Source organism: Micromonospora sp. WMMD980 (assembly GCF_029626035.1).
Taxonomy (GTDB): domain Bacteria; phylum Actinomycetota; class Actinomycetes; order Mycobacteriales; family Micromonosporaceae; genus Micromonospora.
Map to the genome: position 1 here is coordinate 3,195,589 of NZ_JARUBE010000003.1, position 228,685 is coordinate 3,424,273.

The window sequence follows — 228,685 nt, forward strand, 5'->3', positions numbered from 1 at the left end:
GGCTGGCCGTGGTCGTGGTGGGCCTGCTGGCGCTGGGGTCGGAGCGGGTGGTCCGCGACCAGCTCACCGTGGTCGGCGGCCGGCCCGAGGTCAAGCCCGCGGTGCTGGCGCTGCTGCTGATCGCGGTCGCGCTCGGCGAGCGGCGGGTCCGGCACCGCTGGGTCGCCACCGGCGCGTTCGGGCTGCTCGCCGGCTTGGCGCTCTGGTCGGACTGGTTGATCGCGCCTTACCTGTTGGTGGCCGTGGTGGCGCTGGTGCTGGCCGCCCCGCGGGACCTGGTCGGCTGGCCGGGCGTGCTGCTGGTGGCCGGTTTCGCGGTCGGGATCGCGCCGATGGTAAAGGACAACGTCGTGGCGCCGCCCGGGCAGGACTCGCTGTCCGTGTTCCGGGAGATCAGCACGAAGGACGGGGTGACCCCGTCGGTGGCCGAGCGGCTGCACGGCGGGCTGCTGGAGGGGGTGCCGCTGGCCTCCGGGCTGTGCCCGATGGATGGCTGCGCGAGTTGGGCGCGGTGGTTCGGGGTGCTCTACCCGGTGCTGCTGGTGGCCGCCGCCGGGCTCGGCGTGGTCGCGTACCGCCGGGCCGTGGATCCGGCCGCGCGGGTCCGGGCCGTCGCGATCCTCGCCCTGGTCGCCGGCGCGGCGGTGACGCTGCTGGCGTACGTGCGCAGCCCGCTCGCCGCGACCGACCCGCTGGGGGACGCCCGCTACCTGTCGGTGTTGCAGATCTCGCTGCCGGCGGTGCTCTGGCCGCTCTGGCTGGCCGCCGCGCACGCGCTGCGGGCGACCGCGTCCCGGGCGGCCCGGCTGGGCGGCGCCGCGGCCGGCGCGGTGCTGGCCGGGCTCACCGTCGCCGCGCTGGCCGGCACGCTTCTGTTCCTGGCCGGCGTGCCGGGGGTACGGGCCGAGGAACGGTCCGCCCGCCGGCTCGCCGACGCGGTGCGGCAGGCCGGCCTGCACGAGGTGTACGGGGACTACTGGACCTGCAACCGGCTGACCTTCAACACCGGTGAGGCGGTGGCCTGCGGGGTGCTGGACGGCAACCTCACACCGGGGCAGAACCGGTACCCGGCGTACTGGCGGCGGGTGGGGCAGGCGGTGCGACCCGGCTACGTGGTGGCGGTCGGGTCGCCGGCGGAACGCGTGCTGCGCCGGCTGCTGGGCGACCGGGCGGACGCGGCGGTGGTGGCCGAGGTCGCCGGGAGTCGCGTGTACCACCCGGAACGTGCCGTGCGTCCGTGGCGCTGAACCCGGCCCGTACGCTGTGCCGGTGCTCATCCTGCTGCCCCCGTCCGAGGGCAAGGCCGAGGCCGGCGCCGGCCGACGGCTGGACCTGTCCCGGCTGTCGCTGTCGGAGCTGAACCCGGCCCGGGAGGCGGTGCTGGCCGCGCTCGTGGATTTCTGCGCCGGCCCGGACGAGGCGGCGGCCCGCGAGGCGCTGGGTCTGAGCGAGGGGCAGCGCGGCGAGCTGCGACGCAACGCGCGGCTGCGGGCGGCGGCCACCACGCCGGCCGGGCGGCTCTACACCGGGGTGCTCTACGAGGCGCTCGACCTGGGCAGCCTGCCGGCCGCGGCGGAGCGGGCCGCCCGGCGGTCGGTGCTGATCAGCTCCGGCCTGTGGGGCGCGGTGCGGCTCGCCGACCGGGTCCCGCCCTACCGCTGCCCGGTCGGTGCGCGGCTGCCGGGCGTCGGCGCGCTGTCGGCGTACTGGCGGGCGGCGCTCGGGGCGGCGATGACCACGGCGGCCGGCCGCGGGCCGGTGCTGGACCTGCGCTCCGGCGCGTACGCGGCCACCTGGACGCCGCGGGGGGCGCTCGCCGAGCGCACCGTGACCGTGCGGGTGCTGCACGAGCGGACGGTCGACGGGGCGCCGGTGCGGTCGGTGGTGAGTCACTTCAACAAGGCCACCAAGGGCCGGCTGGTGCGCGACCTGCTCCTCGCCGGCGCCCGGCCGCGCACCGCCGACGCGCTCGTCGGGGCGCTGCGCGAGTTGAAGTACACGGTCGAGGAGGCGCCCCGGGCGGCCGGCCGGCCCCGGCAGGTCGACGTGGTGGTCGCCGACCTCTGAGCGCAAGTTTTGCTCAAGGCTCGGGCGCAGCGGTTCCCCGGCCCGGCGTGGCAGGCCACGGTAGAGGCACCACCACGCCGACCAAGGAGCTGTGCCGATGCTCTCCGAGCCCACCACGCTGCTCGACCGGCCCCGCCCGTCGTCGCCGCCCCCGCCGCCACTGGACTGGTTGACCCTGGCCGACGCGTTCGAGGTCGCCTGCCTGGTGCGCTGCACGCCGCCACCGGCCGCCGATCTCCGCCGGATCGACGTGGGTCCCTACCGGGGCGGCATCGCCGAGTTCAACCGGGAGGACGCGGCGCGCCGGATGCGGCAGCTGCTGCGCCGGCTCGACGTGCCGGTGGAGCACGAGCTGACCACGGGTGGCCTGCGCCGCCGCTACGAGCTGCACCGGCTGTCGGTGCCCCGGGAACACCGCTCGGCGTACGCGAATCTGCTGGCGGCCGGCTGGCGGCAGGGCCGCCGGGAGCTGCTCGGCGGTCCGGTGCCGGGCGCCTCGACGGCCCGCCGGCTGTGGCGTCCCCGGCTGGCGGCCTCGGCCTGGCGGGCGGCGCTGCTCGCCGGCGGCCGGCACGTACGCCGGCACTGCCTCGGCATCCGGCTGGCCGACCGCGACCTGGCGGCGGTGCTGGTGCGCGGCGCGGCGCTGCTGGAGGTGCCGGCGGTGCTGCGGCCGGGGTCGGGCTGTTTCCTGGTGAGCGTCCCCAACGGTGAGCACCGGGCCCGGATCACCGAGAGCGCCACGCTGGGCTGACCGCCGCCGGGCGGGCGGGCTTGCGCGGTGGCGGGTGCACGGCGCAGAGTGCCTCCCGTGAGCCGACCCTGGTCTGCCCGCGGCCGGTGCCGGGCCGCGGCCCCGCTGGCATTGCTGCTGCTCGTCGCCGGCCTGGTCGGCTGCCGCGACGAACCCGCCGAGCCGGTGCGGATCCGGATCGCCACGGGCAGCCCGACCGCCGTCTACCACGCGTTCGGCCAGTCGCTGGCCGCCCTGCTCAACCGGGAGCTGCCCGGAGTCCGGGCCGAGGTGCTGGTCACCGCGGCCTCCGCGCAGAACGTCCGGCTGGTCGGCGCCGGCGACGCGGAGCTGGGGTTCACCCAGGCCGACGTGCTTCCGCCCCGCGAGCCGGAGCATCCGAGGGTGCTCGCCGTGGCCCGGGTCTACGACGACCTGCTGCACCTGGTGACCACCGCCGGTGGCCCGGTGCGGACGCTCGCCGACCTGCGCGGCCGGCGGGTCTCGGTGGGCGCCGACGGATCCGGCACCGAGGTCACCGCCACCCGGCTGCTCGCGGTGGCGCAGCTCGGCGGCGACCGGGTACGCCAGGAGCACCTGGGGTTGGACGACTCGGTGACCGCCCTGCGCGAGGGGCGGATCGACGCGTTCTTCTTCTCCGGCGGCCTGCCGGTACGCGGCGTCGCCGACCTGGCCCAGCGGACCTCGCTGCGGATGGTCGAGCTGGGCGACTGGACCGAGCCGTTGCGCCGCGCGTACGGGCAGGTCTACGTGACCCGCGACATTCCCCGTTCGGTCTACCGGGCGGAGCCGGTCAGCACGGTGGCGAACCCGAACTACCTGATCGTCAACGCGGGCCTGCCCACCGCGCTGGTGCGAGACCTGACGCGGCTGCTGATGGACCGGCGCGAGGAGCTGGCCGCGGCGCATCCGGCGGCCGGTCGGATGAGCCCCCGGTCGGCGATCGTGACCACCCCGCTGCCGCTGCACCCGGGCGCGGGACAGTGGTACCGCGACACCAAGCCGTGAGCGCGCTCAGCGGCCGACCGGCTCGCCGTGGCGCTCCGGCGTGTCCGTGCGGTCGTCCGGATCGGCCGGATCCTCGGGCGGCGCCGGGAAACACAGCTCGGCGACCAGCCCCCGCGACTCGCCCTGGCGCATGGTGAGCCGGCCGTCCGACGCGTCGACGAGCACCGCGGCGATGGTCAGCCCCAACCCCGCCCCGTCCACGTTCTGCGCGTCCGGGGCCCGCCAGAACCGCTCGGTGGCCTGGTCGAGTTGGCTGGCCGTCATGCCGGGGCCGGTGTCCCGCACGGTCAGCTCCGTCCCGCCGGCGGTGGGGCGGACGGTCACCGTCACCTCTCCCCCGGCGCCGCTGAACTTGACCGCGTTGTCGATGAGCGCGTCGAGGGCCTGGTCGATGGCGGTCGGCACGGTCCGCGCGTACGTCGGCGCGTCGCCCGGGTCGAGCCGCAGGGCGACCTCCCGGTGCCGGGCCAGCGGCAGCCAGGCCGCGACCCGGGACGCGGCCACCGCACCGGCGTCCACGGTGACCCGCTGGTTCTCCTCCCGTTCGGCCCGGGCCAGGGTGAGCAGCGCGTCGAGCACGGTGGCCAGCCGGTCGGTCTCCTCCAGCGCCAGCCGGTGCTCGGCCCGGCCGTCCGGGTCGGTGAGGCTGGGCCCCAGTTCCTCCACCCGCAGCCGCAACGCGGTCAACGGGTTGCGGAGCTGGTGGCTGGCGTGCGCGACGAAGGCCCGCTGCCGGTCCATCACGTCGGAGACCGCGTCGACCATGTCGTTGAAGCTGGTCGCCAACCGGCGCAGCTCGGGCGGGCCGAGCCGGGGCCGGACCCGGGCGGTGCGGCGCCCCTCGGCGATCTCGTGGGTCGCGGTGTCCAGCTCGGTGACCGGGCGCAGCACCCAACCGGCCAACCCGAACGCGGTGGAGACACAGGCCAGCACCGCGAGCAGGCCGATGCCGGCGAGCATCAGCCACCACATGGTGACGGTGCGCCGCACCGGACCGGCCGGGGTGGTGGTGACCACCGCGCCGAGCACCTCGCCGCCGTCGTTGATCGGCACGGCGGTCACCAGCGGCCCGGCCGCCCAGGGCCAGACCGACTCGGGGCCGCTGAACTGCTGCCCGGACAGCGCGGTGTCGACCGCCGGCCCGGTGCCCCCGCCCGGATCCCACCGGGCCGAGGCGGCCACGGTGCGACGGTCGCGGTCCACCACGGCCGCGCCGATGCGGTAGAGGTCGTCGTAGGCGGCCAACTCGCCGCCCAGCGGGCCGGGGCTGCCACCGCGCAGCGCCGGGCCGGCGAGCGAGGCGAAGCGGGTGGCGTCGGCGAGCCGGTCCGCGCGCACCCGGTCGGTCTCCCGGGAGGCGAGCGTGACCGCCAGTGGGGTCTCCAACGCGAACAGCACCAGCACCATCAGCAGCAGGTAGCTGATCACCAGCCGGCGGCGCACCCGGGCCCCCTCACGCGGCGCGGAGCCGGTAGCCGACCCCGCGGACGGTCTCCACCAGCGTCGAGTCGCCGAGCTTGCCGCGCAGCGAGCCGACGTGCACCTCGACGGTGTGCCGGTCGGCCCAGACGGTGCCCCAGACGTCGAGCAGGATCCGGTCCCGCGGCACGGCCACCCCGGGCTGGCGGGCCAGCGACAGCAGGATGTCGAACTCCTTACGGGTCAGCGTCACCGCCCGCCCGGCCACGCTCACCGTCCGGCCGCCCACGTCGATGCGGACCGGGCCCGCCTCGATCAGGTTGCGTTCCGGCACGGTGTGCGACGCCCGGCGCAGCACCGCCTCGATCCGGGCCTGCAACTCCACCATCGAGAACGGCTTCACCACGTAGTCGTCGGCGCCCAGCCGCAGGCCCAGGACGCGGTCGCGTTCCTCGCCCCGGGCGGTCACCGCGATGATGCCGAGTTGGCTGCTGCGCCGGCGCAGCTCCCGGCACAGGTCGGTGCCGTCGCCGTCGGGCAGGGTCAGATCGAGCAGCACCAGGTCGCAGGGGGCGGCGGAGAGCGCGGCGGCCACGGTGGCGGCGTGCTCCACCTGGTAGCCACGGCGGGTCAGCGCGGAGGACAGCGCGGCGGCGACCCGACGGTCGTCCTCGACCAGGAGGATCCGCACCCGTGCCTCCGTTCGCCGGCGGTGTTGCCCTGGGAATGGTGGCAGACGCGCCGCCGCCACGCGAGACCGCTCTACGCTGCGGTGGTGATCTACAAGATTCTGGCCGACGACGAGTGGCGGCAGGCACGGGCGGACGGACGGTTCGCCGGCTCCGCGCTGGACCGGCAGGACGGCTACCTGCACCTCTCCGCTGCCGACCAGGTGGTGGAGACCGCGCGTCGACACTTCGGCGGGGTCACCGGGCTCACCCTGCTCGCCGTGGACGAGGCGCGGCTCGGCGACGCGCTGCGCTGGGAGGCGTCCCGCGGCGGGGCGCTCTTCCCGCACCTGTACGGCGCGCTGCCGGTGGACGCGGTGGTCGCGGCGCATCCGCTGCCGGCGGACCGGCCGCCCGCCGACGCGGTGGCCGAACTGCTCGGCCGAGGTGCTCGTTATGCTGCGTCGAGCCCCGCCCGACGGCGCGACGCGCCCCGCCACGATGCGAGTTGAGATGACTGACAGCAACGACCGGTCCGCCTCCGTCTTCGTCCACCCGACGGCCGACGTGGAGTCCGGTGCCCGGGTCGGCGACGGCACCAAGGTCTGGCACCTGGCGCACATCCGGTCGAGCGCCCAGGTCGGTGCCGGCTGTGTGATCGGCCGCAACGTCTACGTCGACGCGAGCGTCACCGTCGGCGACCGCGTGAAGATCCAGAACAACGTCTCGGTCTACCAGGGCGTGACCATCGAGGACGAGGTCTTCGTCGGCCCGTGCGCGGTGTTCACCAACGACTTCCGACCGCGCGCCCAGAATCCGGACTGGACGATCACCCCGACGCTGGTCCGCCGGGGCGCCTCGATCGGCGCCAACGCCACGCTGGTCTGCGGCATCGAGGTCGGCGAGTACGCGATGATCGCCGCCGGCTCGGTGGTCACCCGGGACGTCCGGCCCTACCAGTTGGTGGCCGGCAACCCGGCCCGGCCGAAGGGCTGGGTCGACGAGAAGGGCGAGGTCGTCTCCCGCGACGTCGACAACCCGCCGCACCAGGGCTGAGCACACGCAAGGGGGCGACGACCGGTCCGGTCGTCGCCCCCTGGCGTCGGTGGGCCGGTCAGCCGCAGAGCCGGCCGATCTCGTCGCGGAACCGGTCCATCGGGTTGGACCCGACCGGGCCGAGCAGGTATTCCTTCAACTCCCGCCGCGCCTCGGCCATCGGGTCGTCCCCGCCCCGGGTCACCGCGAGGATCTTGGCCAGCTCGCCGCCGTCCGCCGAGAGCAGGTACGCCGCCCGCGCGGTCGGGAACTGCCGGCGGAACTCGTCCTCGGGCAGCCCGGCCGGATTGGCCACCACGTACGGGCGCTCGCTCTGCACGAAGTCGGAGACCACGCTCGAGACGTCGCTGACCAGCAGATCGGTGACGTTGAAGCAGTCGAACAACGACGGCGTGCGGCCGGTCACCACCAGGTGCGCGGTGCCGTCGAGCGACGCGGGGTCGGTCTCGCCGCCGGCCGCGCGGATCCGGGCCACGACGCGCTCGTGGGCCGCCCTGGCCTTCGGCGAGCGGGTGCCGGTCAGCGGGTGCGGCTTGTAGATCACCCGCAGGTTGCCGGCGGCCAGCAGCCCGGACACGATCCGCTCCCCCATCAGCACCAGCGAGGTGTGGTAGGGGTCGTCGTCCAGCCAGCCCTCCCAGGTGGGCGCGTAGAGCACGGTGAACAGGTGGTCGGCGGCGCCCGAGCCGAACGTGTGCACGCCGGCGAGCTGCGGGCGGCCCACCTCCACGATGTCGCGGTCCAACACGCCGACCCCGGCCCGGGCGTACCGCTCCCGGCCGGCCGGACCGGCGACCCACACCTCGTCGTACACCTTGCTGTAGGGGTTGACGCTCGCGGCCTTGTCGCTGTCGCCGTGGCCGACGAAGACGTGCTTCACGCCCGGCTCGCGCAGCAGGTGGATGTTGGCGCCGACGTTCGCCGCGTAGAGCGCGACCCGCAGCGAGCCGAGGTCGAGGTTCATGAAGTCGACGCCGGCCGGCACGCAGATCACCGGCAGCCGGGTGTCGGCCAACTGGTGGAACGCCTCCGCGGCCCGCACCAGCACCACCGCCCGCCGGCCGGTCGCCTCCATCGGCGCGAGCCACATGTTGGCCTGGTAGACGTCCTTGGCGGGGCCGGCGAAGTAGAGGGCCACCTCGGGCTTCTCCCGGGCCAGCCAGTCGTGCACGGCGGGCAGCACGCCCGGGGTCGCGCCTCGACCGCGCAGCGCGGCCAGCGCCAGCACGGCGGCGGTGACCAGGCCGGCGACGAGCGTCAGAGCGCCGGTGACCACCGCCGGGGCGACCCGGTCCACCGCCGCGGCGACCACGGCCGCCGGCACCAGCAGCACGTTGAGCAGCGGCAACCGCAGCCCGGCCAGCCGCCGCGTCCAGGCCGGCGGTGTCGGCACCCGGCGCAGCGCGCCGAGGTCGATGTTGCGGGTGTACGCCGGCGGGTCGACCCGTCCCTCGATCGACTTGGTGACGGCGGTGGTGCCGACCGCCACGGTCCAGAGCGCGGCGGGCAGCAGCAGCACCGCGACCGTGCCGAGCACGCCGGGCCGGACCGCGGCGATCACCAGCAGCGCCACCGACAGGTCCCGGACCAGCCGCCGGAAGGTCAGGCCGACACCTGCCTTGGCGATCAGCTCCGCGGTCGCCGCGAACCGGGTGGCCAGCACCAGCTCACCACCGAGGGCGACCACCGCCGCGATCGCGTACGGGATGACCAGGCCGAGGGCCCCGGCGAGGATCATGACGCCGTACCCGAGGAACATCGCGGCGACCGCGGCGAGGCCCTGCTGGCTGCGTACTCTGCTGAACAACGACACGCTCCCTGTCTGCCCGCCGGTGTCGGAGAGGCCCGATCCGGACGGCTGCGACCCTAAACGGGCCAAGTGACGCAAGTATTACCGGGGTGTCCGGTGGGTGAACAACGGACGACGGCTTCCGCGACCGCGCCCCACGCACGGTGGGCCCCGGCCGACACGGCCGGGGCCCACCGGGCACACCAGGGTCAGCCGCCGATGACCACGCGGCGCACGCCCGCCCACCGGGCCGGGTCGGTGACCCGCCGGCCGTCCACCAGCACCGTCACGCCCGGCAGGTCCGCCGGGGTGAGGTTGCGGTATTCCGCGTGGTCGGCTTGGATCACCGCGGCGCCGATCGGCTCGCCGGCGTACCCCGGCAGGCCGTGCGCGGCCAGCTCCTCGTCGGAGTACATCGGGTCGGAGACGTGGGGCGTGGCGCCCCGCCGACGCAGCGCCTCGACGGTCGGGAAGACACCCGAGAAGGCGGTCTCCTTCACCCCGCCCCGGTAGGCGGCGCCCAGCACCAGCACGCCCACCCCGGTCAGGTCGCCGTACGCGGCGGCGAGCAGGTCGACCGCGTAGTCCGGCATCGCGGCGTTGGCCTCACGGGCCGAGCGGACCACGGTGGCCGCCGGGTCGTTCCACAGGTACATCCGCGGGTAGATCGGGATGCAGTGCCCGCCGACCGCGATGCCCGGCGAGTGGATGTGGCTGTACGGCTGGGTGTTGCACGCCTCGATCACCTTGGTGACGTCGACGCCGACCGTGTCGGCGAAGCGGGCGAACTGGTTCGCCAGGCCGATGTTGACGTCCCGGTAGGTCGTCTCGGCGAGCTTGGCCAGCTCGGACGCCTCGGCCGAGCCGAGGTCCCACACGCCGTTGGGCCGGTCCAGGTCGGGCCGCTCGTCGAAGTCGAGCACCGCCTCGTAGAACCGCACGCCGTGCGCGGCGGACGCCTCGTCGATGCCGCCGACCAGCTTCGGGTAGCGACGCAGGTCGGCGAAGACCCGGCCGGTGAGCACCCGCTCGGGGCTGAACACCAGGTGGAAGTCGGTGCCCGCGGTGAGACCGGAGCCCTCGGCCAGCATCGACGCCCAGCGGCTGCGGGTGGTGCCGACCGGCAGCGTGGTCTCGTAGCTGACCAGGGTGCCCGGCTTGAGGCCACGGGCGATGGCCCGGGTGGCGTCGTCCATCCAGCCGAAGTCCGGCACGCCCTCGGCGTCCACGAACAGCGGCACGACCACGACGACGGCCTCCGACTCGGCCACCGCGGCGGCGGTGTCGGTGGTGGCCGACAGCAGCCCGGCGGCCACCGCCTCCTTCAGCTTGACGTCCAGGTCGGCCTCGCCCGGGAAGGGCACGGCACCGTCGTTGACCAGCTGGACGACCCGCTCGGAGACGTCGGCACCGAGCACCCGGTGCCCCTTCGAGGCGAACTGCACGGCGAGCGGCAGGCCGATCTTTCCGAGCGCGACGACGCAGATGTTCATGAACTACTTTCCTCCAGAGGGCCAGATTCGGCGCAGGCGGGCAAGGAACCGACCGGGGGTCACCGGCGTGATCGCGACGATCACCTGGCCCTTGTGGTTCGTGGTGGGCGTGACGAGGTGCAGCCGGACGCCGCGCCGGGCCAGCCGCCGGGGCGCGGCGACGGGACGGTCGGCGCGCAGCGGCGCCGCACCGATCCCGCCCAGGGTCGACACCTCGGCACGCACGGTACGCCGCTCCCCGTTCGGCGCCACGATCGCCAGCAGCCGGTCCACCGCGAAGTCCGTTCGTACGACGGTACCGGGACCGCCCGGCGTCGCCGACGTGACTCCCGTCAGGTCGCCCACGCTGACCCGCAGCGCGTCGGCGCTCAGCTCGGCCAGCTCGGCCCGGCGGCTCTGCGCGGTGAGCACCAGGGCGCGGGCGCCGGCGTCGTCCCGCCCCCAGGCCAGCCCGGTCGCGGTCAGCTTGGCCAGCAGCGTGGCGGCGCGGTCGGTCACGTCGTACCAGTCGTCGGGGTAGCCGAAGGCGGGATCGCGGAAGCCGACGTGCCGGGCGTACCAGCGCCCGTCGGCGATCGTGACCTCGGGCAGCGTCCTGTCCGCCTGCTGCGCGATCAGCTCGCGCAGCGCGTCGAGGTCGCCGTCGCGTGCCACCGCCAGCCGCAGCCGCTCCGCCGGCGCCATCCGGGTCAGCACGCCCTCGGTCAGGTATGCCTCCGCCAGCTTGCGGACCCGATCGTGGACGTGCTGCTGCACGTCCGGCGTGAGGTCGAGGAACTCCGCCCGGAGCAGCTTCGCCACCTCCCAGGTGAAGTGGCGGACCAGCACCGCGTCCCGGCGGGGTCCCGGCTCGATCAGGCCGGCGACGAACCCGACGAGCTCCTCGGCGCAGCGCAGCCGCTCCTCGAAGCGACTGGCGTAGGTGATGTTCTGGGCGTTCTCCCGCTTGACCGCGAAGTAGTAGTCGTAGTCCCCGAGAACCGAAATCTTCTTCGCCCGGAAGCAGGCCTCCAGCGTGAACGGCTGGTCGCTGCCCATCGGCATGTCGGTGCGGAAGCGCAGGCCGTGCCGCTCGATCAGGTCCCGCCGGAACAGCTTCGTGTTCGACAGCGACCACGGCAGCGCGCTGTCGAACAGGTCGAGCCGCTCCTGGGTGCTGGCGTAGACGGCCTGGTGCACGTAGCGCTTGTTGGTGCCGACCATCCGGCCCAGCACCACGTCGGAGTCCCACCGGTCGGCCGCGTCGACCAGCCGCTCCAGGGCCTCCGGCCCGAGGTGGTCGTCGGAGCCGACGAAGAAGACGTAGCGGCCGCGGGCGTGGTCCAGCGCCACGTTGCTCGGCGCGGCCGGGCCGCCGGAGTTGGCCTGGTGCAGCACCCGGACGGTGCCCGGGTGGCGCTCGGCATAGCGGTCCAGCTCCGCGCCGCTGCCGTCGGTGGAGCCGTCGTCGACGGCGACCACCTCCAGCCGGTCCCGGCCGATGGTCTGGCCGACCAGCGAGTCCAGACAGGCGGTGAGGTAGGGCATCGTGTTGTAGACGGCGACGATGACGCTGACGTCCGGCGTGCTCATCTGATCCTTCTCCATCGCCGTGTTCGCTGGGGGGCGGGGATCCGCCGCCGGCAACGGGCGCACGCGTCGACGATCCTCGACGCGCTGAGAGCGACCTCGCCTGCGCCGTCCGCGCCGCACGGCCGCGGCACCGGACGGAACCTCCGCGAGTGTACGGCACGGCGATGGCCGCCCGGTGGCATCCGGCGGGTGCCCCGGCGAGCCGGAAATGGCCGGTCGGCGCGGGCGCGTGGACGCGGGCGCGACCGGCCTGCTTGCTAGGGTCACCCGGGGCTGAAACAGCTGCGAGGGGCGCACGTTGGTGACGGAATCGGCAATCGGCAGGGACGGGGCCACCGACGGGGCCGGATCGGACGAACGCGACGAGCGGGCCACCGGCTCGCCGGGCGACCACACCCGGGCGCGGCGGCTCCGCCGGGCGCTGCGCGCGGCCTGGCCGGCGCTCGTGGGCTACGCCGCCGTCCGCGCCGTCGGGCTGGTCACGCTGGCGATCTGGGGACACGCCCGGGACGCGTCGTTCGCCAAGCAGATCGGCAACCGGGCCGACGCCAGCTGGTATCTCGCCATCGCCGAGCACGGGTACGACCGGGCCGAGACCCTCCAGAGCAACCTGGCGTTCTTCCCCTTCTATCCGCTGCTGATCCGGCTCGCCGACCCGTTGTCGCCGTTCCAGTTCCGCGGCACGGCGATCGCGCTGGCCTGGCTGGCCTCCCTGGCCGCCGCCTGGGGGCTGTTCGCGGTCGGCAACCACCTGCACGACCGGCGCACCGGGGTGCTGTTGGCGGTGGTCTGGGGCCTGCTGCCGCACGCGATCGTCGAGTCGATGGCGTACACCGAGGCGCTCTTCACGGCGCTGGCCGCCTGGTCGCTGTACGCCGCGCTGACCGGCCGGTGGCTCACCGCCGGGGTGCTCTGCCTCGTCGCCGGGGCCACCCGGCCCACCGCGACCGCGCTCATCCCGGTGGTGATGCTGGCCGGCCTGATCGCGCTGGCCCGCCGGCAGGGCACCTGGCGCCCGGCGGCGGCCCTGCTGCTGGCGCCGCTGGGCTGGCTCGGCTACGTCGGCTGGGTGGGCTGGCGCACGGGGCGGGTGGACGGCTGGTTCCAGATCCAGACCGAGGGCTGGCACTCGACCTTCGACGGCGGCGCGGGGACCCTGGAGTTCACCGGGACGACGCTGGACCAGCCGGCGAAGCTCCAGTTCTATCTGATCGTCGCGGTGCTGGCGACCAGCCTCGTCCTGCTGGCGCTGAGCGTCGTCGACCGGCAGCCCTGGCCGCTGCTGGCGTACAGCGCGCTGCTGCTGGCCACCACGATCGGCGCCTCCGGCTACTTCAACTCCAAGGCCCGCTTCCTGGTGCCGGCGTTCGCGCTGCTGCTTCCGGTGGCCCGAGGTCTCGCCACCGCCCGCACCGCACGGGCGGTGATCATCCTGGTGGGGATGACCGCCGCCTCCGCCTACCTCGGCGGCTACCTGCTGCTGGTCTGGCCGTCCTCGCCCTGACCGGCGCCGCCGGTCACCGGGTTACCGGCCGCACGTCCCACAGCCAGACGTCACGCACCCGCTGCCCCGGCCCGAAGCAGGCGTCCAGGAACGTCTTCAGCTCGGCCTCGTGCGCGTGCCGGGGCAGCACCACCGCGTCCGCCCGCCACCATCGCGCGTCCGCCAGCGCCTGGTCGCGCTCCGCCGCGCTGACCGTCGGCGGCCGGGTGCCGGCGCCGATCGCGGTGAGCAGCAGTGCGGTCGGGCGCGGCGGAGTGCCCCAGCGACCGGTGTCGTCGGCGGGCGAGGTCGGGCCGAGGAAGTAGCCCTGCGGCACGGCGAAGCCGGTCAGCGCCGCGGAACCCCAGTTGATCGAGGTCATGTTGTGCACCGGGACGGGCACCAGCGTCCGCCCGTCGGCGACGTGCTCACGCCACTCGCCGGACGTGACGAACTCGGGCACCGGCACCCGGCCCTTCGCCGGCAGCGGCGTCGGCAGCATCGGCAGCAGCGCGCCGACGAGCGCCGCCGCGGTCAGCAGCCGCAGCGGCGCGGCCACCCGCGGGGTCCGCGTCGCCAGGCCGTCGAGCCGGGCCACGGCGAGGGCCAGCAGCAGCCCGAACGCGACGGTGGTGATCAGCGCGAACCGGGCGATCACCATGGCGTCCACGATCGGCAGGTCGTGCAGGAGCGCGAACGGCGCGGGCACGTCGCTCTTCGCCGGCCCCCAGCTCAGCGTCGAGCCGAGCGAGAACACCCCGGCGACGAGCGCCACCACGGCCAGCACCCGGACGGCCAGCTCCCGGCGGAGCCCGAGGACCGCCGCCGCCACCAGCACGACCACCGGCCAGCCGAAGAAGCTGGCCTGCTCGGTGGTGTTCGGCGCCAGTCCCTGCGCGCTGTCCGGCCCGCCGCCGATCGACTCCGTCGCGTAGGCCACGAACGAGCGCACCCGCAGCGTGTAGACGTCCGGGTCACCGGGGTGCCCGATCCGGTGCTGCGGTCCGGCGAACTGCATCCACAGCGGGTAGGCGGTGACCAGCAGCACCAGCCCGCCGGCGACCGCCAGCGCGCCGAGCGCCCGGGGTGCCAGCCGGACGGTCTCCCGGGGCCGCAGCGCCAGGTGCGCCACCGTGGCCATCAGCGCGCCGATGGCGACCAGGAAGAGGACCTCGACGGAGATGAAGAACTGCGCCGCGACCAGCGCCCCCAGGACCAGGCCGTCCCGTACCGGGGCGACCGACCGGGTCATCCGGACGATCCGCCACACCAGGAACGGCACCAGCCACTGCGCGGTGATGTGCGGATGCCCGTTGGAGTGGGTCACCATCGCCGGGGCGAACCCGCAGAACAGGCCACCGACCACGGCGGCGGCCCGGTTGCCGGTCAGGTGCCGGTCGAGCACCCAGTACCAGGCGAAGGCGGTGCCGGCCAGGTTCAGCGTGATCAGCAGGAGGTAGGACAGCGGCGCGCCGCCGAGCAGGGTGACCGGCGTCAACAGGATGCCCGGCAGCTGCATCCCCACGTTCGACATGAGGTTCACGCCGTCCGGGGCGTTCTGCAGCGTGGTGAAGAACGGGTTCTCCAGGTTGGTCACCGCGTGCGCGGCGTACGCCAGCATCCACTCGTTGAACCCCTGGTCGTCCGGGCGGCTGCCGAGCAGCCGCCCGTCGATGTCGAGCCAGCCGCGCCCGGTTACCCAGAGCGCGCCCGCCACGAACGCCAGGCCGACGACCAGGTCCACCAGGCGACGCCCGGACCACCGGCGGCGGTGCGGGACGGTGGTGACCTCCGGGCCCGCCGTGACCTCCGGGTCCGCCGTGACCGTCGGGGTCTGCGGGGCCGCCGGGGCCGGCGGTACGCTCGGTGCGCGCGCACCCTCGGCCACAGCCTCCGGCGGGTCGGCGGGCGGGCTGCTCGTGGGCTTGCCGGTGGGATGTGCCGTCGTCACACCGGCGAATCCTACGGGTCGGCCCGTCCCGGGCGGCGCGACACCGGGCGGACGGCGCGAAGGTGACGGCCAGGCGACATGTGGTTGACGCTTGTCTCGCGCACGGTGCGGGAATTTGGCGGTCACGTCCGACTGAGGCAGAATTCGTCTCTGACTCAAGGGACAGCGCCTGCCGACGCGCAGCTGCCTTTCACGAGATCACACGAGGAGTTCTACAGGTGAAGGTCATCAGCGTCGTCGGGGCACGCCCTCAGCTGATCAAGCTCGCTCCCATCGCCGCCGCGTTCGCCGCCACCGAGCACGAACACCGGATCGTGCACACCGGCCAGCACTACGACGCGGACCTCTCCGACGTGTTCTTCTCCGGTCTCGGCATCCCCGACCCGGACATCCACCTCGGGATCGGCTCCGGCTCGCACGGCGTGCAGACGGGCAAGGCCCTCGCCGCACTGGACCCGGTCTTCGAGGCCGAGAAGCCCGACTGGGTGCTCGTCTACGGCGACACCAACTCGACCCTCGCCGGCGCCGTCTCCGCGGTCAAGATGCACCTGCCGGTCGCCCACCTCGAGGCGGGCCTGCGCTCCTTCAACCGGATGATGCCGGAGGAGCACAACCGCATCCTCACCGACCACGCGGCGGACCTGCTGCTCGCGCCCTCCGACGAGGCGATGCGACACCTGTCCGCGGAGGGGCTCGCCGCCCGGTCCGTCCTGGTCGGCGACGTGATGGTCGACGTGTGCCTCGGTGTCCGGGACGCCGTCCTGGCCGGCCGGCACCCCGCTCCGGCGCTGCCGGAGGGGATCCGCGCCGACGAGCCCTACCTGCTGGCCACGCTGCACCGGGCGGAGAACACCGACTCACGCACCCGGCTGGCCGCGCTGCTCGACGGCCTGGCCGACCTGCCGGTGCCGGTGGCGCTGCTGGCGCACCCGCGGCTGGTGGCCAAGGCCGAGGAGCACGGTCTGAAGCTGGGCCGGGGCGCCGTGCACGTCGGCCGGCCGCTGCCCTACGCCGGCATGGTGGCCGCGGTGCTCGGCTCGGCCGGTGTGGTGACCGACTCGGGTGGCCTGCAGAAGGAGGCCTACCTCCTCTCCCGGCCGTGCACCACGCTGCGACCGGAGACCGAATGGGTCGAGACCCTGGCCGACGACTGGAACCGCCTGGTCCCGGACCCGTCCGCCCGCTCCCGCGCCGAGTGGATCGACATCGCCACCCGACCGGCGCCCACCGCCGCCCAGGGCACGCCGTACGGCGACGGCCGGGCGGCCCAGCGGGTCGTCGAGACCCTCGCCGCGAAGTGACAGTGCCCGCCGACCGAGAGACTCGGGGTGTTCGCCCGACCATGACGCCATCCCTCGACACGTCGCACTCCACCGCGAACGGCCGCCCCACGGCCGGCCGTGGTCGTCGTCCGCATCTCATCTACCTGGCCATCGGGTTCCCGCCGGCGGCCAAGAGCTGCGCCTACCGGATGCGGGAGACGGCCAACCAGTTCCGCCGGATCGGCTGGGACGTCACCGTGGTGACGATCACCGCCGCCTCCTGGGAGCGGGACTCGGGCCTCGACTACAGCCTCCTCGACCAGGTCGATCCCGAGATCAAGGTCGTGGAGCTGCCGCTGGCCCGGGAAGACCTCGAGACGGACCTCCGCCAGTTCAGCGAGGAGCGCGCGCTGCGCCCGGCCAAGTGGCTGACCAACCTGCGCAAGCGGGAGAAGCGGATCTTCCCGGAGCCGGTGTTCGGCAGCTGGCGCGGCGCGCTGGAGCGGGCGGTCCTCGACGTCCACCGCCAGCACCCGGCCGACCTGCTGCTGGCCAGTTGCGTGCCCTACGTCAACCTGGCCGCGGCCTGGAAGCTGTGGGAGCTGCACGGCGTGCCCTACGCGGTGGACTTCCGCGACGGCTGGTCGATCGACGTGGTCAACGGCGGTCAGGCCTTCACCCCCGACTCCGAGGCGGGGCTCTGGGAGCGCCGGATCCTGGACCACTGCCAGTCGCTCTGGGTGGTCAACGACCCGATCGCCGACCACTACCGGGCGCGTTACCCGCACGTGGCGGACCGGGTGCACGTGGTGCGCAACGGCTACGACCGGGACAGCGTCCCGGCGATCCGCCCGCGCCAGCCCGACCCGGAGGCCGGTCTGACCTTCGGCTACCTGGGCACCGTCAACTACACCACCCACCAGCTCGGCGTGGTGCTCGACGCGTGGCGCGAGGCCCGCAAGCAGGAGCCGCTGCTGCGCAACGCCCGGTTCGAGATCCGCGGGCACATCGGCGCCGGCGCGAACCGGGAGGCGAACGGCCTGACCGAGCTGATCCGCGAGGCCGCGGCCGACGGCGTCTCCTTCGGCGGCCCGGTGCGCAAGGCGGAGGTCGCCGAGACGTACGGCGGCTGGGACGCCCTGGTGCTGATCCTGATCGGCGGCCGGTACGTCACCTCCGGCAAGGTCTACGAGTACATGGCGACCGGCCTGCCGATCGTCTCGGTGCACGAGGTCGACCACGACGCCTCCCGGGTCCTCGACGGACACCCGCTGTGGACGGGTGCCTGCGGCCTGGACGAGCTGCGCCTGGTGGAGAGCTTCCGCGCGGCCGCCCGGATGGTCGTGGAGGCCACCGACGAGCAGCGGGCCGGGGTCCGGCACCACGCCGACCCGTTCACCCGGGAGATCCTGATGCGCAACGCGGTCGCGCAACTGGCGGCGCACGCCCTGGCGGCACCGCACGACCTGCCGGTCAACGGCGCGGTGGTGCATCCGTCGGCGGCGGGCGTGACGATGGAGCAGGACGAGCGATCCGGTGGGGTGCGCGCATGAGCAACGTGTTGCTGGTGACGGGGGTCGCCCCGCAGGCCGGAATTCTCAGCACGGCGGTGCAGCGGCTGCGTGAGGCAGGCGCCCGCGTCCACCTGGTCGGCGCGCTCAACCAGGACGAGATGGCGGAGGATCTGCACCTCGACGGGGTGTGTGCGCTTCCGGCGGACATCGCGAAGGACTCGCCGACGCGCACCCTGGCCCGGCAGGTCCCCGGGGAGCGGGTGTGGAGCCGGATCCGGCGGGAGCCCTGGGCCCGGGAGCAGGCCCGCACCGCCGACGTCCTGGTCGCCCTCGACGCGCACGCGGTCTACACGGTGTGGCGGTTCGCCCAGCGCAACCGGTCCGCCGACGCCCGCTACGGCATCCAGGCCGCGGTGCAGGCGCTCGCCGACCGCAAGGACCGCAACGGCACCGGGCCGCTCCAGCGTCTGGCCAACGGCATCCCGTCCACCGCGCTGGTGCGGCAGAGCGTGAACCGGTTGATCAGTGGCGCGCCACGGGCCGCGGTGAACGCGGTGACCGCCCGCCCGATCATGCGCAGCAAGGCCGGCACCCAGCTCTGGCTGACCGCGCTGAAGGCGCCGAAGATGCCCGACTCGATGCGTACCAAGGTCGCCCGGCAGGTTGCCAAGGGCATGGCCTGGGCGGACCGGCCCGAGGGTGAGGCGATGGTCCTCACCGCCACGGCGAGCAAGCTCCGCACGCCGGCCGCGCGGGCCCGGATGCTCGGTGAGGCGGCGAGTCGCGAGCTCAAGGCGGGCATGCCGCCGCGTGACCTGGACGGCGCGGTGGAGGCCCTGCTGAAGGTGGCCGACCAGCGGCACCGGGCGGACGAGAACGTGGCCGCGGCGGACCTGCTGAACCGGGCCATGACGCTGGCCTTCGACCGGGTGTTGCACATCGACCAGCTCACCTCGCCCCTGGCCGAGGACCCGGAGGGCTTCGTCGCGCCGTTCCGCCGCTCGCTGGCGGCGACCACGGTGGCGAGCCCACGGGGCCGGCTCCAGCCGGCGGCGCCGCCGCCGACCGACCGGCCGCTGCGTCTGTTGATCGCCACCAGCGCCAACGACAACTTCCTGAAGCTGATCCGGTCCTACTACGACGCGCACCCGCAGGTCGAGGTCCGCTTCGTCGACCTGGCGGCGAACGCCGCGCTGAAGAGCGTCACCTGGGCGTCGAAGCCGATGCTGGAGCACCGCCTGTCGGCCGACTCCACGGCCTACGGCGACAAGGCCGAGGAGCGGCTGCGCCCCTACCTCGACTGGGCGGACACGGTCTTCGTGGACTGGTGCGTGGCGCCGGCGGCGCTGTTCACCATGGTGGACCCGGGCACCACCCGGATCATCGTCCGCCTGCACAGCTATGAGGCGCTGTCGCGCTGGCCCTACATGGTGGACTTCTCCCGGATCGACGACCTGGTCTTCGTGGCCGATCACATCCGGGATCTCACCACCACCCTGGTGCCCTACCTGAAGGGCCCCGACGGGCCGCGCATGCACGTGCTGGACAACGCGATGGACCTGCGCGGGTTCCAGATCGACAAGCCGTCGGAGGCCCGCTTCCAGCTCGGCATGGTGGGCATCAGCCAGGTCGCCAAGGACCCGCGCTGGGCGATCGAGGTGCTGCGGCTGCTGCGCAAGCGCGACGAGCGGTACCGACTGCTGCTGGTGGGCGGCGACATGAACCCCAACGTGAGCGTGGCCAGCCGGGACTACCTGGAGGCGTTCAACCGCGACGTGCGGGAGTTCGAGGCGGACGGCGCGGTGCGCCGGCTCGGGCCCACCAGCGAGGTGCCGAAGATGCTCAGCGACATCGGCGTCATCATCAGCTCGTCGGTGCGTGAGGGCTGCCACTGCGGTCTGATGGAGGGCGCGGCCAGCGGCGCCGTCCCGGTGGTGCGCGACTGGCCGTTCTTCGCCGGGCGGCCGAACAGCGCCCGCACGCTCTATCCGAACGGCTGGGTGATCGGCAGTCCGGAGGAGGCGGTGGAGCGGATCCTGGCGACCACCGCCACCGAGGAGACCTGGCGCGCCGCCGGTCGCGACGCGTCGGCGTACGCGCTGCGGGAGTGGGACTGGTCGGTGGTGCAGCACCACTTCGACCGGCTGCTGCTCGAGTCCTGACCGCTCGACGACGAGAGGGCCCCACCGGCTGACCGGTGGGGCCCTCTCTCGTGCGGGTGGCTCAGCGCGGAGCGGGCACGCGCGCCGCCCCGACCGCGTCGTCCGCCGGGCCGAGCAGTTCGTCCCGCAGCTCGGCCCACTGGAGCGAGTGCTGGATGCCCTCGGCGAGGGTGAGCGTCGGCGCCCAGCCGAGATGGTGGCGGGCCCGGTCGCTGCGGGTGTAGGTGCCGGCCGAGTCACCGGGCCGGCGCGGCGCCACCACCGTCGGGATGGGCCGGCCGAGCACTGTGGTGAAGGCGTCCAGCAACTCCCGCACCGTCGTGCCGTCACCGGTGCCGAGGTTGAACACCTCGTACCGGCGGTCGCCGGCGAGCACGGTGTCGAACCGGCGCAGCGCCTCGACGTGGGCCTGCGCGAGGTCCCACACGTGCACGTAGTCGCGGATGCCCGAGCCGTCCCGGGTCGGCCAGTCGACGCCGGTGACCTGGAACGTGGTGCCGGTGCGGGCCGACTCGATCATCTTGCCGAGCACGTGCGACGGGCGCGGCAGTTGCAGGCCGGTGCGCATCTTCGGGTCGGCGCCGACCGGGTTGAAGTAGCGCAGCGAGATCACCCGCAGGGGGTACGCGCGGGCGCTGTCCGCCAGCACCCGCTCGACCATCGCCTTGCTCTCCCCGTACGGGCTGGTGGCCGCGACCGGGGAGGTCTCGTCGACCGCGAAGTCGTCCCCCGGCTGGTAGATCGCCGCCGAGGAGCTGAACAGGAACCGCCCGCACCCGTTGGCCACCAGCGCGTCGAGGAAGTCGACGGTCTTGCCGACGTTCTCCCGGTAGTAGCGCAGCGGGTGCTGGACCGAGTCCGGCACCACGATGAGCGCGGCGCAGTGCACCGCGGCCTCGATGTCCGGGTGCTCGGCGAAGATCCGGTCGACCAGCGCCGAGTCGGCGATGTCGCCGCGGTAGAAGATGCGGTTCTCGACGAACTCCGCCCGCCCGGTGCTGAGATTGTCCAGGATCACCGGGGTGATGCCGGCATCCAGGCAGGCCGAGGCGATGGTGCTGCCGATGAAGCCGGCGCCGCCAGCGATCAGAACCTTCACGGTCAGCTCCGCGCCGCCGGCGGGATGGCCACCGTGACGCGCTCGGTCGCGGACCGCAGCACCGCGCCGGCCACGTCGACGGTCCGCAGGCCCTGCCGCAGGGTGACGATGTCGCTCTCCTTGCCCTCGACCGCGTCGCGGAACCGCTCGTGCTCCACCAGCAGCGGCTCCCGCTTGGGAATGGCGAAGCGGACCATGTCGCCCTCGGCCACGCCCCGGAACGCGCGCAGCGCCTCCCACTCGGTGTCGATGGCGGCGTTGGCGTAGAAGGTGAGGTCCGCGGTGAGCGTGTCGGCGACGAAGCAGCCCTTGTCGCCGGTGACCACGGTGGACCGCTCCTTGAGCGGGCTCAGCCAGTTGACCAGGTGGTTGACCATCGTGCCGTCGCTGAGCTGGCCGACCACGGCCACCATGTCCTCGTGCAGCCGGCCGCTGCGCGAGACGGTGTGCGCGGACACGGAGGTGTATTCCCGGCCGGTGACCCAGGCGGTCAGGTCGATGTCGTGGGTGGCCAGGTCCATCACCACGCCGACGTCGGCGATCCGGTGCGGGAACGGGCCCTGGCGCCGGGTGACGACCTGGAACACCTCGCCCAGCTCGCCGGCCTCCAGCCGGGTCCGCAGGCTCTGCAGGGCGGGGTTGTAGCGCTCGATGTGCCCCACCCCGGCCACCAGGCCGGCGGCCTCGAACGCCTCGACCAGCTTCGTGGCGGCCTCGACGGACTGGGCCAGCGGCTTCTCGATCAGCGCGCAGACGCCGTTGGCGGCCAACTCCAGGCCGACCTTCTCGTGCAGCGCGGTCGGGCAGGCGACCACCGCGTAGTCGACGCCCAGGGCGATGAGGTCGCTCACCTCGGGTACGACCGGCGCGCGCAGCGTGCCGGTCACGTCGCCGGCCGGGTCGACCACGCCGACCAGCTCGACACCGTCCAGGTTCGACAGCACCCGGGCGTGGTTGCGCCCCATGGCGCCGAGGCCGATCAGGCCGGCCCGCAGCTTGCGTCCCTCGCTCATCGGGCGCCCCCGGCCAGGTTCGCGCCCTCGGCGATCCGCTCCAGCTCGGACTGGGTCAGCGACGGGTGCACCGGCAGCGAGACCACCTCGGCGGCGGCCCGCTCGGTCTCCGGCAGGTCCCACGGGCCCGGCGTGCCGGCCTCGGTCAGGTAGGGCTTGAGCCGGTGGATCGGGGTCGGGTAGTAGACCGCGTTGCCGATGCCCAGCTCGGTGAGGCGGGCCTGAGCGGCGTCGCGGTCGCCGGTCACCCGCACCGTGTACTGGTGGTAGACGTGCTTCGCGCCGTCGGCGACCGGCGGGGTGACCATGCCGGTGATGGCGGAGTCGAGGAACTTGGCGTTGGCGCGGCGCTGCTCGGTCCAGTCGGCGAGCTGGGTGAGCTGCACCCGGCCGATCGCGGCGGCGACGTCGGTCATCCGCATGTTGGCGCCGACGATCTCGTTGGCGTACCGCTGCTCCATGCCCTGGTTGCGCAGCAGCCGCAGGGTGCGGGCCAGCTCGGCGTCGGCGGTGGTGATCATGCCGCCTTCGAGCGAGTGCATGTTCTTGGTCGGGTAGAAGCTGAAGCAGCCGGCGGTGCCGAACGCGCCGACCGGGGTGCCGTTCAGCTCGGCGCCGTGGGCCTGGGCGGCGTCCTCGACGACGGCCAGGCCGTGCCGCTGCGCGATCTCCATGATCCGGTCCATCGCGGCGGGGTGGCCGTAGAGGTGCACCGGCATGATGCCCACGGTCTTCGGCGTGATCGCGGCGGCGACCGCCTCCGGGTCGACGCAGAAGCTGCCCGGCTCGATGTCCACGAAGACGGGCTCGGCGCCGACCAGCCGGACCGCGTTGCCGCTGGCCGCGAACGAGAACGACGGGACGATGACCTCGTCGCCGGGGCCGAACCCGAGCGCCATCAGGGTGAGCTGGAGAGCCGAGGTGCCGGAGTTGACGGCGACGCAGTGCCGCCCGGCGACCAGGTCACCGAACTCCTCCTCGAACGCCGCGACCTCGGGGCCCTGCACGACCCGGCCGCTCCGCAGCACCCGGACAGCCGCCTCGATCTCGGCCTCGCCGATGATCGGTCGTGCTGGGGGAATGAACTCTGGATGCGGCCCGACCATGGGGCTTCCTCCTGTCGACGTGACTGTGGGGGGATGTTTCGGGGGGATGGTAACGGTCTGGGGGACAGGCGCTGACTTCGCGCTCAGTGTCCGACCCGATGTCGCGCACTGTTCATGATCGGCGACCGGGCGTCGGTGGCCTCGTCGTGCCTCACACTTCCACCTCGTCGCGGACGGGCTCCACGCATGCTACCCGCAGCGCCGCGACGATCGCGGCGGCCATCCGAGGCACCTCCGCGGTCTTGAGCGAAGCCCGGGAGATGGCCATCCGCCAGTAGATCGGCCCGACGATCAGGTCGACCGCCGCACGCCGGTCGGTGTCCGGCGACAGCTCGCCGCGCTCGACCGCGCGGCCGATCAGGATCCGGCCGACGGCCTGCTGGTAGTCGTCCAGCGCGGCCTGGAGCTTCTCCCCGATCTGCGGGTTGCGGGCCGCCTCGGCGAGCAGGTCCGGGATGATCTGCGCGGCCAGCCGGTGACGCAGCGCACGCGCCATCACGTGCAGCAGGATCTCCAGGTCCCCGAGCAGGCTTCCGGTGTCCAGCAGGGGCAGGTTGCGCCCGGCCACCGCGGAGACCATGTCCAGGACCAGGTCGAGCTTGGAACGCCAGCGGCGGTAGATGGCGGTCTTGCTCACCCCGGCCCGCCGGGCCACCGCCTCGATCGACAGGCGTCCGTAGCCCACCTCGGCCAGCTCCTGCATCACGGCGGCGCGGATGGCACTGGTGATCTCCCCGCGCAGCACCGCCGCGCCGGCCGGGGCACGCCTCTTCTCGGTCGTCACGTGGAACAATGTAGCGCAACGACGGTACGGTTGCGTCCCGACGTTCGGTGGACTACCTTCCATGCAGCAGCGAGGCGGCTCCTCCCCGCCCGGCCACGCTGGATGTCTTCACCGCACTGCTCCCCATCAGCACGAAAGATCGGAGCGCCTGATCATGGCCAACACCGCGGTGGCCGATCCCGAATCCGGACTGACCCGGGCCCAACTGGCCCAGCGGTACGGGCTTCGGGTCGCCGGCGAGCGCCCGCCACTGGCCGAGTACGCCCGCCGGTTGTGGGCGTACCGGCACTTCATGACCGCGTACTCGCGGGCGAAGGTCGCCTCCTCGCTGAGCAACACCCAACTCGGCCAGCTCTGGCAGGTGCTGACGCCGCTGACCAACGCGGCGGTCTACTACCTGATCTTCGGCGTGATCCTGTCCCAGCACCGGAACGTGTCGAACTTCATCGCGTACCTCTGCACCGGTGTGTTCATCTTCATGTTCACCCAGACCGCGGTGTCGAACGGGACCAGCGCGATCACCAGCAACCTGGGCCTGATCCGGGCGCTCCAGTTCCCCCGGGCCGCGCTGCCGATCACGGTCACCCTGGTCCAGCTCCAGCAGTTGCTCATGTCCATGGTGGTGCTGGCCGCCATCGTGCTGCTCACCGGCGAGCCGCTCACCTTCCGGTGGCTGTTCATCGCGCCGACGCTGGTGCTCCAGACGATCTTCAACATCGGGTTGTCCATGGTGATGGCCCGGATCGGCTCGAAGGTCACCGACCTGCGGCAGATCATGCCGTTCGTGATGCGGACCTGGCTGTACGCCTCCGGCGTCCTCTACCCGGTCAGGTTGTTCCGGCAGCACCTGCCCGAGTGGGCGGCGAACCTGCTGGAGTGCAACCCGCCGCTGGTCTTCATCGAGCTGGCCCGGCACGCGCTGCTCGACTCCCACCAGCAGAACCTGGTCTCCTCCCCCACCAAGCTCTGGCTGCTCGCGGCGGGCTGGGCCGTGGTGGTGGGCATCGGCGGTTTCGTCTACTTCTGGCGCGGAGAGAAGGAGTACGGCCGTGGCTGAGCAGACCCTGCCGGTGAACGCCGGCCCGGTGACCGACTCGGGCCGCGTCCCCACCGTGGTGGTGGACGACGTGCACGTGATCTACCGGATCCACAAGGGCGCGACCGGCGGCACCAGCCCGGTCTCCGCGCTCAAGCGGATCACCTCCCGGACCAAGGCGCCGAACATCCGCGAGGTGCACGCGGTCAAGGGCGTGAGCTTCACCGCCTACCAGGGCGAGGCGATCGGCCTGATCGGCAGCAACGGCTCCGGCAAGTCGACCCTGCTGCGGGCCATCGCCGGGCTGCTCCCGCCGGCCCGCGGCGCGGTCTACACCCAGGGCCAGCCGTCCCTGCTCGGCGTGAACGCCGCGCTGCTCAACGACCTCTCCGGCGAGCGCAACGTGGTGCTCGGCTGCCTGGCCATGGGCATGGCCCCGGAGGAGGTCAAGCGGCTCGCCCCGGAGATCATCGAGTTCTCCGGCATCAACGAGCGCGGCGACTTCGCCTCGCTGCCGATGCGCACCTACTCGTCCGGTATGGGCGCCCGGCTGCGGTTCGCCATCGCCGCCGCGAAGAAGCACGACGTGCTGCTCATCGACGAGGCGCTGGCCACCGGTGACCGGAAGTTCCGGGCCCGCAGCGAGGAGCGGGTGCGCGAGCTGCGCGCCAGCGCCGGCACGGTCTTCCTGGTCAGCCACGGCATCGGCACGATCCGGGACACCTGCGAGCGGACCATCTGGCTGGAGAGCGGCGTGCTGAAGATGGACGGCCCGACCGACGAGGTCTGCGACGCGTACGAGAACCAGAAGTAGCCCGGCGGAGCGCACCGCCCGGGCTTGCGCCCGAAGCGGTGCGCTCCGCCGTACGCGTTAAGGTTCACTGGCCCGTCGGTCAAAGTTCACCAACCGGTCACCCTTCCCCCACAGTGAGGTACGGCAATGACGCAGGAGCACCCCACCGCACCGGACGCCGTGCCGGCGAGCCCGGCACCCTGGCGACCCGCACGCACGGTGGCCGTGATCCTCGCCGGAGGCACCGGGACCCGACTGGGCCTGGGCATCCCGAAGCAACTGCTGAAGATCGCCGGCAAGCCGATCATCGAGCACACGCTTGCCGTCTTCGAGGCCGCGCCGGAGATCGACGAGATCATCGTGCTGATGGCCACCGGCCACGTGCCCGACGCCGAGCGGATCGTCGCCGGCGCCGGCTTCCGCAAGGTCACCAAGGTGATCGAGGGCGGCGACACCCGCAACGACACCACCCGCATCGCGCTCGACGCGGTCGGCGAGGGTGACGTCAACATCCTCTTCCACGACGCGGTCCGCCCGCTGGTCAGCGCGCGGATCGTGCGCGAGTGCGTGAACGCGCTCTGGAGCTACTCGGCGGTCGACGTCGCCATCGGATCGGCCGACACGATCATCCAGGTCGACGCGGACGAGTGCATCACCGACATCCCGGTCCGGGCCCGCCTGCGCCGCGGCCAGACCCCGCAGGCGTTCCGCTCCGGCACCATCCGGGAGGCCTATCGGCGGGCCGAGGGCGACAGCGACTTCGCCGCCACCGACGACTGCGGCGTGGTGCTGCGCTACCTGCCCGGCACGCCGATCAAGGTGATCGACGGCTCGGACGAGAACATCAAGGTCACCCACCCGGTCGACGTGCACCTGGCCGACAAGCTCTTCCAGCTCGCCGCCGCCCAGGCGCCCCGGCTCACCCACCGCGGCTACGCCGAGGAGCTGACCGGCCGGACCATCGTGGTGTTCGGCGGCAGCTACGGCATCGGCCACGACCTCACCGAGCTGGCCCGCCGCTACGGCGCCCAGGTCTTCCCGTTCAGCCGCTCCACCACCGGCACCCACGTCGAGCGCGCCGAGGACGTGGCCGCCGCGCTGAAGACCGCCTTCGAGGCGACCGGCCGGATCGACCACGTGGTGGTCACCGCCGGGATCCTGGAGAAGGGCGCGCTCGCCGAGATGGACGACGAGACGATGGACCGGCTCCTGCACGTCAACTTCGTCGGGCCGGTCACCATCGCCCGGCAGTCGCTGCCCTACCTCCAGCAGACCAAGGGCCAGCTGCTGCTCTACACGTCCAGCTCCTACACCCGGGGCCGGGCACGCTACGCGCTCTACTCGGCCACCAAGGCCGCGCTGGTCAACCTGACCCAGGCGCTCGCGGACGAGTGGGCGGAGTTCGGCGTACGGGTCAACTGCGTCAACCCGGAGCGCACCGCCACCCCGATGCGCACCAAGGCGTTCGGCGAGGAGCCGGAGCACACGCTGCTCGCCTCCGAGGCGGTCGCCCAGGCCTCCCTGGACGTGCTCATCTCCGAGCTGACCGGCCAGGTGGTCGACGTCCGCCGGGCGCCCGGGGAGCCGGTCGCCGCGGTGCCCGCCCAGCCCGGCGCGCACCGCTCCGATGTCGGCGTCGGCGCCTGACGGACGGGACGACCGAGATGCGTGGTGACCTGGTCCGGAAGCTGATCGCCCGGGTGCTGACCAGCGGGTCGGCCGTGCTGGCGTTCCTCGTCGTGGCGCTCACCGGCGCCACCGGCACCGGGCTCGCCCTGGCGGTCGCCGCGCTGGCCGCCACCGCGTGGGAGCGTCGGGTCCGACCCTCCGCCGACGGGCTCGTCGAGACGGTGCTGGTGGCCGCCGGCATCCTGGTCGGCTACGCCCGCCGGGCCGACGACGGCTTCGACCCGGCGCTGGCCGCCACCGCGCTGGTCCTGCTCGGCCTGGTCCTGCTGGTCGGCCCGCTGCGCCAGGCCGGCGCGCTGGAGATCCGGGCGGCCAACCTGCCGGTCCGGTCCTGGGCACCGCCGGTCGCCGCCCGGCTCGGCGACGCCGTGCTGGTGCTGCTCGCCCTGGTGGCGCTCGCCGCCGCGCTGGCCCTGCCGGCCTGGTTGCCGCTGGCCGCCACGCTGCTGCTCGGCGCCGGCTGCGCCGCGGTCGCGTTCGACCTGGCCCGACGCCGGTTCCGCCCGCCGGCCGGCGGCGGTCCGATCGGCCGCGCGCTGCGCCGGCACCAGCCGGAGTTCGTGCTGCACTTCTCCGCCCCGCCCGGCTCGGAATACCAGCTCACCATGTGGCTGCCCTACCTGGAGCGGATCGGCCGGCCTTTCCTGGTGGTGCTGCGCGAGCCGGAGTTCCTCGCCACCGTGGCCGCCGCGACCCGCGCGCCGGTGGTCCTCTGCCCGACGCTGAAAGCCCTGGACGAGGCCCTGGTGCCCAGCCTCCGGGCCGCCTTCTACGTCAACCACGGCGCGAAGAACGCCCACTGCATCCGGTTCCACCAGCTCACCCACGTGCAGTTGCACCACGGCGACAGCGACAAGGCGCCCAGCGCCAACCCGGTGTCCGCCATCTTCGACAAGATCTTCGTGGCCGGGCCGGCGGCGATCGACCGCTACGCCCGCGCTGGCGTGGAGATCCCCGCCGAGAAGTTCGTCGTGGTCGGCCGCCCCCAGGTCGAGGCCATCGAGGTACGCCGGGAGCCGGCGCCCGCGTCGGCGCACCCGACCGTCCTCTACACCCCGACCTGGACCGGGCACCACGCCGACGCCAACTACTGCTCGCTGCCGGTGGCGGAGACGCTGATCCGCCGGCTGATCGACCGCGGCGCGGCGGTGATCCTGCGCGCCCACCCCTACACCGACCGGAACCCCGCCTCGGCCCGGCAGCTCGCCCGGCTCACCGAACTGCTCGCGGCCGACCGGGCGAAGACCGGCCGGCCGCACCTGTGGGGCGCGGCGGCGGCGGGGGAGCTGACGCTCACCGAGTGCGTCAACCGCGCCGACGCGCTGGTCTCCGACGTCTCCGGCGTCATCTCCGACTGGCTCTACTCCGGCAAGCCGTACGCGGTCACCGACACCGGCGTGGACGGCGAGCACTTCGTCGCCCGGTTCCCGCTGGCGTCCTGCGGCTACGTGCTGCGCCGGGACATGTCCAACGTGGACGAGGTGCTCACCGCGCTGCTCGACAGCGACCCGAAGGCCGCCGAGCGCTGGGCGGCCCGCAGCCGCTACCTCGGCGACTTCCCCGCCGACCGCTACGCCGAGGCGTTCCTCGACGCCGCCCGCCGGGAGCTGGAGCCGGACTTCGCCGTCCCGTCGCCGCGCGCCGCCGTCTGACCCCTCACAGGTACGCGTCGAGCAGCGCGAGCACCGCCGCCGGGTCCTCGACGTGCGCGTTGTGGCCCAGCCCCGGCAGCGTGGCCGCCGGAACGCCCAGCTCCTTGAGCTGCGCGTCGGTCACCATCGGATCCAGCTCGCCCCGCGCCAGCAGCACCGGCACGTCGACGGCGGCCAGCAGGGCGGGCAGGCGCGGCGCCCCCACCGCGAAGGCGGCCGGATCCATCGCCAGCCGCCAGCGACCGTCACCGCGCTGGGCGTGGCCGTCCTCGCGGCGCAGACCCGCGTCGACCACCGGATGGTCGGGGGCGAACAGCCCGGCCAGCCCGGAGACCCGCAGATAGCGTCGGGCCGCCTCGTCGCGGGTGGCGAACCAGGTCACCGGCCGGGCGGCCAACTCCTCCGCCTTCGCCAGCTCCGCCGGTGACCAGGCCACCTTGATGCCGAGCCCCACCACGGCGTCGACCGGCAGCCCGCGCTGCCGGGCGGCCAACGCCAGCGCCACCACGCCACCGAGCGAGTGCCCGAGCAGCACGAGCCGGTCGTTCGGACCGAGCCGAACCGACCCGAGGCCGTCCGCCGCACGCTGCGCCAGGGCCGCGAACGAATACTCCGGCAGCGGCGGTGACCAGCCGTGGCCGGCCAGGTCGGGGGCGAGTCAGCGGCCGGGCCAGCGACGCTCCAGCAGTGGCGCCCACGGCAACCACACCTCGCCGGTGGCGCCCATGCCGTGCAGGAGCACCAGGTGACGGGTCGCCGTCGCCGCCGTATCGCCCATACGGCGCAGTCTGCCACCGGACGGACACGCAAGGCGAGACCGAACCCGCCCCGGTCGAGCTTGCACTGCGGCCCGCGCCACGCCGGCGGTGGACGGGGCGTGGCGAGGTTCCCGGCCGGTGGGCGTTCCGGACCGGGTCGGCGGCGTCCGCGCACCCGCAGGGTTCGCGGGGCTAGTGAGGGGCGGGTGGAACGCTACGGATGTCTGCGCGGCCCCGAGACGCCCATAACGTTCCACTCACGGGGCGCGCGGGGCTTGGGTGGAACGCTATGGGCGTCTGCGGGGCGTTGCGGCGCCCATGGCGTTAGTCGTGTGGCGAATTGTGGTGGGGTGGCACGGGGGTGCCGCCGGGTGGGGTCGGTGTCCGGTTCGGGGGTGGTGGGCGGCACCCTGGCGGTGGAATCGGGGCGGGGTGCGGGGCGTTGTAGACGGGTGAACGACCGAGGAAGGCGCCCGCGCCGCGAGCCCCGAGGCCGGCCGGCAGGAGTCCGCCGGCTGCGTGCGCCGGCCCGACGTGCTGGTGCTCGACGAGCCGGCCAACGGCCTCGGCCCGGCTGAGCCCCGAGCCGGTCGACTCGCATCCCGTGCGGTGACGGCCCCGGGAATGGCGGTGGCCGCCCGGTCGTTGCACACACTCCCGGCGCCGCACCGCGAGCAGCCGAACCCCCCTGATCTTTTGAGCGCCTGACGGTGCCCGCACCCCGCCCCCGCGGGTGTGTTGACCCCCGAATGGAGCCCCCACCATGAACACGATCCTGCGTAAGAGCATCCTGGGTGTCGCTGGTCTGGCTTTCACCGGTGGTGTGTTCGCCGGTCCGATCGCCGCGCACGCCGACACCCCCGCCCACGCCGCCACGCCGGTCACGGCCGCCGCGAGCGTGCAGGGTGAGCAGTCGAGCATCAGCCTGAACGACGAGCAGACCGCGAACGTGAAGGCGATCGTCGCGGCGACGAAGAAGGCCGGCCTGCCCGAGCGCGCCGCGGTCGTCTCGATCGCCACCGCCCTGCAGGAGTCGAAGCTGGAGAACCTCGGCCACCTCGGCGACCGCAACGACCACGACTCGCTGGGCCTGTTCCAGCAGCGCCCCTCCAGTGGTTGGGGCACGCCCGAGGAGATCACCGACCCCGAGCACGCCACCCTGGCGTTCCTGAAGGGCCTGAAGCAGGTCGACGGCTGGCAGGACATGCCGCTGACCGAGGCCGCCCAGACCGTGCAGGTCAGCGCCTACCCGGACGCCTACGCCCAGTGGGAGAAGCAGGCCACCGACCTGGTCGCCCAGCACTGGACCAAGTAAGACATGCGAAGGCCGGCACCCGAGAACGGGTGCCGGCCTTCACGCGTGCCGGAAGGAGGTCAGGCGGAGTAACCGCGCGTGGCCATCCAGTTCGCCAGGTCGATGGTGGTGACCCAGTAGGAGGGCAGCGACGGGTCGGCCGAGTCGGCGATCCGCACGGTGCGACCGTCGTTCTGGTAGCCGACCACGGCGATGTAGTGGCCGCCCGGGAACGAGTGCCAGCGGCCGTCGGTGTCGGTGGCGTCGCCGGCGATGTTCGAGACGACGGCCCGACCGTTGCCGACCGCCCGGACGACGTCGGCCTGGAGCTGGTCGATCTGCGCCCGGGTGGCCGCCCCGGGGATCATGCGGGTCCGGTACGGGTCGCCCTTGACCTGCTGGTTGAGCACCCGGGTGGTGTCCTCGGCGGAGTTGGTGCCCATCTCGGTGGTGCCGAGCGCGACGGCCAGGGTGTCCTGGCTGCGCTCGATGCCGGTGGCGCTGAGCGCGTTGCGCACCGCGGCCGGCCCACAGTAGTAGTAGGTGGTCTGCGCCTGGTAGTCGTAGTCGAGCACCTTGCGCGACGGCGGCTTCGGCGCGGCCTTGCGGGTGGTGGTGTCCGGGTCGGCGGCCTTCGTCGAGGGTGAGGCGCTGGCGCTGGGCCGGGGTGACGCGCTCGGTGACGCGCTCGGCGACGGGACGGCGATCCGGGCCTCGCTGCGGCTGGCGGTGTCGCCGAGCCGGGAACCGAGGTCGGCCACCGAGGCGGTGTTCTCCGTCCGGGCCGGGGCGCCGTCGGTGGTGAGTGCGGTGCCGGCGCCGGCGGCCAGCACGAGGGCGGCGGCCGAGCCGGCCATGATCTGGTATGGGCGCTCGGTCGCGAGCCGCCGCAGCTGACGCTTCAGGTGGTGCTTCACGGTGTTCCTCCACGGGGGTGAGCGGCACGCGCCGGCCCGGCGCGCGGAGGAACTCACACGCGCTGGCGGGCGGCAGGGCCGCGGGAAGCGACGCCCGGACGACCGGGCGGGCAAGGGGTCGGGTGCGGGTCGCCGGTCAGGCGAGCGTCGGCACCCGGTGGCCGTGGAGGCGGGGGGACGATCGGGGGGTGGTGGGCACGGGCGCGATCTCCTTCCGTGGCCGCCGACCGGGTTAGCTGACGGATTCGGGCGGGAAGTACGCCCTACCGCGGCCGTGGCTCGCGGATTCACCCCGGTGTTGCTGTGGGTCCCCGGTTCGTGTGTGCACGATTAGGCGGGTCGGCGCGGCGTCGCCATCGGCGATCGAGAACCGCACCGGACGCGCCGACACTACCGGTGGGTACACGCCGTGCCAAGCGGCCTCACCTGCGGAAACGCCAGTGTCGACTACAGATTCGGAACAGCCGGTCACCCACTTCCCTCAATGGGACAAGGGGCGACGACGGCACCGGCAGGCGGAAAGCGGGACATCCGGACGGCGGGAAAACGGGCATCGGGCGCGGCACCGGCCATCGGCCCCGGCGACCGGCGGCCGAGGCACGCTGGTGACCGGCCTCACCACACTCGGTAACGATTCGGCCGACGCCGGCCGCTCAGCCCACCCGGGCCGGCCGCCAGCGGGCGCCCGGCACGGCCGCCGGGACCGCGACGCGGGTCGCGGCCGGCGCCCGGGACGTCGGGACGGGCCGCAGCGCCACGGCCGCCGCGTACGCCTCGGCGGCGAGCGCCCGGGCCGACTCGGCGGCCAACTCGGCGTCCCGCCAGGCCAGGCGCTCCCGCTCGGCGGTCGCCTCCCAGCCGGCCCGCCGCCCGTCGCGGATCGTGCGGGCCAGCACGATCTCCTGCTCCGCCGGGTGGCGGCGCGGATCCCACCCGTTGCGGTGGGCCAGCACGTCGGCGAGCTGGCGGGCCGTCAGGTCACCCCGCCAGTGCGCCGTCATGGCGGCGTGGTGCAACCAGCGTTCCCGCGCCGCGTACTCGTGCGGGGTGTGCGGGGTGTGCGGGGCGGGCAGCGCGCCGGCGCCGGCCAGGCGGCGGGCGGCGGCGTCCGCCTCGTCGTAGGCGGTCCAGGCCCCGGCCGCCTCGCTCTGCGCGGCCAACCACTGCTCGCGGCGGCGGCGGGCGGTCTGCGCGGCGCCGGCGGCGGCCACCGTCACCTCGTCGGCGTAGCGGGCGAGATCGGCGCGGTGGGCGGCTTCGACGTCGACCGGATCGGGATCGACCTCGGCGGCGCCGTCGCGTTCGGGACGGGCGACCAGCACGGCGAGCAGGACGAGGGCGAGCACGGTCAGGGCCGACCAGATGGCGGCGGCCTCGGGGACGTCGGTGAGGAAGTTGAGCAGAACGGTCTGCGACATGGTGGGCACCTGACGGAAGACGAGGGCGGGAGGATTCGCACGGGCCGGTCGGGGCGGGGCGCGGCCGGGATACGGACGCCGCCCACCGCCGACGGGCGGGCGCGGGTGAGGTTCGGCGAACGGCGGCACCGGCGGGCCCGTGGCGGGTCAGCGGGCGGGCGGCGCTCGTGGCGGGTCAGCGGGCGGGCGGGGCCCGTGGTCCGGCGAGGGCCGGCGGCTGGCGGCCCGGGAGCGAGAGCCGGCCCACCGGTGCCGGGGCGGCGCCCGCCAGCGGCGGCTCCGGAGCGCCGGCGGGTGCCGCCTGCCGTGCGGCGGCGGAATCACGCCGCCGCTCGGCGGCGAGATCGCCGCGCTCCGCCCGGGGGTCGGCGGCACCGCGCACCGTCAGGCCGGTGATGGGACCGGACGGGACCGGCGCGGTCGCGGGGGCGCCGGCCGGCAAGGTGGCCGCGCCGAGTGAGAAGGCGACCACCACGGCCAGGCTGGCCAGCATCCGTGCGGCCCAGCGCGCCACCCACCACACGGGGCAGGTGAGCGCGATCGGAAGCACGGGTACAAATTACCCCCGATCCCACCACCGCGCACCGCCGCTCGGCGTGTCGCGACGCACGACCGTCGACGCCGTCACCCCGCCCGGGACGCCCGCCACGCCCGGACGGCTCAGTCCGGCCGGCGCCGCCCGGCGTACTCGATCGAGCGGGCGTCGTCGTCGGCGGCCGGCCTCGGCGCGGGCACGCCCGGCGCGGCGGCGGCCGACTCCGGGTGGGCGCGCCGCGGCGGGCCGAGGCGGCGCATCATCGGCACCTCCACCCAGCGGTGCAGGGCGGCGGCGAGCGCCAGGGTGAGCGCCAGGAAGCCGAGCACCGCGAGCGGGCCCCGCCACCCGGGCAGGCCGGTTCCCCAGTCGCCGGTGAGCCGCAGGACGGTCACCATGACCAGCACGTGGACCAGGTAGAACGCGAACGAGACCTCGCCGAGCCAGAGCATCGGACGCGACCGCCACGGGGTCCGCCGGCCCCGCACGTCGGCGTCCGCCGCGGCGGCGATGACCAGCAGGTACGCCACGGCGAGCAGCGCCGCCCAGAACTCCGCCGGGATCCACAGCGCGGCGACCACCCAGGTGGCGACGAAGATCAGGCTGGCCACGGTGAGGTCGGGGCCGCGCCAGCGTCGGCGGCGCATCAGCTCGGCGGCGGCCGCGCCCATCCAGAACTCGAAGGACCGGGTGACCGGGAAGATCTGGGTGAACCACCAGCGCTGGTCCTCCGGCACCAACTGCTGCGCGGGCCAGAGCGCCAGGATCAGCAGCGGCGCGGCGGCCAGCACCACCCGCAGCCAGCCGGTGCCGGACCGGCGCAGCCACGGCACCACCAGCGGCAGGCACAGGTAGAAGGCCAGCTCGCAGGAGAGCGACCAGCTCACGTTGTTGACGCTGTAGAAGTAGCCGTTGAGCGGGATCCACGCCTGGACCAGGAACAGGTTGCCGATCGCGGCCCACGGCAGGACCGGGTCGGCGAACCAGGCCGCCACGGCCAGGGCCGCCACGAACGTCACCAGGTGGTTCGGGTAGATCTTGGCGAACCGGCGGCGCAGAAACGTCCTCGCGCGCTCGCCGTCGCGGTACGACCAGACCAGCACGAATCCACTGAGGATGAAGAAGAACTCGACGCCGGAGAGCCCGAGACTGAAGGTCTTGTCCATCACCGCCTTCCACTGCGGCTCGGCGATGATCCGCATGGTGCCCGCGTGGAAGCCGAAGACCAGCAGGGCGGCGATCCACCGCAGCCCGGTCAGCGACGGCAGCCGCGGCGCACGGGTGGTGGTCGGGGCACTGGTCATCCCGGGCACCCTACCGGGTGGTGAACCGTGGGCTCCCGCGCGGCGACGTCCGGACGGTCACCGGCGGGCGGCGGATAGGATTTCCGTTCCCGCACCTGTGGGCACCCGCCGGCGTCCGCCGGCCCGTATCGGAAGGTGAGCAGCCGGATGCACCAGAGGATCCTCCTCCGCGCCCGCAAGGGCCCGTTCGACGTCCTGACGCCGGAGGAGACCTTCAGCCGCAACTGGATCAGCGACAACACCGGCAACCTGGTGTTCAGCCACGCCGCGCACAAGCTGCTCGCCACCTCCACGGCGGAGATCACCGCGACCCGCAAGCCCGCCGACCCGCGCGACGCCGACGAGATCAACGAGCGACACGACGTCTTCGTCGTCCCGCTCGCCAACGCCTTCCGCCGCAGCTTCGCGCACCGCCTCGAACCGCTCACCCGGCTGATCGAACGGCTCAAGATCCCGGTGGTGGTCCTCGGCGTCGGCGTGCAGACGAACGTCGACGGCGACCGGGAGTACCTGCGCCCGATCGACGACGCGGTCAGCGCGTTCTGCCGGGCGGTGCTCGACCGCTCGCACAGCATCGGGGTACGCGGCGAGATCACCGAGAGCTACCTGCGCACCCTCGGCTTCTCCGCGGTGGAGCAGATCGGCTGTCCGTCGATGTTCCTGCACGGCGACAACTTCCGGCTGGAGAAGGGCCGGCCCGAGTTGACCACCGACGCCCGGATCGCGCTGACCATCTCCCCCTACGTCGCCTCGATGACCGAGGTGGTCCGCCACCACCGGGAGCGCTACCCGAACCTGTGCTACATCCCGCAGGACCTGCGGACCCTCGGCACGCTGCTCTACGGTGACGCGCCCGAGCACCGGGGCAAGAGCAGCGAGATGCCGTTGCACACCTCGCACCCGCTGTTCGTCGAGGACAAGGTGCGGATGTTCGTCGACCCGTGGACCTGGATGACGCACCTGTCCGGCTTCGACTTCAACTTCGGCACCCGGATCCACGGCACCATCACGGCGCTGATCGCCGGCACCCCCGGCTACCTCTTCGCGCACGACTCGCGCACCCTGGAACTGGCCCGCTACTTCGACATCCCGCACCGGATCATGCGGGATGTGCCGGCCGACGTCGACGCCGCCGACCTCTACGCGGAGGCCGACTACACCGCGCTCAACGCCGGCCACAAGGACCGCTTCGACACGATCACCAGGTTCCTGGCCAAGCACGACCTCGGCACCTCGTTCGCCGACGGCGACAGCGCGGCGGCGTTCGACAGGCGGGTCCGCGAGACGGAGTTCCCGCCCGCCGTCCGGCCCGCCGCCGCCACCCCACCCGCCGAGCTGGTGACCCGCATCCAGCGGCTCCGCGACGAGAATCTCAAACTCACCGACACCCTCCGCACGCTGCGCACGCAGGGGCTGCGCGAGCGGATCAAGCAGGCCGTCCCGGACCCGGTCCGCCGGCTACTGCGGCGCTGACGGGTAGTACGCCTGTACGATCACGGACGTGTCCGAGATCGCGTACCAGCCCTCGATGCTCGACCTGGCCGAGCACGGCCCGACCCTGGGCCCGCTCGTCGGTCGGCTGCGCCGGCACCACCTGAGCCGGGGCGCCTGGGTCGACCATCTGAGCGGCTGGGTGCGGGGCTCCGACGCGGTGCTCGACACGCTGCGCCGCGACGTGCCGTGGCGGGCCGAGCGCCGCACCATGTACGACACCGAGGTCGACGTGCCGCGCCTGCTCTGCTGGTATGCCGGCGGCCGTCCGTTGCCGCACCCGGCGCTGACCGCCGCCCGAGACGCGCTCACCGCGCACTACGCGCCGGAGCTGGGCGAGCCGTTCGTCACCGCGGGTCTGTGCCTCTACCGCGACGGGCGGGACAGCGTGGCCTGGCACGGCGACACCCAGGGCCGGTCCGCGCACACCGACACCATGGTCGCGATCGTCTCGTTCGGCTCGCCGCGCGCGTTGCTGCTGCGCCCGCGCGGCGGTGGCGGCGCCAGCCTGCGCTTCCCGCTCGGCCACGGCGACCTGGTGGTGATGGGCGGTTCCTGCCAGCGCACCTGGGAACACGCCGTGCCGAAGACCACCCGGCCGGTCGGCCCCCGGGTCAGCGTGCAGTTCCGCCCCGCCGGGGTGGCCTGACCTCCCGTTCTCCGCCCGTGCTAGAAACAACTCCCAGGGTCGATCACACCCCTCACACGGATGTGCAGGGCAAGGCGATGACGTTCCGCTGATCACCGGCTTCCCGCCGGCCACCACGCTCTTCTTCTCCGGGTTGGGCACCCTGCTGTTCCTGCTGGTCACCGGCAATCGGCTGCCGTCGTACCTCGGGTCGTCGTTCGCGTTCATCGCCCCGGTGATCGCCGCCAAGACCGACGGCGGCATCGGCGCGGCGCTCGGCGGCATCGTGGTCGCCGGCGCCGTGTTGGCGCTGGTCGGCGTGGTGGTGCACCTGGCCGGGGCGCGGTGGATCGACGCCCTGATGCCCCCGGTGGTGACCGGCGCGATCGTCGCGCTGATCGGGCTCAACCTGGCGCCGGTGGCCTGGGACGGCGGCGGCGCCGGCACCGGCGTCAGGGCCCAGCCGCTGATCGCCGTGCTCACCCTGCTCGCGATCCTGGTCACCACCGTGGTGTTCCGCGGCTTCCTGGCCCGGCTGTCGATCCTGCTCGGCGTGGTGGTCGGCTGGCTGGTCGCCGCGGTGACCGGTCAGCTCGACCAGGAGGCGCTCACCGGGTTGCGGCAGGCGGCCTGGCTCGGGCTGCCGGAGTTCCACACGCCCAGCTTCAGCCTCCGCGCCGTGGTCCTGGTCATCCCGGTGATCCTGGTGCTGTCGGCGGGGGGCGGCGGGGCAGGGGCGGCGTGAGCCGCGCCCGACCCGGGGTCAGTCGCGGTCGATGTGGTGGCCGACGACGGTGGGGCCGAGCATGACGGCGAAGCCGGATCCGTCGCGGCGCGGGTCGGCCGGGGGCAGGTCCACCGGGTCGCCGGTCGCCGTCGCGCCCACCGGCCGCGGGCCGATCCACGCCACGGACAGGTCCGTCTCACCCTTGAGGAGCCGCTGGGCGCGCACGCCGCCGGTCGCCCGGCCCTTCGCCGGGTACGCCTTGAACGGCGTCACCTTGACCGTGGCGCCCGTCGACGTGACCACCATCGGCTCACCGTGCTGCGCGTCGTCGGCGCGCACCGCGCCGAAGAACACCACCCGCGCCCCGGCGGGCAGGCTGATGCCGGCCATCCCGCCGCCCTTGACGCCCTGCGGCCGAACCAGCGACGCGGCGAAGCGCAGCAGCGACGCCTCCGAGGAGACGAACGACAGTGTCTCGGCGCCGTCGGTCAGCCAGGACGCGCCGACCACCTCGTCGCCGTCGCGCAACGAGATCACCTCGAACTCGTCCGAGCGGACCGGCCAGTCCGGCGCGCACACCTTCACCACGCCCTGCCGCGTGCCCAGCGCCAGCCCGGGCGACCCGGCGGCGGACGGGCCCAGCGGCGCCAGCCCCACGACCGTCTCCCCCGGCGCCAACGGCGCCAACTCGGCGGCCGACATGCCACCGCGCAACGACACCGTGCCGGACTGCTCCGGCAGCACCGGCAACGGCAACACGTCGATCTTGATCGCGCGGCCGGCGCTGGTCACCAGCAGCACCCGTCCCCGCGCGGTGGAGTGCACCACGGCGCGTACCGCGTCGTGCTTGACCCGGCCGCTGCGCCGCCGCGCCTCGGCCGCCTCCTCCGACTCGGCCGCGGTGCGCGCCACCAGGCCGGTCGCGGAGAGGATCACCTGGCACGGGTCGTCCGCCACCTCCAACGGGCCGGCCGGCACCGACGCCGCGAGGACCTCCTTGAGGTCACCGTCGACGAGCGTGGTGCGCCGCTCGGTGGGGAACTGCTTCACCACCGCGGCCAGCTCGTCGGAGACCAGTTTCCGCAGCACCTTCGGGTCGTCGAGGATCGTCGACAGCTCGGCGATCTCGCCGCGCAGCTTCTCCTGCTCGGCCTCCAGCTCCAGCCGGTCGTACCTGGTCAGCCGGCGCAGCGGCGTGTCCAGGATGTAGGTCGCCTGGATCTCGGAGAGCCGGAACTTCTGCATCAGGCCGTCCTTGGCCGCCTGGGCGTCCTCGCTGGCCCGGATCAGCCTGACCACCCGGTCGATGTCGAGCAGGGCGACCAGCAGGCCGTCGACCAGGTGCAGCCGTTCCTCCCGCTTGCGCTTACGGTAGGCGCTGCGTCGGGTCACCACCTCGTAGCGGTGCGACAGGAACACCTCGAGCAGTTCCTTGAGCCCGAGCGTGCGCGGCTGGCCGTCCACCAGCACCAGGTTGTTCACGCCGAACGACTGCTCCAGCGGGGTGAGCCGGTAGAGGTCGGCAAGCAGCGCCTGCGGGTTGACGCCGACCTTGCACTCGACGACCAGGCGGGTGCCGTTCTCCCGGTCGGTGAGGTCCTTCACGTCGGCGATGCCGGTCAACCGCTTGGTCTTGTTGACCTCGTTGGTGATGGCGGCGATGACCTTCTCGGCGCCGACGCCGTAGGGCAGCTCGGTGACCGTGATGGCCTGCCGGCCCCGGCTGCCCTCCAGCGGGCCGATCTGCACCCGGCCGCGCATCCGCACCACACCACGCCCGGTCTCGTAGGCCCGGCGCACCTCGTCCAGACCGAGCAGCAGCCCGCCGGTGGGCAGGTCGGGGCCGGGCACGAACTCCATCAGCCGGTCCAGCGTGGCGTCCGGGTGGTTGATCAGCCACCGGGCGGCCTGCACGACCTCACCGAGGTTGTGCGGGATCATGTTGGTCGCCATCCCGACCGCGATGCCCGACGCGCCGTTGACCAGCAGGTTCGGGAAGGCCGCCGGCAGCACGGTGGGCTGGGTCAGCGAGCCGTCGTAGTTGGGCTCGACGTCGACGGTGTCCTCACCCAGCTCACCGACGAGCAGCATCGCCTCCCGCGACATCCGGGCCTCGGTGTAGCGCGCGGCGGCCGGGCCGTCGTCGGGTGACCCGAAGTTGCCGTGCCCGTCGATGAGTGGGGCGTTGAGCGAGAAGTCCTGTGCCAGCCGCACCATGGCGTCGTAGATCGCCGTATCGCCGTGCGGGTGGTACTTACCCATCACGTCACCGACGATCCGGGCGCTCTTCACGTGCCCCCGGTCCGGGCGGTGGCCCTGCTCGTACATCGACCAGAGGATGCGCCGGTGCACCGGCTTGAGCCCGTCCCGGGCGTCCGGCAGGGCGCGGGAGTGGATGACCGAGAACGCGTACTCCAGGTAGGAGTCGGAGACCTCGGTGACCAGCGGGTTGTCGAAGACCCGGGCGCCGGCCCGGTCGAAGGCGGAGAGATCCGCCTTGGCGCGGTCGTCCTTGCGGCGTGCCATGGTGCAGCTTCCTTCCGAAACGAACGCGGTGGTCAGGCGTCGATGGCGTCGCGGTCGACGCGGTCGGCGGAGTCGATCAGCCAGTTGCGGCGGGGCTCGACCTTCTCGCCCATGAGCAGCTCCAGGACGCGCTCGGCGGCCTCGATGTCGTCGAGCGTGATCCGCCGGACCGCCCGGGTGGCCGGGTTCATGGTGGTCTCCCACAGCTCGTCGGCGTCCATCTCACCGAGGCCCTTGAAGCGCGGGATCGGGGTGACGATCTGCTTGCCGGCCTTCTCCAGCTTGCGGACCGCCGCCTCCATCTCGGCCTGGGTGTAGGTGTAGGTGGTCTGCGGGTTGCGCCCCTTCGTGGTGATCTTGTGCAGGGGTGGCATCGCGGCGTAGAGCCGGCCGGCCTCGATCAGCGGCCGCATGTAGCGGGCGAAGAGCGTGATCAGCAGCGTCCGGATGTGCGCGCCGTCGACGTCCGCGTCGGCCATGATGAGCACCCGGCCGTAGCGCAGCGTGGACAGGTCGAACGTGCGCCCGGAGCCGGCGCCGAGCACCTGCACGATCGCGGCGCACTCGGCATTGTCCAGCACCTGCTGGAGGTTGGCCTTCTGCACGTTGAGGATCTTGCCGCGGATCGGCAGCAGCGCCTGGTATTCCGACGAACGGGCCATGCGACTCGTGCCCAACGCGCTGTCGCCCTCCACGATGAACAGCTCGCTGCGCTCGACGCCGGTGGCCCGGCAGTCGACGAGTTTCGCCGGCATGGCCGCGCCCTCCAACGCGGTCTTGCGGCGGGCGGCGTCCTTCTGCTGCTTCTGGGTGAGCCGGACCCGGGCCGCGTCGACGATCTTCTGGAGCACCGTCCGGGCCTCGGCCTTGGTGCGGCGGTCGTCCAGCCAGCTCTTGAGGTGTGCCTCGACCAGCCCCTGGAGCACCTTGGTGATGCCGGCGGTGGACAACTCGTCCTTGGTCTGCGAGGTGAACTGCGGCTCCGGGATGCGCACGTGCACCACCGCGGTCATGCCCTCCAGGACGTCGTCCAGGGTGGGCGCGTCCTCCTTGGGCTTGAGCAGGCCGCGGGCGGTGCGGGCGGCCTCGGCGAGGGTGCGGGCCAGGGCGCGTTCGAAGCCCTTACGGTGGGTGCCGCCGTGGGCGTTGCGGATGGTGTTGGTGAAGCACTCCACGGTGCGGTCGTAGCCGGTGCCCCAGCGGAACGCGATCTCGACCTCGGCGCGCCGCTGCACGTTCGACTGCATGACGCCGTTGGCGTCGGCGGCGTTCTCGCGGTAGGTGCCCTCGCCGGTGACCAGCAGCGTGCCGGACACCGGCCGGTCGCCGGCCGGGGCGAGGAACTCCACCATGTCGGTCAGCCCGTCGGGGAAGTGGAATCGCTCCTCGGCGACCTGCTCGCCGGTCTCGTCGCGCAGCCGGTAGGCCACGCCGGGCACGAGGAAGGCGGTGTTGCGCAGCTTGAGCCGGACCGCCTCGACGTCGAGCGCGGCGCCGGTCTCGAAGTAACGGGGGTCGTGCCACCAGCGGATCGAGGTGCCGGTGCGCTGGCCTCGCTTCATGGCGCCGACGATCTGGAGACCGGGCCCGGGGGTGAACGGCGCGTCGGGGCCGTCGCCGTCGAAGATCCCGGGCACGCCGTGCCGGAACGACATGGCGTGGACCTTGCCGCCGCGTCGGACGGTGACGTCGAAGCGGCGGGACAGCGCGTTGACCGCGGAGGCGCCCACGCCGTGCAGACCGCCGGAGGTCTTGTAGCCCGAGCCGCCGAACTTGCCGCCCGCGTGCAGGCGGGTGAGCACCAGCTCGACACCGGAGATGCCGGACTTGGCGTGCACGTCGGTGGGGATGCCCCGGCCGTCGTCGTCGACCTGCACCGAGCCGTCGGCGCGCAGGATGACGTCGACGGTGGTGGCGTGACCCGCGACACCCTCGTCGGTGGAGTTGTCGAGGATCTCGTTGACGAGGTGACCCACGCCACGGCTGTCGGTCGAGCCGATGTACATGCCGGGGCGCTTGCGGACGGCGTCGAGGCCCTCCAGATGGGTCAGGTCGTCGGCCCCGTAGAGCGTCTCAGGCTGTGCGGTCAACTGGTCGTACTCCCAGGTCTCGGCGGCGTGGTGCCGTTCACCGTGTGATGCCCCACGGCGATCGCCGGGCGCGGCGCGCCGCAGCGAGCCTAGCCCGGCGCTCCGACAGCTCCGTGTCACCGGGTGCGGTGCGTTGTCCGGTTACCCTGCGGGCCGGGTTCGTGCCGCCGCCGTCGTGGCAGCGCCCGCAGCAGGAGGTGTCCGTGGGTGACAACGACGTGACCGGCCTGTCATCTTCCCGGCCGGCGGCCGGGGACGACCCGGTCGGCCGGTTCGAGCGGCTCTACGCGGAGGCCGAGCGCGGCGCGGCGGAGGCGCCCTGGGACCTGGCGGCGCCGCACTCGCTGGTCGCGGAGTGGACCGCGCGGGTCCGGCCGGACGGCTCCGGCCGCCGCGCCGTGGTGGTCGGGTGCGGCTTCGGCCGGGACGCGGAGCACCTGGCCGGGCTGGGCTTCGACACCGTCGCCTTCGACGTGGCACCGAGCGCGGTGCGGGAGGCGCGGCGCCGACACGCGGGCTCGACGGTCCGGTACGAGGTGGCGGACCTGTTCGCGCCGCCGGCCGCCTGGTCGGACGGGTTCGACCTGGTGCTGGAGAGCATGAACGTGCAGGCGTTGCCGGTCGACAGGCGCGCGGCCGCCACGGCTGCGGTGGGACGGCTGGTCGCGCCGGGCGGGCTGCTGCTGGTGATCGCGGCGGGCCGGCGGCCGGACGAGACGGTGGCGGGCCCGCCGTGGCCGCTGACCCGGGCCGAGGTCGAGTCGTTCGGCGTGGGCGGGCTGGCGGCGACGCGGATCGAGGAGATCACCGCCCCGGACGGCGGACTGCGCTGGCGCGCGGAGTTCCGCCGGGGCTGAGCCCGATGTCCGGCCATTGACGCCCGTCACACGCCCGTGATCTGATCGCCCACCAAAGAATCTTTCACGTTTCGATGGATGAGGGTGAGGTGGGGCATGTCCGTGTTCCGTCGTTCCGTGCTCGCGGCGGCGCTGGCGCTCGCCACGGTGGCGCTGCCCGCCGCCGCGGCGCCGGCGCGGCCCGCCGCCGCGGCGCTGCCCACCGCCGCGGTGGCGTTGGGTGACAGCTTCATCAGCGGCGAGGGCGCCGGCGCGTACGCCCCGGTGGTCGACGTCAACGGCGTCGCGCAGGGCTTCCCCGGCTGGTCGGCCGCGAACGCCAACGCCTACTTCTGCCACCGCTCGCCGAACGCCTCGCTGTTCCGGGCCGACCTGCCCGGCATCTCCGCGCGGTTCAACCTGGCCTGCTCGGGCGGGCAGCCGTACGACATCGCCAACGCGTCGGCCACCCGCGCCAAGGGGCGACAGGTGGCCGCCCAGCTCGACCAGCTCCGGTCGGTCGCCCGCACCCACGACATCGACCTGGTGCTGGTCGGGCTCGGCTCGAACAACAGCTCGTTCACCTTCGGCAGCGTGGCGGAGAAGTGCGCCAACCGGTTCATCGCCGACGCGTGGACCGGGTGGTGGGAATTCTGGGCCTACCTGGGCGGGCCGGTGGAGCAGAAGCCGTGCACCGACGCCGACCTGGGGACCTCCGCGCAGTTCGCCTCGGCCACCGCGGAGACCACGGCGGCGCTGCGGCAGCTGCTCACCACGCTCGACGAGGTGGACGCGGACGGCCAGCACCGGGTGGTGTTCCAGGACTACACCAACCCGCTGCCGTACGAGTTGGAGCAGAGCTACTGGAGTGAGGACAGCCGCGACGACACCCGGGACAAGTTCCGCGCCCTGGGCGCCGAGCGGTACGCGGCCGGCTGCCCGATCCACCGGGCCAGCCTGGCGCCCGGGCAGCGCTTCTCCCAGGGGCTCGGCTCCCTGGTCGGCTCGGTGCGCACCACGCTCGCGGCCGAGTTCCCGAACGACGACCTGGTCTATCTGAACGTGCAGCGGGCGTTCGACGGCGCGCGGCTCTGCGAGTCGGCGGGCAGCCCGGCCAACGCCCTCGCCACCCCGATCCGGCTGATGGACGGCCCGAGCGGCGTCTTCGTCACCAGCCTCTCCGGCTACGACAAACTCGACATCCAGCGGATCGCGAACGCCTGCGGCACCTACTTCCAGACCTGCCAGGAGTCGTGGCACCCGAGCGCGGCCGGCCACCAGGTGCTCGGCCGGTGCCTGAGCGGCGCGGCGGTGACCGCCGCCCGCACGGTCTCCTGCGTGCGCGCCCCGGACGGCACGATCGCGGTCGGCTGAGCGGCGGGGCCGGCGTTCCCCGCCCGGGGGACGCCGGCCCCGCCGTAGTCGGTCAGGGTCGGATCGCGACGCCGAGCACGTGCGGCGAGGCGGGGACCGGGATGCCGGTCCGGGGGAAGCGGAACCGGTCGACCTCGGTCACCGTGAAACCGGCGGCCCGGATCGCGGCCAGGGTGTCGCGCGCGGTGTGACAGCCGGCGCAGAACAGCGGCCAGAGCGTCGCGTCGGCGACCCGCTGGGCCCGGCGCAGGCCCGGTGTCTGCGCCACCACGTGCTCATAGAAGCGCAGCTCACCGCCGGGGCGGAGGATCCGCCGCGCCTCGGCCAACGCCGCCGCCTGATCCGGCACCGAGCAGAGCACGAGCGAGAACACCACCGCGTCGGCGGCGCCGTCGGCGACCGGCAGCGCCTCGCCGGTGCCGGCGGCCACGGTCACCGGCACCGGTGCCGCGGGCGCGGCGGCACGGGCGAGGGCGCGCAGCCGCGGCTCGGGCTCGACGGCGAGCACCCCGGTCACGGCCGGCGGGTAGTGCGGCAGGTTGCGCCCGTTGCCGGCGCCGACCTCGACCACCCGGCCGCGCAGCCCGGCGACCAGGCGACGCCGGTGCGCGGCCATCCCGGCCGCGTCCAGGGCGACGCTGGCGCGGGCGAACTGCCGGGCGAAGATCGGGTGGGAGACGCCCATCAGCGGGCCGCCGGGGCCGCGCCGAGGCCGAGCAGGAGCGGGCCGGCCGCGCCGTCGACCAGGTCGCCGAGGCGTACGCCGTCGAGCACGGCGAGGAAGGCGGCCCGGGCGCGGCGCAGTTCGCCGCGCAGCCGGCAGCCGGCCACGAGCGGGCAGGCCGGCTCGGCGCAGTTGACCACCTCGCCGTCGCCCTCGAACGCGCGGACCACCTGCCCGACGGTCAGCTCGCCGGCGTGCTCGGCGAAGGCCACGCCGCCGGAGCGGCCCCGGATGGTCACCAGGACGCCGAGCCGCTGGAGCCGCTGGACCACCTTGGCGACGTGACTGCGGGGCAGCGCGAGCCGGGCGGCCAGCTCGTCCACCGTGGCGCGGCGCGGGGCAGCGGCGGTCGACATGGCGATCCGCAGGGCCATGTCGGTCGACCGGTTGAGCCTCACGACCCGACCCTAACGAGTCGACGCCGATCGCGACACGGGTGGCTTCCGGTGCCCGAGTCACCTGCGCCGCGCGCCCGTCGGCGGCGAGGACCGTCCGACCACCGCTTGCTACTCGCCGGTAGCTAAGCTGGGCCGGTGAGTGACGAGTACACGCAGGAGTACGTGGACGTCGACGGCGCGCGGATCGGCGTGCAGGTCCACCCGGAACCGGACGGGCCGCCCGGCGCGCCGGTGGTGGTGATCTGGCCGGCGATGGGGGTCCGCGCCCGCTACTACCGGCCGTTCGCCGCCGCGCTGCGCGACGCCGGGCTCGCGGTGGTCGTGGCGGACCTGCGCGGCACCGGAGAGAGCACCCCCGCCCCGGCCCGCACCTGCCGGTACGGCTACGGCGAGTTGGCCACCGACGTCGGCGCGGTGCTCGACGCGCTCAAGCCCCGCCTGGACGGGCGGGTGCGGGTGCTGCTCGGGCACTCCCTCGGCGGCCAGGTCGCCGTGCTGCACCAGGCGCTGCACGACGCCGGCCGGGTCGACGGGCTGGCCCTGGTGGCCGTGGGCCTGCCCTGGTGGCGGCGGTATCCGGGGCGGCGCGGCTGGGGTGTGCTGCCGTACACGCAGGGCATCGCGGCCCTGACCCGGCTGGTCGGTGTCTGGCCCGGGTGGGGCTTCGGGGGCCGGCAGGCCCGGGGCGTGATCCTGGACTGGGCGCACACCGCCCGCACCGGGCGGTTCCCGACGCTCGACGGGGTGGACACCGAGGCCGCCGTGCGGCGGATCCGGACACCCGTGCTCGCGGTCAGCGTCGACGACGACCAGTACACGCCGCACGAGACACTCGACCACCTCTGCGACAAGCTGACCGCCGCGCCGCTGACCCGGCACCGCTACACCGCCGCCGAGGCGGGCGCCGCGCTGGACCACTTCACCTGGGTCCGCGCCGCCGCGCCGCTGGCCGCCCGGGTGGCCGCGTTCGCGGGCTCGCTGCCGTCCCGCGTTCCGGGGGCGTGAGCGCGCCGAGGACGGGTATGCCGCACCGCCCGAACACGGCGGAGGGGGATCCAGATGTCCGAACGGCACACCGCGTTGCGCTCGATGCACGACCTGGGCCTGGCGGCCTGGTTCGGCGGCTCACTGATGGGGGCGCTCGGCGTCAACGGCGCGGCGGCACGAATCGACGACACGACTCAGCGGCTGCCGGTCGCCTCGGCCGGGTGGGCCCGGTGGACCCCGGTGAACGCCGCGGCGATCGGGGCGCACCTGGCCGGCGCGGTCGGCGAACTGGTCACCGAGAGCCCGCGGGTGGCCCGGCAGTCCGGCGTGGGCACGGCGAGCGCGGTGAAGACCGCGCTGACCGTCGGTGCGCTGGCGGTGACCGGCTACAGCCGGCTGGTCGGCATGCGGTTGGAGAAGGCGGGCGGGCCGCCCGTCGAGGGCACCACGGAACCCCACCACCACACGCCGGCGAACGTCGCCGCCAGCCAGCGGCAGATGAAGCTGCTCCAGTGGGCGGTGCCGGCGTTGACCGGGGCGCTCGTCGTGATGACCGCGTACATGAGCGAGCAGCAGAAGCCGACCCAGGTGTTGCGCGGGATGCTGGACCGCGCCGGCGGGCTGGTGTCCACGCCGAGGAACCTCGGCAAGATGGCCGCCGTGGGCGCGGTGGGCCGGCATCTGGTCACCTCCGGCCGCTGAGACCACCGCGCGGCGGGTGACCCACATCGGGGTGGGCCACCCGCCGCGCGGTGCCCGCTCAGGAGCCGGTGCCGTCCTCACCCGGGCGGCCCGGCGCGGCCTGCTCGTTCGCCGGCGCCGGCGACCCGGCCACCGGGTGCCCGGTGTCGTCCACCACGCCCGGCGCCATGCTGCCGCCGTGCGCCTCCTCGGCGTCCCGGGTCGCCCGGGGATCCCGGTCGTCCGGGGCCGTCTCGTCCCACCGCTCGTCCACGTGTCCCCCCTCGCTCTCGTCCCCGGCCGGTACCCGCGAGGTCGGCCGGAAAACCTTCAGGCCCGCGCGCCGGCGGGCACCACGCCGAGCAGGTCGGCGAGGTGGGCGGCGTCGCGCTGCGCCTGGTCCCCGCAGCAGTTGTTCATCAGCACGTGCAGCTCGGCGCACTGGTCGGCCAGGTCGCGCAGCAGCCCGGACCAGTGCCGCAGCTCCCGGTCGCCGTAGGCGTAGCGGAACCGCTCCTGCTTGTCGCCGCTCTCCCAGGCCGCGCTGTGGCCGTGGAACCGCACCACGGCAAGGTCGGTGGTGGCGACCAGGATCGGCGGCACCGAGGAGGCGTGCCCCTGCGGCATGTCCACGCAGCCGTAGCCGAGCCCGTGCTCGCGCAGGAACGTCACGGTGTCGGCCATCGCGTCCTCGGCGAACCAGGAGGAGTGGCGCAGCTCGACGGTGACCGGATGGGGCCGGCACCGCTGCGCGGCGGCCACGATCCGCCGCCGGGCCGCGTCGCCGCGGGCCAGCCAGGGCGGGAACTGCAACAGCACGGCGCCGAGCCGGTCGGCCGCCGCGAGCGGCGCCAGCGCCGCGTGGAACCGGTCCCACAACTCGTCGTACGCCCCGGCGGTCAGGTCGCGCCAGCGGATCCGGCTCGGCCCGCCGGCCGGTCGCAGGTCCTTCGGCAGCGCGTCGACCGGGGTGTGGTGGCCGGTGAACAGCCGGAACACCTTGACGTCGAAGGTGAAGCCGGGCGGGGTGGCGTCCGCCCAGGCGGTGGTGGTCTCCACCGCCGGCACCGCGTAGTACGAGGTGTCCACCTCGACCAGTCCGAAGTGCTCGGCGTACCAGCCGAGCCGGCCGGCCGGGGTGTTGGTCCCGCGCGGATACCAGCCGGAGCGGACCAGCATCGCATCGGCCCACGAGGACGTACCGACCTTGATGACACCCATGTCGTCCAGTTCACCGCGAGCCGGACCGGCCGGCAACCGGAGGCTGCGGTGTGGAGCGCGGGCGATGTCGGTGCGGGGTCGTACCGTGACGTCGGGTCGTCGATCGGAAGGAACGGGTGGATGGACGTCAGCGATCAGGTTCTCACCGGCGAGCGGGCCGATCTGCTCGACTCGTTGCGCCGGCACCGCGACTTCCTGCGGCAGACCGTGGCGGGGCTCGACGACGAGCAGGCGGCACGCCGCAGCACGGTCAGCGAGCTGTGTCTCGGCGGGCTGGTCAAGCACGTCGCGAGCACGGAGCGGAGTTGGGCGCGGTTCGCGACCGGCGGCGCCGAGGCGATGCGCGGCGAGGCGGTCGACTGGGCCGGCCAGTTCCGGATGGTCGAGGGCGAGACGCTGGCCGGGCTGCTCACCGAGTTCGACCGGGTGGCCGCCGAGACGGACGCGCTCGTCGCCACGCTCGACCTGGACGCCGCGCACCCGTTGCCCGACGAGCCGTGGTTCGCCCCGGGCGCCGCCTGGACGGTCCGCCGGGTGCTGCTGCACCTGATCGCCGAGATCGCCCAGCACGCCGGCCACGCCGACATCATCCGGGAGTCGATCGACGGGGCGAAGACGATGGGCTGACCGGCCGGAGGTGACCGGTCTCACCCGGTGCGCCGGCTCCGGCGTGTGACACCGGGGCAGGGGGCGGCGCTGAGGGTCACGAGATGGACGCACCCCGCCTGGACCAGGAAACCGTCGAGCGCCTGCTCGACGGTTCCTCGGGCGACGCCCCCGCCGCCCCGGGAGGGCTCGTCCGGTGTCTCGACGCCGTGCGTGCCGGGCCCCGGCCCGGGGAACTCGACGGCGAGGCGGCCGCCGTCGCGGAGTTCCGCGCGGCCCGGGCGACGGCCGCCCTCGGCGGCCGGCAAACGTTTGCCGACTCCGCCCGCCGACCGCCCGTGGGCGCCGGCGATCACGCGGACGACCGACCCGCCCGACGGTTCGCCACCCTGCTCGGCGCCAAGGTCGCCCTCGCCACCGCGGCCGCGACGTTGACCGGGGGCGTAGCGCTGGCCACGGTGACCGGAAACCTCCCCGGGGCCGGTCGGGGCGAGGCCCCGCCGCCCCACCGCGACGCCTCGGCCGCCCCGTCCACGACCGGCTCGACGCCCACCATCCGCCCGACCCGCCCGGCCACCGGCCCGACCGCCGGGCTCCCCGACCCCACGTCGCCGGCCGGGCTCTGCGCCGCCTACCGGGCCGTCGGCGAGGTCGAACGGGGCCGCGCCCTCCAGGCCCCGCCCTTCGCCGGCCTGGTCGCCGCCGCGGGCGGTCCGGAGCGGGTGCCCGGCTACTGCGCCGGGCTGCTCGACGCCGCCGGCTCGCCGGGCCCGACCGGACCGCCGTCGGGAACGGGGCCGACCGGCCCGCCCGGCGCGACACCGACCCGGGACGTGCCGGACCCGGACACCGGCCGACCCCCGGCCGGCACCGCCGCCCCCACGTCCGGCGCAGCCGCCCCCACGCCCGGCGCCGCCCGGACGCCGGGAGACCCCGCGTCCGGCGTCCGGCGGACCCCGGCCGGCCGGGGATCCGGCACGGTCCGGCCCCCGTCCGGCGACGAGCCCGACCCGGACCGGTCGGCGACCGGACGGCACGACGACTGACAACCGGCTGGTAACTTGCGCCGATGACCCCCCGGCGTCGCCGACCGGCGATCCTCCTCCGCGTGGCCGTGGTGCTCGGTGTGGTGGCCGGCATCGTGCTCACCGCGCTCGGCCCGGCCACGGTGACCGGCCTGCTGCCCTACTTCACCATCCAGAGCAACCTGGCCGTCGGCGTGCTCGCCGGCTACGCCGCCTGGTGCGCGGCGCGGGACCGGCCGGAGCCACCGAGCGTGCTCAAGGGCGCGGTGACCCTCTACATCACCATCACCGGCACGGTCTACCACCTGGTGCTGGCGAACCCCGCCAGCCCGTTCGCGATGGCCCAGCCGGACCGGCAGCCGGGCGAGTGGTGGGGCAACCAGCTCCTGCACACCGTGGTGCCGCTGCTGGCGGTCGCCGACTGGGCGCTGTTCGACAGGCGCGGCCGGCTCCGCCCCCGATACGCCGCCTGGTGGTTGGCGTTCCCGCTGGCCTACCTCGGCTTCGCGCTGGTACGCGGGCTCGTCGTGCACAGCTACCCGTACCCGTTCCTCGACGCCGGGCAGCTCGGCTACGACGGCGTCGGCCTCAGCGCGGTCGCCTTCGCCGTCGTGTTCTGGCTGCTTGGCCTGCTCTTCGTGGGCGTAGACCGGCTGCTCGCCCGCGCCGCCCCCGCTCCCGCTCCGGTCGCCCGTGAGGAGGGGCACCCGGTCAACGCCTCCGGCGGAGAAGCGGTCCCCTCCTGACCGGGTGAGCGGACCGGTCAGGCGGCGCGGCGGACATCGCCCGCCTGGCCGACGCGCATCCGCCGGCCGCCGTCCCGGTCCCGGCCGTACGCGTCGGTGCGCCCCCACCGGCCCGGCACGTCGAGCAGCTCGATCCGGCCGTAACCGGCGGGGATCGCGGGGTCGACCAGCAGGTTGTCGGCGCACGGGCGCAGCCCCAGCATGGTCGCGAGCAGCATCAGCAGGCCGCCGGAGGCCCACGACTGCGGCCGGCCCGCCGCCGGCAGCTGCACCGGGTACTTCGTGAGCCGGCGCGGGTAGCCGGCGATCACCTCCGGCACCGACCCGCCGAGCGTCTCCGCCACGGCGAGCACGCCGGCGGCGACCCGGGCCGCCTCGTCGTCGTAACCGTAGCGACGCAGGCCGGCGGCGACGAGCGCGTTGTCCGACGGCCAGACCGCGCCGAGGTGCGCGCCGACCGGGTTGTACGGCCGTTGCCCGTCGGCGTACGTGCGGACCCCCAGCCGGTGAACAGGGCCGGCCCACAGAGGTGCGCGGCCAGCGAGTCGGCCCGCTCCGGTTCGACGATGCCGCTCCAGAGCAGATGCCCGAGGCCCGAGGTGAGCGCGTCGACCGGTGTGCCGTCGGGGGTGATGGCCAGCGCGTAGTAGCCCCGCTGCGGCAGCCAGAAGTCCTGGTTGAACCGTTCCCGCAGGCGCGCCGCGTCGGCCTCCAGCCGCGCGGCGTACTCCGGGTCGCCCCAGAACTCGCGGGCCAGCCGGGCGCCCCGGATCCGCGCGTCGTACGCGTACCCCTGGAGTTCGCAGGTGGCCCGCGGGTAGGGCGGCACCACGCCGTGCCGGTCGACGATCGCCTCCGGCGAGTTGCGCCAGGTCTGGTTGGCCACCCCGTTGGTGGTGTTGCGGGGCTGGTAGCGCAGGTAGCCGTCGCCGTACGGGTCGCCGTACCCGGTCAGCCAGTCCAACGCCATCCGGGCCGGGTGACGCAACTCCCGGACCAGGTCGGCGTCGCCGGTCCAGCGTTCGTACTCGTCGAGCAGGACCACGAACAGCGGGGTGGTGTCGGCCGCACCGTAGTAGAGCGCGGTGGGCTCGTCGTCGAACGCCGCCGCCTCGCCGTACCGCAGCTCGCTGAGGATCTTGCCGGGTTCCTCGTCGTGGTAGTCGTCGAGCTGGCCGCCCTGTGCCAGCGCGAGCATCCGCAGCGTCGCCGGGGCAGCGACTGCAACCGCTCGCCGTCGACCGTGAGCACCCAGTGGGACAGGAACCGGGTGTCGAAGGAGAACAGGCCGATCGGGGCGCACGGGTGCGCCTCCAGGTCACCCTGCGCGTCGCCCATCGCGAACGCGTTGCCGGCGAGGACGGAGACCAGTTCCTGTCTCATCGGGCCACCGGCCGGTAGGGGAAGCCGGCCACGTCCCGGGGGTGCCGGGCGCCGGGCGGGCCGGGGAAGAGCCGGCGCAGCGTCATCAGCAGCCGCAGGTTGCCCTGCCCGGAGAGGTCGTTGCGCAGCAGCGCCGCGGCCAGGTGCAGGCGTCCGGCGGCGATCCGGTCGAACACCTCCCGGTCGGCGCGCACCACCAGGTCCGCCTCCTCGGCCGAGCGCTCGACCCGGACGTCCTGGCGGTCGATGGTCAGGTACCAGTGCTCGGTCCGGCCTCCTTCCCGCATGTCCAGGCGGACCGTGCCGGACGTGGTCTCCGGCAGCTCGGGGTGCCGGCCGGCCGCCGCCCGGGCCAGGTGCTCCGCGGCCGAGGTGCTCATCGTGCCTCCCGTGTCCGGTGGTGGCGGCCCGGCGTGCGCGGCGTCGCCCGTGCCGCAGCGTTCCCGCCGCCCGGGTGAGACCAACTCACCCGCTCCGGGTGAGACGGGCCGGGGCGCCGGGTACTGCGACGGGCATGTCGACGGACGGGGACGCCACCGCGGAACGGGTGCTGCTGGCGCTGCTGACCATGCAGCGGGAGTCCTGGGAGCAGGGCCTCACCGGGCAGGCGTTGCTGGATCTCGGCCGGCCGGACGCGGCGCTGCTGGTCGCCGACGCCGCGGTGACCCGGCAACGGCCCGACGGCCGCCTCGGCGAGCTGGCCGGCTCGATCGGCGCGGTCAACGGCGCCGCCTGCGGCGAGGTGGTCCGGCACGCGGCGACCACCACCGGCGAGCCGAGGTACGCCGCCGCGCTCGCCGCGCAGCTCGACTGGCTGACCCGCCGGGCGCCCCGGGCCACCGACGGCACCCTGTTCCACCTGCTCGACAGCCGTCAGGTGTGGGCCGACACGGTCTACATGGTGGTGCCGCTGCTCGCGTTGACCGGCCGGACGGAGCTGGCCGCCGCCCAGGTGGCCGGGCACCGCCGCCGGCTGCACGACCGGGCCACCGGCCTGTACGCGGCGCGTTGGGACGAGGACCGGGGCGAGCTGGACCGGCCGGAGCCCTGGGGCACCGGCAACGGCTGGGTGGTCGCCGGGATCGCCCGGGCGCTGCGCCTGGCGCCCGAGTGGCCGGCGGGGTGGCGCGCCGAGCTGGCCGGGCACGCCGAGGAAGTGCTGACCGCCTGCCTGCGGCACCGCACCGAGGACGGGCTCTTCCCCGACGTGCTCGACGACCCCGGATCGTTCCGCGAGGCCAACACCGCCCAACTGCTCGGCTACGCGGCGTCGACCGGGGTGGCGGACGGCTGGCTGCCACCGTCGTGGCTCGACACCGCGGCGGAGCTGCTGGCCGCCGCCGGCCGGCGGATCGACGGGTACGGGCGGGTCACCGGCGTCAGCGGCGCGCCGGACTTCGCCGGCCCGGGCACCTCCCCCGAGGCGCAGGCCGGCCACCTGCTGGGGCGGGCCGCGCTGCGTCGCGCCCGGACGACGGTCAGTCCCGGGTGACCAGCCCGCGCACGTAGGCGGCCTGCCCGACGTGCTGGAGGTCGTCGTCGAGCACGCTGACCAGTCGCACGCCGAGCGTGACCGGCGGGTCCCAGCTGTCGTCCACCACCCGGTCCAGGTCGGCCGGGCCCAGCCCGCGCAGGTACGCCAGGCTGCGCTCGACGACCGCCCGGTGGTAGCCGAGCAGCACGCCGCCGTCCTCCGGTCGCACGGCGGCGATCTGCTCCGGCCCGTGCCCGTAGCCGGTGTCGTCGGGGTCGGGGCGCAGGCCGCACCGCCCCGCCCAGTCGCCGGTCACCCAGAGCTGTTCGACGCCGAGCAGGTCGGCGACGTGGTGGTCCTGGATCCGGGTCAGATGCCAGATCAGCCAGCCCACCGGGTTGGCTCCCTCGGCCGGGGCCTGCCGCAACCGCTCCGGGTCGAGCCCGTCGAGCGCCCCGGCGACGAGGTCCGGCAACCGTCCGTACGCCTCGGTCAACAGGTCGTGCACGTCCATGTGCGCCTCGCTTCCCACCGTGTCGTGCCGTCGGACGGGCAGTACCGCCCATCGTGCCCGGCAAACCTGCACCCCTCCGCTGACCACCGGCCGCCGCCGGCCGTGGTCGGCCACCCGGCCGAGCGTAGATTGGCCTGATGAGGCGGAGCCGGTGACCGGCGGGAACGCGGCGGACCGGGGCTACGGCCACGCCTGTCTCGTCTACGACGACCCGGCGGCGCTGCACGCCCGGACGGTCGAGCAGGTCGGCCTCGGGCTCGCGGCGGGTGAGCAGGTCTGGCTGTTCGGCCCGGAGCAGCCGGACGCGGTGGCCCGCCGGCTGGCGTCGGTGCCCGGGTTCGCCGACGCGTGGCGGCGGGGCACGGTGCGGCTGTTCCGCGTCGGCGAGGCCTACCGGCACGACGAGGCCGTCGACCCTCGGTCGCAGGTCCGGGCCTACGCGCGGGCCACCACCGAGGCGCTGGCCGCCGGGCACACCGGCCTGCGGGTGCTGGCCGAGGCGACCGACCTGGTCCGCACCGCCGCGCAGCGCGAGGCGTTCGCCCGCTACGAGCACCGCGTCGACCACTGGATCCGGCACCGGCCGATGTCAGCGGTCTGCGCCTACGACCGCCGGGTGCTCGGTGACGCGGCGATCGCCGAGCTGGCCTGCCTGCACCCGGAGACCAACGCCGAGGTGCCGTTCCGGTTGCACTCCGGCGGCGACGGCGCGGCGGCCGCGCTCGCCGGCGAGCTGGACGCCGCCGGCGAGCACCTCTTCGCCGTCGCGCTGGAGCGGGCCGACCCGCAGCCGGTGGCGGGGCGGCTCGTCCTCGACGCGACGAACCTGCGGTTCGTTGACCACCGCGCGTTGCTGCTCCTGCGCGACCACGCCCGCCGCCGGGGCGCGGTCGCGGTGTTGCGCACCCGCCGTCCGGCGCCGGCCCGGCTGATCGAGCTGCTGGGGCTGACCGACGTCCGGGTGGAGGTGGTCCGGTGAGGACGGGCCCGGCGGCCGGTCACCGCGGCTACCACCACGAGGCGTTGCTCTACGACTCCGACGACGAGTTGCTGGCCGTGGTGCTGCCGTTCCTCCTCGGCGCAATCGAGGCCGGCGAGCGCGTCGCGGTGAGTTTCGGCGAGCACAACGGCGCGCTCCTCCGCCGGGCGCTGCCCGCCGGCGCCGACGTCACCTTCCTGCCCGGCGGCGACGTCTACGCCGGCCCGCCGCCGCGATCCGCTCCTACCGCGAGTGCCTCGGGTCGTTCCTGGCCGACGGTCCGTCGCAGATCCGGATGGCCGGTGAGCTGCCGCCGCTCCTGCTCGGCGCGACCTGGGACGCCTGGGCCCGCTACGAGTCGGCGATCAACCACGTCTACGACGACTTCCCGCTCTGGGGCATCTGCGCCTACGACAGGCGGGTGGCGTCGCCGCACGTGCTGGCCGACGTGGCGCGCACCCATCCCCGGCTGATCCGGCCGGACGGCGTGCGCGAGTCGACGGGCGTCTACACCGACCCGGCGAGCTATCTGGCCGAGTGCCGGCCGACGGCGTCGACGACCTGGTGATGGCCGTCAGTGAGGTGGTGGGCAACGCGCTGCGGCACGGGACGCCACCGGTGCGCCTGCGCCTGTGGTCCGCGCCGGACCGGATCGTGGTGGCCGTGCACGACCGGGGCCCCGGCCCCAAGGACCCGTACGCCGGCTTGCTGCCGGCGGGCGACGGGACCGAGGGCGGCCTGGGGTTGTGGATCACCCACCAGAGCTGCGACCACGTGACCCACCACCGGGACGCCGACGGTTTCACCATCCGACTGACGGCGGGTGATGCGCACTTCCCGGTCTGACCGGCCGTCCGACCGGCGGGCCGGGGGCGGGGCGGGCTCGACGGCGCGCGCGGACACGGTACCGTTGCGCCTCATCGTGCCCCGCGGCCCGGCGCTGGCGAACCCACGGAGGATGGCGCAATGTCCAACGGTGAGGAACCGTTCGCACCCCACGACGACGTGTCCGCGCGACCGCGGTTCGACCCGGCGTTGCGCGGCTACGACAAACGCCAGGTGGACCGCTACGTCGAGCAGATGGACGGCGAGGTCGGCGCGCTGACCGTCGCGCGCGACCGGGCGTACGCCCAGGTCCGTGAGCTGACCGCGCAGGTGCAGCGGGCGCAGGCGGAGGCGGGCGAGCTGCGCGACCGCCCGACGGCGGTGGACCGGGCGTCCTTCCGGGACCTCGGGCCGATGGTCGACCAGATCCTCGACCTGGCCGAGAAGCAGGCCGGCCAGATCACCGAGATGGCCACCAAGCGCGCCGACGACTTCCAGGCGCAGGCGGAGAAGGTGCTGGTCGCGGCGCAGGAGCAGGCCGCCCGGGAACGGCGCGAGCTGGAGGAGGAGCTGTCCACCCGCCGGGCTGAGCAGGAGCGGGCGGACGAGGAGCGGCGGGCCGTCGCACAGGCGGAGCTGACCGCCGCGCGGGAGCTGGCGGAGAAGCTGCGCGCCGAGGGCCAGGCGGTGCACGACCGCGCCCAGCAGGAGGCGAAGCGGATCACCGAGCAGAGCACCCAGCAGGTCGAGCAGGCCCGGTCCGCGTCCGAGGCGCTGGTGAAGGCCGCGCGCACCCAGATCCAGCAGGAGGTGCAGGCCAACCGCAGCAAGGCCCAGCAGGAGCTGGCCCAGTGGCAGGCCACCATGGCCCGGGAGCTGGACGAGCGGCGGGCCGCGGCCGAGCAGGAGCTGGCCGACCGGGCGGTGGCCGCCGAGCGGGACATCGCCGCGCTGGTCGCCGAGGCCCAGCAGTACGCCACCGAGGTACGCGAGCGGGCCGACGAGGAGAACGCCGCGCACCAGGAGCAGCTCGCCGGCGTGCAGCGCGACGTCCAGCAGCGGCAGGAGGCGCTGGCCCAGCTCAAGACCGAGCTGGAGACCGTCGGGCGGGAGCTGGCGGAGACCCGCGGTGAGATCGCCACGATCGAGCAGGCGGGCGCCGAACTGGAGGAACGGCTGGTCGGCGTACGCCGGGACCTGGCCACCGAGACCAAGCGGCTGGACGAGGCCCGGCGCGCGGCGGAGTTGGCCGAGCAGCACGCCAAGGAGACCCGGGCCCGGGTGCAGCGGGAGGCCAAGCGGGTGGCGGATCTCGCCGCGGCGGCGGTGATGGCGGCGGCCGCGGGTGGCGGCGCGACCGCCGAGTATCCGCAGGTGGCGGCGCGCCTGCTCGGGCCGGCGGCGGCCGCCGAGGCGGTGCCCGCCGGGCCGCCCGAGAACGGGCGCGCCGAGGTCGAGCGCCCGGAGAACGGGTGGCCCGAGAACGGCCGGGCCGAGCGGGCCGACAGCGAACGGCCCGAGGCGGAGCGGTCCGACGCCGAGCGGGGTGAGACGGAGCGGCCGAGCGCCGAGCCGTTCATCGAACGGCTGGACGGGCCGAGCTTCGACGCGTTCGCGGTGCGTACGCCGGCTCCTCGCCCGGCGCCCGAGGCGGAGAGCACCGGGCCGGACTCCGACGTCCGCACTCCCGCCTGAGCACCTGCGGCCGCCCACCGCCCTTGCCAAGCTTCTTTGCCATATGCAAATATGTGGATCAATTTGCACGCACGGATCCGGGAGTTGATGGGCATGCGCAGAGCTTCCTCGATCGGCGCGGCGATCGTCCTGACCGTCGCCGCGGCCGGTGTCGCGGTGGTGACCGGGGCCGCGCCGGCCAGCGCGAGCTGCAGCCACTCGCACTCCAACGTGGACAACAAGTTCGGCCAGCTCTTCAACGCCACGAACGTCAACATCCGCACCGGTCCGCACACCACCTGCGGGTCGCTGGGCTACGGCCAACTGTCCCACAACGTCGACTTCCACTGCTTCGCCAGCGGCGACCGGGTCAGCGCGAACGGGCACACCACCTACACCTGGACCTACCTCCGGGACACCACCACGGGCGTCTCCGGCTGGGTAGCCGACGCCCTGCTCGACAACCTGGGCGGCAACGTCGCCTGCTGACCGGGCCACGCCGGGCCCGCCGGGCCGGCACAATCGGCGGGCATGACCGGAACCGACCTCCACCCACCCGTCGAGCCCTACGCCACCCATCGCGTCCCGGTCGGTGACGGCCACGTCCTGCACGTGGAGGAGGTGGGGCGGCCGGACGGCGTACCCGTGGTCTTCCTGCACGGCGGGCCCGGCGGTGGCCTGGTGCCGGCGGCGCGGCGGTTCTTCGACCCCCGGCGCTACCGCGCGGTGCTGTTCGACCAGCGCGGCGCCGGGCGCAGCACGCCGTTCGGCGAGGTGCGCGCCAACACCACGTGGCACCTGGTGACCGACCTGGAGACGATCCGGCGGCGCCTGGGCATCGACTCGTGGCTGGTCTTCGGCGGGTCGTGGGGGGTCACGCTCGGCCTGGCCTACGCACAGGCCCACCCGCAGCGGGTCACCGGCCTGGTGCTGCGCGGCGTGCTGCTGCTGCGCCGCGGTGAGCGGGACTGGTTCTACCAGGGCGGCCTGCGCCACCTCCAACCCGAGGAGTGGGACCGGTTCGTCGCCCCGATCCCGCCGGCCGGACGTGACGACGTGCTGGCCGCCTACCACCGGCGGCTGCACGGCCCGGACGCCGACGAGGCGCGCGCCTGCGCGCGGGCCTGGGGCCGCTGGGAGGCGGTGAACTCGTCGCTGCGACCCGACCCGGCGGCGCTCGCCCACTTCACCGCCGACGATCAGGCGCTGCCGATCGCCCGGATCCTGTCGCACTACGCGGTGCACGGCGGCTTCCTCACGGAGGGCCAACTCCTCGACGGCGTGGACCGGATCCGCCACCTGCCCGCCGTGATCGTCAACGGCCGCTACGACCTGTGCTGCCCGCCGGCGTCCGCCTACGACCTGGCCCGCCGGTGGCCGGAGGCGGAGCTGCGGATCGTGCCGGAGGCCGGACACTCGGCGGCCGAGCCGGGCGTCACCCGGGAGTTGCTGCGCGCCGTCGACCGGATCGCCGACCGGATCGGCTGAGCCGTCGGGTGCCCTGGCCTTCCGGGAGCGCCGCTGGCAAGATCGGCCGGGTGACGGGTGCGCTGTACGCGGTCAGTGACCTCCACGTGTCGTACGCGGAGAACCGTGCGGTGGTGGACGGCCTGCGGCCGGAGAGTGCGGACGACTGGCTGATCGTGGCCGGCGACGTCGGCGAGGCGTTCGCCGACATCGAGCGCACGCTGCGGCTGCTGCGCGACAGGTTCGCCCGGGTGGTCTGGGCGCCGGGCAACCACGAGCTGTGGACCCACCCCACCGATCCGGTGACGCTGCGTGGGGTGGCGCGCTACGACGCGCTCGTCGCGATGTGCCGCGAGCTGGGTGTGCTCACCCCGGAGGACGACTACCCGGTGTGGCACGGCGACGGCGGCCCGGTCACCGTGGCACCGCTGTTCCTGCTCTACGACTACACCTTCCGTGCCCCGGGCACGACGACGAAGGAGGAGTCGTTGCGCGCCGCCTACGCGTCCGGCGTGGTGTGCACCGACGAGATGCTGCTGCACCCCGACCCGTACCCGGATCGGGAGTCGTGGTGCCGGGCGCGGCTGGCCGCGACCGCGAGGCGCCTGGACGCGACCGACCCGGCGTTGCCGACGGTGCTGGTCAACCACTGGCCGCTGGTCCGTCAGCCCACCGAGGTGCTCTGGTATCCGGAGTTCGCCCAGTGGTGCGGCACCGAGCACACCGCCGACTGGCACGTCCGGCACCGGGCGGCCGTCGCGGTCTACGGCCACCTGCACATCCCCCGCACCACCCACTACGACGGGGTGCGATTCGAGGAGGTCTCGCTGGGCTACCCGCGCGAATGGGGCCGCCGGGGCGGCGCCCCCCGGCCGATGCGCCGGGTCCTCGGCGGCGCCGCGTGATCGAGACCCTGTTGCCGACGGCGGCGGTGGCCGTCGAGGCGTTCGCCGACGAGCCGGACGAGCCGCCGTACCCCGGTGAGGAGGACCTGCTCACGCGCGCGGCCCCGAGCCGCCGCCGCGAGTTCGTCACCGCCCGGCGCTGCGCGCGCGAGGCGCTGGCCCGGCTCGGGTACGCGCCGGCGCCGATCCGCCCCGGCCCCCGGCGGGAGCCGCTCTGGCCGGCCGGGGTGGTGGGCAGCATCACCCACTGCGACGGTTACCGGGCGGCGGCGGTGGCCCCGGCCACCGCGCTGGCGTCGCTGGGCGTCGACGCCGAGCCGCACGAGCCACTGCCCGACGAGGTGCTCGGCGTCGTCACCACGGCCGGCGAGCCGGCACGGCTGGCCGGGCTGCGTGCCGTCGACGCGGGGGTGCACTGGGAGCGGTTGCTGTTCAGCGCGAAGGAGTCCGTCTACAAGGCGTGGTACCCGTTGACCGGTCGGTGGCTCGGGTTCGAGGAGGCGGAGGTGACGTTCGATCCAGCGGGCCGGTTCACCGCCCGGCTGCTCGTCGACGGGGCACGCAGCGACGGCGGGCCGCCGTTGCGCGCGCTCGACGGTCGCTGGCGGGTGGCCGGTGGGCTGGTGGTGACCGCCGTCGCGGTGCCCAGCGATTCGTCCTTGTTTGCCCGGCCCGACCCAGGGTAGGGGGCTGAGGGCCTGGTCATTTCACCGCAACGGAGGACAGGTCCTGATGGATTCCAGCAAGTCCGCCCAGGTCGTCAAGGGCGCCGTCGAGGCCGCCGTCGAGAAGGTCGGCGAGGCACTGACCCCGGACGTGCCGGGCGCGCCGGGCAGCGCGCCACCATCGCTCGAGGAGCCCACCGCGCCACACGGCCCGCTGCCGCCCAAGGACGAGCAGGGCGCGCCGGACACCCGTACCCCGACCGGCGCCGAGACCGGCGTGCCGCAGATCGCCGAGGGTCAGCAGGGCGCGTACCTCACCACCGCCAACGGTGCGCGGCTGCGCGACACCGACCACTCGCTGAAGGCCGGCCCCCGCGGCCCGGTGCTGCTCCAGGACCACCACCTGCGCGAGAAGATCATGCACTTCGACCACGAGCGCATCCCGGAGCGGGTGGTGCACGCCCGGGGCGCCGGGGCGCACGGCGTCTTCGTCGCGAACGGCGCCGCCGAGAAGGTCACCCGCGCCGGCTTCCTGAAGAGGGGCCGCGAGACGCCGGTCTTCGTCCGGTTCTCCACGGTGCTGGGCTCGCGCGGCTCGGCGGACACGGTCCGCGACACCCGCGGCTTCGCCACCAAGTTCTACACCGACGAGGGCACGTTCGACCTGGTCGGCAACAACATGCCGGTCTTCTTCATCCAGGACGCGATCAAGTTCCCGGACATCATCCACGCCGGCAAGCCACACCCGGACCGGGAGATCCCGCAGGCGCAGAGCGCGCACGACACGTTCTGGGACTTCGTCTCCCTGCACACCGAGGCGCAGCACCACACCATCTGGAACATGTCCGACCGGGGCATCCCGCGGTCCTACCGGACCATGGAGGGCTTCGGCGTGCACACCTTCCGCCTGGTCGACGACGCCGGGGCGACGGTGCTGGTGAAGTTCCACTGGAAGCCGAAGCTCGGGGTGCACTCGCTGGAGTGGGAGGAGGCGCAGCTGATCAACGGCATGGACCCGGACTTCCACCGCCGCGACCTCTACGACGCCATCGAGGCCGGCGCGTACCCGGAGTGGGAGCTGGGTATCCAGGTCTTCCCGGACACGCCGGAGGAGACGTTCGCCGGGATCGACCTGCTCGACCCGACGAAGATCGTGCCGGAGGAGCTGGCGCCGGTGCAGCCGATCGGCACGCTGACGCTCAACCGGACGCCGACCAACTACTTCGCCGAGGTCGAGCAGGTGGCGTTCCACGTCGGGCACCTGCCGCCGGGCATCGACGTCACCAACGACCCGCTGATGCAGGGCCGGCTCTTCTCGTACCTGGACACGCAGCTCACCCGGCTGGGCGGGCCGAACTTCCCGCAGATCCCGATCAACCGGCCGCACGCCGACGTCAACGACATGCTGCGCGACGGTTTCCACCAGCACGCGGTGCACGCCGGGGTGGCGCCGTACCGACCGAACTCGCTCGACGGCGGCAACCCGTTCCCGGCCGGCGACCGGGAGCACGCGTTCGTCGACGTCCCGGTGACGGTGGCCGAGGCGCCGAAGGTGCGGGCCGCGCCGGCCAGCTTCGACGACCACTACAGCCAGGTCCGGCTCTTCTGGGCGAGCATGTCGCCGGTGGAGCGGGAGCACATCGTCCGGGCGTACACGTTCGAGCTGGCCAAGTGCTACCACCAGGAGATCAAGGAGCGGCAGCTCCGGTGCCTGGCCAACATCGACCCGGTGCTCTGCGAGCAGGTCGCCACCGGCCTGGGCCTGCCCGCGCCGCAACCCACCGTGCCGCCGGCCGAGGTGCAGCCCAGCCCGGCGCTGTCCCAGGTCGGCCGGGAGTGGCCGGCCGACGGCCGGGTGGTCGGCGTCGTGGTCGACGCGGACGGCGACCTGGACGACGTGGCGCAGGTCCAGCGGGCGGTGTTCGACGCCGGCATGGTGCCGCTGCTGATCGCCGCGCACGGCGGCACGGTCGGCGGGCTGCCGGTGCAGCGCACGTTCGCCACCGCCCGTTCGGTCGAGTTCGACGCGGTCCTGCTGGCCGGCGCTCCGGCGCCGGCGCCGGACGCGTTGCCGGCGCGGGACGCCAAGGCCGGCGCGCCGGGCTCCCCGACCGTCGACCCGCGGGTGCTGCTGCTGGTCGAGGAGGCGTGGCGGCACGCCAAGGCGATCGGCGCGTGGGGCGGCGGGGCCGAGGTGCTCCAGCGGGCCGGGGTGACCGGCTCGCCGGGCGTGGTCGCCGGCGGCTCCGGCGCCGAGGCGCTCGACGCGGTGCGGCGGCTGATGGCGGCGCACCGGGTCTGGGAGCGGTTCCCGGCCTCGGTCGCCTGAGTTCGTCCGTGTGGGGCGGTCCCGTCCGGGACCGCCCCACTGCTTTTTTCATCGACCTGTCTAACTATTACGATGTCCCGTCGCAGACTGCCATGATGACCGTCAATTTCTTCCTCCTCCCCGAAGGAGCGGTCCCCCATGGCGCCCACCCGCCGAACCTTGATCCGGTCCCTGGTGGCCGGGTCCGCGCTCGCCGCGCTGCCCGACCTCGCGCTCACCCCCGCCCCCGCGACCGCCGCCAGCCCTGCCGGCGACGTGGTCGGCAAGGTCACCGTCGGCTACCAGGGCTGGTTCAGCTGCCCGGGTGACGGCGCCCCGATCGGCGGCTGGTGGCACTGGAGCCGGGACCGGTTCCAGTCCCCCGCACCGGCCAACACCACGATCGTGTCCTGGCCGGACATGCGGGAGTACACCCGCGGCTACCCCACCGCCTACCCGAACCTCGGCGACGGCCGGCCGGCGACGCTCTTCTCCTCCTACGACCAGCAGACCGTGGACACCCACTTCCGCTGGATGCGCGAGTACGGCTGCGACACCGCGGCGTTGCAACGGTTCAACCCGTTCGGCGACGAGGGACCGACCCGCGACGCCATGGCGGCAAAGGTCCGCTCGGCGGCCGAGCGCTTCGACCGCAAGTTCTACGTCATGTACGACGTGACCGGCTGGACGGCGATGCGGACGCAGCTCAAGGAGGACTGGACGACGAGGATGTCGGCGCACACCGCCTCACCGGCGTACGCCCGGCAGAACGGGCGGCCGGTGGTCTGCGTGTGGGGTTTCGGCTTCGCCGACGACGGCCGCCCGTTCGCGCCCGACGCCTGCCTGGACGTGGTGCGCTGGCTCAAGGCCCAGGGCTGCTACGTGATCGGCGGGGTACCGACCTACTGGCGGCAGGGGATCAACGACTCCCGCCCCGGCTTCGGCGAGGTCTACCGGGCGTTCGACATGCTCTCGCCGTGGATGGTGGGGCGCACCGGGACGCTCGACGGGCTGGACTGGTTCCACGCCAACGTCAACGTCCCCGACCTGGCCGACTGCGCGGCCCACGGCATCGACTACCAGCCCTGCGTGATGCCCGGCGACCTCTCCGCCGGCCACCGCCGGCACGGCGACTTCTACTGGCGGCACCTCTACAACATGGTGCGGCTCGGCGCGCAGGGGCTCTACGTGTCGATGTTCGACGAGTTCAACGAGGGCAACCAGATCGCGAAGACCAGCGAGACCGGGGCGTCCACCCCGGCCGGGACCGGGATCCGGGCGCTCGACGAGGACGGCACGGCCTGCTCGGCGGACTACTACCTGCGGCTCACCGCCGACGGTGGCCGGATGCTCAAGGGGCAGTTGGCGCTGACACCGGTGCGGCCCACCCCGCCGGTGGTCGGGGGCGGCCAGCCGCCGACCGGCGACCTGGCGGCCGGGCGGCCGGCGTCGGCGAGCAGCCAGCAGGGCGGACCGTACGGTCCCGGCAACGCGGTCGACGGCGACCGGGGCAGCTACTGGGAGTCGGCCAACGGCGCGTTCCCGCAGTGGTGGCAGGCCGACCTGGGGGCCACCTGGCCGGTGGCGCGCCTGGTGCTCGCGCTGCCGGCCGGGTGGGCGGCCCGGACGCAGACGCTCTCGGCGCAGGGCAGCACCGACGGGGCGACGTTCGGCACGCTCACCGGCCCGGCCGACGTCCGGTTCGACCCGGCCACCGGCAACCAGGCCACGCTCACGTTCCCGGCCACCGGAGTCCGGTACCTGCGCGTGCGGTTCACCGCCAACACCGGCTGGCCCGCCGGACAGCTCGCGACGTTGTCCGCGTACGCCTCGTGACTCATCGAAGTCCATCGTTGACGACTTAGTTAATACTCTTTAATATTTGGTCCACCTCGAGGAAGACCCCCTGTCCGCCCCCGTCCTCCGGGAAGGCCCTCGATGCACAGACCCCACCTCCGGCGACGCCTCGCCGCCGGTGCGCTCGCGCTGTCCACCGCCGTCGCGACGCTCGCCCTCACCCCCTCCGCCGCCGAAGCGGTGGTGCTGCCCAACGGCTTCAAGAGCGTCGGCTACCTGCCGTCCTGGAGCGGCAGCGTCAACAGCATCCAGTACGGCAGGCTCACCCACGTCAACTACGCCTTCGTGCTGCCCAACGGCGACGGCAGCCTGCGGGCCGTGGAGAACCCCGGCAAGCTCTCCTCGCTGGTGTCCCTCGGGCACGCCGCAAACGTCAAGGTCTCCATCGCCATCGGCGGCTGGAACGACGGCGACGACTCGGCGTTCGAGGCGCTCGCCGCCAACTCCGGCGCCCGCGGCGCGTTCGTCAACAACGTGGTCGCCTTCGTCAACCAGTACAACCTGGACGGCGTCGACATCGACTGGGAGTATCCCGACCCGGGCGCGTCGGCCAGCAACTACACGCTGCTGATGCAACAGCTCGGCAGCGCCCTGCACAGCCGGGGCAAACTGCTCACCGCCGCCGTCGTCGCCGAGGGCTACTACGTCAACGGGGTGCCACGGCCGTCTTCGGCGCGGTCGACTGGCTGAACATCATGGCGTACGACGGCGGCAGCCCGCACGCCAACTACGACTGGTCGATCGCCGCCGTCAACGGGTGGAAGGCGCGCGGCCTGCCCGCCGCCAAGGCGGTGCTCGGCGTGCCCTTCTACAGCCGGCCCGGCTACTACACCTACGCCGCGCTGGTCGGCATGGACCCGGCCAACGCCAACCGGGACTGCACCACGGCCGGCGGCGCCCAGCAGTGCTACAACGGCGTCCCGACGGTCAAGCGCAAGACGCAGTGGGCGATGGCCAACGCGGGCGGGATGATGAACTGGGAACTGTCCCAGGACACCACCGGCGCGACCTCGCTGGTCACCGCGATCTACGACACCGTCACCGGTGGCAGCACCCCGCCGCCGTCCGGACGCACCGGCCCGATCACCGGCATCGCCGGCAAGTGCGTCGACGTCGCCGCCGCCGGCACCGCGAACGGCACGGCGGTGCAACTCTACGGCTGCAACGGCACCGCCGCGCAGAGCTGGACCGTGGCCGGCGACGGCACGCTGCGGGCGCTGGGCAAGTGCCTCGACGTGACGAGCGCGGGCACCGCGAACGGCACGAAGATCCAGCTCTGGGACTGCAACGGCACCGGCGCCCAGGTCTGGCAGGCCCAGGGCAACGGGACGCTGCGCAACCCGGTGTCGAACCGGTGCCTGGACGCCACCGACAACAGCTCCGCCGACGGCACCCGACTCCAGATCTGGGACTGCTTCGGCGGCGCCAACCAGGTCTGGCGACTGCCGGCCTGACACCGGCTCGACGGGACGGCCGGGTGCGTCGTCCCGCCGAGCGGTCGGGTCAGCGGCCCCGCTTGGCCCGGCAGATCTGCACCGGGTGGGCCGGCGCGCCGTCGACCGGCGCCGGATCCTCCGGCGTGGCGGCGATCCCGCCGGCCGCGATCCGGTCCAGCGTGGCCAGCCCGGCCGCGTCCACCCGGCCGAAGACGGTGTAGTTGGGACGCAGCGCCGAGTCGCGCTGGACCAGGAAGAACTGGCTGCCGTTGGTGTCCGGCCCGGCGTTCGCCATGGCCAGCGTGCCCCGGGCGTAGAGGCGGCGGACACCGGTCGGGTCGGTCGGCGCGGGCGGCAGGTCGGTGGGCAGCTCGTCGCGGTACCGGTAACCCGGGCCACCCTCGCCGGTGCCCGACGGGTCACCGCACTGCAGCACCGTCAGCGTCGGATACGCGGTGAGCCGGTGACAGGGCGTCCGGTCGTAGAACCGGTGCCGGGTCAGGTGCAGGAAGCTCTGCACCGTGCACGGCGCCTGCTCGCGGTCCAGGATCAGCCCGATCGGCCCCTGGTTGGTGCGCAGCGTGACCCGTACCGTCCCCCGGTCCGGCGTGCGGCGCGGGTCCGGCGGCAGCGGCACCGGCCGGGCCGCCGGCTCGTCCGGCGTCGGCGTGTACGCGCACGGCCCCTTGGTCGGCGCGGGGTCGGCGGCCGGTGCCGCGGTCGCGGCGACGGCGGAGCCGGCGACCAGCGCGGCGGCGACCACCGTCACCCCGGCGAGACGGGCCAGCAGCGGCAAGGCGGCGTGCGGTCGGGTTTCGCTCGACACGTGGGTCCTCCCTGGACTCGTGGTACCAGAACGACCGGAGTCTATGGAGCCGATGAGTCGGTGTCGACGGAAAGTCGGTTGCCGGGCGTGGCGGGGTCCGGGAGGGTGTCGGTCATGACGTTCTGACGGACCGCACCCCGCCGCTTCCCGCACCCCTGCAAAGAAACGAGCGTCCGTGCCCGCCTCCGTCTCCGTCTTCTCCTCCCCCGGCAGCTGGATCGAGTCCGCCGCGCTCGACCAGTGCCACCAGATCGCCGCCCTCGACGGCATGACGCACGTCGCCGCCATGCCGGACCTGCACCCCGGCAAGGGCGCGCCGATCGGCGCCGCCATGGCGTCGACAGTTCTCTATCCATTCCTGGTCGGCTCCGACATCGGCTGCGGCATCGCGGTGTTCCCGATCGCGCTGCGCCGGGCCGTGCCGGAGCGGCTCGCCGCCCGGTTCCCCGACCTGGACCGGGCCCTGCACCCCGACCGGGACGCCGACGACCCGGCCTGGTCGGTGCTGACCGGCGACGTGCCGGCCGGGCACCTCGACGGCCTCGGCACGGTCGGGCGCGGCAACCACTTCGTCGAGCTGGCCCGGGTCGGCGCGATCGAGGCACCGGAACACGCCGGCCGGCTCGGGCTGGCCGCCGGCGACCTGGTGCTGGTGGTGCACTCCGGGTCGCGCGGGCTCGGCGAGCGGATCCTGCGCGAGCACACCGAGGCGCACGGCGCCGGCCCCGCGCCCGACCCGGCCGCCTACCTGGCCCGGCACGACGACGCGGTGCGCTGGGGCTCGCTCAACCGGCGGCTGCTGGCCGCCCGGGTGGCCCACGCGCTCGGCGCCGAGCCCACCGAGCCGGTCGTCGACCAGTGCCACAACCTGGTCGAGGTCCGCGACGGGCACTACCTGCATCGCAAGGGCACCGCCCCGGGCGACGGCCGGGACGTGCTGGTCGCCGGCACCCGGGGCACACCGTCCCACCTGGTGGCCGCGCACGCCGGCGCGGCGGCGAACCACTCGGTCGCGCACGGCGCCGGCCGGAAGATGTCCCGCGCCGACGCGCTGCGCCGGGGCAAGGCCAAGCACACCGTCGAGGAGCTGCGCCGCACCCCGCTCGGGTCGCTGGTGGTGTGCGGCGACCGCCAACTGCTGTTCGAGGAGGCGCCCACCGCCTACAAGCGCATCGAGCAGGTGGTCGGGGACCTGGTCGCGCACGACCTGGCCACCCCGGTCACCACCACGGTGCCGCTGGTCACCTACAAGACGCCGGACGTCGCGGCGGGCCGCCGGCGGGGGCGACGATGACGGACCTGTTCCTGACCGCCGGGTGCGGGCCGCAGGAGTGCGCCTGGGCGCTGGGCCGGCTGCTGCCGCGCCTGGAGGCCGACGCCGCCCGTCGCGGCCTGCGCGCCGTTCGGGTCGAGACGGTGCCCGGCGAACGTCCGGGCACCTACCGGTCGGCGCTCGTCCGGATCACCGGTACGGGCGCGGAGGAGTTCGCCGGCGGCTGGACCGGCACGCTCTGCTGGCAGGCGGCCAGCCCCTACCGGCCGGGCCACGGGCGGAAGAACTGGTACGTCACCGCCCGGCCGCACCGGACCGACGTGGTGGACACCCCGTTCCACGAGGCCGACGTCGAGATGGTGCCGTGCCGCACCGGCGGGCCGGGCGGTCAGCACCGGAACAAGGCCAGCACCGCCGTCCGAGCCACCCACCGTCCGCCCGGCCTGACCGTGGTGGTGGACACCGAACGGCACCTGCACCTCAACCGCCGGATCGCCGTCGACCTGCTGCGCCGGCGGGTCGCCGAGGGCGACGAGGCGGCCCGACGCGCCGGCACGACGGCGCGCTGGCGGATTCACGACGAGCTGGTCCGCGGCGACCCGGTCCGGGTGGAACGGCCGTGACGCGTACGTTCCTGCGGCCGGACGACGTCCGCGACCTGGTGCGCGACCGGCTCGGCACGGACCGGCGGGTCACCACGCTGGACCGACTGACCGGCGGCACCAGCAAGGGCGTCTACCGGATCACGCTCGACGACGGCACGACGGTGATCCTCTACGTCTGGTCGGCGGAGGAGAACTACTGGCCGGCGTCGGCGACGGTCCCGGACGATCCGTTCACCGAGGCGTCGGGCGCGGATGTGTTCGCCACCAACCACGCCGCGCTCACCGCCGCCGGGGTACGCGTGCCGCACCTGATCGCCCGCGAGCCCGCCGGCCGCCACCTGGACGCCGACGTCGCGCTGGTGGAGGACGCCGGCGGGGTGACGCTGGAGGCGTTGCTGACCCGCGACCCCGAGCGGGCGGCCGAGCCGCTGGCCCGGCTCGGGGACGCGCTACGGCGGATGCACACCACGGTCGGCGGGCGTTACGGCCGGCTCGCCGACGTCGCCCGGGGCACCACACCGGCCCGGCCCGCCGAGGACGTGGTCCTGGACCGCGCGCTCGGGCACCTCGCCGCCGCGGCGGCCCGGGACCCCCGACCGGCCGCCGCGCGGGACCGGATCGCCGTCCACCTGCGCGGGCTGCGCGATCGGGTGTCGCCGCGCCGGGCGTACGCGCTGGTGCACGGCGAACTGGGCCCGGACCACGTCCTCGTCACCCCGGCCGGTGAGCCGGTGATGATCGACTTCGAGGGCCTGACCTGGTTCGACGTCGAGTGGGAGCACGTCTGGCTCCGGCTGCGCTTCGGCGACGACTACCCGGCGCTGCGTCCGGTCCCGCTCGACGCCGACCGGCTGGAGTTCTACCGGTACGCCCAGGTGCTGTCGTTGATCGAGGGTCCACTGCGGATCGCCGGGACCGACTTCCCGGACCGGCGGTGGATGCTCGACCTGGCCGAGCGGAACATCGCCGAGGCGCTCGCCGTGCTCTGAGTCGCTCCGACGCTCACGCCCGGCGACTTGGATGTCACGGTGCCGTCTCATTTCGCAACAATGAACGCCCGATGAACGGTTCGCCAATTGACGGCCGGGCGGCCCGGTCATCGAATGTCGACGTGGCGCGCCGTGCCGACGCTGACCGGTTGCTCGCCGACGGCGGCGGACGCGGCTGACCGCGGACGGAGGGCGCGCCGAGCCTCCTCCCGGCCCGGCCCGATCCGGCTCGTCGACGGAAGGCGGATACGGTGGGCGCGGCGCGGGCGGTCCGGTCCCGACGCGACGAGGGAGGGAGCCGGATGCGCCTGCACGTGGGGTGCGCGATGTGGACCCACCGGTCCTGGCCGGGGCGTTTCCTGCCGCACCCGTTGCCGGCCCACGAACGGTTGCGCGCGTACGCCGGCTGGTGCGACGCGGTGGAGGGCAACACCACGTTCTACGCGACGCCGGCCCGGGAGACCGTGGCGTCCTGGGCGGAGCAGACCGACCCCGACTTCCGCTTCCTGGCGAAGCTGCCGAAGGTAATCACGCACGAGCGCCGGCTCACCGGCGGCGAGGCGGAGCTGCGGGCGTTCCTGCACGCGATGGAACCGCTCGGGCCCCGGGCGGACACCCTCTGGGTGCAGTTGCCCGGCTCGTTCGGCCCGGGTGACGTGCCCGACCTCGACCGGTTCCTCCGCGCCCTGCCCACCGACCACAGGTACGCCGTCGAGGTCCGCCACCCGGCGTTCCTCACCGACGCCGGCGCGGCCCGCACGTTGGCGCGGACCCTCGACCGGGCCGGCGCGGAGTGGGTGCCGTTCGACACCACCGTGTTCTTCCGCACGCCGCCGACCAGCGACGCGGAACGAGAGGCGTGGACGCGCAAGCCGCGCCTGCCGTCGCGTACCGAGGCGCTGACCGACCGGCCGGTGGTGCGCTACCTCGGCCGTGACGACCCGGCCGCCACGGTCGAGGGCTGGCAACCGTGGCTGGACGTGGTCACCGGCTGGCTGCGCGAGGGCCGCTCACCGACCGTGTTCGTGCACACCCCGGACAACGCGGACGCCCCCGACCTGGCCCGACGCTTCCACGACCAGGTCCGTGCCCGCCTGCCCGAGTTGGCGCCGCTGCCCGAGCCGACGCCGGTCGGCCCGGCCACGCTCTTCTGAACCGGCCACGCCGCGTCCGCCGACCTTTGGGTGCGGTTGTCGTCGCCCCAGCGACCACAACCGCACCCAAAGCCCGGCCGGGTCAGGCCGGGGTGAGCGGCAGCAGCACCACGAACCGGGTGTCGCCGGGCTCGGACCGCACCCGGATGTCGCCGTGGTGCTTGTTGACCACGATCCGGTACGAGATGTCCAGCCCGAGGCCGGTGCCCTCGCCCACCGCCTTGGTGGTGAAGAACGGCTCGAAGATGCGCGGCCGCACCTCGGGCGGGATGCCCGGACCGGTGTCGCGGATCTCGACGGTCAGGCGGTCGTCGGTGCGCCCGGTGCGGACCGTCAGCGTGCCGTCGCCGGCCATCGCGGCGAGCGCGTTGTCGATCAGGTTGGTCCAGACCTGGTTGAGTTCGGCCGCGTACGCCGGGACGGCGGGCAGGCTCCGGTCGTACTCCTTCACCACCCGGACGCCGGCCGGGATCTTCGCCTGGAGCATGACCAGCGTGGCGTCGAGCAGGTCGTGCACGTCCACCGTCTGGTAGGGCGCCCGGTCCAGTTGGGAGTACTGCTTCGCGGCGCCGACCAGCCCGGAGACCCGGGTGACCGCGTCGTCGATCTCACCCATCAGCAGCTCGGTGTCGATGGTGTAGGTGATCCAGTGCACCGCCGACTCCAGGTCGTCGCCGCCGACCGCCGCGTCGACCTGGGCGAGCCAGCCGCTGTCGAGGCCGCCGGCCACGAGCGTCGGCGCCAGCTCCCAGGCTCCCCGTACCCCGTGCTCCTCCAGCCAGTCGCCCAGCTCGTCCTCGGCGTCGCTGGCCGCCAGCGGCGAGAGCGCGGTGGCCGCGGCGGCCCGCTTCACCGCTTCCTCCTGCAACGCGACGAGGTCGTGCAGCCGCCGCCCGTCGAGCCGGCCGTCGGCGATCATGGCGAGCTTGTGCCGCATCTTCGCGACCCGCCCACGCAACGCCGAGGTGGCCCGGACGGCGGCCGCCGCCGGGTTGTTCAGCTCGTGGGTGAGCCCGGCCGAGAGCGCGCCCAGCGCCAGCAGCCGTTCCCGCTCGCCGACGATGGTCTGCGTGTTGCGCATCCCGATGAACAGGCCCTCCAGCAGGTGGGTGGCCATCGGGAACCAGCCGCGCATGGCCGCCGCGATGATCTCCGCGGGCAGGGCGAACACCGCGGCGTCGGTGACCGCGCGCAGGCTGTTGCGGTAACGCTGCTCGGCCGGGTCACCGAGGTACGCCTGCATGGCGCCGCCGTAGACGCCACGCTGAGCCGTCCGGCTCACCTCCACCTCGTCGCCCTGGACCCGCTGGTGCATCGCCACCGTGCCGTCGAGCAGCACGAAGAAGCAGCTCGCCGGCTCGCCCTCGACGTAGACCGCCTCGCCGGCGCGACGTCGCTCCACCCGGCCGTGCTCGGCCAGGTGGGCGAGCTGCTCCGGGGTGAGCGACTCGAAGAGGAAGAGCTGCCGCAGCTCGTCCGGGGTGAGCCGGTCGCCGGTCATTGGGCCTCCAGGTATCGGTGCACGAGCGAGACCGCCATCGCGCCCTCCCCCACCGCCGAGGCCACCCGCTTCACCGAGTCGGCCCGCACGTCGCCGGCCGCGAACACGCCCGGTATGCTGGACTCCAGGTGGTAGGGATCGCGGGGCAGGGACCAACCGGCCGGCCGGCGCCCGCCGCGGGTCAGGTCCGGCCCGGTCAGCACGAAACCCCGACGGTCCCGGACGACCGCGCCGTCGAGCCAGTCGGTGTGCGGCTCCGCGCCGATGAACACGAACAGCCACGAGGTGTCGACGTCGCGCGTCTCGCCGGTGCGCATGTCCCGCAGCGTCACCCGCTCCAGGTGCTCCTGCCCGGCGCCGCCGACCACCTCGGTTCGTGGTGCCGGACCCGCCCCACGCCCACCCCGCCGAGCACCAGCAGGCTGGCGTTGATCCGGCCCATCCGGGTGGCGAGATTGTCCAGCGCGTAGAGCTGGTGCAGCCGGTCCGGGTCGGTCTCGTCCCGCTCGACCTTGTCGACCTGGGCCAGCACGGCATCGACCAGGCGCTGCTCGCGCCGACTGAGGTGGATGAAGATCTCCGCGGTGTTGGCCCGCATCACCGCCTGCTCCGCGGCGGTGCGCACGGCGGTCCGGTGCACCGCGCTGAACGCCTGCCCGACCTCGCCGATCTCGTCGTCGCCGGAGACCTCCACGGCGTCGACGGCCTGCCGGCGGGCCAGCTCGTCCGGATCGACCGAGGCGCTGTCCGGCTCCTGCAACCGGGCCACCACCTGGGGCAGCCGTTCGAAGGCGACAGTGTTCGCCGCGTCCCGCAGCCGGCGCAGCCGCCTGGTGATCTGCCGGGCCACCGCCCACGTGACGAGCGCGGTCAGCAGCAGCGCCAGCAGGGCGGCCGCCGCCTCGACGACGGTGCGCCGCCGTTGCTCGGCGTGCGCGGTGCGGATGTCGTCGAGCACCGCGCCGTCGACCCGCAGCCGCAGCTCGGCCAGGCGTACCGACCATTGCTGGGTGGCGGCGAGCCAGGTGCCCAGGTCCAGTTGGAGGCGGTCCCCCGCCGCCGTGCGGGCCACCTGGTCGAGCAGGCGTTGCAGCCGCAGCGCGTTCTCGCCGCTGCCGGCCTGTTCCCACCAGCCCTGCCAGGCCGGCCGGGCGAGCGCCAGAAAGGCGAGCGTCGCCTCGGTGAAGCCGGTGCGGGCGGCGGTGATGTCCTGCTGCAACGCGGGCGTCACCTGGCCGGCGGTGACGGCGCGCAGCACCGCGACCTGTTGCTGGCCGACCGCCTCGGACACCTTGGACAGTGCGGCGGAGGCCCGGATGCCGTCGGCGATCCGCGGCTCGACCACGCCGAGGGTGACGCTCTCGCGCAGGCCGAGCAGGTCGGCGATGACGATGCGGTAGCTGAACGTCATCGCCGACACCGAGGCGCGCTCGGCGGTGCGTACCTGGGCGCGCAGCGGGGCGAGGCCGGCCAGCGCGGCGTCGATCCGGGGCAGGACGGCCCGTTCGGCGGCGGCGCCGGCGGGCACCCGGGCGCGCTGCCGGCGGAACCCGGTCACCGCGGCGTCGGTGGCGGTGGTGGCGTCGGCGAAGGCGTCCTGCTGGGCGGCGGCACCCCGGGTCAACAGGTCGGCGGCCACGATCCGTTCTTGCTGGAGGCGGTGCGCCAGTCCGCCTGCCTCGGCACCGAGCTGAGCGAGCTGGCCGAGGTCGCTGGCGCGGGAGGTCTGCCGGGCGCTCTCGGTCAGCGCCAGCCCGGCGAAGCCCATCACGGCGACGAGCGGGGCGGCCACGATGAGGCGCATCCGCCCGCCGATGCGCCAGCGACGGCGGCGGGTCGGGTAGGGTCGGGCCGCGTGGGAACTCGTGCTCGACGCCACTGCTGACTCCCCGCACTGATCGGCAAAGTTCTATCTGCATTTGCGGATTGCACGTCCCATTGCGCCGGAAGCCATGCGTCGAGGCCAGACCAGGCCGTGGTACAAACAGGCCGTACCAGCATCTGTACCCAGAGTTGGCGGCGCGGGTGACCGCCCCGACCCGCGACCGCCGGGCCCGGTCAGCGCCGGTCGGCCGCCGGCGGCGGGCCGTCGGGCTCGGGCTGCGCGAGCACCTGGCCGATCAGTTCCCGCAGCTCGTCGATCGCCGCCACCACGGCCTGCGGGTCGCGCGGGTCGCGCCGCGCGGCGGGCGCGCCGGCGGGATCCGGCCGGGCCGGCTCGCCGAATCGGGGCCCCCGGCGCCCGTCCGCCGCCAACTGCTCCGCGGCGACCCGCGGCCACAGCTCGCACAGCCGGCCGCCGGTGGCGAGCACCTCGTCGCAGCGCACGGCGAACTCCTGGCTGCCGAACCGCCGCCCGGACTCGACGGCGGCGACCGTCTCCCGGCTGAACCGCACCCGCTCGGCCAGCGCCCGCTGGGTCAGGCCACGCCGGGTCCGCCAGCGGCGCAGCTCGACACGGAACTGGTGGCTGGCGGCGGAGGGGGCGGCGTTCGACGCGGGCGTGCGATCCATGTGCTCACCTTCGCGACGCCGGACCGGCATCGGCAGGAGATCGAGGGTGGGTGACTACCGGGCGTTCGCAGGGGGTCATTCTTAACCCACCGGCGCGCGGGTGTGAAGACGCGACTGCGTAGCGTGTCCGCCCGCCCCGACCGCCCGGCACCCCCGTCGGCACGCGTCACGCCGCCGGTCCGTGGCCGGACGGCACCGCCGCGGCGACGGTGACCGGCAGCGTCCGGTGGGCGCGGAACGCCAGGTTGGGCCGGAAGGCGCGGTGCTGTCCGGGCGCCGGGCGCAGGTCCGGCAGGGCCGCGGCGAGGCGGGTCAGCGCGGTGCCGGCCTCCAGCCGAGCCAGCGCCGCCCCGATGCAGAAGTGTGGGTCCGTGGCCGAACGAGAGATGGTCGTGCGCGTCCGACCGGTCCGGGTCGAAGCGGTCCGGGTGACGGAAGGCCGCCGGGTCGCGGTTGGCGGCGCCGATCAGCAGCAGGCACCGCGCCCCGGCGGGGATGGTGACCCCGCCGAGCGTGACCGGCCGGTTGGTCACCCGCAGCCAGCCGTCGATCGCGGGCGCGAAGCGCAGCGTCTCGGTGAGGAACGCCGGCACCCGCTCCGGGCGTTCGGCGAACGACCGCCACCTCTCCGGTTCGGACAGTGCCCGCTCCAGCGCGTGGGCGAGCAGCCCGGCGGTCGTCTCGTGCCCGGCGACCAGCAGGTTGAACACGATGCTCGACACCTCGGCGACGGTCAGGACCTCGTCGTCGCCGTGCCGGTACGCGAGCAGCTCGGTGACGTAGTCGTCGCCGCCACCGTCGAGCCGGCGCCGGACGAGATGCTGGCAGTAGCGCCAGAACTCCAGCAGCCCGCCGGCCAGCCGCACCTGCTCGGCCGGGTCCGGCCGCCCCCAGATCAGCGCGATCTGCCCGTCCGCCCAGGCCCGGATCCGCGGCACGTCGCGCGCCGGCACCCCGAGGATGTCCAGCAGCACCAGCAACGGCAGCTCGGCGGTGAACTCGGTGACGAGGTCGATCTCGGCGCCGGCCCGGGCGGCCAGCCGCGCCACCAGCTCGTCCACCCGGCGGCGGACGAGCCGGCCGTAGCGCTGCTCGACGCGTTCCGGGGTGTTGGCGAAGGTGACCCGCAACGCCCGGCGGGTCCGCGGATGTGTCGGCGGATCGGCCGCGGCGGTGGTGGGCGGCGCGTCGATCTGCACGACCAGGGCCAGCGCCTCCGGGCAGACGTCGTAGACCGGGGCCAGGGTGAGGGCGTTGCCGAAGGACCGCGCGTCGGCGAGCGCGCGCCGGACGTCGGCGTGTCGAGTGATCAGCCACAGCCCGAGTTCCTCGTCGTGGTGAACCCCGCCGCCGCTCTCCAGCAGCCGGGCCCAGACGCCCGCCGGGTCGGTGAGATACGCTCCCGCGAACGGATTCAACCGCATGACCACCTCCTGCGCTACCGACCACCTTCCTTACCGTGCGCTACCGGGCAAACACGCGCCAAGATTTGTCGGCATCAATCTATTTCGGCCGCTTTCCCGCAACTTGCGCCCTGGTCCTTGCCCTTCTCACCACCGCCGGACGGCGGGTGCGGATACGGGGATGCGCGCCGCGACGGTGCGGCTGACCCGCAGGCCGCCGGGACGCGGCTGGTCCGCCCCTGACGGCCGCGGGCCGGCCCGGCGCCGGAGGAACCGACGCGGACCGGCCCGCGGGCCGACCGGCTCAGCCGGTGACGGTCACCGAAACGGTACGGGGCGGCTGCTGGTACTGCCCGTGGTTGTCCATCCCGCGGATCGTCACCGAGTAGGTGCCGGCCGGGACGGCCGGTGACGTGTACGCGAAGTTCGACCCCGGTGAGCCCGGGCTGGTGAGGAACGTCGCGATCCAGGTGCCGGCCCGGCCGAACGTGCCGGCCGCGTTCATCCCCTGTCCGGCGCTGTTGGTGATCTGCAGCTCCACCCGCTGCATCCCGACGTCGTCCACGGCACGGCCGGAGACCACGATCCGACCGCCCGTGTACGCCTCGCCCTCGGCCGGCGTGATGCCCGGCTCCAGCGTCGGGTCGAGGTCACCGGGGTAGACGAGGTACTTCGCGGTGGCGCCGGCGGTCGACCCGTCCTGCTGGCCGGCGGTGTCCACGGCCCACGCCTCGACGCTGTACGTGCCCTTCGTGGGCAGGTCGATCGCGAGCGTGAACGCCGTGGAGGTGGCGTCCGGGTCGGCGAGCGTCGCGTCGACGGTGGCGAACGCGGCGGCCATCGTGCCGCCCGGCTGCACGTACCGGCCGGTGTCCAGGTCGCGCAGCGCCACCCGGACGGCCCGGACGCCCTTGTCGTCGGTCGCGGTGCCGGCCAGGTCCAGGTGCAGCCGGTCGACGTTCTGGTCGGTGCCGGTGAAGGTGAGCAGACCGTTCGGGAAGGCGTCGCCGGGCACCTGGGCGGTGACGGTGAGCCGGCCCAGGTCGCCGGTGGCGGTGGTCAGGTCGAGCCGGTCGGTGGCGCGTACCCGGAAGTCGTAGACGCCGGGGGTGAGCGGCACTGTGGTGAACGACCAGTCGAACGTCGCGGCGTCCAGGTTGAGCGGCGAGATCCGGTGGTACGCGGCCACCGAGTCGCTCCCCCAGGTGCCGTCCGCCGCCAGCGCCTCGCGGGTGGTGTTGTTGCGCAGGTAGATCTCGACCGACTTCAGGGCGTCCTCGTCGCGGGCCGTGCCGGCGAACGTGACCCGGGTGCCCGGCGCGACCGTCAGCGGCGCGGCGGCGGTCGGCGGGGTCATCGCCACCGGGGCGGTGATGGCCACGGTCGGCGGGACGCCGTTCGCCGAGACGGTCCAGTCCCGGTCGTCGCTGCGCAGATCGCTCTGCCCGGTCGTGTCGACCGCGGTGGCGCTCATCTTCCACTGCCCCTCGGTCGGCAGCGTCACCTCGTACTGCCAGGTGGTGGACGTCGCGCCGATCACGTCCGGCTCGCCCCGGAAGGTGTGGTAGACCGCCGCGACGCTGCCGTCGTCCTGGAGGTAGCGGTTGTCCGGGGTGCGGAACGAGTAGATCATCGCGCTGACGCCGTTGTCGTCGGTGGCGGTGCCGGTGGCCACGAAACTCTTCGTGGCCAGCAGCCCGGCGGCCGGCGCGGTGATCCGGGTCGACGGCGGCAGGTCGTCGAAGCGGAACGCCTCGATCTTCTTGACCGCCTTGGTGGTGTCGCCGGCGCCGTCCCGGCCGAACGTCTTGGCCTGGATCTGGTAGACGCCGGCCGGCAGGGACACCGGCAGGGTCCAGGCGGTGGAGGTGGCGTTCGGCGCGGCGAGCGTGGCGTTGATGCCCTTGAAGTCGCCCCAGGTCTTCAGGTCGGCCTGGAGATAGCGACCGGTGTTGCGGTTCATGACCTCCACCTGCACGCGGGCCACGCCGGCCGGCGCGAGCCCTTGCCCGGCGAGGTCGAACGTCTCGCCGGCCGGCTTCACCGCGCCCTCGATCGGGGTGGTGACCGTGGTGTCCAGCGACGACGGCGCGGGCAGGGTGGACAGGTCGAAGAAGGCCACCCGGCCGGTGTTCTTCCCGCCCTTGACGTTGCCGTCGCCGCCGACGAGCAGGCCGCGCGAGGTGGCCAGCATCGCCTTCTCCCCCTCGTACGAGTCGGAGCCGGGGTTCCACTCCAGCGCGGTGCCGGTGACCGGGTCCAGCGCGCCGAGGTGGTCGCGGCGGACCACCTGGTCGCCGAGGCCGTAGCCGCTGAGCCCCTGGCCGGTGCCGTAGCCGACGTTGTCCAGGCCGGGCCAGGGCACGTTCGAGGTGGGCGACTCCTGCCAGCTGAAGTGACCGCCGACGTAGACGGCGGTGGCGGTGATGGCGACCGAGTAGATGCTGTCGAAGTGTCGGGAGATCCAGAGCGGCTCGACGTGGTCGTTCCCGGTAAGCGGGTAGGCGATCGCGGTGTCGTTGATCGGCGGGCGGTCGCCGCCCGAGCCGCTGGTGACCACGAAGTATGAGTCGTCCGGCGCGATGTCGCCGGCGAAGACGCGCTGGATGCCGCCGACGAAGGAGAGGTTGTCCTCCCACAGCCGGGTCCGCCACGGCAGCAGCGCCTTGCTGGCGGTGCCGATCAGCGCCACCCCGTAGCGGTCCTGCCCGGCGATCTGACGGCCGGTGTGCACCACCAGCAGCTTGCTGCGGTCGTGGGTGAGCTTGAGCTGCTGCACGGTGAGCAGGCCGCCGACCCCGATGCCGCCGGTGAGCGGCAGGTTGAACGCGGTGTCGACCGCGCCGGTGGTCGGGTTGAGCGCGGCCAGGCCGCTGCGGGCGACGCCGTTGACGGTGCTGAACTGACCGCCGACGTAGACCGCGGTGGGGCTCACCGCCAGCGCGGTCCCCCGCGCGCTCGCGTTCGCGGTGAACGCGGCGACCGGCGCGCCGGTGGTCGGGTTGAGCCGGGCGATCTTGCGCTTGGTGACCCCGTTGATCGTGTTGAACGAGCCCGTGATGTAGAGCGACGACCCGTCGGGCGACGCCTCGACGGCGGCCACCGCGCCGTCGATGTTGGGCCGGAAGCCGGTGTCCACCTTCCCGGTGTCCAGGTTGTACGCCGCGAGCGAACGCTGCGCGACGGCGGTGCCACCGACGTTCGTGATCGACGTGAAGGTGCCGGCGACGAAGACGCGGTTGCCGATCACCTCGATGTCGGTGATCCCGCCGTCGGTGATCCGTGGCGTGTCGGTGCGGGGCGTGGCGGGCACCAGCCGGGTGTCCCCCGGCGTGGCCAGCGCCCTGGTGGCGACCGTCCGCGCCGCGCCGAGCGCGGCGCTGCTTCCGGTGGCCCGTACGCCGGTGCGTCCGGTGGCGCCGGCATCCGCGACGGTGACGGTCGCGGCGAGCGCCGGCACCCCCGCGACGACGACCGCGCCGGCGGCGAGCACCGCGACCGCGCGACTCCAAACTCGCATCGAGACAACTCTCCCTGATCCGCCCGGACGGCCCCCTCGGGTGGCTCCCGACTCCTCCCGTCCGCGTGCCGGACGTCACCGTAGGAGGCAAGGACTTCTCGCGATACGTCGCCGCACGGGTTATCGACCGCTCGTCATCAATTTCGGCCACACGGCGGTCCCGGTCCGCCGATCGGGTGGCCCTCCTGACCGTTCATTCGCCCACCACGCCCGGATGCTGGCCGGTGGCGGCGGACGAAAGGGACATCGGCGGGCCGGAGACGCCGACCGCGGCGCGCCGAGTGGGCTTAGGAGACGTTCAGGTGACCGGTCGGGCGGAGAATGTCGACAGAAACCGGGAAACGGGGACCGGGGCGCGGCGGAGCGGATTTCCGACGCGGGGCCGACCCACCGGCGCAATTGTCGAATCAATGACGGGTCGGCATGGTCCACCCCGGACGACGGGTGCCCGCTCTCGGCCCGGTGGGCCCGCGTCAGGATTGATCGTGACGCTAATCGATCGAAGATCGCCCTGTCAACGAAACCCCTTCTGAGCACTGCGAACAGGCAGGGAAGGCGGACGCCCCGGACCGGCGGCAACACTGCGCGCACCCGTCATATCCCGCCACAGTGGGTCGACGACCGATACGAGCGACATCACCCCGGCGGTTGCCGGAACTGCGGCGCGGCACGCCGCAATCGCATTTCTTACCGGCACCCGGGAATTGGCCGAACGTGTTGCCTCAGGCACCGAACGCGTCGACCGCCGGAACGATCCGGGGATCGGCGGGCGAAGATTCCCGGTGCCATGATGGGCGAGGTTCCCCATCGAGGAATCCTGATCTTTTCCCTCACCCGGCCGATTCGGGCGCGTCCGTGCGCGCCCGGACGGAGCCCACCCGGCGGTCGGGCAGTGACGAAGGCGGAGGCGATGACCGACGTCCTGCGGACCCGGCCACCGGCACCACCGGCGCGGCCCGACCCCGGCCGTTCCGCGCCGGCGACCGCGGCCCAGCGCCAGATGTGGCAACTGGACCGGCTCGACCCGGGCTCGGCCGGTTACCTGGTGCCGTCGGCCTACCGGCTGCACGGCCCGCTCGACGTGCCGGCGCTGTCCGCGACGCTCGACGACCTGGTGACCCGGCACGCCGCGCTGCGTACCACGCTCGCGCCCGCGCCCGGCGGCGACGACACCCGCCTGGTCCAGGTGGTCCACCCGCCGCGCCCGGGTCTGCTGCGGGTGCACGATCTCAGCGGCCTGCCGAGCTGGCAGCGAGACCGGGAGGTGGTCGCCCGGCTGCGGGCCGCCGCGCGCGAGCCGCTCGACCTGGCGCGCGGGCCGGTGCTCCGGGCCGAGCTGGTGCGCTGCGCGCCGGAGGAGCACGTGCTCCTGCTGACGTTCCACCACGTCGCGATCGACGAGTGGTCGCTGGACATCCTGCACCGGGAGTGGGAACGGCTCTACCCGGCCCACCGCGCGGGGCGGCCCGCCGCGCTCGACCCGGTCGCCGGTGACTGCCGCGACCACGCGGCCCGGCAGCGGGCCTGGCTCGCCGGGGCGGAGGCGAAGGCCCAGCTCGACTACTGGCGGGAGCAGCTCGCCGGCGCGCCCGCGGCGCTCGACCTGCCCACCCGGGGGCCGCGCCCGGCGGTGCCGTCCGGCGCGGGGGCCGTTGTCGCGGTGCCGCTGGAGGTCCCCGCCGAGGAGCTGGCCGCGTTCTGCCGGCGGGCGCGGGTGTCGCCGTACATGGTGCTGCTGGCGGCGCTGCAGGTGCTGCTGGCCCGGTGGACCGGCGAGCGGGACGTGGTGGTGGGCACGCCGGTGGCCGGCCGGCGCGACCCGGAGGCACGGCAGCTCGTCGGCCTGCTGCTCAACACCGTCGCGATCCGCGCCCGCCTGGACGACGATCCGTCCTTCGACACGCTGCTGGGCCGGGTGCGCGGCGCCGTGCTCGACGCCCTGAGCCGCGCGGAGCTGCCCTTCTCGACGGTGCTGGAGACGCTGCGCCCGACCCGCCGGGCCGGCTTCGACCCGCTGTTCCAGGTGATGTTCGTGTACGGCCGCGAGGCGGAGCCGCCCCGCCTGGACGGCCTCCAGGTGAGCGCCGTCGAGGTGCCCGTCGAGACCGCCAAGTTCGACCTCACGGTCGCCGTCCGGGAGGGCGCCGGCGGGCTGCGGACCGTGCTGGAGTACCGCACCGACCTGTTCGAGGCCGAGACGATGACCCGTCTCGCCGGGCACTACCAGACGCTGCTGGCGTCGCTGCTGACCGACCCGGGCGCGCCGGTGGGCTCGGCCGCGATGCTCACCCCCGCCGAGCAGCGGCACCTGGCCGGCGAGAACCGCACCGCCACCCCGGCCGAGCCGGACGAGCTGGTCCACGCGCTGATCGAGGAGCAGGCCCGGCGTACCCCCGACGGGGTGGCGGTGACCGACGACGAGGCCGCGCTGAGTTACCGGGAGCTGCACGCGCGGGCCGACGCCCTGGCCGAGACGCTGCGCGCGCGGGGTGTCGGGGTCGGCGCGCTGGTCGGGGTGCTGCTACCCCGCGCGGTCGGCTTCACCGTGGCGGTGCTGGCGGTGCTGCGGGCCGGCGCGGCCTACGTCCCGTTGGATCCGGCGAACCCGCCGGCCCGGCTACGGCACCTGATCGACGACGCCGACGCCCGGACCGTGCTCACCTGCCCCGAGCTGGCCCACCTGGTGCCCGGGGATGCCGCGCTGCTGGTCCCGGGGCCGGACGCGCCGACGGCGGCGGCCGAACCGGCACGCGGCGGCGGCCCGCGGCGACGACCGCGCCGCCGGCCCTCGCCCACCGCGCACGACCTGGCGTACGTCATCCACACCTCCGGGTCGACCGGCCGGCCGAAGGGCGTGGCGGTCACCCACCGGGGGGTCGCGAACTACGTGCGCTGGGCCACCCAGGCCTACCGGCTGCGCGCCGGTGACGTGGTCCCGCTGCACTCGTCGGTCGGGTTCGACCTGACCGTGACGAGCCTGCTCGTGCCGCTGGCCGCCGGCGCCACGGTGCGGATGATCGGCGAGCACCTCGGCCCGGCCGCGCTGGGCGAGGCGCTACGCGACACCGCCACCCCGTTCGGCCTGGTCAAGATCACCCCGGCCCAGTTGGAGCTGGTCACCCATCAGCTCCGCACCGAGGAACTGGCCGGACGCACCCGCTGCTTCGTCATCGGCGGCGAGAACCTACGCGCCGACCAGATCGCCCCATGGCGGACGCACGCGCCGGAGACCGCGCTGGTCAACGAGTACGGCCCGACGGAGACGGTGGTCGGCTGCGCCGCCTACGAGGTGGAGCCGGACGCCCCGGCCGACGGTTCGGTGCCGATCGGCCGGCCGATCGCCAACACCGCGCTCCACCTGCTCGACGGATGGGGCAACCCGGTGCCGGTGGGTGTCGTCGGTGAGCTGTACGTCGGCGGCGCCGGGGTGGCCCGCGGCTACCTGGGGCAGCCGGACCGCACCGCCGAGCGGTTCCTGCCCGACCCGTTCGCCGGCGTGCCCGGCGCGCGCCTCTACCGCACCGGCGACCTGGCCCGCCGCCGCCCGGACGGGGTGCTCGACTACCTGGGCCGCACCGACCGGCAGGTCAAGGTGCGCGGCTACCGGATCGAGTGCGGCGAGGTCGAGACGGCGATCCGGCGGCACCGGCCGCGCGCCGACGTGACCGTCCAGGTGCGCCGCGACGACCCGACCGACCCGCGCCTGGTGGCCTACCTGGCCGGCGACGGCGCCGACCCGGCGGGGCTGTCCGCCACGCTCGCCGCCGAGCTGCCGTCCTGGCTGGTGCCGGCCGCGTTCGTCCGGCTCGACGCGCTGCCGCTGACCGGCAACGGCAAGGTCGACCCGGACGCGCTGCCCGCGCCGGGCCCGCGCGGCGTCCACCAGCCCGCAACGACCGTCCGGACCGGGTCCGAGGTCGCCGGTCGGGAGCCGGCCGGTCCCGGCGCCACCACGCCGGACAGCCGCCGGACCGTCGCCCCGGCCCGGTGGGACGCCGACCGGGTACGCCTGCAACGGCTGGTCGTCCAGGTGTGGCGCGAGGTGCTGGGTGTCGAGGAGATCGGCCCCCGGGACAGCTTCTTCGACCTGGGCGGGCACTCGATGCGGCTGCTGGCCGTGCTCGACCGGCTGCGCGCCCGGCTCGGCGACGTGCTGACCGCCACCGACCTGTTCCGCCACCCCACGCCCGAGTCGCTCGCCGCGTACCTCATCGGTGTCACGGCCACCGACGCGGACCCGCAGCCGGCCGCGCAGGCCCCACCCGCCGCGGCGACGACCGCCACCGCCGGTCCGGCCGACGGCCTGGTCGCGGTGGTCGGCATGGCCTGCCGGTTCCCCGGCGCCCGCACGGTGGACGAGTTCTGGGCGAACGTCCGCGACGGGGTGGAGTCGGTCCGGGAGTTCACCGTCGAGGAGATGCTCGCCGACGGCGCGGACCCGGCCCGGATCGACGACCCGGCCTACGTGCGGGCCGGCACCGTCCTGCCCGGCATCGACGAGTTCGACGCCGCCTTCTTCGGCGTCACCCCGCGTGAGGCCCAGACGCTGGACCCGCAGCACCGGCTGCTGCTGGAGTGCGCCTGGCACGCGCTGGAGCACGCCGGTCACGACCCGTCCCGGCACGGCGGCCGGGTCGGCCTGTTCGCCGGCTCGGGACGCAGCTCCTACCTCCTCGACCACCTCGCCGGTCACCCGGAGCTGACCGGCGGGCTCAGCGAGCACCAGATCTCGCTCGGCAACGACAAGGACTTCCTGCTCAGCCGCGTCGCCTACCAGCTCGACCTGACCGGGCCCGCGGTGACCGTGGCGACCGCCTGCTCCACCTCGCTGGTGGCCGTGCACCTCGGCCGGCAGAGCCTGCTGCGCGGCGAGTCCGACGTGGTGCTGGCCGGCGGTGTCAGCGTCTTCCCCGCCCAGCGGCGCGGCTACCTCTGGCACGACGGCGGCATCTACTCCCCCGACGGGCACTGCCGGCCGTTCAGCGCCGACGCGCGCGGCAGCATCGAGTCCAGCGGGGTGGGGGTGGTCGTGCTCAAGCGGCTGGCCGACGCGCTCGCCGACGGCGACACGGTCTACGCGGTGATCCGCGGCTCGGCGATCAACAACGACGGGGCACGCCGCACCGGCTACACCGCGCCCGGCGTCGCCGGCCAGGTCGAGGTGATCAGCCGGGCGCTCGCCGACGCCGGGGTGCGCCCCCGCTCGGTGGGCTACGTGGAGGCGCACGGCACCGGCACCAGCCTCGGCGATCCGATCGAGGTGGCCGCGCTGACCGAGGCGTTCCGGCGCGACACCGACGCACCGGGCTTCTGCGCGCTGGGCTCGGTGAAGGCGAACATCGGGCACACCGACGCGGCAGCCGGCGTGGCCGGGCTGATCAAGACCGTGATGGCGCTGTGGACGCGTACCCTGCCGCCGACCATCAACGTGGCCGAGCCGCACCCGGCGATCGACGTCACGACCGGCCCGTTCCGGCTCGACCGGGCCGCCGGGGTGTGGGCGGCGGACGGCCCGCGCCGGGCCGGGGTCAGCTCGTTCGGCATGGGCGGCACCAACGCGCACGTGGTGCTGGAGGAGCCGCCGCCGGCGCCGGCCCCACCCCCCGCCCCGGCCGGGCCACGGCTGCTGGTGGTGTCGGCGCGTACCCCGGCCGCGCTGGAGCGCGCCACCGGGCAGCTCCGCGACCACCTCGACGCCCACCCCCGGGTGGCGCTCGCGGACGTGGCGGCGGCGCTCGGCCGCCGGCAGCCGATGGCCCACCGCCGATACGTGGTGGCGGCGGACGTCGCCGACGCGGCGTCCGCGCTGGACACGCCGCAGCGCCGGTTCACCGGCACGCACCCGGGCGGCCGCCGGACGCTGGTGTTCGCCTTCCCCGGGCACGGCGCCCAGCACGTCGCGATGGGCGCCGGGCTGCACCGGTCCGAGCCGACCTACCGGGCGGTGGTGGACGAGTGCGCCGAACTGCTCGGCGCGGATCTCGGCCGGGACCTGCGCGCCGTGCTCGACCCGGCCCCGGGCGGGCACGGCGCGGCGCAGCGGCTGCTCGACCGCCCCGCCCTGGTGCAGCCCGCGCTCTTCGTCACCGAGTACGCGTTGGCCCGGACGCTGCTGGCCCGGGACGTGCGCCCGGACCTGATGGTCGGGCACAGCCTCGGCGAGTACGTGGCCGCCTGCCTGGCCGGCGTCTTCCCCCTCGCCGACGCGCTGCGCCTGGTGCGGGTGCGCGGCGAGCTGGTGGAACGGACGCCGGCCGGGGCGATGCTCGCGGTGGGCCTGAGCGAGGCGGCGGTGACCACGCGGCTCGACGACGGGCTGTCGCTGGCCGCGGTCAACGCCCCGGAGCTGTGCGTGGTGTCCGGCGACCCGACCGCGGTCGACCGGCTGCGGAACCGGCTGGCCGCCGACGGCGTCGACTGCCGGCCGCTGCGGGTGGCCCGGGGCTACCACTCCGCGCTGCTCGACGGGATCCTGGACGAGTTCGCCGCGCACGCCGCCGCCGTCGACTACGCCGAACCCGACCGCCCCTACCTGAGCAACCTGACCGGCGGCCCGGTCACGCCGGGCCTGGTCACCGACCCGGCGTACTGGGTGCGGCACCTGCGCGAGCCGATCCGGTTCGCCGAGTCGGCAGCGCTCTGCGCCGAGCAGGAGGCCGCCGTGGTGGAGGTGGGCCCCGGGCACGCGCTCGGCGGCCTGGCCCGGCTCGCCGGGGTGCGCCCGGCCCACGCGGTGGCGGCGATGCGGCACCCCCGTGCCGACGCCGACGACCGGGCGACGCTGCTCGACGCGGTGGGGCGGCTCTGGCTGGCCGGCGTCCCGGTCGACGTGGACCGGTTCCACGGCGACGGCGACCGGTGGGTCCCGCTGCCCGGCTACCCGTTCGAGCGCGGGCGCCACTGGATCGCGCCCGCGCGCCGACCGGACCCGGTCGCGCCGCCCGCCGGCCCGGATCCGGTCGCTGTCGCGGCAGCCGGGCCGGGCGACGCGTCGGCGGTGACGTCGTCCGGGGGTACCGGCACTGTCGACGCCGGCAACCGGCCGGAGCTGAGCACCGCCTACCTGGCGCCGGCCGGCGCGGCGCAGGAGTCGGTGGCCGAGGTCTGGGCCGATCTGCTCGGCATCCGGCCGATCGGCGCGCACGACGACTTCTTCGAGCTGGGCGGGCACTCGCTGCTCGCCACCCAGGTGGTGGTTCGGCTGCGCGCCCGCCTGGGCGTCGCGGTGCCGCTGGAGACCGTCTTCGCCCGGCCCACCGTCGCGGCGCTGGCGGCGGCGCTGCCCGCCACCGGCGGCCGAGCAGCGCCGCCGACGACGGACCCGCCCCTGGCCGAGGTCGGGACCGGCAGCGCCGGGACGACGCTGGTCGCGGCCGCCGCGACCGGGCGGGACCGGCGGTCCACGGCGGACCGGACCGGCGACGCGGCCGGAACCGGGGTGGGCACGTCGCGCGGGAACCCGGCCGGCGCCGGCGCCCCGGTGGTCGACCTCGACGGGCCGGCGGTCGCCGACCGCATCCCCCGCGCCGCGCCGGACGCCGGCCCGGCGCCGCTCTCCTCCGGCCAGCACCGCCTGTGGTTCCTCGACCGGGCGTACGCGCAGAACGCCTACACCGTCGGCACGACGCTGCTGCTCGACGGCACGCTCGACCTGGACGCGCTGCGCGCCGCGCTGGCCGGGCTGGTGCGCCGGCACGAGGCGCTGCGCACCGTGTTCCCGCTCGGCCCGGACGGCGACCCGGTGCAGCGGGTGCTGCCGGCCGCGCCGGTGGAGCTGCCGGTGGTGACCGCCCCGGCGGACCCGGACCCCGCCGGGCCGCGGAGCATCGTCGAGCCGGCGGTGGCCGAGGCGGTGCCCGGGTGGGTGCACGCCGCGCTCGCCGCCGACGTGCGGCACCCGTTCGACCTGGCCACCGGGCCGCTGTTCCGGGCCGTGCTGCTGCGCGTCGCCGACGACCGGCACGTCCTGTCGCTGACCATGCACCACGCCGTCTCCGACGGCTGGTCGCTGGGCGTGGTGGCCCGCGAGGTGGCCACGCTCTACGCCGCCGCGCGGCGGGGAGACGCCGACCCGCTGCCCGAGCTGGCCGTCCAGTACGCCGACTTCGCGCGCTGGCAGCGCGGTCGGCTCGCCGACCGCGACAGTCCGGACGTGGCGTACTGGCGGGCACAGCTCGCCGGGGTGCCGGCCGCGCTGGAGCTGCCCACCGACCGGCCGCGCCCGCCGGTGCAGACGTTCGACGGCGCGGTCCGCACGCTGCTCCTGCCCCGGCCGGCCGCCGACGCGGTGCGCCGGTTCGGCGCCGCGCACGGGGCGACGCTGGCGATGACGTTGCTGGCCGCGTGGCAGACGCTGCTGTTCCGGTGGACCGGCCAGCACGACGTCTGCGTCGGCACCCCGGTCGCCGGCCGGGTCCGGGCCGAACTGGAGCCCATGGTCGGCTTCTTCGTCAACATGCTGCCGATGCGGACCGTGCTCGACGGCGACTGGACCTTCGCCGAGCTGCTCGGGCGGGTCCGGCGCACCGCGCTGGACGCGTACGCGCACCAGGAGGTGCCGTTCGAGCGGCTGGTGGATCTGGTCGACGCGCCCCGCGACCTGAGCCGCAACCCGCTGTTCCAGGTGATGTTCAACCTGCTCAACGTGCCCGAGCAGCGGGACACCGACGCGGCCGGGGTGCGGATGACCCCGTTCGCGGTGGAGCCCGGCATCGCCCAGCAGGACCTGGCGCTGTACGCGTACGAGGTGGCCGAGGGACTGCGATTCCGGCTGGAATACAACACCGCGCTGTTCGACGCGTCGACCGCCGAGCGGATGGTCGGCCACCTGGAGACGCTGCTCGCCGCCGCGGTCGCCGCCCCGGACACCCGGCTGGCGGCGCTGCCGCTGCTCACCGAGGCCGAACACGCCCGGTTCGCCGGGTGGAACGACACCGACACGCCGGCCGGCTGGGACACCCCGCCCGGCCGGGTGCCGACGCTCGTCGACCTCGTCGCCCACCAGGTGGCGGCGGGTCCCGACCGGCCGGCCGTGACGTTCGGCGGCACCACGCTCGACTACGCCACGCTCGACGCGCGCGCCAACCGGCTGGCGCACCGGCTGCGCCGCGCCGGCGTCGGCCCGGACGTGCCGGTCGCGGTCTGCCTGCCCCGCTCGCCCGACCTGCCGATCGCGCTGCTCGGGGTGCTCAAGGCCGGCGGGGCGTACGTGCCGGTGGACCCGGAGTACCCGGTGGAACGACAACGGTACGTGTTGGCGCACAGCGGGGCCCCGGTGCTGGTCACCGAGGCGGGCCTGATCGACCGGTTCGGGTTCGACGGCACGGTGCTGACACCGGACGCGGCCGGGGAGCCGGACACCGTGCCCCCGCCGTCGGTCGGGCCGGACCACCTGGCGTACCTGATCTACACCTCCGGCTCGACGGGCCGGCCCAAGGGCGTCCGGGTCACCCACGGCGCGGTGGTCAACACGCTCGCCGCGATGCGCGAGCGGCCCGGCCTGACCCGCGACGGCACCATGCTGGCGATGGCCAGCTTCGCCTTCGACATGTCCGTGCCGGAGCTGTTCCTGCCGCTGGTGGTCGGCGCCCGCATGCTGCTGGTGGACCGGGACGTCGCCTACGACGCGTCCCGGCTGGCCGCGCTGCTCGCCGCCGAGCGGGTCACGCTGGCCCAGGGCACGCCGACGACCTGGCGGCTGCTGATCGAGTCCGGGTGGGCCGGAACCCCCGGGCTCACCGCGGTCTGCGGCGGCGAGGCGGTGCCCGCGCCGCTGGCCCGGCAACTGGCCGGCCGGGTCGACGCGCTGTGGAACCTGTACGGCCCGACCGAGGCCGCGGTCTGGGCCACCATGGACCGGGTCACCCCCGACGAGACCCGGCCCACGATCGGCCGGCCGATCGGCAACATGCGGGCGCACCTGCTCGACGCGGCGTCGCGTCCGGTCCCGGTCGGCGTGCCCGGCGAGATCCACCTGGGCGGGCCGGGACTGGCCCGCGACTACCACGGCGACCCGGCGCTGACCGCCGCGCGTTTCGTGCCCGACCCGGACGGCGTCGGCCGGCTCTACCGCACCGGTGACCTCGGCCGCCGGCTCGCCGACGGCCGGATCGAGTTCCTCGGGCGGGGCGACTCGCAGGTGAAGGTGCGCGGGTTCCGGATCGAGCTGGGCGAGATCGAGGCGGTGCTGCGCCGCCACGACGTGGTCCGCGACGCCGCCGTGGTGGTCCGCGAGGACGCGGGCGAGAAGGCCGTGGTGGCCTACCTGACCCTGGCCGACGGGCCCGAGCCCGACACCGGGAGCGAGCTGACCGCCGACTTCGCCGCCGACCCGGCGCCGTGGCGGGCGTTCGTGCGGGCCTGGCTGCCGGACTACATGGTGCCGTCGGCGTTCGTGCCGCTGAACCGGATGCCGCTCAACGCCAACGGCAAGGTCGACCGGGCGGCGCTGCCCGCGCCCCGCCGCGACCGCGCGGCGGCCGGCGCCGGTGAGCCGGACACCCCGCTGCGGGCGGCGCTGGCCCGCCGCTGGGCGGAGGTGCTCGGCTACGACCGGGTCGGCATCGACGACGACTTCTTCGACCTGGGCGGCGACTCGTTCCGGGCGATCAAGGCGCTGGCCGGCAGCGACCCGGCGATCAGCGTGCTCGACCTGTTCCGCCATCCGACCATCCGGGCGCTGACCGAGCACCTGGACGCCACCGGCGGCTCGGCCGGGAAGCTGCTGCACGAGCTGACGCCGGCCCGGCCGGGCACGACGACCACGTTGACGCTGCTCTGCGTACCGTTCGGCGGCGGCTCCGCGATCACCTTCCAGCCGCTCGCGGACGCCCTGCCGGCCGGGGTGTCGCTCTACGCGCTGGAACGCCCCGGGCACGACCTGAACCGCCCGGACGAGCCGATGCTCGACCTGGACGAGCTGGTGGACCGCTGCGTGGCCGAGGTGGTCGGGCAGCTCACCGGGCCGGTCGCGGTGTACGGGCACTGCGTGGGCGGCGCCGAGGCGGTCGAACTGGCCCGCCGCCTGGAGGCGGCGGGCGTCGAGGTGACCGGCGTGGTGATCGGCGCGCACTTCCCCGCCCCCCGGCTGCCCGGTCGGGTGTTCGGCTGGCTGCGCCGGTGGTTTCCGGTGGAGCGCTGGGCGTCGAAGCGGCGCACGCTGGAGTCGCTGCGCGCGATGGGCTTCTTCACCGAGGTCTTCGACGCGGCCGAGAAGGACTTCGTGATGCGGGTCGTCCTGGCCGACGCGGCCCGGGGCGAGGACTACTACACCGACGTCTACGCCGCCGGCCTGCCGGCGAAGCTGTCCGCGCCGCTGGTCTGCGTGGTCGGCGGCGGTGACCGGGCCACCGAGCTCTACCAGGAGCGCTACCTGGAGTGGGAGTTCTTCGCCGACCGGGTGTCGCTGGAGGTGATCGACGGCGCCGGGCACTACTTCGCCAAGCACCAGCCGGCCGAGCTGGCCGGAATCATCCTGGCGCACTGCGCCGCCGCGCCTGCGGAGCCGGACGGTTCCACCGCCGCACCGGAGCCGGCGGAGGCGGACCGGCGCGCCGCCGTACCCGCGTCGGCGCAGCCGGACGGGACGGCCCGGACCGCTCCGGCGGCGGCGTCTCCGGCGGACGTCGCGCCCCGGCGGACGGCGGCGCCCAGCCTGGCGGTGTTCTATCTGGTCGCGATCGGCCAACTCGTGTCGCTGATCGGCAGCGGGCTGACCGCGTTCGGCATGGGGTTGTGGGTCTACCAGCGCACCGGCTCGGTGTCGCTGTTCGCCACCGCCACCGTGCTGGCGCTGCTGCCGGCCGTGGTGCTGTCACCGATCGCCGGCGCGCTCGCCGACCGGTGGGACCGCCGCCGGATCATGGTGCTGGCCGACTGCCTGGCCGCCACCGGCACGGTGAGCCTGGCGCTGCTGCTCTGGCTCGGTCAGCTCCACCTGTGGCACATCCTCACCGCGATCACCGTCACGGCCGTGGCCACCGCGTTCCAGCAACCCGCCTACCAGGCGGCGGTCACCCAACTCGTGCCGAAGCGCTACTACGGGCGGGCCAACGGCATCGTCTCGCTCGGCACCGCCACCAGCACCGTGCTGGCCCCGCTGGTCGGCGGCGCGCTGGTGCTCGCGGTCGGGCTGCGCGGCATCGTGGTGATCGACCTGGTCACCTTCGCGGTCGCGGTCACCGTGACGCTGTCGGTCCGCTTCCCGGACACGCTCTTCGTGCGCCGGGAGGAGCCGTTCCGGCGTGAGGTGCTGGGCGGCTGGCGGTTCATCGTCCGGCGGCACGGGCTGGTCGCCCTGGTCGTCCTGGTCGCGTCGCTGAACTACTTCTTCGCCATGGTCGAGGTGCTGGTCACCCCGCTGGCGCTCTCCTTCGGCGATCCGGCGGTGCTCGGCCGGGTGCTCGCCGCCAGCGGCGTCGGCATGGTCGTCGGGTCGGTGCTGATGGGCGTCTGGGGCGGCACCGCCCGGCGGACCACGGGCATCCTGGCCAGCGTCGTGCTGCTCGGCGTCTCGCTGCTCACCGTCGGGCTCCGGCCGGACCCGCTGTTCCCGGCGCTCGGCCTGTTCGGCATGGGCCTGGCCACCGCGCTGGTGAACACGCACTGGCTGGCGATCGTGCAGGCCAAGGTGGGCCTCGAACTCCAGGGCCGGGTGCTCGCCATGGCCCAGATGCTGTCCTGGCTGATGGTGCCCGCCGGGTTCCTCAGCGCCGGGCCGCTCGCCGAGCACGTGCTCGCCCCGCTGGCCCGGCCCGGCGGCCCGCTCGCCGGGCTGGTCGGCACCGGGCCCGGCCGGGGCATGGCGCTGGCCGCGATCCTGGCCGGGCTCTGCGCGCTCGCGCTGGCCGCCGGCGGCATCGCGTACCGGCGGATCCGGCGGCTGGAGGACGAACTGCCGGACAACGACCCGGGCCGGGTCGTGCTCGCCGACAAGGACCGCATCCAGGAGGAGGCGGACCGCCGCCTCGCGGCCGTGACCGGCGGTGGTTCCCGGTGAGCGCGCCCGCCCGGCCCGCCGGCCCGACCCGCCGCGCCGCCGCCCGCCGGGCCGGCCCCGCCCCGGCGCCGGTGGACTGCCTGCACCGGATGGTCGCCGCGCAGGCCGCCCGCACCCCGGCCGCGGACGCGGTCCGGCACGGCGACACCACGCTGTCCTACCGGGACCTCGACGAGGCGGCGAACCGGCTGGCCCGGGCGCTGCTGGCGCGGGGGGTCGGGCGCGGCGACCGGGTCGGCGTCTGCCTGCCCCGTACGCCGGAGCTGGTGGTCGCGCTGCTCGCGGTGCTCAAGGCCGGAGCCGCGTACGTGCCGCTGGACCCGGCGTACCCGGCGGCCCGGGTGGCGTTCATGACCGCCGACTCGGGGGCGCGGCTGGTGCTGACCACCACCGGCCTCGCCGACCGGTTCCCCGGCCCGACCGTGCTCGTGGACCGGCTCGACCCGACCGGTGACGCCACCGACCCGGCGACGCCGGCCACCCCGGACGACCTGGCGTACGTCATCTACACCTCCGGCTCCACCGGACGCCCCAAGGGCGTGGCCATCGAGCACCGCTCGGCGTCGACGCTGCTGCACTGGGTCCGGCAGACCTTCGACGACACCGAGCTGGGTGGGATGCTCGCCGCCACCTCGGTCTGCTTCGACCTCTCCGTCTTCGAGATCTTCGGCCCGCTCGCCTGGGGCGGCCGGGTGCTGCTCGTCGACGACGTGCTGGCGCTCGCCGCGCCGGGCGCGGACCGGCTGCCGGTCACGCTCGTCAACACCGTGCCGGCCGCGATGGGCGAACTGCTCACCGCCGGGGCGCTGCCGCCCGGCGTCCGCACGGTCTGCCTGGCCGGTGAGCCACTGACCGCCGCGCTGGCCGCCCGGGTGTGGGCGCGTCCGCACGTGCGCCGGCTGTGCAACCTCTACGGCCCGTCCGAGGACACCACGTACTCCACCTGGGCCGAGGTGCCGCGCGACGGCGGTGACCCGCCGATCGGCCGTCCGCTGCCGGGCACCCGGGCGTACGTGCTCGACCCGGACGGGCGGCCGGTGCCGCCCGGCGAGGCGGGTGAGTTGTACCTGGCCGGCGCCGGGCTGGCCCGCGGCTACCTGGACCGGCCGGCGGAGACCGGGGCCCGGTTCCGGCCGGACCCGTTCCGGCCGGGCGAGCGGATGTACCGCACCGGGGACCGGGTCCGGTTGCGCCCGGACGGGCAGCTCGCCTACCTGGGCCGGCTGGACGACCAGGTGAAGCTGCGCGGCTACCGGATCGAGCTGGGCGAGGTGGCCGCCCGGCTCGCCGCCCTGCCCGGCGTGCGCGAGGCGACCGCCGCCGTCCGGCCCGGCCCGAGCGGGGACCCGCTGCTGGTCGGCTACCTGGTCGGGGACCGGCGCGACGACGTCCGGGCCCGGCTGGCCGAGGTGCTGCCGGCGCCGCTGGTGCCGGCGGCCGTGGTCTGGCTGGACCGGCTGCCGACGCTCCCCAACGGCAAGGTGGACCGGGCGGCCCTGCCCGCGCCGGACCTCGGCTCCGCCGCCGACCACGATTCGCTCGACGGCACCGCCGCCGTGGTGGCGGAGGTCTGGTGGGACCTGCTCGGGGTGCCGGTCACCGGCCCGGACGACGACTTCCTCGCGCTCGGCGGCGACTCGCTGCTGGCCGTCCGGTGCGCCACCCGGCTGACCGACGTGACCGGCCACCGGGTCGACCCCGGCGACCTGTTCGCCCACCCGACCGTCGCCGCGCTCGCCGCCCGCCTCGACGCGCTCGCCCCGCCCCGGGGTGAACCGGCGCACCGGCCCGACGGTCCGGGCGCTGCCGGCCACCCGGCGGCCCGGCTCGACCCCGGGCCGGCAGCGGCCGGATCCCCGACCGGGGACGGGCCGGCGCCGCTGTCCGCGGCGCAGCGGCGGTTCTGGTTCCTGCACCGGCTCGACCCGGCCGACACGTCCTACCTGCTGGCGTTCGCGGTCCGCTTCGCCGCGCCACTGAAGGCGGACCGGCTGACCCGGGCGCTGCACCGGGTGGTCGACAGGCATCCCGCGCTGCGCACCGTCCTCGCCGCCGGGCCGGACGGGCCGGTGCAGGTGGTCCGCCCGGACGCCCGACCGGACCTCGTCGTCGCGCCGCCCGAGCCGGGCACCGCGCTCGACGACCGGCTCGCCCGGCTGACCGCCGGGGCCACCGCCGACCCGATGGACCTGGCGACCGGGCCGCTGCTGCGCGCCTGCCTGGTGCCCGACGCCGCCGGCCGGGCGGAGGCGCTGCTGCTGGTGGCGCACCACGCGATCGCCGACGACTGGTCGTTCGGGGTGCTGGTGCGCGACCTCGCGGAGTCCTACGACGACCCGGACGCGCCCGCCGAGCCGGCGCCCGGGCCGGCCGTCCTCGCCGCCGCGCAGCACGCCTGGCTCGCCGGCCCCGCCGGCCGCCGCGCGCTCGACGAGCTGCTCCGCGAGCTGCGCGGCGCCCCCACCCTCCTGGAGATAAGGAGGGGCCCCCGCTTAACGCCTGCGGTAGAGCAGGGGCCCCCTGCTAACCACCCGGCCCGGCGCGGCGCCGCGCTGCGGACCACGGTGGACCTGACGACCGCGGCGGCGGTGCGGGAGCTGGCCCGGACGCGCCGGGTCAGTTTGCACATGGTGGGGCTGGCCGCGTTCGCCGCGCTGCTCGGCGCGGAAACCGGCCGGGACGACCTGCTGGTCGGTGTCGCCTTCGCCGGGCGCACCAGCGTGGCCGCCGAACGCGGCGTCGGGTGCCACGTCAACACGCTGCCGCTGCGCCTGCGCCCGGCCCCGGACCGGAGCTTCGCCGACCTGCTCGCCGAGGCGCGTCGGGCCACGCTGTTCGCCGCCGCCCGCCAGGACGTCCCGTTCGACAGGCTTGTCGAGCGGCTGCGCCCGGTCCGCCGGGCGGACCGCAACCCGCTGGTGCAGGTCGCGTTCGGGGTGCAGAACGCCCCACCGGCCCGGCACCGCAGCGTCGCCGGCGGCGCGTTCACCGGCGTCGAGCTGACCCCGGACACCGCCCGCCTCGACCTGACGCTCTGGCTGGACGACAGGCGCGGCGGGCTGGCGGCGCTCTGGACCTACCGCACCGACCTGTGCGACCACGACACGGTGGCGGCCTGGCACCGCCGCCTCACCGCGCTGCTGCGCACCGCCGCCGCCGACCCCCGGCGCAGTCTGGCCGACTGCGTCGACACCGCTGGGAGTGAGAGATGACCGATCAGATCCGGGTCGCGCGGCCCGTCCCCCGCCGCGGCCGGGAACGGAACCTGGTGGACGTACGACCGGACTGGCCCGGCGGCCCGCTGCCGGCGCTGGTGCGGGCCAATGTGCCCGACGTGGACCTGGCCGGCTGGCTGGCCGGGCACCGCGACGAGGTGGACGAGCTGGCCCGCCGCGCCGGCGCGGTGCTGTTCCGCGGCTTCGCGGTGGCCGGCGCGGACGACTTCCGCACCGTGATGGGCGCGCTCTCCGGCGACGTGCTGGCCTACGGCGAACGGTCCTCGCCGCGCAGCCGGGTCGCCGACGGCGTCTACACCTCCACCGAACACCCGGCCGACCAGCCGATCGTGCTGCACAACGAGCAGTCGTACACGGTCACCTGGCCGCTGCGCATCGTGTTCCACTGCGAGGTCGCGCCGGCCGCCGGTGGGCGTACGCCGCTGGCGGACAGCCGCCGGGTGTTGGCCCGGCTGCGCCCGGAGACGGTCGACGGGTTCGCGCGACGGGGCGTGCTCTACCGGCGCAACTACCTGCCCGGCATCAGCCTGTCCTGGCAGACCGCGTTCCAGACCGACTCCCGTGCCGAGGTCGAGGCGTACTGCGCGCGGGCGCTGATCGACGTGGAATGGGTGGGCGAGACGCAGTTGCGCACCCGGCAGGTGCGCCCGGCGGTGCGACGGCACCCGGTCACCGGGGAACGCACCTGGTTCAACCACGCGTTGTTCTTCCACGTCACCTCGCTGCCGGCGGACGTGAGCGCCGGGCTGCGGGCGGCGCTGGCCGATGAGGACCTGCCCTACCAGACCGCGTACGGCGACGGCACGCCCATCGGAGACGACGTGCTGGCCGAGCTGCGCGCCGCGTACGCCGCGGAGACCCGCTCGTTCGACTGGCACGAGGGGGACGTGCTGCTGGTGGAGAACATGCTCGCCGCGCACGCCCGGGAGCCGTTCACCCCGCCCCGGCGGATCCTCACCGCGATGTCCGACCCGGTCGCGGCGCCGGAGCTGCACACCGAGGACGGTGCGTCATGAGCGCCCCCGGACCCCGCCGCCGTGCCGCTGGTGGCACGGTCACCGCGCCGGTGACCCGCCGCACGCTCGGCCCGGACGACTTCGTGCTGCTTGTCGAGGCCGCCGTGCCCGACCTCGACCTGGCCGGCTGGCTCGCCGGGCGGCGGGCCGAGCTGCTGGCCGACCTGGACCGGCACGCCGCGGTCTTCTTCCGCGGCTTCGACGTGCGCAGCGCCGACGACTTCGGCCGGGCGGCCCGGGCGGTCGGCCCGGACCTGCTCGGCTACCTGGAGCGGGCCGCGCCCCGGCACGAGGTGGCCGACAAGGTGTTCACCTCCACCGAGTTCAACGCCGCCCAGTGGATCCCGCTGCACCACGAGATGTCGTACTCGCACAACTGGCCGACGCACCTCTACTTCCACTGCGCGCAGCCGGCCACCGGCAGCGGCGGCGCGACCCCGCTGGCCGCCGAGCGGGTGATCACCCCGTTGATCCCGGCGGAGGTGCGGGAACGGTTCGCCCGCGACGGCGTCCGCTACGTGCGCAACTACGGCCCGCACCTGGACCTGCCCTGGCAGGAGGCGTTCCAGACCACCGACCGGGCGGCGGTGGAGGCATACTGCGCCGCCTCGGCGACGGAGTTCACCTGGCTGGGCGCCGACGGGCTGCGGACCGTGGCGCGGCGGCAGGCGACGGCCGTCCACCCGCGTACCGGCGAGACGGTGTGGTTCAACCACGCCCACCTGTTCCACGTGTCGAACATGCCGCCCGAGGTGGCCGCCGCGCTGAGACGCGAGTACGGCCCGGAGGGGCTGCCCCGCAACGCCCACTACGGCGACGGCGAGCCGATCGAGGACGAGGTGGTCGGCGGCATCCGCGAGCTGTACCGGCAGCACGCGATCTCCGTGCCCTGGCGGCGCGGCGACGTGCTGGTGGTGGACAACTTCCTGGCCACCCACGGCCGGGAACCCTTCACCGGCGACCGGCAGATCCTGGTCGCCATGTCCGACCTCTACGTCAACCGGAGTGTGTGGTGAACGGATACCGGCTGTCCCCGGTCCAGCGGCTGGCCTGGGCCGGCAAACAGGATCTGGTCCGGGCCCGGGTGCGGCTGGACCGGCCGCTCGATGCGGCCCGGTTGCAGGCCGCCGTGGACGCGGTGGTGGCCCGGCACGAGGCGCTGCGGCTGACCCTGGTGCACCACCCGGGCCTGCGGGTGCCGTTGCAGGACGTGGACGACGACCGGACCGTCACCGTCGGCGCGCAGGGCGAGCTGTCGGTGACGCTCACCGACGACGCGCTGGAGCTGGCCGCCACCCCGCTGGTCGCCGACCCGGCCAGCCTGCGCCTGGTCCTGGCCGACCTGGCCGGGGCGTACGCGGGTGACCTGCCGCCGGCCGACGAGGAGGCGTTGCAGTTCCTCGACGTCACCGAGTGGCAGGTGGAGGAGCGGGACGCCGCGCCGGCGCCCGCGCCGGTCGCCCCGGCCGCCCGGCTGGTCGAGCCGCACGGTGACGACCCGGGCGCGGTGGTCACCGGCACGCTGCCCGCCGCCGACCTGGCCGGCATCGCCGAGGCCGCCGGTTGCCCCGCCGAGACGGTGCTGCTGGCCGCCTGGGCGGTCGCGGTCGCCCGCCGGGCCGAGGCGCCGGACGGGGCCGAGGAGTCGGACCTGGTGCTGGCCCGCTGGCACGACGGCCGCCGGGCCGAGGGCACCGCCGCCGTGGTCGGTCCGCTGGGCGGCTACGGCCCGCTGCGGCTGGCCCTGCCGCTGCCGGCCGCGCCGGCCGAGCTGCTGGCCGCCGTACGCGCCGCCGAGGCCGCCGCCGACGAGACGTTCCACCTGGTCGACCCGGTCGACGACAGCACCGGCGCGGTCGCCGGGTTCGCGGTGCAGCCGACGGTCGCACCGGACACCCTCGCCGCCCTGGGCGCGGTGACCGCCGAGGTGCCCGTCCCGCCGCCGCCGACCGGCCCCCGGCTCACCGTGCTCACCGGCGACGGCACCGGCGACGGCGAGGGCGACGGCGACGGCGAGGGCGACGGCGACGGCGAGGGCGACGGCGACGGCGAGGGCGACGGCATCGGCACCGGCGAGGGCGAGGTCACGCTCCGGGTCACCGGCGGGCAGTGGCTGCTCGACTCGCTGGTGGCGGTGCTGCGCAGCCTGCCGGCCGCGCTGGCCGGGGACGCGCCGCTGGCGGTGCTCGGCGCCGGCGAGGCGAGCTGGCTGTCCGGGGCCGGCGGAACGGCGGCCACGGCGCCGGCGCGTACCCTCGCCGACCTGCTCGACGCCGGCCTGGCCACGATGGCGGCGCAGGCCCCGGCCGTGGTGGCGGCGGACGGCGCGTACCCGGTCGAGGAGCTGGACCGGCGGGCCGCGCGGGTGGCCGCGGCGCTCGCCGCGCGCGGCCTGACCGGCGCGCCGGTGGGCGTGCTCGCGACCCGGTCCCGGGAGACCGTGGTGGCGTTCGTCGGCGTGCTGCGGGCCGGCGCGGTGTTCGTGCCGCTCGACCCGGACGCCCCGGCGCCACGCCTGGCCGCGCAGGTGCGCGCGGTCGGCGCGGAGTGCGTGATCGGCCTCGGCGGCCCGGCGACCGTGTCCGTGGACGAGCTGGTCGCGGCCGGCGGCCCGCCGCCGGCGGCGCCGGCCCCGACCGACCCGGCGTACGTCATCTTCACCTCCGGCTCGACCGGCACGCCGCGGCCGGTGCGGGTGTCGCACGCCGCCGCCGCGCACCTGACCGGCGCGCTGGAGGAGACGGTGTACGCGAGCAGCCCGCCCGGCCTGCGGGTGGCGGTGAACGCGCCGCTGACGTTCGACGCCTCGGTGAAGCAGCTCGTGCAACTCGCGCACGGGCGCGGCCTGTTCCTGGTGCCGGAGGGCGTGCGGCGCGACGGCGCGGCGCTCGCCGGCGCGCTGGCCGCGCACCGGGTGGACGTGCTCGACCTGACCCCGTCGCAACTGCGGATCCTGCTCGCCGGCGCGGGGGACGCCCGGCTGCCCGGGCTGCTGCTGCTCGGCGGCGAGGCCGTGCCCGAGGACCTGTGGGCCGAGGTGGCGGCGCTGCCGGGCGTGCGCGCGGTCAACCTCTACGGCCCGACCGAGTGCACGGTGGACAGCACCGCGGCGGAGATCCGGGCCGGCGACCCACCGACGATCGGCCGGCCGCTGCCGGGCGTCGCGGTGCGGGTGCTCGACGAGCGGCTGCGCCCGGTGCCGCCCGGCGTGGCCGGGGAGCTGTGTGTGGCCGGCCCGCAGCTCGCCGACGGCTATCTCGGCGACGAGGAGGCGACCGCCCGCCGGTTCGTGGCGCTGCCGCTGCCCGACGGCGGCGTCGAGCGGGTCTACCGCACCGGTGACCGGGTCCGCTTCGACGCCGAGCGGCGGTTGCGCTACCTGGGTCGGCTCGACGACCAGGTGAAGATCCACGGTTTCCGGGTGGAGCCGGGCGAGGTCGCCGCCGTGCTGCGCGGCCACCCGGAGGTCGCCGACGCCGCGGTGGTCGCCCGCGACGACGACGGGTACGGCGACCGGCTGGTGGCCTACGTCCGGCCCCGTGCCGGCGCCGCGCTGGACCTGACCCGGGTCACCGGGATCAACCCGCACGAGACCCGCTACCTGTACGACGAGATCTTCACCCAGCGGGTCTACCTCCGGGACGGGATCGTGCTGCGCCCCGGCGCGACGGTGCTGGACGTGGGCGCGAACATCGGCATGTTCTCGCTCTTCGTGCACCAGGTCTGTCCGGACGCGACGATCCACGCGTTCGAGCCGGTGCCGACCGTGGTGGAGGCGTTGCGCCGCAACGTCGCCGAGTTCGGCGTGCCGGCCACGGTGCACGCGCACGGGCTGTCCCGGAAGCCCGGCGAGGTCTCGTTCACCTACTACCCGGGCTATTCGATGATGTCCGGCCACGCCGCGTACGCCGACCCGGACGCCGAGATCGGCGTGATCAAGCGGTACCTGGCCAACGAACGCGACGCCGGCGCGGGTGAGCGGGACGTGCTGCTCGACCGGGCCGACGAGCTGCTCGCCGAGCGCTTCGCCGGCCGGGAGCTGACCGTGCCGGTCCGACCGCTGTCGGCCGTGCTCGACGAGCTGGCACCGGCCCGGATCGACCTGTTGAAGATCGACGTGCAGCGCGCCGAGGCGGACGTCCTGGCCGGACTGGACGACCGGCACTGGCCGCTGGTCGCGCAGGTCGCCATGGAGGTGCACGACGCGCCGGGCACCGCCACCGCCGGCCGGTTGGCCGAGCTGGTGGCGGTGCTGGAGGAGCGGGGCTTCACCGTGGTCACCCGCCAGGACGACCTACTGGCCGGCACCGACCGGCACACCCTGCACGCGGTCCGCCCGGAGTACGCCGCCACCTCGGACGCGGTGGCGGACACCGCCCCGGCGACCGGATCCGTCGCGCCGCCCCGGGAGTGGCTCGCCGAACGGCTGCCGGCGCACCTGGTGCCGGCCGCGGTGGTGGTGCTGGACGAGCTGCCGCTGACCCGCAACGGCAAGCTCGACCGGGCGGCGCTGCCCGCGCCCGCACCGGAGCGACCGGCCGGCGACCCGGCGGCGACACCCGCGAACCGGGCCGAGGAGATCCTGGTCGAGGCGTGGCGCGAGGTGCTCGGCGTGGCCACGTTCGGCGTGACGGACAGCTTCTTCGCGCTCGGCGGCGACTCCATCCGCAGCATCCAGATGCAGGTGGCGGCGCAGAAGCGCGGGCTGTCGTTCCAGCTCAACGACATCTTCACCCACCAGACCATCCGGGAGCTGGTGGCGCACGGCCGGATCACGCTGGACGGCGTCGTGCCCGAGCCGGCCGCGGACCAGGGGCGGTTCGCCCTGGTCGGCGCCGCCGACCGGGAGCGGCTGCCGGACGGGCTGGCCGACGCGTACCCGATGACCGCGCTCCAGCTCGGCATGGTCTACCACGGCGAGCTGACCGGCGACCCGGCCGTCTACCACAACGTCACCGCGCACGAGGTGGCCGCGCCGCTGGACTCCCCGGCGCTGCGCCGGGCGCTCGCCGCGCTGGTGGACGCGCACCCGGTGCTGCGCACCGGCTTCGCGCTCGGCGCGTACGCCGAGCCGTTGCAGCTCGTGCACGCGCGGGTGCCGGTCGACCTGCCGGTGACGGACCTGACCGGCCTCGACGCGCCGGCCCGCCGGGCCCGGATCGACGCGCTGGTCGCCGAGGAGCGCCGCCGCCCGTTCGACCTCACCCGGCCGCCGCTGTTGCGGCTGCACGCGGTCCGCACCGGCGGCGACGGGTTCACGCTGCTGGTCGCCGAGCACCACGCCGTCCTCGACGGCTGGAGCCTGCACCTGTTCCTGGCCGACCTGCTCGCCGGGTACGACCGGGAGCGGGCCGGCACGCCCGCGCCCATCGACGCCGGGCTGCCGTTCCGGGAGTACGTGGCGGCCGAGCGGGCGGCGCTGGCCGACCCGGCGACCCGCCGGTTCTGGCTGGACGGCGCCGGTGCCGCGGCGCCGCTGCTGGTCGGTGGCGCACGGCCGCGGACCACCACCACCCAGCGGGTGCCGCTGCGGGCCGGCACCACCGAGCGGGTCGCCGCTGGCGCCCGGGACGCCGGGGTGCCGGTCAAGTCCTGGCTCTTCGCCGTGCACCTGCGGCTGCTCGGCGAGCTGGCCGGCCGGGACGACGTGGTCAGCGGCCTGGTCGTCGGCGGCCGGCCGGAGGGCGAGGGCAGCGCCGACACGCTCGGGCTGTTCCTCAACACGCTGCCGGTGCGCATCGCGCTGGGCAGCCGGTCGGTGGCCGAGCTGGCCGCCGAGGCGTGGCGGGCCGAGCGGGAGCTGATGGGACGCCACCGCTTCCCGCTCGCCGAGATCGTCCGGGCCGGCGGCGCGGGTCCGCGCTTCGACCACTTCTTCAACTGGACGCACTTCCCGCCGCCGCGTCCGGCCGGTGACGGCAGCCGCATCGTGGACAGCCGGGGCGTCACCGTGGACGTCGCGTTCAGCCTCGCCGTCGACGCCGAGCTGGACGCCGGGCGGCTCGGGCTGATGGTCCAGTACGACCACCGGCACGTCCCGGCCGACCGGGTGGACGCGTTGGCCGACGGCTTCCGCCGGTTGCTGGCGGCCGACCCGGACGCGCCGCTGCCGTCGGTGGCCGCACCGTCGCCGGTGGCCGCCGAGGACGCGCGGCAGCGGTGGGCGGGCCGGGTGGCGGCGGCCTGGCAGGAGGTGCTGGGCACCGCGCCACGCGACCCGGAGGCCGGCTTCCTCGCCGCCGGCGGCGACTCGCTGCGCGCGCTGCGGCTGGTCACCGTGCTGCGCCAGCGCCACGGCAGCGACCTGACGCTGCCGGAGTTCACCACGCTGGGCAGCTACCGCGCGCTGGTGGACCGGGTGGCGCGCGGATGACCGGGTTCGGCACCACAGCGGTGCACGGCGACGACGGCCTGGTCCCCGGCGGGGCGGTCGCGCCGCCGATCGTGCAGAGCGCCACCTTCAGCGCCGAGTCCGACGAGCGGTTCGCCGAGATCGCCACCGAGGCGCGCGGCAGCACGTTCTACACCCGCTACGGCAACCCGAACCACGCGCAGGTGGCCGCCGTGGTCGCCGGACTGGAGGGCGCGGAGACCGGGCTGGTCACCGCGTCCGGGATGGGCGCGATCAGCACTGTCGCGCTGGCGCTGCTCGCCGCCGGCGACCACGTGGTGGTGCAGCGCAGCACGTACGGCGGCACCACCTCGCTGGCCACCGGGCTGCTGCCACGCTTCGGCGTGGACTGCACCCAGGTCGACCAGACCGACTCCGACGCGTTCGCGCGGGCGCTGCGGCCGGAGACCCGGCTGGTGCTGGTGGAGACGCCGAGCAACCCGCTGCTGGAACTGACCGACCTGGCCGCCGTCGTCGAGGTGGCGCACGCGGCCGGCGCGCTGGTGGTGGTGGACAACACGTTCGCCACCCCGGTGAACCAGCGTCCGCTGGCGGCCGGCGCGGACCTGGTCTGGCACAGCGGCACGAAGTTCCTCGGCGGGCACTCCGACGTGTCCGCCGGGGTGGTGGTCGGCGGCGCGGAGCTGGTCGAGCGGGTGTGGCGCACGTCGATCGTCACCGGCGCCACGCTCGGCCCGGTGGACGCCTGGCTGCTGCTGCGCGGCCTGCGCACCCTGTCGCTGCGGGTGGAGCGGCACAACGCCAACGCGCTCGCCCTGGCCGAGGCGTTGGCGGACCACCCGGCGGTGGCCCGGGTCCGCTACCCGGGGCTGCCCTCGCACCCCCAGCACGAGCTGGCCCGGCGGCAGATGACCGGGTTCGGCGGGGTGCTCGGCGTCGAGCTGGCCGCCGGCCGGGACGGCGCGGCGGCGCTGCTGGCCGGGTTGCGCCTGGCCAAGCGGGCGGCCAGCCTCGGCAGCGTCAGCACGCTGGTGGTGCACCCGCGCTCGATGTGGGCCGGGATCGTGGACGCCGAGCAGCTCGCCGCGGCCGGGATCGGCGCGGGCCTGGTGCGCGTCTCCACCGGCATCGAGGACACCGACGACCTGGTGGCGGACTTCCTGGCGGCGTTGGCGGACGCGCCGGCCTGACCGCTCAGGGCGCCTCGTCGCCGCGCTTCTCCTCCTGCGCCAGCACCGCGTCGCGGCGCTGCGGGTCGGCGCGCTCGGCCAGCTCGGCGGCGAGGCGCGGGTCGGCCGCGAGACGCTCCCGGTTGCGGTGCAGGAACGCCTCGAAACCACCGGTGTACGGGCACGCGTCGTCGCCGAGCGTCTCCTTCGGCACGTACCGGCAGCCGCCGCAGGGTGCGCCGATCCGGTCCAGGTGCGCGCCGTCGAACGCCCACGGGTGGGTGTCGATGCGGGCCAGGTCGGCGTACTGGCTCATGCCGATGACGGTGGCGTTCATGACCCAGTCGGCGCCGTCGACGAAGCTGCGCCGGAACCAGTCGGCCAGCTCGGTGGGGCGCCAGCCGCGTTGCAGGCCGTAGTTGCCGAGCACGGTCAGCCGCGCGGTCTGGTGCGCCCACCCGGTGTCGCGTACGCCGGCGAGCACGTCGGCGAGGCAACGCGCCTCCACCGCGTCGGCGTCGAGCCGGTCGAACCACCCGGGCAGCGGCCGGTTCGCGCCGAGCCAGCCGGCGCCCCGGTAGCGCGGCTCGAAGTACCAGTAGAGCTGCCACAGGAACTCGCGCCAGCCGAACAGTCCGCGTACGAACCGGTGCACCGCCGCCGGCGGCGCGGCGCCGGTGCGGCCGGCGCGCTCGGCGGCCCGGATCGCGGGTTCCGGGTCGAGCAGGCCGAGGTTGAAGGAGGACGACAGCACGCTCCGCGCGAGCAGGCCGTCGCCGAGCACGCCGTCGGTGTCGGCGTACGCCGGCAGCCGGTGGTCGAGGAAGTGGGTGAGCCGGGCCCGCGCCTCGGCGTGCGTGGCCGGGTAGCGGCGCGGGGCGTCCCGGCCGACGAACCGGATCCCCTCGGCCTGCCAGCGGTCGAGGTCCCGGCGCACCTGCGCGTCGATGTGGTCCTCGACGATCGGCGGCGGCGCCGGCACCTCGGCCGGGGTGCGGTGGCGCGGGCGGCGCGCCGGGACGGGCAGGTCCCGCAGCACGCCGTGCCGGCCCCGCGCGTACCGGTAGAAGTCGGCCATCCGGAGCTGGCCGCGCCGCCGGTCGGCCCAGGCCGCGAAGTCGGCCCGGTCGGTGACGAAGCCGCGCGGCGGCAGCACGGTCAGCCCGTCGACGGTACGGGCGAACGCGAGCGCCGCCCGCGACGACGGGTGCACCACCTCGACCGGCTCGCCCAGGGCGGTGAGCGCCTCGCGGAAGGTGTCGGCGCGGACCAGGCGCGCCCGGTCGCCGAGCTCCGCCGCCCGGTGTCGCAGCGCGGACAGGATCAGGTGTGCCTTCTGCCGGTGCAGCGGCCGGTGGGCGAACAGCGCCCGGGTCTCCACCAGCAGGACGCGTTGCGCGTCGTCGTCGAGGAAGTGGGGACCCACCTGGTCCGCCAGGAGCCAACGCCAGGGTGACATGTCCATCATCTTCCCCTCTCGGCCGTCAGCCGCCGCGCACGCTCGGTCGACGGTGGTCGGTCAGCCGTAGGCCGACGCCGCGCACCGCGACGACGGTGACCCCGGTGCCCAGCTCGCCGAGCTTCCGGCGCAGCCGTTTGACCAGGGACTGCACGTCGGCGCGGTGCCGGGTCGGTGCGTCGTGCCAGACCGCGCGGTGCAGCTCGGCGTAGCCCCACACCCGCACCGGCTCGGTGGTCAGGCAGGTGAGCAGGTCGCGTTCCAGCCGGGTGAGAGCGACCTCCCGGTCGCCCCAGCGGGCGGTGGACCGGGCCGCGTCGATCACCAACGCGCAGTCCGGCGGGGGCCCGGGGGTGTCAGGCGGGGGCCCTCGCCTGACATCCTCCCCCGGGGCGATCAACTCGCGCAGCTCGTCCAGGTCGGCGACCAGTAGCAGCGGGGCCACGCCGTCCAGCAGCTCGGTGAGCCGTAGCCGCTCGGCCGGGGACGGCGTCACGCCGATGACGAGCGAGAAGGGGCGCTCCGCCGGGTCGGTGCCGGCGGAGGCCGCGTTCGTGTCGTCTGCTGCCACCGCGCCCCCACCGTGACAATGACTGTCAACCAGGTCCTCGATCAGTAAACCTGTTGGTGACAAGTTGCTCACGTGCGGTCATTGATCGCCCATTGGTGTCGATCATAGTGTCCACACAGGTGACCGGCGTAGACCCGCACGGCGCCTAGGGGGCCTGGGGGTTCGTCTCAAACCGGTGTGACCAGTCGGGAGCGCATGCTCCTGGCCCTTCTGTCATGGCTCGATCATCCGCGGGTCGTCCTCAAGGAGGCAGCACCGATGCTGAGACGTCCACACAGAAGGGGTCCGGCCGGGCGGCTGGTGAGCGCGGGAGCGGCACTGCTCCTCGCCGCGACCACGCTGGCCGCGACCGGCGCTCCCGCGCAGGCCGGCACCGGCACCGGCGCGTCCGCCGGTGACAAGATCCGCCCGGAGGTCACCCACCAGCTCCAGGGCAAGAGCGAGGGCGACTTCTGGATCCACTTCGCCGACCGGGCCGACCTGGGCAAGGCCACCGCGGTCAAGGACTGGGGCCAGCGGGGCGCCGCGGTCGCCGCGATGCTGAAGAAGACCGCCGCCGACAGCCAGGCGAAGATCCGCGCCGAGCTGGACCGCTCGGGCACGAAATACCAGACGTTCTGGGCCACCAACGCCATCAAGGTCAGCGGCGGCTCGCTGACCATGGCGCAGAACTTCGCCGCGCACGCCGAGGTCGACGGCATCTACCCGCCGGTCGCCTACGAGCTGCCGAAGACCGTCCCCGGCACCAACGAGAAGTCGACGAACGCCCTGGAGTGGGGCATCGCCAACATCAACGCCGACGACGTCTGGTCGCAGTACGGCGTCAAGGGCGCCGGCATCACCGTGGCCAGCATCGACAGCGGCGTCCAGTACGACCACCCGGCGCTGGTGAACTCCTACCGGGGCAACAACGGCGACGGCACCTTCGACCACAACTACAACTGGTACGACGCGGCCGGCGAGTGCGCCAGCGCCCCCTGCGACTCCGACGGGCACGGCACCCACACCATGGGCACCATGGCCGGCTCGGACGGCGCCAACCAGATCGGCGTCGCCCCCGAGGTCAAGTGGATCGCCGCCAACGGGTGCTGCCCGACCGACGCCGCGCTGATCTCCTCCGGGCAGTGGATGCTGGAGCCCACCGACCTGAACGGGCAGAACCCGGACGCCAGCAAGCGGCCGAACATCATCAACAACTCGTGGGGCACCACGCAGCCGTCCAACGAGCCGTTCATGGAGGACGTCACCGACGCCTGGACCGCCTCCGGCATCTTCGGCGTCTGGTCCAACGGCAACAACGGCCCGTCCTGCCAGACCAGTGGCTCACCGGGCAGCCTGGCCAGCAACTACTCGGCCGGCGCGTACGACATCAACAACAACATCGCCAGCTTCTCCTCCCGGGGCACCGGGCAGAACGGCGAGATCAAGCCGAACATCTCGGCGCCCGGTGTGAACGTGCGCTCCAGCGTGCCGAACAACTCGTACGCCAGCATCAGCGGCACCTCGATGGCGGCGCCGCACCTGGCCGGCGCGATCGCGCTGCTCTGGTCGGCGGCGCCTACCCTGGTCGGTGACGTCACGGCGACCCGCGCGCTGCTCAACGACACGGCGGTGGACAAGGCCGACACGCAGTGCGGTGGCACCGCCGACGACAACAACGTCTACGGTGAGGGCCGCCTCGACGCGCTTGCGCTGGTCGCCGCCGCCCCGATCGGCGACAACGGCACCCTGGCCGGCAAGGTCACCGACGCGGCCGGCGCGCCGATCGCCGGCGCGACGGTCACCCTGACCGGCGCGGCGGACCGCACGCTCACCACCGGCGCCGACGGCACCTACTCCTCGCTGCTGCCCGCCGGCGACTACCAGGTCGTCGTCTCCGCCTTCGGGTACGCGAGCCGGACGCTGACCGCGACCGTCACCAAGAACACGACCACCACGCTCGACGTCACGCTCACCGCGGTCGCGAGCGTCACGGTCGGCGGGCAGGTCACCGACGGCTCCGGGCACGGCTGGCCGCTCTACGCGAAGGTGAGCGTCGAGGGCACGCCGATCTCCGACTACACGACGCCCGCCACCGGTCGCTACAGCCTGAGGCTGCCGGCCGGGGCGACGTACCGGCTCAAGGTCGAGCCGCAGTACCCCGGCTACCTGACCGTCACCAAGGAGGTCACGGTCGGCACCGGCAACCTGACCGCGAACGTCGCGGTGCCGGCCGACCCGGAGGCGTGCACCACCGCGCCCGGCTACACCACCAGCTCCGACGGCGTCTACGAGACGTTCGACGGCACCGGCGTGCCGGACGGCTGGTCCGTGGTGGACAACGCCGGCACCGGCCAGGTCTGGGAGTTCGACGACAAGGGCGAGCGCGGCAACCTGACCGGCGGCAGCGGCAACTTCGCCATCATCGACAGCGACAACTACGGCAGCGGGGGGCGACAGGACACCTCACTGGTCAGCCCGGTGGTCGACCTGACCGGGGTGAGCGCCCCGGTGATCCGGTTCAACCAGGACTACAACTGGCTCAACAGCGACCGGGCGGACGTCGATCTGAGCCTCGACGGCGGCACCACCTGGAGCAACGTGCTCCGACAGGCCGCCGACGTGCGCGCCAAGGTGACCGAGGTGCCGATCCCGCAGGCGGCGGACCAGTCGCAGGTGCGGGTGCGCTTCCACTACCACGACGCGAGCTGGGAGTGGTGGTGGGAGGTCGACAACGTGCTGATCGGCAGCAAGCTGGTCTGCAAGCCGGTCGACGGCGGCCTGGTCCTCGGCCACGTGCGCGACAAGAACGACAACGGCTACGTCAACGGCGCCACGGTGACCAGCAAGGACCGCCCGGCGGAGAAGGCCACCACGGTCGCCACCCCGGACGACACCGAACTGCCCGACGGCTTCTACTGGATGTTCTCGTCGCTGACCGGAAGGCACCCGTTCACCGCCAGCGCCGGCAACTACGTCAGCCAGACCAAGCAGGTGGACGTCCAGACCGACTGGGCCACCGCGGCCAACTTCCAACTGGCCGCCGGGAAGCTGTCGGTGCAGCCGACGTCGCTGACCGGCACGGCCCGGATGCCCAGCGGCAAGGTCAGCAAGTCGTTCACGGTGACCAACACCGGCGGGGCCCCGGTCGACGTCGAGTTCTCCGAGCGTGACGGCGGGTTCGTGCTGCAACGCGCGGACGGCTCGCAGCTCTCCGAGCAGGCGCTGCTCGGCTCGACCGGCGCGCCGGCGCAGCGACTGACCGCGGCGACGTCGCTCGCGGCCCGCTCGTCCGGCAAGTCGTCCACCTCGGTGGCGGCCCCCGCGCCGGCCGCGGACCCGTGGACCGCGATTCCGGGCTACCCGGCGAACGTGATGGACAACCGGGTCGTCACCGTCGACGGCAAGGTCTACTCGATCGCCGGCGGCGACGGCACCACGTCCAGCGCGAAGAACTACCGGTACGACCCGGTCGCGCAGTCCTGGTCCGGCATCGCCGACCTGCCCGGCGCCCGCAACGCCGTGACGGCCGGCGTGATCGACGGCAAGATCGTCGTCACCGGCGGCTGGGGCGCCTCCGGTCCGGACGCCGGCACCTGGTCGTACGACGCGGCGGCGAACACCTGGACGCCGAAGGCGGCCAACCCGGCGCCCCGGGCGGCGGCCGGTCAGGCGGTCGCGGGCGGCAAGCTGTACGCGATCGGCGGCTGCACCACCGCCAACTGCCTGCCGATGTCCAACACGGTGGTCCGGTACGACCCGGGCGCCGACTCCTGGGAGACGCTGCCGGCCTACCCGAAGTCGGTGGCGTTCCTGTCCTGCGGCGGGATCGACGGCGTCGTCTACTGCACCGGCGGCAACGACGGCACCAACTCGCAGAAGGCCGGCTACGCCTTCGACCCGGGCGCCAACGCCTGGACCGCCATCCCGGACGCGCCGGCCGACAACTGGGCCTCCTCGTACGCGGTGGCGAACGGCAAGCTCCTGGTCGTCGGCGGGTCGCAGGGCGGCGCCATCACCAACGCCGGGTTCGCGTTCGACCCGGCGACCAACTCCTGGGCCAACCTGCCCAACGCCAACGCCCCCCGCTACCGGGGCGGCGCGGCCTGCGGGTTCTACAAGGTCGGCGGCTCGTCGGGCGGCTTCACGGCCACCAAGGACAGTGAGGTCCTGCCCGGCTTCGGTGAGTGCGCCGAGGGCTCGGCCGACGTGAGCTGGCTGACCGTCGACAAGTCGAAGGTCACGCTGGCACCGGGTGAGAAGGTCACGGTCACGGTCGGCATGACCGCGAACGTGGACCAGCCGGGCACCTACTCGGCGTCGGTCGTCATCAAGGAGAACACCCCGTACACGGTGGCGCCGGTGGCGGTCACCATGATCGCGCTGCCGCCGACCACCTGGGGCAAGCTGTCCGGGACGGTCACCGGCCGGAGTTGCCAGGGCGGCACCGCGCCGCTGCCGGGCGCGACCGTCCAGGTCGACTCGTGGGCGAACTCCTACACGTTCACCACGAACGCCGACGGCACGTACGCCTACTGGATGGACCGGCGCAACAACCCGCTCACGTTGATCGTCGCCAAGGACGGCTGGAAGCCCCAGACCCGCCAAACGAAGATCAACTCCACCACGCCCACCGTGGAGGACTTCACCCTCTCCCCCACCCGCTGCTGACCCAGAACTCCAGCAGCGACCCAACGGCCCGCCCGGTGCCCCGCACCGGGCGGGCCGCCCCCACCCCACCCCGCCCCGCCCGATCTTGCACTTTCGGCCCCCGCAAAGAGGACATAAGCCATCTTTGGGGGCACAATCTGCAAGATCGGCGCACTTGCCCGGGGCGAGATGGGGGGGTCGGTCAGGAGGGGGCCAGGCGGAAGCCGACGCCTCGGACGGCGTGGATCGTGGCGGTGGCGTCCAGGCGGCCCAACTTGTGCCGAAGGCGGCGGACCACCGAGTGCATGTCGGAGCGCCGGCCGAGGTGGTCGTTCCCCCAGACCGCACGGTGCAGCCGGGCGTACGTCCACACCTGACCCGGAGTGCCGGTGAGACAGACCAGCAGGTCGTGCTCCAGCGGCGTCAACCCGACCTCCCGATCACGCCAGCGCAACACTCGCCGGTCGGAGTCGACGGCCAGCTCCGGTGCGGACGGACCGGCCGACCCGGCGGCGTCGTCGACCAACCGCCCGCCCCCGGCACGCGGCCGGGCGGCGTCGGCCTCCGCCGGGACCACGCCGGCAGGCGACCCCTCGGGCTCGGCGCCCGTGAGGACGGGTCCGTCGATCGTGGTCGCCGGCGCCGCGATCGGGGCCACGGGCGCCCGGGGGCCCGGCCGGCGGACCAGGTCGAGGAACCGGCGGGCCTGGTGGGCGCTGGAGACGATCAGGAACGTCTCGGTGCCGCCGAGCAACTGGGCGAGCTGCCGGCGCTCGGTGGCCGTGGTCGCGATGCCGATGACCAAGGACGGGATCGCTGTCATCCGTTCCCACCTTTCCGGCAGGCTGGCGCAGCTCACGGCAATTGCCCGCACAAGTTCCAGCGTGGAGAGATCGAACGCAGTCGTTGCGGGACGCGGCCTGAGGCGTGCTGGAGCTGCTGTTTCGTGAGGCTTCGGGATGAGCTACCGCGGATCATATAGCCGCGCACCGATGATTGGTATAGCAGTTAACGTCGATGTAACTGCGTCCGGCAAGATGACCGGAGGAAATTGCGTCGACAGGCCGGGAGGCAATCGATGACGGCAGCCACGACCGGCGTCCACCCCGAGCCGCAGACCGCGGCGGGCAAGGTGCTCTGGCACTTCACCATGTCGTTGGACGGCTTCGTGGCCGGCCCGGGACACGAGATGGACTGGATGACCGGCTTCACGATGCGCCCGGGTCTGATCGGCGAGTACGTCGCCACCACCGGCGCGGTGCTCGCCGGCCGCAGCGCCTTCGACGCCGCCCCGAACTACCACCGCCCGTACGGCGGGGCCTGGCAGGGGCGGGTCTTCGTGCTCACCCATCACCCGCAGGATGCGCCGCCCACCGACGGCGTGACGTTCCTCGACTGCGACCCGGCCGAGGCGGTGCGGATCGCGCTCGACGCCGCCGATGGCAGGAACGTCGAGGTGTTCTCGTCGAGCATCGGCCGGCAACTGCTCCAGCGCGGCCTGATCGACGAGATCGACCTGCACATCGCGCCGATCCTGCTCGGCGAGGGCATCCGCCTCTACGACAACCCCGGCGGTGTCCCGATCCGCCTGGACCGGGTCGGCGGTGACGGCCCCACGTCCGCTGTCGACGTGCGCTACCGGCCCCGGCCGGCCTGAACCCGCACCGTCCCGTCGATCCGGGCGCCGGTTGTTAACAGGGGCCCCCTCCTATGCAGAATGCGTTAAGCGGGGGCCCCTCCTTGCACCGCTGCCCAGGCGCACACGGTTCCGGCGGTGAGGTGCCGGTCGAGCAGCGTGGCCGCGTACCGGCCCCGGGTGGGTGTGGCGCGGCCCGACCTGCGGCTCCCATCGCGGCAACCCCACCCGGGCGTACGTGGTCATGGTCCTCGCCTTCGAGAGCGATGAGTACGGCGTGGCACGCCGGTCTGACCGGCGTGACCACCTTCGTGCTCCGGCTGGCCGGTCCGGCACCGAACCGCGCGGACGTCGCGGCCCTGTGCGCGGAGCTGTCCGGGGCGTTGCGGGGCCGGGACCGGGGGGTGGTGGTCTGCGACGTGTCCGCCGTGACCCGGCCGGACCTGGTCACGGTCGAGGCCCTGGCCCGACTCCGGCTGACCGCCCGGCGGTTCGGGTGGCGGCTGGAGATCCGGGGCGCGAGCGTCGACCTACGCGATCTGGCCGGCCTGTTCGGGCTGGCCGGCGCCCTCCTCGATCCGGTCCGGCAGGCCGAAGAGCGGGAACAGGCGCTCGGCGTCGAGGAAGTGGTTGAGCGACGTGATCCGGCCGCCGGCGAGCCCGACCACGATCAGCGACCAGGGCACGTGCCCTGAGTCGGGGTCGCGCCGGTACTGCCCGAACGCCGGCATGCCGTTGGCCGCCACCGGCACCAGGCGGGAGCCGCGGCAGCCGCTGCCCGTGCCGGTCATCCAGGCCACGATGTCGTCGGGGCCGCGCATCCACAGCGGCACCGGCGGCATGGACAGCGTCGCGTCCTCGTGCAGCAGCGCGGTGAGCGCCGTCAGGTCGTATTCCGCGAAGGCGCGCACGTAGCGGGCCAGCAGCGCCTGCTGCTCCTCGTCGAGCGGACGGCGCACCTCGGCGTCGGTGTCGGCGGACGCGATCGTGACGCGGGCCCGTTGCAGCGCGCTGTTCACGCTCGCCACCGACGTGTCGAGCAGGTCCGCGACCTCCTGGGCGGACCAGGCCAGCACCTCGCGCAGGATGAGCACGGCCCGCTGCTTCGGCGGAAGGTGCTGCAACGCCGCGACGAACGCCAACCGGACCGACTCCCGCCCGGCGACCACCTCGGCCGGGTCGCCGGCGGTGGGCAGCACCCGGTCGTCCGGCACCGGGCCGAGCCAGATCTGCTCCGGACGCGGCTCGCCGGGGTGGCTCGCGGTGCCGCTGCCGGCCGGCCCGAGGTCCATCGGCCGGACCCGGCGCTGCGCGCTGGCGGTCATGTTCAGGCAGACGTTCGTGGCGATCCGGTAGAGCCAGGTCCGCAGCGCGGACCGCCCCTCGAAACGGTCGAAGTTGCGCCAGGCCCGGACGAACGTGTCCTGCACCGCGTCCTCCGCCTCGAAGGCCGAGCCCAGCATCCGGTAGCAGTAGCCGGTCAGTTCCGGCCGGTACGCCTCGAGTCGCGTCTCGACGGGGACGCTCGCCACCTCGCTCACCTGGTCGAAACTAGACCACATGCTGCGCGAACGCGAGCACCCGGATGAACCCGACACCCCGCACGCCACACCCCCACTATCGCGGCTACGGCCCGTCGCGGCGGGACGGGATGCGCGGTTGGGTGGCTCCGTTCCGGGTACGGCGGCAGGGTCACCGCAACCGAGGAGGCCCCGCCGTGAGCACCGTTCGTGCCCTGGTCCTGAACTGCACGTTGAAGCCGTCACCCGCCGAGTCCAGCGCCGACCTGCTCGGTCGGGAGCTGCTGGCCGCGCTCGCCGACCACGACGTGGACGGCGAGGTGGTCCGGGTGGTGGACCACCACGTCAGGTTCGGCGTGTCGCTGGACGAGGGCGACGGCGACGAGTGGCCGGCGATCCGGGAGAAGCTCATCGCCGCGCAGATCCTGGTGATCGCCACCCCGATCTGGCTGGGTCAGCCGTCGAGCGTCTGCAAGATGGTGCTGGAGCGCCTCGACGCCGAGCTTGCCGAGACCGACGGGCAGGGACGACTGCTCACCTTCGGCAAGGTCGCGGCGGTGGCGGTGGTCGGCAACGAGGACGGCGCGCACCACGTCAGCGCCGAGGTGCTCCAGGCGCTCAACGACGTCGGCTTCTCGGCCGCCGCCACCGCCTCGACCTACTGGGTGGGAGAGGCGATGGGCAGCGTCGACTACCGGGACGCCGGGCCGAAACCGGACACCACCGGCAGCACCACGAGGACGGTCGCCGCGAACGCCGCCCACCTGGCCCACCTGCTCGCCGACAAGCCCTATCCGCCGAGCTGACCGACCGCGTCGTCGACCTGCTCGGACTGCCAGGTGCGCAGCGCGGTCTTGATCTGGTGGTTCTCGGCGGCGACCACGCTCAGTTGGCGGGATCGTTCGGCCAGTTCGTGGGCGAGGCGGCGCAGGACGGCGTCCACGTCGTCGATGCGGTAGCCGCGCCGCAGCCGCGACGTCAGCGGCAGCCTGATGGCCTCGATCCGGGCGGGGGTGAGCGGCCCGGTCAGGGCGTGGCGGCTGCGGTAGACGCCCATCACCGGTTCCCGATCACCGGCAGGTGCAGCCGGTCGGCGGGCACCCCGGCGATCGTGAGCCAGCGGCGGGCGGCGGCGAGCATGGCGGGTGGGCCGCACACGTGCACGTGCTGCCCGGGCCGGTGGTGGTAGGTGGCCAGGGCGACAGCGGTCCCCTGCTCGGCCGGTTCGGCCTCCGGGTCGTCGGAGAACGCCGGCACGATGCGCAGCCAGGCGTGCGCCTGTTGGAGCTTGTCCAGGGTGATCGCGTCGTGCAGGTCGGCGAACGTGCGCGCGCCGACGATCAGCGTGACCGGCCGCCCGGCCGGCGCGGCGGCGACCTGCTCCACCAGGGCGCGCAGCGGCGCCAGCCCGGTTCCGCCGGCCACCAGCAGCAGCTCGTCGGAACCATCGGTCAACTCCAGGCCGGTGTCGGCGGGCGCGCCGAGGTGCAGCAACTCGCCGGGGCGTACCTCGTGCACGAGGCTGCCGGAGACGGACCCGGCGGGCACGGCCCGGACGTGGAACTCCAGCGTGCCGTCCGGGCGCGGCACGCCGGCCGGGGACAGCCACCGCCAGCGCCCCGGCCGGCGCGACGTGTGCACCGGGATCGCCTGACCGGGCCGGTGGGGCAGCCGCCGCCAGGGGCGTACCGTCAGGACGGCGACGGTGTCGACGGGCCGGTCGTGGTCGACGACCTCGACCGGCCACCACGGCGGCGTGTCGGCGAGGCGGGCGGCGGTGCGCTCGACCAGCCGCCAGGCCCGCCACCAGCGCAGGCCGGGCGCGGGCAGCAGGGCGTGGCCGACCGCCGCCGCGTGCCACGGCCGCAGGCCGAAGCTTCGGTACGCGGACCCGAGCACCCGCAGCAACGCCAACCGCCCGGCGCGGTCGTCGCCGCCGTCGAGCAGCCGCAGCAGGCCGGCGTGCAACAGCGGCGCGTCGCGTTCCGGCAGCAGCCCCGGGCAGCGGTCCTGCACCGCCGCCCAGAACCGGTGCGCCTCGCCGGTCACGGAAGCTGGCCCGCGCCGAAACCGGCCGCGCGCAGCGTCGCGTGCCCCCACCGGGCCAACCGGCAGGGGCACGGGACGCGCTCGCTGCGGCACAGCGGGCTCTGCGGCCACCGCTTCGGCACGTGCACCCGCACGGCCAACTGGGCCAGGAGCAGATCCTCGTCGGGGACGGGGACGACGACGGGAAAGTCGGCGAGCAGGACGGACATCGGCGGGTGCCTCCGGGATCGGGTGTCGGGGATGCGGGGCGCGGTCATCGGTGCTCCGGGGCGTCCGGGTCACGGCAGCGGCGGTGCCGGGACTGCCACCGCCGGAGCACCTGACGCGCCCGTTCGGTCTCGGATCTCGCGGTGGTCAGCTCGCGGCTCAGGCGGTCGAGTTCGTCCGCCACCCGGTCGAGGTGGTCGCGCACCTGACCGGGGTCCAGGCCGCGCCAGCGCCGATCGAAGACCGCAGACCTGACGTGGTACGGAAGCAGCCGTCTCGCGGTCACGCGGATCATCACGCCTCCGGCTGTCGAAAGGGGACCGACACCGGGGCGGGCACCGGGATGAGGTTCGGGGAATGGTGCCCGCTCCGGGCGAACGCTGCCGGATCGCGGCAGGCACCACGAATGGTCATTTCGGTGCTGGCCTGTGGCAATGTTTTGGAGAAGAATGCGGACCAAGGGATGAGGTGCCTTACGCGACAACAGCAGAGGAGATGACGTGGACGACTCGGGCAGCACCGTCCCGCGTAGGCAGCTCGGCAGATATCTGAAGGAGATTCGCGAGGACGCGCACATCACGGTGAGCGCGGCGGCGAAGGAACTCGAATGGTCGACGCCCCGGATCTGGCGTTACGAAACGGGCCAGGTCTCCATGCATCCAAACGACGTGGAGGCGATGTGCCGGGTGTACGGCGCGTCCCGCGAAACGATCGAGACGATGCGGGCGCTGGCCCGGGAAACCAAGGCCCACGGCTGGTGGCACAGCTACGGCGAGGCGGTGAAGGACTGGTTCAAGCTCTACGTCGGACTGGAGTCCGCCGCCACCAAGATCCGCCACTACGAGGCGAATTTGGTGCCGGGACTGCTGCAAACCGTCGAGTACATGCACGAGGTTATTGCCGCCGACAATCCCCAGATGAGCGCAGCCGAACGGCAGGCAAAGGTAGACGTGCGGCTACACCGACAGCGACTGCTGGCACGCGCGGTGCCCAGAGCACCCTATCTGGACGTGGTGCTCAACGGAGCCTGTCAAGTCAACTGAGACATTTTCTTGATTTTGTTTAGCTTTGTGCTGCTGGTTGGTTGGGCACGGGCGAGGCGGTGGTCTGTTCGGGGTCGCTGTTGTCGGGTTTGTTGATCCATGCCCGGTCCGGGAGGCGGGGCGGGCGTGGACGGCGGCGGCCGAACCGTTGCGGGTGCGCTGCCCAGGCCGCGTCGAGGGTCTGTTGCCGCTGTTCACGGATCTGCCCGGCGGTGCCGTGATGCACCGATGCCGGGGTGTGCAGGCCGACCCCGGAGTGCCGGTGCTCGTGGTTGTAGTAGGTGTAGAACGCCTCGCAGTGCTGCCGGGCGTGCTGGATCGACCCGAACCGCTCGGGAAACGTCGGGTCGTACTTCAACGTCTTGAAGCTCGCCTCGATGTACGGATTGTCGTTCGATGTCTTCGGACGGCTGTGGCTACGGCCGATCTTCAGATCGGTCAGCAGCTGGGTGACGGTCTTGCTGGTCATCGCGGCGCCACGGTCGGCGTGCACGGTCAACTGATCGGCATCGACGCGTTCGCGGGCGGCCGCGTCAGCGATCAGCGCCTCGGCGAGCTGGCCGTCCTCGTGCGCGGCGACCAGGTGCCCGACGACGTAACGGGACCAGATGTCGATCACGGTGTAGAGGTGGAACCAGACGCCCTTCTGCGGGCCGCGCAGCTTGGTGATGTCCCAGGACCAGACCTGGTTCGCCGCGTCGGCCACGAGTTCGGGTTTGGTGCGGGCCGGATGGCTGGCCTGGCTGCGGCGTTCGCCGCTCTGCCCGGCAGCCCGCAAGATCCGGTACATCGTGGACTCCGAGCACCACCAGCGGCCCTCGTCGAGCTCGCGGGCCCACACCTGCGCCGGCGCCAGATCTTGGTACTCGGGCCGGTTTAGCAGTTGCAGCACCTGCTCACGTTCCGCCTCGGACAACGCCGACGGCGGTGGCCTGCGCGCGGTCCGCGGCCGTGAGATTAGCGGTGGTACGCGGTGCCGGTAGAGCGTCGCGCGGGAAACACCGGTCAGCCGGCAGGCCCCGGCGATGCCCCACGCCGGGGTCAGCGCCTGCTGTGCCTCGGCGAGGACGGGTTCGGCATCGGCGCGGAATCCGCGCTCTCGGAGAGCAGTTCCAAGAGCGCGTGCGCTTTTCCCATGATCTGCAAAGCGGTCTCAGTCTTGGCCAGCTTGGCCTGCAAGCGGGCGTTCTCCCGCTGAAGACGGGCAAGTTCGGCGCTCTCGGCCTTCTTCGCTGCCCGCGCGGCCGATTGCCGCCGGTCCGTCAAGCCGGCCGACGCTCCGGCGTCTCGGGCCTTGCGCCAGTCGAGAATGTGTGACCCGTACAACCGTTCCCGGCGCAGAATCGCCCCGCGAGCCGCCGCGTCCGGCGCCGCGTCGTACTCGTCCAGGATCCGCGCCTTGAACTCTGCGGTGAATGTCCGCCGCTGGGGCCGGGCGTCCGGATCCAGGCTCTCGTGGGGCTTCGACGTTATGCTAATGATCTCTCCTCAGGACCGTCCAGGAAGAGTATCCCCTGGTAGACGGGCTGTCTCACATCAGCGTGACAGGGAGGGCAACGAGGCCGTGCTGCGCCGACCGTTGCGCGGCTCGGGTGCGATGGCCCGGCAACTCGATGCCTTGGTGGTGTCCAGCCAGCGGCACAACATCGGCATCCGGGTGCTGCCGTTCAGCGTCGGGCTCCATCGCTGGGCGGTAGCCGGCACGTTCACCATGCTCGACTTCCCCACCGACGTGCGAGAACAGGAGCCGACCACGATCTACATGGACGGGCCGTGCGGTGCGGTCTACCTTGACAAGCCACACGAAATTCAGACCTACGAGGAAGCGTGGCGCTCGCTCGCTGAGCGGGCGCTCGATGAGGACGAGTCCCGTGAGCTGATCACGGAGATCGCGAAGGAGATGACCCATGGGACGTGACGGGATGTGGCGCAAGTCGTCCCGATCCGGCGGCGAGGGCAACTGCGTCGAGGTGGCGGGCTTCGCCGACTCGGTGGGAGTGCGGGACACCAAGGATCGGCAGGGACCGGCGCTGAGCTTCGCACCGGCGAGCTGGACCCGGTTCGTCGCGGCCACCCGCACCGGCCGCTTCGACCACCCGGCCTGAACCGGCCGACCGGTCAGCCGAGCGCGCTCGCTCGGCGAGCGGGCGCTCGACGCGGACGAGTCCCGTGAGCTGATCACGGAAATCGCGAAGGAGATGACCCATGGGACGTGACGGGATGTGGCGCAAGTCGTCCCGATCCGGCGGCAACGGCGACTGCGTGGAGGTGGCGGGCTTCGCCGACTCGGTGGCAGTGCGCGACACCAAGGACCGGCAGGGACCGGCGCTGAGCTTCGCACCGGCGAACTGGACCCGGTTCGTCGCGGCCACCCGCACCGGCCGCTTCGACAACCGGCCGTGATGCGGTGACAGTGGGTCGGGTGCCGGTGTCGCTGGCACCCGACTCGTCCGGCTGCCCTCAGACGACCGGTAGGCCGAGTTGCTGAGCGACCGCTTTCCCATCACGCCCGGCGAACGGGTCGTAGGAGCGTTGGCCGGCGGTGACCTCGGCGTTGAGCGCCATCAGCCGAGCGCTCCGTGCCGGAATAGTCCTGCCATCGCCCGACGAACGTGACCAGTGCCGACCGGATCTGCTCACCACTGCGCATGGTCAGAAGAGCTTAGGCGAATCCGCCGAGAAGTAGGCGCCCTGAAACGGGTCCTTGCGAGCGATTTCCAGGTTGCGGGCTGCCGTGTCCAGCATCCGCGCGAGGTCGTCACAGCCGACGGTCATCGAGACCGTGCGCTTTGCCCGCTGAGTTCTCTTGATCGCCTGTTCGATGTTGAGCAGCGCTTCGGAGACCTCGCGAAGCCCGGCCCCCGGCTGACGTTTCGGCGGCGGAGTCGGGCGGCCGAAGAACTGGAGGGATGGCATGAGCAGCCGGTTCGTGGTGGTCACCGGTGGCCCCGGCGCAGGTAAGACCACGCTCGTCGACGCACTGCGCCGTGCCGGTCACGCCTGCGTGGCGGAAGCGGGCCGGCAGATCATCCAGGACCAGACGGCGATCGGTGGTCGGGCGACGCACACCCGGGACTCGCGGCTGTTCGCCGAGGTCATGCTGAGTTGGGAGATCCGCTCCTACCGCCAGGCCGGCCGGCACCCCGGGGTCGTCTTCTTCGACCGGGGAATCCCGGACCTGGTCGGCTATCACCTCCTGCTCGGCCTGCCCGTGCCGGAGCATGTGACGGCCGCGGCGCGATTGTTCCGCTATCACCGGCGGGTGTTCATCGCCCCGCCCTGGCCGCAGATCTACACCGCCGACGGCGAGCGGCAGCAGGACTTCGCGGAGGCCGTGCGCACCCACGACGCGATGGTCGCCGCCTACACCGGACTCGGCTACGAACTCTGCACGCTGCCGCGCGCCGACGTCGCCGCTCGCCTCGACTTCGTCCGACGGTGGTGCCCAGCACCTGCTTGACGGGTTCGCCGTCCACCTAGCCGGATTGATGTTCCACATCATGGAGCCCGTAGAGATCTTGGAAGGGAACGGCCCCCATCGGGGCCCTGCCGTTCCAAGATCTCCCGTCCGGGCCCCGATCGGTCGGGCTGCCGCCACTACGATGCGAGCGTGGCTCGGATTCGGCGCCCGTACCAACTGGTCGCCGCCCTCGTGGTGGTGCTGCTGCTCGGTGCGGGCGTGGCCTGGGGTGTCGACGACACGTTGGGGCTCAGCCACACCCCGGCCGACGTGCCGCCCGAGCGGGCCGTCGCCGCGCCGTCCCGGGCACCCGCGCCGGTCCCGCCGCTGACCTCGATCGTGGTGCCGGACCAGCTCCGCACCGTCAAGGCCGCCGCGGCCGTGGCCGACGCGCTCGCCGCCCGGGGCCGCCCCCGTCCCACGGTCACGATGACCGCCTCCCCGAACACGAACACCGGGCCGGCAACCGCGAGCATGTCGGCGGTGACCACCCTGCGGGCGGAGCTGCGCGCCGGCGGGGCCCCGGAGGCGTACCGGATCGGCGTCCGCCGCGAGGAGCTGACCGTCACCGGCGACCTCGCGGGCGTCGCGGCCGGGCTCTACCGGCTGGCCGACCGGATCCGCTCGGGCGCCGAGGTGCTGCCGGCGGCGGAGGCCGGGCGGCCGGTCGCGCCCCGGCTGGGGTTGCGGCTGACCGACGCGGGTTCGGTGGGCCGTGAGCCGGATGCGGCGGCGTTCGCCGCCGGCGACGACTATCGCCTGAACACCGACGTGGTCACCTCGGCGCTGCTGCCCGAGGCGCCGTGGGTGGACGCCGCGGCGGTGGCCCGCGTCGACGCGCAGTTCCGACAGTTCGTCGACCACGCGGCGGCGCAGGGCTACACCGGCGTCGTGGTGCCCGGCTTCCTGGAGTACGTCACGTTCGACAAGGTCGGTGACGGGCACGCGGTCTACCCGGCCGGCGATCCGCACGTGGCACGGGCGCGGGCCATGGTGGCGGCGTTCGGGCCGGTCTTCCGGTACGCCGACGAGATGGGCCTGAAGGTCTTCCTGCTCACCGACATGCTGGCGGTGTCGCCGCCGCTGGAGGCGTACCTGCACCGCACCGTGGGCGGGCTCGACACCGGCGACCCCCGGCTCTGGGCCGTCTACCGGGCCGGGCTGGCCGAGGTGTTCGCGCGGATGCCGTTCGTCGCCGGGCTGATGGTCCGCGTCGGCGAGGGCGGCGAGGTGTACGCGGGCAGCGGCTGGGACTACACGTCCAAGCTCGCGGTCACCACCGCCGACGGGGTGCGCGCGATGCTGCGGGCGCTGCTCGACACCGCCGGACCGGCCGGCAAGGAGATCATCTTCCGCACCTGGACCGTCGGCGTGGGAGAGGTCGGCGACCTGCACACCAACCCGCAGGAGTACGCGCGGGTCCTCGGCGGGTTCGACGATCCGCACCTGATCGTGTCTACCAAGTACACGCTCGGCGACTTCTACAGCCACCTGCCGTTCAACACCACCCTGTTCGGCGGCACGCAGCGGCGGATCGTGGAGTTCCAGGCCCGGCGCGAGTTCGAGGGGTTCGGCGCGCTGCCCAACGACCTCGGCCCGCTGCACGCGGCGGCGCTGCGCGCGTTCCTCGCCGCGAACCCGCACGTCGAGGGCGTGTGGAACTGGACCCAGGACGGCGGGCCGCTGCGCGCCGGCCCGATGTCGCTCTACCTGCGCGCCGGCTTCTGGCAGCTCTACGACCTGAACACCTACGCGGTGGCGCGGCTTGCCTGGGACCCGGACACCGACCCGGCGCGGGTGACGGCGGACTGGGCCTACCGCACGTTCTCCGCCGACCCGGCCACCGTGGCGGCGATCGGGGCGGCCATGGCGCTGTCCCGCACGGCGGTCACCACCGGCCTCTACGTCGGCCCGTACGCGGACACGTCGGTGCGGGCGCTCGGGCTGGAACCACCACCGATGATGTGGATCTTCGAGTGGGACATCCCGACCGGCGACTCGGCGGCGCTGGACAGCATCTACGCGGTCACCGGCGACCGGGTCGACGAGGCGGTCGCCGAGGGCGGCGCGGCGGTCGCCACGGCCCGGCGGATGCGGGCACTGGTCGCCGGCACCGACCCGGCGACGTGGCGGGACGCCGCGCTGCGGCAACGCTTCGTCGACACGCTCGACTACCAGGTGGACCTGTTCGCGACGCTGGCCGCCTACCGCGCCATGGTGCTGCGGCACGCGCAGTGGCTGGACACCGGTTCCGCCGACGCCTACGCCGACTGGCGGTCCGCCGCCGGGGCGTACCGGGAGGCGCGCGACCGGCACCGGCAGCGCTACGGCGGCGACCTCGACCTGCCGGCGTACCGCTTCACCGCGGCCGACCTCGGCGCGCAGCGGGCCGACCGCGACCCGGCGATGGCCTGGGCGGCGCGGGCGCTGCTGGCCCTGGTCGGCGTCGTGGTGGTGCTCGGCCTTCGCGGGCGCCGACGCGACAGCGGGCGCCGGCCGGGCGGCGCTGCGGCGCGGGCGCTGCTGCTGGGCGCGCTGCGGCCGTGGCGGCTGGCCGGGCTGCCGGCCCCGGCGTACCGGGCGGACCGGGTGCTGGTGTGGCTGGTGCCGGCGGCGGTACTGGTGGCGAGCCGGCTGGTGTTCACCTGGTTCGCCGCGCCCGCGCACCTGCTTGTCACGCTCGGCGGTTGGGCGCTGTTCGCGCTCGTCGCACGCCTGGCCGTGGGCCGGCGGGACCCGTTCGCGCTGTGGGCGGTCGTCGGCGGGGTGGCGTTGCTGCGCAGCGTGCTGCTGCTGGCGGTGCTGGCCGGGCGTGGGCCGGGCGGCTACTGGATGGTGTTCTGGACCGCGCCGGCCCGCCGGGCGGTCTACCTGACGATCGCGGTGGCGGCGTTCTGCTGGCTGTTCGTGGCGACCGCTGTGGTGCTGCGCGACCGCTACGGGGTGACCCGCCGCCGCGCCGCCGGGCTGGTGCTCGCCGCCGCCGGAGTGCCGCTGGCGGTGCTCGCCGGGCTGGTCGCCTGGATCGGCGCGGAACACGCGCTGACGGTGTGGAACGACCAGATGGCGTTGCTGCCGTGGGGGCTGTCGCGCATCCTCGGCATCACCGTCTACCTGGGCATCCCGACCGGGCTGCCCGGGCACGCGGCCGGGGTCGGGGTGGCGCTGGTCGCCGCCGGGGCGCTGCTGTCGACAGGGCGTCAGGTCAACGGCGACGGCGACTCCGCGCCGGGCAGCAGCAGCCGGGGTGCGCCGGAGCCGTCCGCCGGCACCGACCAGACGTCCGGACGGCCGTCGTCGGCGCGCAGCGTGTAGGCGAGGGTGCCGCCGTCGAGCCACGCGGCCTGGTCGTCGACGCTGGCGCGCTCGGCGGTGGCGGTCACCCGCATGGTGCGCAGGTCCAGCACGGACAGTCGCCAGCCCTTCGAAGGGTCGGCGTCGACCGCCTCCTTGAACGCGATCCGGGTGCCGTCCGGCGACAGCGACGGACACTCGACGTTCTCGCGTACCGTCGCCACCGTCCGGGCGGCGGCGTCGCCGCGCACCAGCCACCGTTTCCCGGCGCTGGACATGGTGGCATAGAAGGTGTTGTCGTCGCCCGCGAACGTGACGCCCCAGAAGTTGACGTCGGCGTTGCGGTAGGGCCGGCCGTCGCGCCGGACCGCGAACGCCTCCAGCGAGGCGACGGTGACGCCGGTGCGGGCGTCGAGGAAACCGGTGCGGGTAGAGAAGCCGCCGCCACTGTAGGAGTCGCCGCCGACGAACGTGGTCCACGACACCATCCGGCCGGACGCCGAGACCCGGGCCCGGTTGGGCAGCCCCGGCACGTCCAGCCGCCGGACCGGGCGCAGCTCCGCGTCGAGCACCACCACCTGGTATGACCACGCGCTGCTCGGGGCCAGGCAGACGCCGGTGCCGGCGGCGGCGTACACCCGCAGGCACTCCAGGGCGGCGACGGCGCGCGGCCCGGCGGGGTCGGCGAGCGCGGCGGTGGAGACGTGCCGGTCGGTGACGGCGAGCAGCCGGGGGCCGGGACGGAGGGTGACCGCCCGGTCGGCGGCGGCGGCCGGCACCGGTGCGGGCCGGGCCGACACCACCGCGTAGCCGGTGGCCAGCGCGCCGAGCGCGACGGCCGAGGCGGCCAGCGTGGCGAGCTTCGCGCCTGTCGACATCATCGGGCCGTCCTTTGCCGGGGAGCGAGCAGGAACACGCTGGCCAGCAGCGTGACGGTCACGGCCACGGCGGCGGCGACGCTCGCCGGGCGCGGGCCCCACACCTGCCAGGCCAGGCCGAACAGGACCGAGGAGAGCAGGTACGCCAGCGCCTGGCCGGTCTGCACGAGCGCGATGCCGGTGGTGCGTACCCGCGCCGGCAGCACCGGACCGGCGAGCGCGATCAGCACCCCGTCGGTGGCCGCGTAGAACGCGCCGTACAGCGTCAACGTCAGCACGAGCAGCGCCCAACCGTGCACCGGCCCGGCCAGCAGCAGGTAGGTCAGGCCGAGCGCGACGTAGCCGCCGGCCACCACGGGCAGCCGGCCGACCCGGTCGGCCAGCGCGCCGAGCGGGCCGGCCAGCAGCAGGTACGCCAGGCTGGTGCCGACCGCGAGCAGCGGGAACCAGCGCAGGCCGATGTCCTCGCGTCGTTGCAGCAGCAGGTAGACGAAGCCGTCGCCGATGGTGGCGAGCCCGAGCAGCGCGGCGGCGACCACCAGGCGGCGCGTCGACGTGTCCCGGAGCAGGGCGGCGGCCTCCCGGACGGTGACCCGGCGGTCGTCCGCACCGCCGGCCGCAGCGACCGGCGCGGGCCGTTCCCGCACGAAGAGCACCAGCACGACGACGGCGAGCGCGGCCACGCAGAAGCTGGTGACGAAGACCGCGTCGTAGTTCGGCCCGACGGCGAGCAGCACCGCGAGCGCGACAAGCGGCCCGAGGAACGCCCCGACGCTGTCCATGGTCCGGTGCACCCCGAACGCCCGGCCGAGCGCCTCGGGCGGCGTGGCGAGTGTGATCAGCGCGTCGCGAGGCGCGGTGCGCACGCCCTTGCCGAGCCGGTCCACGGCGATCACCGCGCCGATCGCCGGCACCGACCGGCCGGCGAGCAGCAGCCCGAGCTTGGCCACCGCGGAGAGCGCGTAGCCGGCGCCGGCGACCAGCTTGCGCCGGCGGAACCGGTCGGCCACGAACCCGCCGACGACCCGCAGCACTGCGGTAGCCCCGGTGTGGACGCCGTCGAGGACGCCGAACGCGAGCGGGCCGAGGTTCAGCCCGAGCACCAGATAGAGCGGCAGCACCGCGGTGACCATCTCGGCGGACACGTCGGTGATCAGGCTGACCGTGCCGAGCGCCAGCACGGTGCCGCCGACCCCGGTGAGGCGGCGGCGCGGCCGGGCGGCGGCCGGCGGGTCGGCCGTCGGCCGGGACACGGTCGACAGGTACACGGGCGGTCCCCTCGCAGTCGGCGGCCTGACGGACAGCCATCGTCCGGGCGGGCGCCGCTAACCACAACGGACGCTCGGCACCGCTCGGGTGTGCGCTCGGCGAACAGCGCGCGAACATCGAGAAGTTTGCCTACCCGGACGCGGCGTTCACCTTTCCGCCGCCCGCCGGTCCATCGGCGTCCCTACATTCCGTGGGCTGTCATCACCCCCACGGAAGGGGCCCTTGGATGGGCATTCGACTCCCCCGGCCGCCGGTCACCCTGAGCGCGGCTGCCGTGCTGGTCGCCGCCAGCGCCGCCGCCGTCCTCACCGGCTCGGGCGCCGCCTCGGCGGCGAGCGCCACGTTCACCCCGGTCGCCGACACGTACGTGCAGAGCGACACGGCCGGCACCAACTACGGCACCGCCACGCAGATCGTGGTGGACACCTCCCCCACCCGCCGGATGTTCCTGCGGTTCACGGTCAGCGGCGTCAGCGGCACGGTCACCAGCGCCAAGCTGCGGCTGCGCACGATCAGCGGCAACAACGGCAGCGACGTCGGCGGCACCGTGCGGGCGATGTCCAGCACGAGCTGGTCGGAGACCGGCACCACCTGGAACAACCAGCCGGCCGTCGACGGCGCCACCCTCGGCTCGATCGGGTCGGTCGGAGCGAGCACCTGGTACGAGGTGGACGTCACCGCGGCGGTCACCGGCAACGGCACGGTCAGCTTCGGCGCGACGTCCACCAGCAGCGACGGCGCCTACTACTCCGCCCGGGAGAGCGGCGGCAACGCCCCGCAACTGGTGGTCACCACCGGCAGCACCGCGCCGTCCGGCGACCCGGTGCTGGTGGGCGCCGGTGACATCAGCGACTCCGGCTCCGGCGACAGCGCCACCGCCGCGCTGCTCGACGGCATCTCCGGCACGGTGTTCACCATCGGCGACAACGTCTACGACAGCGGCACCGCGTCGCAGTTCAGCAGCTACTACGCGCCCACCTGGGGTCGGCACAAGGCCCGCACCCGCCCGTCGCCGGGCAACCACGACTACAACACCTCCGGCGCGAGCGGCTACTACAACTACTTCGGCAGCCAGGCCGGGCCGAGCGGGCGCGGCTACTACTCCTACGACCTGGGCAACTGGCACATCGTGTCGTTGAACTCCAACGTCAGCATGTCCGCCGGGTCGACGCAGGAGCAGTGGCTGCGCTCGGACCTGGCGGCCAGCACCAAGCCGTGCACGCTTGCCTACTGGCACCACCCGCTCTACACGTCCAGCTCCAACCACGCGCCGTCGACCGGCACCCGACCGCTCTACCAGGCGCTCTACGACCACAACGCGGACGTCGTGGTCTGGGGGCACAACCACGTGTACGAGCGGTTCGCGCCGATGAACGCCAACGGCAGCCTGGACACCAGTCGGGGGCTGCGCAGCTTCGTCGCCGGGATGGGCGGGGCCGGCCACTACAGCTTCGGCACCATCCAGCCCCACAGCGAGGCGCGCAACAGCAGCGCGTACGGGGTCTTGAAGTTCACCCTGCACGCCAACACCTACGACTGGCAGTTCGTGCCGGTGGCGGGGCAGACCTACGGCGACACCGGCACCGGCACCTGCCACTGACCGCGGCACCGCCCGGCCGGGAAACCCCGGCCGGGCGGTGTGCACCGGTCCGCGGACGGGTACCGGTGGGGGCAGGAACCGGTGAGGAGGACGAGATGACCGACCCCAGGTACGCACCGATCGGGCTGGCCGCCGGGCAGTTGGTGGACAACGACAGCGAGACCGACGGTGGCGAGGTGGTCGGCGCGGACGACGCGGCGGCCGACGCCGCCCGGGCCGGCGCCGACGTGGACCTGTCCGCGGCCACCCGGGACAGCGACGGCACCCCGGTCGGCGCCGCCGACGCCGAGGCCGACCGCGAGCGCGCCGCCGACGGGTGACGTGACCAGCCGCCCCGCCGCCGGAGCACCCGGTGGCGGGGCGGTGTCACACGTCGACCGGCACCGTCACCGCACCGGCCGGCAGGTCGGGCACGTTGCGGTTCGGGGGCGGGAAACAGCCACCGGGTTCCACTCAGCGGCTGCCATGCCGACGGGTGGAACACGGTGGAGGTCTGCGAGGGGCTGAGAGGCGCGTGGTGTTCCACTCGCCGGCGTACTCGCCGGTGGGTGGAACGTGGTGGTTGTCCGGCCGGGGCAGGCAGCCCCCGAGGGGGGTACGCGAATACGAGCTGGTCGCGCACGCCGACGCCGAGCGGCTGGCGGCCCCCGCGACGTCGCCTGACCGCTATCCTCCTGCCGTGATCCGCACTCGCACCGCCGTCTCCCTGGCTCCCTACCACTCGTCTCGGTTGCTCACCCGACGATGCCCCCGCCTCCGCCCCGATGAGCACGCGGCCCGCTCCCATCGGTCCTACCTGGAGGCGTCCACGTGATCGGGGCGGTCTTCTTCGACATCGGCGGGACGATCCTCGACGAGACCCGCGAGTTCGCCGACTGGGCGGACTGGTTGGGCGTGCCCCGGCACACCTTCTCGGCGGTCTTCGGCGCGGTCATCGCCCGAGGGCAGGACTGGCAGGAGTCGTTCCGCACGTTCCGGCCCGACTTCGACCTCGCGACCGAACTGGAGCGCCGGGCCGCCGCCGGCCGGCCGGAGGCGTTCGGCGAGGAGGACCTCCATCCCGACGCCCGGGCGTGCCTGGCCGCCCTGAAGGCACAGGGCCTGCGCGTCGGCCTGGCCGGGAACCAACCGGCGCACGCCGAGGCGAGCCTGCGCGCGCTCGACCTGCCGGTCGACGTGATCGGCACCTCGCACGGGTGGGGGGTGGCGAAGCCGGCGCCGGAGTTCTTCGACCGGGTCGTCCGGCAAGGCGGCGGCGACCCGTCCACGATCCTGTACGTGGGCGACCGGCCCGACAACGACGCCCGCCCGGCCATGGCGGCGGGGATGCCGGCGTGCCTGATCCGCCGCGGCCCGTGGGGCCACATCCTCGACCTGCCCGAGGTGGCCGCGCGTTGCCTGTTCCGGATCGGGTCGCTGGACGAACTTCCGACCCTGGTCGCCGCGCACAACGCGGCCGAACGCTAGGCCGGCGGTCGCCGCCCACCCGCGCGCCCGCACCACCGGCGACGAACGCGGCCGGACGCCGACGCGGCCGTCATCCACCGGCCGCCCGCGCCACCGTCGACGACACGCCGGCCAGTTCGGACCGGGCAGGCAGGAAGACCGTGGCGACACCCAGCGACTGGTTCATCGCGGCGAGCCGGTGCTCGGCCTGGAGATCCGTGGTGTTCCGCACGCCCCGGACGATCACCGCGACGTCGTGGCGACGGCAGTAGTCGGCGGTGAGCCCCCGCCAGGCCGCGACCGTGACGGTGGTCCAGTCGGCCGGCACGACGGCGCGGACGGCGGTCGCCCGCTCCTCCTCGTCGGCAACCGGCTGCTTGTCGCCGTTCACCGCGACGAGCACGACCACCTCGTCGAACAGGCCGCGGGCCCGGTCCACCACGTCCAGGTGCCCGGGCGTGAACGGGTCGAAGCTGCCGGGATAGACCGCGCGCACCCGATCGTCGCTGCCCATGACCCGATCCTAGTGTCCTGAGTTGTCACTCAGCCGGCAGATATTGGGCTGTCGGGGTAGCTGGTCGTCCGCGTGGTGGGTGGAACTGACTGACGATGAGCGTGCGTGTCTGACCCGGTGGGCGCACCTCGTTGACGAGCTGCGGCCCGGGGCACCCCGTCGGATCACCGACGACCGGGTCGAGGAGCTGATCGTCAAGACCCTCGAACGGCAGCCGGCCAATCACGACAGTCACTGCTCGACTCGGTCGATGGCCAAAGCGATTGGACTGTCGCAGACCGCGGTGTCGCGGATCTGGCGGGCGTTCGGTCTCAAGCCCCATCTGGTGGACACCTGGAAGCTGTCGCGGCTGCCATCATCCCTCCTGGGGACGGGCCGTGTCCTCCTTGAGAGTTGGCTGGTCGATCACGGTCCCGTCCTGCCGGTACAGCGTGCAGACGGCGCGCTTGCCGTCGGGGACGTCCTTGCTCATCGGCACGCCGCGGCGCGACACCCAGAACAGGGTCACCTCCTGATCGCCGGGGTATGGCCGCAGCGCCGTACTGACCCGGGGCGCGCCGTCCTGAACGATCGTGGCGACGCCGACGCGGGTGAGAGCGTAGCCGTAGGTGAGTAGCCGACCGTCCGGAGTGACGACCTCTCTGACCTGGAAGCGCCCGGCGGTGCCGCCACCCTTCTCCGCCCGCCGGGTCTGCTCGTCCAACTCGAGCCGGCGGTCGTAGTCCTGGGTCCGGGTGTTCCACCAGCTCGTCCAGAGGTTCCGGTCCCGGTCGAGCGCCAACACGAGTTCATCCGCATCGACCCGCAGGCCGGTCCGCACCGGCTCCCCTACCACCGCGATGCTGGGGTTCGGCCATGGAGCGGGCGCACCGGTGGCGCTGGCCCCGCTCTCCCGCCCAGCGCCGCTACCAGGGCCGCCAGGCTGACCGGAGGAGCCGCTGTCACATCCCGACGCCGCCAACATCAACACGCTAACCACCAGGGCAGCCCTCCGGCCAAACACACTCACGCCATGCTCCAAATGCCCGGTGTGGCCGGCTCCGGTTGCGGAGCCGGCCACGATCCCGAATTGGTTGATCAGGAAACAGTCTTCAGCTTGAAACCGTAGTCGATACCTTCGAGGCTGATGGTCTGGTTGCGGACGTGGGACAGGATCTTGTCGATCGGCGTGTAGCGGTTCCATTCAGAGCCGGGACTGCCACAGGCGCCGCTCGCGTCCTTGCCGTACGACAGGATGCCGTACGGCTTGTTGTCGACCTCGCTGAACAGCGGACCGCCGCTGTCACCGGAGCGGGCGCAGATGTTCGCCTCGAGGCCGCCGCCGTAGTGCTGTGTGATGCTCCCGCATCGGGTGCCAGGAACGTAGCCGAGATTGGTGTGGTAACCGGAGTCCGAGCCGGCATCTCCGCTGCCTGTCTCGCATACCACCCAACCGTCGACAACCTGTGGATAGGAATAGTAGCCGGTGATCGAGTAGCTGCCGTCCTGGCAGCCCTGCCAGGTCGACTCAGTCCAGTAGCACCAGGACACTACCCGATTCTTTGGCACGCCACCCGGCCAGTAGTCGTACCAGTTGGTCCCGCCTTCGGAACGGTATGGCATGAGCGCGTAATCGTACGGATAGACCCGCGAGCCGTTGACGTTGGCGTTCTCGAAGTTGTAGACCTCGTAGCTGATGGGCGTGCCGGACTTGGACTTGGTGAAGCCGATCCCGCTCTTGTACGGGCCGACCGTGCAGTGCCCCGCCGTCATGACGTAGTGCCAGTTGCGCGAGTCGGTGACGTTGAAGCCGTTGCTGCACTGGCCCCACCAGGCGTTCATGTTCTCGCCGTTGGGGTAGACCGGGGCGGCCTGGTTCCGGCTGGTGTTAAGCCGCATGCCCCCGCGCATCGGCCAGGCACAGTCGCGCGGGTCACACCCGTCGTTCGCGGCGGGCCCGCCCTTCTCGACGCCCGGCTCCAGGAGCTGCTTGACCACGGCACGGCCCTGCTGGGCGGCGGCTGCTGCACTCACCGCCGCGTTCGGCCTAAGCACGGTCTCGCGCTGCGCGACACCCTGCGTCCGGGCGACGTTCTGCCCGCCCGAGCGCCGGGTGGTTTCTGCGGCGCCGTCTCGCTGGTAGACCATGACGGCGTTCGATCGGACATCGACGTTAATCTCCGCCGTGTGCCGGTCGAAGCTCGGGTTGAGCTTCTTGTCGATTCGCTCCTCGGTGGCACGCAGGTCCTTCATCGACCACCGGACCTTGTCGGTGCGCACGTTGGTCTTGTCACGAAGCGAGGCGATCACGGCGTTGGCGGATTCCGGCCGGGTGGTCGCGATGTGCAGCACACCCCCATTGTCCTGATCGAGCCACATGCCGGCGTACTCGTTCGGCTGATTCCTGCCCATCCATTCACCGAGCACCGCCGACGTCCGCTGCAGTTCGAGCCGGCGTAGCGCTTCCTCTTGACTGATGCCGTAGGCGCTAGTGAGATACAGATCTTGAATGGTCAGGTTGTGTCGGGTTCGAGGGTCAGGCCGGTGTGAGCGAGGAACCCGTCGAGTAGGTCGGGTCGGTACTGGATGCTCTTGAGCCGATTCTTGATGATCGCAAGGAGGTGGTCGACGCCGGTGACGGCGAGGTTGCCGATGCTGCGTTTCAGGTGAGACCAGACGCCCTCGGTCGGGTTCAGGTCGGGGGCGTAGGCGGAGAGCCGAATGACGTGGAGCCAGTCCCGGGCGTTGATCATCTGCCGCATGGCGGCGGAGACGTGGGTGTTCAGGTTGTCCCAGACGCACACGATCGGGCCGCCGAGCTGCTGGTGGGCGGCGTCGAGCAGGGCGATGTAGTCGCGTTCGCTGAAGCTGCGTCGTTCGTTCTTGCGGCCGCGGTGCACGATCGTGCGGTAGATCAACCGGGACCGTTCGCCGGGCCGGTAACAGGTCAACCCGGCGATCGACACGCGACCGGACCCCTTGCCGGACACCGGGACGACCGGGGTGCGGCCGCGTCGGCCCCAGGTGCGGGCCTTCGGGGGGCGCAGCGTCTGACCGGCCTCGTCCTCGAAGACCAGCCACGCCTGTCGCTGCGCCGCTACCGTTTTCCCGCCGGCCACGTCTCCCGCCGCCAGGTGGTAATCGCGGCCTCGTCGCGCTCGACCGCGCGGTGCTTGGGCACCTGCACCGACCAGCCCAGCCGGTACATCACATTCGCGGTGCCACGCAGCGTGTACCGGACGCGGAACATCCGGGCGATCAGGTCCGACACCCGCGCCAGGGTCCACCGCTGATCGACACCGAACCCGTGCGCCGCCGGACCCTCGTCCAGGGCGTCGGCCAGGCGCCGCAGCCGGGCCTCATCCAGGCGGCACCGAGACCCGCCAGGTCCCTTCGAGGCAAGGGCATCCTCGCCGCCGGCCTTCCACCGCTTGCGCCATCCGTACACCGCGGTCTGCGACACCCGCAGCCGGCGCGCGATTTCCGGCACCGACACGTCCTGGGCGAACCACCCGGCCGCCTGCCGCCGCACCGCCTCACGCTTTGCCCGCCCCCGCGCGGACAATCCACCTCCATCGGGATACCTCATCATCCCGGCCTACGCCTCCGCGCCACGAAGATCACGCCGACACGCCGAACCACAGTGGACAAACCTGGCCGTTCAAGATCTGTAGCTGATGGAGCCGGCCACATCAGCGGGCTCCAGCGCCGGAAGATTCGGCACCGGTACGTCGGCCGAGCCCGACGGCGCCGGATTCGGGGCCGTCGTCTCGGCCGATGGCGAGGGTGCCGGAAGGCTCGGACCCGAGGCGCCAGCCGAGGCTGTCGACATGGAGGCTGTACCCAGCCCCAGAACAGCGGCCGCCACAGCGGCGACGCGGACACTGGCCCGCGATTTGGACATAGACAATTGCCCTCCCCCGTGCACGTTCATCGATGCGATATCGACGACTGTATGAGTCTTGGCATCGGGCCCCGCGCCGAGGCAAGACACCACGGACAAGTAGAAGGGAGCGGGTTCAGGACGCGCCTCAACCTCACCCAAGTGGGCGTGCGCGACTTCGCCTGACCCGCGCTGCGCCGCGTCGCAGGTCCGCGGCCGGCTCGATCGCCGCTACGTCCCGACGGAGGAATGCCGTGATCGGGGCGGTCTTCTTCGACGTCGGCGGGACGATCCTCGACGAGACCCGCGAGTTCGCCGACTGGGCGGACTGGCTCGGCGTGCCCCGACACACCTTCTCGGCGGTCTTCGGCGCGGTGATCGCGCGCCGGGGTAGACGGCCCGTACGCGATGGTCGCTGCCCACGACCCGACCCTATGCGGCGCTGTCGTGGCCGAAGGTCGCCGCCGAGGCGCTAGCCGGCCAGGATCAGGTCCGCGACCTCGGCAGCGCAACCCCAGGACAGCGTCACCCCCGCCCCGCCGTGCCCGTAGGCGTGCACCAGCCGCCCGCCCCCGGGGTCCACCTCGACCCGGGGCCCGCCGAGCCGGGCCGGCCGCAGCCCGATCCGCTCCCCCAGCACCGGCGCGCCGGCCAACCGGGGCACCAGGGCGACGCACCGCCGCCGGATCGCCGCCGCCGTGTCCGGGTCGGGCCGGGTGTGCGCCACGCCGGGCTGGTAGGTGCCGCCGAGCACCACGTCGTGGCGGCGCGGGTGCACGTAGGTGATGCCGGCCGGGTCGTCCTCGTCGCGCACCGACACGGTCAGGCCGGGGTTCGCCACCAGCAGGACGTGCCCGCGCGCCGGGTACACGGCCGGGTCGGCGGCGAGCTGACCGGCGGCGAGGCCGGTGGCGTTGACCACGGCCGGCGCGATCTCGTACGCCTCGGAGAGCTTGCGCAGCGGACGGCGGACGACCTGCCCGCCGCCGGCCTCGACCTGGCGGTGCAGCCAGGTCAGGTAGCGGGTCATCTCCACGGTCGGGGCGGTGAACCGCAGCAGCGCCGTCCAGGGCGCGGTGGCCGGCTCGGCCACCAACCCGCCGCACGCGTCGGCCCACCACGGCGGCCCGGTGTAGGGGCGGCGCAGCCACATCCGGGTGGGCCGGTCGACCACCCCGGGCACCCCGTCGGCGGCCTGTCGGCGCAGCTCGGCGTGCGTGTCCCGGGCCCAGCGCAGCACCCGCGGGTCCGCCTCGGTGTGGCTCGGGTACCAGACCGCGGCGGCCACCGTGGACACGAGGTCCGCCGGTTCGTCGGCGGTCAGCACGGTGACCCGCGCGCCGCGCCGCTGGAGCGTGACCGCCGCCGTCAGGCCGATCACTCCCGCACCGACCACCACCACGTCCGCTGCCGCCATGGTCCGCTCCCGTCGCCCGTACCGTCGATGTGGTGCCGATGGTGACCGCCCGGTGACCGTGCCGTCCAAGACGGATCGGACAGTCGGCGATAAGCGGCGCTTATGATGGCGGGATGGTGGAGGCCACGGGCGCCTGGTCGGACCTGCGCCGGCTGCGCTCCTTCGCGGTGCTCGCCGAGGAGTTGCACTTCACCCGCGCGGCCACCCGGCTGCACATCGCCCAGCCCGCGCTGAGTCAGCAGATCCGGGCGCTGGAGCGCCAGCTCGGCGCGCCGCTCGTGCACCGCACCAGCCGGGGCTGCACGCTGACCGAGGTCGGGGCACGCGTGGCGGAGGAGGCGGCGCGGCTGCTCGCCGAGGTGGACGCGTCGACCGCCCGCATCCGGGACCTGGTGCGCGGCCGGGGCGGCCGGCTGCGGCTGGCGTACACCAGGTCGGCGCGCGGCGGCCGGGTCGACGCGCTGATCGGCCGGTTCCGGGCCGCCCACCCCGGCGTCGAGGTGGTCTCCGAGACGGCGTGGACCGCCCCGAACGTCGCCGGCCTGCTCGCCGGCCGGCTGGACGCGGCGTTCGTCCGCCCGCCGGTGGACGAACCGGCGCTCGCCTGCCGCACGGTCGACACCGAGGAGTTGCTGCTGGCGCTGCCGGCGGGCCATCCGCTCGCCGCCGGCCGCCGCCGGATCGGCCGGGCCGAGGTGGTCGACCTGCCGGCGGTGATGTGGCCCCGGGAGAACGGGCCGGGCATGTTCGACCGCACCATCGCCCAGGTGTGGCCGCACGGCGGGTTCCGGCTGGTCCGGCAGGAGCCGGACGACGAGCAGTTGCTGCGCGCGGTGGCGCAGGGCGACGTGGTCGCGGCCGTGCCCGCCGGCCGGGCCCGGGCGCTACGGCTGCCCGGCGTGCGGCTGCGCCGGTTCACCGCCCCGACGCCCACCGTGGACGTCGGACTGGCCTGGCCGGTCGACAGCACCAACCCGGCGCTGCACGCGCTGCTCGCCCTGCTCGGCTGAGCGCTATCCGGCCACCGGGACGGACACCGCCGGCGCGTCGCGGTCCACCCCTGCCAGCCCCGCGACGAGCAGCAGGTACGCGGTCAGCTCCACCGCCACGGTGAGCGCCCCCACCGGCTGCGGCATCGCCGCCGTGGGCGTGATGGCGTGCCAGGCGAACAGCGCCGTCCCGTCGCCGGCGAAGTGCGACACCGGCACCGCTTCGATGCTCGCGTCGATCAGCCGCAACGCGACGAGGGCGAGCACCGCCGCGCCGGCCGCGGCGAGTCGCCGGCCGCGCCCGGCCAGCAACGCGGCGAGCACCAGCGCGGCCACCGCGAGAGCGAGCGCCGGCAGCACCGCGAGCACCATCGCGCTCGTCACGTCCGTCACGTCGGGGCCGCTCGGGTACGGTGCGTCGTCGGCGACCAGGTGGTGCCGGATGTCGGCGACCCGGACCGCGGCGTAACCGAGGATCGGCAGCGCCGCCACCCCGGCGAACGCCGCCGGTCGACGCCGGAGCCGACCACGCCATCCGACCAGCAGGAGCACGGTCGCGGTCAGCGCCGCCCAGCCGGCGGTGAGGCCCGCCTCGACGCCGGCCGTGACGTCGACGGGGTCGCTCCCGTCGATGACCCGCCAGCCGAAGTCCCCGCCGCCCGGGGCCGCCGGCATGGTGCGGATCGCGTCGGCCAGCAGCACCGCCAGCGCCGCCGGCACCACCCAGCGTGGCGCCGGCAGCCCGCCGGCCACCGCGTACGCGAGAAGCAGGGCCAGGCACAGCACCTCGGCGCCCCGCCACACCGGGTGAGCCACCAGGACACCGGCGACGTGCAGCGCGGCGCACGCCGCGGCGGCGGCGATCAGGAGCAGGGGGCGACGAAACACGCCGGAGATCCTGTCACGACGGCGACGCCCGTCGCTGCCCCGCTCAGTTACCGGCCGGCACCTGCTCCTTGACGTCCTCGTAGCCGACCTTGCCCGGCGCCTCGGCCGGCGTGTAGATCACCCGGATGACGCCGGTGGGGAACGCCTCCGTCGCGCTGACCCGCAGATGGTACGGCGAGTCACCCTCGTCGAACAGCTTGCGGCCCTTGCGGGCGGCGACCGGGTGCACCAGCAGGCGCAGCTCGTCGACCAGCCCGGCGCCGAGCGACTGCTGCACCACCGAGATCGATCCGGGGATGAGGATGCCCTTGACACCCGGGTCGGCCTTGAGGGCCGCGACCGCGTCGACGAGGTCGCCCTGGACCAGCTCCGAGTTGCGCCAGGAGAACTCCAGCGGCTGCCGCGAGACGACCACCTTGCGCATGTCGCCGAGCTGCTTGGCGAACGGCGCGTCCTCGCCGCCGGCCGCCTCCCGGTCGGGCCACGCGCCGGCGAAGCTGTCGTAGGTCTCCCGGCCGATGAGCAGGACGTCGGCGGTGTCGTAGTCCTCGGTGACCGCGCGACCCATGTTGTCGTCGAAGTAGGGGAAGTGCCAGTCGGGGTCGATCTCGGCGACGCCGTCGGCCGAGATGAACAGCGTGGAGATGACCTTCGCCATCGCGGTGCTCCTTCAGGTCAGGTGATGTCGACGGGAAGACCGCCGCAGCATGCCAAACTCATCGGCCCGCGAACGGGTTGTCCGCCGCCTCAGAACGTGAAGTCCGACGGCGCGCCCTCGCCGACCCGCCCGTCCACCGCCTCGCGCAGCAGGTCGGCGTGCCCGGTGTGGCGCGCGTACTCCTCGATCATGTCGAGGAGCATCGCGCGGACCGTGGGTGTGCGACCGTCCGGCCAGGTGAAGGACGCCGGGCCGGACAGGCCGCGCTCCTCGATCACGGCCGCCACCAGCGTGCGGGAGCGCTCGACAGCGGCCCGCCACAACGCGTCCGCCTCGCCCGGGGCGTCCGTCGCGCCGGTCCGCCACTCCCAGTCCGGCTCGGCGTCGAAGTCGACGCCGTCCCACGGGGCGCCGTAGTCCTCGCCGGCCAGCTTCACGGCCAGCCAGTCCGTCTCGACCAGGGCCATGTGCTTGACCAGACCGCCGAGCGTCATCGAGGAGGCGGCGACGGTCGCGCCGAGGCCCTTCTCGTCGAGCCCGGACGTCTTCCAGGCGAAGGTGCGCCGGTTGCGCTCCAGGACCGCGAGCAGGGACTCCGCCTCGGTGGGAGCGAGGTTCGCTTCTTGACCCATCGCCGGAGCATGGGTCACCCCGACCTGCCCGGCTGTCCCGACGCGACGCGACCTGGTCAGGATTCGAGAAGCGGTCGGCCCAGGTGGGGACATAGCGTTCCTCCTGAGCGGGCGGCACCGGCCGACCGCCGACGACGAGGGGGAACCGGGATGAGCGAGGGCTTCAGCGCCGAGGAACGCGCCGCGATGAAGGAGCGCGCCGCCGAGCTGCGCAACGAGGGGAAGAAGGGGGCGAAGAAGGCCGACGACCTGCAGGCGGTCCTCGACCGGATCGCGCAGATGGCGCCGGACGACCGGGAGCTGGCCGAGCGCGTGCACGTCACGATCACCGCCAACGCGCCCGAGCTGTCGCCGAAGACGTGGTACGGCATGCCCGCCTACGCGAACGCCGCCGGCAAGATCGTCGTCTTCTTCCAGGACTCGGGGAAGTTCAACTACCGCTACTCGACGGTGGGTTTCCAGGACGCGGCCAATCTCGACGACGGCGACATGTGGGCGGCTTCGTTCGCCCTGCTGAGGTGGAGCCCCGAGGTGGAGAAGAAGCTCGCGGAGCTGGTCCGGGCGGCGGTCTCCTGAGGACCGGGGCGTCGCCTCACCGCTGCCAGGAGTCGAGGCCCCGGACGGCGGCCCGGGCGAAGTCGTCGGCGAAGTCGGGGTTGTTGCTGGTGCCCTCCCAGCCCTGGTCGTGCACGACGGTGACCGCGTCGGCGACCTTGACCACCGTGATCTGGCTGGTGGCCGTGCCCCCGACGGGGGTGCCGTCGAGCCCGGTCGCCGGCCGGGTCAGGGTTACCAGCAGGGCGTCGTCGCCCGTGCCGGCCAGCGGCTGCGACCGGACGGTGACGGTGTTGCCCGACTCGTCGAAGGAGCGGCAGGGCTGGAGCGCCGCGCGGACGCGACGCAGGTAGTCGGCGGCGCCGGTGCCGGCGAAGGCGAAGACGGTCTGGTGCAGGGTGCCGTAGGGGACGTTCTCCGGCGGGTCCTTCGGCGTCTTGTAGATGCTCATCATGGCGGCGGCCGCGGTGGACCGCCCGCCGGTGGCGAACTCCTCGGCGCACAGTTTCGGCAGGGCGTCGGCGACCTGCATCGGCTGCGGGGCGCTCTTGCGCAGCTCGGCGGGCAGGTCGACGAAGGCGGACTTCGGGATGGTCACGGGCCCGCCGGTCGACGGTGCGGCCGACGGTGTGCCGGCGCTCGTCGACGTCGACGCCGGTGCCGTGGTGGCGCCCTGCCCCTGGTCGGTGCCGCCGCCGTCGGTGCACGCGGCGGCCAGCAGCGCGGTGACGAGCAACGGCAGGGCGAGCACCCGCCGGTGGCGTCGATGCGGTCCGTTCACGTCGATCTCCGTCCGATGGTCCGAACCTGCAAACCAGTGCTTGTGCAAACCAATACTTTCATAAAGCTGACGCCATGCCTGATCTCGACCTCGCCTTCGCGGCGCTCGGCGACCCGGTCCGCCGGGCACTGGTGACCCGCCTCGCCCACGGTGACGCCACCGTCGGCGAGCTGGCCGAGCCCTTCGACCTCACCCCACAGGCGATCTCCCATCACGTCGGCGTCCTGCGGCGCTGCGGGCTGGTGGAGCAGCGGCGTGCGGGCACCCGGCGACCCTGCCGGCTCCGGGCCGACCAGCTCGCACTGATCGGCGCCTGGATCGACGAGCAGCGGCGGGCCTGGCACGACCGGCTCGACGCGCTCGAGGAGCACCTTACCGACGAGGAGGGCGTGCGGTGAGCGCCCGCGCCGAGCTGCACGGCGACGAACTGGTCGCCCGACGCCATCTGGACGCCGCGCCCGCGCGGGTCTGGACCGCCTTCACCACCCCGGCGCGCATCGCCGCGTTCTGGGGCGGCTCGCACGCCACGGTGCCGCCCGGGTCGGTCACCGTCGACCTGCGCGCCGGCGGCGAGTTCGCGCTCGACACCCGCGCGCCGGACGGCGCGACCCGTCGGCTGCGCTTCGTCTACGTCCGCGTCGACCCACCACGCGAACTCGTGTTCGACGAACCGGTCACCGGCCTGCGCACCATCGTGACCCTGCGCCCTGCCGACGGCGGCACCGACCTCACCGTGCACCAGTGCCGGCTGCCGCCGGAACTGCGCAGCACCCGGGCGACCGACGGGCTCGCCTCGATCCTCGACGCCCTGGCCGACCATCTCGACCACGAAGGAGACAGCCATGCCCCGAACGACCCAGCGTGACCTGGTCGGCGAATACTTCGCCGGCTTCCGGGCCGGCGACCACCCGCGCATCCTGGCGACCCTGACCGACGACGTCGAGTGGGTCATCCACGGCCACCGGACCACCCGGGGCCGCGCCGAGTTCGACGGCGAGATCGAGAACCCGGCCTTCGCCGGCAGCCCGCAGCTCGACGTGCAGCGGGTGCACGAGGACGGCCCGGTGGTGGTGGTCACCGGCGAGGGCCGTGGGGTCAGCGTCGCGCACGGGCCGTTCCGCTTCGCCTTCAACGACCTGTTCACGTTCCGCGACGGGCTCATCGCCCGCGTCGACTCCTACGTCGTGCCGTTGCCGTGACCCGGCCGGCGATCAGTGGCAGGCGACGAGCACCTCGACCGCGAGGCAGCAGGACGCGGTGAGCGCCAGCAGCACGGCGGCCGCCGCCCGCAGCGTGATCTCCACCGGTTGCCGGTGACGCCAGGCCACCGGCAGGGCCTGCTCCACCACGACCGCGGCCGGCCAGCCGAGAAGCAGCAGCACGAACACGAGGTCCAGGCGTTCGTCGCCGAAGGAACTCGCGTTTCCGTTCCCTCCGTGGTTGGGACAGTCCCGACTGTCGACGATCGGGCGCAGGATCAGCAGCGCCACCGCGATGACGACCGCCCCGCCACCCAGCGCCCGGAATCCGCCGAACCGGGCCGGCCTCCCGGCGGGTGGAACGTCACCGGCCTCTCCGCGGCCCGGTGGCACCCGTGGTGTGCCACTCACCGCGCGAAATCGTCGCGGACGAGGAGCGGACGCAGCGTGACCCCCTCCACGGCCAACGCCTCGGCCCCGCCCTCCTGGCGATCGATCACGCATACCGCGTCGTCGATCCGGGCACCGAGGTTCCGCAGCTCCCGCGTCGACAGCACCACCTGCCCGCCGGAGGTCACCACGTCCTCGACCACGAGCACCTGCCGTCCGGCCACGTCCGCGCCCTCCGCCAGACGCGCCGTACCGTACCGCTTCGCGGCCTTGCGAACGAACGCGCAGGGCAGGCCGGTGTGGCGGCCAAGTGCCGTCACGATCGCGATGCCACCCATCTCCAGGCCGGCCAACACCTCGGTTCCGGCGGGAACCAGGCCGGCCATCTGCGCCGCGACGGCATCCAACAGCAGCGGATCGGCCTCGAACTGATACTTGTCGAAGTACTCGTCGGCGGTGCGGCCGGACCGGAGGAGGAACGTCCCGGTGAGCCGGGATCTTTCCTCGATCTGACGTACGAGATCGTCACGCGTCACGTCGGGATCCTGGCACGCGAGGTGTCGTCTCCGTGTAAGCCCCATGTGTGATCTTGTGTACGCGGGCGCCCTACCGCGTGGCGGGTTCCTGGCCGTCGCGCGTCCCGACGGCCTCGTCGCGGGCCGGATAGCCCAGCACCTCGGCCAGGTCGCCGGCCGCCCGGGTGTAGGCGGCGTAGATGTCGTCGTCGAAGTGGTTGCGCCAGTCGCCGGCCGCGCCCTTGCGGTAGTGCGAGACCCGGCCCGGCACCTCCTTGCCCTTCTTCATGTTGGTGAAGCTGTACCGGGCGAGCAGGGCCGCCAGCTCGGCCGGCGGCAACGTGATCCCGCAGTGCCGCAGCAGCCGGTCGACCTCCTCGGCCTGCCGCTCGCCGGTCAGATCCTCGTAGCGGAACAACCGGAACGTCTCCGCTGGCGGGGCCGTCGCCCACGACCGCATCTGCCCGAACTGCTTCTTGTCGCGGAGGCGCTCGATGACGTGGAGCATGCCCTCCTTCTTCGGCTTCTCCTGGAGCACCTTGCGCGCCTGCGGGATGTCCCCCATCGGGGCGTGCGAGTTCCGCAACGAGAAGTAGCTCGACACCACCACGTCCCGCGGGTCGCGGATCACGAAGAACGCGCGGTACGTACCGGCCTTCGGGACGGACTCGAAGCGCCTGTGGGACAGGAAGATCGCCAGGCCGGTGCGGCCCGCCGGGACGGGCGCGGTCACCCCGCCGGAGTAGAAGCGCGGGTCGTAGGGCAGTAGGCCGGAGTGCCGGTAGACGGCCGGGTCGCTGAACAGCGCCTTGATCCACTGGCTGCCCGTCTTGCGGACGGTGCAGTGGAAGACGTTGTCGAATTCGCTGCGGGTGACCACCGGGACGGTGAGCCGCATCCGGGCGTTGCGTGCTTCCATCTGCGCCCGCCGGCCCGCGACCCGGAACGAATTCGGCGAGTGGTGCTTGGCGAATTCGACTGCGCGATCAATCATCGTGGAAGCCCTAACCGCACCCTGTCGAACAGGGGCAACGCCGACAGTTTCGCGCACGTCGCGCAGCAGAGATCCGCAGACTCCGCCTGCTCCGCCCACGCCCCGTCGCGCGCTAGGAATATCCCCGACCATCCAGTTGATGTCAACGCCGCAGACCTGAGAATTCGCTGAAAATTCGCTATTTCTATAGGAATTTCGAGTAATGCGCGACCAGGTCGTCCTCGGCTCCGCTCTCGCGGCCCACTTCCCGAAGGACGCGAGACTGGCCAGGACGTGCGACTGGCCTCTTCCGCTCGGTCGGGAGTGCGGGTCAGCGCGCCGACGTCCAGCCCTGCCGGTGCAGCCGTTCGATGCCGTCCAGCAACAGGTCCAGGGCGAACTCGAACTCGAACTGGTCGTCACAGCCCGGACCCACCACCGACCCGTCGTCGTGCGACGCCGCCCTGGCGATTTCGGCGAGGTGCGGGAAGCGGGCGGCGGCCTCCGGCGGGAAACTCGCCGCCGGCGCGGGCTCGGTCGCGCCGGAGCAGCCCGCCCGGCGGGCGTCAGGGACGTCTCGTAACTGGGTGAAGGCGTTGCCGGGGGCCGGCCCCCTGGTCAGCCGGTGAGGATGATGTTGTGGAGGTTGGCGATGCCGGAAGCGGCGTCGGCCAATGTGTGGGCGGCACGGCGGTAGTCGCGCAGGATCTTGAAGCACTTCATCCTGGCCAGGGCGTGTTCGACCCCTGCTCGGACGGTCCGGTGTTCGACGTTGAGGGCTTCCTTCCAGTCCGGCAGCGTGCTGCCGTCGGACGGCTTGCGGTACGGCATGATCACCTCCGGGTTGCCCCGGTAGCCGCCGTCGGCCATCACCGGCCGCCCGTCCAGCTTCTCGGCTATGCCCGAGGTGCGGTAGACGATGGTGTCGTTGCGGTTGCCTGGCTGCGGTTCACCCACGGCGATGACCAGGCGGGTGCTGGCGTCGATAGCGACCTGCAGGTTCGTCGAGTACCGGTAGTTCTTGCTCCGGGCCGCCAGCCGGTGATCACGGGTCGGGACCAGCGTGCCGTCGACGATCGCGATCTGCTCCACCGGCCGCTTGCGGACCGGCGCCAGCGCCAGCAGCGGGGCGAGGGTGTCGATGACCCGGTGCGCCGCGGAGTGCGACACCCCGAACAACGGGCCGATCTGCCGCATCGTCAAATTCGTGCGCCAGTACGCGGCCACCAGCAGCACCCGATCAGCGAGGTCAAGAGCCCACTGCCGGCCCGGCCGGCCGTCAGCGATGCCGTCACCGCCACGTTCGGCGACCAGCCGGACCAGCTTGCGAAACTGGTCGGGCTGCAGCCCGGTGAACGGAAAGATCCACTCCGGGCGGGCTGCCGAGATCACCTGCACCCCGGCATCCTGCCCTACCGTCCTCAACAGACAGACGCCAGGGTTACGAGACATCCCTTCGTCGAACAACTCCTGGCTGAAGCCGAGGATCCGGCTGCCCATCGCGTGCATGACGTGGTGCGCCAGGTCGGTGGAGAACCCGCCGGACCGGAGCACCCCGACCATCGAGTCGAGGTAGGCGAGGACCCCCGGCGTGGCGGTGTTCCGCGACTCGATCGCCAGCGCGGCCCACGGGTGGCGGCCCAGCATCCGCCGCGCGGCGAGGATGCGCAGCCGGACCGTCCGCTTCCAGTCGACTCCGGGCACCGGCGGGTCGATCTCGCCGACGACCACGTCGATCATGCCGTCGAGCAGTTCGTCCTTGTTGGCCACGTGCTTGTAGAGGGCCATCGGCACGACGCCCAGGTCCTGGGCGAGGTTGCGCATGCTGAGCGACTCGATCCCCGAGCCGTCGGCGAGCGCGACGGCGGCGCGCAGGACCCGGTCCCTGCTCAGGGGCGTCCGACGCAGCACCTCTGCTCGTCGCGCCCCCGGGCGCGCATCCGCGGCCGCGACGTCGCCGGCCGGGTCGAGGCGGTCGGCGCGGACGTCCGACAGGTGCGACCGGGCGACGCCGTCTTCGCCGACCTCGGCGACGCCAACGGCGCGTTCGCCGAGTACGCGTGCGTACCCGAGACGCTTGTCGCGCCCCGGCCGGCGAACCTGACCCGCGTCCGGGGCCCTTCGGGATCGATCCTCCGGCGGCCCTCGGGACTTCGCGATTCGCCGGATCGGCGGCCGGCCCGCGTGCGAGCGTGGAACCGCGGGACCGAGGAGGGACGCGTGAACTACCACCTGTTCCAGATGATCAACGCGGGTGCGGGGAGGGTCGACGCCGTCGACGACGTCCTCGAGTGGGCGGCGATCTGGCTGATCTACGTGCTGGCGGCGCTGGCGGTGGTGCCGGTGCTGCGCCGGGGCCGGTCCGCCGCCGGCCCCGCCCTGCGGGTGGTCGCCTCGCTCGGGACCGCGTTCCTGCTGGGGCGGGTCGCCGCCGCGCTCAGCACGGAGGTACGCCCGTTCCAGACCCACCACGTGCACCAGTTGATCCCGCACACGGCCGGCCCGTCGCTGCCCAGCGACCACGCCACCGCGGCATTCACCCTGGCCTTCGCCGTCGGCGCCTTCCTGTCCCGACGCTGGGGGGTGGCGCTCACGGTCCTGGCGGCGATCATCGGATTCGCCCGGGTCTGGACCGGCGTGCACTATCCCGGCGACATCGCGGCCGGCGTTCTCGTCGCCGGCGTCGCCGTCACCGCCGTCGCGGTCACCGCGCGCCTGCTCGGGCCCCGGCGTCAGGCGCCGGTGGGCCGGGACGGCCGGGGCGACACCTTCGTGCCCTGGGGTTAACTGTGAGCCGTGGATCGCCAACGGCTCAGCAGCATCGCGCACTCGCACCATCCGATCGCCGCGCCGGTCTCCGGCGTGAACGTCAACCGGCTCCTGCGCCGCGCGGACCGGCGACCGGCGGCCCGCATCCTCGACCTCGGCTGCGGGCAGGCAGCCTGGGCGATGCAGGCCCTCGCCCACTACCCGGACGGGCACGCGGACGGCGTGGACACCAGCGGACCCGCCCTCGAACGCGCCGCCGCGGCGGCCGAGGCACGTGGGCTCGCCGACCGGCTCACCCTGCACGAGCGCGACGCCCGGGGGTACGTGCCGGACGGCGACTACGACCTGGTGCTGTGCGTCGGGTCGACCCACGTCTTCGACGGTGTCGCAGGCACGCTGAAGGCGGCCGGTCGACACGTGCACCCGGACGGCATCCTGATGCTCGGCGAGGGCTTCTGGCAGGCTCCGCCGACACCGGAGGCCCTGGCCGCGCTCGACGCCGATCCGGCGGATCACACCGACCTCGCCGGTCTGGTGGACGTCGTCGAACAGGCCGGCTGGACCCCGATCTACGCGCACGTCAGCGACACCGCCGAGTGGGACAACTACGAGTGGTCGTGGATCGGCTCGCTCACCGAGTGGGCGCTCGACAATCCCGGCCATCCGAATGCCGCCGAGGCGCTCGCGGTCGCCCGGGAGCATCGTGACCAGTGGCTCCGCGGTTACCGCAACCTGCTGGGCTTCGCGACCATGGTGCTGCGCCGCGCCTGACGTGCGCACCGGCGGCGCTACCGGGTGCCGCGGCCGGCCCGGTCCTCGAGTCGGAGGCGACCGGCGCAGCGGACGTCCGGGTCGGCGACCGGACGCCTGAGCATCATCCAGTCCAGGACGGTCTCCTCCACCGGCCACCCGTGCACCGCCACGACGCTGTAGGGCACCGGGCGCGCCTGTGGGCAGAGGACCTGCGACCGCACCCACTCGTTCGGCAGGAACCGCACGGCGGCGGACCGGTCCAGCATGACCGTGGCGGTGTCGGTGACCGTGATCAGCGCGCCGAGCACCACCTCCGGCGGGACCTCGTCGGCGCGCCCCGCGGTGTCCGAGTCCGGTGGGGCGACCACGACCGCGGTGGTGGGCAGCACCGGCGCGGCCAGGAAGACCGCGCCGGTCACCAACGGCAGCACCGCGGCAACCGCGTACGTCAGGCCGTGGGTCACCGCCCGGGCGCTCTCCGCCGGGATCGGGCCGGTGAGCAGGACGGTGGCGACCGGCGGCACCGCCAGGAGCACGGCGGTGGCCGGCTCACCCGACCGCAACGCCGTCCACGCCGCCGGCGCCAGCGCGGCGTACGCGAGGATCGCCGCGGCCACCGGCAGCGCCACGCCGACCAGCAGGATCCTGGTCGGCTGATCCGGGTACAGGTAGCGGGTGCGCAGCGCGAGCAGGCAGAGTGCCAGCATCAGCAGCGTGGGCAGGAAGCGGAGCTGCCAGGTGAGCGCGCCGAGCGCGACCGCCCCGGTGGCCACCCAGCCCGGGGTGCGCGCCGTCCAGGAGGCGAGCAGCGAACGCTCCGGGTCGAAGCGCTCGGGCGCGCTCAACCTCAGCAGCCGACCGAGCACCCCGAACGTCAGCACGACCAGGGGGAACGCCCAGACCAGCGCGATCAGCAGGGCGCTGAGCAGACCGAGCGGGCTGACGTACTGCACCAGCAGCAGCATGGTGGACATGTCCTGCCGGCTGAGCTGCCACAGCCGCAGCACCAGGAGCAGGACGGGAAACGCGGGGAGGAGGGTCAGCAGCCACTGCTGCGCCTGCCGCGCCGCGGGCGTCCGGCGGGGCCGAACGCTCCGACCGGGGCCGCCGGCGAGCCCGGGTACGCCGGGGCCGGTAACGCGATCCTCTCCCACGGCCACTGCCGCACCTCCACCTTCCGGGGATCGGGTTGCTGCTGGACCGCGACCGACTGCGGGAGGTTGTAGCGCTGCTGCCACCGGAAGTTGGCGGTGTACGCCTCCTCCCAGGCCGAGTTCCGCGGATCCCGCGCCGACGCGTAGAGCGCCATGTCGACCAGGTCCCGCAGGGCCTCCTTCGGGCCGGTGTTGACGCCCCAGCGCTCGGCTGCGGACTCGCCGATGTCCCAGTGCCGGAGCGGCTTCACGTTGCGCAGGGTGACCGGGAAGCGTCGACCGTCGTCGCTCGGCCGGTCGCCGGTGACGAAGCCGGCGAGGATCGCCGCGTCGCTGGTGACCGCGCTCACCTTCCCGTCGAACATCTCCTGGACGCAGTCGCTGATCCGGTTCCGGCCGATCGGCCGCGCGCCGGCCTGGCGCAGGCGTGGGATGGCGGTCGAGGTGGTCAGCGTGCACACGGTGCGGTCCGCCAGGTCCTCCAGGCTGCTCACCGGGCCGGGGTCGCCGCGCAGGGTGATCACCGACTGCTCCGTCTGGAGGTAGGCGGCGGAGAAGACCGCGCCCTCGTCCTCCTGCCGCTGCCGGGTGATGCTGTAGGAGGCGATCACCAGGTCGACGGTGACGAACCCGTCGCCGTCGCGGGCCTGGCGGCGAGCCCGGTCCTCGCTCTCCACCGGCAGGAACCGCACCTGGGACCGGTCGAAACCGAGGTAGCCGGCGATCATGTACGCGATGTCGACGTCGAAGCCCTTCCAGACGTCGTTCGGCAGCCGCTGGGAGACGCCCGGCTGGTCGTCCTTGACCCCGACGAGAAGCTGCGGCTTGCCCTTCAGGCCGGCCTGCTCCATCAGCTCGTCCCGGGTCGGCGGGCCGAGCCGCAGCACGATCGGGACCATCGCCGCCGCGAGGACGGCGAGCACGACCGCCAGCGCCACCAGCCGGAGCCGGCGGGCCCGGCCGCGCCGCGGTGGTGCGCTCGCCGCCGGTTCGGGGGTGCGCGGTTCGCCTGCCTCGTTCACCCTGGCCTCCCCTCACCCGACCGGTGCCGGCGGCTCCATTGTGGGGTCCCCGGCAAGGCCGGGACGACCTCCGCCGCGCGGTCGGACCGACCGCGGCTCCGCCGGCTCGCCGAGCAGGTCGGGGACCTCGCCCAGGCTGGTGATCATCCGTCCGCCCCAGCTCGGGTCGGTGTCGGCGTGCTCCGTGGTCCGGAGCACCGTCATCCCGACCGCTGCCGCGCCGGCCAGTTCCCCGTCCGCGCCGTCGCCCACGTAGACGCATGCGTCCGGCGCGACGCCCAGCCGCTGCGCGGCGGTGCGGTAGATCGCCGGGTCCGGCTTGGCCAGTCCGACCGTGCAGGAGAAGACCGTGACGTCGAAGCGGGGGGCGAGCGGGCCGTCCGGCCACGCCTCGGCGGTCTCCGAGGTGGCGTTGCTGATCAGGGCCAGCGGGTGGCCGTCCGCGCGCAACGCGTCGAGGACCGCCAGGGTGGAGGCCGCGACCCGGCCCAGCACCCGACGTGCCAGGGCGATTCGTCGGTCGGCGGCCCGGGCCACCTGCTCGGCGGTCGGCCTGCCGCCGAGGCGACCGGCGAGCACCCGGACGGTTTCCTCGGCGTCCCACCGGACCAGTCGGTCGCGCCAGGACGCGTGGTAGGCGGCGACGAGCGCAGCCGGTTCCACCCCGACGTCGAGTGCCATCTCGCCGACCACCCGGTCACGCTCGTCGTCGGCGCCGGGCACCAGAGTGTGGAAGAGGTCGAAGATCACCGGTCGGGACACGCGTCGCATCCTACCGAGATTCACCGCCGGTGATGGTTGGCGGTTTTGCCGTCCCATCGATGACGTCGGTGCGACTATGGAGGGCGTGGGAACTGCGAAGACTGCCGCCATGCCGTCCATCTCGCCGCTGACCGGCGAGCCGATCAAGCGTGCCGACGCCGAGCGCCTCGCCGGGGTGCTGAAGGCGTTCGCCGATCCGGCTCGGCTGCGGCTGATCAGCCTGATCCAGTCCGCCCCGCAGGGCGAGGCGTCGGTGAGTGACCTCACCGCTCCGCTCGGGCTGTCCCAGCCGACGGTGAGTCACCACCTGCGCATCCTCACCGAGGCCGGGCTGCTGGAGCGGGAGAAGCGCGGTGTCTGGGCCTACTACCGGGTGGTGCCGTCCGCGATCGCCGCGATCGCCGACCTGTTGACGCCGCCCCGCAAGCGGGCGACGAAGCGCGCCCGCTGAGCGCCCTCACTTCGGCCGGCGTGACCGCTGCCGGAGCAGGCGCGCGGCGACGCGCACACAGAGGACCAGCATCACCGCGACCGCCGGCAGGGACCAGCAGCGTCCCCCGGCCGTCGAGCAGGTTGCCGGCGCCGATCAGGACGAGCGCGCCGCCCTCCCAGAGCAGCTCGCGGGCGGTGAACGGCCCCCGGCCACGCTCCTGACGGCCCCGCCGCTCCGCCCGGATCAGCCGCGTCGACCGCAGCGCCAACAGCACGCCGAAGGCGATGCAGAACCAGGCGGACACCACGCTCACGGCGTCGGGCGCCGCACCTCCTCCGGGATTGCTCGGACCGGCCCGGGCCGAGGTTCACGCAAGTCCGCCCGATCCTCGACCGGCGCGTCGCCCCGCCAGATGTGTTCTATTTATTTACGTCGCTGTTTGCGCTAACATCAATGGCCGGTCGCCACCACCTCGGCACCCCGGCATCGTGACGCGTGCGGGCCTCGCGCCGGAACCGGGCGCCGGCGGTGGTTCCCCTGCGCGCGCCAGCGTCCCATCGACGGCCATCACCCGGAAGGCTCCGCGCCGGCACGGAAGGGCCCGGAGCCCTGCGCATCCGAGGAGCCGTCATGCCCATCCCCCGTCCCCGATCCGTCCGGTCCAGACCCGCGCGCCTGGCGTTCGCGGCCCTGGCCCTCGTCCTGACCGTCGGCGGCGCCGCCCTGGTCACCCAGGCCCGCACGGCCGTCGCCGCGCCCGGGCCGGGCTCCGTCGTGGGGGTGCAGTCCGGCCGCTGCGTCGACGTGCCCAACGGCAGCACCACCAACGGCACCCAGGTCCAGCTCTACGACTGCACCGCCGCCGCCGGGCAGACCTGGACCTGGACGTCGGCGCGACAGTTCACCGTGTACGGCGCCAAGTGCCTGGACGCCAACGGCCAGGGCACCAGCCCCGGCACCACGGTGATCATCTGGGACTGCAACGGCCAGAGCAACCAGCAGTGGACCGTCAACGCCAACGGCACCATCACCGGCCAGCAGTCCGGGCTCTGCCTCGACGCCAACGCCGCCGGCACCGCCAACGGCACCAAACTCATCCTCTGGACCTGCAACGGCCAGGCCAACCAGCGGTGGAGCCTGCGTGGATGAGCGGGCGACCCGCGACGGGGCAGGCGCGTCGGGACCGCCGGGAGCCCGCCACGCCGGCCGCTCCGGTCGGGCCGCACGTCCGGCCCGACCGGAGCCGGCCCGCGTCTCGTGCCCGAGCGCTAGCCCGGCGGCGCCTCGAGCCGGCGCCGTCGCCAGGAGGTGACGAGGTGGTCGCGCATGGCGCGTTCGGCGCCCGCCGCGTCCTGGCGGGCGATGGCGTCGACCACGAGCGCGTGCTCGTCGAGCGTCTACTCGACGGCGCTCTCGTACGTCAGCCCGTGGAACCGGCTGCTCTCCCTGGCCCGCCGGTAGAGGCGCTTGCAGATGTTCTCCGCCAGGCGGTTACGGGACAACTCCATGATCGTGAAGTGGAAGACCACGTCCGCCTGGCGGAAGGAGTCCGTCTCGCGCCGGATCTCGCGCATCGCCGCGAGCGCGTGCTCGACCCGGGTCAGCTCCTCCGGCGTGCGCCGGGTCGCCAGGGCGCCCGCCATGGCGGCCTCCAGGCTGCCCCGGACGACGGTCAGCTCGTCCAGCACACCCAGCGACGCGTCGTTGTCGATCAGCGCGGAGAGGACGACCGGGTCCAGCATGTTCCACGAGCCGACCCGGGCCACCTGGGTCCCGCACCCCTGCGAGACCACTACCAGCCCCTTCTCCTCGAGCCGCTTGACCGACTCGCGGACGACCGTGCGGCTCACCCCGAAGTGCTCGCTGAGCGGCCCCTCCGGGGGCAGCATCTGCCCCTCGCCGAGCTGACCGGTGACGATGAGTTCGACCAGCTCGCTCACCACCGCCACGCCCAGGCGCTCGGCCGGGCGGCGGGGCGGGAAGGCGAACCCGTCCACGCGCGCCGTCATGGCGACACCCTAGTAGTGCAGCGCCGCGCCGGCCGACCGCGACCGGATCACCCGCCGATCGCGCCCAGCTCGGCGAGCGCGTCGGCGGGCAGGTCCAGGGCCGCGCCGGCGACGTTCTCGCGCAGGTGCGCGACCGAGGACGTGCCGGGGATGAGCAGGATGTTCGGCGAGCGGCGCAGCAACCAGGCCAGCGCGACGGCCATCGGCGTGGTGTCCAGTCGCTTCGCGACCCCGTCCAGGATGCCGGACTGCAACGGCGAGAAGCCGCCCAGCGGGAAGTAGGGCACGAACGCGACGCCCTGCCGGGCGGTGGTGTCGACCAACGCGTCGTCGGCGCGGTTGGCCAGGTTGTAGAGGTTCTGCACGCACACCACCGGGGCGATCGACTGAGCCTCGGCGAGTTGGTCCGCGGTGACCGTGCTCAGCCCCAGGTGCCGGATCAGCCCCTGCTCGCGCAGCTCGGCGAGCGCGCCGAACGGCTCGGCGACCGAGCCCGGCTCGGGGGTGTCGAAGCCGCCGACGCGCAGGTTCACCACGTCGAGCGCCTCGACACCGAGGCGGCGCAGGTTGTCGTGCACCTGCTGGGTCAGCTCGGCCGGCGTGCGGGCGGGCGGCCACCCGCCCCGCTCGTCGCGGCGGTTGCCGACCTTGGTCACGATGTGCAGGTCGTCCGGGTAGGGCGCGAGCGCCGCACGGATGATCTCGTTGGTGACGTGCGGGCCGTAGAAATCCGCCGTGTCGATGTGCCGGATGCCCAGCTCGACCGCCGTCCGCAGCACCGCCACGGCGGCGTCGCGGTCCCGGGGCGGGCCGAACACACCCGGACCGGCCAGTTGCATGGCGCCGTAACCCATCCGGGTCAGGGTGAGGTCGCCGACCTGGTAGGCGCCTCCGGGAAGCTGCTCGCCGGTCATGGTTCCCTTCCGCACGCCGGAGTCTCCGGCGGGCACCCCTCACGGTGCCCGCCGGCGGCCGGCGCAACCAGGCCCCGTCGATCCCAGGATCGGCGGGGCCGGGTCACCGGGGCCGGAGCAGCCCGCGCCCGGCCATGAAGGCGCGCAACGTCTCGGCGTCCGCGTCGGACATCAGCCGGCGCGGGATCACGGTCGCCGGCATCCGGCCGACGTGGACGATCCAGAACTCCGGATCGTCAGTCACCCGGGTGACGCCGTCCCAGGCGATGCCGCCGGACTCCGAGCCGCTGCGCATCATGATGTTGTCGTCGGTGATGTCGTAGCCGCCCTCGACGGCGTAGTTACCGGAGCGTCGCCGGGCACGCCACCGCACCCACGGCGCGTAGAGCATGGACAGCAGGCCGCCCAGGAGCAGCGCGGTCCACAGCGACGCGAACCGGTCGCCGGACCCGAGCGCCCACGAGACGGCGAGACCGACGGCCCCGACGGCCGCCAGCGCGGCGCCGACGTATCCGAAGCGGCGCAGCCGGACCCGGCTGAGCGCGGCGGCCACGCGGCCGGGGTAGGTGGGATCGGCCGGGACGTCGAAACGGATGTGCACGCCCGAACGATAGCGCCGAGCGCGGGCGCGGCCGAGGTGCCTCAGCCGGCTCGCCGGCGCGCCGCGACGATGGCGGGGTGGTGGTCGAGCGCCCAGCCGGCCAGCACGGCGAGCGGCTCCAGCAGGCTGACGCCCAGGGGCGTCAGCCGGTACTCGACGCTCGGCGGCGACGTCGGGAGCACCTCCCGGTCGACCAGTCCGTCGCTCTCCAGCGTACGCAACGTCCGGGTGAGCATCCGCTGGCTGATGCCGTCGACCGCCCGGTGCAACTCGTTGAACCGGTACGGCCGCTGCCCGAGCAGGGTGACCAGCAGCAGCGTCCACTTGTCGCTGAGCCGTCGGAGCACATCGGTGACCGGGCAGCACTCGTACTCGCCGGCCGGCACCGGGTCCGGCAGCCGGTGGTCATCGAGTCGGGCACGCACACCGGTGTTCCCTGTGTCCATCAAAGTGCCTTCTTTCGCCGCCGCCGACGCCTGCCCAGGATGAGCACGGTCGGCAGAAACGGTAGTGGAGGCGGAATGGGACTCGTGGTGGTCAGCGGCGGCACCGGCGGCATAGGACGGGCGTTCGCCCTCGGACGCGCCGAACGTGGTGACCGGGTCCTGGTGCTCGGCCGGAACCACGCGCGCGGTGCGGCGCTGGCGAGCGATTCCATCGACTTCCTCCCCGTCGACCTGTCCAGCGTGGGCGAGACCCGGCAGGTCGTCGAGCGCATCCTCGCGGAGCACCCGGTCGTGGACGCGCTGACGCTGTTCGCCAACGCGGTGGCGCCGCGCCGGATCGTCACCGCCGAGGGTCTGGAGCAGACCTTCGCGCTCTACTACCTCAGCCGATACGTGCTCGGTCTCGGCCTGCGGCCGGCGCTCGACCGGGCGGCCGCGCCGGTGGTCGTGAACGTCGCGGGCGTCGGCGTCACCAGAGGCGGGGTGCGCTGGGCGGACCCGCAACTGGAGTCGGGGTATTCGGCGGTCACCGCGCAACTGCAGGCCGGGCGCGCCAACGACCTGCTCGGCGTGGGCTTCGCCAGGCGGTCGGGAAGCCGCGCGCGGTACGTCCTCTACCACCCCGGCTTCACCAGGAGCGGCGACCGTAGCCCGCTGCCGTTCGCCGTTCGCGGGCTGTTGGCGGCGGCGTCCCTCGTGGCCCGCCCCGTCACGGCGGCGGTGTCCCCGATCCACGGGTTCGTGGACGCGCCACCCGACGCGCCGCTGACCGCCGTGGACCGCGGCAGGCGACTTCCGCTCAGCTTCCCGACGCTCGACCCACGCGACGCGGATCGCCTGGCGGACCTCACGGAGCGGCTGCTCGCGCGCCACCACTGTTAACGCTCACCACCGGCAGCCCGGCCCGGCGTCGGATTTTTCCGGATGTCGAGCCGAGAGTTTCGGTGGCCCAACCTCCCTCCCTGCGCAGCTCAGGAGCGAGCAGTCCGCACCGGCTCACGGCCGGAGCGACCGACCGGGAGCACTTGTTCCGCAACACGGACGGTTGAACCTCTTCGACGACATCTCCCGGCAGGTCGAGAACGACCTCTGCGTCGACACCACCCAGCGCTTCGCGCTCGGCTGGAGCTACGGCGGGGCGATGAGCTACGCGGTGGCCTGCGCCCGGGCCAGCGTCATCCGCGCGGTCGCCGTGCTCTCCGGCGCCAACCTCAGCGGCTGCAACGGCGGCACCCAGCCCGTGCCCTACTTCGGGATCCACGGCACCCACGACAGCGTGCTGAACATCTCCATGGGCCGGTCGCTGCGCGACACGTTCGTCCGGAACAACGGCTGCACCGCGCAGACCCCGCGCGAACCGGCGCTGAACAGCTTCAGCCACATCACCACCACCTACTCCGGCTGCCGCGCCGGCTACCCGGTGCAGTGGGCCGCGTTCGACGGCGACCACACCCCCAGTCCGGTCGACGGCTCGGGCAGCCCGAACGACTCCCGGACCTGGACCTCGGGCGAGATCTGGCGGTTCTTCAGCCAGTTCGAGTCGACCACGCCGCCGACCACCACCCCGCCGACGAGCACGCCGCCCACCAGCACGCCGCCCACCTCGACCCCGCCCACCACCACGCCGCCGACCACTCCCCCGGCGACCGGCTGCGCGGCCGCCTACCGCACCGTCAACACCTGGCCGGGCGGCTTCCAGGGTGAGGTCACCGTCGCCAACAACACCACCGCCACCGTCAACGGCTGGACGGTCCGCCTGACGCTCGCCTCCGGGCAGGCCATCAGCAGCCTCTGGAGCGGCGTCAACACCGGCACCACCGGCACCGTCGCGGTGCAGAACGCCCCGTACAACGGCACGCTGGCCCCGAACGCGTCGACCACGTTCGGGTTCACCGCCACCGGCAACGGCGCCACCGCCCCCGGCAACGTCACCTGCACCGCCTCCTGAGCGCCCCGGGCCCGGAGCTGAACGGCTCCGGGCCCGCAGTTCCCCGGCGAGCGGCGGCACCGGTCCGTACAGTGCTCAGACAATGCCGTCGCGAGGAGGAGAGCTATGTCGAAGCCGCCGCTGCCCGAGCCGGCCGTCGCCATGCTGCGCAAGCCGAACCCCGCCGTCATCGCCACGCTGCGGCCCGACGGACAGCCGGTCTCCGCCGCCACCTGGTACCTGTGGGAGGACGGCCGGATCCTGGTCAACATGGACGAGGGTCGCCGCCGCCTCGACCACCTGCGCAACGACCCCCGGGTCACCCTCACCGCCCTGGACGAGCAGGGGTGGTACACGCACCTGAGCATCGTCGGACGCGTCGTCGAGCTGCGTGACGACACCGACCTCGCCGACATCGACCGGCTGTCCCGGCACTACACCGGACGGGCGTACCCGCGACGGGAACGCGCCCGGGTCAGCGCGCTGATCGAGATCGACCGCTGGCACGGCTGGGGCGCGCTCAAGGACAACAGCCAGGTCGGCTGACCCCCACCTTCGTCCAGCGAGATCAGGGCGCGCCGGTTCCGTCGGCCACCCGACCATCCCGTCTTGCGCGGACGTTCGATCCATACCTCGGGCAACTGATCGACAAGCCGATCCGTATCGGACACCATCTATCTCATGAATGTCCGGTCCGCCGGTGCCCGACCCCCCGCCGAGAGCGTGCGCCCCGATCAGATCGCCGACGAGCGCCCGCCCGTCGGACGGGGGCGACGGATCCCGCGCGAGTGGGTCCTCGCGATCCTCGGCAGCCTGCTGCTGGCGGTGGCGCTGACCTGGCCCACGCTGCGGCACCCGGCGACCACGATCCCCGGCGACCTCGGCGACCCGACGTTGCAGGCGTGGCAGGTCGCCTGGTCGGGGCACGCCCTGCTGAGCAACCCGTTGGGCCTCTGGGACTCGAACACGTTTTATCCCGAGAAGTACACCTACGCCTACAGCGACACCCTGCTCGGGTACGCGCCGATCGGGATGCTCGGCGCCGGCTTCGAGGCGGCCGTGGTCCGCTACAACGTGCTCTACGTGCTGCTGCACGCGCTGGCGTTCCTCGGGGCGTACGCGCTGGCCCGGCAGCTCGGGGCGAACCGGTGGGGTGGGGCGGTGGCCGGGGTCGCCTGGGCGTACGCGCCGTGGCGGCTGGCCCACGCCGGCCACCTGAACATCCTCTCCAGCGGCGGCATCGCGCTGTCGTTGGCGATGCTGGCCCGCGGGCACGGCTGGTCGCTGCGGCACGGCTACCGGCCGCAGCGGCGACGACCCGGCTGGGCGCTGGCCGGGTGGTTGACCGCCGCCTGGCAGGTGAGCCTCGGGTTCGGCATCGGGCTGCCGCTCGTCTACTTCCTGCTGGCCGCGGTGCTGGTGGCGGCCGGCTGCTACGGCTGGTCCTGGTGGCGCCGGCGGGAGCGACCGCCGTTCGGCCGGCGGTTGCTGCTCGCCGATCTGGCCGGCGGGGCCGCGTTCGGCGCGGTGACGGTGCTGCTCGGCCTGGTCTACCTGCGCGTGGTCGATCTCAACCCGCAGGCGCAGCGGACGCTCGACTGGACGAAGATGTTCTCCCCGCCGCTGATGGGCTTCCTCACCGCGCCGGCGGACTCGTGGCTGTGGGGCGAGCGGCACGCCGCGGCGCGCGAGCAGTTGAGCTGGCCGCCGGAGATGGCGCTGCTGCCGGGGATGACGCTGATCGGGTTGGCCGCGGCCGGGCTGTTCGTCTCGGCGTACCCGCTGCGGCGCCGGGTCGCGCTGGGGGTCGGCGTGCTCGGCACGGTGCTGCTGGGCCTGGGCGCCACGCTCGGCGGCGACGGCGATCCCGGCTACCTGACGCTGTCCAGGCTCCTGCCCGGCTGGGACGCGTTGCGCACGCCGGGTCGGCTGATGCACTGGACCAGCCTGCTGCTCGCGCTGCTGGCCGCCGGGCTGGTGACGGCGCTGGCCGAGTCGTCGGGTCGGGCCGCGGGCCGTCGCCGGGCCCGGGTCCTGATGTCCGCCGCCCTGCTGGTGCCGCTCGCCCTGGTCACCGTGGAGGGCGTCAACCGGACCCCGCACCCGACCGTGGCGCGACCGCCGGCCGCGCTGCGCGAGGCCCCGGATCCGATCCTGGTGCTGCCGGCCGGCGGCGTGGGCGACCTGACCTACATGCTGTGGACGACCGACGGGTTCCCCCGGGTGACCAACGGGCTGGGGCGGCTTCGAGCCGGCCAGCCAGGCGCGGACCCGGGCCGCGATCGGGTCCTTCCCCGATCCGGGCAGCGTGGCATACCTGCGCGGGATCGGCGTCCGGTCGGTGGTGGCCGTCCCGAGCCGTGCCGCGGGAACCCCCTGGGAGGGCATCGAGGCGCGGCCCGTCGACGGGCTGGGCATCACCCGGGAGGATCGCGATGGCACGCTGGTCTACCGCCTCTGACCTCGGTCGGGCGAGGTGACGGGGGTGCGGCTGTCCGTCGTGGTGCCCTGCTACAACGAGGAGGCGTCGGTGGAGCGGCTGCACGGCGACGTGCGCACCGCGCTCGCCGCGCTGCCCGACGTGGACGTCGAGGTGGTGTACGTCGACGACGGCAGCGACGACGGCACGCTGGCGGCGCTGCGTCGGCTCGCCGCCGCCGACGCCGACGTGTGCTACCTGTCGCTGAGCCGCAACTTCGGCAAGGAGGCGGCGATGCTCGCCGGCCTGCGCCGGGCGACCGGCGACGCGGTCGTCATCATGGACGCCGACCTGCAACACCCGCCCCGGCTGCTGCCGGAGATGGTGGCGCTCTACCGCCAGGGCTTCGACCAGGTGATCGCCCGGCGCGACCGGCGGGGCGACCGCTTCGTCCGGACGCTCGCCTCGCGGTCGTTCTACCGGGCCATCAACTGGTGGATCGACGTGCGCCTGCTGGACGGGGAGGGTGACTTCCGGCTGCTGTCGCGGCCCGCGGTGGACGCGATCCTGGCGATGCCGGAATACAACCGGTTCTCCAAGGGCCTGTTCTCCTGGATCGGCTTCCGCACCGCGGTGGTGGCGCACCGCAACGAGCTGCGCCAGTCGGGACGGAGCCGCTGGTCGATGGGGAAGCTGTTCAACTACGCGTTCGACGGCCTGCTGTCGTTCAACAACCGGCCGCTGCGGCTGGCGATCTACGGCGGCCTGTTCCTCACCCTCATCGCGGTGGCCTACATGGCCTGGGTGGTCGCCGACGCGGTCGAGAAGGGCATCGACGTCCCCGGGTACACCACGATCATCGTCAGCGTGATCGGGCTCGGCGGCATCCAGATGATGCTCCTGGGCGTGATCGGCGAATACATCGGCCGGATCTACTACGAGACCAAGCGCCGGCCGCACTATCTGGTGCGGGAGACCGAGCGCCTGGTCACCGACGTCGGCGACGAGGGCTGACCCCGGCGCGTCAGGGCTCGCGCCGGTGAGCGCGTGACCGGCGCGGGCCGGGCGTCCCGCGCGGGACGCCCGGCACCGTCGCCGCCGGGCCGGTTCAGCCGGCCGCGCAGGACAACGACGGCACGCGGTTGGCGCCGCCGGACGATCCCAGGAAGCCGAAGGTCGCGCTGCCGCCGGCACCGATCGCGCCGTTGTAGCTGACGTTGCGGGCGGTCACCGCCGATCCGCTGGCGGTCACCGTCGCGTTCCACGCCTGCGTCACCTGCTGCCCGTCGGCGAACGTCCAGGTCACCGTCCACCCGTTGATCGCCGAAGCGCCCGCGGTCACCTTCACCTCGGCCTGGAAGCCGCCCTGCCACTGGCCGGTCAGCGTGTAGGACGCCGAGCAGGCGCCTCCGCCCGACGGCGGCGGGGTGGTCGGCGGGGTGGTCGTGGGCGGGGTGGTCGTGGGCGGGGTGGTCGTGGGCGGCGGGGTGGTGGTCGGTGGCGTCGTCGGGGCGCCGCCGACGCCGCTCATGATGGCGTCGATGACGCCCTGCTGGGTGACCGTCGTGGAGCCGCGGTTGAACAGCCCGAACCCGTACGCCCCGTTGTAACCGTTGTCCCAGTAGGCGGTGGCCGCCCCGTACTTCCTGGCGGTGGACACCAGGGTGCGGGCGTAGTCCGCGCGGTACCTGTTGTTCGTCGGGTCCGCCGACGTCTTGTCGACGGATCCGTACTCACCGACGAACACCGGGTAGCCGCGCGCGACGAACGTGTCGCGCATCTTCTTGAGCTGCGCGTCCATGAAGTCCTGCTGGCCCCAGGTCGACTTCCGCGACGGCGTGGTGGCGGCCGGTCCCCACTGGGTGATGGTGCCGTTCTCCTCACCGGCGAAGTCCCAGGGGTCGTAGTAGTGCACGGAGATCATGAGCCGCTGCTCGTTCGCGGGGACGGTCGACGCCCGGTACTGGTCAGTCGGCAGCGCGAAACCGTAGTTGCCCACCGTGTAGTCGATGTTGGTGTTCCAGCCGGGGATGAGCAGCCAGCGCGAGGTGTTGTTCCCGCCGGACCTGCGTACCGTGTCCACGAAGATCTGGTTGTAGGCGTTGATGTTCGAATAGCACGGCTGGGTCGGGTTGCCCCACTGCCCGTCGAATTCCTCGTTCATGGACTCGAGGATCAGGCGCTCGCTGTAGCTCTGGAACCTGGTGGCGATCTGCTGCCACACCTTCTGATACTTGTCCCTGATGGCCGTCTGGTTCGACGAGTCGCAGATCAACCAGGAGCCGGTGATGGTCTTGTAGCCGTCGCCGTGCATATTGACCAGCACGTACAAGCCCCGGCTGTAGGCGTAGTCGACGATTTCCTGGATCCGGTTCAACCAGGCGGAGTTGATCGTGTAGTTGGGGGCCGCCCCGATGTTTCCCAGGTAGGAGACCGGGATGCGGATCGTTCTGAATCCCGCCGCCTTCACCCGGTCGATGAGCGCCGGCGTCACGACCGGGTTTCCCCAGGCCGTCTCGCTGGGGATGCCGTTGGCGTTGGCCTCCAACGCGTTCCCCAGGTTCCAGCCCGCGCCCATGTCCGCGACGAGCTGCGTGGCGTTCAACTGCCTGATGCCGTCGGCCGACGCGGAATTCGCCACCAGTGTCGCCGATCCGGCCAGCGCCAATATGCCGGCAAGGAAGGCGAACTGCACCTTCCGCAGGGTTGCTCTCACAGGATTCTCCCGTCCGGATCGACCATCACGCTCGGTTGTCGAATTTATTCGACGATGGTCGATTATGCTTTCGATAAGGATCAGAACAACGAAAGCATAGACGTCGATCCATAACGCAACAAGTACGGGATCCGGCATGCGGGATTCGACACCGATTCGACAGGCGTGGCCGAGGGGTCGTGGGCGGCCGAGCCGGCCCGTCCACGACCCCCAGCGGTCAGGACGCGGCGTCCGGGCGGTCGACGTCGCCGCGCCACGCTCCGGTCGCACTCCCCCGGTCCTCGACGAACGCCTTGAACCGCTTCGCGTCGGCCTTCACCTGCCGGCTGTCCACCCCCACGGCGCTGCCGGCCTTCTCCACCAGCCCCTCCGGCTCCCAGTCGAGCTGGATGGTCACCCGGGTCTCGTCGTCGGAGAGCCGGTGGAACGTGACCACGCCGGCGTGCTTCGCCTCACCACCCGTGCTCTTCCACGCCACCCGCTCGTCCGGGTGCTGCTCGGTGATCTCCGCGTCGAACTCCCGGGTGACCCCGGCCACCTTGGTCACCCAGCGGGTGTGCGTCGCGTCGATCTGCGTGATCGACTCGACACCGTCCATGAACTGCGGGAACGACTCGAACTGCGTCCACTGGTCGTAGGCGGTGCGGATCGGTACCTGAACGTCGACGGACTCCGTCACGGTGCTCACTGGGCCTCCTCAAGCGACTTGTCGTGAGGTCGTGGTGCCCCGGTGCGGTCGGTTCAACCCTCCGATCGCGTCACACGCGCGCACGGCGATCGGCCGGTCACGCCCGCCGTCGTCGCGCCAGGACGACGAGCACCACGGCCAGCACGGCGGCCGCGCCGATCGCGGCGAGCGGCAGCGGGCGGCGCGCCCTCGCCGGCAGGTCGTGCTCGCGCAGGGACGACTCGATCGACTCCGACGTCGACGCGAGCCGGCCGGTGACCGAGCCGGCGACCTCCCCGGCGCGCGCCACTGCGGCGTTCACCGTCGCCCTGGCCTGCGCGCCGGCTTCCTCGGCGGCGACCTTCGCGCGCGCCTTGACGTCCGTCTTGGCCGCGAGCGCCTCGACGGTGTCGCCGAGTGCGGCGCGGGTCTGCGCGATCTCCGCCCGCAACCGCTGCGGGTCCGACGGCGTGCTCTCACTCATGGCTTCTCCCCTCCCGGAACGCGGTCTTCACCGCGTCCACGTCCGCGGTCACGCCGGACACCGCCTCCTGCGGCGCCAGCGGTGTCGTCGCGCGCAACTGCCGTCGGCCGAGCAGGGCCAGCACCCCGGCGGAGACGAGCACGACGACCATGACGGTCAGCACGGCCAACCACAGCGGCCAGGCCAGGTCCAGCACCACCACCGCCAGGACCACGAGCAGGGCGAGCCCGTACAGGCCGAGGACGGCAGCCCCGCCGAACAGACCCCCGCCGAGGCCGGCGTGCCGGCCCTTGGCGATCAGCTCCGCCCTGGCCAGCGCCAGTTCGTCGCGTACGAGCGTCGACAACTGCTCGGTGGCGCGGCTGATCAGGTCCGACGTCGACAGGTTCGCGGCCGGGACGGCGCGATCCTCGTCGACCCGGGCCGACGGATCCGGTGCCATCGCATCCCCTCTCGTCGTGTGCACGCCTGATGCCCGGGTTGGCGGGCACACAAACGAATCCCTCCGCGCGGAGCCGGGATCGGCTCCAGCGCGACGCCTGCCCGCGGCCGGGTGGCAGGTGTGGGTCAACTCGGCGGGTGGCCGGCCGGCCCGGCGGGCTGATGCCGCGCCACCCGTCGCCCGGCGGGACGCGGCAGGCGTCGGGCGGGCGGGACGGGGTGGCGGAACCGGCGCGGGATGTGGGATACAAGTATCCATGACGGTCAGTGCGGAGCAGGCCGAGAGCTGGCGCAGGCAGGCGGTCGAGGACCGGGACGCGCGGGCGGCGTTCGCGCTCGGCGCGCTGCACCTGGGCCAGACCGGCGCCGGCGGCGAGGCACGGCACTGGTTCGAGTACGCGACGACGCTCGATCCGAGCGCCGACCTGTTGTGGCGGATCACCCAGGAGCACGTCGACACGCTCGCGCTGGAGCCGATCCGCGGATGGATGCGCAGGGCGATCACCACCGAGTGGGTGGGGTGCGAGTTCACGGTCGACCCCGGTGTCTTCGGCGTCTACGACTACCACGGCACCGGCGACGTCACCGGTCAGTCCTTCGAGGTGCAGGTGTCCGTGGAGCCCCCCGGGGCCGCCCGCGCCGCGTTGGAGGCGGCCGCGCTCCGGTTTCCGCTGGTCAACGAGAACGGCGACGAGACCGGGGAGTACGACGACGGGCTCTACACCCCGAACTACGTCTCCGATGTCCGCGACGACGAGGCCGGGCCCCGGCTGGGGATGGACTGCAAGGACGGCGTCATACCGCTGATGGCCCGGACGGACATCCGGATCGTCGTCGAGGAGCTCCGCCGGGCCGGCGCCACGAGCGGCCGCGTCTTCTCCTCCTCGAACGAACTGCTGAACTGGTATCCCGCCGACAGGTGACGCCGCGATCGGGACGGGACCGAACACGGAGCACCCGAGCGCGACGGCCGGTCGGGGCCGGATTCCCCGACCCAGACCGTCGCCTCACCTCACCCGCTCAGGCGTGGTTGCCAGCCGTCGCGGTAGCGCACGCCCCGCGGTCGCAGCCGGACCCGGTCGTGCGCGGTCCCGGTGACCGGTTCGACGTGGATCTCCCGGGGCCGCTCCACCACGACGCAGACATCCTCGCCGGGCCACCACCAGCCGCAGGAACGGGCCAGGTCGACCCAGATGCCCAGGTGGTCGGCGTCGTCCGGCCGGTAACCGGCGAGGCCGAGCCGGCGTAGCACGTCGTAGTAGGCGATCCAGGACGCGTCCTGCTGGCCGTACCAGCAGACCGGGAGCGGGCCGTCGCCGGCCAGCGCCGCCCGCACCGGCAGGTAGAAGCCGTTCGCGAGGCTCCGGTGCAGCGCCGTGCGTACCCCCTGGCGCAGCACGACGGCGAGCGGCACGCCGGCGTCGAGGGCGTGCGACGGCGCCAGTTCGGGCCACGGCTGCCGGGTTCTGCCCGCGCGTACGGGTGACAGCTCGGGATCGGGGTGGGCGACGCCCGCGCTTAGCGCGCCGCGCAGCCGGGAGACGACCATGGCGAGGTCACTCGCCGGCGGCGGTGTCCCGGCCGGCCGGGACACCGGAGGCGCGCGGCCTCAGGCGCGGCCGCCGACGACCGGAGGACTGTCGTCGAGGGCGTCGAGATAGCCGGCGAAGCCGTGCGGGGCCCGCGCACGTCGGCGGGCGCTGGTCCGCACCGGGCAGGCGGCGTCGGCGACCACCCGCAGGGCCCGCCGGCGGGCCCGCTCGACGAGGTCGTGGTCCTCACCGTGGCGCAGGTCGGCGAAGCCGCCCAGCCGTTCGTAGGCGGTGGCGGCGCAGCCCAGGTTCGCGCCGTGCACGTGCCGGTGGCCGGCGTCGGTCACGTCCTGTCGATAGCGGATCTCGAACCGGGTGCGGACCTGCTCGGAGCGGTGCGCCCAGTCGTGGACGCGCACGGTGCCGAGCAGCAGGTCGGCGCCGGCGCGGGCGTGGCGCAGGTGCCATCCGGCCCAGCGGCGGGGCACGCGGGTGTCCGCGTCGGTGGTGGCGAGCCACAGGTCCCGCGGGCCGTGGCGCAGCGCGTACGCCATGCCGGCGGCGCGCGCCCGGCCGACGTTGCGGGCCCGTACCGTCACCACCGTGGCGCCGAGTCGGCGGGCGACGGTGGCCGTCTCGTCGGCGCAGTCGTCGGCCACGACGATCACCTCCGATCGCACCGCCAGGTGACGGAGCGCGCCGCGGACCGAGGCAAGGCAGCCGGGCAGCGACGCCTGCTCGTCGTGGGCGGGCACCACGACCGCCACCCGGTTCACCGCAGGCCCTCGGCCTGCGCCACGGAGGTGGCCGCGGGCGGCACCCGGAGGAAGACGTCGAGGAGGAAGTCCGACTCCTCGTGCCGGGCCGTGCGCGCCAGCCCGTCGGTGGCGCCGAGCCGCCGGTGCACGTCGTCGCCGCCCCGGGCGTGCTCGGCCACCACCGGCCGCCAGTGCACCGCGACGAGCGTGCCGCCCGGTTCGAGCGAGTCCACCGTCCGGGCGATCAGCAGGTCCAGGCCGGCGTCGTCGAGGTAGTAACCGAGTTCCGAGAGCACGACCAGGTCGAAGCGCCGGTCCGCCGCCGGCCACTCGTGGGGGACGCGCATCCGTTCCACCCGCACGTGCGCCTGGTCGGTGAGCCGCCGCCGGGCGCTCGTCACCGCCGCGGCGGCGATGTCGACCGCCAGCAGCCGGTCGCACCGCCGCGCGAGCCGGGAGGTGAGCATGCCCGTCGAGCAGCCCGGCTCGAACGCCGACCGGTAACGCCGACGCGGCAGGCATGCCACGGTGAGGTCGTGCTTGCGTTGCTCGTACCAGCGGGTCTCGAAGCTCCACGGGTCCTCGGCCCGCGCGTACATGTCGTCGAAGTAGCCGGCCGGGGTGCCGCGTGAGGTCATGGCACGAACACCGTTTCGTAGGGACGCGCGAAGCGTGCGAGGACGTGCGGGGGAAGGATCGCGGCGTCGGCCGGCGCCGGGCCGAGCGGCAGGATCTGGCTGCGGAAGGCGTCGATCGCGTCCCGCTTGGCCGACCTGGCGGCCTCGGTCAGGTCGATCCGACGCGCGCGGTGCCACGGCACCCCGGGATCGTCCGGTTCGGCCCAGTGCCACGTCCAGACGGGAAACTCCAGGAGTGTCGCGCCGGTGCGCCGGCAGGCGACCGCCGCGGCCCGTCCGACCGCCTCGTGGTCCGGGTGGCCGTCGCCGTGCCAGGTCGTGACGCACCACCGGCCGGGCGCCAGCCGGGCGGTCAGGGTGTCGGTGAGCGCCGTCTCGTCGATCCCGCCGTCGGGATGCCCGAGGTGCGTGATGCCCGAGGGGGCGACGCCGAGCCGCCCGCACGCCGTGACGGTCTCGGCCCGCCGGATCCCGGCCAGCTCCGCGGGGGTGTGCACGGTCGATCCGGGGTGCGAGGCCTCGCCGTCGGTGACCACCGCGATCTCCGCGCCGGCGAGCATGGCGACCAGGCCGCCGACGCCGAGAACCTCGTCGTCGGGATGCGGGGCGACGACCAGCGGCGGCACCGCCCGCGCCGCGTCCCGCGGATCGAGTACGCGCCAGCCGGCCGGCGCCGGCCACGCGCGCCACGTCTCCTCGGCGGTGCCCGCGCCGACGATGGGTCTCACCATCCGGGGTCCCCGGCCGCGGTCACCAGCTCGCCCAGATGAGCCAGGTCCGCCTCCGCGTGGCTCTGCCGCAGATAGACGGTCAGGTCGGCGACCCGCCTGGCGTGGTCGGCGTCCTGGCACAGCGGGCCCGCCCCCAGCGCCCGGCCGACCCGGTCGACGACCGTGGAGGCGGTGGCCTCGACGGTGGCCCGTACCTGGTGGGCCAGCCGGTCGGCGTCCCGGGTGGGATGCGCGTCGATCTCGGCGGCGGCGGCGGACAGCACGGCGCGGGCGGCGACCAGGGCCGCGTCGACCGCCCCGAGGTGCGCCAGGGCGTGCGGGCCGAGGGGACGGCGGCGCGCCGCGGCGCACAGCGTGTCGGCGACGCCGACGGCTCCGCCGTACCAGCACGCGGCCACGCCCACCCCGCCGTGCCAGAAGCCCGGCCGCGCGGTGTAGCGACCGGGTCCACCCACCGGGGTGGCGGGCACGTCGTCGAAGCGGACCGTCCGGCTGTCGCTGGCGGCCATGCCGACGGCGGGCCAGGTGCCGGCCAGCGGGGTGACCCCGGGGCCGCCGACCTCGACCGCGAACAGGCGTACCCCGTCGTCGGCCGTGGCGGTCACCAGCGCCCGGGAGAGCAGGCCCGCCCCGGAGCACCAGGGCCGGTCCCCGGTCAGCCGCCACCGGCCGCCGTCCCGGGTCGCGGTGAGGGTGGCCGGGGCGGCGGCCCACACGCCCCACGGTTCGCGGCGCCACGCCGGGTCGATCGGCACGCCCAGCTCGGCGAGGATCGCCAGCGCGTCGGCGTGCCCCTCCCCCAGGCGGGCCAGGGCCGGGTCGGCGCGGCCGAGTTCGACGAAGCGCCGGAACCGCTCCGCGGTCCGTCCGGCGCCGGGCGACGGCAGGTCGAGGCGGCCGGTGAGCACGGCGGCGCGGAACGCCTCCGCCGTCCGCTCGTCTCCCGTGGCCATCCTCAGACCCCCGTCACGGACCGGACCGTCTGCCGTCCGCCGAGTCGCGCCCGGCCGGCGGCCGGGAGAGACGATCCTGGACGGCCGACGGGCATCGCGGGCTCCGATCTGAGCGGTACGGGAGCGACCGGTGGGCCGCGGCCCGAAGATGCCCTTCCCGGGAGGGGTGAAACCTCGGACGACCCACGTCACGTCCGGATGTCGCCGCGATGCGCGCCCACCGCGCCCGGAACCGGCACGGCACCGAGTTCTTACCTGTCGATGACGTGCCGGCGGATCACCGATCGGCGCGGCACCGGGTCGCCGTATCCGGATGCGACAGCGGCCGAACGACTGGCCGGCTCGGCGACCGAGGAGAAGACGACATGAGCAGGCGCTACCGGAACCGACGGTCACGTGGTGCGACACCTACCCGGCTGGCCCTGGTGGCGGTGGTGCTCGCCGCGACCGGCGCGCTCACCGCCACCTTCGTCTCCAGCGGCGGCAAGGGCACGACGGACGCGGCCACCAGCCTGTCGGACTACGTGGCGATCGAGCGGATCCGGCCGAACGTGGTCGCGCCCCGGACCGGGCCGATGGCGTCGACCGGCCGGTTCACCGTCGACTGCGGGACCAATCGCATCGGCAAGTTCAGCCCGGACAATCCGGTGGCGCAACCCGGCGTACGCAACGGCGCCGAGCACGTGCACGACTTCGTCGGCAATCTCGCCATCACCGCGGACTCCTCCGACGCGGTCCTCGCCGCCTCGGGAACCACCTGCGTCAACGGTGACAGGTCCTCGTACTTCTGGCCGGTGGTCCGGATCGACCGTTCCGTGCGCGCCGGCGCCCGCGACGTCCGACGGGCATTGGCCGCCACCCCGGGCGCCGTGGTCTGCCCCACGGTGGGCGACCGCCTGCCCGCCGTACCCGTGTCGGCGAGAGCGGCGGTCGACCGCCGGCTCGCCGAGTTCGACCGGCTCGAAGCCGCCGCGGACCGACGGGTCCGCGGCACCCGCGGCGCGGACATCCGCGTCAACAACGACGTGCTGAACTGGCTTCGCGTCCGTCGCGCGGCCACGCTCACCGCCATCGGGGACACGATCCGCGCCGCCGGCGGGCGCGCCCCGACCGGCCTGGTCGCACTGGCCGACTGCGACGTCAGCTACGACGGCATCCACACCAGGCTGCACACCGCGCACACCACCGCCGCGAGCGCGGCGACCCCGCAGGTGACCTGCCCGTCGGTGCGGGACCGGCTGCCGGGTGTGCCGCGGCCGGCCCTGGCGGAGGTCGACCGCGGGCTCGCCGACCTGGACCGGCAGATCGCCGAGGCCAACCAACGCCTGGTCACCAGCCGCGGTGCGGGCGACGCCGGATTCGTGGAGAACGCCGTCCTCGGCCCGCTGAGGGCGAAGCGAACCGCGTTGCTCAAGCGGATCGCCGACGCGGTCGGCCGGAGCGGCGCCCGAACGGAGGGCCTCGACGCGCTCGCCCCGTGCACCGTCGACCGGCGCAGTGGCCAGCCGGCCACCCCGCCGACCACCGGCGCGAGCCCGCTGCCCGAACCGCAGGGACCGAACCTGGAACTGCCGAACAACACCGGGCGGATCCTCCGACCGGAGGCGGTCGTCATCGAGTACCGCGGCAACGCGGTCGGCAAGGTCGTCCCCATGCCCCGGTTCCTGCGCGAACTGACCGGCGACGCCAAGCCCACCAGCCGCGGCCCGGCCAACGCCCGCGCCACCTGGACCTGTTCCGGGTTCGGTGACCGGCTCTCCGACAAGTATCCGATCTGCCCCGCCGGCAGCCGGGTCCAACGCGTCCAGGACTTCCCCGGCTGCTGGGACGGCCGGAACACCGACAGCGCCAACCATCGCGACCACGTCGCCTTCGCCGACCGGAGCACCGGGGCCTGCCCGCAGGGGTTCACCGCGATCCCGCAGGTGCGCATCACCATCTCCTACGACATCCCGCGTGGCGTGCAGCGCAGCGGACGGTACGCCCTCGACTCCTTTCCCGAGGAGAACCACAACCCGTTCTCCGACCACAACGACTTCGTCAACGTCAACTCCACCAGGACCATGGAGCGCATCGCGGCCTGCCTCAACGGCGGAAGGAACTGTCGCTGAGCGTCGGGCGGGGTGCCGATCACGTGATCCCGGATCGGGGCGGAGCACACCGGCACTCCCCGGTCCGTCCCGGTCCGGGGACGGCTCAGCACCGGCGCGGGCCGCCGGCGGCGCCGAGCGCGGCCACCCGCGCGGCGCGAAGCCGGCGGCCGCCCGTCGTCGTCCGGCCCGGATCGCCGGCCGGCGCGCGGAGCTACGCCGAGTTGCGCCACCTGCGCCCGTGCCGGCCGATGAGCCGGTCCGCGTCGGTCGGGCCCCAGGAGGCGGCCTCGTAGGTGGGGATCGGCGAGTTGTCCTTCTCCCAGTACTCGATGATCGGGTCGACGATCCGCCAGCACTGCTGCACCTCGTCGCTGCGGATGAAGAGCGACGCGTCACCGATCAACGCGTCCAGCAGCAGCCGCTCGTACGCCTCCGGCGACTCCTCGACGAACGTCTGGTCGTACGAGAACTCCATGGTCGCCGTGCGGACCCGGAAGGAGTGACCAGGCACCTTGGCGCCGAAGCGCAGCGAGATGCCCTCGTTGGGTTGGATCCGCAGGATCAGCGCGTCGGCCTCGAGGCCGGTGAGCTGGTCGGTCGGGATCGGCAGGTGCGGCGGCCGCTGGAACTGCAACGCCACCTCGGTGAGCCGGGCCGGCAGACGCTTGCCGGTGCGCACGTAGAACGGCACCCCGGCCCACCGCCAGTTGTCCACGTTGAGCCGCATCGCCGCGTAGGTCTCGGTCCGCGACAGCGGGTCGACGCCGGCTTCCTCCCGGTAGCCGGCCATCAGCTCCTCGCGGGTGCCGCCCCGGGTGTACTGACCACGGACCGCCGCCTCGGCGATGTCCCGGTCGGTCGGCAGCCGGATCGCCTGCAACAGCTTCACCTTCTCGTTGCGCAGACCCTCCGCCTCGAACGAGGCCGGCGGCTCCATCAGGGCCAGCGCGAGGACCTGGAGCACGTGGTTCTGCACGATGTCCCGCATCGCGCCGGCATCCTCGTAGAAGCCGCCGCGGGAACCGACACCGAGCGTCTCCGCGACGGTGATCTGCACGTGGTCGACCCAGGAGCGGTCCCAGATCGGCTGGAAGATCGAGTTCGCGAACCGCAGCGCCAGCACGTTCTGGACGGTGTCCTTACCCAGATAGTGGTCGATCCGGAAGACCTGGTGCTCGTCGAACGCGCTGTGCACCACACCGTCCAGCTCGCGGGCGGTGACCAGGTCGCGCCCGTACGGCTTCTCGATGACCAGCCGCGCGAAGGAGCCCTCGCGCGGCTGGTTGAGCCCGACACCGGCCAGCCCGTTGATCGCCGGCTCGAAGGCTCCGGCCGGGGTCGACAGGTAGAAGAGCCGGTTGCCGGACGTGCCCCGCTGCGCGTCCAACTCGTCGAGCGTCTCCACGAGCCGCTTGTAGGTCTCCGGGTCGTCGTAGCCGCCGGCCACGTACCGGACACCGCCCCGGAGCTGGCGCTTGCCGGCGAGGGCACGCCCGCCCAGGGCGCTCTCCGCGAACTGCTCGTCGGTCATCGGCGTACGCGCGACGCCGACCAGCGCGAACTGGTCCGGAAGACGCTCGTGCCGGGCCAGGCTCTCGACGGCGGGCAGCAGCTTACGCCGGGTCAGGTCACCGGACGCGCCGAAGATCACCAGCGTGGCCGGCGGGGCACTCCGCTCCTGGATGAGCTGAGCTGCGTGGTCCATGGTCTGCGTTCCTCCGGGCATCAGGGGTGTCTGGTCGGGGTAGCGCCGCGGTCGTGGGCTTCGAGCGTCGCACGCCCGACCGGACCGGCAGGCGGCCCGGCTACAGTTCGGGACGGTCGTCGGGGTACCCCTGCTCGGACGTCCGCCTGGGCCCGAGGCCGCGAGACCAGCGTAGCCACGCGGCGTTCTCCGGTGCCGCCCACGCGTCCGCTGTCCACAGCGACCCTCGATCGGGCGTCCGGCCGGGGCTACGATGCCCCGGTGACGCCGGACAAGTGGGCGCGGTGGCTCCTGACCCGCCGCGACGGCGACAGCGCGGGCCGGCGCGCCCGCAACGCCCAGGATCTGGCCGTGTTCCGGGACGGCGTCCTCGACCGAGCCGGCCTGACGGCCGACGACGTGGTGCTCGACGTGGGTTGCGGGACGGGACTGATCGGGTTCGGCGCGCTGGACCGCCTCGGCCCGGACGGTCGGGTCATCTTCAGCGACGTCTCACCCGACGTGCTCGACGAGTGCCGGCGCACCGCCGGTGGCGACGGGCGGACGGATCTCCCTGTTCGAGCCCGTCAACGGCTTCGCGGCGCGACTCCGGCCCGACGACCTGTTCGGCATCGGCGACTCGCCCGTGCGGGACCTGATCGCCAAGGTGGACGACGTCTACCGGAGCACCACCGGAGAAGACACCCGACCGATGATGGACTTCGACGAGCGTGACCTGCTCGACTGGGCGGTGACCGCCGGCTTCGAGGCGGTGGAACTGGACTACCGCGCCCAGGTCGACGCGCCCGCCGACCCGATCGGGAGCTGGCACACACTCCAGCGCGTGGCGCCCAACCCCCTGGTCCCCACGTACGGCGAGGCGATCGCCGCCGCCCTGACCGACGACGAACGCGAGCGTCTCGACGCGTACATGGTGGCCCTGGCCACGGCCGGCACACCGACGCGGCGCACGATGGCCACGGCGTTCCTGCGCGCCCGGCGGCCGGGCCAGGGAACCATCGGGCAGGTCCAGGTCCATTAATGAGGTATGGGCTTGCTTCGCAGAGCGGAACCCGCGGGCTACGAGGACTTCGTCGCCAGCCGGTACCGCGAGATCGTCCGCTTCGGCGCGCTGCTGACCGGTGACGGCCGGCTGGGCGAAGACCTGGCCCAGGAGGGTCTGATCGCGGCCTACCGGTCGTGGCACCGGTTGGGCGTGCCGGACGGGCGGCCGGAGGCGTACGTCCGGCGGGTGATGGTCCGTACCGCGATGCGGGCCCGGCGTCGGCGCTGGCGCGGCGAGGTGCCGACCGAGGAACTGCCGGACGCGTCCCGTGGTGGCTTCACGGACCAGTCGGATCTCACCGTGCAGGTGCTCGCCAGCCTGCGCCGGTTACCCGCCGACCAGCGGGTGGTGCTCGTGTTGCGGTTCTGGGCCGACGCCTCCGAGGCCGAGCTGGTCAGCCGGCCGGCGAACACCATCCGTCGACCATGGCGACGATGCGGGCGGCCACCGCGTCCGGGTCCACGAGTTGATGCAGGTGGAGCCCGGGCACCTGGTCGACGGCCCAGCCGCGGTCCCGCGCGTCCTGCGCGGCGTGCTCGTAGGGCGGCCCGAACAGCAGATACCCGCAGGCCGCGTCGTCCCAGCCGTCCGGCACGGGAATGCTCTCCTCGTAGTAGCTGAGCGGCAGGCGCGGCTGCTCGGCCGAGACGTCGCTCCGGGTCTGCGGATCCGGGAACATCGGCGCCACGTCGGACTCGTCCCACCACGCCGTCCACTGCGGCAGCCGGCCATCGGTCGCCTTGGGTCGCAGAAAAGCCAGCAGCTCGGGCGGCGCCACCGCCGTCGACCCGCTGCCCTGCGTTCCGCAGCTCGGCGTCGATATAGGCGGCGGATCTGGGCTGTGAGCTGGGCAAACACCGGTAGGCCCGGTGACATGGCGTGTCACTAGGCGGCTGTGTTGTTGCAGGTCAGGCGGTTGCGGGTGTGGCGTGGAAGATCCGGGGCGGTTCGGTGATCTTCAGCTTGGTGAGCAGGGCCTTCTGGGGTTGGGACAGTTCGGTGCGCTGGGCGAAGGTGCCGGCGGGGCCGGTGAACACGCCCAGGTGTAGCCGGTCGATCTCGGTGTGGATCGCGGTCCAGGTGCGGCCGGTCTCGGTTTCGGCGACCCGGATGAGCAGCAGGGCCAGCCAGCAGAGCAGGATGTGGGCGCGGATGCGGTCCTCGCGGCGGTGGAACACCGGGCGCAGGTCGAGGGTGGTCTTCATGTCGCGCCAGCCGCGTTCGACTTCGAGGAGCTGCTTGTAGCCCAGGGCGATGTCCTCGGCTGACAGTGTCGGGTCGGAGCAGCGCAGCAGGTACTTGCCGTCGAGGCGCTGTTCGGCCTTGACCTTGCCTTGGTCGAGGCGTAGCAGGCCCTTGGGGGTGACGCGCAGGAACCGGTTCAGGCCGGGTTTGGTGGAGATCACGCCGCGTAGCTCGGCGCGTTTGGTGGCCGGCAGCCGGTCGGTGTCGTCGATCAGGTCGGTGAGCTGGGCGATCAGCCGTTGGCGCACGGCGGCGTCGCGGTCGGCGGCTTCTGGGTTGTAGCAGATGACGAACCGGTCGTCGGTGTCGATGTTGACTTCCTTGACCTGCAGGTTGCCCGCGACGGTCGCGTAGCGGCCCTGTCTGGCGAGGGCGGCGTCGGCTTCGCTGGTGCCGGCGCGTAGCTTCTCGCCGAGGATGTAGTGCCCGCCGCCCTGTTGCAGGAAGCGGCGGTTCTCGGCGGAGGCGAACCCGCGGTCGGCGACCCAGACCACCCGGGCCAGGCTCCACTCGCGCATGTCGGTCTTGACCTGCCGGATCAGGGCGGAGTCGCTGGTGTTGCCGGGCCAGCACCACACCCGCACGGGAATGCCGGTGCGAGTGACGGCCATCCCGACCACGACCTGAGGCAGGTCGTCGCGGGAGTCCTTGCTCTTGCCATGGGTGCGGAACCCGGCCTGCTTGACCGCCGCCGGATCGTCCTCGGACACGACCCGGCCCTGCTGGTCACGCCACAGCGGTTCGTCGGCCTCGTCGAGTTCGAAGTAGGTGCTGGTGGTGTCGAAGAACAGCAGGTCGACCTCAAGGTTGAGCAGGTCGGCGATCTGGTCGTAGACCCCGCGGGTCAACGCGGGCTCGACCTCGATCAACTGGTCCATCGCCCGGTAGCAGGCGTCGTCGGTGACATGCGGCAGGCCGGGCAGGTGCACGTCCTGGCAGACCCAGTCGGCGGCGGCCAGCTTGCTCGACGGGGCCAGGGCCCGGTTGGCGACCAGCGCGAACAGCACCCGCTCGACGTCGACCTCCCGGCGGGACGAGCCGACCAGCGGCCGCAGGACCGTGTCGACGCGCAGCCGGCGCCACAACCCGTCGAGCAACCACGCCCCACCCAGCGGACGGGACTCCAGGAACGACAAGCCTGCCGGCGCCGCCGCGGCCAGGGCGTCAGCCGGGCCGAGCAACCGCGACAACGCGTCGACCAGGCGGCGGATACCGGCCACGTCGAGCTGATCCTCGCGGCCGAACGAGTACAACACCCGCGTCTTGGACGCCTTCGCGGCCGGGTCCCACTCGTTGTGGGCCAACTGCAGGTAGCGGATCCTCTGCCCGTCACGGGTCTTGCGGGTCGACGCTTTCACGTACACGAGGCACGACCGTACACCGACTATGGATCAACGCATAGATCGGCAGCTCAGCAAAGTCATCCACAGGCAGGCGTGTCACTAGGAGTTTTCGCCGTTCCCGCCAGACCGCAACACCCTGACCTGCACCTCCACACCACGACGCCGACTATATCGACACCGAGCTGCGGAACGCAGGGCTGCGGGCGGGCATCGCCGCGTCGACGAACAGGCAGCCGGCCACCGGACGCCGGGCCGCCTCGACGACGACCGGGACGAAGAGGCCGGCGTTGCTGTGCGCGACCAGGACCACCGGCATGTCCGACGGCAGCTCGCCGATGGATCCGGCGACGGTCTCCGCGACGGACGGCCAGAACGGCGGCCCGGCATCCGCCACACCGAGCAGCGAGGGAACCACCGTGACCGCACCCGAGGCGTTCAGCCTCGTCGCCACCGGCGCCCACGTCAGCGGACCCACCGATGGGCTGTGCACGAGAACAATCGCGGCATCCATCGGTTCGCCGTGCCTGACGTCGCCCGCCGGCCGCCACCCCGTTCGTCACGCCGACGGCGAACACGGCACCCGTGGATCCACCCGCCCACCGGGATGATGTGCTCCGCGACGCAGACTCCGCGATCCCGTGCCCGATCGGTCACCCGCCCCCGGTGTTCACCCCGTTCGACGACCTAGGCGCACGCCATGCAGAAGCGGGCGAACGGCCGAGCGGCGAGCCGTTCCGCGCCGATCGGCTGCCCGCACCGCTCGCAGAGGCCATAGGTCGCCGTGTCCACCCGACGCAGCGCGTCGTCGAGGTCGGCGACCCGCTGTCGCGCCCCGGCCAGCAGCGCGGTCAACTGGGCACGGACGCGCCGCGGAGAGGACGCCCGGGTGGCGGCGGCGCGGAGCCGGATGCCGTCCACGGGCGGCCCCGGCAGGCAATACCCTTAACCATGAGCACGGCGCTCGCTGCTCGACTCGGGAGGCACACCCATGCTCGGTACGACCGAATCCGTCACGTACCTCATCGTGGACGGGGAGAACATCGACGCCACGCTCGGCAACAGTGTCCTGGAGCGCCGGCCGGCCCCGGCGGAGCGCCCCCGGTGGGAGCGTCTGCGGGACTTCGCACGGGACACGTGGCAGCAGCCGGTGAAGGCGCTGTTCTTCCTCAACGCCTCGGGCGGCGGCCTGCCGATGCCCTTCGTCCGGGCGCTCCTGAGCATGGAATACCGACCCATCCCGCTCGCGGGATCGTCGGATCAGAAGGTGGTGGACATCGGCATCCAGCGGACGTTGGAGGCGATCGCCCGGCGCCCGGGCAACGTGATGCTCGCCAGCCACGACGGCGACTTCCTGCCGCAGGTCGACGCGCTCCTGCGGAATGATCATCGGGTCGCGGTCGTCGGGTTCAAGGAGTTCCTCAACGCCGGCTTCGCCGACCTGCCGGGCCTGCAGGTGTTCGACATCGAGGAGGATGCGGGCTGCTTCACCAACGTTCTTCCCCGGGTGCGCATCATCGACCTGGACAGCTTCGACCCCGAGCGCTTCCTGTAGGCCGGGCACCATCCGGGCGACCGCGCGGACGGCGGGAAACGCACTTCTCCGAACGGCTTTCGCTCCGTAGGATCCCCGGCGATCAAGGGGGATGAAGCGGTGGGCGATTTCCAGCAGTTCGTGGCGGATGTGACGTCGCGTCTGTCCGCGATGGGCACGGGCGAGTTGTACGTCGTCGGCGACGGCCTCGACCGGGACTCCCTCTCCTGCGTTCCGCAGCTCGGCGTCGATATAGGCGGCGGATCTGGGCTGTGAGCTGGGCAAACACCGGTAGGCCCGGTGACATGGCGTGTCACTAGGCGGCTGTGTTGTTGCAGGTCAGGCGGTTGCGGGTGTGGCGTGGAAGATCCGGGGCGGTTCGGTGATCTTCAGCTTGGTGAGCAGGGCCTTCTGGGGTTGGGACAGTTCGGTGCGCTGGGCGAAGGTGCCGGCGGGGCCGGTGAACACGCCCAGGTGTAGCCGGTCGATCTCGGTGTGGATCGCGGTCCAGGTGCGGCCGGTCTCGGTTTCGGCGACCCGGATGAGCAGCAGGGCCAGCCAGCAGAGCAGGATGTGGGCGCGGATGCGGTCCTCGCGGCGGTGGAACACCGGGCGCAGGTCGAGGGTGGTCTTCATGTCGCGCCAGCCGCGTTCGACTTCGAGGAGCTGCTTGTAGCCCAGGGCGATGTCCTCGGCTGACAGTGTCGGGTCGGAGCAGCGCAGCAGGTACTTGCCGTCGAGGCGCTGTTCGGCCTTGACCTTGCCTTGGTCGAGGCGTAGCAGGCCCTTGGGGGTGACGCGCAGGAACCGGTTCAGGCCGGGTTTGGTGGAGATCACGCCGCGTAGCTCGGCGCGTTTGGTGGCCGGCAGCCGGTCGGTGTCGTCGATCAGGTCGGTGAGCTGGGCGATCAGCCGTTGGCGCACGGCGGCGTCGCGGTCGGCGGCTTCTGGGTTGTAGCAGATGACGAACCGGTCGTCGGTGTCGATGTTGACTTCCTTGACCTGCAGGTTGCCCGCGACGGTCGCGTAGCGGCCCTGTCTGGCGAGGGCGGCGTCGGCTTCGCTGGTGCCGGCGCGTAGCTTCTCGCCGAGGATGTAGTGCCCGCCGCCCTGTTGCAGGAAGCGGCGGTTCTCGGCGGAGGCGAACCCGCGGTCGGCGACCCAGACCACCCGGGCCAGGCTCCACTCGCGCATGTCGGTCTTGACCTGCCGGATCAGGGCGGAGTCGCTGGTGTTGCCGGGCCAGCACCACACCCGCACGGGAATGCCGGTGCGAGTGACGGCCATCCCGACCACGACCTGAGGCAGGTCGTCGCGGGAGTCCTTGCTCTTGCCATGGGTGCGGAACCCGGCCTGCTTGACCGCCGCCGGATCGTCCTCGGACACGACCCGGCCCTGCTGGTCACGCCACAGCGGTTCGTCGGCCTCGTCGAGTTCGAAGTAGGTGCTGGTGGTGTCGAAGAACAGCAGGTCGACCTCAAGGTTGAGCAGGTCGGCGATCTGGTCGTAGACCCCGCGGGTCAACGCGGGCTCGACCTCGATCAACTGGTCCATCGCCCGGTAGCAGGCGTCGTCGGTGACATGCGGCAGGCCGGGCAGGTGCACGTCCTGGCAGACCCAGTCGGCGGCGGCCAGCTTGCTCGACGGGGCCAGGGCCCGGTTGGCGACCAGCGCGAACAGCACCCGCTCGACGTCGACCTCCCGGCGGGACGAGCCGACCAGCGGCCGCAGGACCGTGTCGACGCGCAGCCGGCGCCACAACCCGTCGAGCAACCACGCCCCACCCAGCGGACGGGACTCCAGGAACGACAAGCCTGCCGGCGCCGCCGCGGCCAGGGCGTCAGCCGGGCCGAGCAACCGCGACAACGCGTCGACCAGGCGGCGGATACCGGCCACGTCGAGCTGATCCTCGCGGCCGAACGAGTACAACACCCGCGTCTTGGACGCCTTCGCGGCCGGGTCCCACTCGTTGTGGGCCAACTGCAGGTAGCGGATCCTCTGCCCGTCACGGGTCTTGCGGGTCGACGCTTTCACGTACACGAGGCACGACCGTACACCGACTATGGATCAACGCATAGATCGGCAGCTCAGCAAAGTCATCCACAGGCAGGCGTGTCACTAGGAGTTTTCGCCGTTCCCGCCAGACCGCAACACCCTGACCTGCACCTCCACACCACGACGCCGACTATATCGACACCGAGCTGCGGAACGCAGGTCGCAGTCGAGGGGCAATAGCGCGGAAGACCGTTACTGGCCGATCCGGGTGACGAGGCTTCCCCACTGCACGCATTCATGATGGGCGATACTGGCATCGAACCAGCGACCTCTTCGGTGTGAACTCTCGGCGAGCAGGTTGGATCGGGCTCGATGCGAGGTCAACCGGCCTGATGAGGCGCTTCTCGGGTCGGTTCGGCTGGCACGGTTGCTGTACTTCACTGCTGTACTTCTCGCCCTCGTGTAGCGCCGCTCAGCCGACCCCGAGCGTGGCGGCGAGCTTGGCGATCGTGGTCGGGGCGCGCGGGTCGCGGGCAACCTCGGCGAGGATGTCGCGGGCGGCTGGCCGGTGCGTGATCTCGCTCGGCGCGGTGCGTTCGGCCTCGGTCAGCATGCGAGCCGCGCTGCCCACGTCCCCGGCGTGCAGGCAGGCGCGGGCCATGTCGAGCAGGTGCGCGGCGCGGTGTTCGGCGGGTAGCCACCGCCAGCCGGCCCTCGCGGTGGCCTTCTCGTGCCAGGCGATCGCCTCGTCGGTGTCGCCGTTCTCCACGGCCACGGCGGCGCGAGCCACGTCGACGGCGGTCGGCCCCAAAGCGGTGCGGTGATGGTCGCACCCGTCGCCGACCTGCTCCGCCATGCCGGCGGCCTCGTTGAGCAGTTCGCCGGCGGCGGATTCGTTGCCGTCCTGCGCCGCCGCCAGGCTGGCTTGGATGAGCAGGGTCCCGCACAGGGACAGCTCCGCCGGTGCGCCGTACTCAATCACGGGTGGAGCGATCCGGTACGCGGCAGTGAGCATCACCGACTTCGCCTCCCGAGTCCGCCCGAGCGCGCGCAACACCTGACCGAGCTGCACGGCTGCCCCGGCCACCAACTCCCGGTCACCGGTGGCGGTGAGCATCGCCCGATCCACGGCCAGCCACGCCAGCTCGGCGTCACCGAGCTTGACCAACAGCGCGGCGGTGATCCGATACGCCTCCACCAACGACGCCCGGCCCGATTCCGGGGACTCGGCGTGGGTGCGCTGCGCGTTGACAAGCAATGTGAGCGCCAGGTCGATCACCTGCGGGTACCGGGCGTACTGGAACGTCGTCCACGCGTACCCCACATCCCGCAGCATCCGATCCACGGGCACCACCGGGCCGCCCGCTGGCTTGCCCAACGGGATCTCGTAGCGCGACAGCGCCGCCCTGATCCGCTCGGCGCCATCACCGCGACCCGCCGCCTCGACCGGTGCGGCGTCCCGGCCGACCAGAGCCGCAGTGTCGATACGAAGCACGCGGGCGATCTCCTGAAGCGTCGACAGCTTGTCCAGCGACCGGACGCCGCGCTCGACCTTGTCGACCCAACTCTTCGACTTGCCGAGCCGGTCGGCGAACATCTGCTGCGATAGCTTTCGCCGACCCCGCCAGTACGCCACCCGCCGCCCGACCGGCAACAGCTCAACGCTGCCCACGACGCCACCGCCGATCCGGTACGGCCCGGGTGGTTTCCTCCACAGGAATGCGATCCGCCTCCGCTTGGGCGAGAAGCCGCCGCTTCGCCGCCTCCCGCTCGGCCGCCTGAATCCGCTCACCCCGGCTCACCGCCGACTCGTCGCCCTTACGCGGCATCCCCGCACCTCCGCCAGTAGAAGCGGCGGCACGTCGGCCGTCGCGGCTCCACAGTGACGTTGGAATGTCATCTGCTGCGACGGCACAAGAGCCGACAATCAGGTCACTTAGCCGGCGACATTAAGGCGACACGGCGCTATGGTGACAGCCATGGCTGCCCCCAACACCGCCCTACGGGCCGTCCGCACCGGAATGCGCATGAGCCAGGACGACTTCGCCCGCGCGCTCCAGGCCGCCGGCCACCGCGTCGGCGAACCCAACGACGCCAACAAACGACTCGTTCAGCGATGGGAGTCCGGCGCAATCGCCGCGCCCCGACCCGTCTACGCCCGCGCCCTGGAGGTCGTCACCGGGCTACCCATCTCACTGCTCGGCTTCGACGCGGTGCCCGGCGGGCATGTTGCCGACGACGAACACGGCGGCCACGACCTGACCTCGCCCGTGTCCAGCCTGGCCACACCGACACCGACGTCCAAGCCAACCACGACCCACCAGTCCTACGAAGGCGTGTGGCTCAGCCGCTACCAGTTCTACTCCAGCGGGCGGGGAGACTCCTTCGCCGGACAACACTTCGTGGTGCTGCTCCAGCACGGCGATCGGCTCACCGCGCGCAGCCTGCCCGGCTCGGCGTCATCCTCTCTCTCGCTGGACCTGACCGTGGACGGTGCCGTCGTCACCGGCACCTGGGTCGAGCAGACCGACCCCACCGGCTACTACCGGGGTGCCCGGTACCACGGGGCGATCCAACTCATCGCCGAGCCAACCGGCCGACGGATGGCCGGAAAGTGGATCGGCTTCGGCAAGGACATGGACGTGAACACCGGCCCGTGGGAACTCGTCTTCCGCGATGCCTCAACGTCTAAGGCGACGCTTGATCGCTACAACACGTCGGCGACGTAGGTCGCTGCTGGCTAGGGACCCCTTGACCCCTCGCTTGTAAGTTCTGGGCGCTTCGTCCGGGCGCGTCCGCGTACGACTCTGACGTCGGGCGTTGATCCCTAGCCCTCCCGGCCCGGCCCTCCGTGTCCGGCCCTGTTGCTGTCACCGTTGCTGTCGGCAGCAGCAGGGCCGCAGTTACCGTCAGCCACCGCGATGGCCGGCTGCTCGATCGGAGACCGCGGGCCGTAAGCTCTGCGACGCAGACGAGACCAGATCGACGACGGACGTGACCGCGATGATGGCAAGCACCAGGAAACATATCCCGTCAGCGGCCGCTGCCGCGCTACTGGCGTTCTTGCTGCCCACCACCGCGTGTACCTCGCAAGCCGCCACCCCGCCGTCGGCGACGTCCACGGCCTCCACACCACCCTCGCCAGTCATCCGTAAACTGCGCATGCCGGACACGCTGCTCGGCCTCCCGAGAAGCATGGACCGTATCGCCACTGTGGTTCCCCTCGTAACGTGGAGGCCAGAGCTTGGGGGATAGAGGTTCATGGCTGAGACGAGACGCCGGTTCGATCCGGAGTTCCGCGCGGGCGCGGTCCGGATTGTGCGGGAGACCGGGAAGTCGATCGCGCAGGTAGCGCGTGATCTGGGGATCAACAGCGGCACCCTGGCCAACTGGGTTCAGCAGGATCGTGCCGCTCGTGGCGAAGCCGCTGCCGGGCAGCTGGCCGAGGACGAGCGGGCGGAGCTGGCGCGGTTGCGGCGGGAGAACGCCGAGCTGGCGATGGAGCGTGATGTCCTCAAGCGATCCGTGGTCCTGTGGGGCAAGGAAGCGACGGGCCGGTGAGCGTGGCCGCCTTCATCGTTTCCCAGAGGACCGAGCACGATGTGCCGCACGCGGTGGCCTGCCGGGCGTTGGGGGTGTCCGAGTCGTGGTTCTACAAGTGGCGCGACCGTCGGCCGACGCCTCGCCAGGATCGTCGGACCAGGCTGACGGACGCGGTCCGGCGCGTCTTCGACGCCTCGGGCGGCACCTATGGCAGTCCACGCGTCGGCGACGAGTTACGTGAGCAGGGCTGGCGGGTGTCGGACAACACGATCGCCGCGGTCATGGCTGATCTGGGCCTGGTCGCCAGAGCGAAACGGCGCCGGCGTGGGCTGACTCGGCAGGGCAAGCGGCCAGCCGCCCCGGACCTGGTCAAGCGTCAGTTCACCGCGTCCGCGCCGGACGTGGCCTGGTGCGGCGACATGACCGAGATCGCTACGCAGGAGGGCAAGCTCTACCTCGCCACCGTCATCGACCTGTACTCCCGGCGCATCCTCGGCTACGCCATGGGCGACCGGCACGACGCCGGTCTGGTCGTCGCCGCGTTGAACATGACCGCGGTCACCCGTGGCGGCGACGTCGCCGCAGTGATCTTCCACAGCGACAGGGGCAGCGAATACTGCTCGGCCGACTTCGCCCGGGCGTGCGCCCGCTGAAAGGTACGCCAGTCGATGGGCCGGGTCGGCTCGTGCTTCGACAACGCCGTGGCCGAGGCCACCTTCCCCACCATCAAGGTCGAGTACGTCCACCGCCACCAGTTCCGCACCCGTACCGAGGCCCGGCTGAAGATCGCCACCTGGATCACCGACTTCTACAACCGGCGCCGCCGCCACTCCGTCTGCGACGGACGCTCACCGATCGACTACGAACGATCAACCATCCGCGTCCTGGAAAACCAGGCCGCATAACCGAGTCCTCCACGATTCCAGGGGATTGACACGACGGGCCGATACCAACTCCTCGTCCGCCACCGGCCAAGTGTGGACCACCAGTCGATCGAACAAGATCCCCGCCCTCAAGCACACAACGCGGCATGAGCGGATATTCTCGCCGCTTCAGGCGCCAGTAACGTAGACCAGCGAACGGTACGGTCTCACGTCGTGGGAGATTCACCGTTCGGTGTGCGGTTGTGGCGCCTGTTGTCGCAGCGGCGGCCTACGTTTGACACGTCGATCGAGCAGATGCAGGCCGTCCTGACCCGGGAGGCAGGTGTCCCAAATGATGAGCTCGTAGCGGTCATCGACAACAACGCTGCGCCGAGCCCAGACCTCGTCCGGAAACTGGCGCCGGCACTCCGTATCCATACCGCCGACCTTTTCGTCATCGCTGGGATGCCGGTGCCGGACGACCTGGCCTCGGCCTGGCCAACGTCGCCGTGGAATGTGGGTTCGGTCATCCGACACGCCGCCCGGATGGACGCAGACCAGCGGGACCGGTTGAAGGCGCTGGTCAGGTCCCTGCCGGTGCAACCGCCGGATGAGTCCCAGTCGGCCGACGACTACCCGGACACCCCTGGAGCGCTGCTGCTGCGCCTGCTGCGCAACCGCAACATTCACCCACAGAACGCACAGATCCTCCAGGTTGTGGGAAACGGTCCGTACGTTTCCGACTCCACGGTCGCGATGCTGGGCCCAGGCAAGGCGACCATCACCCCGCAGTACGTGACGGCGTTCGCGCACCTGCTCGGCTATCCGCCCGGCGACATGGTCGCGCTGACCGGGATCGGGCCGGTCGTCGAGGACGCGAGGCCACACCCGGCGAGCGCGGAGATCGCCGCGCTGGCCTGGCACGCCCGGCTGCTCAACAGTAAGCAGTTGAGCCAAGTGATCAAGGCAGCCGATGCCATGCGGCACGCCTGAAAATCCGCCGTGGACGCCCTCAACCTAACGGAACTCGACATCGACACCCGCTGTCTGCGGCATGCGCGGATGGTGCGCCCCCCGCCTCGACGCGGCCGCTAGGTGATGGCTCGGCGTTGACCTGGTTCCATGGGGCCGGGTTACGCCCCTTCGGCGCCCCAGCGTCCGAGCGCGACGATTGCCTCTCGTAGTGCGAGCCCGCGCTCCGTCAGCGCGTATGCACGTGTGTTGTGCCGAAGTGGAAGACGGGACAGCACGCCGGCCGCCTCGAGCTCGCGCAGGCGGGTCGCGAGCATGTTCGTCGGCGCTCCGAGGTCGCGTTGCAGGTCGCCGTAGCGCTGCGGTCCGTCGAGCAGCCGCTCCACGATGAGCAGTGCCCAGCGGCTGCCAACGATGTCGAGTGCCGCGGCAAGGTTGCTCACCCGGCCGGATCGATGCTCGGCTTCATCCAGAACGGTGAGTAGTGGTAGCCGTCGAGGTCATCGAACTGGCGCTGGTACATGAAGGGGTAGTCGTCGGTGTCGCCGATCCGTCCGCCGGCGGCGCCGGCCCGCTCGACGAGCGCGTCGACCGCCTCGCGGCTGCTGAGATCGAACGAGACGGTCACTTTGGAGGGAGTGTCCGCTCCGCCCACCAGGTCCTCGACGCCGCCGACGCTCGCGTACATCTCCCGGCTGCCGAGCATGACGTACTGCTCGGGCGCGATCGCGAAGCACGACACGTTGTGATCCGACATCTCGGCGTTGAGCGTCCAGCCGAGAGAGGTGTAGAAGGCGGTCGCGCGCTGCACGCTCTCGACCGGGCAGGTGATGAACAGGCTCATGGCGGCATACTTGCAAATTGCAAGTGATCCGTCAAGGACCGCCCACCACCAGTTGACGCCGGCAACCGGCGACCTGCCATGGCAGTGGGTACTGCTCGGCGGCGCTCTCTCATCAAGCTACGAGTGCCCGCAGGTGTGCTGGCTCTGGCGATCCAACGCGTAGGGCGCGCCGGGCAGCGGCGCACACGCTCGACGGCGGATCCGGACGATCCACTGCGGCTAGTGCCGCATCAGGCAATGTTCGCCCTGTTGATGACCTCGCGTAGGCGTTCGTCGGCGGCGTTCTTGTTCCGCCAGATGATGTAGCGGCGGATCATGCTGCCCTGCTGCTTGTGGCTGGCGTGGTCGGTGCCGTCGAGGATGAAGTAGCGCAGGGCGGTGAACTGGGCCTCGATGCGGTTGAGCCAGGAACTGTTGGTCGGGGTGTAGGCGAACTCGACGTTGTTGGCCACGGCCCAGTCACCGACCCGGGTGTCCTTCTTCGTGCTCAGGTGCGGGGAGTAGTTGTCGAGCACGATCGCGATCCGGGTCTGCGGTGGGTGCAGGCTGCGCAGGTAGCGGCAGAACTCCAGGAACCGTGTCCGGGTCTTCGTCGGCTTGATGTGACCGTAGAGCTGGTCCTTGCGCAGGTCGTAGGCGGCGAACAGGTGCCTGATCCCGTGCGGGCGGGTGTAGGTCGCCCGCCGGCGGGGCCTGGGCTCGCGGTCAGGGTCCGTGTGTCGTCCACCGCGCTCGGCCCACTGCCGTCCAGGGTGGGGCTGGAGATTCAGGGGGCCGAACTCGTCCAGGCAGAACACGACCTGCGGCTCGTCGTCTTCCGGTATGACTTCGCCGTCGGCGATCGCGTAGAGGTGCTCGACCCGGGCCTTCTTGGCGGCGTAGTCCGGGTCGCGGGAGGTCTTCCAGGACTTCATCCGTTGAAATGACACGCCCTCCTCGCGGAGCAGGACCCGTAGGCCCTCGTGGCTGATGTCGTCGACCACCCCCTCAGCGACCAGGAAGTCCGCCAGCTTGGCCAGGCTCCAGGTCGAGAACGGTAAGCCATGCTCGGGCGGCTTGGACTTGGCGATCTTCTTGATCTCCCGGCGTTCGGGCAGGGTGAACGTTCTCGGCCAGCCGCCCTTGTACTTCGGGTAGAGCGAGTCGAAGCCGTCGGCGTTGAAATTGTGGATCACATCCCGGACCCGATCCGCGCTGGTGAACGTCACCTCAGCGATCTTCCCCACCGACATGCCCTGCGCGGACAACAGCACCATCTGCGCTCGCCGCCAGGTCACCACCGAACCGGCGCCTCTACGGATGATCCGCCGCAGCCGCTGCCCCTCGTCGTCATCGATCTCGCGAACACGGACCCGTTCTGCCACCCGGACAGCCTGGCGACGCCGTACCGCCCGGGCCAGCACCCGCACGGCGTGTCCTCACGAGGCAAACGTTCCCTGACGCGGCACTAAGGGATGTCTCGTAACCCTGGCGTATGTCTGTTGAGGACGGTAGGGCAGGATGCCGGGGTGCAGGTGATCTCGGCAGCCCGCCCGGAGTGGATCTTTCCGTTCACCGGGCTGCAGCCCGACCAGTTTCGCAAGCTGGTCCGGCTGGTCGCCGAACGTGGCGGTGACGGCATCGCTGACGGCCGGCCGGGCCGGCAGTGGGCTCTTGACCTCGCTGATCGGGTGCTGCTGGTGGCCGCGTACTGGCGCACGAATTTGACGATGCGGCAGATCGGCCCGTTGTTCGGGGTGTCGCACTCCGCGGCGCACCGGGTCATCGACACCCTCGCCCCGCTGCTGGCGCTGGCGCCGGTCCGCAAGCGGCCGGTGGAGCAGATCGCGATCGTCGACGGCACGCTGGTCCCGACCCGTGATCACCGGCTGGCGGCCCGGAGCAAGAACTACCGGTACTCGACGAACCTGCAGGTCGCCATCGACGCCAGCACCCGCCTGGTCATCGCCGTGGGTGAACCGCAGCCAGGCAACCGCAACGACACCATCGTCTACCGCACCTCGGGCATAGCCGAGAAGCTGGACGGGCGGCCGGTGATGGCCGACGGCGGCTACCGGGGCAACCCGGAGGTGATCATGCCGTACCGCAAGCCGTCCGACGGCAGCACGCTGCCGGACTGGAAGGAAGCCCTCAACGTCGAACACCGGACCGTCCGAGCAGGGGTCGAACACGCCCTGGCCAGGATGAAGTGCTTCAAGATCCTGCGCGACTACCGCCGTGCCGCCCACACATTGGCCGACGCCGCTTCCGGCATCGCCAACCTCCACAACATCATCCTCACCGGCTGACCAGGGGGCCGGCCCCCGGCAACGCCTTCACCCAGTTACGAGACGTCCCTTAGTTCATCGACGAACCGAGCTTGACGGTTCGGCGTTTGAAGGGCACCGGACCGCCTTCCAGGTGGTAGAGCGTCAGGACGTTGAGGTCGTGGCGTTCGAGGGAGCCGGTAGCTTCGACGACGCCGTTGTTCGCGTCCGAGGTGAGAGTAATGATCATTTCGGCATCGGCGGAGACGACTAGGCCAGGGCTGCGGGTGGCGAAGATGTACTGCCGGCCACCGCGCAAGTCGCGCAGTTTCGCGACAAGGTATTCCTCGATCCACGGGGCGTGGAGCGCGTCCTCGGGCTGGTCGATGATCAGAGGGTCGTTGCCGTCGGCGAGGGCGATGATGAGGATGGCGGTGCACTTCTGGCCGTGCGCGAGCCGCTCGATCGGCACATAGCCGTCGTTGGCCTGCTTGCGGAACTCGACGGACAGGCCGTCGTGCAGGTCAAGGGTCTGCATCCGCAGGAAGTCCTCGATGGCGCCCTTCTCCCGCACATGCTCGAAGAGGGTCTCGACGTGCTTGCGTTCGGCACCGGTGGCGGTACACACGCCGTCGACGTCGTCGACGAGGAACGAGCGGACCAGTTTTACCGGCAGGGTCTTCTCGCAGATCAGCTTAAGGACCGGGGCGCGCAGCCGGGATCCCTTGGCGATGGCGGTCAGGTCGGTCAGATAGTCCGAGTCGTCGTTCTCGGAGAGCATCTTGATCCGGACGATGCCGCCCATGAGCTTGTTGAGCGCCTTGATCCGTTCTTCGCGCCGCCGACGGCGTGCTTTGCGCGCTTCGAGCAGCTCGGTGATCAGCTCTTCCCGATAGGTCGTGGCGGCGACCAAGTTCGGCAGGAACTCGTCGTTGAGCTGGGTCCGCTGGGCGTCGAGCTTCGCCTTCTCCGTCTGAAGTTCCACCAGCCGGGTGCGGAGCGCGGCGAGGCCCCTGTTGTCGATGTCGATGCGACTGACCGCCTCGGCGAGTTCCTGGTCGAACTTCCGGTACCGCTCGACCCACTCCTGCCGGACGGCGACAAGCTCCTTGTTCACCACCAACAGGACATGGGCTACCTGCGCGTTGGCCGCCTCGATCGCCTCCCGCAGCTGCTTGTACGCCGCCTGCACTCGTTGGTAAAGATCTTGATTGTCGGCGACCGCGGCCGAGCCCCGGAACTTGTTCCCGCCTTCGGTACGGGCGGTGATCTTCAGTTCGGGAATGCCGACGACCGGCTCAAAGAGGGCTTTCTCGGCACTCCACCTTGCCTGCATCTTGATGGTCTCGCCGTCGAACAGGCCGGACAGTTCCTCCAGCCGCTTCTCGACGTCTGGGAGGGTCTCCAACCTGGCGCGAACCTGTCCGATCTTGGACTCGAGCGAGCCGACAAGTCGGCCGTTGTCGATGAGTCGGCCGACCGCGTCCGATTCGCGGATCTCGAACTCGTTCAGGTCGAGCGCGGCGTCGATGAGCGCCATCCGGCCGACCGGCGTTCGGGCGTACTCGATCACCTCGCTCTGCGAGAACCCGGTGATCGCGATCCGGCCGGCCAGGCCGGTCAGCTGCTCGGTGTCGCCGATGAACTCCGGCTGGGTGGAGCCGTCCTCGAAGTACGCCCGGCGCACGCGGCACCGCGCGTGGCCACGGGTGAGGACGACCTCGACAGTTGAGCCGGAGGTGAGGGCGTACTTGAGCCGGGAGTCGACCTCCTTGCGGACCTGGGGGAAGTCGCCGGCGTCGGTCTGTTGGTCGAGGGCGAACCGGACCAGCTCGATCAGCAGCGACTTGCCGGCGCCGGTCCCGCCGAGCAGGCAGTTGAGGTCGCACGAGAACTGGAACTGCTGCCCGTCGAGGAACCCGCCGGTCACGGTCACCGACTCGATCACCGTGTGCTCTGGCGCTCCGGGCTCGTCCAGGCGGACACGCAACTCCGGATCCGCCAGTGCGTGCCGGAGGCCGCGCAGGTCGGGCCGCGACGCCTTGATCCAGGTCCGGCGATGACCGATGCCGCGCAGGACGTGCCAGCTCACGCCGGGTGCGGTGGTGTCGGAGCTGCGGACGAGCGCGAGCTCGCGCCGGCCGGCGAGCCGGGCCTTGATCCGCTCAGCCTCGGTGACGTCGACGATCTCCACCGCGCTGATGGCGTCGTCGAGCAGCGTCTGGTTGATCCGGTCGGCGACGGCGAGGCGGAGCAGGCCCTTCTCTCGGTCGGCGTGCGCCGGGAGCGCCAGGCCGTCTCGGGCGGCAATGATCTTTGCGGTGTCGGCGAAGCCCTTGTCCAGGGCCTTGTGCAGGTCACCGTGGTCGGCGCGGACAACGCCGAGTTCGACGAGTACGTCCTCGAGATGCTGTGCCGGGGTGCCCTCCTCCCAGATAGCGAGAAGATGCCCTTCGGCCGTGCTGAGTTCCAGACCGGGCAGCACCACGAGCGTCGTGTCGCGGGCGGCCTCGGCCATCCGGTCGCACCAGCCGGCCGTGTTGTGGTCGGTGACGGCGATCGCGTGGAGTCCGGCGGCGATCGCCGCGTTGACGATCTGCCGGGGCTCGGTGGCGCCGTAGGTGTGTACGTCGACGTCGCGCGAGGCTGGGGTGTGGACGTGGAGGTCGACAGCCCAGAACCGTGCGGGTCCGTGCTTCGCGCTCACTGGCGATGCTGCCTGGCTGCTTTCCGTTGGTGCCGTTGCTGACGTCAAAGCACTCGCTCCGTGATCGTTTGCCGCCGTCTGAGCGTCCGGCTCGACACCCTAACGCTCAGTGAGCCGAAGAAGCGGGGTGACACTCGCCCATACGTACGAACAGGCGCCAACCAGATGAAGGCTCACCGGACCATTAGCTCGACCATCCGTCCGATCCGCCGAGGCGTTCCGGCTTAGCGGGGTGGTCGGCGTCAAGGCCGAAGCCAACCACCCCGACGTACCGTTACCGAGGCGTGCTGAAGCCCGCAGCCCTTCTGGCCCTGATGGTCGGCAGCCGCATCGTGTCCAACGGCTGCAGCACCGCGCCGACGCGTCCTTCGACTCGACGCACGAGAGTCACCTCGGTGTCCGGGATCAGCGGCACCACCATCAGGCGGGTCCAGCGTGTGGCCCGACCGGCTCGTACATGCTCCTGGATACGGTCGTCCACGCTGGCCAGCCCCGACCGGACCGCGCTCCCCACATAGCGAACGGCGTTGTTCGAGTCGGCGGCGATGTACACGGCCGTCACGAACTCCGACCACAGCTTCTCCTCGACGATCTGTAGCAGCGTCGCAGCCGCCGGTATTCGTCGCAAGAGGCTCGCGCCGGCAAGGTCGCAGGCGGTGTCATACGCCTCCGGGCTCAGCGCCCGCCCTCGGCGGGTCACTCTTCGTCCCCGCTGTCGTCGAGATCGGCACGCATCCGGTCGGCTCGGCGACGTGCGGCCCGCCATTCCGAGACGAGATCGGAGACCGCGGCGAACATGCGCTTCATCTCGGGATCGTCGTAGCCCTTGGTGTCGACCAGCGCGACGCCCTCGCCGTCAACAACCTCGTTCAGGTCGATCGCCGCGGAGTGCAGCTCGTCGAGGCGGTCGCGGAACTCCCTGATCGCGGCGGCGAACAGGTCCTCGGGACTCTCGTGCGTGACACTCTGCTCGTCGGAGATCTGCGCGAGCTCTCGCAGTCGGCTGGCCGTCAGCTTCTCGGCCCGCAGATAGCGCCTGTTCTTAGGCATCGTCCCGTCGGGCAACTCCTGCGGATCGCGACCCGCCCGGCCGTCGAGCACGACCTGGCACAGCTGGCGGAGACCGCCCTCAGACCTCGTCATCTGCCGGAGGATCTGCTGGGGCTCGGTGTTGCTCCCGCGCCCGCCGAACTCGGAGCGGGTCAGCAGCTGGGCCTTCGCCGCGACCAGGTGGTAGCTGGCGAGCGTGGCGAGCTCCGCGGTGGCCCGGCCGACGCCGTCCACATCGTCGAGTTCGTCCTCTGCTTCGGCCAGGAGGTCGAGCGGCTCCGAACGGGACAGCGCGACGCTACGAAGGGCCGACCAGCGCCACGCCCGTTCCAGCGCCGAGCGCAGCGCCGTGAGCCGCTTGTCCGCCGGGAAGCCGCGCAAGGCGACCTCGGCCGCGAGCTGCGTGCGGTCGTCGACCTTCGGCCGCGCGCCCGTGAGGTCGATGATCGCCTCGTTGACCGCCCGGGCCTGCCGCGTGTTCGCCTGGGGGTTGAGCGCACCACAGGCCAGGACCGCGAGTTCGTCGTCGAGGAGGTCGTGGTCGCGGTCGGTTCCGTCGAGGATGTCGCGGATCTCCTCGGCGGTCATCTCCCCGACGGCCGGCAGCTGGTCGCGGTGGTAGAGCTTGTCGACCGCGGCGTTGGCCTTGGCGTTGAGCGTGGTCGCGGTGGTGAAGTTCATCGGCGGCGCCATGTGCAGGTGCGCGACGAACCGCCGACGGGCCCGGTCGTACTCGTGTGAGGCGTTGAAGTCGATGATGACCCGGGCGTTGGGCATGATCGAGCAGCGGACCTTGCGGGCCTGGTCCTCGGTGACGTCGTCGCTCTCGGCCCACTCGGCCAGGTTGCGGTGCAGGGTGAGCGCACGACGGCTTCCGGGCCGCAGGTTCCAGACCGCGTCCTTGAACGTGATCCCAAGCCCTTGCTGAGCAGCGACGGTGCGGCCGAAGCCGTCGGTGGACTCCAAGACGGTCATCGACCCGAGGTCGGTGGTCAGCCGCAAGAAGCTCAGCCACCCCGGCGTCTCGATGCCACGGTCCTGGATGGAGGCGACGTGCGGGTTGTGCTCGGCCATGTCGGCGATCCTCGGCGACATCTGGTCGATCACGTCCTCGGCCGAGTCCATCTCGAAGGTCAGCAAGGGCTGCCCCTCGAGCGCCCCGAATCTAGGCATGTTGATCGCGCCGCGGGCGTGCTCGCCCTCGAACCGGATGTTGTCCGGCGACAGCACGATCCGCCACGCGAGGACGTCCAACTCGACGTACGTGAACTCATCCGTGCCGAACCGCTGGACCTTCGGCGCCCGCAGTGCCCGCCGGAGTTCCTGCTGGTCGGCGGCGGCATAAGCCAGCGTCTCGGCGAGCTCCTCGCTCAGCCCGGCGGCTACACCGGCCGCGACGCTCTTGGCGATCACCGCCGTCGACGCGGGCGGGCGCAGCCGCGCACCGATCAACCGGTGATCAACGATGTCCGATGCGTCTGCGGGGTCCGGCTCGACGGTGGACGCGAACACGGGCGCCATGGAAGTCCTCCTCGGCTCTGACCTGTTCACCACGATGGTCAACAGAAGGGCGAGGACCCAGCCCGACGCGGCACCGTCTCCCCACCTGTCCCTCTCGGCCAGGTGGCCGTCCAGGGTGTGTGGCGCGCCGCCGACTCACCGCTCCTTCAGGGCACCCGCCGAGCAGTGACGGGTGGAGCCTTGGCTCGGTCGGGACCTCGAAGGAGATCAGGCGACCGAACTGGAGACAACGATCCAGCGACGAAACAACTAGCGACGGCAGGCTAGCAGAACCGCTCGTGCGCCGCCATCGATAAAGTTCTCGGTGGCGAATCACTCCGCCTGCTCCTGTCCACCGACGATCCGGCGGCAACATCATCGCCGCCATGTCGGGCCTCCCGCTCAACCAGCGGCGGCGACCCGCCACCCGGATTTGGCCGCTGCGCCCGGATCTACGTACGAGCTTCCTCGACGGCTACGGCAAGCTCACAGCCACAGCCCAGGCTGCAATACGCCATCGTGTCCACATCGACGTCTTGGCGACGCTGCCGCTCCAGCACGACTTGCGCACCGGCCTGGTCCCGGGGCCCCGGCACGTCGGTCCTGCAATGGGTGACATGAGCCGGGCGGTCGCCATGCCGGCTTGGCGTCGGTACGCCAGGGAGCTGCCTGCTCCCAATCTGCTCCCAATTTAAGGGGCAACAGCGGAGAAGCCCGTTACCGGTGTTTCCGGTTACGGGCTTCCTACCTGCCTATATTCATGGTGGGCGATACTGGGATCGAACCAGTGACCTCTTCGGTGTGAACGAAGCGCTCTCCCGCTGAGCTAATCGCCCTCAGCGCGCATGACTCTACCCGATCGCCGGCCCGGACCAAAAACCGGGTCTCAGTGCGTCGCGAGGTAGTGCAGCACCCGCGCCACCACGTCGATACCGAGGCTGTACTTGAGCGACAGCCACACCACGACGGACACGAAGACCAGGCCGACCAGGCCGAGCACGAAGCGCACCGGCAGCGATCTGCTGGTCACCCAGCGCGTCCAGGCGTTGACGTGGCGGCGGGTGAAGGCGAGCAGCCGGCGGGCCCAGTGGAATTCGACGGCCCAGACGCCGAGGCCGGCGATGACGAGCAGCCAGCCGGGGCCGGGCAGCGGGATGAGCGCGATGCCGACGGTGACCACCAGGGCGCCGAGGATGCCGATGAAGATCTTCAGGGCGACCCGGCCGGTGGGGTTGGCGCGGATCAGGTCGAGCGTGGTGTGCAGGCGCCCTCGCCAGCCTCGCCGCCGGCGCTCGGTGAGAGCGCGTGGCGAACGCCCGTCGACCGGCACCTCGTACCCCCGATTTCTGGCTGTTCGGGCCGCATCCTCCGGCGGATCGGCCGCGGCCCTGGTCGCCGTGGAGGTGCCTCTCGTGACCATTTCCACCCCCAGTGTCGCCCGCGACCGTCACCCCTGCTGACGACTGGACGTTACCGGAGTAAGTCGACGACTGAACCACCCGTTGCCGGGCGGAACGACGGAGTGGGCGGAACCGGAAACTCTACGCGGGATCCCGTGATCCCGAGGGCTTTCCGACCCCCTTCCCACCACTGGGTGAAGTCAGCGTATGGCGGAGCGTAGCCAGGAGCAGCACCTGAGTATGGGAAAAGCGGGACACGCGCGTTCCGCAGCGGTGCCGGGGGGAGAACGTCCATGAGTGTCATCCGACCGACGACCGTAGAGGTCGAGACGTCGCTAAGGCTCGTCGCGCCTGACGCCACCGCCTTGCCGGTGCGTGCCAGCCTGCGTTACGACCCTGCTGACCCGTATGCGGTCCATGTCCTGTTCCATGCCGAGTCGGCCGGTGGCGAGGCGGTGAGTTGGTCGTTCGCCCGCGAACTGCTGGTCACCGGTCTCGACGAGCCGGCCGGCATCGGCGACGTCCGGGTCTGGCCGTGGGCCACCCCGCGCGGCGACTTCGTCGCGCTCGCGCTGTCGTCCCCGGACGGCAACGCCCTGTTCGAGGTCCCGCGCAGCGTGCTGGTGCGCTTCCTGCGCCGGACCTACGTCGTCGTCCCGCGCGGCCGCGAGGCCGAGCACCTGGACGTCGACACCGCGGTGAACCGGCTGCTCGCCGGTCGCTGAGCACGACCACACCCGGGGCCGCGCGGATCTGCCGAGTCCGCGCGGCCCCGGGCTGTCTCATCCCCGGAGGTACGGGTTCAGCCGCGCGTGGTGATCCCGCCGTCGACCGGGATGACCGCCCCGGTGAGGTACGCGCCGGCGCGTGACGCGAGGTAGATCGCGGTGCCCGCCATGTCCTCGGGGCGACCGATGCGGCCCAGCGGCACCTGCTGCTCGATGGCCGCGCGGGACTCCGGGTCGTCCAGCGCGAACGCCATCATCTTGCTCTCGAACGGGCCGGGCGCGATCGCGTTGACCGTGATCGCCTCGCCGGCGAGCTGGTGGGCGAGACCGCGGGTGAGCATGTGCACGGCCGCCTTGGTGGCGGAGTAGGCGTACACCTCCATCCACGGCACCCGGAGTCCGTCGATCGACCCGATGTTGATGACGCGGGCCGGGTCGTCGGCGTCGGCGGCGGCGCGCAGCGCCGGCAGCAGCGCTGTGGTGAGCCGGAAGACGGCCTTGACGTTTACCGCCCAGAGCTTGTCGAACGCGCCCTCCGGGTATTCCTCCAGCGGCGCGCCCCAGGTGGCGCCGGCGTTGTTGACCAGCACGTGCAGCCGGTCGTGGCGCTGCCGCACGGCCTCGGCCAGCGCGAGCGCGCCGGCGTCGCTGCTCAGGTCGGCGGGGATCGCCTCGCAGTGCCCCTCGGCGGAGAGTTCCTTCGCGACCGACTCGCAGACGTCGGCCTTGCGCGAGGAGATGATCACCCGGGCGCCGGCCCGGACGAATCCGCGCGCGATCATCAGCCCGATGCCCCGGGAGCCGCCGGTGACCAGGACCGTCTTGCCGTCGACCGAGAACAGATCCGTCATGCCCCATCCCATCGCCGTTTTGCCGGGTCACGGGCGTCCGCCGGCCCGCGCCTTACCGACCGGTAACGTAACCGTCCGTCGTGTGCGCCGACAAGAGCGTCCGAGCGGGGCGAAAGCGCCGAGATGCAACGTGCTGTCCGGCCGGTTACCGTCGGGGAGATGGTCACTACCGGTCAGCCCCCGCCGGCCACCCGCACCGGCCTGTCGGAATCCCGCCTCCACCCCGACGAGATCGTCACCGGCGCGCTCGACGACCTCACCCCCACACCCGGCTGGCCCCGGCCGGTGCTGCTCGACCGCGATCTGCTGGTCCTGGTCACCCACGGCCACGGCACCGCCGAACTCGACTTCCGGGCGGTGCCGTGCCGACCCGGCACGCTGCTGCGCGCCCGTCCCGGCCAGGTGCTGCGCTGCCTCGGCACGCAGCTCGACGCCACGGTGGTGACGTGGGGGCCGGACGCGCTGCGCGGCCTCGACGTCGACCCGGACACGGTGCCCACCCACCGCCAGCTCGCCGGCGAGGACGAGGACGCCATGATCAGCGAGGTGACCCAGTTGGCCGTGGACGCGGACCGGCACGCGCTGGTGCCGGCCGCCGCGGCGCTGTTGCGTCACCAGCTCGCCGTGCTGCTGCTGCGGCTGAGCCTGCTGCCGAACCCCGGGGAGGCGTCGACGCCGCGCGCCGAGACGGAGACGTTCCGGCGGCTGTGCCGGGAGGTGGAGCGCGGCTACCGGCAGACCCGCCGGGTGGAGGACTACGCGGCGCAGATCGGCTGTTCGGTGCGTACCCTCACCCGGGCCTGCCTGGCGGTGACCGGCCGCAGCGCGAAGCAGGTCATCGACGAGCGGGTGGCGTTGCAGGCCCGCCGGCTGCTGGCCGCGACCGACGACCCGATCGCCCGGATCGGGCGGCGGCTCGGTTTTCCCGAGCCGACCAACTTCGGCCGCTTCTTCACCCGGGAGGTCGGGGTGAGCCCGGGGGCGTTCCGCGCGGCCCGCGAGCAGCCGTTGCCCGTCCGTCCGGTGCGTCCGCGCCCGCCCGCCGACTCCCCCGTGCCGGCCGGCCGGGCATGATGGCACCGTGCAGATCTCCGCGCGCGGCGACTACGCGGTCCGGGCGGCCCTGAGCCTGGCCACCGCGTACCCCACCCTGCTGTCCACCCAGGCCATCGCGGCGGAGCAGGACATGCCCCGCAAGTTCCTCGAGGCGGTCCTGGCCGACCTGCGCCGGTCCGGGATCGTCCGGGCCCAGCGCGGCGCCGAAGGTGGCTACACGCTGTCCCGGCCGCCGCGCGAGATCAGCATCGGGCAGGTGTTGCGCGCCGTCGACGGTCCGCTGGCCGGGGTACGCGGGCTGCGCCCCGAGGAGACGACGTACGAGGGCGCGGCGGAGAACCTGCCCCGGCTCTGGGTGGCGGTGCGCGCCTCGGTGCGGCGGGTCGTCGACGAGGTGAGCCTGGACGAGCTGGTCAGTGGCCGGTTGCCGGCGCACGTGCGCAAGCTGACCGCCCAGCCGGACGCGTGGGAGCCGCGCTGAGCCGGCCACCGCGTGCTGACCACCTCCTCGCGGGTCAACCGGGGCAGGCGTTGCGGGCCGCTCGGAAGAGCAGGTCGTGAGCGGTCCGCTCCGACGCGAGCAGTGCGTCGCCCGGGGCGCTCACCACGACTCGGGCCAGTCCTCCAGCGTGGTGGCGTAGCGACCCCGGTGGTGCGGCAGCGGGTCGCCGTCCTCGCCGGCGCCGAGTGCCAGCGGCTCGCCGAACACGACGGTGTGGTCCCCGGCATCGATCCGCCGGACCACCCGGCACAGCAGCACGGCCAGCGCGTCGCCGATCAGCGGCACCCGGAACGGCCCGGTGGTCCATCCCGGGTGGGCGGTGAACCGGTCGACGCCGCTGGTGGCGAAGATCTGCGCGATCTCCTGCTGGCCGGAGGCGAGCAGGTGCACGGCGACGTGCTCGGCGTGCGCGACCGTCGGCCAGCTCGACGACGCGCGCCCGAGACAGACCGACACCAGCGGCGGGTCCAGCGAGACCGCGGTGAACGAGGTGGCGGTGAAGCCGGCCGGCGGCAGCGTCGGCCGGAGCCGGTCGCCGCGCAGGCCGGGCGTGGTGACCACGGTGACCGTGGACGCCTGGCGGCGCAGCAGGCCGCGGAACGAGTCGACGTCGACCGGGCGCAGCTCGACCGGTCCGGTGGCCGGCCGGTCCACGGTGGTCACGACGTCACCAGGCCGTAGTGCTCGCGCGGCGCGCGGCCGGGGTGTTCGAACCGGAGCGGCCCGCCCCGGCGCTGCAGGGACACGAAATGATCCACGACGGCCTCCAGTCCGTGGGGTGGCAGCGGTGGCATGACGCGGAGGGCGGGACCGGACGAGCTGAGGAGGGGGCACGACGAGCGTTCGGCTTAACAGAGCGCGCTCGCGTGCCGGACCAGGTCGACGTGCACGCGAGCGGTGCGGAGAAGCTCGTCCCGCTGCGACATGTCCTCATGCTGCCGACCGTTCTCCGCGCCGGTCAACGCCCTTCCACTCAGTGAGACTTTCATCGCTGGCCTTGCTACGAGCCACCCCCACCAGCATTCAACACCCCTAAAGACCTACCCATTGAGTAGAGATTGTGCCGGGTGCTGCACCCACCGTCCAGAGCAGAGCCGACCGGGTTTCGCGAATCGTCGATCCGGGCATGTTCGATCCCGCAGAGGCAGGGAGACGAAGGAGGCACCCCCGATGGGCGTCCAGTTCCGCAAGCGCAAGAAGTACGGGCCGCTGATCCTCCACTTCACCCAGAACGGGTTCTCCTCGTGGAGCATCAAGATCGGCCGCTGGTCCTGGAACTCCAACACCCGCGCCCACCGCGTGGACCTTCCGGGGCCGCTCTCCTGGAAGCAGGACAAGGCCTGACGGTCCGAGACCGTTACGACGAGCGGGGCGCCGGCGGTTCGCCGGTGCCCCGCTCGTCGTCCGGACCGGGTTCGCCGTTCCGCCGCCGACCCGGCACACCCGGCGGAACAATCGCGACATGGCGGATGCGACCGTGCGGCGGATGCGGCGGCGGGCCGTGGCGGGCTGCGTCCTCATGCTCGTCGGCTACTTCCTGGTGCCGGTCGAGGCCGACCCGAACGGCATGCGGCTGGCGCTGCGGTCGGCCGGCACGCTGCTGCTGGTGGCCGTGGTGGCGTTCCTGGTCACCGGCCAGGTGCGCCGCCAGCTCACCCGCGACCAGCCGACCGGCCGGGAGGAGGACCGCGCGCTGACCCGGCTCGCGGTCGCGCTGATCGCCGGGCTGCTGGTCTTCGCGCTCGCCGACTACGTGGTGGCGAACACCCGCCCCGGTGAGTTCGTCGGGCTGCGCACCCGCGTCGACGCGCTCTACTTCGCGCTGGCCACGCTCACCACGATCGGCTACGGCGACGTGCACGCCCAGGGCCAGATCGCCCGGGTGGCGGTGTGCGCGCAGATGGTCTTCAGCATCGGCGTGGTAGCCACCGGCGCGTCGGTGGTGGTCAGGCAGATGACCCAGCGGCCGGGGCGGCGCTGATCAGCACATCCCCGCCGAGCCGGCCGGGCTCCGGGTCGCGGGTCACCGCGCCGCCGTCGAGCAGCGAGGCGAGCGCCCGGTTGGCGTCGGCGGCCCGGTAGACCGTGGCGGTGGCCGCGAACCGGCGCAGCTCGGTGACCGTCAGCGGCCCGGAGCGGGCCAGCTCGGCCAGCAACTCCCGGCGCAGCGGCCCGGGTTCCGGGGCGAGGCTGATGTCGAGCAGCCGGCCCACCGGGTCGGCCGGGTCGCGGTAGCGCACCCCGGCGAACTCGTCGACCGCCCAGAGCGCCTCCTTCAGCGCCTCCAGGCCCCGGTCCGAGCCGGTGCCGTAGCCGAGCAGCCGGACCGGCCCGTCGTCGGGCACCAGCTCGACCTCGGTGACCAGCGGGAAACCGGCGGCGGTCAGCGCCGGGCGCAGCGACCGTACGGCGTCGGTGACCAGCAGCAGCTCGGCCGGGCGACCGGACGCCACGGCGGCCAGCAGCGCCGGGTCGGGCTCGCCGCCGTCGACCACGGCGAGCAGCGGCGCGCCGGCCGCGCCGGCCGCCTTGAGCGCCACCGGCAGCCGGTCGGGCCGGCCGGGCACCACGTGCACGGCGACGTCGGCCGGCAGGGCGGCCTCGGCGGCGCCGAGCCGGGTCGGCAGCTCCGGGTCGCCGTCGGCGAGCACCAGCACGGTCAGCCGCCGCCCGCGCAGCCGGTCGGCGAACTCGCCCACCACGCCCAGCGCGGCCTCCGCGCCGACGGCGGCGTCCCCGGCGTACGCGAGGGCGAGCGTGGCCCGCCGGGCGCGGTGCAGCGCGACGGGGAGCCAGTGGTCGAGTTGGCGGACGAGCAGGTCGCGCAGGACGGCGTCGGACGGCATGGTGCCGTTTCTACCGCACGGCGCGAGCGGCGCGCCCGCGAACCCCGCTCAGGCCGGGACGGAGACGCCCACGCCGCCGCGGGTCTGGCCGCCGTAGCGCTGCCGCTCCCGGTCGAGGTTGAGCCGGCCGATCCGCTTGCGGGCGGCGAGCGCGGCGTCGTCCAGCAGGTTCGCCGGGACGATCCAGACGATCTCGAACTCCAGCCCGTCCGGGTCGCGGCCGTAGAGGCTCTTGGTGGTGCCGTGGTCCGACGCGCCGCCCAGGGCGCCGGCGGCGGCCAGCCGCTCGGCGGTGGCGGCCAGTTCGTCGAGTGTGTCCAGCTCCCAGGCGAGGTGGTAGAGGCCGACGGTGCCGCGACCGGCGGTGGACGCCCCGGCCGCCGCGCCGATCTCGAACAGCCCGAGGTCGTGGTCGTTGGTGGAGTCGGGCGCCTGGAGGAAGGCGGCGCCGCGGAAGCCGTCGGGCGTCATCTCCACCCGGCGGAAGCCCAGCACGTCGCGGTAGAAGGCGACGCTGCGCTCCAGGTCACTGACGTAGAGGACGGCGTGGTTGAGCCGGTGGATTCCCATGCCACCGACGGTAGCGCGACTTGGTTGAGCATTCAACTATTTCCGGTATGATGGGCCTCATGACCCGCTGGCTGGACCCCGACGAGCAGCGGACCTGGCGTGCCTTCCTGGCCGCCTCCCGCGCGCTGACGGACACGCTCGACCGCGAGCTGCAACGCGATGCCGGGATGCCGCACGCCTACTACGAGATCCTGGTCCGGCTCTCCGAGGCCCCCGGCCGGCGGCTGCGGATGAGCGACCTGGCCGACGCCACCGGCTCCTCGCGCAGCCGCCTGTCGCACGCCGCCGCCCGGCTGGAGGCCGCCGGCTGGATCCGCCGGGAGGACTGCCCCACCGACCGGCGCGGCCAGCTCGCCGTGCTCACCGACGACGGCTTCGCCACCCTCGCCGCCGCCGCGCCCGGCCACGTCGAGGGGGTACGCCGGCACCTGTTCGACGCGCTCAGCCCGGCCCAGGTCGACCAGCTCCGCCGGATCAGCGAGACGCTCGCCGGCCACCTGACCGGATCGGAACCAAACTGATCCACTCCGGGGGTTGTACTTACCGTCGCCGGATGAGCACGATGGGGCGTGTCCTCCGGTTTCGCTGACCTGACCGTCCAGGCGCACCAGTTGGTGTCCGAAGGCGACCTCACCGGCGCCCAGCAACTGCTCGCCGACGCGCTCAGCGACGCCGACCCCCGCCCGGGCAACGCCTCCCCCGAGCTGGCCGAGGCGGCCGGCCTCCAGGCGCGCCTGCTCGTCGCGCTCGGCGAGCCGCACTCCGCGCGCGGTTGGGCCGCGTTCGCGTACGCGGCGGCCACCCGGCTGTTCGGCCGCTCCGACGAGCGCACCGTCACCGCCGCCGCGACGCTCGCCGCGGTGCTGCACCGGGTCGGCAGCGACGCCCGCGCCGCCCGGCTCTACTCCGACGTCATCATCGAGCTGACCGCCCGCGACGGGCCGGAGTCGCAGCGGGTGCTGGCCGCGCACGCCGACCTGGCCACGGTGGAATACGCGCGCGGCCAGTGCGAGGTGGCCCGCGACCGCCTCACCGACGCCTGGGAGCTGCACCGCGAGGTCTACGGCGACGGCCACCCGAGCGGCATCAAGATGCTGGCCAAGCTCGGCGCGATGGAACGCGACTGCGGCCGGTACGCCGACGCCCACGAACACCTGGCGCTCGCCGAGGACCTGTGCCGCGAGCACCTGGCCGTGGACGACCCGCTCGCCGTCCAGGTCGCCGGCCTGGCCCGGGCCGCCGCCGACCCGGACCACGTCTGCGCCCCGCCCGAGCCGCCCGCGCGCCCGGCGCCGGTGGTGCCCGCCGCCCGGGTTCCCGAGCCCACCGAGGGCCCGCCGGACCTGCCGCCCTACTCCCCACCCGCGCTCGACGACCCGGTCGAGACGCCGCTCTACCATCCACCCGGCCGCGCCGCCGACCCCGCCCACGTGCCCACGCCGCGTACCCCGCCGGAGGCCGACGGCGACGCGTTCGGCGACTACCCGTGGCCGCCGGACGAGCCGGACGACCAGCCCTGGCGGCCGGACGAGCCGGCGGAACAGCCCTGGCGGCCGAACGAGCCGGCGGAACAGCCCTGGCGGCCGAACGAGCCGGCGGAGCAACCCTGGCGGCCGGGCGACGACGCGTTGCCGCCGACGGTGGTCGGGCTCGCCGACGACGACCCCGCCGGCGTCCGCCGGGTCCCGCCGGCCCCACCGGCGGAGGCGCCGTCGCGCTACCTGCCGGTGCACGTTCCCCGCCCGCCCGCCGCGCCCCGGCGGGAGCGGCAGTGGCTGCCGCTGGCGGTGCTCGGCGTGGTGGTGGCGCTGCTGCTCGGCACCATCGCGGTGATCGCGGGCGTGTCCCGGGTGGACGGCGACCGCGACACCCCGGCCGCGCCGTCCGGCGCGGCGTCGAGCAAGCCGCCGCCCGCGTCGGCCCGACCCACCACGAGTGCGCCGCCGGCCGCCTCCCCGGGCACCCCGCCGGGGCGGTTCACGCTCACCGACCGGCGCGACAGCATCGTGCTGAGCTGGACCTACCCGCCGGGAGCGGAGGGCCCGGTGGTGGTCGCCGGTGGCCGCGCCGGCCAGCCGCAACGCACGTTCGAGACGCTGCCCGCCGGCTCGGCCGACTACATCGCCTACGGGCTCGACCGCACCACCGACTACTGCTTCACCGTGGCGCTCGTCTGGTCCACCGACACGGTCGCCCGCACCGGCCCGGCCTGCACCACACGGCGGCGCTGACTCCTCACTCCCGGTCCGGCTCGGCGAGCGCGGGCAACCGTACCGTCGCCCGCAGGCCGGGCGCGACGGCGCCAGGCGTCGCGTCGGCCAGCTCCACCGTGCCGCCGGCCCGGCGCACCAGCTCCCGCACGATGGCCAGGCCGAGGCCGGCGCCGCCGGCGTCGCGGGCCCGCGCGTCGTCCAGCCGGGTGAACCGGGCGAACACCCGCTCCCGGTCCGCCGCCGGGATGCCCGGCCCGTCGTCGGTCACCGTCACCAGGTGGGACGCCCCGTCCGGCCCGGTCACGGCCAGCTCCACCCTCGCGTCGGCGTGCCGCAGCGCGTTCTCCACCAGGTTGACCAGCACCCGGCGCAGCTCCCCCGGATCCCCCTCGACCCACCACGCGCCGGCCGGCGCCACCAGCCGCACCGGCGGCGACGGATACCGCCCGGCCACCTCGCGCAGCAGCTCACCCAGCTCCACCGGGCCCACCGGCGTCGGGCGCGCCCGGTGCCCCTCGTCGACGGCGGGCCGGCGCCCGTCGTCGGTGCCGTGCCTGCGTTCCGCCGGCGCCTGCTCGTCCAGGCGGGCCAGCAACAGCAGGTCGTCGACCAGGCGGCTCAGCCGCTCGGTGTCGGCGAGCAGGTCGTCGGCGACCGCCGGCCATTCGGTGTCGTCGCCGAGCCGGCGGGCCACCTCCAGCTCGGTACGCATGTTGGTCAGCGGGCTGCGCAGCTCGTGCGCGGCGTCGGCGACGAACGCCCGCTGCCGGTCCCGGGACGCCGCCAACCGGTCCAGCATGTCGTTGAGCGTCACCGCGAGCCGGTGGATCTCGTCCTGCCCGGCCGGCACCGGCAGCCGTTCCGCCCCGGCCCGACCGGTGATCTCGGCCGCGCCGCTGCGCAGCTCCTCCACCGGGCGCAGCGTCGCGCCCACCACCCGCCAGGCCACCACCGCCAGCCCGGCCACCAACAGCGGAAAGCCGACCAGCAGCAGGTTACGCACCACGTGCAGGCTGTGCCGCACGTCCGACAGCGACTTGGCCACCAGCACCGTGCGCGGCTCCTCGGCGGTGCCGGCCGGCACGGCCACCACCCGTACCGGCCCGGACATGCCGACCCGCCGCCCGTCCACCACCAGCCGCTGCGCCTGGCCGGGTCGCAGCTCACCCGGGCCGAGCATCGGCACCAGACGGTCCGCGTCGATGGAGGCGGCGCGGATCCGCCCCTGCGCGTCCACCACCTGCACCCGGAGCTGCCCGCCGGCCACCGGCAGCGGGTCCGGCAACGCGTCCTCGGCGGCGAGCAGCGCGACCGCGTCCGCGGTGCGCAACGCCTCCGCGTCGACCGAGCGCTGCAACGTCCAGCCGAGCGCGCCGACCAGCAGCGCGCCACCGAGACCGAAGCCGAGCACCAGGCCGAGCACGCCCAGCGCCAACAGCCGGGCCCGCAGGCCGAGGCGCGGGCGGCTCACGTGGCCAGCCGGTAGCCGGCGCCCCGGACCGTCTCCAACCGTTCCCGGCCGATCTTGCGGCGCAGGTAGCCGACGTAGACCTCGACCGCGTTCGGGGCGGTGTCCACCGACGCGTCCCAGACGTGGTCCAGCAGCTCGGTCTTCGACACCACCTCGCCGGGGCGGCGCATCAGGTAGTCGAGCAGCGCGTACTCGCGGCTGGTCAACACCACCTCGGCGTCGGCCCGGGTGACCCGCCGGCGGGCCGGGTCCAGGCGCAGGTCGCCGACCGTGAGCACGGCCGGGCGGCGGGGCGCGCCCCGGCGCAGCAACGCGCGCAGCCGGGCCAGCAGCACCACGTACGAGAAGGGCTTCGTCAGGTAGTCGTCGGCGCCGCAGTCCAGGCCGTCGGCCTGGTCGTACTCGCCGTCCTTGGCCGAGAGCATCAGCACCGGCAGCCACCGTTGCTCGGCGCGCAACCGGCGCACCACCTCGTAGCCGGAGAGGCCGGGCAGCATCACGTCGAGGATCATCGCGTCGTAGTCACCGTGCCGCGCGGCGTCCAACCCGGCCGGGCCGGTGGCCGCCACGTCCACCACGAACCCCTCCGCCGACAGACCCCGGCGCAGCGCCCCGGCCAGCCGCGTCTCGTCCTCCACCACCAGCAACCGCACCGGTCCAGGGTGCCACCACCGGGTCACCCGTAGGGGATCTCCTCAGCGTCGTCACAGCGACGGTCCCGCAGCATGGAGCGCAGGAGGTGCACACTATGTCCGTGATGAAGAACCGCGCCGTGCTGCGCTGGCTGGTCCCGGTGACCGCGGGGGTCGCCGTGATCGGAGGCGGCGCCGCCGTCGGCACGTTCGCCGCCGGCGCCGACCCGGCCCTGCCACCGCGCAGCGCCGCCCAACTGTTGGACGACCTGCGGACGTCCCGCCTGGACGGGCTCTCCGGCACCGTGGTGCAGCGCGCCGACCTGGGCCTGCCGCCGATCGCCGCGCTGGCCGGCAAGGCCACCGGCAACGAGCTGGCCGGCCTGGTCACCGGCACGCACACGCTGCGGGTCTGGTACGGCGGCGAGGACCGGCAGCGGATCGCCCTGGTCGACACGCTCGGCGAGCAGGACGTGCTGCGCAACGGGCGCGACGTCTGGACCTGGCGCAGCCGGGAGAACACCGCCGTCCACCGGAGGCTGCCGGCCGACGGCAAGGACCTGCCGTCCGCGCCGGCCACCCCGGCCGACGCCGCGCAGCAGGCGCTGGCCGCGATCGACCCGACCACCGCGGTGACCGTCGGCCGGTCGGCCACCGTGGCCGGGCGGGACGCCTACGAGCTGGTGCTCACGCCGCGCGACCAGGCGTCGCTGGTGCACCAGGTGCGGATCGCGCTGGACGCGAAGGAGCACGTGCCGCTGCGCTTCGAGGTGCTCGCCGACGGGCAGGACGAGCCGGCGTTCGAGGTGGCGTTCACCCAGGTCGACTTCCGCACCCCGGACGCCGACCAGTTCCGGTTCAACCCGCCGCCCGGCGCGAAGATCACCGAGGAGACGACCGAGGCGGCGCGTCCCGGCCCGGCCGGCAAGGCGCTCGGCAAGGACGGCAGGGTGCCCGGCCCGGCCGGCGGGCAGCGCCCGGACGTGCGTACCGTCGGCACCGGCTGGACCACCGTGGTGGTCGCCAAGCTCGGCGACATGGCCGGGGTCGGCGGCGCGAAGGCGGACGGCGCGAAGGTCGGCGCGGGCGCGCCGGACGCCGACATGCTGGCGAAGGTGCTCGGCGACCTGCCGAAGGTCAGCGGCGACTGGGGCAGCGGCCGGCTGCTCAGCGGCAAGTTGTTCAGCGTGCTGCTGACCGACGACGGCCGGGTGGTGGCCGGTCTGGTCACGCCGGAGCGGCTCTACCAGGCCGCGAAGGGCTGAATCTCGCCGGGCTCGGGGCCCGGCCGGCGTCCGCCGGCCGGGCCCCGAGCCGTGTCCGGGCTTGGTCGAATGGCAGGCGACGCGCTATCTTTCTCAGTTCAGACACAAAAAGGAATGGCATTTAAATGCCATTCCTGTCGCAATCTTAGTCGATGAGGAGACGGCTTGTCAACGCACTCCGACCTGTCGGGTGACCTGCGCCAGGACGACGAGATCGGTCGCGAGCAGGAGTACGTCTCGATGCTCTACGACCGGCTGGACGGCATGCGGGAGCAGGCCGCCCGCCGGCTCGACGAGGAGTTGCGCCTCACCGGCGGCACCCAGCAGGCGCGCTCGCAGCGCGACGCCACCGTCGCCATGTACGCGGACCAGGTCGAGCAGTACTCCGCGGTCGAGTCCGGCCTCTGCTTCGGCCGCCTCGACGGCGACGACGACGCCACCCGCTACATCGGCCGGATCGGCATCTTCGATACCACCGGCGACTACGACCCGCTGCTGATGGACTGGCGCGCACCCGCCGCCCGCCCCTTCTATCTCGCCACCGCCGCCAACCCGCAGGGGGTCCGCCGGCGCCGGCACCTGCGCACCCACGACCGCAAGGTGACCGGGCTCGACGACGAGGTGCTCGACATCACCGCCGCCTCGCCCACCGCGCACGAGGAGGTCACCGGCGAGGCGTCGCTGCTCGCCGCGCTCAACGCCGGCCGCACCGGCCGGATGCGCGACATCGTCGAGACGATCCAGGTCGAGCAGGACCGGATCATCCGCGCCGACCTGCCCGGCGTGATGGTGGTGCAGGGCGGGCCGGGCACCGGCAAGACCGCGGTGGCGCTGCACCGGGCCGCGTACCTGCTCTACACCCACCGCCAGCAGCTCTCCACCCGGGGCGTGCTGCTGGTCGGCCCGAACGCCACGTTCCTGCGCTACATCTCCCAGGTGCTGCCGGCGCTGGCGGAGACCGGCGTGCTGCTGCGCACCCAGGCCGACCTGTTCCCCGGCGTGCACGCCCGCCGCGCCGAGCCGGCCACCACCGCGGCGCTCAAGGGACGCGCGGTGCTGACCGAGGTGCTCGCCGCGGCGGTACGCGACAGGCAGTGGGTGCCGGCCGAGCCGATCGAGATCGAGTTGCCGCAGCGGGAGGTGCTCACGCTCGACCCGGGGACGGTGCGCGCGGCCCGCGACCGGGTCCGCCGCACCGGCCGACCGCACAACCTGGCCCGGGCGCTGTTCGACGTCGAGGTGGTGCACGCGCTCGCCGACCAGGTGGCCGAGCGGATCGGCGCCGACCCGCTCGGCGGCGAGAACCTGCTCTCCGAGGCCGACCGGGCGGAGATCCGCCGCGAGCTGCGCGAGGAGCCGGAGATCGTGGCCGCGCTGGACGAGCTGTGGCCGGTGCTCACCCCGCAGCGCCTGCTCGCCGACCTGTTCGCCGCGCCGGAGCGGATCGAAACCGCCGCGCCGATGCTCACCGACGACGAGCGGGCCGCCCTGCACCGGGAGCCCGGCGGCTGGACGCCCGCCGACGTGCCGCTGCTGGACGAGGCCGCCGAGCTGCTGGGCGAGGACGAACGTGCCGCCGCCGCCCGCCGCGAGCGGATCCGCGCGATGGAACGCGAGTACGCCGAGGGCGTGCTGGAGATCTGGCGCGGCTCCCGCTCGATCGACGTGGAGGACGAGGCGGACGGCGGCGAGATCCTCGGCGTCACCGACCTGATCGACGCCGCCCGGCTCTCCGAGCGGCAGGAGGAGTCGGACCGGCTCACCACCGCCCAACGCGCCGCCGCGGACCGCACCTGGGCGTTCGGGCACGTGATCGTCGACGAGGCACAGGAGCTGTCGCCGATGGCGTGGCGGCTGCTGATGCGCCGCTGCCCGAGCCGGTCGATGACGATCGTGGGGGACGTGGCGCAGACCGGCGCGCTGGCCGGCACGCCGTCCTGGGGCGAGGCGCTCGCGCCGTACGTGGCGGGCCGGTGGCGGTTGGAGGAGCTGACCGTCAGCTACCGCACCCCGGCCGAGATCATGGCGGTCGCCGCCGACGTGCTCGCCGAGATCGACCCGGCGCTGCGCCCGCCCCGCTCGGTACGCGCCACCGGCGTACCGCCGTGGGACCGCACCGTGCCGGCGGACCGGCTGGTCGCCGAGCTGGTCGAGGCGGCGACCCGGGAGGCGGCCGGGCTGGGCGACGGCCGGCTCGGGGTGATCGTCCCGACCGGGCGGGTGGCGGAGCTGGGCGCGGCGGTCGTCGCCGCGCTGCCGGAGGCCGCGGTGGGCGAGCAGCCGGAGCTGGCGAACCGGGTGGTGGTGCTCACCACCGAGCAGGCCAAGGGGCTGGAGTTCGACTCGGTGCTGGTGGTGGAGCCGGACCGGATCGTCGCCGAGTCGCCACGCGGGCACAGCGACCTCTACGTGGCGCTCACCCGCGCCACCCAGCGCCTCGGCATCCTCCGGAGGTAAGGAGGGGCCCCCTCTTAACGCCTCCGGTAGAGAAGGGGCTCCTTCTCACCACCAGCGGTCAGCCCTCGTCGGTGAAGTTGCCGACCTGGGCGCCGCTGGCCGAGGCGTCACTTGTCGATCCGCCGGCGGGGGTGCTCAGGCCGCCGGTGGTGGCGTCGCCGGTGGTCGTCGGGGCCACCTTGTCCGGGTGCCGCTCCGGCTGCCGGGCCACCCGGCGCACGCTGGCCGGGCCGGCCGTCCCGCCGGTGGTGGTCACCGCGCCCTGCCCTCGGGTCGGGCCGCCGTCGCGCAGCACGCTCGGGTCCACCGGCACGTGCGCCGGGTCGTCCGGATCCGACTCCTGGATCACCCGCTGCTCGTCGGTGGGCGGCACCGTGACCTCGTCGAGCGCGCCCTCGCCGTAGACCCCGCCGGCGATCCGCTGCTCGGCCTGCCGGGCGGCGTCCTGCCGCATGTCGTCCTCACGCACGTCAACCACCTCGCCGCTCTCGTGATGTGGGTGTCGGTACGGCGTGCCCGAGGGCCGAGGGCTGAAACCGGCGACGTTTCGGGCTGAATGCGTCGAATGTCTGGTCGACCGTGCGAGCCCGAATACCGGCGGCGTCCTGCGGTTACCTTGTCTCGGGGGCCGGGTAGACGGAGGGTGCCCACGCCACGCCACAGAGCGCGAACCGTGCCGTGGCCGACCTGCGGTAGTGGGGCGAGGGTGTGCAGGTAACGACTCATCAAATCCTGAGGAGGACCAGATGAGCACGCAGGCTGCATCCACCAGGCCGATGAACCGGCCGATGTCCGACGTCCAGAACCGGTCGAGCATGCAGGACATGTCGACCCGGCAGATGCCGTCGATGCACGACGGCCACCGGGAGCAGATGCCCAGCCCGGGCACCGAGACGAAGCAGGCGTTCCTGACCACGGAGTTCTGGGTGTACGCCGCGGCCGCCGCGGTCGTCGTGATCGCCGCGTTCTGGAAGGGCACCACCGCGAACGGCCTGAACATCAACAACCCGAACCAGGCCTGGTGGTACCTGACCGCGCTGACCGGCGCGTACCTGGTCAGCCGGGGTCTGTCCAAGGCGGGCAGCGCGCGCCGCTCCGGCAAGGAGCGTCGAGGCCGGCACTGACCCCGCGCCGCCACACGCCAACGGCGACGCCCCCGGGACCCGTCCCGGGGGCGTCGTCGCGCGTCGTCACTCCTCGCCGAAGTCCCCGCCGTCGTCGTCGCCGCCGAAGGCGTCGTCCATCAGCTCGCCGGCGACCAGGCCACCGGCCACGCCCAGCGCGGCGCCCGCGACCACGCCGCCCATGCCCGGGCCGCGACGCCCGTGGTGCGCCGGCGCGCCGTAGTGGCCCGGCGCGCCGAAGCCCTGCGCCCGCAGACCGCCGTAGCGGGACGTGGTCTCCTGTAGCCAGCCGTCCACCACCGGCGTCCAGTCGGTGCGGGCGGCGTCGCTGTGCGGGACGGAGAATCGGCCGAAGACGTCGTGCCCGGCGCTGAGGAAGCCGCCGCGCTTGTCGCACTCCAGGATCACCTCGACGCCCTGCTGGCTCGTCACGAACGTCAGCTCGACCTCGCTGACGGTCTGCGCGTACTGCGGGGCCGCGAAGAACTCGATCTCCTGGTAGAACGGCAGCGTCTGCGGCACGCCGTAGATGTGGCCGCGCTCCAGGTCGGCGTGCTTGAACCGGAAGCCCAGCGCCTGGAACGCGTCGAGGATCCGCTCGTGGATCGGCAGCGGGTGCACCGACACCTGGTCCAGGTCGGACTTGTCGACCGCGCGGGCCACCGCGACCTCGGTGCGCAGCCCCATCGTCATGCCGTGCAGCCGCTGGCCGTAGACGTCGGTGACCGGGGTCTCCCACGGCACCGGAAGCTGGATCGGGATGGCGAGCTGCTGCTTCGGGGCCAGCTCGAACGCGCCGCTGACCGGCATCCGGTGGAACTCCATGACGCCGGCGTACTCGGTGTCGCCGCCCTCGATCTCGACCCGGGTGACCAGGCCGACGCTGATCTGCTCGATGCGCGCCGGCGCGTCGCCGCCGACCAGGTTGACGTGCCCGTCCAGGGCCAGCCCGGGACGGGTGTTCGGGTTGGCGAGCACCGTGTCGACGCTGGGGCCGCCCACGCCGAACGCGCTCAACATCTTCTTGAAGACCATCGGTCACTCCCGCGGGGGACGGCGCTCCGACATGGACCGTCGGACGCTTGGTGAGGGGACGCTAACCGCTGTCGCTGAGAAGTGTCTGAGAGGCGCGCCCGGTCATCGCTCCGCCGGCCGGCCCGGCACCTCGCAGAGCCGGTGACCGTCGTAGATCTCCGTCACCCGACGGAGGTCGATGTCGCCGGCGGCCAGCTCGACGGCGACCTGCTCGACGGCGTACAGGAATCCGCAGATGTCGGCGGGGGCGAGCAGCGCGGTGTCCGCCATCAGCGACAGGTGGACACGGTCCGCGGGGCCGCTCGCGTCCACGTACAGCGGCATGCCCTCCGCCTCGGCCGTCTGCGGCCAGTCGAAGGTGGTCCCCGCGATCAGCCCGGGCAGGTCGGCTGCGGCGGGCGAGGCACCCGCGGGGCGGGGTTGCAGCGACCAGCGGTCGTTGAACTGGCCACCGGCCGCGAGCGGGGCCTCGGCCGCGACGCGCGCGGCGGCGCGGCCGTCGTGGCGGGCGTGCCGCATCGCGGCCGCCATCGCGGTACGGGCGTGGCCGAGCAGGTCGTCGAAGGTGTCGCCGGAGACGTCCATGGCGAGGCGGACGGCCTGGTTCAGGCTGGTCACCGTGTGGCGCAGCGACGGTGCGGCGCGGTTGCTCTGCATGATGTCGAGCGGATAGACCGGCCCGGCGCAGACCGTGCGGACCAGCGCGTTGGTGATGGCCAGCAGCGTGACCGAGGTGCTGGCGCGCAGCCGGCGGGCGGCCAGCCGCAGCGCCGCCGCGGCGGCGGCGGAGGCCAGTTCCCCACGCCAGTACCGGGGGCTGGCCGGGGCGAGCCGGGGCGGCAGGGACGCGGCCGGTAGCCGGGCGAGTTGTCGGCGCAGATGGGCGAGCGCGTCGACGTTGAGCCGCTGTCCGTCGAGGGAACGCTCGAACGCGGCCAGGTCGACAGGTTGCGTCGCCGGCCGGGCCGGCGGCGCGGCAGCCCCGTCGGCCCGCGCCCGCAGCAGGTCGGTCAGCTCATCGACGAGCAGGTCGGCGCTGAGGTGGTCGGCGGCCAGGTGGGAAACGGCGAACACCAGCAGGACCGGTACGCCCTCGTGGGTGGCGACGGTGAACCGGATCGGCAGCTCGGTCTCGTGGTCGAACGGCGTTGTGCCGGCCTGCCGGACGGCGTCGGTGACCAGGTCGGCGAAGCTCACCGGGTCGCCGTCCGGCCGGTCGAGGACCTCGACCCGGACCGATCCCCGGCCGAGCACGCGCTGGCTGCCCTCGCCGGCCGGGCCGGCCGGGAACACCGTCCGCAGCGACTCGTGCCGCTCCAGCAGGTGGGCGAGTTGCGCCAGCACGTCGTCCAGTTCCAGCAGCAGGGGTACGGGCAGCCACCGGGTCAGCACGAAGAACGGCTTCATCTCCGGCAGCCACTGCCGGAAGACGTCCCAGGTGCCCTGCTGTCCCCAGGTCAGGTGGGCGGACCGGTCGACACCGGCGTGGAAGGTGACCTCGGCGCTGCGACGTGTGATCAACGGGTGTCCTCACGAGAAGGGTGGACTGGGTCAGGGCACGGTGGCGGGCACCGGCTCGGGCGCCGGACGGGTGAACAGGACCCGGCGCAGGCACAGCACGCTGTAGGTGAGTCCGGCGGTCCAGCTCGCCACCACCGCCCACATCACGGCGTCGATGCCGAACGGGCCGTTCAGCAGCCAGGCGAACGGGATCTGCACCCCGACGAAGGCGATCAGCGTGCAGATCAGCGGCGCGGTGGTCCGGCCCGAGCCGTTGAGATAGCCGTGGACGACCACCATGACGGTGTAGAGGATCAGGAACGGATAGATGATCGTCAGGTAGCGTCCGGTCAGGTCGCGGGTCGCCGGATCGTCGGTGAAGACGGCGGCGAGCGGGGCCCGGGCCACCAGCACCGCGCCGGCGACGACCACCGACAGCACGGCGGTGAGCCGGATGGTGCGCAGCAGCCCGTCGCGGGCCCGCGCCAGGTCGCCCGCGCCGAGGTTCTGCGCGGCGAACGCGGTCACCGCGCCGGAGAAGTCGAGGAACAGCATGCCGGTGAACAGTTCGATCCGGGAGACGATGGTGAAGGCGGCGAGCACCACCTCGCCGTACGACTGGATGATCGCGACCAGCACCATGATCCCCACGGCGAGCACGATGTGCTGGCTGGCCAGGGGCAGGCCCAGCCGGGCGGCGTCGACGAGTTCGCGGCGCACCGCCGGGCGCGGGCCGCGTCGGCGGACGGGATGGGCGCGGGCGGCCCAGACCAGACCGACCACCAGGGCGGCGGTGCTGGCCACACCGGTGGCGAGCGCCGCGCCGGCCACTCCCCCGCCCAGCACGGCGACGAAGACCCACACCAGCACGACGTTGGTGATGCTGCCGATGCCCTGCACCCACATGGCGGACCGGGAGTCGCCCAGCCCCCGGAAGTAGGCGCTGACCGCGGCGGTGCCGAAGATCCCCGGGAAGCCGATCGCCAGGGTGGAGAAGAAACGGGCCGAGTCGGCGGCGAGTTGCCCGTCGATGCCCATCACCGCCAGCGCCGGGTCGACCAGCAGCGTGGCCAGGACCACGCAGCCGGCCGACCAGACGACGGTGAGCAGCGCCAGGGCGGCCACCACGTCGCGCCGGCGGTCGACCTGCTGCCCGCCGGTCAGGTGGGCCAGCCGGATGGTGAACGCCGTGCCCAGCCCGATGAACATGGCGTTGAGCAGATAGAACAGGGGCCCGCAGGCGCCCACCACGGCCAGCCCCTCGACGCCCACGTAGCGACCGACGACGATGCTGTCGACCAGCAGGTAGCCCTGTTGCAGCAGGTTGGCTGCGGTCAGCGGCAGGGCGAAGCCGACGATGCGCCGCAGCGCCGGCCCGGCGGTCATGTCCGACATGCCGTCCTCCGATCGGTGTGGATTCAGGCGGTGTCGGCCGCGAACGCGACCAGGTCCTCGACGTGGTAGGCGATCTCGGCGACGGTGCGGTCGGCGAGCAGGTCCGCCACGTCGTAGGTCACGCCGTGGCGGACCGCGATCGTGTTGGCCACCGAGGCGGCCATGATGGAGTCGCCGCCCAGGTCGAAGAAGTCCGCCTCGACGTCGAGCGTGGGATAGCCGAACGCGAGGGCCAGGCACTGCGCCACCGAGCGCTCGACGTCGGTGTGGTCGCCGTCCGGCCGCCCCGTCAGCTCCACCGCCACCGCGTCCACGCTGGCCCGGATCTTCTCGGCGGCTTGGCTGAGTCGCTGCTCCAGCGCCTGCATCTCGTGTTCGACCTTCGCGTCGATCTCCGGGGCCAGCCGTACGTCGTAGGAGCGCAGCAGGTGGATCAGCTCGCCCCGGTAGTGCAGTTCCCCGGCGAACAGCCGGGACCGCCCGGAACGCAGGCCGGCGTCGAGGATCTCCAGCGCGGTCGCGGTCGGTAGGGCCCGGAACATGGTGTCGCCGCTGGTGCCGTGGTCGACGGCCATGCCGATCTCCTTCCACGCGACCCAGTCCAGGGCGAGCACGTGGGTCGGCCCGCCGGCCCGCGCCCGGGCGACGTTGTCCAGGTAGTAGTTGGCCGCCGCGTAGTCGGCCTGGCCGGGGGCGGGGAACACCGAGGCCACCGACGAGAAGTGCACGACGAAGTCCGGCGGGTCGTCGCGGGTCGACTCCTCCAGGTGGAACGCGGCGTGCAGCTTCGCCCGGACCACGGCGTCGAAGTCGGCCGGCTCGCGGAACATGACGGTGCTGCCGCCGGGCAGCCCGGCGGCGTGCACGACGCCGTCGACGCGGCCGAACTCGGCGCGCACACCGGCCAGCGCGCCGGCCAGGGCGGCCGGGTCGCCGGCGTCGGCGGCCACCACCCGCACCTGGGCGCCGAGGTCCGCCAGCTCCCGGACCGCCCGGATCCGGGCCGCCCGGGCGTCGCCACCGGGCGCGGCGAGCAGGTCCGGCCACTGCGCGCGCGGCGGCAGCCCGGAGCGGCTGAGCAGCACCAGGTTCACCCCGGGTTGCCGGGCGGCGAAGGACCGGGCGACGGCCAGGCCGAGCGCGCCGGTGCCGCCGGTGACCAGGTAGGTGCCGCCCGGCTTCAGGTAGACCTGCGGCCCGTCGGTGTCGACCTGCGGCACCTCCACGAAGACCTCGTGCAGGCGCCGGTCGGCGCGGAGCAGGAACACCCCGCGTTCCGGGGAGAGGATCTCCGCCCGGACCGCGTCGGCCGGCGCCGCCGCGTCGACGTCCAGGTGGGTGACCCCGAGGTACGGGTATTCGCGACCGACGACCTTGCCGAAGCCGACGAGCGCCCCGTTCTCCACCACCACGTCGGGTTCGCCGTCGTTTGCGCACACCGCGCGGCGGGTGAGCACGGTCAGCTCCAGCTTCGCGCCGGCGGCCATCAGCGCCCGGGTGAGGTGGAAGAGGCTGCCCAGGTTCTTGGCGGTGCGCCGGTCCAGTTCGCCGCCGTCGCGGGCGGGCGTGGCGTCGAAGCCGAGCGCGTGCACCAGGTGCGTGATCCCGGCCGCGCCGACCAGGTCGGCGATCTCGGCGTGGGAGTCGGCCGAGCGGGCGTCGAAGGGCGCGCCGTCGGGGCGTACCGGCTCGCCCAGGCGCAGCACGCGCAGGTCGGCCAGGCCGGTCGCGGCGAGCAGCGCCCCGGCGTCGGTGTCCGGGTCGACCAGGGCCAGCACACGGGCCCCGGCCACCGGGTCCGCCGGGGCGGGCGCGGGCGCGAAGACCGTGTCGTGGGTGACCGGTTGCTCCTCGTCGGCGGTGCCGAGGGACAGTTGGTCGCGCCAGGTGTCCGGGAACTGCACCCACGCGGGGACGGTGTCGAAGACGTACCCGGGAAGGCGGACGATCCGGCGGGGGCCGGGCGACAGCCGGCGCCAGTCCACCGGCGCGCCGGCCAGATAGCGGCGGGCCTCGTCGCCGAGCGGCCCGGCCGGCGGTGGCGTCGCGCCGTCGGCCAGCGAGGCGACCAGTTGCCGGCGCAGGTCGGCGACGTCACGCACGACGAACGCGGCCCGGTGCCGGTGGCTGCTGCGCGAGACCTGGCTGGTGTGACAGATGTCGGCGATGTCGACGCCGTCGAACCCGGCGGCGTCGATGAACCGCACGTAGCTCTCGCCGAGGCGCACCAGCGACTTCAGCGTGGCCGCGCTGAGCGTGAACAGTTGGGGGCCCGCGCCGTCGGGGGCTGGTGCCGGCGGCGCGACGTACTCCTCCAGGACGACGTGGGCGTTGGTGCCGCCGAGGCCGAAGGCGCTGACCCCGCACCGGCGCGGGCCGTCGGGCGACTCCCACGGTCGCAGGCTGGTGGAGACGTAGAGCGGCCCGGCGGCGAAGTCGAGCTTCGGGTTGGGGTTCTTGAAGTTGGCCTGCGGCGGGATCATCCGGTTGCGCAGCACCGCGATGGCCTTGATCATGCCGAGCACGCCGGAGCCCTCGAAAAGGTGCCCCACGTTGGCCTTGACCGTGCCGACCGCGCAGAAGCCCCGATCGGTGGTGTGCCGGGCGAACGCCCGCTTCATCCCCTCGTGCTCGATCGGGTCCCCCACCCGGGTGGCGGTGCCGTGGGCCTCCAGGTAGCCCAGCGTGCGGGGGTCGACGCGGGCGTTGCGCCAGGCGGCGTCGAGCAGGTCGGCCTGCGAGTCGGAGTCGGGGTTGGTGATCCCCTCGGTGTTGCCGTCGTGGTTGACCGCGCTGCCCTTGAGCACGGCGTAGATCCGGTCGCCGTCCGCGAGCGCCTCCGCCATCCGCTTGAGGACGACGGATCCGGACCCCTCGCCGAAGCCGGTGCCGTCGGCGGCCTCGTCGAAGGTGCGGGTGACCCCGTCGGACGACTCGATGCCGATGTTCGAGTGCGGGTGCTTGACCGGGGAGAAGACGATCCGCGCGCCGCCGACCACGGCCATGTCGCAGTCGCCGGCGAGCAGCGCGTTCTTGGCCTGGTGCACCGCGACCAGGGTGGCCGAGCAGGCGGTGTCCACCACCAGGCTCGGGCCGCGCAGGTCGAGCAGGTGGGACAGCCGGTTCGCCAGCATCGCCGGAATGTTGCCGGTGATGGCCTGCTGGCCGTTGTTCGGGTCGACGCGGCAGATGTAGTCCAGGTAGGTGGATCCGGGGTTGACCGCGAACCCGACGAACACCCCGGTCCGGCTGCCGCGCAGCCGGTCGAAACCGTAGCCGGCGTCCTCCAGCGCGAGGAACATCGCGCGCATCACCATGCGGTGGTGCGGATCGGTGAGCGTGGCCTGGCGCGGGTTCATCCCGAAGACGGTGTGGTCGAAGGTGTCGACCTCGTCGAGGAAGCAGCCGTGGTGATAGTCGATGTCGGGGTCGGGCACCGGTTCGATGCTGGTGGCCCGCAGATAGCTGATGTACTCACGTAGCTTCTCGCGGCGGTCGGCGGGGAACGGCCGGGTGAGGCTCGCGCCCGAGCTGACGATCTGCCAGAAGCCGTCCAGGTCGGTGGCGCCGGGAACCTCGACCGAGAGGCCGACGACGGCGATGTCCGTGTCCATGCGGTGACTCACCTCTCCGCGATGCGGGTCAGGAATGCGCTCAGGGTCTTGCCGTTGACCTCGTCGAACTCGGTTACACCGGCCGCGCGGAGCGTGGTGACCGCCCGCACCCACTCCACGGGCGTCCAGAGTTGCCGGGCCAGCAGGTCGGCGGCCTGCGCCGGGTCGAGGACGTCACCGGTGACGCTGGAGACCACCGGGGTGTGCGGGGTGGCGAACGCGCAGTCGGCCAACGCGGCCCGGAACCGCTCGGCGGCCGGGGCCATCAGCGGCGTGTGGAACGGCCCGCTGACGTTGAGCGGCACGACCCGCGCGCCGGGCAGCGCGCCGATCGCCTTGGCCGCCACCGCCAGCTCGGCGCGGTCCCCGGCGATGGTGTTCTGGGTGTCGGCGTTGAGGTTGGCCAGGAATACCCGGGGCAGGCCGGTCTCGGTCAACGCGCGCCGGACGAAGGACACCGGCAGGCCCTGGACCGCGGACATGCCTCCGCCGGTCACCTCGGCCATCAGCTCGGCCCGCCGGTCGACCAGCCGCAGCGCGGCGGCGAGATCGAGCACCCCGGCAGCGACCAGCGCGTTGTACTCGCCGAGGCTGTGCCCCGCGAAGTAGTGGTAGTGCCGCTCGCCGGTCAGCTGCCGCGCCAGCAGCGCGTTGACGAAGAAGACGGCGGGCTGGGCGTAGCGGGTGTCGCGCAGTCGCCGGTGCGGGTCGCGGGTGCACAGTTCCTCGATCGACCAGCCGAGGATCTCGTCGGCCGTCGCGGTCTCCTGCGGGTACCTGCCGAACAGGTCGGCGCCCATCCCTCTGCGCTGCACGCCCTGACCTGGGAAGAGTAGACAGTGCACGGGGTGTCCTTTCAGCGTCGGATCGAGGTGAAGCGCAGCTCGCGGGCGCGGGCGCCGAGGCACTCGCGGGTGAAGCGCCGGGCTCCGGGGCCCGGGCCGCAGTCCAGCACCGTGGTGATGCCGGCGTCGGTGACGGCGTGGAGGCTGGCGGTCGCCCAGTCGACCGGGCGGACCAGCACCTGGTCGAGGAACTCGTCGACCAGGTCGGCGCCGGGGGGCAGCGTGCGGGGGGCGTCGGCCGCGTACACCGGGATCCGCAGCGCCGCGGCGGGTGGCAGCGCGCCGACGAAGTCCCGCTCGCGGCGCACCTGCTCGGCGGCCGGCGCGAGATGCGGGCTGTGGAACGGCACGGTGTTGGCGAGGAACGTCCAGCGGACCGCGCCGTCGCGGAACACCGGCTCGTGGTGGGCCCGGAAGTGCAGCAGGTCGTCGGTGCGCCCGCTGAGCACGCCCGTCGTCGGCGTGTTGACCAGGCTCACCGAGACGGGCCGCCGGCTCTCCCGCCGGTAGCGCTCGACCAGGGTCGCGAGGTCGTCCCGGGACAGCCCGCTGACCACCGCCATCGGCGCCGGCCGCGAGCCGGACTCGCCCCCGCCCCGCGCCGGAGCGGCCACGCCGGGCGGGCCCGCCGGGTGTGGCGGCCCCGGCACGTCGGCCAGGTCGGGCGGCCCGGCGGTCACCTGGTGGGCGCGGACGAGACTGAGCGCGACCAGCCGGAGCGAGGTCTCGGCCAGCTTGAGGAAGTCGTCAGTCCGTTTCGGTCGCAGACCGGCGACGATCGCCGCCTGGAGGCCGATGCTGTGCCCGAGAACGGCGGCGACGCCGTCCAGCGCCGTCCGCCGCGGTTGCAGGTCGCACAGTTGCATCAGGTGGACGCAGACCCCGGCGGCGACCGAGTCGTCGGTCGCCCCGGGGGGCGCGGCGCCGGGCGCGGCCAGCCAGCGCCGGAGCCGGGCCCCGGTGGGCGGCGTCGGACCGGGCGTCGGGCCGAGGTGCTCCACCAGCGCGTCGAGGGTACGGAACATGCGGTCGAGGAACGGCGCGTTCTCCGGTTCCGCGAATCGCGCACCGAGCATGGCGAGCAGATTTCCCTGGTGTCCACCTATTCCGTCGAAAAGGGCCAGTACACGCCGGGGCGAGGCGAGCGTTTCCAAGGATCTCCTTGCGGATCGGGGTGTTGTCACGCAATTCGAACGTGCCCGTGACCTCAATGTTGCGGCATGAGGACCCACCTAACGTCCGATGTGGACGCTGCTTCTTCGCAGGTGGCGGGCGGGACACCGCGAACAGTATGCGAACCATCGCGCAGCGTCAATAGCGCTCCGCGCAATTCCCGAGTTTGCGCAGCTCAGTCCACTCGCGCTCGACTGCCCGCAAAAGAATTGCCAGGCAGGTACCATTTGTCCCGCTGATTGAGGTACGCGCAGCCACCCCACACGGAATTAACGCAGCTGACACCGTTCATCAACGCGGGCATGGTGAGATGTGATCATGAGACAGGTAGATCTTGGTACGAAAGCGCCCTTGAGTGGGCCATCTCGTACCAAGGTCTCCTCAAGCCGCGGGGAGGTCGAACTCGCCGGTCTTGACGGCGTCGACGAAGGCGGTCCAGCCGGCGGCCGGGTAGACGATCGTCGCGGCCGCCCGCGCCTTGCTGTCGCGCACCGCCACCCGGCCGGACCCGTCGAGGACGGGGCCCGCCTCGACGCAGTTCCCGCCGTTGTCAGGGCTCCTGGTGCTGACATGCCACGCGACGTCCGGCAGGGTCTCGCTCATGACAGCTCCTCTGCGACCGCTGCGATCAGTCTCGCCGACTCACTCACGCTGAGTGCGGCCTCCCGGAGGCGATTGTACGCGCGGACGTATCTCTGGGCCTTGTCCGATTCCATGAACAGCCGACCGCCCAGCGTCTCCGTGTGTGCCACGTCCGGGTACGGATACGGCATCTTGAAGAGCCAGAATGTGCCATCCAACCCGGCGTGCAGCCCGAGCGAGGGCGGGAGGACCCGAATCTCGCCTGCCGGCCGGCGGGTCGCATCGACAAGGTGCGTGAGCTGGCCCGCCATAACTGACCGGCTCATCACCGGTCGTCTGAGTGCCGCCTCCTCGATGATCACGGCCAACCTGGTCAACGACGGTCCGTCGAGCAACCGTTGCCGATCCATTCGGAGCTGGACCCACTTGCGGATCTGGACCTCGCTCGTGGAACTCGGTTCGGCGTTCCGGATGACCGCCTCGGCGTAATCCCTGGTCTGCAGAAGCCCGGGAATCAGCAGTGCGGCATAGGTGCAGATCTGCTCGGCCTTCGACTCCAACCACGGGAAGTCGATGAAGGACGTGTCGTAGACCGTCTGGCCGAATTCGTTCTCCCAGCGATCGACGCGCCAGGCGTCTTGGGCGAGTTGGACGAGACGGTCACGCTCCCGCTCGTCATAGACGCCGTATAGGTCCAGCAGTTCCACCACGAGATCCCGGCGGAACGGCCACTCGGCTCGCTCGTACCGAGCCAGCGACGAGAAATCCCGCTCCAGGAATCGCGCGACGTACTTCAGGGTCAGACCTCGCCGCTCCCGCAGCTCGCGCATCTGCTGGCCGAGCCACTGCGCTCGCAACGTGCGGACGAACGCTTCTCGTCTTGCCGCCATGCTCACCTCTCCGGGCACCCGTTGAGAAAGGAATCCGTTGGTGTCGTTGCACCAATCCCGAAGCCACTGGAAATGTGGTCTTCGGGTGAAGGTGATCACCGGCCCCCGGGGACGCCCGGTGCAAGCGCAGTAACCGCGGCTGTGCCACCAGCCGAGAAGGTGACGAGGGACGGCCTCGCGGGCGGCAACCGCATACCGGCTCTCGTCGGGCCTCTACCTGGAGCCGCGCCACACGCGCATTCCGGCTCCGACCGACTTGCCTGAATACCTACCACGCAGACCCGGGCGCGCGCGACCCCGACCTGCTCGACATCACCGATTCACCGGCAGCCCGGTGCGCCGTACCCGCCGATCGAGGCTGCGGTCGCCGGGCGGGCGGCGCTGCGCGAGTGGCAGAGCGCGCACCGGCGGCAGCCGTGAGCCCCGATCGCGACGTGGTGTTCGCGCCGCTCCCCCGCGCCGTGGTCGAGGCGTTCGCCGAACCCGACGACGCGCCGCGCCGGCACGTCGTGCACCTGCCGATCACCGTCGTCGGGACGGACCAGGCGATGCGCTTCGCGTACACGTTGGCCCGTTCACTGGCGGCGGTCCCCGGGCTGGAGGTCGCCGGCACCACCGTCTCCGCCGAGGACGCCCAGCACGTACGACGCTGGGTCTTCTGTGACCTGGTCATGCCGGATCGCCGCCGGTGCCTGCGGGCGGCCGACCACGACGGGCCGTGCGAGCCCGACACCGGGTGAGTCAGCCGACGTCGACGACGACCAGCTCACCCACCTGCTCACCGAGTTCCCGGCGCGCCTCGGCGGGTAGGCCGGCGTCGGTGACCAGCACGTCGGCCTCGCCCAGCGGGGCGATGGTGGCGATGCCGATGGTCTCCCACTTGGTGTGGTCGGCGAGCACCACCAGGCGGCGGGCCGCGCCGATCAGCCGGCGGTTCACCGCCGCCTCCAGCAGGTTCGGGGTGGTGAAACCGGTGCGCCGGCTCATCCCGTGCACGCCGAGGAAGAGCAGGTCCACGTTGAGCGCGGCGATGGCCGCCTCGGCGACCGGACCGGTCAGCGCGTCGGACGGGGTGCGGATCCCGCCGGTCAGCACCACGGTCTGGTCGGGTCGCGGGTTCTGGTAGAGCGCGTCGGCGACCGGGATCGAGTTGGTGACCACGGTCAGCCCGCGTACCTCGGCGAGCCGGGCGGCCAACGCCGCGGTGGTGGTGCCGGCGGAGAGCGCGACGGCCATGCCCGGCTCGACGAGGCCGGCGGCCCGCTCCACGATGGCCTGTTTCTCCGCCCGCTGCCGCACCGACTTGGCGGCGAAGCCGGGTTCCTCGGTCGAGCCGGGGCCGGCAAGCGTCGCGCCGCCGTGCACCTTGTCGATCAGCCCGCGGTCGGCGAGCACCTCCAGGTCCCGCCGGATGGTCATGTCCGACACGCCGAAGCGGCTCACCAGGTGGCTGACCCGGACGCCGCCGCGCTGGCGGATCAGCTCCAGGATGGCGCTCTGCCGTTGCTGGGCGAGCATGGGGACCTCCTCGGCACGCGAGCGGCAGGGTACCGGTCAGGGGGTCGCGGGCCCGGGTGCGGGTTCCTCGCGGACCACCGCCACCTCGCCGGGCGGCACCGTCAACTCGCCGTCGCACCGCGCGCCGGTGAGCAGTTCGACGCCGGTGACCGGCAGGCGGGCCGGCTCGCCGGTGTGGTTGACCACGAACAGCCAGCTCCGCTCCGCCGAGCGGCGGCGGACCACCTCCACCCCGGCCGGCGCGGGCACCGCCGGGCGCACGCCGGCCTCGGCGAGCAGCCGGGCCACCAGCGCGTCGGTCGCCGCGTCGTCGAGCCGGGCGCCGACATACCAGGCGGCGCCCGCGCCCACGACGTTGCGGGTCAGCGCGGGCACACCGGGCAGCGGCCCGTCGGCGTACGCGGCCAGCACGTCGGCCCCCTCGGCGTGCAGCCATTCCGTCCACACGTCGGCGTGGGAGCCGTCGTCGAGGCGTACCGTCTCGCCGGCGCGCAGCGGGAAGAACTCCTCGGTGCGGACGCCGAGCAGGTCGCGGAACGCGCCGGGGTAGCCGCCGAGCCGGATGTGGTCGTGCTCGTCGACGATGCCGCTGAAGTAGGTCACCAGCGCGGTGCCGCCGGCGTCGACGAACTCGCGCAGCGCGGCGGCGTCGGCGTCGCGGGTCAGGTAGAGCGTGGGCACGAGGACGAGCCGGTAGCCGGACAGGTCGGTCGTCGGGTGCACCACGTCGGCGGTGACGCCGGCTCGCCAGAGCGCGCCGTGCAACGCGGTCGTCCGGTCGGGGTACGTGACGTCGACGCTGGGGTGGGAGTCGAGTTCCGTGCCCCACCACGCCTCGTAGTCGAAGAGCAGGGCGACGTGGGCGGCCACGCGGCTGCCGCGTACCTCGGCCAGCGCCCGCAGGTCGGCGCCGAGCCGGCAGACCTCGCGGAACACCTTGGTCTCCGGCCCGGCGTGCGGCACCAGCGCGGAGTGGAACTTCTCCGCGCCGGCGCGGGAGGCACGCCACTGGAAGAAGAGCACCCCGTCGGCGCCGCGCGCCACGTGCGCGAAACTGTTGCGGCGCATCTGCCCGGGTGTCTTGGCCACGTTGCGCGGCTGCCAGTTGACCGCGCTTGTGGAGTGCTCCATCAGCAGCCAGGGCGCGCCGCGGGCGACGCCGCGGGTGTGGTCGGCGGCGAACGCGAGGTCGACCTCGGGATGCGGGTGGGCGGCGTTCAGGTAGTGGTCGTTGGCGACCACGTCCACGTCGGCGGCCCAGGAGTGGTAGTCCATGTGCTTGATGCCGGTGCCGACCATGAAGTTGGTGGTGATCGGCTGGGTGACGAGGCGGGTGAGCACCTCCCGCTCGGCGCGGAGCTGGGCACGCTGCTCGTCGGAGGAGAAGCGCAGGAAGTCGAGCTGCTGCGTCGGGTTGGCGAAGGTCGGCGCGGCGCGCGGTGGGTTCACCTCGGCCCAGTCGTGGTAGCGCTGGCTCCAGAACGCGGTGCCCCAGGCGGTGTTGAGCGTGTCCAGGTCGCGGTAGCGCTCGCGCAGCCAACGCCGGAACGCCTCGGCGCTGACGTCGCAGTAGCAGTGCACGTTGTGGCAGCCCAGCTCGTTGGAGACGTGCCAGAGCACCACCGCCGGGTGGGTGGCGTACCGCCGCGCAACCGCCTCGACCAGGGCGAGTGAGCGGTCCCGGAAGACCGGCGAGCTGGGGCAGTACGCCTGCCGGCCGCCGGGCCACAGCACGGTGCCGTCGGCGCGGCGGGGCAGCGTCTCCGGGTGCCGGCGGGCCAGCCACGGGGGCGGGCTGGCGGTGGCGGTGGCCAGGTCGACGCCGATCCCGCCGTGGTGCAGCAGGTCGAGCGCCCGGTCCAGCCAGCCGAACTCGTAGTCGCCGGGGGTCGGCTCCAGCAGGGCCCAGGAGAAGATGCCGACGGAGACCAGGTTGACCCCGGCGCGACGCATCAGCTCGACGTCCTCGGCCCAGACCTGCTCGGGCCACTGCTCGGGGTTGTAGTCGGCGCCGTAGAAGATTCCCTCGCCGTGCCAGTTCCGCATGAGAGCAGAGGGTGCCCCCGTCGGGCAACCAAGTCAACACTTTCCAACATCGACAATCGTTACAACGCTTACCGACTCTTTTCCCTGCCTCAACCCGACCATCGCCGCCCATTCACCCTCTTGACAGCGCCGAACCAAGGGGTAGCTTCAACCGCCACCGGCTATTTCTGTTCGGACGTGTGGATTCTCGGTGGATCTCGTAGCACACCTCTCCACGCAGGAGGCGCAATGTCCCGTCCCCGCTCCCAGGCCGAGTACCTCGCCCGACTCGTACCCCCGTCCGTCGCCGGCCTGAACCGGCGCTCGCTACTCGCCGGCGCGGCCGGCGCGGGCGCGCTGCTCGGCACCGGCGCGCTCGCCGGCTGCGGCGACTCCGACTCCGACTCCGGCGGCGACGCGAAGAGCGTCTCGCTCGGCTCGAACCAGTCGGACCCGAAGCCCAAGGACGTCGTCGCCAAGGTGATGGACGGCTTCAAGACATCGTCCGGGGTGACCGTCGACATCAACACCGTCGACCACAACACGTTCCAGGAAAACATCAACAACTATCTCCAAGGCAAACCGGACGACGTGTTCACCTGGTTCGCCGGCTACCGGATGCGGTTCTTCGCGGCCAAGGGCCTGGCCGGCGACCTCAGCGACGTCTGGGGCAAGCTCGACGGCTACTCCGACGCGTTCAAGAAGGCGTCCACCGGGGACGACGGCAAGCAGTACTTCGTGCCGGCGTCGTACTACCCGTGGGCGGTCTTCTACCGCAAGTCCGTCTGGCAGCAGCGCGGCTACCAGGTGCCCACCACGCTGGACCAGCTCAACACGCTCGGCGCGCAGATGAAGAAGGACGGGCTGACCCCGATCGCGTTCGCCGACAAGGACGGCTGGCCGGCGATGGGCACGTTCGACATCCTCAACCTGCGGATCAACGGCTACCAGTTCCACGTCGACCTGATGGCCGGCAAGGAGGCGTGGACCTCCGACAAGGTGAAGAAGGTCTTCGACACCTGGGCCGGCCTGCTCCCCCTACACCAGCCGGACTCGCTGGGCCGCACCTGGCAGGAGGCCGCCCAGTCGTTGCAGCAGAAGAAGAGCGGCATGTACCTGCTCGGCCTCTTTGTCGGCCAGCAGTTCAGCGGCGCCGACCTGGAGGACCTCGACTTCTTCACGTTCCCGGAGGTCGACTCCACGATCGGGGCGAAGGCCCTGGACGCGCCGATCGACGGCTACATGATGGCCCGCAAGCCCAAGTCCAAGGACGCGGCGGAGAAGCTGCTGACCTACCTGGGCTCGAAGGACGCCGCGAACGTCACGGTCAAGAACGACCCGAGCACGCTGGTCGCCAACAGCGGGGCGGACACCGCCGGCTATACCGCGCTGCAGAAGAAGGCCGCCGAACTGGTCGGCTCGGCCACCGAGATCGCGCAGTTCCTCGACCGGGACACCCGGCCGGACTTCGCCTCGACCGTGATGATCCCGGCGCTCCAGCAGTTCATCAAGAACCCCAAGGACATCAGCGGGATGCTCACCAGCGTCGAGAACCAGAAGAAGTCGATCTTCACCAGCTGACGGCGGAAGGGGGAAGGACACCATGTCCGACCTGCCCCTGATCCAAGCGGATCGCGCCGTGCCGTCACCGGCCGCGGCCACCACCACCGGTGGTGGCCGCGGCCGCCGGCTACGGCTTCTCTCCCGTACCGACCGCGTGGTGATCACGCTGATGGTGCTGGTGCCCCTGCTGCTCGTCCTCGCCCTGGTCTGGCTGCCGGCGGCGGCGACCGTGCTGCTCTCCGGCACGAACTGGGACGGCGTCGGCCCGATCGGCGAGATCGACTGGGTCGGGCTGCGGAACTACGACGACGTGGTGAACAACTACCCGCCGTTCGTGCCCGCGGTGCAGAACAACCTGCTCTGGCTGGCCGCGCTCTTCGTGGTGGCCAGCCCGTTCGGGATGTTCCTCGCCGTGCTGCTGGACAAGGAACTGCGCGGCAGCCGGTTCTACCAGACCGCGCTCTACCTGCCGGTGGTGCTCTCGCTGGCGCTCGTCGGCTTCATCTGGCAGCTCATCTACAGCCGCGACCAGGGACTGCTCAACGGCGTGTTCGGCGGCGACACCGACTGGTACGGCGACCCGAACGTCAACATCTGGGCGGTGCTGGTGGCCGCCGGGTGGCGTCACGTCGGCTACATCATGCTGCTCTACCTGGCCGGGCTGAAGGGGGTCGACCCGTCGCTGCGGGAGGCCGCCGCGGTGGACGGCTCCTCGGAGACCAGCACCTTCTTCCGGGTCGTCTTCCCGGTGATGCGCCCGATCAACATCATCGTCCTGGTGGTGACCGTGATCGAGTCGCTGCGCGCGTTCGACCTCGTCTGGGTCATCAACAAGGGCCGCAACGGGCTGGAGCTGATCTCCGCCCTGGTCACCCAGAACGTGGTCGGCGAGGCGAGCCGGATCGGCTTCGGCTCCGCGCTGGCCACCATCATGCTGGCCGTCTCCCTGGTCTTCATCACCATCTACCTCTGGACCGTCATGCGGGAGGACAAGCGATGAGCACCGCCGTCTCCCCCGGGCGCCGCCGGCCGGTGCGGCCCGCCCGGGTCGTCCTGCACGTCTTTCTGGGTACGGTCGCCGTCGGCTGGCTGTTCCCGCTGCTCTGGGCGGTGCTCACCTCGTTCCGCTCCTACCAGTACACCGCCGTGCACGGCTACGTCTCGTTCGGCGGGTGGACCATCGACAACTACGTCACCGCGTGGCGGACCGCCGAGTTCGGCAAGCACTTCCTCAACTCGGTCTACATCACCGTCCCGGCGGTGCTGCTCACCCTCTTCCTCGCCTCGTGCGTGGCGTTCGTGATCGCCCGGTTCAGCTGGAAGCTCAACATCGCGCTGCTCGGCCTCTTCACCGCGGCGAACCTGCTGCCGCAGCAGTCCCTGCTGATCCCGCTGTTCCGGATGTTCACCGAGATCCCGCTGCCGGTCTGGATGAGCGACTCGGAGTTGCTCTACGACAGCTACTGGGGGCTGATCCTGGTCAACGTCGCGTTCCAGTGCGGCTTCTGCGTCTTCGTGCTGAGCAACTACATGAAGGCGCTGCCGCACGAGCTGTACGAGGCCGCGATGGTCGACGGGGCGAGCGTGTGGCGGCAGTACTGGCAGGTGACCATGCCGCTGTGCCGCCCGGCCCTGGCCGCGCTGGCCACGCTGGAGGTGACCTGGATCTACAACGAGTTCTTCTGGGCCACCGTGCTGATGCGCAGCGGCGACAAGTTCCCGGTGACCAGCTCGCTCAACAACCTGCGCGGCCAGTTCTTCACCGACAACAACCTCGTCTCGGCCGGCTCGGTGCTGGTCGCGATCCCCACCCTGGTGATCTTCTTCCTGTTGCAGAAGCAGTTCGTCCGGGGCCTGACGCTGGGAGCCTCCAAGGGATGACGATCGTCCACCTGCGCCGCGCGCGGACCAGCCTGGTGCTCGACGCGCGCGGCCCGGGGCTGCCCCGGATCGTGCACTGGGGCGCCGACCTCGGACCGCTGCCCACCGAGGACCTGCCCGCGCTGGTCGACGCCACCGTCGCGCCGGTGGTGCCGAGCAGCTTCGACGCGCCCACCGTGCTGTCGCTGCTGCCCGAGGCGAGCGCGGGCTGGGGCGGCCGCCCCGGGTTGGCCGGCCACCGCGACGGCCGGGACTGGTCCACCGCGTTCCGCCTGGTCGACCTCGACGTGCACGACGTTCCCCCACCGCCTCCACAGCCGGACGGCACCGCAGGCGGGCACGAGGTGTTAAAAGGGGCCCCTTCACCCGCACCAGGCGTTAACCGGGGGCCCCTCCTTGCGACTGTGCGGGCGGTGGACGAGGGCGCGGGGTTGAGCCTGACCGTCGAGATCACGCTGGACGCGGCGGGGTTGCTGACGCTGCGGCACCGGCTACGCAACGACGGCGACGGCCGCTACGAGCTGCGCGAGCTGACCCCGGTGCTGCCGGTGCCGGCGGTCGCCGGCGAGCTGCTCGACCTGACCGGGCGCTGGTGCCGGGAACGCG

The 228,685-nt window shown here is 73.2% G+C and carries 199 protein-coding genes, 1 tRNA gene, 15 pseudogenes and 1 riboswitch (2 of these 216 running past the window's edge); of the genes and pseudogenes, 104 read left to right on the forward strand and 111 right to left on the reverse strand.

The genetic code is table 11. From position 1 onward, the window contains the following. From O7618_RS14930 to O7618_RS14945, 4 genes are all read left to right on the forward strand, one after another. Window positions 1–1,247, forward strand: partial view of a hypothetical protein gene (locus O7618_RS14930; RefSeq protein ID WP_278110017.1) — the 3' portion only. The gene continues 292 nt to the left of window position 1, outside the view; the window shows 1,247 of its 1,539 coding nt (coding positions 293–1,539); its start codon lies beyond the left edge, outside the window; its stop codon occupies window positions 1,245–1,247. Between the two features lie 16 nt (window positions 1,248–1,263). Then, on the forward strand, window positions 1,264–2,067 hold the full coding sequence (yaaA, locus tag O7618_RS14935; RefSeq protein WP_278106702.1) for a peroxide stress protein YaaA: 804 nt from the start codon (window positions 1,264–1,266) through the stop codon (window positions 2,065–2,067). Window positions 2,068–2,164: 97 nt separating this feature from the next. Beyond that, on the forward strand, window positions 2,165–2,821 hold the full coding sequence (locus O7618_RS14940; RefSeq protein ID WP_278106703.1) for a hypothetical protein: 657 nt from the start codon (window positions 2,165–2,167) through the stop codon (window positions 2,819–2,821). 57 nt (window positions 2,822–2,878) lie between these two features. Then, window positions 2,879–3,829: a TAXI family TRAP transporter solute-binding subunit gene (locus O7618_RS14945; RefSeq protein ID WP_278106704.1), complete on the forward strand. Its 951-nt coding sequence runs from the start codon at window positions 2,879–2,881 to the stop codon at window positions 3,827–3,829. Window positions 3,830–3,835: 6 nt separating this feature from the next. Here O7618_RS14945 and O7618_RS14950 read toward each other — a convergent pair whose 3' ends face one another. Both O7618_RS14950 and O7618_RS14955 read right to left on the reverse strand, forming a co-directional pair. Beyond that, window positions 3,836–5,272: an ATP-binding protein gene (locus tag O7618_RS14950; protein ID WP_278106705.1), complete on the reverse strand. Its 1,437-nt coding sequence runs from the start codon at window positions 5,270–5,272 to the stop codon at window positions 3,836–3,838. 10 nt (window positions 5,273–5,282) lie between these two features. Next, window positions 5,283–5,939, reverse strand: a complete 657-nt coding sequence (locus tag O7618_RS14955; RefSeq protein ID WP_278106706.1) for a response regulator transcription factor — start codon at window positions 5,937–5,939, stop codon at window positions 5,283–5,285. A gap of 84 nt (window positions 5,940–6,023) precedes the next feature. On the opposite strand from O7618_RS14955, the gene O7618_RS14960 reads away from it, so the two are divergent. Both O7618_RS14960 and O7618_RS14965 read left to right on the forward strand, forming a co-directional pair. Continuing rightward, window positions 6,024–6,428: a DUF952 domain-containing protein gene (locus O7618_RS14960; protein WP_278106707.1), complete on the forward strand. Its 405-nt coding sequence runs from the start codon at window positions 6,024–6,026 to the stop codon at window positions 6,426–6,428. Window position 6,429: 1 nt separating this feature from the next. Further along, complete coding sequence (locus tag O7618_RS14965; protein WP_278106708.1) at window positions 6,430–6,972, forward strand: acyltransferase; 543 nt, start codon at window positions 6,430–6,432, stop codon at window positions 6,970–6,972. A 58-nt stretch (window positions 6,973–7,030) separates the two neighbouring features. On the opposite strand, the gene O7618_RS14970 is transcribed toward O7618_RS14965, so the two are convergent. From O7618_RS14970 to O7618_RS14980, 3 genes are all read right to left on the reverse strand, one after another. Then, complete coding sequence (locus tag O7618_RS14970; RefSeq protein WP_278106709.1) at window positions 7,031–8,779, reverse strand: CDP-glycerol glycerophosphotransferase family protein; 1,749 nt, start codon at window positions 8,777–8,779, stop codon at window positions 7,031–7,033. 191 nt (window positions 8,780–8,970) lie between these two features. Further along, a complete protein-coding gene (locus O7618_RS14975) occupies window positions 8,971–10,254 on the reverse strand; it encodes a nucleotide sugar dehydrogenase (RefSeq protein WP_278106711.1) in 1,284 nt (427 codons plus the stop codon). A 3-nt stretch (window positions 10,255–10,257) separates the two neighbouring features. Continuing rightward, entirely contained in the window at window positions 10,258–11,826 is a 1,569-nt protein-coding gene (locus O7618_RS14980; protein WP_278106712.1) for a glycosyltransferase, read from the reverse strand. Between the two features lie 301 nt (window positions 11,827–12,127). Between O7618_RS14980 and O7618_RS14985 the strand changes: the two genes are divergently transcribed. Beyond that, on the forward strand, window positions 12,128–13,330 hold the full coding sequence (locus tag O7618_RS14985) for a hypothetical protein (RefSeq protein WP_278106713.1): 1,203 nt from the start codon (window positions 12,128–12,130) through the stop codon (window positions 13,328–13,330). Between the two features lie 13 nt (window positions 13,331–13,343). Here the strand turns inward: O7618_RS14985 and O7618_RS14990 are convergent, their stop codons facing one another. Then, window positions 13,344–15,260, reverse strand: a complete 1,917-nt coding sequence (locus O7618_RS14990; RefSeq protein WP_278106714.1) for a hypothetical protein — start codon at window positions 15,258–15,260, stop codon at window positions 13,344–13,346. Between the two features lie 218 nt (window positions 15,261–15,478). On the opposite strand from O7618_RS14990, the gene wecB reads away from it, so the two are divergent. Genes wecB through O7618_RS15005 form a run of 3 tightly spaced genes read left to right on the forward strand, consistent with a single transcriptional unit; the run spans window position 15,479 to window position 20,198 of the window. Continuing rightward, the gene (gene wecB, locus O7618_RS14995; protein WP_278106715.1) at window positions 15,479–16,561 is read left to right on the forward strand and encodes a UDP-N-acetylglucosamine 2-epimerase (non-hydrolyzing); all 1,083 of its coding nucleotides are present in this window, start codon (window positions 15,479–15,481) and stop codon (window positions 16,559–16,561) included. 41 nt (window positions 16,562–16,602) lie between these two features. Beyond that, window positions 16,603–18,075: a glycosyltransferase gene (locus O7618_RS15000; protein WP_278106716.1), complete on the forward strand. Its 1,473-nt coding sequence runs from the start codon at window positions 16,603–16,605 to the stop codon at window positions 18,073–18,075. Then, the gene (locus O7618_RS15005; RefSeq protein WP_278106717.1) at window positions 18,072–20,198 is read left to right on the forward strand and encodes a glycosyltransferase family 1 protein; all 2,127 of its coding nucleotides are present in this window, start codon (window positions 18,072–18,074) and stop codon (window positions 20,196–20,198) included. Before O7618_RS15000 ends, O7618_RS15005 begins: the two co-directional genes overlap by 4 nt. A gap of 61 nt (window positions 20,199–20,259) precedes the next feature. Here O7618_RS15005 and galE read toward each other — a convergent pair whose 3' ends face one another. From galE to O7618_RS15025, 4 genes are all read right to left on the reverse strand, one after another. Further along, on the reverse strand, window positions 20,260–21,297 hold the full coding sequence (galE, locus tag O7618_RS15010; RefSeq protein ID WP_278106718.1) for a UDP-glucose 4-epimerase GalE: 1,038 nt from the start codon (window positions 21,295–21,297) through the stop codon (window positions 20,260–20,262). Between the two features lie 2 nt (window positions 21,298–21,299). Beyond that, entirely contained in the window at window positions 21,300–22,310 is a 1,011-nt protein-coding gene (locus tag O7618_RS15015) for a Gfo/Idh/MocA family oxidoreductase (protein WP_278106719.1), read from the reverse strand. After that, complete coding sequence (locus O7618_RS15020; protein WP_278106720.1) at window positions 22,307–23,416, reverse strand: DegT/DnrJ/EryC1/StrS family aminotransferase; 1,110 nt, start codon at window positions 23,414–23,416, stop codon at window positions 22,307–22,309. Before O7618_RS15020 ends, O7618_RS15015 begins: the two co-directional genes overlap by 4 nt. 151 nt (window positions 23,417–23,567) lie before the next feature. After that, window positions 23,568–24,200 (reverse strand): TetR/AcrR family transcriptional regulator, encoded by a 633-nt coding sequence (locus O7618_RS15025; protein ID WP_278106722.1) that lies wholly within the window; start codon window positions 24,198–24,200, stop codon window positions 23,568–23,570. A 154-nt stretch (window positions 24,201–24,354) separates the two neighbouring features. Between O7618_RS15025 and O7618_RS15030 the strand changes: the two genes are divergently transcribed. From O7618_RS15030 to O7618_RS15045, 4 genes are all read left to right on the forward strand, one after another. Beyond that, window positions 24,355–25,257, forward strand: coding sequence for an ABC transporter permease (locus O7618_RS15030; protein WP_278106724.1), 903 nt, complete (start codon window positions 24,355–24,357; stop codon window positions 25,255–25,257). Then, window positions 25,250–26,050, forward strand: coding sequence for an ABC transporter ATP-binding protein (locus O7618_RS15035; protein WP_278106726.1), 801 nt, complete (start codon window positions 25,250–25,252; stop codon window positions 26,048–26,050). The genes O7618_RS15030 and O7618_RS15035 overlap by 8 nt, the downstream gene beginning before the upstream one ends. Before the next feature lie 126 nt (window positions 26,051–26,176). Then, window positions 26,177–27,676: a bifunctional cytidylyltransferase/SDR family oxidoreductase gene (locus O7618_RS15040; protein ID WP_278106727.1), complete on the forward strand. Its 1,500-nt coding sequence runs from the start codon at window positions 26,177–26,179 to the stop codon at window positions 27,674–27,676. A 17-nt stretch (window positions 27,677–27,693) separates the two neighbouring features. Then, entirely contained in the window at window positions 27,694–29,370 is a 1,677-nt protein-coding gene (locus O7618_RS15045) for a CDP-glycerol glycerophosphotransferase family protein (protein ID WP_278106728.1), read from the forward strand. Window positions 29,371–29,374: 4 nt separating this feature from the next. Here the strand turns inward: O7618_RS15045 and O7618_RS15050 are convergent, their stop codons facing one another. Continuing rightward, window positions 29,375–30,016 (reverse strand): alpha/beta hydrolase, encoded by a 642-nt coding sequence (locus O7618_RS15050; RefSeq protein WP_278110018.1) that lies wholly within the window; start codon window positions 30,014–30,016, stop codon window positions 29,375–29,377. 875 nt (window positions 30,017–30,891) lie between these two features. Here O7618_RS15050 and O7618_RS15055 point away from each other — a divergent pair. After that, window positions 30,892–31,443, forward strand: a complete 552-nt coding sequence (locus tag O7618_RS15055; RefSeq protein ID WP_278106729.1) for a hypothetical protein — start codon at window positions 30,892–30,894, stop codon at window positions 31,441–31,443. A 59-nt stretch (window positions 31,444–31,502) separates the two neighbouring features. Here the strand turns inward: O7618_RS15055 and O7618_RS15060 are convergent, their stop codons facing one another. The 4 genes from O7618_RS15060 to O7618_RS15075 form a co-directional block, all read right to left on the reverse strand. After that, the gene (locus O7618_RS15060; protein ID WP_278106730.1) at window positions 31,503–32,339 is read right to left on the reverse strand and encodes a C39 family peptidase; all 837 of its coding nucleotides are present in this window, start codon (window positions 32,337–32,339) and stop codon (window positions 31,503–31,505) included. A gap of 206 nt (window positions 32,340–32,545) precedes the next feature. Continuing rightward, window positions 32,546–32,686, reverse strand: a riboswitch (cyclic di-AMP (ydaO/yuaA leader). A gap of 306 nt (window positions 32,687–32,992) precedes the next feature. Next, complete coding sequence (locus tag O7618_RS15065) at window positions 32,993–33,757, reverse strand: hypothetical protein (RefSeq protein ID WP_278106731.1); 765 nt, start codon at window positions 33,755–33,757, stop codon at window positions 32,993–32,995. A gap of 175 nt (window positions 33,758–33,932) precedes the next feature. Further along, window positions 33,933–34,307 (reverse strand): hypothetical protein, encoded by a 375-nt coding sequence (locus O7618_RS15070; RefSeq protein ID WP_278106732.1) that lies wholly within the window; start codon window positions 34,305–34,307, stop codon window positions 33,933–33,935. 110 nt (window positions 34,308–34,417) lie between these two features. Continuing rightward, the gene (locus O7618_RS15075; RefSeq protein ID WP_278106733.1) at window positions 34,418–35,596 is read right to left on the reverse strand and encodes an acyltransferase; all 1,179 of its coding nucleotides are present in this window, start codon (window positions 35,594–35,596) and stop codon (window positions 34,418–34,420) included. Between the two features lie 147 nt (window positions 35,597–35,743). On the opposite strand from O7618_RS15075, the gene O7618_RS15080 reads away from it, so the two are divergent. The 3 genes from O7618_RS15080 to O7618_RS15090 all read left to right on the forward strand — a co-directional run bounded on the left by O7618_RS15080 (window position 35,744) and on the right by O7618_RS15090 (window position 38,460). Next, window positions 35,744–37,069, forward strand: a complete 1,326-nt coding sequence (locus O7618_RS15080) for a polysaccharide pyruvyl transferase family protein (protein WP_278106734.1) — start codon at window positions 35,744–35,746, stop codon at window positions 37,067–37,069. A gap of 55 nt (window positions 37,070–37,124) precedes the next feature. Beyond that, window positions 37,125–37,736 carry an alpha-ketoglutarate-dependent dioxygenase AlkB gene (locus tag O7618_RS15085; protein WP_278110019.1) on the forward strand — a complete coding sequence of 204 codons (612 nt, stop codon included), beginning with the start codon at window positions 37,125–37,127 and terminating at the stop codon, window positions 37,734–37,736. A 91-nt stretch (window positions 37,737–37,827) separates the two neighbouring features. After that, window positions 37,828–38,460: a solute carrier family 23 protein gene (locus O7618_RS15090; RefSeq protein WP_278110020.1), complete on the forward strand. Its 633-nt coding sequence runs from the start codon at window positions 37,828–37,830 to the stop codon at window positions 38,458–38,460. Window positions 38,461–38,478: 18 nt separating this feature from the next. Here O7618_RS15090 and O7618_RS15095 read toward each other — a convergent pair whose 3' ends face one another. Both O7618_RS15095 and O7618_RS15100 read right to left on the reverse strand, forming a co-directional pair. Continuing rightward, entirely contained in the window at window positions 38,479–40,968 is a 2,490-nt protein-coding gene (locus O7618_RS15095) for a DNA topoisomerase (ATP-hydrolyzing) (RefSeq protein WP_278106735.1), read from the reverse strand. A gap of 32 nt (window positions 40,969–41,000) precedes the next feature. Further along, window positions 41,001–43,142 carry a DNA topoisomerase IV subunit B gene (locus O7618_RS15100; RefSeq protein ID WP_347405419.1) on the reverse strand — a complete coding sequence of 714 codons (2,142 nt, stop codon included), beginning with the start codon at window positions 43,140–43,142 and terminating at the stop codon, window positions 41,001–41,003. A 119-nt stretch (window positions 43,143–43,261) separates the two neighbouring features. On the opposite strand from O7618_RS15100, the gene O7618_RS15105 reads away from it, so the two are divergent. Beyond that, window positions 43,262–43,915: a class I SAM-dependent methyltransferase gene (locus tag O7618_RS15105; RefSeq protein ID WP_278106738.1), complete on the forward strand. Its 654-nt coding sequence runs from the start codon at window positions 43,262–43,264 to the stop codon at window positions 43,913–43,915. A 96-nt stretch (window positions 43,916–44,011) separates the two neighbouring features. Next, complete coding sequence (locus tag O7618_RS15110; RefSeq protein ID WP_278106739.1) at window positions 44,012–45,268, forward strand: hypothetical protein; 1,257 nt, start codon at window positions 44,012–44,014, stop codon at window positions 45,266–45,268. A 52-nt stretch (window positions 45,269–45,320) separates the two neighbouring features. Here the strand turns inward: O7618_RS15110 and O7618_RS15115 are convergent, their stop codons facing one another. Both O7618_RS15115 and O7618_RS15120 read right to left on the reverse strand, forming a co-directional pair. Beyond that, window positions 45,321–45,953 carry a class I SAM-dependent methyltransferase gene (locus O7618_RS15115; protein ID WP_278106740.1) on the reverse strand — a complete coding sequence of 211 codons (633 nt, stop codon included), beginning with the start codon at window positions 45,951–45,953 and terminating at the stop codon, window positions 45,321–45,323. Then, on the reverse strand, window positions 45,953–46,390 hold the full coding sequence (locus O7618_RS15120; protein WP_278106741.1) for an Rrf2 family transcriptional regulator: 438 nt from the start codon (window positions 46,388–46,390) through the stop codon (window positions 45,953–45,955). Before O7618_RS15120 ends, O7618_RS15115 begins: the two co-directional genes overlap by 1 nt. A 135-nt stretch (window positions 46,391–46,525) precedes the next feature. Here O7618_RS15120 and O7618_RS15125 point away from each other — a divergent pair, with 135 nt between their 5' ends. Together O7618_RS15125 and O7618_RS15130 are read left to right on the forward strand one after the other, a co-directional pair. After that, window positions 46,526–47,395 carry an alpha/beta fold hydrolase gene (locus O7618_RS15125; protein ID WP_278106742.1) on the forward strand — a complete coding sequence of 290 codons (870 nt, stop codon included), beginning with the start codon at window positions 46,526–46,528 and terminating at the stop codon, window positions 47,393–47,395. A gap of 54 nt (window positions 47,396–47,449) precedes the next feature. Further along, a complete protein-coding gene (locus O7618_RS15130) occupies window positions 47,450–48,079 on the forward strand; it encodes a hypothetical protein (protein WP_278106743.1) in 630 nt (209 codons plus the stop codon). A 58-nt stretch (window positions 48,080–48,137) separates the two neighbouring features. Here the strand turns inward: O7618_RS15130 and O7618_RS15135 are convergent, their stop codons facing one another. After that, entirely contained in the window at window positions 48,138–48,332 is a 195-nt protein-coding gene (locus O7618_RS15135; RefSeq protein WP_278106744.1) for a GTPase activator, read from the reverse strand. 56 nt (window positions 48,333–48,388) lie between these two features. Further along, a complete protein-coding gene (locus O7618_RS15140) occupies window positions 48,389–49,279 on the reverse strand; it encodes a DUF72 domain-containing protein (protein ID WP_278106745.1) in 891 nt (296 codons plus the stop codon). A 120-nt stretch (window positions 49,280–49,399) separates the two neighbouring features. Between O7618_RS15140 and O7618_RS15145 the strand changes: the two genes are divergently transcribed. The 3 genes from O7618_RS15145 to O7618_RS15155 all read left to right on the forward strand — a co-directional run bounded on the left by O7618_RS15145 (window position 49,400) and on the right by O7618_RS15155 (window position 51,656). After that, window positions 49,400–49,906: a DinB family protein gene (locus O7618_RS15145; protein WP_278106746.1), complete on the forward strand. Its 507-nt coding sequence runs from the start codon at window positions 49,400–49,402 to the stop codon at window positions 49,904–49,906. Window positions 49,907–49,989: 83 nt separating this feature from the next. Then, window positions 49,990–50,931, forward strand: coding sequence for a hypothetical protein (locus O7618_RS15150; protein ID WP_278106747.1), 942 nt, complete (start codon window positions 49,990–49,992; stop codon window positions 50,929–50,931). Between the two features lie 23 nt (window positions 50,932–50,954). After that, a complete protein-coding gene (locus O7618_RS15155; RefSeq protein ID WP_278106748.1) occupies window positions 50,955–51,656 on the forward strand; it encodes a Pr6Pr family membrane protein in 702 nt (233 codons plus the stop codon). A gap of 17 nt (window positions 51,657–51,673) precedes the next feature. Here the strand turns inward: O7618_RS15155 and O7618_RS15160 are convergent. The 3 genes and pseudogenes from O7618_RS15160 to O7618_RS15170 all read right to left on the reverse strand — a co-directional run. Then, a pseudogene (locus O7618_RS15160) lies at window positions 51,674–52,860 on the reverse strand (amylo-alpha-1,6-glucosidase); the annotation flags it as partial. A 68-nt stretch (window positions 52,861–52,928) separates the two neighbouring features. Further along, a pseudogene (locus tag O7618_RS32250) lies at window positions 52,929–53,039 on the reverse strand (hypothetical protein); the annotation flags it as partial. Beyond that, complete coding sequence (locus tag O7618_RS15170) at window positions 53,036–53,419, reverse strand: SCP2 sterol-binding domain-containing protein (RefSeq protein ID WP_278106749.1); 384 nt, start codon at window positions 53,417–53,419, stop codon at window positions 53,036–53,038. The pseudogene O7618_RS32250 and the gene O7618_RS15170, both read right to left, overlap by 4 nt. Before the next feature lie 134 nt (window positions 53,420–53,553). Between O7618_RS15170 and O7618_RS15175 the strand changes: the two genes are divergently transcribed. Then, window positions 53,554–54,531, forward strand: a complete 978-nt coding sequence (locus tag O7618_RS15175) for a glycoside hydrolase family 88 protein (RefSeq protein WP_278106750.1) — start codon at window positions 53,554–53,556, stop codon at window positions 54,529–54,531. Here the strand turns inward: O7618_RS15175 and O7618_RS15180 are convergent. Then, window positions 54,518–55,027, reverse strand: a complete 510-nt coding sequence (locus tag O7618_RS15180; RefSeq protein WP_278106751.1) for a DinB family protein — start codon at window positions 55,025–55,027, stop codon at window positions 54,518–54,520. The genes O7618_RS15175 and O7618_RS15180 overlap by 14 nt on opposite strands. A 151-nt stretch (window positions 55,028–55,178) precedes the next feature. On the opposite strand from O7618_RS15180, the gene O7618_RS15185 reads away from it, so the two are divergent. From O7618_RS15185 to O7618_RS15245, 13 genes and pseudogenes are all read left to right on the forward strand, one after another. Then, a complete protein-coding gene (locus tag O7618_RS15185; protein ID WP_278106752.1) occupies window positions 55,179–56,006 on the forward strand; it encodes an MEDS domain-containing protein in 828 nt (275 codons plus the stop codon). 80 nt (window positions 56,007–56,086) lie between these two features. Further along, window positions 56,087–56,137, forward strand: a pseudogene (locus O7618_RS15190) (hypothetical protein); the annotation flags it as partial. Between the two features lie 137 nt (window positions 56,138–56,274). Then, window positions 56,275–56,574 (forward strand): MEDS domain-containing protein, encoded by a 300-nt coding sequence (locus tag O7618_RS15195; protein WP_278110021.1) that lies wholly within the window; start codon window positions 56,275–56,277, stop codon window positions 56,572–56,574. After that, a complete protein-coding gene (locus tag O7618_RS15200; protein WP_278106753.1) occupies window positions 56,574–56,852 on the forward strand; it encodes an ATP-binding protein in 279 nt (92 codons plus the stop codon). Before O7618_RS15195 ends, O7618_RS15200 begins: the two co-directional genes overlap by 1 nt. Before the next feature lie 120 nt (window positions 56,853–56,972). After that, a complete protein-coding gene (locus O7618_RS15205) occupies window positions 56,973–58,526 on the forward strand; it encodes a hypothetical protein (RefSeq protein WP_278106754.1) in 1,554 nt (517 codons plus the stop codon). 51 nt (window positions 58,527–58,577) lie between these two features. Continuing rightward, window positions 58,578–58,994 carry a hypothetical protein gene (locus O7618_RS15210; RefSeq protein WP_278106755.1) on the forward strand — a complete coding sequence of 139 codons (417 nt, stop codon included), beginning with the start codon at window positions 58,578–58,580 and terminating at the stop codon, window positions 58,992–58,994. A 42-nt stretch (window positions 58,995–59,036) separates the two neighbouring features. Beyond that, window positions 59,037–59,993 (forward strand): prolyl aminopeptidase, encoded by a 957-nt coding sequence (gene pip, locus O7618_RS15215; RefSeq protein WP_278106756.1) that lies wholly within the window; start codon window positions 59,037–59,039, stop codon window positions 59,991–59,993. Between the two features lie 50 nt (window positions 59,994–60,043). Beyond that, a complete protein-coding gene (locus O7618_RS15220) occupies window positions 60,044–60,877 on the forward strand; it encodes a metallophosphoesterase (protein WP_278106757.1) in 834 nt (277 codons plus the stop codon). Further along, on the forward strand, window positions 60,874–61,563 hold the full coding sequence (locus tag O7618_RS15225; RefSeq protein ID WP_278106758.1) for a 4'-phosphopantetheinyl transferase superfamily protein: 690 nt from the start codon (window positions 60,874–60,876) through the stop codon (window positions 61,561–61,563). The genes O7618_RS15220 and O7618_RS15225 overlap by 4 nt, the downstream gene beginning before the upstream one ends. Before the next feature lie 46 nt (window positions 61,564–61,609). After that, window positions 61,610–63,871 carry a catalase gene (locus O7618_RS15230; RefSeq protein ID WP_278106759.1) on the forward strand — a complete coding sequence of 754 codons (2,262 nt, stop codon included), beginning with the start codon at window positions 61,610–61,612 and terminating at the stop codon, window positions 63,869–63,871. A 138-nt stretch (window positions 63,872–64,009) separates the two neighbouring features. Then, window positions 64,010–65,686 (forward strand): discoidin domain-containing protein, encoded by a 1,677-nt coding sequence (locus tag O7618_RS15235; protein WP_278106760.1) that lies wholly within the window; start codon window positions 64,010–64,012, stop codon window positions 65,684–65,686. 102 nt (window positions 65,687–65,788) lie between these two features. Next, window positions 65,789–66,397 carry a glycoside hydrolase family 18 protein gene (locus O7618_RS15240; protein WP_278106761.1) on the forward strand — a complete coding sequence of 203 codons (609 nt, stop codon included), beginning with the start codon at window positions 65,789–65,791 and terminating at the stop codon, window positions 66,395–66,397. A gap of 5 nt (window positions 66,398–66,402) precedes the next feature. Beyond that, window positions 66,403–67,161, forward strand: coding sequence for an RICIN domain-containing protein (locus O7618_RS15245; RefSeq protein ID WP_278106762.1), 759 nt, complete (start codon window positions 66,403–66,405; stop codon window positions 67,159–67,161). Window positions 67,162–67,210: 49 nt separating this feature from the next. Here the strand turns inward: O7618_RS15245 and O7618_RS15250 are convergent, their stop codons facing one another. Beyond that, a complete protein-coding gene (locus O7618_RS15250; RefSeq protein ID WP_278106763.1) occupies window positions 67,211–67,969 on the reverse strand; it encodes a peptidylprolyl isomerase in 759 nt (252 codons plus the stop codon). 175 nt (window positions 67,970–68,144) lie between these two features. On the opposite strand from O7618_RS15250, the gene O7618_RS15255 reads away from it, so the two are divergent. The 4 genes from O7618_RS15255 (at window position 68,145) to O7618_RS15270 (ending at window position 71,990) form a co-directional block, all read left to right on the forward strand. Further along, window positions 68,145–69,263 carry an RNA ligase RtcB family protein gene (locus O7618_RS15255; protein WP_278106765.1) on the forward strand — a complete coding sequence of 373 codons (1,119 nt, stop codon included), beginning with the start codon at window positions 68,145–68,147 and terminating at the stop codon, window positions 69,261–69,263. After that, window positions 69,260–69,865: a peptide chain release factor H gene (prfH, locus tag O7618_RS15260; protein WP_278106766.1), complete on the forward strand. Its 606-nt coding sequence runs from the start codon at window positions 69,260–69,262 to the stop codon at window positions 69,863–69,865. Before O7618_RS15255 ends, prfH begins: the two co-directional genes overlap by 4 nt. Further along, window positions 69,862–70,836, forward strand: a complete 975-nt coding sequence (locus O7618_RS15265) for an aminoglycoside phosphotransferase (protein ID WP_278106768.1) — start codon at window positions 69,862–69,864, stop codon at window positions 70,834–70,836. The genes prfH and O7618_RS15265 overlap by 4 nt, the downstream gene beginning before the upstream one ends. Before the next feature lie 326 nt (window positions 70,837–71,162). After that, window positions 71,163–71,990, forward strand: a complete 828-nt coding sequence (locus O7618_RS15270) for a DUF72 domain-containing protein (RefSeq protein ID WP_278110022.1) — start codon at window positions 71,163–71,165, stop codon at window positions 71,988–71,990. An 82-nt stretch (window positions 71,991–72,072) separates the two neighbouring features. Here O7618_RS15270 and O7618_RS15275 read toward each other — a convergent pair whose 3' ends face one another. The 6 genes from O7618_RS15275 to O7618_RS15300 all read right to left on the reverse strand — a co-directional run bounded on the left by O7618_RS15275 (window position 72,073) and on the right by O7618_RS15300 (window position 80,928). Further along, window positions 72,073–73,491 (reverse strand): ATP-binding protein, encoded by a 1,419-nt coding sequence (locus tag O7618_RS15275; RefSeq protein ID WP_278106769.1) that lies wholly within the window; start codon window positions 73,489–73,491, stop codon window positions 72,073–72,075. Then, entirely contained in the window at window positions 73,488–73,859 is a 372-nt protein-coding gene (locus O7618_RS15280; RefSeq protein ID WP_278106770.1) for an NAD(P)/FAD-dependent oxidoreductase, read from the reverse strand. Before O7618_RS15280 ends, O7618_RS15275 begins: the two co-directional genes overlap by 4 nt. Beyond that, window positions 73,820–75,370 carry a nitrate- and nitrite sensing domain-containing protein gene (locus tag O7618_RS15285; protein WP_278106771.1) on the reverse strand — a complete coding sequence of 517 codons (1,551 nt, stop codon included), beginning with the start codon at window positions 75,368–75,370 and terminating at the stop codon, window positions 73,820–73,822. Before O7618_RS15285 ends, O7618_RS15280 begins: the two co-directional genes overlap by 40 nt. A gap of 179 nt (window positions 75,371–75,549) precedes the next feature. Further along, entirely contained in the window at window positions 75,550–76,005 is a 456-nt protein-coding gene (locus tag O7618_RS15290; protein ID WP_278106772.1) for a helix-turn-helix transcriptional regulator, read from the reverse strand. Further along, the gene (locus O7618_RS15295) at window positions 75,912–77,429 is read right to left on the reverse strand and encodes a cytochrome P450 (protein ID WP_278106773.1); all 1,518 of its coding nucleotides are present in this window, start codon (window positions 77,427–77,429) and stop codon (window positions 75,912–75,914) included. The genes O7618_RS15290 and O7618_RS15295 overlap by 94 nt, the downstream gene beginning before the upstream one ends. A gap of 283 nt (window positions 77,430–77,712) precedes the next feature. Continuing rightward, a complete protein-coding gene (locus O7618_RS15300) occupies window positions 77,713–80,928 on the reverse strand; it encodes an Ig-like domain-containing protein (protein ID WP_278106774.1) in 3,216 nt (1,071 codons plus the stop codon). 910 nt (window positions 80,929–81,838) lie between these two features. Between O7618_RS15300 and O7618_RS15305 the strand changes: the two genes are divergently transcribed. From O7618_RS15305 to O7618_RS15330, 6 genes are read left to right on the forward strand one after another with little or no spacing between them, the layout of a single operon-like run. After that, window positions 81,839–93,925, forward strand: a complete 12,087-nt coding sequence (locus O7618_RS15305; RefSeq protein WP_278106775.1) for a non-ribosomal peptide synthetase/type I polyketide synthase — start codon at window positions 81,839–81,841, stop codon at window positions 93,923–93,925. After that, window positions 93,922–97,137, forward strand: coding sequence for an amino acid adenylation domain-containing protein (locus tag O7618_RS15310; protein WP_278106776.1), 3,216 nt, complete (start codon window positions 93,922–93,924; stop codon window positions 97,135–97,137). The genes O7618_RS15305 and O7618_RS15310 overlap by 4 nt, the downstream gene beginning before the upstream one ends. Then, on the forward strand, window positions 97,134–98,177 hold the full coding sequence (locus tag O7618_RS15315; RefSeq protein WP_278106777.1) for a TauD/TfdA family dioxygenase: 1,044 nt from the start codon (window positions 97,134–97,136) through the stop codon (window positions 98,175–98,177). Before O7618_RS15310 ends, O7618_RS15315 begins: the two co-directional genes overlap by 4 nt. Beyond that, the gene (locus O7618_RS15320; RefSeq protein WP_278106778.1) at window positions 98,174–99,193 is read left to right on the forward strand and encodes a TauD/TfdA family dioxygenase; all 1,020 of its coding nucleotides are present in this window, start codon (window positions 98,174–98,176) and stop codon (window positions 99,191–99,193) included. The genes O7618_RS15315 and O7618_RS15320 overlap by 4 nt, the downstream gene beginning before the upstream one ends. Further along, the gene (locus O7618_RS15325) at window positions 99,190–104,550 is read left to right on the forward strand and encodes a non-ribosomal peptide synthetase (RefSeq protein WP_278106779.1); all 5,361 of its coding nucleotides are present in this window, start codon (window positions 99,190–99,192) and stop codon (window positions 104,548–104,550) included. Before O7618_RS15320 ends, O7618_RS15325 begins: the two co-directional genes overlap by 4 nt. Beyond that, a complete protein-coding gene (locus O7618_RS15330) occupies window positions 104,547–105,719 on the forward strand; it encodes an aminotransferase class I/II-fold pyridoxal phosphate-dependent enzyme (RefSeq protein WP_278106780.1) in 1,173 nt (390 codons plus the stop codon). The genes O7618_RS15325 and O7618_RS15330 overlap by 4 nt, the downstream gene beginning before the upstream one ends. Before the next feature lie 4 nt (window positions 105,720–105,723). Here the strand turns inward: O7618_RS15330 and O7618_RS15335 are convergent, their stop codons facing one another. Next, the gene (locus tag O7618_RS15335) at window positions 105,724–107,157 is read right to left on the reverse strand and encodes a cryptochrome/photolyase family protein (protein WP_278106781.1); all 1,434 of its coding nucleotides are present in this window, start codon (window positions 107,155–107,157) and stop codon (window positions 105,724–105,726) included. A gap of 25 nt (window positions 107,158–107,182) precedes the next feature. After that, window positions 107,183–107,728: a winged helix-turn-helix domain-containing protein gene (locus O7618_RS15340; RefSeq protein WP_278106782.1), complete on the reverse strand. Its 546-nt coding sequence runs from the start codon at window positions 107,726–107,728 to the stop codon at window positions 107,183–107,185. Window positions 107,729–107,986: 258 nt separating this feature from the next. Here O7618_RS15340 and O7618_RS15345 point away from each other — a divergent pair, with 258 nt between their 5' ends. After that, complete coding sequence (locus tag O7618_RS15345; protein WP_278106783.1) at window positions 107,987–112,378, forward strand: S8 family serine peptidase; 4,392 nt, start codon at window positions 107,987–107,989, stop codon at window positions 112,376–112,378. Between the two features lie 181 nt (window positions 112,379–112,559). Here O7618_RS15345 and O7618_RS15350 read toward each other — a convergent pair whose 3' ends face one another. Beyond that, the gene (locus O7618_RS15350; protein WP_278106784.1) at window positions 112,560–113,180 is read right to left on the reverse strand and encodes a winged helix-turn-helix domain-containing protein; all 621 of its coding nucleotides are present in this window, start codon (window positions 113,178–113,180) and stop codon (window positions 112,560–112,562) included. A gap of 255 nt (window positions 113,181–113,435) precedes the next feature. Between O7618_RS15350 and O7618_RS15355 the strand changes: the two genes are divergently transcribed. Continuing rightward, entirely contained in the window at window positions 113,436–114,014 is a 579-nt protein-coding gene (locus O7618_RS15355; protein WP_278106785.1) for a dihydrofolate reductase family protein, read from the forward strand. Window positions 114,015–114,523: 509 nt separating this feature from the next. Here O7618_RS15355 and O7618_RS15360 read toward each other — a convergent pair. Beyond that, the gene (locus O7618_RS15360; protein ID WP_278106786.1) at window positions 114,524–115,555 is read right to left on the reverse strand and encodes a sigma-70 family RNA polymerase sigma factor; all 1,032 of its coding nucleotides are present in this window, start codon (window positions 115,553–115,555) and stop codon (window positions 114,524–114,526) included. A 155-nt stretch (window positions 115,556–115,710) separates the two neighbouring features. Between O7618_RS15360 and O7618_RS15365 the strand changes: the two genes are divergently transcribed. Next, the gene (locus O7618_RS15365; protein WP_278106787.1) at window positions 115,711–116,319 is read left to right on the forward strand and encodes an NAD(P)H-dependent oxidoreductase; all 609 of its coding nucleotides are present in this window, start codon (window positions 115,711–115,713) and stop codon (window positions 116,317–116,319) included. Here O7618_RS15365 and O7618_RS15370 read toward each other — a convergent pair. From O7618_RS15370 to O7618_RS15385, 4 genes are read right to left on the reverse strand one after another with little or no spacing between them, the layout of a single operon-like run. Continuing rightward, a complete protein-coding gene (locus O7618_RS15370; RefSeq protein ID WP_278106788.1) occupies window positions 116,304–116,570 on the reverse strand; it encodes a DivIVA domain-containing protein in 267 nt (88 codons plus the stop codon). The genes O7618_RS15365 and O7618_RS15370 overlap by 16 nt on opposite strands. Continuing rightward, on the reverse strand, window positions 116,570–117,562 hold the full coding sequence (locus tag O7618_RS15375; protein WP_278106789.1) for an FAD-binding oxidoreductase: 993 nt from the start codon (window positions 117,560–117,562) through the stop codon (window positions 116,570–116,572). Before O7618_RS15375 ends, O7618_RS15370 begins: the two co-directional genes overlap by 1 nt. Next, window positions 117,559–117,771 carry a hypothetical protein gene (locus tag O7618_RS15380; RefSeq protein ID WP_278106790.1) on the reverse strand — a complete coding sequence of 71 codons (213 nt, stop codon included), beginning with the start codon at window positions 117,769–117,771 and terminating at the stop codon, window positions 117,559–117,561. The genes O7618_RS15375 and O7618_RS15380 overlap by 4 nt, the downstream gene beginning before the upstream one ends. A gap of 44 nt (window positions 117,772–117,815) precedes the next feature. Further along, window positions 117,816–118,064: a DivIVA domain-containing protein gene (locus O7618_RS15385; protein ID WP_278106791.1), complete on the reverse strand. Its 249-nt coding sequence runs from the start codon at window positions 118,062–118,064 to the stop codon at window positions 117,816–117,818. A gap of 205 nt (window positions 118,065–118,269) precedes the next feature. Here O7618_RS15385 and O7618_RS15390 point away from each other — a divergent pair. Continuing rightward, window positions 118,270–118,791 (forward strand): annotated as a pseudogene (locus O7618_RS15390) (Scr1 family TA system antitoxin-like transcriptional regulator); the annotation flags it as partial. A gap of 40 nt (window positions 118,792–118,831) precedes the next feature. On the opposite strand, the gene O7618_RS15395 reads toward O7618_RS15390, so the two are convergent. Together O7618_RS15395 and O7618_RS15400 are read right to left on the reverse strand one after the other, a co-directional pair. Then, window positions 118,832–119,857 (reverse strand): IS3 family transposase, encoded by a 1,026-nt coding sequence (locus O7618_RS15395; RefSeq protein ID WP_347405420.1) that lies wholly within the window; start codon window positions 119,855–119,857, stop codon window positions 118,832–118,834. Beyond that, window positions 119,854–120,078 (reverse strand): hypothetical protein, encoded by a 225-nt coding sequence (locus O7618_RS15400; protein WP_278104785.1) that lies wholly within the window; start codon window positions 120,076–120,078, stop codon window positions 119,854–119,856. The genes O7618_RS15395 and O7618_RS15400 overlap by 4 nt, the downstream gene beginning before the upstream one ends. A gap of 289 nt (window positions 120,079–120,367) precedes the next feature. On the opposite strand from O7618_RS15400, the pseudogene O7618_RS15405 reads away from it, so the two are divergent. The 3 genes and pseudogenes from O7618_RS15405 to O7618_RS15415 all read left to right on the forward strand — a co-directional run. Beyond that, window positions 120,368–120,730, forward strand: a pseudogene (locus tag O7618_RS15405) (DUF5753 domain-containing protein); the annotation flags it as partial. A gap of 4 nt (window positions 120,731–120,734) precedes the next feature. Further along, window positions 120,735–120,917 (forward strand): DUF397 domain-containing protein, encoded by a 183-nt coding sequence (locus tag O7618_RS15410; protein WP_278110023.1) that lies wholly within the window; start codon window positions 120,735–120,737, stop codon window positions 120,915–120,917. Window positions 120,918–121,032: 115 nt separating this feature from the next. Next, complete coding sequence (locus tag O7618_RS15415; protein ID WP_278110024.1) at window positions 121,033–121,215, forward strand: DUF397 domain-containing protein; 183 nt, start codon at window positions 121,033–121,035, stop codon at window positions 121,213–121,215. 249 nt (window positions 121,216–121,464) lie between these two features. Here O7618_RS15415 and O7618_RS15420 read toward each other — a convergent pair whose 3' ends face one another. Beyond that, window positions 121,465–121,752, reverse strand: coding sequence for a hypothetical protein (locus O7618_RS15420; protein ID WP_278106792.1), 288 nt, complete (start codon window positions 121,750–121,752; stop codon window positions 121,465–121,467). On the opposite strand from O7618_RS15420, the gene O7618_RS15425 reads away from it, so the two are divergent. Further along, the gene (locus tag O7618_RS15425; protein WP_278106793.1) at window positions 121,727–122,272 is read left to right on the forward strand and encodes an AAA family ATPase; all 546 of its coding nucleotides are present in this window, start codon (window positions 121,727–121,729) and stop codon (window positions 122,270–122,272) included. The genes O7618_RS15420 and O7618_RS15425 overlap by 26 nt on opposite strands. Window positions 122,273–122,422: 150 nt before the next feature. Then, window positions 122,423–125,587, forward strand: coding sequence for a hypothetical protein (locus tag O7618_RS15430; protein WP_278106794.1), 3,165 nt, complete (start codon window positions 122,423–122,425; stop codon window positions 125,585–125,587). On the opposite strand, the gene O7618_RS15435 is transcribed toward O7618_RS15430, so the two are convergent. Together O7618_RS15435 and O7618_RS15440 are read right to left on the reverse strand one after the other, a co-directional pair. Further along, entirely contained in the window at window positions 125,473–126,447 is a 975-nt protein-coding gene (locus tag O7618_RS15435; protein ID WP_278106795.1) for a hypothetical protein, read from the reverse strand. The genes O7618_RS15430 and O7618_RS15435 overlap by 115 nt on opposite strands. Continuing rightward, window positions 126,444–127,712, reverse strand: a complete 1,269-nt coding sequence (locus O7618_RS15440) for an MFS transporter (protein ID WP_278106796.1) — start codon at window positions 127,710–127,712, stop codon at window positions 126,444–126,446. Before O7618_RS15440 ends, O7618_RS15435 begins: the two co-directional genes overlap by 4 nt. Before the next feature lie 227 nt (window positions 127,713–127,939). Between O7618_RS15440 and O7618_RS15445 the strand changes: the two genes are divergently transcribed. From O7618_RS15445 to O7618_RS15455, 3 genes are all read left to right on the forward strand, one after another. After that, on the forward strand, window positions 127,940–129,313 hold the full coding sequence (locus tag O7618_RS15445; RefSeq protein ID WP_278106797.1) for a DNRLRE domain-containing protein: 1,374 nt from the start codon (window positions 127,940–127,942) through the stop codon (window positions 129,311–129,313). Between the two features lie 95 nt (window positions 129,314–129,408). Beyond that, window positions 129,409–129,633, forward strand: coding sequence for a hypothetical protein (locus O7618_RS15450; protein WP_278106798.1), 225 nt, complete (start codon window positions 129,409–129,411; stop codon window positions 129,631–129,633). A 490-nt stretch (window positions 129,634–130,123) separates the two neighbouring features. Next, entirely contained in the window at window positions 130,124–130,780 is a 657-nt protein-coding gene (locus tag O7618_RS15455) for an HAD family hydrolase (protein WP_278106799.1), read from the forward strand. Window positions 130,781–130,850: 70 nt separating this feature from the next. Here the strand turns inward: O7618_RS15455 and coaD are convergent, their stop codons facing one another. Continuing rightward, window positions 130,851–131,273, reverse strand: a complete 423-nt coding sequence (coaD, locus tag O7618_RS15460) for a pantetheine-phosphate adenylyltransferase (RefSeq protein WP_278106800.1) — start codon at window positions 131,271–131,273, stop codon at window positions 130,851–130,853. Window positions 131,274–131,400: 127 nt separating this feature from the next. On the opposite strand from coaD, the pseudogene O7618_RS15465 reads away from it, so the two are divergent. Then, a pseudogene (locus O7618_RS15465) lies at window positions 131,401–131,619 on the forward strand (IS630 family transposase); the annotation flags it as partial. A 9-nt stretch (window positions 131,620–131,628) separates the two neighbouring features. On the opposite strand, the gene O7618_RS15470 reads toward O7618_RS15465, so the two are convergent. The 4 genes from O7618_RS15470 to O7618_RS15485 all read right to left on the reverse strand — a co-directional run bounded on the left by O7618_RS15470 (window position 131,629) and on the right by O7618_RS15485 (window position 134,784). Then, window positions 131,629–132,093: a hypothetical protein gene (locus O7618_RS15470; RefSeq protein ID WP_278110247.1), complete on the reverse strand. Its 465-nt coding sequence runs from the start codon at window positions 132,091–132,093 to the stop codon at window positions 131,629–131,631. A 257-nt stretch (window positions 132,094–132,350) separates the two neighbouring features. Further along, on the reverse strand, window positions 132,351–133,679 hold the full coding sequence (locus O7618_RS15475) for a trypsin-like serine protease (protein WP_278106801.1): 1,329 nt from the start codon (window positions 133,677–133,679) through the stop codon (window positions 132,351–132,353). 86 nt (window positions 133,680–133,765) lie between these two features. Beyond that, the gene (locus O7618_RS15480) at window positions 133,766–134,371 is read right to left on the reverse strand and encodes a transposase (protein WP_278106802.1); all 606 of its coding nucleotides are present in this window, start codon (window positions 134,369–134,371) and stop codon (window positions 133,766–133,768) included. After that, the gene (locus tag O7618_RS15485) at window positions 134,350–134,784 is read right to left on the reverse strand and encodes a winged helix-turn-helix domain-containing protein (protein WP_278104400.1); all 435 of its coding nucleotides are present in this window, start codon (window positions 134,782–134,784) and stop codon (window positions 134,350–134,352) included. The genes O7618_RS15480 and O7618_RS15485 overlap by 22 nt, the downstream gene beginning before the upstream one ends. 605 nt (window positions 134,785–135,389) lie before the next feature. On the opposite strand from O7618_RS15485, the pseudogene O7618_RS15490 reads away from it, so the two are divergent. After that, window positions 135,390–135,527: pseudogene (locus O7618_RS15490) on the forward strand (haloacid dehalogenase); the annotation flags it as partial. Between the two features lie 80 nt (window positions 135,528–135,607). On the opposite strand, the gene O7618_RS15495 reads toward O7618_RS15490, so the two are convergent. Beyond that, the gene (locus tag O7618_RS15495) at window positions 135,608–136,552 is read right to left on the reverse strand and encodes an FAD-dependent oxidoreductase (protein WP_278106803.1); all 945 of its coding nucleotides are present in this window, start codon (window positions 136,550–136,552) and stop codon (window positions 135,608–135,610) included. A 113-nt stretch (window positions 136,553–136,665) separates the two neighbouring features. Here O7618_RS15495 and O7618_RS15500 point away from each other — a divergent pair, with 113 nt between their 5' ends. Next, window positions 136,666–137,562: a LysR substrate-binding domain-containing protein gene (locus O7618_RS15500; protein ID WP_278106804.1), complete on the forward strand. Its 897-nt coding sequence runs from the start codon at window positions 136,666–136,668 to the stop codon at window positions 137,560–137,562. Between the two features lie 3 nt (window positions 137,563–137,565). On the opposite strand, the gene O7618_RS15505 is transcribed toward O7618_RS15500, so the two are convergent. From O7618_RS15505 to O7618_RS15515, 3 genes are all read right to left on the reverse strand, one after another. Next, window positions 137,566–138,429, reverse strand: a complete 864-nt coding sequence (locus O7618_RS15505; protein ID WP_278106805.1) for a hypothetical protein — start codon at window positions 138,427–138,429, stop codon at window positions 137,566–137,568. Between the two features lie 43 nt (window positions 138,430–138,472). Then, window positions 138,473–139,087, reverse strand: a complete 615-nt coding sequence (locus O7618_RS15510) for a dihydrofolate reductase family protein (RefSeq protein WP_278106806.1) — start codon at window positions 139,085–139,087, stop codon at window positions 138,473–138,475. Between the two features lie 89 nt (window positions 139,088–139,176). Then, complete coding sequence (locus O7618_RS15515; protein WP_278106807.1) at window positions 139,177–139,719, reverse strand: DinB family protein; 543 nt, start codon at window positions 139,717–139,719, stop codon at window positions 139,177–139,179. Window positions 139,720–139,869: 150 nt separating this feature from the next. Here O7618_RS15515 and O7618_RS15520 point away from each other — a divergent pair, with 150 nt between their 5' ends. Then, window positions 139,870–140,295 carry a hypothetical protein gene (locus O7618_RS15520; protein ID WP_278106808.1) on the forward strand — a complete coding sequence of 142 codons (426 nt, stop codon included), beginning with the start codon at window positions 139,870–139,872 and terminating at the stop codon, window positions 140,293–140,295. 16 nt (window positions 140,296–140,311) lie between these two features. Here O7618_RS15520 and O7618_RS15525 read toward each other — a convergent pair whose 3' ends face one another. Beyond that, window positions 140,312–141,055: a hypothetical protein gene (locus O7618_RS15525; protein ID WP_278106809.1), complete on the reverse strand. Its 744-nt coding sequence runs from the start codon at window positions 141,053–141,055 to the stop codon at window positions 140,312–140,314. 74 nt (window positions 141,056–141,129) lie between these two features. Here O7618_RS15525 and O7618_RS15530 point away from each other — a divergent pair, with 74 nt between their 5' ends. The 3 genes from O7618_RS15530 to O7618_RS15540 are packed head-to-tail and all read left to right on the forward strand — an operon-like array spanning window position 141,130 to window position 142,254. Next, window positions 141,130–141,453 (forward strand): metalloregulator ArsR/SmtB family transcription factor, encoded by a 324-nt coding sequence (locus O7618_RS15530; protein ID WP_278106810.1) that lies wholly within the window; start codon window positions 141,130–141,132, stop codon window positions 141,451–141,453. After that, window positions 141,450–141,920 carry an SRPBCC domain-containing protein gene (locus O7618_RS15535; RefSeq protein WP_278106811.1) on the forward strand — a complete coding sequence of 157 codons (471 nt, stop codon included), beginning with the start codon at window positions 141,450–141,452 and terminating at the stop codon, window positions 141,918–141,920. The genes O7618_RS15530 and O7618_RS15535 overlap by 4 nt, the downstream gene beginning before the upstream one ends. Beyond that, window positions 141,898–142,254 carry a nuclear transport factor 2 family protein gene (locus tag O7618_RS15540; protein ID WP_278106812.1) on the forward strand — a complete coding sequence of 119 codons (357 nt, stop codon included), beginning with the start codon at window positions 141,898–141,900 and terminating at the stop codon, window positions 142,252–142,254. Before O7618_RS15535 ends, O7618_RS15540 begins: the two co-directional genes overlap by 23 nt. 12 nt (window positions 142,255–142,266) lie before the next feature. On the opposite strand, the gene O7618_RS15545 is transcribed toward O7618_RS15540, so the two are convergent. The 6 genes and pseudogenes from O7618_RS15545 to O7618_RS15570 form a co-directional block, all read right to left on the reverse strand. After that, window positions 142,267–142,665, reverse strand: a complete 399-nt coding sequence (locus O7618_RS15545) for a hypothetical protein (protein ID WP_278106813.1) — start codon at window positions 142,663–142,665, stop codon at window positions 142,267–142,269. After that, a complete protein-coding gene (locus O7618_RS15550; RefSeq protein WP_278106814.1) occupies window positions 142,662–143,180 on the reverse strand; it encodes a phosphoribosyltransferase family protein in 519 nt (172 codons plus the stop codon). Before O7618_RS15550 ends, O7618_RS15545 begins: the two co-directional genes overlap by 4 nt. Before the next feature lie 70 nt (window positions 143,181–143,250). Further along, the gene (locus O7618_RS15555) at window positions 143,251–144,153 is read right to left on the reverse strand and encodes a sulfotransferase domain-containing protein (protein WP_278106815.1); all 903 of its coding nucleotides are present in this window, start codon (window positions 144,151–144,153) and stop codon (window positions 143,251–143,253) included. A gap of 310 nt (window positions 144,154–144,463) precedes the next feature. Then, window positions 144,464–144,724 (reverse strand): annotated as a pseudogene (locus tag O7618_RS15560) (hypothetical protein); the annotation flags it as partial. A gap of 26 nt (window positions 144,725–144,750) precedes the next feature. Beyond that, window positions 144,751–145,530 (reverse strand): transposase family protein, encoded by a 780-nt coding sequence (locus O7618_RS15565; protein ID WP_278106861.1) that lies wholly within the window; start codon window positions 145,528–145,530, stop codon window positions 144,751–144,753. A 60-nt stretch (window positions 145,531–145,590) separates the two neighbouring features. Next, window positions 145,591–146,043: pseudogene (locus tag O7618_RS15570) on the reverse strand (TetR family transcriptional regulator); the annotation flags it as partial. 9 nt (window positions 146,044–146,052) lie between these two features. Here O7618_RS15570 and O7618_RS15575 point away from each other — a divergent pair. The 3 genes and pseudogenes from O7618_RS15575 to O7618_RS15585 form a co-directional block, all read left to right on the forward strand. Continuing rightward, window positions 146,053–146,238, forward strand: a pseudogene (locus tag O7618_RS15575) (NAD(P)-dependent alcohol dehydrogenase); the annotation flags it as partial. Between the two features lie 114 nt (window positions 146,239–146,352). Then, the gene (locus O7618_RS15580) at window positions 146,353–146,919 is read left to right on the forward strand and encodes a phosphatase PAP2 family protein (RefSeq protein ID WP_278110025.1); all 567 of its coding nucleotides are present in this window, start codon (window positions 146,353–146,355) and stop codon (window positions 146,917–146,919) included. Window positions 146,920–146,928: 9 nt separating this feature from the next. Further along, the gene (locus O7618_RS15585; RefSeq protein ID WP_278106816.1) at window positions 146,929–147,672 is read left to right on the forward strand and encodes a class I SAM-dependent methyltransferase; all 744 of its coding nucleotides are present in this window, start codon (window positions 146,929–146,931) and stop codon (window positions 147,670–147,672) included. Window positions 147,673–147,689: 17 nt separating this feature from the next. On the opposite strand, the gene O7618_RS15590 is transcribed toward O7618_RS15585, so the two are convergent. The 3 genes from O7618_RS15590 to O7618_RS15600 are packed head-to-tail and all read right to left on the reverse strand — an operon-like array spanning window position 147,690 to window position 150,592. Further along, window positions 147,690–148,808 (reverse strand): hypothetical protein, encoded by a 1,119-nt coding sequence (locus tag O7618_RS15590; RefSeq protein ID WP_278106817.1) that lies wholly within the window; start codon window positions 148,806–148,808, stop codon window positions 147,690–147,692. Further along, entirely contained in the window at window positions 148,694–149,830 is a 1,137-nt protein-coding gene (locus O7618_RS15595; RefSeq protein WP_278106818.1) for a transporter substrate-binding domain-containing protein, read from the reverse strand. The genes O7618_RS15590 and O7618_RS15595 overlap by 115 nt, the downstream gene beginning before the upstream one ends. A 12-nt stretch (window positions 149,831–149,842) precedes the next feature. After that, window positions 149,843–150,592 (reverse strand): HAD family hydrolase, encoded by a 750-nt coding sequence (locus O7618_RS15600; RefSeq protein WP_278106820.1) that lies wholly within the window; start codon window positions 150,590–150,592, stop codon window positions 149,843–149,845. 76 nt (window positions 150,593–150,668) lie between these two features. Here O7618_RS15600 and O7618_RS15605 point away from each other — a divergent pair, with 76 nt between their 5' ends. Next, window positions 150,669–151,043 carry a metalloregulator ArsR/SmtB family transcription factor gene (locus O7618_RS15605; protein WP_278106822.1) on the forward strand — a complete coding sequence of 125 codons (375 nt, stop codon included), beginning with the start codon at window positions 150,669–150,671 and terminating at the stop codon, window positions 151,041–151,043. A gap of 753 nt (window positions 151,044–151,796) precedes the next feature. Continuing rightward, a pseudogene (locus O7618_RS15610) lies at window positions 151,797–152,174 on the forward strand (ricin-type beta-trefoil lectin domain protein); the annotation flags it as partial. 119 nt (window positions 152,175–152,293) lie between these two features. Here O7618_RS15610 and O7618_RS15615 read toward each other — a convergent pair. From O7618_RS15615 to O7618_RS15630, 4 genes and pseudogenes are all read right to left on the reverse strand, one after another. After that, window positions 152,294–153,034 (reverse strand): annotated as a pseudogene (locus O7618_RS15615) (FadR/GntR family transcriptional regulator). A 47-nt stretch (window positions 153,035–153,081) separates the two neighbouring features. Then, on the reverse strand, window positions 153,082–153,948 hold the full coding sequence (locus tag O7618_RS15620; protein ID WP_278106823.1) for an oxidoreductase: 867 nt from the start codon (window positions 153,946–153,948) through the stop codon (window positions 153,082–153,084). A gap of 103 nt (window positions 153,949–154,051) precedes the next feature. Then, window positions 154,052–154,549, reverse strand: a complete 498-nt coding sequence (locus O7618_RS15625; RefSeq protein ID WP_278106824.1) for a YcxB family protein — start codon at window positions 154,547–154,549, stop codon at window positions 154,052–154,054. A gap of 41 nt (window positions 154,550–154,590) precedes the next feature. Then, window positions 154,591–154,995, reverse strand: a complete 405-nt coding sequence (locus tag O7618_RS15630) for a helix-turn-helix domain-containing protein (RefSeq protein ID WP_278106825.1) — start codon at window positions 154,993–154,995, stop codon at window positions 154,591–154,593. A 75-nt stretch (window positions 154,996–155,070) separates the two neighbouring features. Here O7618_RS15630 and O7618_RS15635 point away from each other — a divergent pair, with 75 nt between their 5' ends. From O7618_RS15635 to O7618_RS32255, 5 genes and pseudogenes are all read left to right on the forward strand, one after another. Further along, window positions 155,071–155,877 (forward strand): SDR family NAD(P)-dependent oxidoreductase, encoded by an 807-nt coding sequence (locus tag O7618_RS15635; RefSeq protein WP_278106826.1) that lies wholly within the window; start codon window positions 155,071–155,073, stop codon window positions 155,875–155,877. Between the two features lie 157 nt (window positions 155,878–156,034). Then, a pseudogene (locus tag O7618_RS15640) lies at window positions 156,035–156,943 on the forward strand (cellulose binding domain-containing protein); the annotation flags it as partial. A 105-nt stretch (window positions 156,944–157,048) separates the two neighbouring features. After that, a complete protein-coding gene (locus tag O7618_RS15645) occupies window positions 157,049–157,468 on the forward strand; it encodes a PPOX class F420-dependent oxidoreductase (RefSeq protein WP_278106828.1) in 420 nt (139 codons plus the stop codon). A 135-nt stretch (window positions 157,469–157,603) separates the two neighbouring features. Next, window positions 157,604–159,383: pseudogene (locus tag O7618_RS15650) on the forward strand (hypothetical protein). A 15-nt stretch (window positions 159,384–159,398) separates the two neighbouring features. Further along, window positions 159,399–160,319 (forward strand): annotated as a pseudogene (locus O7618_RS32255) (glycosyltransferase family 2 protein); the annotation flags it as partial. 130 nt (window positions 160,320–160,449) lie between these two features. Here the strand turns inward: O7618_RS32255 and O7618_RS15665 are convergent. The 4 genes from O7618_RS15665 to O7618_RS15680 form a co-directional block, all read right to left on the reverse strand. Then, window positions 160,450–162,057 (reverse strand): cellulase family glycosylhydrolase, encoded by a 1,608-nt coding sequence (locus O7618_RS15665; protein WP_278106830.1) that lies wholly within the window; start codon window positions 162,055–162,057, stop codon window positions 160,450–160,452. A gap of 217 nt (window positions 162,058–162,274) precedes the next feature. Continuing rightward, a complete protein-coding gene (locus O7618_RS15670; RefSeq protein ID WP_278106832.1) occupies window positions 162,275–162,745 on the reverse strand; it encodes an SRPBCC family protein in 471 nt (156 codons plus the stop codon). 97 nt (window positions 162,746–162,842) lie between these two features. Beyond that, on the reverse strand, window positions 162,843–163,208 hold the full coding sequence (locus O7618_RS15675; protein WP_278106833.1) for a DUF3618 domain-containing protein: 366 nt from the start codon (window positions 163,206–163,208) through the stop codon (window positions 162,843–162,845). Further along, a complete protein-coding gene (locus O7618_RS15680; protein ID WP_278106834.1) occupies window positions 163,201–163,650 on the reverse strand; it encodes a phage holin family protein in 450 nt (149 codons plus the stop codon). Before O7618_RS15680 ends, O7618_RS15675 begins: the two co-directional genes overlap by 8 nt. A 256-nt stretch (window positions 163,651–163,906) precedes the next feature. On the opposite strand from O7618_RS15680, the gene O7618_RS15685 reads away from it, so the two are divergent. Then, window positions 163,907–164,572 carry a hypothetical protein gene (locus O7618_RS15685; protein WP_278106835.1) on the forward strand — a complete coding sequence of 222 codons (666 nt, stop codon included), beginning with the start codon at window positions 163,907–163,909 and terminating at the stop codon, window positions 164,570–164,572. An 89-nt stretch (window positions 164,573–164,661) separates the two neighbouring features. On the opposite strand, the gene O7618_RS15690 is transcribed toward O7618_RS15685, so the two are convergent. Genes O7618_RS15690 through O7618_RS15710 form a run of 5 tightly spaced genes read right to left on the reverse strand, consistent with a single transcriptional unit; the run spans window position 164,662 to window position 168,261 of the window. Beyond that, complete coding sequence (locus tag O7618_RS15690; protein WP_278106836.1) at window positions 164,662–165,198, reverse strand: DUF6745 domain-containing protein; 537 nt, start codon at window positions 165,196–165,198, stop codon at window positions 164,662–164,664. Between the two features lie 60 nt (window positions 165,199–165,258). Beyond that, a complete protein-coding gene (locus O7618_RS15695) occupies window positions 165,259–165,948 on the reverse strand; it encodes a glycosyltransferase (RefSeq protein ID WP_278106837.1) in 690 nt (229 codons plus the stop codon). 5 nt (window positions 165,949–165,953) lie between these two features. Next, window positions 165,954–166,577 (reverse strand): class I SAM-dependent methyltransferase, encoded by a 624-nt coding sequence (locus O7618_RS15700; protein WP_278106838.1) that lies wholly within the window; start codon window positions 166,575–166,577, stop codon window positions 165,954–165,956. Further along, window positions 166,574–167,308 (reverse strand): PIG-L family deacetylase, encoded by a 735-nt coding sequence (locus tag O7618_RS15705; protein WP_278106839.1) that lies wholly within the window; start codon window positions 167,306–167,308, stop codon window positions 166,574–166,576. The genes O7618_RS15700 and O7618_RS15705 overlap by 4 nt, the downstream gene beginning before the upstream one ends. Beyond that, entirely contained in the window at window positions 167,302–168,261 is a 960-nt protein-coding gene (locus tag O7618_RS15710) for an acyl-CoA dehydrogenase family protein (RefSeq protein ID WP_278106840.1), read from the reverse strand. The genes O7618_RS15705 and O7618_RS15710 overlap by 7 nt, the downstream gene beginning before the upstream one ends. Window positions 168,262–168,626: 365 nt before the next feature. On the opposite strand from O7618_RS15710, the gene O7618_RS15715 reads away from it, so the two are divergent. Next, window positions 168,627–170,372 (forward strand): DUF1996 domain-containing protein, encoded by a 1,746-nt coding sequence (locus tag O7618_RS15715; protein WP_278106841.1) that lies wholly within the window; start codon window positions 168,627–168,629, stop codon window positions 170,370–170,372. Between the two features lie 193 nt (window positions 170,373–170,565). On the opposite strand, the gene zwf is transcribed toward O7618_RS15715, so the two are convergent. Continuing rightward, a complete protein-coding gene (gene zwf, locus O7618_RS15720) occupies window positions 170,566–172,059 on the reverse strand; it encodes a glucose-6-phosphate dehydrogenase (protein WP_278106842.1) in 1,494 nt (497 codons plus the stop codon). A 529-nt stretch (window positions 172,060–172,588) separates the two neighbouring features. On the opposite strand from zwf, the gene O7618_RS15725 reads away from it, so the two are divergent. After that, on the forward strand, window positions 172,589–173,080 hold the full coding sequence (locus O7618_RS15725) for a hypothetical protein (RefSeq protein WP_278106843.1): 492 nt from the start codon (window positions 172,589–172,591) through the stop codon (window positions 173,078–173,080). A gap of 149 nt (window positions 173,081–173,229) precedes the next feature. Here O7618_RS15725 and O7618_RS15730 read toward each other — a convergent pair whose 3' ends face one another. The 5 genes from O7618_RS15730 to O7618_RS15750 all read right to left on the reverse strand — a co-directional run bounded on the left by O7618_RS15730 (window position 173,230) and on the right by O7618_RS15750 (window position 176,610). After that, window positions 173,230–173,520 (reverse strand): hypothetical protein, encoded by a 291-nt coding sequence (locus O7618_RS15730; protein ID WP_278106844.1) that lies wholly within the window; start codon window positions 173,518–173,520, stop codon window positions 173,230–173,232. Continuing rightward, window positions 173,499–173,882 (reverse strand): hypothetical protein, encoded by a 384-nt coding sequence (locus O7618_RS15735; protein WP_278106845.1) that lies wholly within the window; start codon window positions 173,880–173,882, stop codon window positions 173,499–173,501. The genes O7618_RS15730 and O7618_RS15735 overlap by 22 nt, the downstream gene beginning before the upstream one ends. Window positions 173,883–174,012: 130 nt before the next feature. Further along, entirely contained in the window at window positions 174,013–175,713 is a 1,701-nt protein-coding gene (locus O7618_RS15740) for an IS1634 family transposase (protein ID WP_278106846.1), read from the reverse strand. Window positions 175,714–175,858: 145 nt separating this feature from the next. Then, a complete protein-coding gene (locus O7618_RS15745) occupies window positions 175,859–176,143 on the reverse strand; it encodes a hypothetical protein (protein WP_278106847.1) in 285 nt (94 codons plus the stop codon). A 233-nt stretch (window positions 176,144–176,376) separates the two neighbouring features. After that, window positions 176,377–176,610, reverse strand: coding sequence for a TraR/DksA C4-type zinc finger protein (locus tag O7618_RS15750; RefSeq protein ID WP_278106848.1), 234 nt, complete (start codon window positions 176,608–176,610; stop codon window positions 176,377–176,379). 70 nt (window positions 176,611–176,680) lie between these two features. Here O7618_RS15750 and O7618_RS15755 point away from each other — a divergent pair, with 70 nt between their 5' ends. Together O7618_RS15755 and O7618_RS15760 are read left to right on the forward strand one after the other, a co-directional pair. Beyond that, window positions 176,681–177,244, forward strand: a complete 564-nt coding sequence (locus O7618_RS15755; RefSeq protein WP_278106849.1) for an NYN domain-containing protein — start codon at window positions 176,681–176,683, stop codon at window positions 177,242–177,244. Between the two features lie 99 nt (window positions 177,245–177,343). Then, window positions 177,344–177,499, forward strand: a complete 156-nt coding sequence (locus tag O7618_RS15760; RefSeq protein ID WP_278106850.1) for a hypothetical protein — start codon at window positions 177,344–177,346, stop codon at window positions 177,497–177,499. 63 nt (window positions 177,500–177,562) lie between these two features. Here the strand turns inward: O7618_RS15760 and O7618_RS15765 are convergent, their stop codons facing one another. Both O7618_RS15765 and O7618_RS15770 read right to left on the reverse strand, forming a co-directional pair. Next, on the reverse strand, window positions 177,563–179,263 hold the full coding sequence (locus tag O7618_RS15765) for an IS1634 family transposase (protein ID WP_278106846.1): 1,701 nt from the start codon (window positions 179,261–179,263) through the stop codon (window positions 177,563–177,565). Between the two features lie 427 nt (window positions 179,264–179,690). Next, window positions 179,691–180,890 (reverse strand): helix-turn-helix transcriptional regulator, encoded by a 1,200-nt coding sequence (locus O7618_RS15770; RefSeq protein ID WP_278106851.1) that lies wholly within the window; start codon window positions 180,888–180,890, stop codon window positions 179,691–179,693. A gap of 298 nt (window positions 180,891–181,188) precedes the next feature. Between O7618_RS15770 and O7618_RS15775 the strand changes: the two genes are divergently transcribed. After that, window positions 181,189–181,947 carry an XRE family transcriptional regulator gene (locus tag O7618_RS15775; protein ID WP_278106852.1) on the forward strand — a complete coding sequence of 253 codons (759 nt, stop codon included), beginning with the start codon at window positions 181,189–181,191 and terminating at the stop codon, window positions 181,945–181,947. Between the two features lie 180 nt (window positions 181,948–182,127). On the opposite strand, the gene O7618_RS15780 is transcribed toward O7618_RS15775, so the two are convergent. Further along, window positions 182,128–182,382, reverse strand: a complete 255-nt coding sequence (locus tag O7618_RS15780; protein WP_278106853.1) for a hypothetical protein — start codon at window positions 182,380–182,382, stop codon at window positions 182,128–182,130. Between the two features lie 97 nt (window positions 182,383–182,479). On the opposite strand from O7618_RS15780, the gene O7618_RS15785 reads away from it, so the two are divergent. The 4 genes from O7618_RS15785 to O7618_RS15800 all read left to right on the forward strand — a co-directional run bounded on the left by O7618_RS15785 (window position 182,480) and on the right by O7618_RS15800 (window position 184,617). Then, the gene (locus O7618_RS15785) at window positions 182,480–182,779 is read left to right on the forward strand and encodes a transposase (RefSeq protein ID WP_278106854.1); all 300 of its coding nucleotides are present in this window, start codon (window positions 182,480–182,482) and stop codon (window positions 182,777–182,779) included. Next, the gene (locus O7618_RS15790; protein ID WP_278106855.1) at window positions 182,776–183,414 is read left to right on the forward strand and encodes an IS3 family transposase; all 639 of its coding nucleotides are present in this window, start codon (window positions 182,776–182,778) and stop codon (window positions 183,412–183,414) included. The genes O7618_RS15785 and O7618_RS15790 overlap by 4 nt, the downstream gene beginning before the upstream one ends. A 15-nt stretch (window positions 183,415–183,429) precedes the next feature. After that, window positions 183,430–183,666 carry an integrase core domain-containing protein gene (locus O7618_RS15795; protein WP_278106856.1) on the forward strand — a complete coding sequence of 79 codons (237 nt, stop codon included), beginning with the start codon at window positions 183,430–183,432 and terminating at the stop codon, window positions 183,664–183,666. A 192-nt stretch (window positions 183,667–183,858) separates the two neighbouring features. Further along, entirely contained in the window at window positions 183,859–184,617 is a 759-nt protein-coding gene (locus O7618_RS15800) for a hypothetical protein (RefSeq protein WP_278106857.1), read from the forward strand. 140 nt (window positions 184,618–184,757) lie between these two features. On the opposite strand, the gene O7618_RS15805 is transcribed toward O7618_RS15800, so the two are convergent. From O7618_RS15805 to O7618_RS15815, 3 genes are all read right to left on the reverse strand, one after another. After that, the gene (locus O7618_RS15805; RefSeq protein WP_278106858.1) at window positions 184,758–185,039 is read right to left on the reverse strand and encodes a helix-turn-helix domain-containing protein; all 282 of its coding nucleotides are present in this window, start codon (window positions 185,037–185,039) and stop codon (window positions 184,758–184,760) included. Beyond that, complete coding sequence (locus O7618_RS15810) at window positions 185,036–185,440, reverse strand: VOC family protein (protein ID WP_278106859.1); 405 nt, start codon at window positions 185,438–185,440, stop codon at window positions 185,036–185,038. Before O7618_RS15810 ends, O7618_RS15805 begins: the two co-directional genes overlap by 4 nt. A gap of 230 nt (window positions 185,441–185,670) precedes the next feature. Beyond that, window positions 185,671–186,804: an IS630 family transposase gene (locus tag O7618_RS15815; RefSeq protein ID WP_278106860.1), complete on the reverse strand. Its 1,134-nt coding sequence runs from the start codon at window positions 186,802–186,804 to the stop codon at window positions 185,671–185,673. Window positions 186,805–186,948: 144 nt separating this feature from the next. On the opposite strand from O7618_RS15815, the gene O7618_RS15820 reads away from it, so the two are divergent. Then, on the forward strand, window positions 186,949–187,728 hold the full coding sequence (locus O7618_RS15820; protein ID WP_278106861.1) for a transposase family protein: 780 nt from the start codon (window positions 186,949–186,951) through the stop codon (window positions 187,726–187,728). Window positions 187,729–187,777: 49 nt separating this feature from the next. On the opposite strand, the gene O7618_RS15825 is transcribed toward O7618_RS15820, so the two are convergent. The 5 genes from O7618_RS15825 to O7618_RS15845 all read right to left on the reverse strand — a co-directional run bounded on the left by O7618_RS15825 (window position 187,778) and on the right by O7618_RS15845 (window position 194,363). Continuing rightward, entirely contained in the window at window positions 187,778–190,441 is a 2,664-nt protein-coding gene (locus O7618_RS15825) for a PHP domain-containing protein (RefSeq protein ID WP_278106862.1), read from the reverse strand. Window positions 190,442–190,667: 226 nt separating this feature from the next. Further along, on the reverse strand, window positions 190,668–191,093 hold the full coding sequence (locus O7618_RS15830) for a hypothetical protein (protein ID WP_278106863.1): 426 nt from the start codon (window positions 191,091–191,093) through the stop codon (window positions 190,668–190,670). After that, window positions 191,090–192,964 carry a hypothetical protein gene (locus O7618_RS15835; RefSeq protein WP_278106864.1) on the reverse strand — a complete coding sequence of 625 codons (1,875 nt, stop codon included), beginning with the start codon at window positions 192,962–192,964 and terminating at the stop codon, window positions 191,090–191,092. Before O7618_RS15835 ends, O7618_RS15830 begins: the two co-directional genes overlap by 4 nt. Before the next feature lie 740 nt (window positions 192,965–193,704). Next, a tRNA-Val gene (locus O7618_RS15840) sits at window positions 193,705–193,779 on the reverse strand. A gap of 50 nt (window positions 193,780–193,829) precedes the next feature. Next, window positions 193,830–194,363 carry a TIGR02611 family protein gene (locus O7618_RS15845; protein ID WP_278106865.1) on the reverse strand — a complete coding sequence of 178 codons (534 nt, stop codon included), beginning with the start codon at window positions 194,361–194,363 and terminating at the stop codon, window positions 193,830–193,832. 273 nt (window positions 194,364–194,636) lie between these two features. Between O7618_RS15845 and O7618_RS15850 the strand changes: the two genes are divergently transcribed. Continuing rightward, a complete protein-coding gene (locus O7618_RS15850; protein ID WP_007457244.1) occupies window positions 194,637–195,068 on the forward strand; it encodes an SsgA family sporulation/cell division regulator in 432 nt (143 codons plus the stop codon). A 77-nt stretch (window positions 195,069–195,145) separates the two neighbouring features. On the opposite strand, the gene O7618_RS15855 is transcribed toward O7618_RS15850, so the two are convergent. Further along, complete coding sequence (locus O7618_RS15855; protein WP_181572479.1) at window positions 195,146–195,922, reverse strand: glucose 1-dehydrogenase; 777 nt, start codon at window positions 195,920–195,922, stop codon at window positions 195,146–195,148. 159 nt (window positions 195,923–196,081) lie between these two features. Here O7618_RS15855 and O7618_RS15860 point away from each other — a divergent pair, with 159 nt between their 5' ends. Further along, window positions 196,082–196,996 carry an AraC family transcriptional regulator gene (locus O7618_RS15860; protein ID WP_278106866.1) on the forward strand — a complete coding sequence of 305 codons (915 nt, stop codon included), beginning with the start codon at window positions 196,082–196,084 and terminating at the stop codon, window positions 196,994–196,996. Window positions 196,997–197,003: 7 nt separating this feature from the next. Next, window positions 197,004–197,459 (forward strand): Rrf2 family transcriptional regulator, encoded by a 456-nt coding sequence (locus tag O7618_RS15865; protein ID WP_278106867.1) that lies wholly within the window; start codon window positions 197,004–197,006, stop codon window positions 197,457–197,459. A gap of 120 nt (window positions 197,460–197,579) precedes the next feature. On the opposite strand, the gene O7618_RS15870 is transcribed toward O7618_RS15865, so the two are convergent. After that, window positions 197,580–198,143: a flavin reductase family protein gene (locus O7618_RS15870; RefSeq protein ID WP_278106868.1), complete on the reverse strand. Its 564-nt coding sequence runs from the start codon at window positions 198,141–198,143 to the stop codon at window positions 197,580–197,582. A gap of 507 nt (window positions 198,144–198,650) precedes the next feature. Between O7618_RS15870 and O7618_RS15875 the strand changes: the two genes are divergently transcribed. Beyond that, a complete protein-coding gene (locus O7618_RS15875; protein WP_064498970.1) occupies window positions 198,651–198,824 on the forward strand; it encodes a DUF4236 domain-containing protein in 174 nt (57 codons plus the stop codon). Between the two features lie 118 nt (window positions 198,825–198,942). Continuing rightward, a complete protein-coding gene (locus tag O7618_RS15880; RefSeq protein WP_278106869.1) occupies window positions 198,943–199,461 on the forward strand; it encodes a potassium channel family protein in 519 nt (172 codons plus the stop codon). Here the strand turns inward: O7618_RS15880 and O7618_RS15885 are convergent. Further along, entirely contained in the window at window positions 199,427–200,326 is a 900-nt protein-coding gene (locus O7618_RS15885; RefSeq protein ID WP_278106870.1) for a hypothetical protein, read from the reverse strand. The genes O7618_RS15880 and O7618_RS15885 overlap by 35 nt on opposite strands. 48 nt (window positions 200,327–200,374) lie before the next feature. Beyond that, window positions 200,375–200,896, reverse strand: coding sequence for a VOC family protein (locus O7618_RS15890; protein WP_278106871.1), 522 nt, complete (start codon window positions 200,894–200,896; stop codon window positions 200,375–200,377). A gap of 50 nt (window positions 200,897–200,946) precedes the next feature. Between O7618_RS15890 and O7618_RS15895 the strand changes: the two genes are divergently transcribed. Both O7618_RS15895 and O7618_RS15900 read left to right on the forward strand, forming a co-directional pair. Further along, window positions 200,947–201,417, forward strand: a complete 471-nt coding sequence (locus O7618_RS15895) for a MarR family transcriptional regulator (protein ID WP_278110026.1) — start codon at window positions 200,947–200,949, stop codon at window positions 201,415–201,417. Window positions 201,418–201,465: 48 nt separating this feature from the next. Next, a complete protein-coding gene (locus O7618_RS15900) occupies window positions 201,466–203,127 on the forward strand; it encodes a tetratricopeptide repeat protein (protein WP_278106872.1) in 1,662 nt (553 codons plus the stop codon). A gap of 4 nt (window positions 203,128–203,131) precedes the next feature. Here the strand turns inward: O7618_RS15900 and O7618_RS15905 are convergent, their stop codons facing one another. Together O7618_RS15905 and O7618_RS15910 are read right to left on the reverse strand one after the other, a co-directional pair. Beyond that, window positions 203,132–204,580: a HAMP domain-containing sensor histidine kinase gene (locus tag O7618_RS15905; protein WP_278106873.1), complete on the reverse strand. Its 1,449-nt coding sequence runs from the start codon at window positions 204,578–204,580 to the stop codon at window positions 203,132–203,134. Beyond that, window positions 204,577–205,233, reverse strand: a complete 657-nt coding sequence (locus O7618_RS15910) for a response regulator transcription factor (RefSeq protein ID WP_091067902.1) — start codon at window positions 205,231–205,233, stop codon at window positions 204,577–204,579. The genes O7618_RS15905 and O7618_RS15910 overlap by 4 nt, the downstream gene beginning before the upstream one ends. 95 nt (window positions 205,234–205,328) lie before the next feature. On the opposite strand from O7618_RS15910, the gene O7618_RS15915 reads away from it, so the two are divergent. Both O7618_RS15915 and O7618_RS15920 read left to right on the forward strand, forming a co-directional pair. Beyond that, complete coding sequence (locus O7618_RS15915) at window positions 205,329–206,477, forward strand: sigma-E factor regulatory protein RseB domain-containing protein (protein WP_278106874.1); 1,149 nt, start codon at window positions 205,329–205,331, stop codon at window positions 206,475–206,477. 240 nt (window positions 206,478–206,717) lie between these two features. Then, window positions 206,718–208,934: an AAA family ATPase gene (locus O7618_RS15920; RefSeq protein WP_278110027.1), complete on the forward strand. Its 2,217-nt coding sequence runs from the start codon at window positions 206,718–206,720 to the stop codon at window positions 208,932–208,934. 58 nt (window positions 208,935–208,992) lie between these two features. Here the strand turns inward: O7618_RS15920 and O7618_RS15925 are convergent, their stop codons facing one another. Beyond that, complete coding sequence (locus tag O7618_RS15925; protein ID WP_278106875.1) at window positions 208,993–209,403, reverse strand: hypothetical protein; 411 nt, start codon at window positions 209,401–209,403, stop codon at window positions 208,993–208,995. A 277-nt stretch (window positions 209,404–209,680) separates the two neighbouring features. On the opposite strand from O7618_RS15925, the gene O7618_RS15930 reads away from it, so the two are divergent. Then, the gene (locus O7618_RS15930) at window positions 209,681–210,058 is read left to right on the forward strand and encodes a hypothetical protein (RefSeq protein ID WP_246412087.1); all 378 of its coding nucleotides are present in this window, start codon (window positions 209,681–209,683) and stop codon (window positions 210,056–210,058) included. A 66-nt stretch (window positions 210,059–210,124) separates the two neighbouring features. On the opposite strand, the gene O7618_RS15935 is transcribed toward O7618_RS15930, so the two are convergent. The 8 genes from O7618_RS15935 to O7618_RS15970 form a co-directional block, all read right to left on the reverse strand. Then, the gene (locus tag O7618_RS15935; protein WP_278106876.1) at window positions 210,125–211,093 is read right to left on the reverse strand and encodes a sporulation protein; all 969 of its coding nucleotides are present in this window, start codon (window positions 211,091–211,093) and stop codon (window positions 210,125–210,127) included. A 102-nt stretch (window positions 211,094–211,195) separates the two neighbouring features. After that, window positions 211,196–212,614: a condensation domain-containing protein gene (locus O7618_RS15940; RefSeq protein WP_278106877.1), complete on the reverse strand. Its 1,419-nt coding sequence runs from the start codon at window positions 212,612–212,614 to the stop codon at window positions 211,196–211,198. A gap of 30 nt (window positions 212,615–212,644) precedes the next feature. Then, window positions 212,645–213,988: an MATE family efflux transporter gene (locus O7618_RS15945; RefSeq protein ID WP_278106878.1), complete on the reverse strand. Its 1,344-nt coding sequence runs from the start codon at window positions 213,986–213,988 to the stop codon at window positions 212,645–212,647. 23 nt (window positions 213,989–214,011) lie between these two features. Then, the gene (locus tag O7618_RS15950; protein WP_278106879.1) at window positions 214,012–217,602 is read right to left on the reverse strand and encodes a type I polyketide synthase; all 3,591 of its coding nucleotides are present in this window, start codon (window positions 217,600–217,602) and stop codon (window positions 214,012–214,014) included. An 8-nt stretch (window positions 217,603–217,610) separates the two neighbouring features. After that, window positions 217,611–218,510, reverse strand: a complete 900-nt coding sequence (locus tag O7618_RS15955) for an acyltransferase domain-containing protein (RefSeq protein WP_347405377.1) — start codon at window positions 218,508–218,510, stop codon at window positions 217,611–217,613. Next, complete coding sequence (locus O7618_RS15960) at window positions 218,459–219,523, reverse strand: hypothetical protein (RefSeq protein WP_278106881.1); 1,065 nt, start codon at window positions 219,521–219,523, stop codon at window positions 218,459–218,461. Before O7618_RS15960 ends, O7618_RS15955 begins: the two co-directional genes overlap by 52 nt. 478 nt (window positions 219,524–220,001) lie before the next feature. Continuing rightward, the gene (locus O7618_RS15965) at window positions 220,002–220,223 is read right to left on the reverse strand and encodes a DUF397 domain-containing protein (RefSeq protein WP_278106882.1); all 222 of its coding nucleotides are present in this window, start codon (window positions 220,221–220,223) and stop codon (window positions 220,002–220,004) included. After that, a complete protein-coding gene (locus O7618_RS15970; RefSeq protein WP_278110028.1) occupies window positions 220,220–221,092 on the reverse strand; it encodes a helix-turn-helix transcriptional regulator in 873 nt (290 codons plus the stop codon). The genes O7618_RS15965 and O7618_RS15970 overlap by 4 nt, the downstream gene beginning before the upstream one ends. 548 nt (window positions 221,093–221,640) lie before the next feature. Between O7618_RS15970 and O7618_RS15975 the strand changes: the two genes are divergently transcribed. Continuing rightward, window positions 221,641–221,832 carry a hypothetical protein gene (locus tag O7618_RS15975; protein ID WP_091068445.1) on the forward strand — a complete coding sequence of 64 codons (192 nt, stop codon included), beginning with the start codon at window positions 221,641–221,643 and terminating at the stop codon, window positions 221,830–221,832. Window position 221,833: 1 nt separating this feature from the next. Here O7618_RS15975 and O7618_RS15980 read toward each other — a convergent pair whose 3' ends face one another. Both O7618_RS15980 and O7618_RS15985 read right to left on the reverse strand, forming a co-directional pair. Next, a complete protein-coding gene (locus O7618_RS15980; protein ID WP_278106883.1) occupies window positions 221,834–222,610 on the reverse strand; it encodes a DeoR/GlpR family DNA-binding transcription regulator in 777 nt (258 codons plus the stop codon). A 36-nt stretch (window positions 222,611–222,646) separates the two neighbouring features. After that, window positions 222,647–224,656 (reverse strand): beta-galactosidase, encoded by a 2,010-nt coding sequence (locus O7618_RS15985; protein ID WP_278106884.1) that lies wholly within the window; start codon window positions 224,654–224,656, stop codon window positions 222,647–222,649. Window positions 224,657–224,884: 228 nt separating this feature from the next. Between O7618_RS15985 and O7618_RS15990 the strand changes: the two genes are divergently transcribed. The 4 genes in view from O7618_RS15990 to O7618_RS16005 are tightly spaced (at most 22 nt apart) and all read left to right on the forward strand, a layout consistent with a single transcriptional unit that may run on beyond the window. Beyond that, a complete protein-coding gene (locus tag O7618_RS15990; protein ID WP_278106885.1) occupies window positions 224,885–226,216 on the forward strand; it encodes an ABC transporter substrate-binding protein in 1,332 nt (443 codons plus the stop codon). A 22-nt stretch (window positions 226,217–226,238) separates the two neighbouring features. Then, window positions 226,239–227,198 (forward strand): sugar ABC transporter permease, encoded by a 960-nt coding sequence (locus O7618_RS15995; RefSeq protein ID WP_278106886.1) that lies wholly within the window; start codon window positions 226,239–226,241, stop codon window positions 227,196–227,198. Further along, the gene (locus tag O7618_RS16000; protein WP_278106887.1) at window positions 227,195–228,079 is read left to right on the forward strand and encodes a carbohydrate ABC transporter permease; all 885 of its coding nucleotides are present in this window, start codon (window positions 227,195–227,197) and stop codon (window positions 228,077–228,079) included. Before O7618_RS15995 ends, O7618_RS16000 begins: the two co-directional genes overlap by 4 nt. After that, a protein-coding gene (locus O7618_RS16005) for an alpha-galactosidase (protein WP_278106888.1) crosses the window boundary here: on the forward strand, window positions 228,076–228,685 show its start. The gene runs 1,697 nt beyond the window's last position; only the first 610 of its 2,307 coding nucleotides appear in the window; the start codon lies at window positions 228,076–228,078; its stop codon lies beyond the right edge, outside the window. The genes O7618_RS16000 and O7618_RS16005 overlap by 4 nt, the downstream gene beginning before the upstream one ends.

What these genes read in the sequence shown, in the direction of transcription:
- O7618_RS15015 (WP_278106719.1), bottom strand. Translation starts at nt 22,310, where the DNA reads ATGAGCGAGGGACGCAAGCTGCGGGCCGGCCTGATCGGCCTCGGCGCC.
- O7618_RS15150 (WP_278106747.1), top strand. Translation starts at nt 49,990, where the DNA reads ATGGACGCACCCCGCCTGGACCAGGAAACCGTCGAGCGCCTGCTCGAC.
- O7618_RS15425 (WP_278106793.1), top strand. Translation starts at nt 121,727, where the DNA reads ATGAGCAGCCGGTTCGTGGTGGTCACCGGTGGCCCCGGCGCAGGTAAG.
- O7618_RS15095 (WP_278106735.1), bottom strand. Translation starts at nt 40,968, where the DNA reads ATGGCACGCCGCAAGGACGACCGCGCCAAGGCGGATCTCTCCGCCTTC.
- O7618_RS15030 (WP_278106724.1), top strand. Translation starts at nt 24,355, where the DNA reads ATGGCCAACACCGCGGTGGCCGATCCCGAATCCGGACTGACCCGGGCC.
- O7618_RS15890 (WP_278106871.1), bottom strand. Translation starts at nt 200,896, where the DNA reads ATGGGAATCCACCGGCTCAACCACGCCGTCCTCTACGTCAGTGACCTG.
- O7618_RS15945 (WP_278106878.1), bottom strand. Translation starts at nt 213,988, where the DNA reads ATGTCGGACATGACCGCCGGGCCGGCGCTGCGGCGCATCGTCGGCTTC.
- O7618_RS14940 (WP_278106703.1), top strand. Translation starts at nt 2,165, where the DNA reads ATGCTCTCCGAGCCCACCACGCTGCTCGACCGGCCCCGCCCGTCGTCG.
- O7618_RS15605 (WP_278106822.1), top strand. Translation starts at nt 150,669, where the DNA reads ATGGAGGGCGTGGGAACTGCGAAGACTGCCGCCATGCCGTCCATCTCG.
- O7618_RS15990 (WP_278106885.1), top strand. Translation starts at nt 224,885, where the DNA reads ATGTCCCGTCCCCGCTCCCAGGCCGAGTACCTCGCCCGACTCGTACCC.
- O7618_RS15065 (WP_278106731.1), bottom strand. Translation starts at nt 33,757, where the DNA reads ATGTCGCAGACCGTTCTGCTCAACTTCCTCACCGACGTCCCCGAGGCC.
- O7618_RS15335 (WP_278106781.1), bottom strand. Translation starts at nt 107,157, where the DNA reads ATGTCACCCTGGCGTTGGCTCCTGGCGGACCAGGTGGGTCCCCACTTC.
- O7618_RS15555 (WP_278106815.1), bottom strand. Translation starts at nt 144,153, where the DNA reads ATGATTGATCGCGCAGTCGAATTCGCCAAGCACCACTCGCCGAATTCG.
- O7618_RS15780 (WP_278106853.1), bottom strand. Translation starts at nt 182,382, where the DNA reads ATGCGCAGTTTACGGATGACTGGCGAGGGTGGTGTGGAGGCCGTGGAC.
- O7618_RS16000 (WP_278106887.1), top strand. Translation starts at nt 227,195, where the DNA reads ATGAGCACCGCCGTCTCCCCCGGGCGCCGCCGGCCGGTGCGGCCCGCC.
- O7618_RS15320 (WP_278106778.1), top strand. Translation starts at nt 98,174, where the DNA reads ATGAGCGCCCCCGGACCCCGCCGCCGTGCCGCTGGTGGCACGGTCACC.
- O7618_RS15540 (WP_278106812.1), top strand. Translation starts at nt 141,898, where the DNA reads ATGCCCCGAACGACCCAGCGTGACCTGGTCGGCGAATACTTCGCCGGC.
- O7618_RS15140 (WP_278106745.1), bottom strand. Translation starts at nt 49,279, where the DNA reads ATGGGTGTCATCAAGGTCGGTACGTCCTCGTGGGCCGATGCGATGCTG.
- O7618_RS15040 (WP_278106727.1), top strand. Translation starts at nt 26,177, where the DNA reads ATGACGCAGGAGCACCCCACCGCACCGGACGCCGTGCCGGCGAGCCCG.
- O7618_RS15785 (WP_278106854.1), top strand. Translation starts at nt 182,480, where the DNA reads ATGGCTGAGACGAGACGCCGGTTCGATCCGGAGTTCCGCGCGGGCGCG.
- O7618_RS15145 (WP_278106746.1), top strand. Translation starts at nt 49,400, where the DNA reads ATGGACGTCAGCGATCAGGTTCTCACCGGCGAGCGGGCCGATCTGCTC.
- O7618_RS15635 (WP_278106826.1), top strand. Translation starts at nt 155,071, where the DNA reads ATGGGACTCGTGGTGGTCAGCGGCGGCACCGGCGGCATAGGACGGGCG.
- O7618_RS15930 (WP_246412087.1), top strand. Translation starts at nt 209,681, where the DNA reads ATGAGCACGCAGGCTGCATCCACCAGGCCGATGAACCGGCCGATGTCC.
- O7618_RS15845 (WP_278106865.1), bottom strand. Translation starts at nt 194,363, where the DNA reads ATGGTCACGAGAGGCACCTCCACGGCGACCAGGGCCGCGGCCGATCCG.
- O7618_RS15920 (WP_278110027.1), top strand. Translation starts at nt 206,718, where the DNA reads ATGCTCTACGACCGGCTGGACGGCATGCGGGAGCAGGCCGCCCGCCGG.
- O7618_RS15880 (WP_278106869.1), top strand. Translation starts at nt 198,943, where the DNA reads ATGGCGGATGCGACCGTGCGGCGGATGCGGCGGCGGGCCGTGGCGGGC.
- O7618_RS15410 (WP_278110023.1), top strand. Translation starts at nt 120,735, where the DNA reads ATGTGGCGCAAGTCGTCCCGATCCGGCGGCGAGGGCAACTGCGTCGAG.
- O7618_RS15620 (WP_278106823.1), bottom strand. Translation starts at nt 153,948, where the DNA reads ATGACCGGCGAGCAGCTTCCCGGAGGCGCCTACCAGGTCGGCGACCTC.
- O7618_RS15235 (WP_278106760.1), top strand. Translation starts at nt 64,010, where the DNA reads ATGGCGCCCACCCGCCGAACCTTGATCCGGTCCCTGGTGGCCGGGTCC.
- O7618_RS15205 (WP_278106754.1), top strand. Translation starts at nt 56,973, where the DNA reads ATGTCCAACGGTGAGGAACCGTTCGCACCCCACGACGACGTGTCCGCG.
- O7618_RS15690 (WP_278106836.1), bottom strand. Translation starts at nt 165,198, where the DNA reads ATGGTCGTCTCCCGGCTGCGCGGCGCGCTAAGCGCGGGCGTCGCCCAC.
- O7618_RS15085 (WP_278110019.1), top strand. Translation starts at nt 37,125, where the DNA reads ATGCTCGACCTGGCCGAGCACGGCCCGACCCTGGGCCCGCTCGTCGGT.
- O7618_RS15715 (WP_278106841.1), top strand. Translation starts at nt 168,627, where the DNA reads ATGAGCAGGCGCTACCGGAACCGACGGTCACGTGGTGCGACACCTACC.
- O7618_RS15350 (WP_278106784.1), bottom strand. Translation starts at nt 113,180, where the DNA reads ATGACAGCGATCCCGTCCTTGGTCATCGGCATCGCGACCACGGCCACC.
- O7618_RS15980 (WP_278106883.1), bottom strand. Translation starts at nt 222,610, where the DNA reads ATGCTCGCCCAGCAACGGCAGAGCGCCATCCTGGAGCTGATCCGCCAG.
- O7618_RS15380 (WP_278106790.1), bottom strand. Translation starts at nt 117,771, where the DNA reads ATGTCCGTCCTGCTCGCCGACTTTCCCGTCGTCGTCCCCGTCCCCGAC.
- O7618_RS15270 (WP_278110022.1), top strand. Translation starts at nt 71,163, where the DNA reads ATGTGGACCCACCGGTCCTGGCCGGGGCGTTTCCTGCCGCACCCGTTG.
- O7618_RS15850 (WP_007457244.1), top strand. Translation starts at nt 194,637, where the DNA reads ATGAGTGTCATCCGACCGACGACCGTAGAGGTCGAGACGTCGCTAAGG.
- O7618_RS15110 (WP_278106739.1), top strand. Translation starts at nt 44,012, where the DNA reads ATGTCCGTGTTCCGTCGTTCCGTGCTCGCGGCGGCGCTGGCGCTCGCC.
- prfH (WP_278106766.1), top strand. Translation starts at nt 69,260, where the DNA reads ATGACGGACCTGTTCCTGACCGCCGGGTGCGGGCCGCAGGAGTGCGCC.
- O7618_RS15970 (WP_278110028.1), bottom strand. Translation starts at nt 221,092, where the DNA reads ATGGCGGCAAGACGAGAAGCGTTCGTCCGCACGTTGCGAGCGCAGTGG.
- O7618_RS15985 (WP_278106884.1), bottom strand. Translation starts at nt 224,656, where the DNA reads ATGCGGAACTGGCACGGCGAGGGAATCTTCTACGGCGCCGACTACAAC.
- O7618_RS15885 (WP_278106870.1), bottom strand. Translation starts at nt 200,326, where the DNA reads ATGCCGTCCGACGCCGTCCTGCGCGACCTGCTCGTCCGCCAACTCGAC.
- O7618_RS15305 (WP_278106775.1), top strand. Translation starts at nt 81,839, where the DNA reads ATGACCGACGTCCTGCGGACCCGGCCACCGGCACCACCGGCGCGGCCC.
- O7618_RS15935 (WP_278106876.1), bottom strand. Translation starts at nt 211,093, where the DNA reads ATGGTCTTCAAGAAGATGTTGAGCGCGTTCGGCGTGGGCGGCCCCAGC.
- O7618_RS15700 (WP_278106838.1), bottom strand. Translation starts at nt 166,577, where the DNA reads ATGACCTCACGCGGCACCCCGGCCGGCTACTTCGACGACATGTACGCG.
- O7618_RS15995 (WP_278106886.1), top strand. Translation starts at nt 226,239, where the DNA reads ATGTCCGACCTGCCCCTGATCCAAGCGGATCGCGCCGTGCCGTCACCG.
- O7618_RS15000 (WP_278106716.1), top strand. Translation starts at nt 16,603, where the DNA reads ATGACGCCATCCCTCGACACGTCGCACTCCACCGCGAACGGCCGCCCC.
- O7618_RS15860 (WP_278106866.1), top strand. Translation starts at nt 196,082, where the DNA reads ATGGTCACTACCGGTCAGCCCCCGCCGGCCACCCGCACCGGCCTGTCG.
- O7618_RS15515 (WP_278106807.1), bottom strand. Translation starts at nt 139,719, where the DNA reads ATGGGTCAAGAAGCGAACCTCGCTCCCACCGAGGCGGAGTCCCTGCTC.
- O7618_RS15530 (WP_278106810.1), top strand. Translation starts at nt 141,130, where the DNA reads ATGCCTGATCTCGACCTCGCCTTCGCGGCGCTCGGCGACCCGGTCCGC.
- O7618_RS15245 (WP_278106762.1), top strand. Translation starts at nt 66,403, where the DNA reads ATGGCGTACGACGGCGGCAGCCCGCACGCCAACTACGACTGGTCGATC.
- O7618_RS15445 (WP_278106797.1), top strand. Translation starts at nt 127,940, where the DNA reads ATGGGCATTCGACTCCCCCGGCCGCCGGTCACCCTGAGCGCGGCTGCC.
- O7618_RS14975 (WP_278106711.1), bottom strand. Translation starts at nt 10,254, where the DNA reads ATGAACATCTGCGTCGTCGCGCTCGGAAAGATCGGCCTGCCGCTCGCC.
- O7618_RS15675 (WP_278106833.1), bottom strand. Translation starts at nt 163,208, where the DNA reads ATGAGTGAGAGCACGCCGTCGGACCCGCAGCGGTTGCGGGCGGAGATC.
- O7618_RS15300 (WP_278106774.1), bottom strand. Translation starts at nt 80,928, where the DNA reads ATGCGAGTTTGGAGTCGCGCGGTCGCGGTGCTCGCCGCCGGCGCGGTC.
- O7618_RS15130 (WP_278106743.1), top strand. Translation starts at nt 47,450, where the DNA reads ATGTCCGAACGGCACACCGCGTTGCGCTCGATGCACGACCTGGGCCTG.
- O7618_RS14965 (WP_278106708.1), top strand. Translation starts at nt 6,430, where the DNA reads ATGACTGACAGCAACGACCGGTCCGCCTCCGTCTTCGTCCACCCGACG.
- O7618_RS15510 (WP_278106806.1), bottom strand. Translation starts at nt 139,087, where the DNA reads ATGGCGAAGGTCATCTCCACGCTGTTCATCTCGGCCGACGGCGTCGCC.
- O7618_RS15295 (WP_278106773.1), bottom strand. Translation starts at nt 77,429, where the DNA reads ATGCGGTTGAATCCGTTCGCGGGAGCGTATCTCACCGACCCGGCGGGC.
- O7618_RS15170 (WP_278106749.1), bottom strand. Translation starts at nt 53,419, where the DNA reads ATGAGCACCTCGGCCGCGGAGCACCTGGCCCGGGCGGCGGCCGGCCGG.
- O7618_RS15180 (WP_278106751.1), bottom strand. Translation starts at nt 55,027, where the DNA reads ATGGACGTGCACGACCTGTTGACCGAGGCGTACGGACGGTTGCCGGAC.
- O7618_RS15230 (WP_278106759.1), top strand. Translation starts at nt 61,610, where the DNA reads ATGGATTCCAGCAAGTCCGCCCAGGTCGTCAAGGGCGCCGTCGAGGCC.
- O7618_RS15680 (WP_278106834.1), bottom strand. Translation starts at nt 163,650, where the DNA reads ATGGCACCGGATCCGTCGGCCCGGGTCGACGAGGATCGCGCCGTCCCG.
- O7618_RS15415 (WP_278110024.1), top strand. Translation starts at nt 121,033, where the DNA reads ATGTGGCGCAAGTCGTCCCGATCCGGCGGCAACGGCGACTGCGTGGAG.
- O7618_RS15810 (WP_278106859.1), bottom strand. Translation starts at nt 185,440, where the DNA reads ATGAGCCTGTTCATCACCTGCCCGGTCGAGAGCGTGCAGCGCGCGACC.
- coaD (WP_278106800.1), bottom strand. Translation starts at nt 131,273, where the DNA reads ATGGGCAGCGACGATCGGGTGCGCGCGGTCTATCCCGGCAGCTTCGAC.
- O7618_RS15875 (WP_064498970.1), top strand. Translation starts at nt 198,651, where the DNA reads ATGGGCGTCCAGTTCCGCAAGCGCAAGAAGTACGGGCCGCTGATCCTC.
- O7618_RS15345 (WP_278106783.1), top strand. Translation starts at nt 107,987, where the DNA reads ATGCTGAGACGTCCACACAGAAGGGGTCCGGCCGGGCGGCTGGTGAGC.
- O7618_RS15855 (WP_181572479.1), bottom strand. Translation starts at nt 195,922, where the DNA reads ATGACGGATCTGTTCTCGGTCGACGGCAAGACGGTCCTGGTCACCGGC.
- O7618_RS15290 (WP_278106772.1), bottom strand. Translation starts at nt 76,005, where the DNA reads ATGGATCGCACGCCCGCGTCGAACGCCGCCCCCTCCGCCGCCAGCCAC.
- O7618_RS15965 (WP_278106882.1), bottom strand. Translation starts at nt 220,223, where the DNA reads ATGAGCGAGACCCTGCCGGACGTCGCGTGGCATGTCAGCACCAGGAGC.
- pip (WP_278106756.1), top strand. Translation starts at nt 59,037, where the DNA reads ATGACCGGAACCGACCTCCACCCACCCGTCGAGCCCTACGCCACCCAT.
- O7618_RS15795 (WP_278106856.1), top strand. Translation starts at nt 183,430, where the DNA reads ATGGGCCGGGTCGGCTCGTGCTTCGACAACGCCGTGGCCGAGGCCACC.
- O7618_RS15960 (WP_278106881.1), bottom strand. Translation starts at nt 219,523, where the DNA reads ATGCTCGGTGCGCGATTCGCGGAACCGGAGAACGCGCCGTTCCTCGAC.
- O7618_RS15330 (WP_278106780.1), top strand. Translation starts at nt 104,547, where the DNA reads ATGACCGGGTTCGGCACCACAGCGGTGCACGGCGACGACGGCCTGGTC.
- O7618_RS15385 (WP_278106791.1), bottom strand. Translation starts at nt 118,064, where the DNA reads ATGATCCGCGTGACCGCGAGACGGCTGCTTCCGTACCACGTCAGGTCT.
- O7618_RS15275 (WP_278106769.1), bottom strand. Translation starts at nt 73,491, where the DNA reads ATGACCGGCGACCGGCTCACCCCGGACGAGCTGCGGCAGCTCTTCCTC.
- O7618_RS15315 (WP_278106777.1), top strand. Translation starts at nt 97,134, where the DNA reads ATGACCGATCAGATCCGGGTCGCGCGGCCCGTCCCCCGCCGCGGCCGG.
- O7618_RS15705 (WP_278106839.1), bottom strand. Translation starts at nt 167,308, where the DNA reads ATGGTGAGACCCATCGTCGGCGCGGGCACCGCCGAGGAGACGTGGCGC.
- O7618_RS15155 (WP_278106748.1), top strand. Translation starts at nt 50,955, where the DNA reads ATGACCCCCCGGCGTCGCCGACCGGCGATCCTCCTCCGCGTGGCCGTG.
- O7618_RS15975 (WP_091068445.1), top strand. Translation starts at nt 221,641, where the DNA reads ATGCGCTTCGCGTACACGTTGGCCCGTTCACTGGCGGCGGTCCCCGGG.
- O7618_RS15710 (WP_278106840.1), bottom strand. Translation starts at nt 168,261, where the DNA reads ATGGCCACGGGAGACGAGCGGACGGCGGAGGCGTTCCGCGCCGCCGTG.
- O7618_RS15915 (WP_278106874.1), top strand. Translation starts at nt 205,329, where the DNA reads ATGTCCGTGATGAAGAACCGCGCCGTGCTGCGCTGGCTGGTCCCGGTG.
- O7618_RS15080 (WP_278106734.1), top strand. Translation starts at nt 35,744, where the DNA reads ATGCACCAGAGGATCCTCCTCCGCGCCCGCAAGGGCCCGTTCGACGTC.
- O7618_RS15435 (WP_278106795.1), bottom strand. Translation starts at nt 126,447, where the DNA reads ATGATGTCGACAGGCGCGAAGCTCGCCACGCTGGCCGCCTCGGCCGTC.
- O7618_RS15495 (WP_278106803.1), bottom strand. Translation starts at nt 136,552, where the DNA reads ATGGCGGCAGCGGACGTGGTGGTGGTCGGTGCGGGAGTGATCGGCCTG.
- O7618_RS15210 (WP_278106755.1), top strand. Translation starts at nt 58,578, where the DNA reads ATGTGGATCAATTTGCACGCACGGATCCGGGAGTTGATGGGCATGCGC.
- O7618_RS15115 (WP_278106740.1), bottom strand. Translation starts at nt 45,953, where the DNA reads ATGGGCGTCTCCCACCCGATCTTCGCCCGGCAGTTCGCCCGCGCCAGC.
- O7618_RS15950 (WP_278106879.1), bottom strand. Translation starts at nt 217,602, where the DNA reads ATGGACACGGACATCGCCGTCGTCGGCCTCTCGGTCGAGGTTCCCGGC.
- O7618_RS15045 (WP_278106728.1), top strand. Translation starts at nt 27,694, where the DNA reads ATGCGTGGTGACCTGGTCCGGAAGCTGATCGCCCGGGTGCTGACCAGC.
- O7618_RS15075 (WP_278106733.1), bottom strand. Translation starts at nt 35,596, where the DNA reads ATGACCAGTGCCCCGACCACCACCCGTGCGCCGCGGCTGCCGTCGCTG.
- O7618_RS15835 (WP_278106864.1), bottom strand. Translation starts at nt 192,964, where the DNA reads ATGGCGCCCGTGTTCGCGTCCACCGTCGAGCCGGACCCCGCAGACGCA.
- O7618_RS15685 (WP_278106835.1), top strand. Translation starts at nt 163,907, where the DNA reads ATGACGGTCAGTGCGGAGCAGGCCGAGAGCTGGCGCAGGCAGGCGGTC.
- O7618_RS15645 (WP_278106828.1), top strand. Translation starts at nt 157,049, where the DNA reads ATGTCGAAGCCGCCGCTGCCCGAGCCGGCCGTCGCCATGCTGCGCAAG.
- O7618_RS14980 (WP_278106712.1), bottom strand. Translation starts at nt 11,826, where the DNA reads ATGAGCACGCCGGACGTCAGCGTCATCGTCGCCGTCTACAACACGATG.
- O7618_RS15005 (WP_278106717.1), top strand. Translation starts at nt 18,072, where the DNA reads ATGAGCAACGTGTTGCTGGTGACGGGGGTCGCCCCGCAGGCCGGAATT.
- O7618_RS15175 (WP_278106750.1), top strand. Translation starts at nt 53,554, where the DNA reads ATGTCGACGGACGGGGACGCCACCGCGGAACGGGTGCTGCTGGCGCTG.
- O7618_RS15240 (WP_278106761.1), top strand. Translation starts at nt 65,789, where the DNA reads ATGCACAGACCCCACCTCCGGCGACGCCTCGCCGCCGGTGCGCTCGCG.
- O7618_RS15730 (WP_278106844.1), bottom strand. Translation starts at nt 173,520, where the DNA reads ATGGTGTTCGCCGGCCGGCTGACCAGCTCGGCCTCGGAGGCGTCGGCC.
- O7618_RS15755 (WP_278106849.1), top strand. Translation starts at nt 176,681, where the DNA reads ATGCTCGGTACGACCGAATCCGTCACGTACCTCATCGTGGACGGGGAG.
- O7618_RS15500 (WP_278106804.1), top strand. Translation starts at nt 136,666, where the DNA reads ATGGTGGAGGCCACGGGCGCCTGGTCGGACCTGCGCCGGCTGCGCTCC.
- O7618_RS15200 (WP_278106753.1), top strand. Translation starts at nt 56,574, where the DNA reads ATGGCCGTCAGTGAGGTGGTGGGCAACGCGCTGCGGCACGGGACGCCA.
- O7618_RS15630 (WP_278106825.1), bottom strand. Translation starts at nt 154,995, where the DNA reads ATGGACACAGGGAACACCGGTGTGCGTGCCCGACTCGATGACCACCGG.
- O7618_RS15895 (WP_278110026.1), top strand. Translation starts at nt 200,947, where the DNA reads ATGGGCCTCATGACCCGCTGGCTGGACCCCGACGAGCAGCGGACCTGG.
- O7618_RS15355 (WP_278106785.1), top strand. Translation starts at nt 113,436, where the DNA reads ATGACGGCAGCCACGACCGGCGTCCACCCCGAGCCGCAGACCGCGGCG.
- O7618_RS15360 (WP_278106786.1), bottom strand. Translation starts at nt 115,555, where the DNA reads ATGTGGTCTAGTTTCGACCAGGTGAGCGAGGTGGCGAGCGTCCCCGTC.
- O7618_RS15370 (WP_278106788.1), bottom strand. Translation starts at nt 116,570, where the DNA reads ATGGGCGTCTACCGCAGCCGCCACGCCCTGACCGGGCCGCTCACCCCC.
- zwf (WP_278106842.1), bottom strand. Translation starts at nt 172,059, where the DNA reads ATGGACCACGCAGCTCAGCTCATCCAGGAGCGGAGTGCCCCGCCGGCC.
- O7618_RS15020 (WP_278106720.1), bottom strand. Translation starts at nt 23,416, where the DNA reads ATGGTCGGGCCGCATCCAGAGTTCATTCCCCCAGCACGACCGATCATC.
- O7618_RS15055 (WP_278106729.1), top strand. Translation starts at nt 30,892, where the DNA reads ATGAACACGATCCTGCGTAAGAGCATCCTGGGTGTCGCTGGTCTGGCT.
- O7618_RS15450 (WP_278106798.1), top strand. Translation starts at nt 129,409, where the DNA reads ATGACCGACCCCAGGTACGCACCGATCGGGCTGGCCGCCGGGCAGTTG.
- O7618_RS15520 (WP_278106808.1), top strand. Translation starts at nt 139,870, where the DNA reads ATGAGCGAGGGCTTCAGCGCCGAGGAACGCGCCGCGATGAAGGAGCGC.